At 45.0% G+C, this 217,383-nt stretch carries 261 protein-coding genes, 1 tRNA gene, 1 other RNA gene and 4 pseudogenes (2 of these 267 cut by a window edge); 108 read left to right on the top strand and 159 right to left on the bottom strand.

Annotated features, from left to right (window positions below; genetic code table 11):
• From OCC_RS07930 to OCC_RS07915, 4 genes are all read right to left on the bottom strand, one after another.
• On the bottom strand, positions 1–77 hold the beginning of the coding sequence (locus OCC_RS07930) for a PIN domain-containing protein (RefSeq protein WP_004069570.1). It extends 334 nt beyond the left edge of the window; the window shows 77 of its 411 coding nt (coding positions 1–77); the start codon lies at positions 75–77; its stop codon lies off the left edge, out of view.
• The gene (locus OCC_RS07925; protein WP_004069568.1) at positions 65–292 is read right to left on the bottom strand and encodes an AbrB/MazE/SpoVT family DNA-binding domain-containing protein; all 228 of its coding nucleotides are present in this window, start codon (positions 290–292) and stop codon (positions 65–67) included. The genes OCC_RS07930 and OCC_RS07925 overlap by 13 nt, the downstream gene beginning before the upstream one ends.
• Before the next feature lie 77 nt (positions 293–369).
• The gene (locus OCC_RS07920; RefSeq protein WP_004069566.1) at positions 370–1,701 is read right to left on the bottom strand and encodes a TrpB-like pyridoxal phosphate-dependent enzyme; all 1,332 of its coding nucleotides are present in this window, start codon (positions 1,699–1,701) and stop codon (positions 370–372) included.
• Between the two features lie 325 nt (positions 1,702–2,026).
• Positions 2,027–3,208: a CGP-CTERM-anchored Cys-rich protein gene (locus OCC_RS07915; RefSeq protein ID WP_004069564.1), complete on the bottom strand. Its 1,182-nt coding sequence runs from the start codon at positions 3,206–3,208 to the stop codon at positions 2,027–2,029.
• A 163-nt stretch (positions 3,209–3,371) separates the two neighbouring features.
• On the opposite strand from OCC_RS07915, the gene OCC_RS07910 reads away from it, so the two are divergent.
• Positions 3,372–4,673: an acetamidase/formamidase family protein gene (locus OCC_RS07910; RefSeq protein ID WP_004069562.1), complete on the top strand. Its 1,302-nt coding sequence runs from the start codon at positions 3,372–3,374 to the stop codon at positions 4,671–4,673.
• Here the strand turns inward: OCC_RS07910 and OCC_RS07905 are convergent.
• From OCC_RS07905 to OCC_RS07890, 4 genes are read right to left on the bottom strand one after another with little or no spacing between them, the layout of a single operon-like run.
• Complete coding sequence (locus OCC_RS07905; RefSeq protein ID WP_202950627.1) at positions 4,670–5,125, bottom strand: OsmC family protein; 456 nt, start codon at positions 5,123–5,125, stop codon at positions 4,670–4,672. The two genes, OCC_RS07910 and OCC_RS07905, sit on opposite strands and share 4 nt — an antisense overlap.
• An 11-nt stretch (positions 5,126–5,136) precedes the next feature.
• Positions 5,137–5,442 (bottom strand): DUF6506 family protein, encoded by a 306-nt coding sequence (locus tag OCC_RS07900; protein WP_004069558.1) that lies wholly within the window; start codon positions 5,440–5,442, stop codon positions 5,137–5,139.
• 29 nt (positions 5,443–5,471) lie between these two features.
• Entirely contained in the window at positions 5,472–6,455 is a 984-nt protein-coding gene (locus tag OCC_RS07895) for an alpha-ketoacid dehydrogenase subunit beta (protein WP_020953750.1), read from the bottom strand.
• Positions 6,443–7,441: a thiamine pyrophosphate-dependent dehydrogenase E1 component subunit alpha gene (locus OCC_RS07890; protein ID WP_004069554.1), complete on the bottom strand. Its 999-nt coding sequence runs from the start codon at positions 7,439–7,441 to the stop codon at positions 6,443–6,445. The genes OCC_RS07895 and OCC_RS07890 overlap by 13 nt, the downstream gene beginning before the upstream one ends.
• Before the next feature lie 179 nt (positions 7,442–7,620).
• On the opposite strand from OCC_RS07890, the gene OCC_RS07885 reads away from it, so the two are divergent.
• The 4 genes from OCC_RS07885 to OCC_RS07870 are packed head-to-tail and all read left to right on the top strand — an operon-like array spanning position 7,621 to position 10,036.
• Positions 7,621–7,869 (top strand): biotin/lipoyl-containing protein, encoded by a 249-nt coding sequence (locus OCC_RS07885; RefSeq protein WP_004069552.1) that lies wholly within the window; start codon positions 7,621–7,623, stop codon positions 7,867–7,869.
• Positions 7,870–7,873: 4 nt separating this feature from the next.
• Positions 7,874–8,689 carry a dihydrolipoamide acetyltransferase family protein gene (locus tag OCC_RS07880; protein WP_238565101.1) on the top strand — a complete coding sequence of 272 codons (816 nt, stop codon included), beginning with the start codon at positions 7,874–7,876 and terminating at the stop codon, positions 8,687–8,689.
• Positions 8,682–9,050 (top strand): Lin0512 family protein, encoded by a 369-nt coding sequence (locus OCC_RS07875; RefSeq protein WP_004069543.1) that lies wholly within the window; start codon positions 8,682–8,684, stop codon positions 9,048–9,050. The genes OCC_RS07880 and OCC_RS07875 overlap by 8 nt, the downstream gene beginning before the upstream one ends.
• A gap of 5 nt (positions 9,051–9,055) precedes the next feature.
• Complete coding sequence (locus OCC_RS07870) at positions 9,056–10,036, top strand: NAD(+)/NADH kinase (RefSeq protein ID WP_004069541.1); 981 nt, start codon at positions 9,056–9,058, stop codon at positions 10,034–10,036.
• On the opposite strand, the gene OCC_RS07865 is transcribed toward OCC_RS07870, so the two are convergent.
• The 7 genes from OCC_RS07865 to OCC_RS07835 all read right to left on the bottom strand — a co-directional run bounded on the left by OCC_RS07865 (position 10,033) and on the right by OCC_RS07835 (position 15,381).
• A complete protein-coding gene (locus OCC_RS07865; protein WP_004069539.1) occupies positions 10,033–10,815 on the bottom strand; it encodes a lipoate--protein ligase family protein in 783 nt (260 codons plus the stop codon). The genes OCC_RS07870 and OCC_RS07865 overlap by 4 nt on opposite strands.
• A 40-nt stretch (positions 10,816–10,855) precedes the next feature.
• Positions 10,856–11,092 carry a lipoyl domain-containing protein gene (locus OCC_RS07860; protein WP_004069537.1) on the bottom strand — a complete coding sequence of 79 codons (237 nt, stop codon included), beginning with the start codon at positions 11,090–11,092 and terminating at the stop codon, positions 10,856–10,858.
• Between the two features lie 18 nt (positions 11,093–11,110).
• On the bottom strand, positions 11,111–12,109 hold the full coding sequence (locus OCC_RS07855; RefSeq protein ID WP_004069535.1) for an alpha-ketoacid dehydrogenase subunit beta: 999 nt from the start codon (positions 12,107–12,109) through the stop codon (positions 11,111–11,113).
• 1 nt (position 12,110) lies between these two features.
• Positions 12,111–13,118 (bottom strand): thiamine pyrophosphate-dependent dehydrogenase E1 component subunit alpha, encoded by a 1,008-nt coding sequence (locus tag OCC_RS07850; protein ID WP_004069534.1) that lies wholly within the window; start codon positions 13,116–13,118, stop codon positions 12,111–12,113.
• Between the two features lie 116 nt (positions 13,119–13,234).
• Positions 13,235–14,023, bottom strand: coding sequence for a hypothetical protein (locus OCC_RS07845; protein WP_004069532.1), 789 nt, complete (start codon positions 14,021–14,023; stop codon positions 13,235–13,237).
• Positions 14,024–14,821 carry an SPL family radical SAM protein gene (locus OCC_RS07840; protein WP_004069530.1) on the bottom strand — a complete coding sequence of 266 codons (798 nt, stop codon included), beginning with the start codon at positions 14,819–14,821 and terminating at the stop codon, positions 14,024–14,026. It abuts the gene before it with no gap.
• Complete coding sequence (locus OCC_RS07835) at positions 14,818–15,381, bottom strand: hypothetical protein (protein WP_004069528.1); 564 nt, start codon at positions 15,379–15,381, stop codon at positions 14,818–14,820. Before OCC_RS07835 ends, OCC_RS07840 begins: the two co-directional genes overlap by 4 nt.
• Before the next feature lie 43 nt (positions 15,382–15,424).
• Here OCC_RS07835 and OCC_RS07830 point away from each other — a divergent pair, with 43 nt between their 5' ends.
• Together OCC_RS07830 and OCC_RS07825 are read left to right on the top strand one after the other, a co-directional pair.
• Positions 15,425–16,165 (top strand): heparan-alpha-glucosaminide N-acetyltransferase, encoded by a 741-nt coding sequence (locus OCC_RS07830; RefSeq protein ID WP_004069526.1) that lies wholly within the window; start codon positions 15,425–15,427, stop codon positions 16,163–16,165.
• Positions 16,166–16,168: 3 nt separating this feature from the next.
• Positions 16,169–16,558, top strand: coding sequence for an NfeD family protein (locus OCC_RS07825; protein ID WP_004069524.1), 390 nt, complete (start codon positions 16,169–16,171; stop codon positions 16,556–16,558).
• Here the strand turns inward: OCC_RS07825 and OCC_RS07820 are convergent.
• Together OCC_RS07820 and thrC are read right to left on the bottom strand one after the other, a co-directional pair.
• Complete coding sequence (locus OCC_RS07820; RefSeq protein WP_004069522.1) at positions 16,530–16,961, bottom strand: hypothetical protein; 432 nt, start codon at positions 16,959–16,961, stop codon at positions 16,530–16,532. The two genes, OCC_RS07825 and OCC_RS07820, sit on opposite strands and share 29 nt — an antisense overlap.
• A 23-nt stretch (positions 16,962–16,984) precedes the next feature.
• A complete protein-coding gene (gene thrC, locus OCC_RS07815) occupies positions 16,985–18,154 on the bottom strand; it encodes a threonine synthase (RefSeq protein ID WP_004069520.1) in 1,170 nt (389 codons plus the stop codon).
• A 131-nt stretch (positions 18,155–18,285) separates the two neighbouring features.
• Here thrC and OCC_RS07810 point away from each other — a divergent pair, with 131 nt between their 5' ends.
• Together OCC_RS07810 and OCC_RS07805 are read left to right on the top strand one after the other, a co-directional pair.
• Positions 18,286–18,522 carry an AbrB/MazE/SpoVT family DNA-binding domain-containing protein gene (locus OCC_RS07810; protein WP_004069518.1) on the top strand — a complete coding sequence of 79 codons (237 nt, stop codon included), beginning with the start codon at positions 18,286–18,288 and terminating at the stop codon, positions 18,520–18,522.
• Positions 18,519–18,911, top strand: coding sequence for a type II toxin-antitoxin system VapC family toxin (locus OCC_RS07805; protein WP_004069517.1), 393 nt, complete (start codon positions 18,519–18,521; stop codon positions 18,909–18,911). The genes OCC_RS07810 and OCC_RS07805 overlap by 4 nt, the downstream gene beginning before the upstream one ends.
• A gap of 5 nt (positions 18,912–18,916) precedes the next feature.
• Here OCC_RS07805 and OCC_RS07800 read toward each other — a convergent pair whose 3' ends face one another.
• Positions 18,917–20,011, bottom strand: a complete 1,095-nt coding sequence (locus tag OCC_RS07800) for a TRM11 family SAM-dependent methyltransferase (RefSeq protein ID WP_004069516.1) — start codon at positions 20,009–20,011, stop codon at positions 18,917–18,919.
• 95 nt (positions 20,012–20,106) lie between these two features.
• Between OCC_RS07800 and OCC_RS07795 the strand changes: the two genes are divergently transcribed.
• The 6 genes from OCC_RS07795 to OCC_RS12300 all read left to right on the top strand — a co-directional run bounded on the left by OCC_RS07795 (position 20,107) and on the right by OCC_RS12300 (position 23,534).
• Positions 20,107–20,898: a class I SAM-dependent methyltransferase gene (locus tag OCC_RS07795; RefSeq protein WP_004069515.1), complete on the top strand. Its 792-nt coding sequence runs from the start codon at positions 20,107–20,109 to the stop codon at positions 20,896–20,898.
• A 2-nt stretch (positions 20,899–20,900) separates the two neighbouring features.
• Positions 20,901–21,302 carry a secondary thiamine-phosphate synthase enzyme YjbQ gene (locus OCC_RS07790; RefSeq protein WP_004069514.1) on the top strand — a complete coding sequence of 134 codons (402 nt, stop codon included), beginning with the start codon at positions 20,901–20,903 and terminating at the stop codon, positions 21,300–21,302.
• Positions 21,303–21,368: 66 nt separating this feature from the next.
• Positions 21,369–21,995 carry a DUF257 family protein gene (locus OCC_RS07785; protein ID WP_004069513.1) on the top strand — a complete coding sequence of 209 codons (627 nt, stop codon included), beginning with the start codon at positions 21,369–21,371 and terminating at the stop codon, positions 21,993–21,995.
• A 218-nt stretch (positions 21,996–22,213) separates the two neighbouring features.
• The gene (locus tag OCC_RS07780; protein WP_004069506.1) at positions 22,214–22,660 is read left to right on the top strand and encodes a hypothetical protein; all 447 of its coding nucleotides are present in this window, start codon (positions 22,214–22,216) and stop codon (positions 22,658–22,660) included.
• A 17-nt stretch (positions 22,661–22,677) separates the two neighbouring features.
• Positions 22,678–23,262 (top strand): hypothetical protein, encoded by a 585-nt coding sequence (locus OCC_RS07775; protein WP_004069504.1) that lies wholly within the window; start codon positions 22,678–22,680, stop codon positions 23,260–23,262.
• Positions 23,262–23,534 (top strand): hypothetical protein, encoded by a 273-nt coding sequence (locus OCC_RS12300; RefSeq protein ID WP_148290429.1) that lies wholly within the window; start codon positions 23,262–23,264, stop codon positions 23,532–23,534. The genes OCC_RS07775 and OCC_RS12300 overlap by 1 nt, the downstream gene beginning before the upstream one ends.
• Here the strand turns inward: OCC_RS12300 and OCC_RS07770 are convergent.
• The gene (locus OCC_RS07770) at positions 23,479–24,045 is read right to left on the bottom strand and encodes an Era-like GTP-binding protein (protein ID WP_004069500.1); all 567 of its coding nucleotides are present in this window, start codon (positions 24,043–24,045) and stop codon (positions 23,479–23,481) included. The genes OCC_RS12300 and OCC_RS07770 overlap by 56 nt on opposite strands.
• A 51-nt stretch (positions 24,046–24,096) precedes the next feature.
• On the opposite strand from OCC_RS07770, the gene OCC_RS07765 reads away from it, so the two are divergent.
• Genes OCC_RS07765 through OCC_RS07755 form a run of 3 tightly spaced genes read left to right on the top strand, consistent with a single transcriptional unit; the run spans position 24,097 to position 25,821 of the window.
• Positions 24,097–24,408, top strand: coding sequence for a hypothetical protein (locus tag OCC_RS07765; protein WP_004069498.1), 312 nt, complete (start codon positions 24,097–24,099; stop codon positions 24,406–24,408).
• Between the two features lie 2 nt (positions 24,409–24,410).
• Complete coding sequence (locus OCC_RS07760) at positions 24,411–24,944, top strand: HD domain-containing protein (RefSeq protein ID WP_004069496.1); 534 nt, start codon at positions 24,411–24,413, stop codon at positions 24,942–24,944.
• 4 nt (positions 24,945–24,948) lie between these two features.
• Positions 24,949–25,821 carry an MBL fold metallo-hydrolase gene (locus tag OCC_RS07755; protein ID WP_004069495.1) on the top strand — a complete coding sequence of 291 codons (873 nt, stop codon included), beginning with the start codon at positions 24,949–24,951 and terminating at the stop codon, positions 25,819–25,821.
• Here the strand turns inward: OCC_RS07755 and cas4 are convergent.
• Together cas4 and OCC_RS07745 are read right to left on the bottom strand one after the other, a co-directional pair.
• Positions 25,811–26,431, bottom strand: coding sequence for a CRISPR-associated protein Cas4 (gene cas4 / locus OCC_RS07750; protein WP_004069492.1), 621 nt, complete (start codon positions 26,429–26,431; stop codon positions 25,811–25,813). The two genes, OCC_RS07755 and cas4, sit on opposite strands and share 11 nt — an antisense overlap.
• 134 nt (positions 26,432–26,565) lie before the next feature.
• Positions 26,566–26,910 (bottom strand): hypothetical protein, encoded by a 345-nt coding sequence (locus OCC_RS07745; RefSeq protein ID WP_048874702.1) that lies wholly within the window; start codon positions 26,908–26,910, stop codon positions 26,566–26,568.
• Positions 26,911–27,060: 150 nt separating this feature from the next.
• On the opposite strand from OCC_RS07745, the gene taw2 reads away from it, so the two are divergent.
• Positions 27,061–27,906: a tRNA(Phe) (4-demethylwyosine(37)-C(7)) aminocarboxypropyltransferase Taw2 gene (gene taw2, locus OCC_RS07740; RefSeq protein WP_004069488.1), complete on the top strand. Its 846-nt coding sequence runs from the start codon at positions 27,061–27,063 to the stop codon at positions 27,904–27,906.
• Here taw2 and OCC_RS12615 read toward each other — a convergent pair.
• Positions 27,896–28,057: a hypothetical protein gene (locus tag OCC_RS12615; RefSeq protein WP_004069485.1), complete on the bottom strand. Its 162-nt coding sequence runs from the start codon at positions 28,055–28,057 to the stop codon at positions 27,896–27,898. The genes taw2 and OCC_RS12615 overlap by 11 nt on opposite strands.
• Positions 28,058–28,124: 67 nt before the next feature.
• On the opposite strand from OCC_RS12615, the pseudogene OCC_RS07735 reads away from it, so the two are divergent.
• Positions 28,125–29,021, top strand: a pseudogene (locus OCC_RS07735) (radical SAM protein); the annotation flags it as partial.
• Positions 29,022–29,259: 238 nt separating this feature from the next.
• Positions 29,260–30,081, top strand: a complete 822-nt coding sequence (locus tag OCC_RS07730; RefSeq protein WP_004069481.1) for a 7-cyano-7-deazaguanine synthase — start codon at positions 29,260–29,262, stop codon at positions 30,079–30,081.
• 5 nt (positions 30,082–30,086) lie between these two features.
• Here OCC_RS07730 and OCC_RS07725 read toward each other — a convergent pair whose 3' ends face one another.
• The 3 genes from OCC_RS07725 to OCC_RS07710 all read right to left on the bottom strand — a co-directional run bounded on the left by OCC_RS07725 (position 30,087) and on the right by OCC_RS07710 (position 33,108).
• Positions 30,087–30,557, bottom strand: a complete 471-nt coding sequence (locus tag OCC_RS07725) for a hypothetical protein (protein WP_148290428.1) — start codon at positions 30,555–30,557, stop codon at positions 30,087–30,089.
• A 58-nt stretch (positions 30,558–30,615) separates the two neighbouring features.
• Positions 30,616–31,494, bottom strand: a complete 879-nt coding sequence (locus OCC_RS12445) for a hypothetical protein (protein ID WP_148290427.1) — start codon at positions 31,492–31,494, stop codon at positions 30,616–30,618.
• 276 nt (positions 31,495–31,770) lie between these two features.
• Positions 31,771–33,108 (bottom strand): hypothetical protein, encoded by a 1,338-nt coding sequence (locus OCC_RS07710; protein WP_020953746.1) that lies wholly within the window; start codon positions 33,106–33,108, stop codon positions 31,771–31,773.
• Between the two features lie 190 nt (positions 33,109–33,298).
• Between OCC_RS07710 and OCC_RS07705 the strand changes: the two genes are divergently transcribed.
• Positions 33,299–34,291: an AI-2E family transporter gene (locus OCC_RS07705; RefSeq protein WP_004066117.1), complete on the top strand. Its 993-nt coding sequence runs from the start codon at positions 33,299–33,301 to the stop codon at positions 34,289–34,291.
• Here OCC_RS07705 and OCC_RS07700 read toward each other — a convergent pair.
• On the bottom strand, positions 34,272–34,817 hold the full coding sequence (locus OCC_RS07700; protein WP_004066119.1) for a nicotinamidase: 546 nt from the start codon (positions 34,815–34,817) through the stop codon (positions 34,272–34,274). The two genes, OCC_RS07705 and OCC_RS07700, sit on opposite strands and share 20 nt — an antisense overlap.
• 3 nt (positions 34,818–34,820) lie before the next feature.
• Positions 34,821–35,219, bottom strand: a complete 399-nt coding sequence (locus OCC_RS07695; RefSeq protein WP_004066121.1) for a DUF2240 family protein — start codon at positions 35,217–35,219, stop codon at positions 34,821–34,823.
• A 271-nt stretch (positions 35,220–35,490) separates the two neighbouring features.
• Between OCC_RS07695 and OCC_RS07690 the strand changes: the two genes are divergently transcribed.
• Positions 35,491–35,883: a PaaI family thioesterase gene (locus OCC_RS07690; RefSeq protein WP_004066124.1), complete on the top strand. Its 393-nt coding sequence runs from the start codon at positions 35,491–35,493 to the stop codon at positions 35,881–35,883.
• On the opposite strand, the gene OCC_RS07685 is transcribed toward OCC_RS07690, so the two are convergent.
• The gene (locus OCC_RS07685; protein ID WP_148290425.1) at positions 35,880–36,374 is read right to left on the bottom strand and encodes a hypothetical protein; all 495 of its coding nucleotides are present in this window, start codon (positions 36,372–36,374) and stop codon (positions 35,880–35,882) included. The two genes, OCC_RS07690 and OCC_RS07685, sit on opposite strands and share 4 nt — an antisense overlap.
• Positions 36,375–36,437: 63 nt before the next feature.
• Between OCC_RS07685 and OCC_RS07680 the strand changes: the two genes are divergently transcribed.
• The 3 genes from OCC_RS07680 to OCC_RS07670 all read left to right on the top strand — a co-directional run bounded on the left by OCC_RS07680 (position 36,438) and on the right by OCC_RS07670 (position 39,049).
• Positions 36,438–36,743, top strand: a complete 306-nt coding sequence (locus tag OCC_RS07680) for a PadR family transcriptional regulator (protein ID WP_004066129.1) — start codon at positions 36,438–36,440, stop codon at positions 36,741–36,743.
• Positions 36,740–37,915 carry an MFS transporter gene (locus OCC_RS07675; protein ID WP_004066131.1) on the top strand — a complete coding sequence of 392 codons (1,176 nt, stop codon included), beginning with the start codon at positions 36,740–36,742 and terminating at the stop codon, positions 37,913–37,915. Before OCC_RS07680 ends, OCC_RS07675 begins: the two co-directional genes overlap by 4 nt.
• A 138-nt stretch (positions 37,916–38,053) precedes the next feature.
• Positions 38,054–39,049, top strand: coding sequence for an asparaginase (locus OCC_RS07670; protein ID WP_004066133.1), 996 nt, complete (start codon positions 38,054–38,056; stop codon positions 39,047–39,049).
• On the opposite strand, the gene OCC_RS07665 is transcribed toward OCC_RS07670, so the two are convergent.
• The 11 genes from OCC_RS07665 to OCC_RS07610 form a co-directional block, all read right to left on the bottom strand.
• Positions 39,046–39,264, bottom strand: a complete 219-nt coding sequence (locus OCC_RS07665) for a hypothetical protein (protein WP_004066135.1) — start codon at positions 39,262–39,264, stop codon at positions 39,046–39,048. The two genes, OCC_RS07670 and OCC_RS07665, sit on opposite strands and share 4 nt — an antisense overlap.
• A 41-nt stretch (positions 39,265–39,305) precedes the next feature.
• On the bottom strand, positions 39,306–41,528 hold the full coding sequence (locus OCC_RS07660; RefSeq protein ID WP_004066137.1) for a DHH family phosphoesterase: 2,223 nt from the start codon (positions 41,526–41,528) through the stop codon (positions 39,306–39,308).
• A gap of 311 nt (positions 41,529–41,839) precedes the next feature.
• Positions 41,840–42,232: a hypothetical protein gene (locus OCC_RS07655; protein WP_004066138.1), complete on the bottom strand. Its 393-nt coding sequence runs from the start codon at positions 42,230–42,232 to the stop codon at positions 41,840–41,842.
• 419 nt (positions 42,233–42,651) lie between these two features.
• On the bottom strand, positions 42,652–43,605 hold the full coding sequence (locus OCC_RS07645) for a hypothetical protein (RefSeq protein ID WP_004066142.1): 954 nt from the start codon (positions 43,603–43,605) through the stop codon (positions 42,652–42,654).
• Positions 43,606–43,662: 57 nt separating this feature from the next.
• Complete coding sequence (locus OCC_RS07640) at positions 43,663–43,881, bottom strand: hypothetical protein (protein ID WP_004066144.1); 219 nt, start codon at positions 43,879–43,881, stop codon at positions 43,663–43,665.
• A gap of 262 nt (positions 43,882–44,143) precedes the next feature.
• A complete protein-coding gene (locus OCC_RS07635) occupies positions 44,144–45,505 on the bottom strand; it encodes a hypothetical protein (protein ID WP_004066146.1) in 1,362 nt (453 codons plus the stop codon).
• Complete coding sequence (locus tag OCC_RS07630; protein ID WP_004066148.1) at positions 45,483–46,313, bottom strand: hypothetical protein; 831 nt, start codon at positions 46,311–46,313, stop codon at positions 45,483–45,485. The genes OCC_RS07635 and OCC_RS07630 overlap by 23 nt, the downstream gene beginning before the upstream one ends.
• Positions 46,314–46,566: 253 nt before the next feature.
• Positions 46,567–47,730 carry an MFS transporter gene (locus OCC_RS07625; RefSeq protein WP_004066150.1) on the bottom strand — a complete coding sequence of 388 codons (1,164 nt, stop codon included), beginning with the start codon at positions 47,728–47,730 and terminating at the stop codon, positions 46,567–46,569.
• A 43-nt stretch (positions 47,731–47,773) separates the two neighbouring features.
• Positions 47,774–48,946 (bottom strand): MFS transporter, encoded by a 1,173-nt coding sequence (locus tag OCC_RS07620; protein WP_023843729.1) that lies wholly within the window; start codon positions 48,944–48,946, stop codon positions 47,774–47,776.
• Positions 48,947–49,113: 167 nt separating this feature from the next.
• Positions 49,114–50,577, bottom strand: coding sequence for an S-layer protein (locus OCC_RS07615; RefSeq protein ID WP_004066154.1), 1,464 nt, complete (start codon positions 50,575–50,577; stop codon positions 49,114–49,116).
• A gap of 48 nt (positions 50,578–50,625) precedes the next feature.
• Positions 50,626–51,354 (bottom strand): sulfite exporter TauE/SafE family protein, encoded by a 729-nt coding sequence (locus OCC_RS07610; protein ID WP_004066156.1) that lies wholly within the window; start codon positions 51,352–51,354, stop codon positions 50,626–50,628.
• 75 nt (positions 51,355–51,429) lie between these two features.
• Between OCC_RS07610 and OCC_RS07605 the strand changes: the two genes are divergently transcribed.
• Both OCC_RS07605 and OCC_RS12610 read left to right on the top strand, forming a co-directional pair.
• Positions 51,430–51,972 (top strand): DUF2391 family protein, encoded by a 543-nt coding sequence (locus tag OCC_RS07605; RefSeq protein ID WP_238565051.1) that lies wholly within the window; start codon positions 51,430–51,432, stop codon positions 51,970–51,972.
• A complete protein-coding gene (locus OCC_RS12610; protein ID WP_004066159.1) occupies positions 51,973–52,131 on the top strand; it encodes a hypothetical protein in 159 nt (52 codons plus the stop codon).
• Positions 52,132–52,148: 17 nt separating this feature from the next.
• On the opposite strand, the gene OCC_RS07600 is transcribed toward OCC_RS12610, so the two are convergent.
• Together OCC_RS07600 and OCC_RS12605 are read right to left on the bottom strand one after the other, a co-directional pair.
• Positions 52,149–53,444 (bottom strand): RNA-guided endonuclease InsQ/TnpB family protein, encoded by a 1,296-nt coding sequence (locus tag OCC_RS07600; RefSeq protein ID WP_020953744.1) that lies wholly within the window; start codon positions 53,442–53,444, stop codon positions 52,149–52,151.
• Complete coding sequence (locus OCC_RS12605) at positions 53,441–53,596, bottom strand: hypothetical protein (protein WP_004066431.1); 156 nt, start codon at positions 53,594–53,596, stop codon at positions 53,441–53,443. The genes OCC_RS07600 and OCC_RS12605 overlap by 4 nt, the downstream gene beginning before the upstream one ends.
• A gap of 141 nt (positions 53,597–53,737) precedes the next feature.
• On the opposite strand from OCC_RS12605, the gene OCC_RS07595 reads away from it, so the two are divergent.
• On the top strand, positions 53,738–54,223 hold the full coding sequence (locus OCC_RS07595; protein ID WP_020953743.1) for a DUF3226 domain-containing protein: 486 nt from the start codon (positions 53,738–53,740) through the stop codon (positions 54,221–54,223).
• Between the two features lie 7 nt (positions 54,224–54,230).
• A complete protein-coding gene (locus tag OCC_RS13165) occupies positions 54,231–54,656 on the top strand; it encodes a DUF3226 domain-containing protein (RefSeq protein ID WP_020953742.1) in 426 nt (141 codons plus the stop codon).
• Between the two features lie 69 nt (positions 54,657–54,725).
• Here the strand turns inward: OCC_RS13165 and OCC_RS07590 are convergent, their stop codons facing one another.
• Positions 54,726–55,868 (bottom strand): glycosyltransferase, encoded by a 1,143-nt coding sequence (locus OCC_RS07590; RefSeq protein ID WP_004068040.1) that lies wholly within the window; start codon positions 55,866–55,868, stop codon positions 54,726–54,728.
• Positions 55,869–55,958: 90 nt separating this feature from the next.
• On the opposite strand from OCC_RS07590, the gene OCC_RS07585 reads away from it, so the two are divergent.
• The 7 genes from OCC_RS07585 (at position 55,959) to OCC_RS07555 (ending at position 63,252) form a co-directional block, all read left to right on the top strand.
• Entirely contained in the window at positions 55,959–56,984 is a 1,026-nt protein-coding gene (locus OCC_RS07585) for a Gfo/Idh/MocA family protein (RefSeq protein ID WP_004068039.1), read from the top strand.
• Positions 56,981–57,982 carry a Gfo/Idh/MocA family protein gene (locus tag OCC_RS07580; protein WP_004068038.1) on the top strand — a complete coding sequence of 334 codons (1,002 nt, stop codon included), beginning with the start codon at positions 56,981–56,983 and terminating at the stop codon, positions 57,980–57,982. Before OCC_RS07585 ends, OCC_RS07580 begins: the two co-directional genes overlap by 4 nt.
• 108 nt (positions 57,983–58,090) lie before the next feature.
• Positions 58,091–59,404, top strand: coding sequence for an ABC transporter substrate-binding protein (locus OCC_RS07575; protein WP_004068037.1), 1,314 nt, complete (start codon positions 58,091–58,093; stop codon positions 59,402–59,404).
• Between the two features lie 10 nt (positions 59,405–59,414).
• Entirely contained in the window at positions 59,415–60,269 is an 855-nt protein-coding gene (locus tag OCC_RS07570) for a carbohydrate ABC transporter permease (RefSeq protein WP_004068036.1), read from the top strand.
• Complete coding sequence (locus OCC_RS07565) at positions 60,266–61,099, top strand: carbohydrate ABC transporter permease (protein ID WP_004068035.1); 834 nt, start codon at positions 60,266–60,268, stop codon at positions 61,097–61,099. The genes OCC_RS07570 and OCC_RS07565 overlap by 4 nt, the downstream gene beginning before the upstream one ends.
• 10 nt (positions 61,100–61,109) lie before the next feature.
• The gene (locus tag OCC_RS07560) at positions 61,110–62,225 is read left to right on the top strand and encodes an ABC transporter ATP-binding protein (RefSeq protein ID WP_004068034.1); all 1,116 of its coding nucleotides are present in this window, start codon (positions 61,110–61,112) and stop codon (positions 62,223–62,225) included.
• 10 nt (positions 62,226–62,235) lie between these two features.
• Positions 62,236–63,252, top strand: a complete 1,017-nt coding sequence (locus OCC_RS07555; RefSeq protein WP_004068033.1) for a TrmB family transcriptional regulator — start codon at positions 62,236–62,238, stop codon at positions 63,250–63,252.
• Here OCC_RS07555 and tpiA read toward each other — a convergent pair.
• From tpiA to OCC_RS07535, 4 genes are all read right to left on the bottom strand, one after another.
• The gene (gene tpiA, locus OCC_RS07550; RefSeq protein ID WP_004068032.1) at positions 63,249–63,923 is read right to left on the bottom strand and encodes a triose-phosphate isomerase; all 675 of its coding nucleotides are present in this window, start codon (positions 63,921–63,923) and stop codon (positions 63,249–63,251) included. The two genes, OCC_RS07555 and tpiA, sit on opposite strands and share 4 nt — an antisense overlap.
• A gap of 38 nt (positions 63,924–63,961) precedes the next feature.
• Positions 63,962–65,926 carry a glyceraldehyde-3-phosphate:ferredoxin oxidoreductase gene (gene gor, locus OCC_RS07545; protein ID WP_004068031.1) on the bottom strand — a complete coding sequence of 655 codons (1,965 nt, stop codon included), beginning with the start codon at positions 65,924–65,926 and terminating at the stop codon, positions 63,962–63,964.
• Positions 65,927–66,048: 122 nt separating this feature from the next.
• Positions 66,049–67,173 (bottom strand): fructose-1,6-bisphosphate aldolase/phosphatase, encoded by a 1,125-nt coding sequence (fbp, locus tag OCC_RS07540; RefSeq protein ID WP_004068030.1) that lies wholly within the window; start codon positions 67,171–67,173, stop codon positions 66,049–66,051.
• A 100-nt stretch (positions 67,174–67,273) separates the two neighbouring features.
• Entirely contained in the window at positions 67,274–67,513 is a 240-nt protein-coding gene (locus tag OCC_RS07535; protein ID WP_004068029.1) for a hypothetical protein, read from the bottom strand.
• 115 nt (positions 67,514–67,628) lie between these two features.
• On the opposite strand from OCC_RS07535, the gene OCC_RS07530 reads away from it, so the two are divergent.
• On the top strand, positions 67,629–68,027 hold the full coding sequence (locus OCC_RS07530; RefSeq protein ID WP_004068028.1) for a NifB/NifX family molybdenum-iron cluster-binding protein: 399 nt from the start codon (positions 67,629–67,631) through the stop codon (positions 68,025–68,027).
• A gap of 41 nt (positions 68,028–68,068) precedes the next feature.
• On the opposite strand, the gene OCC_RS07525 is transcribed toward OCC_RS07530, so the two are convergent.
• Together OCC_RS07525 and OCC_RS07520 are read right to left on the bottom strand one after the other, a co-directional pair.
• Positions 68,069–69,019 carry a SufB/SufD family protein gene (locus OCC_RS07525; protein WP_004068027.1) on the bottom strand — a complete coding sequence of 317 codons (951 nt, stop codon included), beginning with the start codon at positions 69,017–69,019 and terminating at the stop codon, positions 68,069–68,071.
• Complete coding sequence (locus OCC_RS07520; RefSeq protein WP_004068026.1) at positions 69,009–69,728, bottom strand: ATP-binding cassette domain-containing protein; 720 nt, start codon at positions 69,726–69,728, stop codon at positions 69,009–69,011. The genes OCC_RS07525 and OCC_RS07520 overlap by 11 nt, the downstream gene beginning before the upstream one ends.
• A gap of 132 nt (positions 69,729–69,860) precedes the next feature.
• On the opposite strand from OCC_RS07520, the gene OCC_RS07515 reads away from it, so the two are divergent.
• Genes OCC_RS07515 through OCC_RS07505 form a run of 3 tightly spaced genes read left to right on the top strand, consistent with a single transcriptional unit; the run spans position 69,861 to position 70,930 of the window.
• Positions 69,861–70,295 (top strand): putative zinc-binding protein, encoded by a 435-nt coding sequence (locus OCC_RS07515; protein WP_004068025.1) that lies wholly within the window; start codon positions 69,861–69,863, stop codon positions 70,293–70,295.
• Positions 70,296–70,355: 60 nt separating this feature from the next.
• Positions 70,356–70,727 carry a heterodisulfide reductase subunit A-like protein gene (locus tag OCC_RS07510; RefSeq protein WP_232054832.1) on the top strand — a complete coding sequence of 124 codons (372 nt, stop codon included), beginning with the start codon at positions 70,356–70,358 and terminating at the stop codon, positions 70,725–70,727.
• 2 nt (positions 70,728–70,729) lie between these two features.
• Positions 70,730–70,930: an ATP-binding protein gene (locus tag OCC_RS07505; protein ID WP_004068023.1), complete on the top strand. Its 201-nt coding sequence runs from the start codon at positions 70,730–70,732 to the stop codon at positions 70,928–70,930.
• On the opposite strand, the gene OCC_RS07500 is transcribed toward OCC_RS07505, so the two are convergent.
• Both OCC_RS07500 and OCC_RS07495 read right to left on the bottom strand, forming a co-directional pair.
• Complete coding sequence (locus OCC_RS07500; protein ID WP_004068022.1) at positions 70,905–71,237, bottom strand: NifB/NifX family molybdenum-iron cluster-binding protein; 333 nt, start codon at positions 71,235–71,237, stop codon at positions 70,905–70,907. The genes OCC_RS07505 and OCC_RS07500 overlap by 26 nt on opposite strands.
• On the bottom strand, positions 71,230–72,123 hold the full coding sequence (locus OCC_RS07495; RefSeq protein ID WP_004068021.1) for a cation diffusion facilitator family transporter: 894 nt from the start codon (positions 72,121–72,123) through the stop codon (positions 71,230–71,232). Before OCC_RS07495 ends, OCC_RS07500 begins: the two co-directional genes overlap by 8 nt.
• A 113-nt stretch (positions 72,124–72,236) precedes the next feature.
• Here OCC_RS07495 and OCC_RS07490 point away from each other — a divergent pair, with 113 nt between their 5' ends.
• Positions 72,237–72,653, top strand: a complete 417-nt coding sequence (locus OCC_RS07490; protein ID WP_004068020.1) for an OsmC family protein — start codon at positions 72,237–72,239, stop codon at positions 72,651–72,653.
• Here OCC_RS07490 and OCC_RS07485 read toward each other — a convergent pair.
• Both OCC_RS07485 and OCC_RS07480 read right to left on the bottom strand, forming a co-directional pair.
• A complete protein-coding gene (locus tag OCC_RS07485) occupies positions 72,650–73,672 on the bottom strand; it encodes an arsenic resistance protein (protein WP_020953741.1) in 1,023 nt (340 codons plus the stop codon). The genes OCC_RS07490 and OCC_RS07485 overlap by 4 nt on opposite strands.
• Positions 73,673–73,768: 96 nt before the next feature.
• Positions 73,769–74,083, bottom strand: a complete 315-nt coding sequence (locus OCC_RS07480) for a hypothetical protein (RefSeq protein ID WP_004068019.1) — start codon at positions 74,081–74,083, stop codon at positions 73,769–73,771.
• Positions 74,084–74,217: 134 nt separating this feature from the next.
• Here OCC_RS07480 and OCC_RS07475 point away from each other — a divergent pair, with 134 nt between their 5' ends.
• Positions 74,218–74,547 carry a winged helix-turn-helix domain-containing protein gene (locus OCC_RS07475; protein ID WP_004068018.1) on the top strand — a complete coding sequence of 110 codons (330 nt, stop codon included), beginning with the start codon at positions 74,218–74,220 and terminating at the stop codon, positions 74,545–74,547.
• Here the strand turns inward: OCC_RS07475 and OCC_RS07470 are convergent.
• On the bottom strand, positions 74,537–74,986 hold the full coding sequence (locus OCC_RS07470; RefSeq protein WP_004068017.1) for an arsenate reductase ArsC: 450 nt from the start codon (positions 74,984–74,986) through the stop codon (positions 74,537–74,539). The genes OCC_RS07475 and OCC_RS07470 overlap by 11 nt on opposite strands.
• 158 nt (positions 74,987–75,144) lie before the next feature.
• Here OCC_RS07470 and arsB point away from each other — a divergent pair, with 158 nt between their 5' ends.
• The gene (gene arsB, locus OCC_RS07465) at positions 75,145–76,242 is read left to right on the top strand and encodes an ACR3 family arsenite efflux transporter (RefSeq protein WP_004068016.1); all 1,098 of its coding nucleotides are present in this window, start codon (positions 75,145–75,147) and stop codon (positions 76,240–76,242) included.
• Positions 76,243–76,320: 78 nt separating this feature from the next.
• Complete coding sequence (locus tag OCC_RS07460) at positions 76,321–76,911, top strand: SagB/ThcOx family dehydrogenase (RefSeq protein ID WP_004068015.1); 591 nt, start codon at positions 76,321–76,323, stop codon at positions 76,909–76,911.
• Here OCC_RS07460 and OCC_RS07455 read toward each other — a convergent pair.
• Genes OCC_RS07455 through OCC_RS07445 form a run of 3 tightly spaced genes read right to left on the bottom strand, consistent with a single transcriptional unit; the run spans position 76,908 to position 80,078 of the window.
• Entirely contained in the window at positions 76,908–77,264 is a 357-nt protein-coding gene (locus tag OCC_RS07455) for a hypothetical protein (RefSeq protein WP_238565049.1), read from the bottom strand. The genes OCC_RS07460 and OCC_RS07455 overlap by 4 nt on opposite strands.
• 60 nt (positions 77,265–77,324) lie before the next feature.
• Positions 77,325–77,630 (bottom strand): thioredoxin family protein, encoded by a 306-nt coding sequence (locus OCC_RS07450; RefSeq protein ID WP_004068013.1) that lies wholly within the window; start codon positions 77,628–77,630, stop codon positions 77,325–77,327.
• 42 nt (positions 77,631–77,672) lie between these two features.
• Positions 77,673–80,078, bottom strand: coding sequence for a heavy metal translocating P-type ATPase (locus tag OCC_RS07445; RefSeq protein WP_004068012.1), 2,406 nt, complete (start codon positions 80,076–80,078; stop codon positions 77,673–77,675).
• Positions 80,079–80,208: 130 nt separating this feature from the next.
• Here OCC_RS07445 and OCC_RS07440 point away from each other — a divergent pair, with 130 nt between their 5' ends.
• On the top strand, positions 80,209–80,829 hold the full coding sequence (locus tag OCC_RS07440; RefSeq protein ID WP_004068011.1) for a TRASH domain-containing protein: 621 nt from the start codon (positions 80,209–80,211) through the stop codon (positions 80,827–80,829).
• Here OCC_RS07440 and OCC_RS07435 read toward each other — a convergent pair.
• The 3 genes from OCC_RS07435 to OCC_RS07425 are packed head-to-tail and all read right to left on the bottom strand — an operon-like array spanning position 80,770 to position 82,310.
• Positions 80,770–81,510 carry a GAP family protein gene (locus OCC_RS07435; protein ID WP_004068010.1) on the bottom strand — a complete coding sequence of 247 codons (741 nt, stop codon included), beginning with the start codon at positions 81,508–81,510 and terminating at the stop codon, positions 80,770–80,772. The two genes, OCC_RS07440 and OCC_RS07435, sit on opposite strands and share 60 nt — an antisense overlap.
• A 49-nt stretch (positions 81,511–81,559) precedes the next feature.
• On the bottom strand, positions 81,560–81,913 hold the full coding sequence (locus OCC_RS07430) for a hypothetical protein (protein ID WP_004068009.1): 354 nt from the start codon (positions 81,911–81,913) through the stop codon (positions 81,560–81,562).
• Positions 81,914–81,953: 40 nt separating this feature from the next.
• Positions 81,954–82,310: a hypothetical protein gene (locus OCC_RS07425; RefSeq protein WP_004068008.1), complete on the bottom strand. Its 357-nt coding sequence runs from the start codon at positions 82,308–82,310 to the stop codon at positions 81,954–81,956.
• Between the two features lie 159 nt (positions 82,311–82,469).
• Between OCC_RS07425 and OCC_RS07420 the strand changes: the two genes are divergently transcribed.
• The 4 genes from OCC_RS07420 (at position 82,470) to OCC_RS07405 (ending at position 86,302) form a co-directional block, all read left to right on the top strand.
• Positions 82,470–83,075, top strand: coding sequence for a class I SAM-dependent methyltransferase (locus OCC_RS07420; protein ID WP_004068007.1), 606 nt, complete (start codon positions 82,470–82,472; stop codon positions 83,073–83,075).
• Positions 83,076–83,236: 161 nt separating this feature from the next.
• The gene (locus tag OCC_RS07415; protein WP_238565048.1) at positions 83,237–84,340 is read left to right on the top strand and encodes a PLP-dependent cysteine synthase family protein; all 1,104 of its coding nucleotides are present in this window, start codon (positions 83,237–83,239) and stop codon (positions 84,338–84,340) included.
• A gap of 76 nt (positions 84,341–84,416) precedes the next feature.
• Complete coding sequence (locus OCC_RS07410; RefSeq protein WP_004068005.1) at positions 84,417–85,574, top strand: cystathionine gamma-synthase; 1,158 nt, start codon at positions 84,417–84,419, stop codon at positions 85,572–85,574.
• The gene (locus tag OCC_RS07405; RefSeq protein WP_004068004.1) at positions 85,571–86,302 is read left to right on the top strand and encodes a class I SAM-dependent methyltransferase; all 732 of its coding nucleotides are present in this window, start codon (positions 85,571–85,573) and stop codon (positions 86,300–86,302) included. The genes OCC_RS07410 and OCC_RS07405 overlap by 4 nt, the downstream gene beginning before the upstream one ends.
• A 252-nt stretch (positions 86,303–86,554) precedes the next feature.
• Here the strand turns inward: OCC_RS07405 and OCC_RS07400 are convergent, their stop codons facing one another.
• The 6 genes from OCC_RS07400 to OCC_RS07380 form a co-directional block, all read right to left on the bottom strand.
• Positions 86,555–86,851 carry an SHOCT domain-containing protein gene (locus tag OCC_RS07400; RefSeq protein ID WP_004068003.1) on the bottom strand — a complete coding sequence of 99 codons (297 nt, stop codon included), beginning with the start codon at positions 86,849–86,851 and terminating at the stop codon, positions 86,555–86,557.
• Positions 86,852–86,948: 97 nt separating this feature from the next.
• Positions 86,949–88,346 (bottom strand): heavy metal translocating P-type ATPase, encoded by a 1,398-nt coding sequence (locus tag OCC_RS07395; protein ID WP_238565099.1) that lies wholly within the window; start codon positions 88,344–88,346, stop codon positions 86,949–86,951.
• A gap of 10 nt (positions 88,347–88,356) precedes the next feature.
• Complete coding sequence (locus OCC_RS12875) at positions 88,357–89,100, bottom strand: hypothetical protein (protein ID WP_238565047.1); 744 nt, start codon at positions 89,098–89,100, stop codon at positions 88,357–88,359.
• 58 nt (positions 89,101–89,158) lie between these two features.
• Positions 89,159–89,590 (bottom strand): DUF302 domain-containing protein, encoded by a 432-nt coding sequence (locus tag OCC_RS07390; RefSeq protein ID WP_238565046.1) that lies wholly within the window; start codon positions 89,588–89,590, stop codon positions 89,159–89,161.
• Positions 89,591–90,191: 601 nt separating this feature from the next.
• Positions 90,192–92,276, bottom strand: coding sequence for a heavy metal translocating P-type ATPase (locus OCC_RS07385; protein WP_004068001.1), 2,085 nt, complete (start codon positions 92,274–92,276; stop codon positions 90,192–90,194).
• A gap of 3 nt (positions 92,277–92,279) precedes the next feature.
• On the bottom strand, positions 92,280–92,627 hold the full coding sequence (locus OCC_RS07380) for an ArsR/SmtB family transcription factor (protein ID WP_004068000.1): 348 nt from the start codon (positions 92,625–92,627) through the stop codon (positions 92,280–92,282).
• Positions 92,628–92,874: 247 nt separating this feature from the next.
• Here OCC_RS07380 and OCC_RS07375 point away from each other — a divergent pair, with 247 nt between their 5' ends.
• The 3 genes from OCC_RS07375 to OCC_RS07365 all read left to right on the top strand — a co-directional run bounded on the left by OCC_RS07375 (position 92,875) and on the right by OCC_RS07365 (position 95,830).
• Entirely contained in the window at positions 92,875–94,230 is a 1,356-nt protein-coding gene (locus tag OCC_RS07375; RefSeq protein ID WP_004067999.1) for a V-type ATP synthase subunit I domain-containing protein, read from the top strand.
• A 21-nt stretch (positions 94,231–94,251) separates the two neighbouring features.
• A complete protein-coding gene (locus OCC_RS07370; RefSeq protein WP_004067998.1) occupies positions 94,252–95,163 on the top strand; it encodes a helix-turn-helix transcriptional regulator in 912 nt (303 codons plus the stop codon).
• Positions 95,164–95,224: 61 nt separating this feature from the next.
• Positions 95,225–95,830 (top strand): GNAT family N-acetyltransferase, encoded by a 606-nt coding sequence (locus OCC_RS07365; protein WP_004067997.1) that lies wholly within the window; start codon positions 95,225–95,227, stop codon positions 95,828–95,830.
• A 31-nt stretch (positions 95,831–95,861) separates the two neighbouring features.
• On the opposite strand, the gene OCC_RS07360 is transcribed toward OCC_RS07365, so the two are convergent.
• Positions 95,862–96,776 (bottom strand): DMT family transporter, encoded by a 915-nt coding sequence (locus OCC_RS07360; protein ID WP_048874630.1) that lies wholly within the window; start codon positions 96,774–96,776, stop codon positions 95,862–95,864.
• A gap of 505 nt (positions 96,777–97,281) precedes the next feature.
• Between OCC_RS07360 and OCC_RS07355 the strand changes: the two are divergent.
• Positions 97,282–97,998, top strand: a pseudogene (locus OCC_RS07355) (ABC transporter ATP-binding protein); the annotation flags it as partial.
• Entirely contained in the window at positions 97,991–98,707 is a 717-nt protein-coding gene (locus tag OCC_RS07350) for a hypothetical protein (protein WP_004067994.1), read from the top strand. The pseudogene OCC_RS07355 and the gene OCC_RS07350, both read left to right, overlap by 8 nt.
• Here the strand turns inward: OCC_RS07350 and merA are convergent.
• From merA to OCC_RS07315, 7 genes are all read right to left on the bottom strand, one after another.
• On the bottom strand, positions 98,681–100,081 hold the full coding sequence (merA, locus tag OCC_RS07345) for a mercury(II) reductase (protein ID WP_004067993.1): 1,401 nt from the start codon (positions 100,079–100,081) through the stop codon (positions 98,681–98,683). The two genes, OCC_RS07350 and merA, sit on opposite strands and share 27 nt — an antisense overlap.
• A gap of 63 nt (positions 100,082–100,144) precedes the next feature.
• A complete protein-coding gene (locus OCC_RS07340; RefSeq protein ID WP_004067992.1) occupies positions 100,145–100,357 on the bottom strand; it encodes a YHS domain-containing protein in 213 nt (70 codons plus the stop codon).
• Positions 100,358–100,564: a heavy-metal-associated domain-containing protein gene (locus OCC_RS07335; RefSeq protein WP_004067991.1), complete on the bottom strand. Its 207-nt coding sequence runs from the start codon at positions 100,562–100,564 to the stop codon at positions 100,358–100,360.
• A 94-nt stretch (positions 100,565–100,658) separates the two neighbouring features.
• Positions 100,659–101,033 (bottom strand): DUF302 domain-containing protein, encoded by a 375-nt coding sequence (locus OCC_RS07330; protein WP_004067990.1) that lies wholly within the window; start codon positions 101,031–101,033, stop codon positions 100,659–100,661.
• A 2-nt stretch (positions 101,034–101,035) separates the two neighbouring features.
• On the bottom strand, positions 101,036–101,428 hold the full coding sequence (locus tag OCC_RS07325; protein WP_004067989.1) for a CoA-binding protein: 393 nt from the start codon (positions 101,426–101,428) through the stop codon (positions 101,036–101,038).
• A 70-nt stretch (positions 101,429–101,498) separates the two neighbouring features.
• Positions 101,499–102,353 (bottom strand): FTR1 family iron permease, encoded by an 855-nt coding sequence (locus tag OCC_RS07320; RefSeq protein ID WP_004067988.1) that lies wholly within the window; start codon positions 102,351–102,353, stop codon positions 101,499–101,501.
• Between the two features lie 269 nt (positions 102,354–102,622).
• Positions 102,623–103,192, bottom strand: a complete 570-nt coding sequence (locus OCC_RS07315) for a peroxiredoxin (RefSeq protein ID WP_004067987.1) — start codon at positions 103,190–103,192, stop codon at positions 102,623–102,625.
• A 614-nt stretch (positions 103,193–103,806) separates the two neighbouring features.
• Here OCC_RS07315 and OCC_RS07310 point away from each other — a divergent pair.
• The 15 genes and pseudogenes from OCC_RS07310 to OCC_RS12865 all read left to right on the top strand — a co-directional run bounded on the left by OCC_RS07310 (position 103,807) and on the right by OCC_RS12865 (position 114,139).
• Positions 103,807–104,121 (top strand): hypothetical protein, encoded by a 315-nt coding sequence (locus tag OCC_RS07310; RefSeq protein WP_004067986.1) that lies wholly within the window; start codon positions 103,807–103,809, stop codon positions 104,119–104,121.
• Positions 104,114–104,773, top strand: coding sequence for a 1-deoxy-D-xylulose-5-phosphate synthase N-terminal domain-containing protein (locus OCC_RS07305; RefSeq protein WP_004067985.1), 660 nt, complete (start codon positions 104,114–104,116; stop codon positions 104,771–104,773). The genes OCC_RS07310 and OCC_RS07305 overlap by 8 nt, the downstream gene beginning before the upstream one ends.
• Positions 104,770–105,690, top strand: coding sequence for a transketolase family protein (locus tag OCC_RS07300; RefSeq protein ID WP_004067984.1), 921 nt, complete (start codon positions 104,770–104,772; stop codon positions 105,688–105,690). The genes OCC_RS07305 and OCC_RS07300 overlap by 4 nt, the downstream gene beginning before the upstream one ends.
• Complete coding sequence (gene aroF, locus OCC_RS07295) at positions 105,687–106,601, top strand: 3-deoxy-7-phosphoheptulonate synthase (protein WP_004067983.1); 915 nt, start codon at positions 105,687–105,689, stop codon at positions 106,599–106,601. Before OCC_RS07300 ends, aroF begins: the two co-directional genes overlap by 4 nt.
• A complete protein-coding gene (gene aroB / locus OCC_RS07290) occupies positions 106,589–107,614 on the top strand; it encodes a 3-dehydroquinate synthase (RefSeq protein WP_004067982.1) in 1,026 nt (341 codons plus the stop codon). Before aroF ends, aroB begins: the two co-directional genes overlap by 13 nt.
• The gene (locus tag OCC_RS13160) at positions 107,568–107,732 is read left to right on the top strand and encodes a hypothetical protein (protein WP_020953737.1); all 165 of its coding nucleotides are present in this window, start codon (positions 107,568–107,570) and stop codon (positions 107,730–107,732) included. The genes aroB and OCC_RS13160 overlap by 47 nt, the downstream gene beginning before the upstream one ends.
• Positions 107,729–108,208, top strand: coding sequence for a type I 3-dehydroquinate dehydratase (locus OCC_RS07285; RefSeq protein ID WP_020953736.1), 480 nt, complete (start codon positions 107,729–107,731; stop codon positions 108,206–108,208). Before OCC_RS13160 ends, OCC_RS07285 begins: the two co-directional genes overlap by 4 nt.
• On the top strand, positions 108,201–109,019 hold the full coding sequence (locus OCC_RS07280; protein ID WP_004067981.1) for a shikimate dehydrogenase: 819 nt from the start codon (positions 108,201–108,203) through the stop codon (positions 109,017–109,019). Before OCC_RS07285 ends, OCC_RS07280 begins: the two co-directional genes overlap by 8 nt.
• Positions 108,994–109,816 (top strand): annotated as a pseudogene (locus OCC_RS07275) (shikimate kinase). Before OCC_RS07280 ends, OCC_RS07275 begins: the two are co-directional and overlap by 26 nt.
• Positions 109,817–109,821: 5 nt before the next feature.
• Positions 109,822–111,021 carry a 3-phosphoshikimate 1-carboxyvinyltransferase gene (gene aroA, locus OCC_RS07270; RefSeq protein ID WP_004067980.1) on the top strand — a complete coding sequence of 400 codons (1,200 nt, stop codon included), beginning with the start codon at positions 109,822–109,824 and terminating at the stop codon, positions 111,019–111,021.
• Positions 111,018–112,085 (top strand): chorismate synthase, encoded by a 1,068-nt coding sequence (aroC, locus tag OCC_RS07265; RefSeq protein ID WP_004067979.1) that lies wholly within the window; start codon positions 111,018–111,020, stop codon positions 112,083–112,085. The genes aroA and aroC overlap by 4 nt, the downstream gene beginning before the upstream one ends.
• 63 nt (positions 112,086–112,148) lie before the next feature.
• Positions 112,149–112,415 carry a chorismate mutase gene (locus tag OCC_RS07260; RefSeq protein WP_048874628.1) on the top strand — a complete coding sequence of 89 codons (267 nt, stop codon included), beginning with the start codon at positions 112,149–112,151 and terminating at the stop codon, positions 112,413–112,415.
• A complete protein-coding gene (locus OCC_RS07255) occupies positions 112,378–113,472 on the top strand; it encodes a pyridoxal phosphate-dependent aminotransferase (RefSeq protein WP_004067977.1) in 1,095 nt (364 codons plus the stop codon). The genes OCC_RS07260 and OCC_RS07255 overlap by 38 nt, the downstream gene beginning before the upstream one ends.
• Positions 113,397–113,882, top strand: a complete 486-nt coding sequence (locus OCC_RS12870) for a prephenate dehydrogenase (protein WP_148290422.1) — start codon at positions 113,397–113,399, stop codon at positions 113,880–113,882. Before OCC_RS07255 ends, OCC_RS12870 begins: the two co-directional genes overlap by 76 nt.
• Positions 113,867–114,139 carry a hypothetical protein gene (locus tag OCC_RS12865; RefSeq protein ID WP_020953732.1) on the top strand — a complete coding sequence of 91 codons (273 nt, stop codon included), beginning with the start codon at positions 113,867–113,869 and terminating at the stop codon, positions 114,137–114,139. The genes OCC_RS12870 and OCC_RS12865 overlap by 16 nt, the downstream gene beginning before the upstream one ends.
• Positions 114,140–114,145: 6 nt before the next feature.
• On the opposite strand, the gene trpA is transcribed toward OCC_RS12865, so the two are convergent.
• From trpA to OCC_RS07180, 13 genes are all read right to left on the bottom strand, one after another.
• Positions 114,146–114,901, bottom strand: coding sequence for a tryptophan synthase subunit alpha (trpA, locus tag OCC_RS07245; protein ID WP_004067976.1), 756 nt, complete (start codon positions 114,899–114,901; stop codon positions 114,146–114,148).
• Complete coding sequence (trpB, locus tag OCC_RS07240) at positions 114,894–116,054, bottom strand: tryptophan synthase subunit beta (protein WP_004067975.1); 1,161 nt, start codon at positions 116,052–116,054, stop codon at positions 114,894–114,896. Before trpB ends, trpA begins: the two co-directional genes overlap by 8 nt.
• A gap of 1 nt (position 116,055) precedes the next feature.
• Complete coding sequence (locus OCC_RS07235; RefSeq protein ID WP_004067974.1) at positions 116,056–116,682, bottom strand: phosphoribosylanthranilate isomerase; 627 nt, start codon at positions 116,680–116,682, stop codon at positions 116,056–116,058.
• The gene (locus OCC_RS07230) at positions 116,675–117,253 is read right to left on the bottom strand and encodes an aminodeoxychorismate/anthranilate synthase component II (protein ID WP_004067973.1); all 579 of its coding nucleotides are present in this window, start codon (positions 117,251–117,253) and stop codon (positions 116,675–116,677) included. The genes OCC_RS07235 and OCC_RS07230 overlap by 8 nt, the downstream gene beginning before the upstream one ends.
• A complete protein-coding gene (locus tag OCC_RS07225; protein ID WP_004067972.1) occupies positions 117,250–118,551 on the bottom strand; it encodes an anthranilate synthase component I in 1,302 nt (433 codons plus the stop codon). The genes OCC_RS07230 and OCC_RS07225 overlap by 4 nt, the downstream gene beginning before the upstream one ends.
• Complete coding sequence (gene trpD / locus OCC_RS07220) at positions 118,533–119,510, bottom strand: anthranilate phosphoribosyltransferase (RefSeq protein ID WP_004067971.1); 978 nt, start codon at positions 119,508–119,510, stop codon at positions 118,533–118,535. Before trpD ends, OCC_RS07225 begins: the two co-directional genes overlap by 19 nt.
• The gene (gene trpC, locus OCC_RS07215; protein WP_004067970.1) at positions 119,507–120,193 is read right to left on the bottom strand and encodes an indole-3-glycerol phosphate synthase TrpC; all 687 of its coding nucleotides are present in this window, start codon (positions 120,191–120,193) and stop codon (positions 119,507–119,509) included. The genes trpD and trpC overlap by 4 nt, the downstream gene beginning before the upstream one ends.
• 1,052 nt (positions 120,194–121,245) lie before the next feature.
• Positions 121,246–124,686: a hypothetical protein gene (locus OCC_RS07205; protein ID WP_004070316.1), complete on the bottom strand. Its 3,441-nt coding sequence runs from the start codon at positions 124,684–124,686 to the stop codon at positions 121,246–121,248.
• A 139-nt stretch (positions 124,687–124,825) separates the two neighbouring features.
• A complete protein-coding gene (locus OCC_RS07200; protein WP_004070315.1) occupies positions 124,826–125,932 on the bottom strand; it encodes a SufD family Fe-S cluster assembly protein in 1,107 nt (368 codons plus the stop codon).
• Positions 125,932–127,359, bottom strand: coding sequence for a Fe-S cluster assembly protein SufB (sufB, locus tag OCC_RS07195; protein WP_004070314.1), 1,428 nt, complete (start codon positions 127,357–127,359; stop codon positions 125,932–125,934). The genes OCC_RS07200 and sufB overlap by 1 nt, the downstream gene beginning before the upstream one ends.
• Positions 127,356–128,081: a Fe-S cluster assembly ATPase SufC gene (gene sufC / locus OCC_RS07190; RefSeq protein WP_004070313.1), complete on the bottom strand. Its 726-nt coding sequence runs from the start codon at positions 128,079–128,081 to the stop codon at positions 127,356–127,358. Before sufC ends, sufB begins: the two co-directional genes overlap by 4 nt.
• Before the next feature lie 135 nt (positions 128,082–128,216).
• A complete protein-coding gene (gene iorB, locus OCC_RS07185; protein ID WP_004070312.1) occupies positions 128,217–128,819 on the bottom strand; it encodes an indolepyruvate ferredoxin oxidoreductase subunit beta in 603 nt (200 codons plus the stop codon).
• Positions 128,816–130,819, bottom strand: coding sequence for a thiamine pyrophosphate-dependent enzyme (locus tag OCC_RS07180; protein ID WP_004070311.1), 2,004 nt, complete (start codon positions 130,817–130,819; stop codon positions 128,816–128,818). Before OCC_RS07180 ends, iorB begins: the two co-directional genes overlap by 4 nt.
• A 178-nt stretch (positions 130,820–130,997) precedes the next feature.
• Between OCC_RS07180 and OCC_RS07175 the strand changes: the two genes are divergently transcribed.
• Entirely contained in the window at positions 130,998–131,843 is an 846-nt protein-coding gene (locus OCC_RS07175; RefSeq protein ID WP_004070310.1) for a hypothetical protein, read from the top strand.
• Here the strand turns inward: OCC_RS07175 and OCC_RS07170 are convergent.
• The 6 genes from OCC_RS07170 to OCC_RS07145 all read right to left on the bottom strand — a co-directional run bounded on the left by OCC_RS07170 (position 131,840) and on the right by OCC_RS07145 (position 139,854).
• Positions 131,840–133,543, bottom strand: coding sequence for an HsdM family class I SAM-dependent methyltransferase (locus tag OCC_RS07170; RefSeq protein ID WP_004070308.1), 1,704 nt, complete (start codon positions 133,541–133,543; stop codon positions 131,840–131,842). The two genes, OCC_RS07175 and OCC_RS07170, sit on opposite strands and share 4 nt — an antisense overlap.
• A gap of 147 nt (positions 133,544–133,690) precedes the next feature.
• Positions 133,691–134,215, bottom strand: a complete 525-nt coding sequence (locus OCC_RS07165; RefSeq protein WP_004070305.1) for a ferritin — start codon at positions 134,213–134,215, stop codon at positions 133,691–133,693.
• A gap of 73 nt (positions 134,216–134,288) precedes the next feature.
• Positions 134,289–136,775 (bottom strand): hypothetical protein, encoded by a 2,487-nt coding sequence (locus tag OCC_RS07160; protein WP_004070304.1) that lies wholly within the window; start codon positions 136,773–136,775, stop codon positions 134,289–134,291.
• A 136-nt stretch (positions 136,776–136,911) separates the two neighbouring features.
• Positions 136,912–138,003, bottom strand: a complete 1,092-nt coding sequence (gene thiI, locus OCC_RS07155) for a tRNA uracil 4-sulfurtransferase ThiI (RefSeq protein ID WP_004070301.1) — start codon at positions 138,001–138,003, stop codon at positions 136,912–136,914.
• A 1-nt stretch (position 138,004) separates the two neighbouring features.
• Positions 138,005–138,961 carry a HesA/MoeB/ThiF family protein gene (locus tag OCC_RS07150; RefSeq protein ID WP_004070299.1) on the bottom strand — a complete coding sequence of 319 codons (957 nt, stop codon included), beginning with the start codon at positions 138,959–138,961 and terminating at the stop codon, positions 138,005–138,007.
• Positions 138,962–139,017: 56 nt separating this feature from the next.
• The gene (locus OCC_RS07145; protein WP_004070297.1) at positions 139,018–139,854 is read right to left on the bottom strand and encodes an NAD(P)-dependent oxidoreductase; all 837 of its coding nucleotides are present in this window, start codon (positions 139,852–139,854) and stop codon (positions 139,018–139,020) included.
• Between the two features lie 70 nt (positions 139,855–139,924).
• Here OCC_RS07145 and OCC_RS07140 point away from each other — a divergent pair, with 70 nt between their 5' ends.
• The gene (locus tag OCC_RS07140; RefSeq protein ID WP_004070296.1) at positions 139,925–140,461 is read left to right on the top strand and encodes a nitroreductase family protein; all 537 of its coding nucleotides are present in this window, start codon (positions 139,925–139,927) and stop codon (positions 140,459–140,461) included.
• Here OCC_RS07140 and OCC_RS07135 read toward each other — a convergent pair.
• Positions 140,454–140,915, bottom strand: coding sequence for a flavodoxin family protein (locus OCC_RS07135; protein ID WP_004070294.1), 462 nt, complete (start codon positions 140,913–140,915; stop codon positions 140,454–140,456). The genes OCC_RS07140 and OCC_RS07135 overlap by 8 nt on opposite strands.
• Positions 140,916–140,997: 82 nt before the next feature.
• On the opposite strand from OCC_RS07135, the gene OCC_RS12860 reads away from it, so the two are divergent.
• The 3 genes from OCC_RS12860 to OCC_RS07125 are packed head-to-tail and all read left to right on the top strand — an operon-like array spanning position 140,998 to position 142,786.
• Complete coding sequence (locus OCC_RS12860) at positions 140,998–141,255, top strand: MarR family winged helix-turn-helix transcriptional regulator (RefSeq protein WP_004070292.1); 258 nt, start codon at positions 140,998–141,000, stop codon at positions 141,253–141,255.
• Positions 141,256–141,278: 23 nt separating this feature from the next.
• The gene (locus OCC_RS13015) at positions 141,279–141,410 is read left to right on the top strand and encodes a hypothetical protein (protein ID WP_004070290.1); all 132 of its coding nucleotides are present in this window, start codon (positions 141,279–141,281) and stop codon (positions 141,408–141,410) included.
• Positions 141,407–142,786 (top strand): MATE family efflux transporter, encoded by a 1,380-nt coding sequence (locus OCC_RS07125; RefSeq protein WP_004070287.1) that lies wholly within the window; start codon positions 141,407–141,409, stop codon positions 142,784–142,786. The genes OCC_RS13015 and OCC_RS07125 overlap by 4 nt, the downstream gene beginning before the upstream one ends.
• An 11-nt stretch (positions 142,787–142,797) precedes the next feature.
• On the opposite strand, the gene dmpI is transcribed toward OCC_RS07125, so the two are convergent.
• Positions 142,798–142,998: a 4-oxalocrotonate tautomerase DmpI gene (dmpI, locus tag OCC_RS07120; protein WP_238565097.1), complete on the bottom strand. Its 201-nt coding sequence runs from the start codon at positions 142,996–142,998 to the stop codon at positions 142,798–142,800.
• Between the two features lie 151 nt (positions 142,999–143,149).
• Here dmpI and OCC_RS07115 point away from each other — a divergent pair, with 151 nt between their 5' ends.
• The 5 genes from OCC_RS07115 to OCC_RS07100 are packed head-to-tail and all read left to right on the top strand — an operon-like array spanning position 143,150 to position 145,396.
• Positions 143,150–143,356, top strand: a complete 207-nt coding sequence (locus tag OCC_RS07115; protein ID WP_004070284.1) for a hypothetical protein — start codon at positions 143,150–143,152, stop codon at positions 143,354–143,356.
• A 2-nt stretch (positions 143,357–143,358) separates the two neighbouring features.
• On the top strand, positions 143,359–143,688 hold the full coding sequence (locus OCC_RS07110; RefSeq protein ID WP_004070283.1) for a hypothetical protein: 330 nt from the start codon (positions 143,359–143,361) through the stop codon (positions 143,686–143,688).
• A gap of 60 nt (positions 143,689–143,748) precedes the next feature.
• Positions 143,749–144,597 carry a hypothetical protein gene (locus tag OCC_RS12855; RefSeq protein ID WP_020953726.1) on the top strand — a complete coding sequence of 283 codons (849 nt, stop codon included), beginning with the start codon at positions 143,749–143,751 and terminating at the stop codon, positions 144,595–144,597.
• Positions 144,518–145,030 carry an urease accessory protein UreH domain-containing protein gene (locus tag OCC_RS12850; protein WP_338010725.1) on the top strand — a complete coding sequence of 171 codons (513 nt, stop codon included), beginning with the start codon at positions 144,518–144,520 and terminating at the stop codon, positions 145,028–145,030. The genes OCC_RS12855 and OCC_RS12850 overlap by 80 nt, the downstream gene beginning before the upstream one ends.
• A gap of 12 nt (positions 145,031–145,042) precedes the next feature.
• Complete coding sequence (locus OCC_RS07100) at positions 145,043–145,396, top strand: DUF302 domain-containing protein (protein ID WP_004070280.1); 354 nt, start codon at positions 145,043–145,045, stop codon at positions 145,394–145,396.
• A 127-nt stretch (positions 145,397–145,523) separates the two neighbouring features.
• On the opposite strand, the gene msrB is transcribed toward OCC_RS07100, so the two are convergent.
• Both msrB and msrA read right to left on the bottom strand, forming a co-directional pair.
• The gene (gene msrB / locus OCC_RS13205; protein WP_004070278.1) at positions 145,524–145,940 is read right to left on the bottom strand and encodes a peptide-methionine (R)-S-oxide reductase MsrB; all 417 of its coding nucleotides are present in this window, start codon (positions 145,938–145,940) and stop codon (positions 145,524–145,526) included.
• Positions 145,900–146,529 (bottom strand): peptide-methionine (S)-S-oxide reductase MsrA, encoded by a 630-nt coding sequence (msrA, locus tag OCC_RS13200; RefSeq protein ID WP_004070276.1) that lies wholly within the window; start codon positions 146,527–146,529, stop codon positions 145,900–145,902. The genes msrB and msrA overlap by 41 nt, the downstream gene beginning before the upstream one ends.
• 259 nt (positions 146,530–146,788) lie before the next feature.
• Between msrA and OCC_RS07085 the strand changes: the two genes are divergently transcribed.
• On the top strand, positions 146,789–147,601 hold the full coding sequence (locus OCC_RS07085) for a hypothetical protein (protein WP_004070274.1): 813 nt from the start codon (positions 146,789–146,791) through the stop codon (positions 147,599–147,601).
• Between the two features lie 3 nt (positions 147,602–147,604).
• Here OCC_RS07085 and OCC_RS07080 read toward each other — a convergent pair whose 3' ends face one another.
• From OCC_RS07080 to OCC_RS07065, 4 genes are read right to left on the bottom strand one after another with little or no spacing between them, the layout of a single operon-like run.
• Entirely contained in the window at positions 147,605–148,678 is a 1,074-nt protein-coding gene (locus OCC_RS07080; RefSeq protein WP_004070272.1) for a M24 family metallopeptidase, read from the bottom strand.
• A 42-nt stretch (positions 148,679–148,720) separates the two neighbouring features.
• Positions 148,721–149,032: a cupin domain-containing protein gene (locus tag OCC_RS07075; protein WP_004070270.1), complete on the bottom strand. Its 312-nt coding sequence runs from the start codon at positions 149,030–149,032 to the stop codon at positions 148,721–148,723.
• A gap of 1 nt (position 149,033) precedes the next feature.
• Entirely contained in the window at positions 149,034–150,374 is a 1,341-nt protein-coding gene (locus tag OCC_RS07070; protein WP_004070269.1) for a DUF438 domain-containing protein, read from the bottom strand.
• Position 150,375: 1 nt separating this feature from the next.
• Positions 150,376–151,551 (bottom strand): FprA family A-type flavoprotein, encoded by a 1,176-nt coding sequence (locus OCC_RS07065; protein WP_004070267.1) that lies wholly within the window; start codon positions 151,549–151,551, stop codon positions 150,376–150,378.
• A 110-nt stretch (positions 151,552–151,661) separates the two neighbouring features.
• On the opposite strand from OCC_RS07065, the gene OCC_RS07060 reads away from it, so the two are divergent.
• Positions 151,662–152,138: a DUF1858 domain-containing protein gene (locus OCC_RS07060; protein ID WP_004070264.1), complete on the top strand. Its 477-nt coding sequence runs from the start codon at positions 151,662–151,664 to the stop codon at positions 152,136–152,138.
• A 25-nt stretch (positions 152,139–152,163) separates the two neighbouring features.
• Here the strand turns inward: OCC_RS07060 and OCC_RS13010 are convergent, their stop codons facing one another.
• The 17 genes from OCC_RS13010 to OCC_RS06985 form a co-directional block, all read right to left on the bottom strand.
• Positions 152,164–152,295 (bottom strand): hypothetical protein, encoded by a 132-nt coding sequence (locus OCC_RS13010; RefSeq protein WP_020953724.1) that lies wholly within the window; start codon positions 152,293–152,295, stop codon positions 152,164–152,166.
• Positions 152,296–152,299: 4 nt separating this feature from the next.
• Positions 152,300–153,163, bottom strand: a complete 864-nt coding sequence (locus OCC_RS07055; RefSeq protein WP_004070262.1) for a hypothetical protein — start codon at positions 153,161–153,163, stop codon at positions 152,300–152,302.
• A gap of 66 nt (positions 153,164–153,229) precedes the next feature.
• Positions 153,230–153,844: a hypothetical protein gene (locus tag OCC_RS07050; RefSeq protein WP_020953723.1), complete on the bottom strand. Its 615-nt coding sequence runs from the start codon at positions 153,842–153,844 to the stop codon at positions 153,230–153,232.
• A gap of 16 nt (positions 153,845–153,860) precedes the next feature.
• Positions 153,861–153,989 (bottom strand): hypothetical protein, encoded by a 129-nt coding sequence (locus OCC_RS13005; RefSeq protein WP_274517768.1) that lies wholly within the window; start codon positions 153,987–153,989, stop codon positions 153,861–153,863.
• A gap of 31 nt (positions 153,990–154,020) precedes the next feature.
• Positions 154,021–155,013, bottom strand: a complete 993-nt coding sequence (locus OCC_RS07045; RefSeq protein ID WP_004070258.1) for a hypothetical protein — start codon at positions 155,011–155,013, stop codon at positions 154,021–154,023.
• Positions 155,014–155,048: 35 nt separating this feature from the next.
• The gene (locus tag OCC_RS07040; RefSeq protein ID WP_004070257.1) at positions 155,049–155,393 is read right to left on the bottom strand and encodes a hypothetical protein; all 345 of its coding nucleotides are present in this window, start codon (positions 155,391–155,393) and stop codon (positions 155,049–155,051) included.
• Positions 155,372–155,740, bottom strand: a complete 369-nt coding sequence (locus tag OCC_RS07035) for a hypothetical protein (RefSeq protein ID WP_004070254.1) — start codon at positions 155,738–155,740, stop codon at positions 155,372–155,374. The genes OCC_RS07040 and OCC_RS07035 overlap by 22 nt, the downstream gene beginning before the upstream one ends.
• A gap of 40 nt (positions 155,741–155,780) precedes the next feature.
• Complete coding sequence (locus OCC_RS07030) at positions 155,781–156,098, bottom strand: hypothetical protein (RefSeq protein WP_004070251.1); 318 nt, start codon at positions 156,096–156,098, stop codon at positions 155,781–155,783.
• An 8-nt stretch (positions 156,099–156,106) separates the two neighbouring features.
• Positions 156,107–156,403, bottom strand: coding sequence for a hypothetical protein (locus OCC_RS07025; RefSeq protein ID WP_004070250.1), 297 nt, complete (start codon positions 156,401–156,403; stop codon positions 156,107–156,109).
• Between the two features lie 166 nt (positions 156,404–156,569).
• Complete coding sequence (locus OCC_RS07020) at positions 156,570–157,658, bottom strand: hypothetical protein (RefSeq protein ID WP_004070248.1); 1,089 nt, start codon at positions 157,656–157,658, stop codon at positions 156,570–156,572.
• A 105-nt stretch (positions 157,659–157,763) separates the two neighbouring features.
• Entirely contained in the window at positions 157,764–158,267 is a 504-nt protein-coding gene (locus OCC_RS07015) for a hypothetical protein (protein ID WP_004070247.1), read from the bottom strand.
• A 76-nt stretch (positions 158,268–158,343) separates the two neighbouring features.
• Positions 158,344–159,009 carry a hypothetical protein gene (locus OCC_RS07010; RefSeq protein ID WP_004070244.1) on the bottom strand — a complete coding sequence of 222 codons (666 nt, stop codon included), beginning with the start codon at positions 159,007–159,009 and terminating at the stop codon, positions 158,344–158,346.
• 53 nt (positions 159,010–159,062) lie between these two features.
• The gene (locus tag OCC_RS07005) at positions 159,063–159,389 is read right to left on the bottom strand and encodes a hypothetical protein (protein ID WP_004070241.1); all 327 of its coding nucleotides are present in this window, start codon (positions 159,387–159,389) and stop codon (positions 159,063–159,065) included.
• Between the two features lie 7 nt (positions 159,390–159,396).
• Positions 159,397–160,038, bottom strand: a complete 642-nt coding sequence (locus tag OCC_RS07000) for a hypothetical protein (protein WP_004070239.1) — start codon at positions 160,036–160,038, stop codon at positions 159,397–159,399.
• An 89-nt stretch (positions 160,039–160,127) separates the two neighbouring features.
• Positions 160,128–161,018: a hypothetical protein gene (locus tag OCC_RS06995; protein ID WP_004070238.1), complete on the bottom strand. Its 891-nt coding sequence runs from the start codon at positions 161,016–161,018 to the stop codon at positions 160,128–160,130.
• A 149-nt stretch (positions 161,019–161,167) separates the two neighbouring features.
• On the bottom strand, positions 161,168–161,413 hold the full coding sequence (locus tag OCC_RS06990; protein WP_004070237.1) for a hypothetical protein: 246 nt from the start codon (positions 161,411–161,413) through the stop codon (positions 161,168–161,170).
• An 18-nt stretch (positions 161,414–161,431) separates the two neighbouring features.
• Positions 161,432–162,169: a hypothetical protein gene (locus OCC_RS06985; protein ID WP_048874627.1), complete on the bottom strand. Its 738-nt coding sequence runs from the start codon at positions 162,167–162,169 to the stop codon at positions 161,432–161,434.
• A gap of 91 nt (positions 162,170–162,260) precedes the next feature.
• Here OCC_RS06985 and OCC_RS12275 point away from each other — a divergent pair.
• Positions 162,261–163,105, top strand: a protein-coding gene (locus OCC_RS12275; protein WP_076612200.1) for an IS982-like element ISTli1 family transposase whose coding sequence is annotated in 2 segments (ribosomal slippage) — positions 162,261–162,659 and positions 162,662–163,105 — 843 coding nt in all. Because the reading frame shifts where the segments join, the coding sequence is not laid out codon by codon here.
• A 208-nt stretch (positions 163,106–163,313) separates the two neighbouring features.
• Here the strand turns inward: OCC_RS12275 and OCC_RS06970 are convergent.
• The 4 genes from OCC_RS06970 to hcp form a co-directional block, all read right to left on the bottom strand.
• Positions 163,314–164,105 (bottom strand): hypothetical protein, encoded by a 792-nt coding sequence (locus OCC_RS06970; protein WP_004070233.1) that lies wholly within the window; start codon positions 164,103–164,105, stop codon positions 163,314–163,316.
• A gap of 35 nt (positions 164,106–164,140) precedes the next feature.
• A complete protein-coding gene (locus OCC_RS06965) occupies positions 164,141–164,851 on the bottom strand; it encodes a YraN family protein (protein ID WP_004070232.1) in 711 nt (236 codons plus the stop codon).
• Positions 164,852–164,989: 138 nt separating this feature from the next.
• Positions 164,990–165,205, bottom strand: a complete 216-nt coding sequence (locus OCC_RS06960; protein WP_004070231.1) for a hypothetical protein — start codon at positions 165,203–165,205, stop codon at positions 164,990–164,992.
• 204 nt (positions 165,206–165,409) lie between these two features.
• Complete coding sequence (gene hcp / locus OCC_RS06955; protein ID WP_004070230.1) at positions 165,410–166,780, bottom strand: hydroxylamine reductase; 1,371 nt, start codon at positions 166,778–166,780, stop codon at positions 165,410–165,412.
• A gap of 175 nt (positions 166,781–166,955) precedes the next feature.
• Between hcp and OCC_RS06950 the strand changes: the two genes are divergently transcribed.
• Together OCC_RS06950 and OCC_RS12595 are read left to right on the top strand one after the other, a co-directional pair.
• The gene (locus OCC_RS06950) at positions 166,956–167,342 is read left to right on the top strand and encodes a transcriptional regulator (protein WP_004070229.1); all 387 of its coding nucleotides are present in this window, start codon (positions 166,956–166,958) and stop codon (positions 167,340–167,342) included.
• 122 nt (positions 167,343–167,464) lie between these two features.
• Positions 167,465–167,605, top strand: coding sequence for a hypothetical protein (locus OCC_RS12595; protein WP_020953719.1), 141 nt, complete (start codon positions 167,465–167,467; stop codon positions 167,603–167,605).
• A gap of 16 nt (positions 167,606–167,621) precedes the next feature.
• Here OCC_RS12595 and OCC_RS06945 read toward each other — a convergent pair whose 3' ends face one another.
• On the bottom strand, positions 167,622–168,542 hold the full coding sequence (locus tag OCC_RS06945; protein WP_020953718.1) for a dicarboxylate/amino acid:cation symporter: 921 nt from the start codon (positions 168,540–168,542) through the stop codon (positions 167,622–167,624).
• Positions 168,518–168,928, bottom strand: a complete 411-nt coding sequence (locus OCC_RS13000) for a cation:dicarboxylate symporter family transporter (RefSeq protein WP_020953717.1) — start codon at positions 168,926–168,928, stop codon at positions 168,518–168,520. Before OCC_RS13000 ends, OCC_RS06945 begins: the two co-directional genes overlap by 25 nt.
• Positions 168,929–169,234: 306 nt before the next feature.
• On the opposite strand from OCC_RS13000, the gene OCC_RS06940 reads away from it, so the two are divergent.
• Together OCC_RS06940 and taw3 are read left to right on the top strand one after the other, a co-directional pair.
• Positions 169,235–169,582, top strand: coding sequence for a thioredoxin family protein (locus OCC_RS06940; protein ID WP_004070227.1), 348 nt, complete (start codon positions 169,235–169,237; stop codon positions 169,580–169,582).
• Positions 169,583–169,613: 31 nt separating this feature from the next.
• The gene (gene taw3, locus OCC_RS06935) at positions 169,614–170,210 is read left to right on the top strand and encodes a tRNA(Phe) 7-((3-amino-3-carboxypropyl)-4-demethylwyosine(37)-N(4))-methyltransferase Taw3 (RefSeq protein ID WP_004070224.1); all 597 of its coding nucleotides are present in this window, start codon (positions 169,614–169,616) and stop codon (positions 170,208–170,210) included.
• 29 nt (positions 170,211–170,239) lie between these two features.
• Here the strand turns inward: taw3 and OCC_RS06930 are convergent, their stop codons facing one another.
• From OCC_RS06930 to thsB, 4 genes are all read right to left on the bottom strand, one after another.
• Entirely contained in the window at positions 170,240–170,920 is a 681-nt protein-coding gene (locus OCC_RS06930) for a hypothetical protein (protein WP_004070222.1), read from the bottom strand.
• Positions 170,904–171,785: an ABC transporter ATP-binding protein gene (locus OCC_RS06925; protein ID WP_004070220.1), complete on the bottom strand. Its 882-nt coding sequence runs from the start codon at positions 171,783–171,785 to the stop codon at positions 170,904–170,906. Before OCC_RS06925 ends, OCC_RS06930 begins: the two co-directional genes overlap by 17 nt.
• A 108-nt stretch (positions 171,786–171,893) precedes the next feature.
• Positions 171,894–172,016 carry a hypothetical protein gene (locus OCC_RS12995; protein WP_256957792.1) on the bottom strand — a complete coding sequence of 41 codons (123 nt, stop codon included), beginning with the start codon at positions 172,014–172,016 and terminating at the stop codon, positions 171,894–171,896.
• Between the two features lie 467 nt (positions 172,017–172,483).
• On the bottom strand, positions 172,484–174,118 hold the full coding sequence (gene thsB, locus OCC_RS06920; RefSeq protein ID WP_020953716.1) for a thermosome subunit beta: 1,635 nt from the start codon (positions 174,116–174,118) through the stop codon (positions 172,484–172,486).
• 153 nt (positions 174,119–174,271) lie between these two features.
• On the opposite strand from thsB, the gene OCC_RS06915 reads away from it, so the two are divergent.
• Positions 174,272–175,291, top strand: coding sequence for a tetratricopeptide repeat protein (locus tag OCC_RS06915; protein ID WP_004070216.1), 1,020 nt, complete (start codon positions 174,272–174,274; stop codon positions 175,289–175,291).
• A 64-nt stretch (positions 175,292–175,355) separates the two neighbouring features.
• On the opposite strand, the gene OCC_RS06910 is transcribed toward OCC_RS06915, so the two are convergent.
• From OCC_RS06910 to OCC_RS06900, 4 genes are all read right to left on the bottom strand, one after another.
• Entirely contained in the window at positions 175,356–175,958 is a 603-nt protein-coding gene (locus OCC_RS06910) for a hypothetical protein (RefSeq protein WP_004070213.1), read from the bottom strand.
• 166 nt (positions 175,959–176,124) lie between these two features.
• Positions 176,125–176,412, bottom strand: a complete 288-nt coding sequence (locus OCC_RS06905; protein ID WP_004070211.1) for an elongation factor 1-beta — start codon at positions 176,410–176,412, stop codon at positions 176,125–176,127.
• A 10-nt stretch (positions 176,413–176,422) separates the two neighbouring features.
• On the bottom strand, positions 176,423–176,596 hold the full coding sequence (locus tag OCC_RS12270; protein ID WP_004070209.1) for a zinc finger domain-containing protein: 174 nt from the start codon (positions 176,594–176,596) through the stop codon (positions 176,423–176,425).
• 164 nt (positions 176,597–176,760) lie between these two features.
• Positions 176,761–177,024, bottom strand: coding sequence for a hypothetical protein (locus OCC_RS06900; protein WP_148290421.1), 264 nt, complete (start codon positions 177,022–177,024; stop codon positions 176,761–176,763).
• 543 nt (positions 177,025–177,567) lie between these two features.
• On the opposite strand from OCC_RS06900, the gene OCC_RS06890 reads away from it, so the two are divergent.
• The 8 genes from OCC_RS06890 (at position 177,568) to OCC_RS06855 (ending at position 187,257) form a co-directional block, all read left to right on the top strand.
• Entirely contained in the window at positions 177,568–180,354 is a 2,787-nt protein-coding gene (locus tag OCC_RS06890) for an ABC transporter substrate-binding protein (protein WP_023843727.1), read from the top strand.
• 238 nt (positions 180,355–180,592) lie between these two features.
• Positions 180,593–181,654, top strand: coding sequence for an ABC transporter permease (locus OCC_RS06885; RefSeq protein ID WP_004070203.1), 1,062 nt, complete (start codon positions 180,593–180,595; stop codon positions 181,652–181,654).
• 11 nt (positions 181,655–181,665) lie between these two features.
• Positions 181,666–183,108: an ABC transporter permease gene (locus OCC_RS06880; protein WP_004070201.1), complete on the top strand. Its 1,443-nt coding sequence runs from the start codon at positions 181,666–181,668 to the stop codon at positions 183,106–183,108.
• A gap of 10 nt (positions 183,109–183,118) precedes the next feature.
• Positions 183,119–184,078, top strand: coding sequence for an ABC transporter ATP-binding protein (locus tag OCC_RS06875; protein ID WP_004070199.1), 960 nt, complete (start codon positions 183,119–183,121; stop codon positions 184,076–184,078).
• A 10-nt stretch (positions 184,079–184,088) separates the two neighbouring features.
• Positions 184,089–185,096, top strand: coding sequence for an ABC transporter ATP-binding protein (locus tag OCC_RS06870; protein ID WP_004070197.1), 1,008 nt, complete (start codon positions 184,089–184,091; stop codon positions 185,094–185,096).
• 46 nt (positions 185,097–185,142) lie between these two features.
• On the top strand, positions 185,143–185,625 hold the full coding sequence (locus OCC_RS06865; RefSeq protein WP_148290420.1) for a hypothetical protein: 483 nt from the start codon (positions 185,143–185,145) through the stop codon (positions 185,623–185,625).
• Positions 185,626–185,628: 3 nt separating this feature from the next.
• Entirely contained in the window at positions 185,629–186,393 is a 765-nt protein-coding gene (locus tag OCC_RS06860; RefSeq protein WP_004070194.1) for an NAD+ synthase, read from the top strand.
• A 12-nt stretch (positions 186,394–186,405) separates the two neighbouring features.
• Positions 186,406–187,257, top strand: a complete 852-nt coding sequence (locus tag OCC_RS06855) for a DMT family transporter (protein ID WP_004070193.1) — start codon at positions 186,406–186,408, stop codon at positions 187,255–187,257.
• Here OCC_RS06855 and glnA read toward each other — a convergent pair.
• On the bottom strand, positions 187,248–188,570 hold the full coding sequence (gene glnA, locus OCC_RS06850) for a type I glutamate--ammonia ligase (protein WP_004070192.1): 1,323 nt from the start codon (positions 188,568–188,570) through the stop codon (positions 187,248–187,250). The two genes, OCC_RS06855 and glnA, sit on opposite strands and share 10 nt — an antisense overlap.
• A 220-nt stretch (positions 188,571–188,790) precedes the next feature.
• Here glnA and OCC_RS06845 point away from each other — a divergent pair, with 220 nt between their 5' ends.
• The 4 genes from OCC_RS06845 (at position 188,791) to rnpB (ending at position 191,538) form a co-directional block, all read left to right on the top strand.
• Entirely contained in the window at positions 188,791–189,198 is a 408-nt protein-coding gene (locus OCC_RS06845) for a DUF61 family protein (protein ID WP_023843726.1), read from the top strand.
• A gap of 16 nt (positions 189,199–189,214) precedes the next feature.
• Positions 189,215–189,481 carry a hypothetical protein gene (locus tag OCC_RS06840; RefSeq protein ID WP_004070189.1) on the top strand — a complete coding sequence of 89 codons (267 nt, stop codon included), beginning with the start codon at positions 189,215–189,217 and terminating at the stop codon, positions 189,479–189,481.
• 43 nt (positions 189,482–189,524) lie between these two features.
• Positions 189,525–191,204 (top strand): COG1361 family protein, encoded by a 1,680-nt coding sequence (locus OCC_RS06835; RefSeq protein ID WP_004070188.1) that lies wholly within the window; start codon positions 189,525–189,527, stop codon positions 191,202–191,204.
• A 10-nt stretch (positions 191,205–191,214) separates the two neighbouring features.
• An RNA gene (gene rnpB / locus OCC_RS12180) (RNase P RNA component) lies at positions 191,215–191,538 on the top strand.
• Here rnpB and OCC_RS06830 read toward each other — a convergent pair.
• From OCC_RS06830 to priL, 3 genes are read right to left on the bottom strand one after another with little or no spacing between them, the layout of a single operon-like run.
• Entirely contained in the window at positions 191,535–192,392 is an 858-nt protein-coding gene (locus OCC_RS06830; RefSeq protein ID WP_004070186.1) for a DMT family transporter, read from the bottom strand. The genes rnpB and OCC_RS06830 overlap by 4 nt on opposite strands.
• A complete protein-coding gene (gene priS / locus OCC_RS06825) occupies positions 192,389–193,423 on the bottom strand; it encodes a DNA primase catalytic subunit PriS (RefSeq protein WP_004070183.1) in 1,035 nt (344 codons plus the stop codon). Before priS ends, OCC_RS06830 begins: the two co-directional genes overlap by 4 nt.
• Entirely contained in the window at positions 193,407–194,603 is a 1,197-nt protein-coding gene (gene priL / locus OCC_RS06820) for a DNA primase large subunit PriL (protein WP_004070182.1), read from the bottom strand. The genes priS and priL overlap by 17 nt, the downstream gene beginning before the upstream one ends.
• A gap of 204 nt (positions 194,604–194,807) precedes the next feature.
• Here priL and OCC_RS06815 point away from each other — a divergent pair, with 204 nt between their 5' ends.
• Genes OCC_RS06815 through OCC_RS06800 form a run of 4 tightly spaced genes read left to right on the top strand, consistent with a single transcriptional unit; the run spans position 194,808 to position 198,750 of the window.
• Positions 194,808–195,557 (top strand): ATPase domain-containing protein, encoded by a 750-nt coding sequence (locus tag OCC_RS06815; RefSeq protein ID WP_004070180.1) that lies wholly within the window; start codon positions 194,808–194,810, stop codon positions 195,555–195,557.
• 15 nt (positions 195,558–195,572) lie between these two features.
• The gene (locus OCC_RS06810; RefSeq protein ID WP_004070178.1) at positions 195,573–196,358 is read left to right on the top strand and encodes an RAD55 family ATPase; all 786 of its coding nucleotides are present in this window, start codon (positions 195,573–195,575) and stop codon (positions 196,356–196,358) included.
• Between the two features lie 59 nt (positions 196,359–196,417).
• Positions 196,418–197,620: a single stranded DNA-binding domain-containing protein gene (locus OCC_RS06805; protein WP_004070176.1), complete on the top strand. Its 1,203-nt coding sequence runs from the start codon at positions 196,418–196,420 to the stop codon at positions 197,618–197,620.
• On the top strand, positions 197,599–198,750 hold the full coding sequence (locus tag OCC_RS06800) for a tripartite tricarboxylate transporter permease (protein ID WP_020953714.1): 1,152 nt from the start codon (positions 197,599–197,601) through the stop codon (positions 198,748–198,750). The genes OCC_RS06805 and OCC_RS06800 overlap by 22 nt, the downstream gene beginning before the upstream one ends.
• Positions 198,751–198,772: 22 nt before the next feature.
• Here the strand turns inward: OCC_RS06800 and OCC_RS06795 are convergent, their stop codons facing one another.
• Positions 198,773–199,087 carry a DUF5748 family protein gene (locus OCC_RS06795; RefSeq protein ID WP_004070173.1) on the bottom strand — a complete coding sequence of 105 codons (315 nt, stop codon included), beginning with the start codon at positions 199,085–199,087 and terminating at the stop codon, positions 198,773–198,775.
• A gap of 74 nt (positions 199,088–199,161) precedes the next feature.
• On the opposite strand from OCC_RS06795, the gene OCC_RS06790 reads away from it, so the two are divergent.
• The gene (locus tag OCC_RS06790) at positions 199,162–200,352 is read left to right on the top strand and encodes a class I SAM-dependent rRNA methyltransferase (RefSeq protein WP_004070171.1); all 1,191 of its coding nucleotides are present in this window, start codon (positions 199,162–199,164) and stop codon (positions 200,350–200,352) included.
• Positions 200,353–200,461: 109 nt separating this feature from the next.
• Here OCC_RS06790 and OCC_RS06785 read toward each other — a convergent pair whose 3' ends face one another.
• The 3 genes and pseudogenes from OCC_RS06785 to OCC_RS12590 form a co-directional block, all read right to left on the bottom strand.
• Complete coding sequence (locus tag OCC_RS06785; RefSeq protein WP_004070169.1) at positions 200,462–201,208, bottom strand: RlmF-related methyltransferase; 747 nt, start codon at positions 201,206–201,208, stop codon at positions 200,462–200,464.
• 42 nt (positions 201,209–201,250) lie between these two features.
• Positions 201,251–202,432: pseudogene (locus tag OCC_RS06780) on the bottom strand (RNA-guided endonuclease InsQ/TnpB family protein).
• Positions 202,422–202,586 (bottom strand): hypothetical protein, encoded by a 165-nt coding sequence (locus OCC_RS12590; protein ID WP_004067399.1) that lies wholly within the window; start codon positions 202,584–202,586, stop codon positions 202,422–202,424. Before OCC_RS12590 ends, OCC_RS06780 begins: the two are co-directional and overlap by 11 nt.
• 173 nt (positions 202,587–202,759) lie before the next feature.
• On the opposite strand from OCC_RS12590, the gene OCC_RS06775 reads away from it, so the two are divergent.
• Together OCC_RS06775 and OCC_RS06770 are read left to right on the top strand one after the other, a co-directional pair.
• Complete coding sequence (locus tag OCC_RS06775) at positions 202,760–202,936, top strand: HTH domain-containing protein (protein WP_004067396.1); 177 nt, start codon at positions 202,760–202,762, stop codon at positions 202,934–202,936.
• A gap of 52 nt (positions 202,937–202,988) precedes the next feature.
• Positions 202,989–204,077, top strand: a complete 1,089-nt coding sequence (locus OCC_RS06770; protein ID WP_004067393.1) for a VIT1/CCC1 transporter family protein — start codon at positions 202,989–202,991, stop codon at positions 204,075–204,077.
• On the opposite strand, the gene OCC_RS06765 is transcribed toward OCC_RS06770, so the two are convergent.
• From OCC_RS06765 to OCC_RS06735, 7 genes are all read right to left on the bottom strand, one after another.
• Complete coding sequence (locus OCC_RS06765) at positions 204,066–204,821, bottom strand: ABC transporter ATP-binding protein (RefSeq protein WP_004067390.1); 756 nt, start codon at positions 204,819–204,821, stop codon at positions 204,066–204,068. The genes OCC_RS06770 and OCC_RS06765 overlap by 12 nt on opposite strands.
• A complete protein-coding gene (locus OCC_RS06760; protein WP_004067388.1) occupies positions 204,818–205,852 on the bottom strand; it encodes a FecCD family ABC transporter permease in 1,035 nt (344 codons plus the stop codon). Before OCC_RS06760 ends, OCC_RS06765 begins: the two co-directional genes overlap by 4 nt.
• A 9-nt stretch (positions 205,853–205,861) precedes the next feature.
• Complete coding sequence (locus OCC_RS06755; protein WP_004067387.1) at positions 205,862–206,962, bottom strand: iron ABC transporter substrate-binding protein; 1,101 nt, start codon at positions 206,960–206,962, stop codon at positions 205,862–205,864.
• Positions 206,959–207,402 (bottom strand): tRNA (N6-threonylcarbamoyladenosine(37)-N6)-methyltransferase TrmO, encoded by a 444-nt coding sequence (tsaA, locus tag OCC_RS06750; protein ID WP_004067386.1) that lies wholly within the window; start codon positions 207,400–207,402, stop codon positions 206,959–206,961. Before tsaA ends, OCC_RS06755 begins: the two co-directional genes overlap by 4 nt.
• Positions 207,386–208,102, bottom strand: coding sequence for an FmdE family protein (locus tag OCC_RS06745; protein WP_004067384.1), 717 nt, complete (start codon positions 208,100–208,102; stop codon positions 207,386–207,388). Before OCC_RS06745 ends, tsaA begins: the two co-directional genes overlap by 17 nt.
• Positions 208,103–208,371: 269 nt before the next feature.
• Positions 208,372–208,749, bottom strand: a complete 378-nt coding sequence (locus OCC_RS06740) for a hypothetical protein (protein WP_020953712.1) — start codon at positions 208,747–208,749, stop codon at positions 208,372–208,374.
• A gap of 50 nt (positions 208,750–208,799) precedes the next feature.
• Positions 208,800–209,177 carry a hypothetical protein gene (locus OCC_RS06735; protein ID WP_148290407.1) on the bottom strand — a complete coding sequence of 126 codons (378 nt, stop codon included), beginning with the start codon at positions 209,175–209,177 and terminating at the stop codon, positions 208,800–208,802.
• A gap of 98 nt (positions 209,178–209,275) precedes the next feature.
• On the opposite strand from OCC_RS06735, the gene OCC_RS12435 reads away from it, so the two are divergent.
• Positions 209,276–209,416, top strand: a tRNA-Trp gene (locus OCC_RS12435).
• Positions 209,417–209,525: 109 nt separating this feature from the next.
• Here OCC_RS12435 and OCC_RS06730 read toward each other — a convergent pair.
• The 13 genes from OCC_RS06730 to OCC_RS06675 form a co-directional block, all read right to left on the bottom strand.
• Complete coding sequence (locus OCC_RS06730) at positions 209,526–209,978, bottom strand: Lrp/AsnC family transcriptional regulator (protein WP_004067020.1); 453 nt, start codon at positions 209,976–209,978, stop codon at positions 209,526–209,528.
• Between the two features lie 54 nt (positions 209,979–210,032).
• Positions 210,033–210,593 (bottom strand): XTP/dITP diphosphatase, encoded by a 561-nt coding sequence (locus OCC_RS06725; protein ID WP_004067023.1) that lies wholly within the window; start codon positions 210,591–210,593, stop codon positions 210,033–210,035.
• A gap of 40 nt (positions 210,594–210,633) precedes the next feature.
• Entirely contained in the window at positions 210,634–211,122 is a 489-nt protein-coding gene (locus tag OCC_RS06720) for an adenosine-specific kinase (RefSeq protein WP_004067025.1), read from the bottom strand.
• 149 nt (positions 211,123–211,271) lie between these two features.
• Positions 211,272–211,907, bottom strand: a complete 636-nt coding sequence (locus tag OCC_RS06715; protein ID WP_004067027.1) for a hypothetical protein — start codon at positions 211,905–211,907, stop codon at positions 211,272–211,274.
• A complete protein-coding gene (locus OCC_RS12835; protein WP_238565045.1) occupies positions 211,846–211,995 on the bottom strand; it encodes a hypothetical protein in 150 nt (49 codons plus the stop codon). The genes OCC_RS06715 and OCC_RS12835 overlap by 62 nt, the downstream gene beginning before the upstream one ends.
• A 93-nt stretch (positions 211,996–212,088) precedes the next feature.
• Positions 212,089–212,532 (bottom strand): molybdenum cofactor biosynthesis protein MoaE, encoded by a 444-nt coding sequence (locus OCC_RS06710; RefSeq protein WP_004067028.1) that lies wholly within the window; start codon positions 212,530–212,532, stop codon positions 212,089–212,091.
• Complete coding sequence (locus OCC_RS06705) at positions 212,522–213,220, bottom strand: ThiF family adenylyltransferase (protein WP_004067030.1); 699 nt, start codon at positions 213,218–213,220, stop codon at positions 212,522–212,524. Before OCC_RS06705 ends, OCC_RS06710 begins: the two co-directional genes overlap by 11 nt.
• Position 213,221: 1 nt before the next feature.
• Positions 213,222–213,491 carry a ubiquitin-like small modifier protein 1 gene (locus OCC_RS06700; RefSeq protein ID WP_004067032.1) on the bottom strand — a complete coding sequence of 90 codons (270 nt, stop codon included), beginning with the start codon at positions 213,489–213,491 and terminating at the stop codon, positions 213,222–213,224.
• 62 nt (positions 213,492–213,553) lie between these two features.
• A complete protein-coding gene (locus OCC_RS06695) occupies positions 213,554–214,060 on the bottom strand; it encodes a CDP-2,3-bis-(O-geranylgeranyl)-sn-glycerol synthase (RefSeq protein WP_004067034.1) in 507 nt (168 codons plus the stop codon).
• Positions 214,061–214,093: 33 nt separating this feature from the next.
• Entirely contained in the window at positions 214,094–214,627 is a 534-nt protein-coding gene (locus OCC_RS06690) for a GbsR/MarR family transcriptional regulator (RefSeq protein WP_004067036.1), read from the bottom strand.
• Entirely contained in the window at positions 214,627–214,851 is a 225-nt protein-coding gene (locus OCC_RS06685) for an Lrp/AsnC ligand binding domain-containing protein (protein ID WP_004067038.1), read from the bottom strand. The genes OCC_RS06690 and OCC_RS06685 overlap by 1 nt, the downstream gene beginning before the upstream one ends.
• Positions 214,852–214,960: 109 nt before the next feature.
• Entirely contained in the window at positions 214,961–216,544 is a 1,584-nt protein-coding gene (locus OCC_RS06680; RefSeq protein WP_004066164.1) for a B12-binding domain-containing radical SAM protein, read from the bottom strand.
• 53 nt (positions 216,545–216,597) lie between these two features.
• Positions 216,598–217,383 carry the 3' portion of a B12-binding domain-containing radical SAM protein gene (locus OCC_RS06675; RefSeq protein WP_004066165.1) on the bottom strand. It continues 822 nt past the right edge of the window, so the window shows 786 of its 1,608 coding nt (coding positions 823–1,608); its start codon lies off the right edge, out of view; its stop codon occupies positions 216,598–216,600.

Here is a 217,383-nt window from a genome sequence, read left to right as displayed (position 1 = left end):
CTTCTCGCCTTTTCATGGAAGCCAGAGTCGCTAAAGGTGTCATAAATCAAAACATTGGTATCTATCACTGCAGACATTCTTTCATCCCCTCTTCTATGGATTTCTCAATTTCCTCAGGAGATATCTTTTTGCCGAGCTTGAGGGTTTTCCTTTCTTTTTTGGGCCGTTCTATAATAATCCTCCCGTCTTCGAGCTTCACTTCAAGCACTTCACCTTCCTTAATCCCAAGAGCCTTCCTGATCTCTGCGGGGATCGTTATCTGGTAGTTCCGGGTGACTTTTGTGAGTGGCATACTATACTCACCTCCATAGTAGATTCAAATTTCTACTATATTAATCTTTCTCCTAGACACTGCAAAAATAATAAAAATCAGAAAAGCCCGTTCAACACTGGAATTTCCTTGGGCTCATAATCTTCCAGTCTTCCCTCCAAAAAATCCTCGTATCCCTTAAGGTCAAGAAGTCCATGGCCGCTCAGGTTGAACAGTATAACTTTCTCCTCCTCTTGCTCTTTTGCCCGAAGTGCTATGTCGATTGCCGCCTTTATCGCGTGGGCACTCTCTGGAGCTGGAACTATCCCTTCGGCTTTTGCAAAGAGGGTGGCTGCATCAAAGACCTCCGTCTGGTGATAAGCTACAGGCTTCACAATGCCATGGTTCACGAGAACGCTTAGCGTTGGAGCTAGCCCGTGGTATCTCAGCCCTCCGGCGTGAATTGGGGGCACATAGTATGTATGGCCAAGGGTGTGCATCTTCATCTTCGGAGTTAGCCTTCCTGAGTCCCCGTAGTCGTAGGCATAAACCCCCGAAGTCATTGTTGGAGCGGCTTTGGGTTCAACAGCTATGAACTCATACTCTTCTTTTCCCTTCAAAACGTCTTTAACAAATGGATATGCCAAACCAGCGAAATTGCTCCCTCCGCCTACGCAGCCGATTATCACATCGGGCTCTTCAAATTCTCTTATCTGCTCCTTTGCCTCAAGCCCGATGACCGTTTGGTGCATTAGGACGTGGTTTAAGACGCTGCCAAGGGAATAACGGGCGTTCTCATCTTTTAAAACATCCTCAATGGCTTCACTTATCGCTATGCCAAGACCTCCGGGATGGCTTGGATCCTCAGCTAGAAATCTCCTCCCCACTTCCGTCCTATCACTTGGGCTTGGAAACACCTCAGCCCCGTAGATGTTCATGAGAACTCTCCGATAAGGCTTTTGCTGGTAGCTCGCCCTAGCCATGTAAACCCTAACCCTTAGGCCAATAAGAGCCCCGGCGAGAGAAAGAGCAGTTCCCCATTGCCCCGCTCCTGTTTCGGTTACAAGCCTCTCAATGCCTTGCTTTTTAGCATAATATGCTTGGGCCAAGGCGGTGTTTATCTTGTGACTGCCAGTAACGGTCGCTCCCTCGTATTTGAAGTAAATCCTTGCTGGAGTTCTAAGCCTTTTTTCAAGGTTCGTTGCCCTAAACAGAGGTGTAGGGCGCCCAATCTTGGCGTATAGCTCTCTAACTTCTCTAGGAATTTCAACGTAGCGTTCCCTGCTCATTTCCTGCTTTACAAGTTCCTCCGCAAAGATTCTAAGCAACTTTTCTGGCTCTATGGGCTTTTCCGTCTCCGGGTCTAACGGGGGCTCCAGAGGTTCGGGAAGGTCGGGCAAAATGTTGTACCAAAACTTTGGTATTTTTTCATCTGGAAGAACAGCTTTCATTTCAACCACCTCTTTCTCTTTGCAAATCCCAAAATCGAGGGAATAATGAGAGTAAACGGGCCAAAAGCAACCAAGTATTTCAAGTAGGTAAAGATGTTTAGACAATCAAAAAGCCTGCCAAAAGCAATCCCGCCTATAAGCTAACCAAGAGAACGAGGAAAACGTATCACAAATTCCAAAAACACTCACTCCTTATCGACATAACCCTACTAGATGCACTCACCCCTTAAATGTTCTTTGCTCAAATTGTTGTAGATATGACAAGTCCTTAAAGGAAAATATAGGCAAGTTTGTCACTCTGTCAAAGATTAAAAAGCCAAAAAGCTCACTTTCTGAAGAGCAAAGGCACAAGCAAAAGTCCCAAAATGAGTGCCGGACCGCAAACTTCGCCTTGAGCGCGACTCTGGGAAGGAGTGCTCGATGACTTCAGCACAATTTCTCCTTTTGGAATGCTGATGTTAAATGGTGGTGAAGCACACTTAACTAAAAGAGGCTTATCGCTCTCATCATAGGGGATCCAAGTATAGATTCCATTTTTCTTGTACCAGCCTATATGGGAGTTTTGGCCAGCTTTTCCTCTCTCCGCAACATTTACAATTGCCGAGATGTCTTCATCGCTTATCTCTATTATTCCGTTCTCCCTCAGCCACTTGAGCTCAATCTCAAGGGCTTTGCTAAAGTTGAAGGAATAGGGATCAATGACTCCCTCTGGGGAGTTAGTGATCTCTGCTTTAAACTGGAGGTTGTCAAGGACACATGAGATGCCGAGCTCTTCAAAAAGCGCCTTTAGCTCGACAACGTCTTCTTCACCCGGCTTTTCTTTTCCGTAAACTGCTATATAGACCTCGGCTAGGGGAAGCTTAATGACCTTTGAGGGATCAACGCCGTGCTCTTTCAAGCACTTTTCAAATTCGAGAGTGGGCTTCCAAGTGCAGAGGCCATTGTAACAGCCACAACTTGTGAGCCTCAAGCAACTATACCACTCCTTATATACGCACGGCGTAACTATTTCCCTCGCGAGCTCTCTCGTCGTGCAGACCTCTCCGGAACATCCACCTATAGAACAGTCCGAGTCGCTCTTGCACTCGTTGCCTTTTCTTGGGCTTATCTGGACGTAGAGAGACCCTTTTCTAAAGGTGTAGTTCTTAACTTCCCAGCCCAGAGCCTTAATCCGCTCAAAGCTTTCGTTGGAAATCAGCAAGGGAGATTCAAATGAAGCGTAAGCATAAGCGGATTCAAAGCTCTTCGCAGGTATCTGAATCCTAATCCATAGGGAAGAGTTAATCTCCCTCAAGATAACTCCAACTCTCTCGTCGTAGTGGGAGCGGTAGATTATGGTTCCGTTGTCGATTATTATGTTTTCCGCATTTAGTAGAGGGCTTAGATCGTATGAAATCCCGGGCCTGTTAAGGCGAACCTCCACAGCCAAGGAATCCATTGGGTTGTAACACGCATTAGCCAATGGAACAAAGCTCAGCAAAAGGATAAGGGCAAGCCCTTTCTTCATGATCTCACCAACATAGGATTTGACTTCAAAGTATATACGTTTATTGAGAGTTTCAAAACGATTGAAGTTATGGCATCATTCAAAAGTCTCCAGATGATTATAAATCTATCAAAATAAAAACGTTTTTATCTTTCTATTTCGCAAATGATAATTGGTGATTTCCATGGTAGTTGAGGACGAAATCTTTAACGATGTACAAACAAACGGCATAATTGGCCCACATTCAAAGATGCTCGGTCCAGTGGCGGATGGAGGGAAGATAGTCTTTGTCACAGCCCCCGGATGCTGGGGTCCAATGATTACTCCCACAATTAGGGGAGGACACGAGGTCAACGTGCCAGTTGCTGTAGAAGGAGCGGAAGTCGGAGATGGCATAGTGATTAAGGTAAAGAGCATTAAGGTTCTCTCAAAAGCCGCTTCCTCAGGTGTTGATACAGTTAGAGAAGGAGCGTTTGTTGGAGATCCATATGTTGCAAAGAAATGTCCAAGCTGTAACGAACCATGGCCCGAATTTGAGGTTGTTGGTATAGGGGAAGATGCAGTGAGATGCAAACACTGTGGCTCACCGGCTTCTCCCTTCAAAATGGTCAACGGGTACACAATGGTCTTTGACCACAACCTTGGAGTTGGGGTTACAGTAAACAAGGAAACCGCCAAGATGATAGCCAAAGATGCATGGGAGTGGCACTCTCTTCCCAAGAATTCAAAGCAGGTGCCGATACTAATCTTCGCTAAGGCAGACATCGTTGGAGTGCCTTCAAGGATAAGACCTTTCTTGGGACAGCTTGGAACGGTTCCAGCCGTAGATATCCCGGACTCCCATAACGCCGGAGACTTCGGCTCCTTCTTGATTAACGCTCCCCATCCATACGGGATAACCAAGGAAGACTACGAGACAAAGCTAACCGATGGTCACTTAGATGTTGATTCAGTTAGAGAAGGGGCTGTATTAATAGCGCCGGTAAAAGTTAAGGGAGGGGGAATTTACGCCGGAGATGCTCATGGAATGCAGGGAGACGGAGAAGTAGCGGGGCATACAATCGATGTAACTGCAGAGAGCGTTCTTGAAGTTTCGGTTGTTAAAAACATAAACCTAGACGGCCCTATTTTGCTACCTCCCGAGGAAGACCTGCCTCCCCTCGCAAAGCCATGGAGAAAAGACGAATGGGAGAAAGTCCAGACATTGGGAAGAAGGTTTGGAATTGAGCCCGAGCCCGTGGCTCCAGTGCAGATTATTGGTTCAGGACCAACTATAAACGAAGCTGCAATGAGAGGTTTTGAAAGGGCAGCAAAGCTCTTTGGAATGAGCTTGGAGGAAGTTAGGAATAGGGTAACGATAAGCGGTGCCGTGGAAATTGGAAGGCTTCCGGGAATAGTTCAGGTTTCAATGCAAGTCCCACTGAGTGCTTTAGAAAAGATGGGGATAGACGAGATAGTGGTTAAGCACTACGATCTTCCTTACTAATCTTTTGTTTTTACCTCAATTTTAATTGGAGTTGGATTTTTGAGGTTGTCACTAACTGGACAGCGTTCTTCAACTTCTTTTATCCATTCTAAGAGCTCGGATTCTGTAAAGTTGCCCTCAGGGAATATTTCCACCTTAATCTCTTTATACCCAGCGCGTTCACCATCGAGTCCCTGAAATTTCCTCGGGTCAAGTATTCCAGTGGCCTTAATCCTGATTGACCTAATACCTATCCCCTTCTCCTCCGCTACCAAATGACCGGTAATAGTCAAGCACCCTGCTAGGGCAACGAGAATATATTCCACTGGATTCGGCCCCTCGTTAGTCCCACCCAACTCAGGGGGTTCATCTACCACAATTGTGAACTCTCTAACCTTCGCAACCATTTTTGTTGGAGATTCAGTCTTTCCTTCGACATGGAATTGGATTGTAACCTCTTCCAACTTCCTCAACTCCCAATTATTCAAAATATCTCATCACCGCTTTTTCCTTCAAGCCCTGGATGGATATCGAATCTAACAACTCCCACTGGAACCTTTCCTTCTACCGCTTCAACAATTTTTGCAACACCCCTATGACCAAAACCTCCACAGAGCTCAATTGCCGCTATGCCCTCATCTACAAGTTCTTTTGCAATTCTGCAGGCTTCATCGTAGTTTTTAACTCCAACTACATGAAGCTCTACAGCAGGCGTTGAGATAACTGCCCTATGTCTTTCAGGCTCTGCCTCCGGGGCTAAAAATATAAATGCTGCTTTAAGCTTGTCCATCATATCACCTTCATAAAAAATGTTAAAAATCAGAGAACATCTCTAATGGCTTTTTCAATTTTCTCAGTACTAGGCATCCATTCCTTTTCTAAGGCCGGACTGAACGGAACTGGAGTTGCTGGGGCTGTGACAAGCTTAACAGGAGCTTTTAGGTTATCAAAGGCCTTGTTAACGGCCAAAGCTGCTATGTCCGTGGCAAAGCTGCATCTTGGATATGCCTCATCAACAACAACGAGCCTTCCAGTCTTCTTTATTGAGTTAAGTATTGTCTCTTCATCCAGAGGTACGAGGGTTCTTGGGTCAATGACTTCAACGCTTATTCCTTCCTCTTCAAGCTTGTTTGCAACTTCTAAAGCCCTGTGAACCATCAAAGCTGTCGCAACAACCGTAACATCCTTACCTTCCTTCTTCACATCAGCCTCTCCAAGAGGTATTGAATAAGGATCTTCCGGAACTGGGCCCTTAATTCCATAAAGCATCTTATGTTCAATGAAAATAACTGGATCATCGTCTTCAATTGAAGATATCAAAAGCCCTTTGGCATCGTAGGGCGTGGAGGGGTACACTACCTTCAATCCCGGAACGTGGATAAAGAGAGCGTGTAGGGATTGTGAGTGTTGGGCAGCGGCGCTTGCACCCGCTCCAGAGACCGTTCTAATCACTATTGGAATCTTGGCCTTTCCACCAAACATGTATCTCATCTTTGCTGCTTGGTTGTAGATTTGGTCATAAGCTACGCCAAGGAAGTCTATAAACATTAACTCTACAACAGGTCTCAACAAACCTGATGCAGCAGCTCCTACCCCAGTTCCAATGAAACCGCTCTCTGCTATTGGGGTATCCCTTACTCTTTCTTCTCCGTACTTTTCTATGAGTCCTTTCGTGACACCAAAGATTCCTCCATATCTTCCAACATCTTCGCCCATCACGACAACTTTTTGATCTTTTGACATTTCGTAGTCCAAAGCCTCATTGAGCGCCTCTGCAAAAGTGATCTCCCTCACCACTGCCATACTAACACCCCCTTGGTTGGGGTCGAGAACACATCTTCAAGAACTTCCTCCGGCTTGGGCCATGGGCTTTCCTCTGCAAACTTGATAGACTCTTCTATCTCTCTTTTTACTCTTTCCCTAATAGTATCAAGCTCTTCTTTAGTTAGGAGACCCTTCTCAAGGACTGTTTTCTCAAAGAGAACTATTGGATCCTTGTTCTTCTTCCACCATTCCACTTCCTCCTTTGACCTATATATTTGGGGATCGCCTTCAAAGTGTCCTTTAAACCTATAGGTCTTTGCCTCTATTAGTGTTGGTCCTTCTCCATTCCTAGCCCTCTCTATCGCTTCTTTAGCGACTTCATAAACCGCAAAGACATCTTGGCCGTCTACACTAACTCCCGGAATGCCATAAGCAGCAGCCCTCTCAGCGACGCTCTTTATGGCTTGCTGTTTTGAATAGGGAAGGGATATTTGGTAGAGGTTGTTTTCACACACAAAAACTACTGGAAGCTTCCATATTGCGGCAAGATTTATTGCCTCATGGAAGTTTTGTTGATTAGAGGCACCATCTCCAAAGAAAGCCACTGCAACGTTATCCAGGCCATTTAGCTTTATGCCCAATGCGGCTCCGACTGCGTGGGGAATACCTCCACCCACTATACCGTTTGCTCCCAATTCTCCTACATCCAAATCAGCTATGTGCATTGAGCCACCTTTTCCTTTACATATCCCTGTAGCCTTACCAAAGAGTTCGGCCATTGATGCCTTGATGTTACCGCCTTTTGCAATAAAGTGACCATGTCCCCTGTGAGTACTTGTTATGAAGTCCTCTTTCCTTAGGTGGGCCATTACTCCTGTTGCGACAGCTTCTTCTCCAATGTAGAGATGAACAAAGCCCGGTATTTTTCCTTGGGCAAAAAGCTCTGCAACCCTTTCTTCATGCTCTCTTATCTTAACCATGGTTTCGTACATCCACAATAACTTTTCCTTAGGTATCTCCGCCATATTTTTCGCCTCTGCTGGGTTTAGATTTAAAAAAAGAGGTTATTTTGCAAATGTCAATGATTAAAGGTATGTCACAGATTAAACATTTAAGGTTTCACATTAAAGAGGTATATATACTTTTCCATTTCTCGCTCCAAAAGTTTATTAAGATCAAATGAAAATAACAATATGGTGATATTATGTCAAGAATAAATGTCATTATGCCAAAATTAGGTATGACAATGAAAAAGGGCACTATCGTAGAGTGGAAGAAAAATGTTGGAGAGATGGTGGAGAAAGATGAAGTAATTGCTATAGTCGAGTCCGAGAAACTAACTGGAGAGGTCAAAGCTCCAGCATCAGGGGTTCTAGTGGAGAAACTCCACGATGTTGGAGATGAGGTCCCCGTAGGGGAGCCAATAGCAATAATAGAAACCGAGGGGAGCTAAATTGGTGAGTGAAGAGATAAGAACGATAGCCGAGCAATACGATATCGATCTTTCAAAAATAAAAGGTTCTGGTCCCAATGGCGAAGTTACGCTTGAAGACCTCGAAAAATATATACGAGAACACTTCCTTCCAAAGGTGAGAGAAGAGAGAAAAGTGTTTGGGATCAGGAAGGTTATAGCAGAGAGGCTTTCAAAGAGCTACAGGGAAGCTGTGCACGTAACCCTTAATATGGAAACAAAGATAGATAACCTTATTGAAATGAGGAAGAAGCTCACTGAAAAGCTTGGAGAAAAGCCATCTTATACAGTTCTCATGTTAAAATGCATTGCAAAAGCCATAAGGGATTTCATAGAGGTCAATGCATCAATGGAAGAAGGAAAGATAATGATTTATGATAACATAAACATAAACGTGGCTGTTGACAGTCCAATAGGCCTTATTACGCCAGTAATTAGGGACGTAGACAAAAAATCCCTCGAAGAACTCTTACAGGATTATGCGGACATAGTTGAGAGAGCAAAAAGCGGCAGACTTAAGGAGAAGGACTTTGTTGGGGGAACCTTCACAGTAACGAACCTTGGAATGTTCGGAGTTGATTCGTTTACACCAATAATTAACCCTCCCCAAATTGCGATTTTAGGTTTGAACAGGATAACCCAAAAGCCGATAGTGGAGAATGGAGAGATAAAAATTGCCAGCGTGATGACGCTTTCTTTGACATTTGACCACAGGGCAATAGACGGAGCTCCAGCCGCGAGGTTCTTGGAGAGAGTTAAATATTACCTGGAGCACCCAGAGGAGGTCTTTGAAAGTGAGTGAATGGAGAAGATATGTCATCGAGATAGGGATGGGGATAGACCAGCATGGTCAAGATCCCACTAAGGCTGCAATAAAGGCCATAAAAGATGCAATAACAAGGGTTTGCACTGTTGGGCTCTTGGAGCTCTTTGAGCTTGATCTTGAGAGAGATATAAAAGCAGAAATCCTCATAGGGGTGCCCTATTCTCAAAGAGTCAATATAGAGAAAGTCAAAGAAGTAATCCCCCTACCGTGTGAAAAAGTTGTTAAGATTGTCGAAGGCGGTCTAAAAGGGCCTGGAATAGCTCTTAAAGAATTTGGAGATAAAACAAACGAAATATTGGTGGCAATAGCGTTTATTACCCTCTATGTAAGGAGATGAACGTTATGGGAAAAGTAACTGTAGGGATAATAGCAAACCCTGAATCTGGCAGAGATATAAGGCGTTTAATTGCCCATGCAAGTGTTTTTGACAACATGGAGAAAGTTAACATCGTAAAAAGACTTCTTCTAATAATGCAGGAGTTAGGAGTTGAAAAAGTTTTAGCAATGCCGGAAACCTTTGGAATAGTTCCCGCTGCCCTTCATGCCGTGGGGGAGCATATATCCATGGAAGTTGAGATGCTCCCAATGAAGGTTTTTGGAGATTGGAGGGACACATTAAAGGCAACTGAGCTCATGAAGGACAAAGTTAAGACAATAATTGTCATCGGAGGGGATGGGACAAACAGACTTGTCGCAAAAGCCTCTGGAGAAATCCCCATAATGCCCATCTCCACAGGCACCAACAACGTCTTTCCATACATGATAGAGGCCACAATAGCCGGGGCTGCTGTTTCAGCAATAGCCACTGGCATTGTTAAACCCACCGAAGGAACTTACAAAACAAAAAGAATTGAACTTTATGAAGATGGCAGACTCAAAGATATTGCTCTCGTAGATGCTGTTGCCACACTACATTCCTTTAAAGGCTCCAAAGCAGTTTGGAAACCTGAATACTTGAGAGAGGTTGTAGCCAGTATCTCTTCCCCATACAACATTGGGCTGAGTTCAATTCCCGGAATTTTGAAGGAGATAACTGAAAGAGACGACTTGGGAATATATGTGGAGCTTGGAGGAGAAAAAGGCATAAAAGTGCCCATAGCTCCTGGAATATTTAGAAGAATAAAAGTCAAAGAAACAAAAATCTTGAATCTGAACGAGGAAATCGAACTGAAAACATCTCCCTCACTTTTGGCTCTTGATGGAGAAAGAGAGACTGAAATGAGGGGGGAGATAACTGCAAAAATAACGCGGAATGGGCCGAGAGTTATTGACTATAGAAAGACACTGAAAATAGCTGCTGAGAGAGGCTTCTTTGACGATTAGCTGAGGATGTCTTTTACCTTTTTATTAAGTTCTCCCTTATTGTCAACAAGGCCTTTAAAGTTCCATTCCTCCCTAGAATATTTCTCTTTATACAAAAGATTGGCCAACTTTAGTTCCTCTTTTAAAGGCTCTTCAAAAGTAGGAGAGGTAGACAACACTCTTGAATAACCCCAAATTAGGGCATCAGCAACTTCTTCTGTGGAAGTCTCTACAAATGCAGAGAGGTTCGCCACCCGATACTTAACCGGATCAAAGTTGTGGACCTTTGGAATTCTTAAAAGGAGATAGAGCATTTGCAGATTTGAGTTTATTAAAATCGAACCATGAAGAAAAAGAACTCCCCACCTCATAGCCGCAGCAGTCCCCGAAACTTTTCTCTCATTAACCACGACATCGTTGGTATTCTTTAGGTATGCCCGTGCTCCAAGTTTTTTCAGCGCAAGAAGAGTGCCTTTCAGGAGGACTCTATACATATAGTCCAGTGGGTACTTTACATTTTTCTTGATTGCAATAGAATAATTCAGGCATCCACTGTCATGGTACACTGTCCCTCCTCCTGTGAAGCGCCTCACTATTGGGAATCCAAATCTACTGGCATTGCCTAAATTGACATCCTCCCCAACTTTTCTAAAACGACCTAAAATCAGAGAATTTTCGTTTCTCCATATCCTAAGGGTATCTCCAACAAGATCAACACTCCTGCTCCTTGCAAGGCTTTCTTCGAAGGCAATGTTGAGATAAGGATTCCAGTATTCATGAAATAGAACCCTCAATGGCATGTAAAAATTTGGAAAGAAAAATAATTAAAGGTTTTGAAAGCTACTCAGTTTCTACAACTGCTATTACCTGTCCCTGTGATATTTCTTCATTTTCAGGAACGAGTATTCTAAGCTTTCCACTTGCTGGCGCCTTTACGATAACGGTAACTTTTTCTATCATGACCTCTGCTATCTCCTCACCTTCCTTTACTTCATCCCCATCGCTTTTGTACCACTGGTTTATTACACCTTTTTTATCTTCTTGACTAACTATTGGCACTTTCACCTCTACTTCCATTCTCTCTCCTCCGCCATGTCACATTATACTCTTTACGGCGTTGATTATCTTCTCCTTGTCTGGAAGAACGTATCTCTCCAGAACTCTGCTGTAGGGAACGGGAACATCAGGATAGGCCACTCTTACGGGAGGTGCTTCCAAAGATATTCCATTCTCAACAACCGTAGCAATGACTTCTCCACTCATCCCGTAGCTTCTGTAGTCCTCATCCACTACAACTAAACGTCCAGTCTTCTTTACGGAGTTCACGAGGGTCTTCTTGTCCAAGGGAACCAGAGTTCTTAGGTCGATTACCTCCGCACTAATGCCTTCTTTTTCAAGCTCTTCTGCAGCCCATAATGCCTCGTATACCATTTTAGCAACTCCTACAATGGTGACATCGCTTCCCTCTCTGACTACTTTTGCCTCTCCGATAGGTACTGTATAAGGCTCTTCTGGAACCTCAACCGTTGCCTCTGGTGGCGAGGGCATCCATCCAAGTCCCATGAGTCCCTTGTGGAAGAAGTACATAACTGGGTTGTCATCTCTAATCGCCGAGATCATCAAGCCCTTCGCGTCATATGAGTTCGAGGGAATTACTATCTTCAAACCCGGAACGTGTGCAAAGAGCCCGTAGAGACATTGGGAATGCTGAGCAGCGTCGCTGTATCCTCCACCCATGGCGGTCATTATCACTACTGGCATTTTCACTTGTCCGCCGGACATGTAGTGGGCTTTGGCTATGTGGTTGTAAATCTGATCCATGGCAACTCCAAAGAAGTCCACAAACATAAGCTCGACTATTGGTCTCATTCCTTTTGATGCCGCCCCCAAAGCAGCCCCTATAAATGCTGCTTCACTTATCGGAGTGTCTCTAACTCTCTCAGGCCCAAATTTCTCTAAAAGTCCAGTTGTTGCGCCAAATATGCCCCCATATGCCCCGATATCCTCACCCATGACAAACACGTTTTCATCTCTCTCCATTTCCTGAGCTATTGCTTCTGAGATTGCCTTATACATGGGGAGTTTTCTTGCCATCTCATTCACCCCCCGTAAAAACGCCCTTTAATGCTTCTTCAGGCTCTGGATACGGGCTGTTTACCGCAAAGTCAATAGCCTCCTGTACTTCTCTGATATTCTCTTCCTTGATCTTGTTAAGCTCATCTTCAGTTGCAATGCCCTTTTCTAGAAGGAGCTTTTCGAAGTTCATGAGTGGATCCTTTTGCCTGGCAAGCTCTAAGTCCTCTTTGGGTCTATAGTGCTGTGGATCTCCTTCAAAATGACCTCTGAGCCTATAAACTTTTATCTCAATCAAACTTGGCCCTTCTCCTCTTCTCGCTCTCTTAACAGCTTCTTTTGCCACTTCATAAACCGCTATGACATCAGCTCCATCCACACTAACTCCCGGAATTCCATAACCTGCAGCCCTTTCACTGTTCTTCGCGACTGCAGTTGATTTTTCCTTTGGGACTGAAATAGCCCAGCTGTTGTCTTCTATCACAAAGATCACTGGTAGCTTCCAGATTGCGGCTAAATTAAGAGCCTCATGGAAAGTCCCTTGATTAGCTGCACCGTCTCCACCAACGGCAACCGCAACGTAATCTTCTCCCTTCAGTTTTGCTGCTATTCCCACACCAACGGCTTGTGGGAAGCTTGCTCCTACAATTCCACTGCAGCTGAAGTTAACATTTGCATCAAAAAGGTGCATATGGCCTCCTTTACCCCTTGATAGACCTGTAGCTTTTCCAAAAATCTCGGCAGTCATTTTCTTCAAATCAACTCCCTTAGCAATCGCAAAGTGATGAGCCCTGTGTGTCCCTATTAAGGCATCTTCAGGTTTTAGGTGCATACAAACTCCAACTGCTGCAGATTCCTGGCCGGAAGATAAATGAAGCTCCCCGGGAATTGGGCCCGCAGATATGTCAAACCTTGGGGTTTTCCCCTTGTAGTACCACTCTGCAAGTGTTTCCTCGTAAGTTCGTATCTTGTGCATAGTTTTGTATATCTCAAGCAGGGTTTCTTTAGGGATTTCCTCCACCTTTTCCATATCACACACCTCTTTATTCATCAACCCAAAAATAAAAAACAAATCATTTTTGTAGATTTTCACTTGGTGAATATATAGTTTATGGTAGAATATATTTTACAAATATCAAAAATTTTTTAGATTATCCCAAGTTCCACGGTCTCTTCAACCTTAAAATCCCCACCAATAAGCTTAATCCTTCCCTCATTGCAGTAAACCCCAACTCCCCTAACTCTATTCCCGTTTGCAAGAACCTCAAAGTTTGCTTTAAAGATCCCAACGCCATTTTCAAGAATTTTCTCAGCCCTTATAACCTTCCCAAACAGCATCGCCTTATTTCCATTGAAAATCGCTCCGTAACGATAATGGGGCAATCCACCTTCAATGCTTCCAAAAGGAGTTAGTCCGCTCCCTCTAGTTTTCAGAGGCTTAAGCCAATAGTAGTGGGCGGTTTTTTCGACGACTTTGAATTCCCTTCCCTCAACAACGGGAACTAAAGGTCTAACTTTGGGAAATATCGTTAATCCTCCCCTCGCCCTGTATCTGTCTTCACACTTTCTAAGCTCAAAATGGGCATGCTTATCACTCCAAGGAGAGAAAAAGCCCGAAAGCCTCAGTTCTCCAATTTCATCCCCCAGAGAAACCTTTTCACCAACCTCAAGTTCAGGCTCCACATGAAGAACCTTCAAGCAAAAATCCGCAACTTCAAAGATGAGAAGATAGTCGTCTCTAACAGGAATATATCGGGGAGTTTTTATCTTTTTCACCTCAACCAGCTTTCCCTCCTCGAAGGGAAAAAGGGCTTTGTCTTCAAAGTACACATCAACTGCAGTCCCAAGCTTATGGCCAATGTACGGGGTATCAAAGAAGGAATACCTAACATCTGGGATTTCTAACCAGAGATCCCCTACTCGGGCTATTCTCATTTACTTCACCTCTATAATCTCCCAGCCCCTTCTGTGGACTTCTATTCCCCCTGCCCTTACGTTTAACCGTTTTATGAGCTCTACGAGCTCTTTAATGAAGCTCCAGAATTTATCATCGTCAACCATAACTTCATAGCTTTCAGGAAAGTTCTCTTTTAATAACTCTCGAAACTCTCTGCCGGCGGCTTTCAGATTGAGCATCTCGAAAAAGTAAGAATCGGCGAAGTCCCTTGTTTCCCTTATTATCTCCTCCACGTCAGTGATCCCCGGGATAATCGGGCTTATGAAGGCGTAGTTTTTCACTCCCTCCTCTCTAAGTGTCTTTAGCGCGTCTATCCTAAGCTTCTGTGAAGGGGTGAAGGGCTCTATGAGCTGCTTTTCCTTCCCCTCGAAGCTGTTTATTGTCAATCCAACTTCGATTTCGTTGAAGAGCTTGAAAATGTCAACATCTCTAACCACAAGAGGAGACTTTGTCAGAATGCTGAGCTTGTTTCTCTTGTTCATCATCTCAAGGGTTCTTCTCGTTAGCTTGAGCTCCTTCTCTATGGGCTGATACGGATCGGAGATGCTCGACATAAAGACTTCTCCATAAACCCTCTTCCTTGCAAGCTCAGGGACGTTGGTCTTTACCTCTACCCATGTTCCCCACTCGCCATAGGGCTTCCACTTGCAAATGAACTTTGCATAGCAGTATTTGCACCCAAATTGACATCCTACATACTGATTTACAACATAATCAACCCCAGGAATTCCGCTTTTTGTGTAGATGCTTCTTGCTCTAGTTTTAATAATCCTCATCTAAACACCTCGGCAACTTTGAGAAAGCCAAAGAAAATCGAAAAAAGCATTAAACCCAAGAAAATTCTGTAGACTGTCAATATTTTCTCCTCTTCAAGCTCTCTAAGCCTAAGAAAGATGTAAAAGGAAGCAACCCAGAGTACAAGCTGGATTAGGAGTAGGGGTGCATCATAGGAATAATAGGGTGGGGAAAAAACGGCTGGGAGAAAGAGCATTATGCTGAGCAGAAAGCCGAGAAAGCTTAAGAAGAACAAACTCAAAACGGAAAACGAAGGATTAATATTCCCAATAACCTTCAGCTCCAAAAAATATGTGAGAATAAGCAAAAACCCATAATGAAGCCCATAGATATAAAGGAACTTAGTTCCAAGTTCTTTCCGCTTCAAGAGTGCGTATAACATTAAAATCACAGCACCTCCGAGATAGGCAGAGAGCCATGCAGAGAGATCCTTGTAAAACCCATAAGGGGCATCAAAATTGGCAAAGGCTATTGCCCCGGGCTGGGTTATCATTAACATTGCCAAAGTGAAAAACAAAAACCGCAGTATACTTCTCTCCATGACAACCCCAAACTTAAATAAGCCTCGAGGTTTATATCTTTTGATGTTCGGCAGCGAGATATACTCAAAGCGCTTTTGGGAGGTTGACTTCGTTAGGGGAATAGCGTTAATCATGATGTTAATTTCAAATTTTGTAACGGATTTGCAGTTCTTTTTGGGCTATTCAGAGTACAGAGTTTTCTGGAAGCTCTTCGCCTATGCAACCGCATCCCTCTTCGTCTCGATTTCAGGGCTCTCACTGTGGATAAGCCATGCAAGGGGGAAGAAAACCTTGAAGAAGTATTTTCTCAGATTTGCAAAGCTTTTCGGTCTTGGCTTGCTCATAACCCTCACTACCTATCTCTTGCTGGAGAGAGGGACAATCTACTTTGGAGTTCTGCACTTTCTGGGCGTCGCAAGTTTGCTCGTGATTCCCTTCTATCCTCTCGGATGGAAAAACATCTTTCCCGCAGTTCTCTTTCTCCTTGGAGGTCAAATCGTGAAGAACGTTCACGCCGACACTTTGCTCTTTCTTCCCCTAGGAATTACTCCCCACGAGTTCTTTACTCTTGATTACTTCCCGATTTTCCCGTGGTTTGGGGTTTTCCTTCTGGGGACAGCAATAGGTGCGTTGATTTACCCAGACGGAAAAAGAAAGTTCAAAATAAGCACTCCAAAAAATCCCCTCCTTGAGTTCGTCTGCTTCATGGGGAGGAACACCTTAAAGATTTACTTCATCCATCAGCCGGTTTTTGTAGGGCTTCTTATGCTTCTCTACGGCGGTTTGCCCAACTTAGGGGTGTGAACTATGAAAACCTACGTCAAAAACGCCCTAAAAACTCTGAGCATCCTTGCAGATGAAATAGCCGTGGGAATATTTTTGTTCTTTATTTTGCCGAGAGCTGGTATAAACGTGCCGTTAAAACCCGCTCTTGCTGTAATAGCTTTCCTTATCTTCAAAGATGTCATTGCCGTTAAGTTCCTCTGGGAAGTCTTTGAGAAAAAAGCAGAGGTTGGGCCCGAGGCGTTAATTGGAAAAGAAGCCCTTGTGGTTGAAGAATTAATGCCAAAAGGTGTCGTAAAAGTGGGAAACGAGCTGTGGATAGCTGAATGCATAAACGGAACAGCAAAAAGAGGGGAGAAAGTCAAGATAATCCAAGTTAGGGGCACTAAGCTGCTCGTGGAACGCCAAGGGTAGTTAAGATCATTGCGATTTCTTCGGGGTTATTGGTGGTAAATGCTACATCAACCCCTCTTTTGTGGATGGTTATACACCCTTTAGCCGGAAAATTAAATCTTATTGGAGCCCAACAGCTTATCCAGCCCAATTTAACCTCAAAACTCTCGATTTCATCAATCTTAATCGTTTTTCTAATAATCAATCCCAGAGTTCCGCGGAGCCTTATCTCTCTTTCATCTATTTCTATTTTAAAACTCAACACGTCTATCAAAATCATGACAACCGCAATGAAAACTACTGCCATAAATTCAAAGCCCTCACCTGCATGATATGTCGCCCAAAGGCCTGCTAAAAGACCTATATACGCTGGGAGTGTAATAAAGAGCACAAACCTGCTAAACCTCCTTTCTTCGTAGAGCATATGGCACCAAAAAGAAAAAATAGTTAAAATCTAATAAAGCTTTCCCAGGTTTTTATGTCCTTTAAGCCATGTCCAGTTGCAACTACAACGACACTTTCATCTCTATCTATTATTCCTTCTTCTCTCATGTTTTTAGCGAGGGCAAGGGCCGTCGCTGAGGAAGGCTCCACGAAGAGGCCCTCTTTTCCGAGCATTAGGCCTGCGTTCATAGCTTCCTCATTTGTTACTGTGCCAAGGTATCCTCCACTCTCATCAATGGCCCTCAGAACGTTCTCTCCATCCACGGGGGCTTTAACGGCTATGGCCGAGGCAACCGTTGGCTGTTTTGTCCTTATTGGCTCAATGGGCTTCTTTTCTCTCCAAGCCCTGACTATTGCATCGTAGCCCTCAATTTGAACTCCAGCAATTTTTGGCAATTTTTCAATAAGCCCCACTTCATAGAATTCATTTGCAGCCTTCCAAATGGCCCTTAAGTGTGTCCCAGCACCAATAGGCACCACAATCCAGTCAGGAGCGTTAAATCGGAGCTGATCAAAGATCTCAAAGGCCGTGCTCTTTTGACCTTCTACCCTATAGTGGTAGTTCCCTGTAAGGTAATAATCTTCTTCCTTTGCCATTCTTTCGCTTTCTGCTAGGGCTTCATCATACGTGCTTCCATGGATTTTTATCTTCGCCCCGTAAACAACTGCTTGAACAAGCTTTCCAACAGGAGTCCCTTCTGGAACTACTATTGTCACTTCAAGGCCCGCCTTGGAACCATAAGCAGAAATACTAGCGGCCATGTTTCCCGTTGAGGCCACTACAACCTTTCCTGCATGAAATTCAAGGGCCTTTGTTATTTCTACACTCGAACCCCTATCCTTGAAGGCCCCTGTTGGATTTTCTCCTTCATTTTTGATGTAAAGCTTTCCAAAACCCAGCTTTTTCTCAAGGTTTTTCATTCTGTAAAGTCTCGTACCTCCTTCATTAAGGCTAACAATCTTCCTAAGGTTTGAAACTGGGTAGAACATCCAGTACTTCCATAGTCGCGGCGCTTCTCTAAACCAAGCGTCGTTATCCTCTATAAGCTCTCTTATCGCACCGTAATCATACTGAACATCCAAAGGAGCGCCGCATTTTTCACATTTGTAAATCCCACTTGCTAGAGAGTATTCTCTACCGCACTGAGTACATTTTAACACGGTCTCAAACATTTTAACCACCATTTGATTTTAGTTTATCAATACCCTCACAGCTTATAAATCTTGGGATTGGTGAAATTTGGTTCAATTATTAAGGAAAGGTTTAAGTACCACACAGTAAGAACATGTATGAGGTAAGTAAGATGACAACGGTGAAAGTTTCTTCAAAGGGCCAAATTGTCTTACCAAAAGACATTCGAGAAAGGTTCAATATAAAACCTGGAGATGAAGTAGAGATACTCGAATTTGGGAGAGAAATAGTTTTAGTGCCTATAAAGAGGGATGTTAAGCTGAGAGGACTGATAAAATTCAATAAACCTCTCAAAGAATTGTTAAGGGAGATTAAAGAAGAAGAAAAGACGCTGGAGGACAAGGAATGAACATTGTTTTAGATAGCTATGCAATTTTGGCATATATCGGAGACGAAGTTGGAGCCGAAAAAGTCGAAAAATACCTTCACATGGCAAAAGAAGGAAAAGTTACACTTTACATGAACTACGTTAATCTCGGAGAGATATATTATATTCTTGCGAGACAAGACCTAGAAAAAGCAGATTTGAGCATAGCACTCTTAAAGCGGGAACCAATAGTCTTTATACAGGCAGATGAAAAACTTTCATTGCTTGCGGGGAGAATTAAAGCATTTCACAAACTAAGTTATGCCGATGCTTTTGTTGTGGCAACTGCAATTGAAACAAATTCTCGAATTCTAACCGGTGATGAAGAATTCAAACGCGTAGAGGATAAGGTAGAGATAGAATGGCTCTAATACTTTCACCCCTTAAATCTAAGCACGTGAATGTCTCTAACAACTCTGTGCCTCGCTTCAAAGTCCGTGTATTTCCCTAAAACTTCAAAGCCAAGCTTTCCAAGCCACTTTCTATCCTTGCGATAGATCCTCCCATCGCTGAGCTTGTATGCTGGAAAAACAAACACGACCTTTCCGTTTCTCTTCAAAACGTCTCTAAAGCTATCAAAAACCTGATAATAAAATCCATCAAGCTCGTTGGCAAGCTTTATTGCCTCACCTTTTGTGGGATGATGCTTTAGGGGCTTACCCATATAGGGCTCCGTAACAATAGCGTCAAACCTAATTCTAAAGCACCTTTTGAGCTTTCTTGCATCACATACTTCAAGATGGGCTGTTCTTTTTACTTTAAATTCCTTCTTCAACCACTTCAGGTTTTCTTTGGCTCCGTGAATAGCTTTTGGATTGGAATCACTCCCGTAAGCATTTAAACCTTGAAGCAAAAACTCCTGAACTATAGTACCTATCCCGCAGAAGGGATCAAGGAAATTACCCTGCCTTACCTCTGTGAGGTTCACCATTATTCTCGCTAAACGCGGGGGAATTGAGAAGATCGCTCTTTGCACAGGTCTTTCAACGTCAAGTTTCTTGAGCTCAAATGGGTCAGTTATGGCCACTGTTTCTCCTACGTAGAGCTTCTCTCCAAAGAGAAAGACGAAATCCTTAACCTCGGGAAAGCCCTTCAAGATAAGCTCAGAGGGCATTGCATAGACCTTTGCGGGTTTGAAGAACTTGCTTGTGCCCTGAGATTTGAAGTGCTTCTTTATCTCGCTCCCAAGCTTCCTCCAGAACTTCCAGTCACTTTTTCCATAAAGACTCACAGTAAAAAGCTTCGCATACTCTAAGTCTTTTATTGCCTCTTCCCCTTCTCCAATAATTTTCACGAGTTTTAGCGAACCGCCAAGTCTGTGGAAAAGCCTTTCTACGCTTCTATCACTTTCAAAAACTATCCAGTCTTTTGAGCTCTCAACTACACTAACTTTTAACCCAAATCTCCTCACAAAGGCCCAAAATTCGGCCTCACTGAGCTTTGGGTTCTTTCCGTAGATGAGCGCATACATGATGGGAAGTTCATTGGGGGATTTAAAAAGGTTTGGAGCCGAGAAAACAAAACTCTTAAATTGTCCCGCTAATTATTGTCTTCCGGTGGATTTTTATGAGCCTTGAAGAACTTTATCGCTACCTCCACTGGCGAATGGATCCAGAAGATGAAAGAGCAGTGCTGAGATTTCGGCGAATCGTGGAGGTGTTTGAAAAGCTCAAAAACAAAGGACTGCTCCCTGATAAGCCAAGGGTTCTCGATATATGCGCGGGAACAGGCATAGCTGGAGTTGGTATGGCAAAGGCAGCAAATGCAAAAGCCCTTACCGTTCTCGATGCAAGAGAGGAAGACCTAAAGAAAGTTGGGAAGTGGATTGGGATAGCGGATTTAGACTTAAAACCCAATATAATCATCGGAGACGCAAGGAATGTGGCAGAACTTGCCGATGAGCATGACATAGCTCTTCTCTGGGGCTTGACAATGCCTCATTTTGATGCCTTTGACGCCGTAAAGCTCTTTGCCGGCGTTGCTTCAATCCTGAGCGATGATGGAATGTTTCTCCTTGAAGAATCTGACAGAGTTTATGGGATATTCTACCGAGTGGGATACAAGGATATGCTCGTTGAAACCAGAACAGATGAATACACCCTCATCTCGGTTCACGAAGGTTATGACCCAATTAGAGGAGTTTTTAAGAGAACTTACTACAAGCTCCCAGGGTTTGAGAAAGTCACAGAGCAGGAACACAGACTCTGGGACTTAGCTTCCCAGCTCTCACTTGGGAATGTATTCTTTAGGGAGTACAAAGCTATAACTCCAGCTGAACATGGAGTAAGTGGAGTTTCTACAGTTTTATATTTCAGGAGGCCGAGAAAGAGAATAGCAAGGGAAATTCTGGAGGGGTAGAGGTGATCTTCGAGATTGATATTCCAACAAGGGAGGAGTTTGAACTTATTGACATCACTCCCTTGGTAAACGAGAAGATAAGGGAAAGCGGGATAAAAGAAGGAATAGCCATAATTTTCACTCGGCATACTACAACAGCCCTCTTCATAAACGAGAACGAAAGCGGCCTGCTTGAGGACGTTAGGGAATTTCTCCAAAGTCTTGTGCCTAAGGGAAAAGGCTACAGACACGACAGAATAGACAGCAACGCCCACTCCCATCTGAGGAGCATCCTTCTAAGCCCAAGCCTAGCAATTCCGATAAAAGACGGAAAACTCTTACTTGGGACATGGCAGAGCGTGATCTTTGCCGAGCTAGATGGACCAAGGAGGAGAAAGGTTTTTGTGAAAATATGTGAGTGCTGAGGTTTTTCAATATCGCGTTACAAAAACCTTAAATTCATCCAACTTAAAAAAACTGAGGGGGTTATAATGCTCGAAATCCTGAATAAGTTAAAACCGGGAGAAATTGTGCTGGTGGAGTATTCATCAAAAGATGATCCTTCGCTGTTTTTTATTGAAGTGATAAACTGGGCCGAGCTTAAAAAACACCAGGTGCTTATTACCGACCTCTTTAACCGAATAGAGTTATGCCTGAAACGAATGAAGATGAGAGTCCCCCACTGTGAAGCCCTTGAGAAGGCAAAGTTCATTGAGATTGGATATCACGAACTGCCAGAGGTAAACATGGTTGGATTTTTAAGAGCGGACAGAGAACTGCCCGCGTTGTTTAAAGCGTATAGAGAACTCTTTGAGGAAGTTGTAAGCAAGCAATTTACCGTAATATTAGTAACCGGGATAGAAAGATGGATTCTTATGAGAAACGAAGGGATTCCGTTTGTTAATGTCCTCTCAACATTTTTAGGAGACACCCGCAGGATAGCCTTTTATTTCGTAAACAGAGATGTCCTAAGCGGAAATAATAGAGAAGTTCTCTCACTGCTGGAAGACCTCGCAACGACAATCATAGAATTCAAAAAAGACAATAAGAGAAAGCTCGTGATTACTAAAGCATTGAACACGGACTTAGAGGACTATGAGATGGAGCTGTATCCCTAAAACCCGCAGGTTTTCAAAGAATACCCAAAATCCAAAGGAAGTACACAAAATACGAGGCAATTAATTTTAGAGTAAGGACTAGCTATATTGCTATTTACTCGAGAATTAGGCAAAAATTTTTATCACCTTAACTCCAAAGTAAAACATAAGCCCTCCTGATCATTTCTAATCAGAAAGCCTATATGATTTGATCAACAATATATGGTAGTGGGATGAAGATGCCAGAAGACCAGGATATCGAGAAGCTCTCAGAGGAAGTCAAAACCTTAAGAAAAGCCCTAAACGAATTGATGGCAAGCTTTGAAATAGTCTCAAGGCTGGCAGAAAATTATCTCCGTCTCATCAACATCTATGCGCAATATGGGGGATTAGGAATAGACGTAGTCGTGCCAGAGATAAGGCATGACCCCATAGCAAGGGAAATCGTGCGAATTCTCTTTGATTTGAGAAGCGCGAACATAAGCCAGATCACTCAAGAGCTAAAAAGAAGAAGGGGCAAAGCTTCGCGAAACACCGTCAGAGAAAAGATACATCACCTAATTGAGCTTAACGTTGTTGAGGAAGTTGATGGTGAGAAGGGAAAAGCCTATGCACTCAGAAAGGAAGTGCTCAATAAGTGGTTTGATTTGATCGGAATCCCAATTAAGTTTGACCAAACAGAATAATTATTGAGGTGATTGAAATGGAATTTGATGAGAAATTTGGTGAAGAGATAAGGAAAAAAATTGAAGAAGCCATGGAAAGCGAAACAGGGGCAAAGAAATTCATAGAAGAGACGATCAGAGAGCTCACAAAAGAACTCAAAGAGGCTAAGAGCAAAGAGGACATGGAGCTCATCGAGAAGAAGATCGAAATGCTTGAGGAGATGCTCAAGACATACCAGAAGGGCAAAGGAGATGAGGAGGACATTAAGGAACTTCAACAGGTGCTTGGAACTGTTTCAGAACACTTACCAAAAATAATGGACTCCATTTTTGGACCAATAAAAGAGCTCCTAAACGACGTCTATGACCCAGAAAAGGCAGAGAAGTTCGGCAAAAATGTTGCAAACTTTTACAAAGAGCTTGTAGGAGCTGGGATGGATCCGGATAAGGCATTTGAACTTACAAAAGAGTACATGGAAAGCATGAATATCATAAAGACCCTTGTTGCAGCGTTTATGAAAGAGAGAATGGGTAAGCTTGAAGGCCTCAAAGACCTCGGGAACATCGGAAAGAAAAAGAAGATAGAGATAGAGGAAGAGGAGGAGTTTGAGGAGGAGCTCTGATGTTTTCGCTCTTTTTTTCCTTCCTTCGACTGCTCATGATAATTCCAAAAACACTGTGGCAGCTGGCGGGGATGAAAAGGGCCGTTAAGAGGGCAAAAAGAAAGTTTAAGAAAACATTGATCAAGAACGGCTTCCCCAGAGAACTTGCAGAAGAACTTGCAAATGAATACGCTATTTTGGATGAAATGCTAAGCATTAGAGGAATTTTAAAGTTAATCAAGACCTCCTGGCGTACTGAGCGTAATACGTCAGCTTTTCTAAAAGTTCGTTAAATCCCTCATAGGTAACCAATGATAGCAGTATTGGCTCTTGCTCAAGTCTCTTCTTGATGATTTCTCTAAGCTCCTCGGCCTTTTCTCTCGGCACAAGGTCTATCTTATTGACAACAACTATTATCGGCTTATCATATCTGAACTTTAGCAGATGGTGTAACTTTTCCATTCCCCTGTGAAGGCCATATTGGGCATCTATCATATGAATAACTATGTCCGCTGAGACGATTTCGTTCAGGAGCTCTTTGAACTTCTCCTCGCTCAGAACTTTCCCCCTAAGTTCATGCTGTGGGTCATACAGTCCAGCTGTATCAATTAAAACCAGCTCGTCAGCACCTCCAAGAGGGTTCTTCATTGTTTTCGGAATCTTAACCGTCCCAAAAGCCCTTCTTATGACTCCTTTTGTGGTGCCGGGGATAGGCTGCGTTTCAGAGATTTTTCTCCCAAGGAGAGCATTCATAAGTGTGGATTTGCCTACATTTTCAGCACCAATAATCGCAACCTTTATCATCTCTCTCACCCAAAATATTTTCACGATAGTTAAGTTATAAGGGTGATGGGAGTGAAGAGAACTAAGTTCGGTCACAACTATTATTACATCCTTACGATTGACGAGCTCAAAAATGGCAATTTTAGGGGAAAAAACGTCGTTATAGAAGGGATTGTAGAGGACAAGCCAAAGATTGAGTTCCTCCCCATGGAACTGCCAAGTTATAGAGCAACTTTCCATATTTCTGGCTTAAAAATAGAGTTCTCTGGAACTCCCAACGTAGGTAAGGGAGAGACCGTCAAAGTTTATGGAAGGTTCGTAGGGGATGGAATAATAGCTAAAGCCATTGAAACAGAAAGAGTCCTCTACGTGACGGAGGAATAAGAATGTTAAACCTTTTTGCAGAGGCTGGGAAGTTAAAGAAGCTCCCCAGAATGGGATGGTTGCTTAGAGGAGTTCAGAGCCCGGAAAGCGTTGCTGAACATACGTTTAGGGTGGCTTTCATAACCCTATTCTTGGGAGACGAACTAAGAAAAAGAGGAATGGAAATAAACGTCGAGAAAGCGCTGAAGATAGCTATCCTCCACGATCTTGCTGAGGCAAGGATCACTGATTTGCCCCTTGAGGCGCAGAAGTACGTGGATAAGAAGAAAGCCGAGAGAAAGGCCATGGTGGACATTCTCGGCGCTGAGAGGGTGGAATACTTCAAGCTTTTTCAAGAGTATGAAGAAGAAAAAAGTCCAGAGGGAAGGCTTGTCAAGTTTGCCGACAAGCTTGAAATGGTTCTCCAAGCATGGGAATACGAAAAAGCAGGATCAAAAGGTCTGGAGGAGTTTTGGGAGGCTTTGGAGTATTTAAAGAAAAGTGAATTTTACCCATATTTTAAAGAGCTCGTTGATGAGCTGGAAAGGCTGAGGTGATTTTATGGCACTTGAGAAACTTGGAGAAAACCTCTATCTTTACCCTGGGAGTCCTTCTACAATGATAAAAGTTGAGGAAAACGTGGTTATTATTGATCCGGGAAATGGGAGCAAAAGGCATAAAGAACTCAGACGAGAGCTGAGGAAAATAAACCTTGAGATTGACTACATGCTCTCCACCCATGGACATGCCGATCACATAGCAATCGCACCGAAGCTTGGGAAGCCCTTATTTATTCACAGGTATGAGTTCTCCATAGCTGAAAGCCCCCTCAACAGGGAGCTCTTGACCTTTGGTTCGAAGGCACCAAAAGGGTTTTTGGTCTACCAGTTTCCACAAGAAGTCAGAGTTCATGGAGTTTTTGACTGGAACGATGTGCTCTTTGGGCTGAAAACGGTAGAGCTCTCGGGACACTCGCCAGGAATGACGGGTTTCCTAGATGAGGAAAACGGCGTTTTGTACGCGGGAGATAGCTTTTTTGGTGAGAGGGTTATTCAGTCCGTAGGCTTGCCTTATTTAGTTGAGCCAGAGCTTTTCAAGGAGTCTATAAGGAAATTAATGGGTTACGCAGAGGAAGGCATTCTACTCATCCCTTCCCACGGAAGGGCTGTAAAAGGAGAAGAGGCTCTAAAACTGCTTGAACTTAACCTTCAAAGAGTAGAAGAAGGAGAAAAAAAGATTCTTGAGCTATTAAGAGAGCCAAAGAGTGTAAGTGAGCTTAGCTATGCACTTGCAAAGGACTTTGGAGCAAAAATAACACCCCAGATACTCGCTTTGAATCAAGTCCCAATAAGGGCAATAATCGCGGATCTCTATAATCGAGACCTCATAGAGGCAGTCATAGAAAACGACCTCAAGTGGAAAGCTAAGGAGTAAATCCATTTCCAAAACAAATGTAATAGTAGGGACAGAACTTACATGTGTAGTCCTTCCACCCCTCTGGGGGAACGCCCTTTTCATAATGTTTTTTTATCAGGTAAAACTGCTTTACGGTCTCTTTGAAAAGCTTTTCGTCATAGGGCACTTCAAAAGCTTTAAAGTTCTTTCCCCTGACTATTGGGAATCTGGAAAAGTCCACGTCCTTCAAAACCCTCTTTGGTTCCTCATGCAGCTTAACATAATACAAATAGCCGTATTCACTCTCTGCCCACCTTAGATAAACGTTCAGCTGGGCTAGATGGTAGTCATAGGGGAGCCTTGGAAGGGAAGTTTTTCCCTTTATCTCTATTGGAAACCGCCTGAATGCATCTATCCTCCCGTGGATTTCAAGCCCTAGACGGGGGGATTTTAACACTATATGCTTCTCAAGCTCAAAACCAAACCTTTTCTTAAGTATCTCTCCAAGAACATTATGGGTGTTAACCCCTTGCTCAAGCCTCACCCTTACAAATTCGGGCCACTTTTCCTTATACCCCTTAAGACGAAAGTAAACCCTTCGGGGGCACGTCATGGCTTCACTTGCATAAAACTCAAGTAGCTCACTCATCCCCGCTCCTCCAAAAGGTGTTTAAAGCGTCAGCTAATACCGACGTCATCATTGACTCAGACTGGGCAAGGCCCATCATCCGCTAACTAAGAATACTTCTGAAGGTTTAAAATATTTGAGGTAAAAAGAAAAGATTAACTCCTGCTTTTTAGAAGAGAACCCTTCTTTATCGAGTAGCTGAGACCATAAGCGGGCCACAACCCTGGGGGCATTGAATAGTGGTGGAGATTCCTGAGTATTTTCTCAGCGTGCTCCTTTTTATCGGCAACTATCCTGAGCTTCTCCCTTGTAAGCTCTACGGTTCCGTTTGGCAGCTTGAGAATTATCTTATCCCCGATTACATCTGGCTTGGCCCTCATTAGAAGAGCCTTCAAGTCCCTGTAGGCATCTTCCGTTATTTTCTGCTCAATGACGCCTTCCTTCTTTTTGGATTTTAATATTTTACTCAACCAAAAACTACTCGAGGATTCATCATCCATTGTCAAACTCTACCTCCGGTGAGGTTCTCAGATAATATTGGGGACACTCCTTTTTAAGCTTTTTCTATCGTTCTTTGCCGAAATGACCAATCGAAGAAAGGAACGTACCAGACCAAAAGGTTTTAAGGGAGTTCTTGGAGGTTACCCTGTATGAAGAGAAGAAAGACCCAGCTCATAAAACCCCGTATAAGAGAGATACTGAGCAAAACCCTTCCTCCCGAATTAGTGAACCTTCTTCCAAAACATTGGGTTCAGCTGGGAGATGTTTTAATCCTTCCCCTTCGAGAAGAGCTCTTGCCTTACAAATATGAGATCGCAAAGGTCTATGCGGAAGTTTTGGGTGTCAAAACAGTCTTGAGGAAGGGAAAGATTGGCGGAGAATTCAGGGAGACCAACTATGAGATAATCTACGGAAACGATCCGGTAACGATCCACAAAGAGAACGGCATCCTCTACAAGTTTGATGCCTCTAAAATCATGTTCTCCCCTGCAAATGTAAAGGAAAGGGTTAGAATGGCGAGCATTGCAAAGCCGGATGAACTTGTTGTAGATATGTTCGCAGGAATAGGTCACCTGAGCCTGCCCATAGCAAAGCACTGCGGTGCTAGGGTAATAGCAATCGAAAAGAGCCCCTATACCTTTAAGTTCTTGGTCGAAAACATCGAGCTCAACAAAGTTCAGGACAGAATGACGGCCTACAACATAGATAACAGAGAATTTAAAGGAGAAAATATAGCCGATAGGATTTTGATGGGCTACGTTGTCAAAACGCATGAATTCATTCCGAAAGCTTTGGAGATAGCAAAGGATGAAGCGGTGATTCATTACCACAACACCGTTCCAGAGAGGCTGATGCCTAGGGAGCCCTTTGAGACCTTTCAAAAAATAGCCAGGGAACACGGCTACGAGAGCGAGCTGTTGGAGAGCAGGATAATCAAACGCTACGCTCCGGGAGTATGGCACGTTGTTCTGGACATAAGGGTCTTCAAGAAGTAGGGCTTTCATAGGTAGCCCAAATGGTATAACAGCCTTTTTCGTCTTCTTCAATACTTATATGCTTCAGAGAAATCCCATATTCCTTGACGAGTTCTTCAACCACTTTTGGGATTTCCTCAAGGAAAGCCTTCCTTTTTAGGGTTATCCTCATTTCCTCACCACAACCCCAAAAGCGTCAAGTTTTTTAATGCTTTCCCACATCATCTCTCGGTGAGAAAATGAAATACAGCTGGGAAGAATTTGCGAGAAAAATGGGTATAGAGCCAGAGATTTTGGAAAACAAAGAGGCGAGACTCTTAAAGAAGTTTGTTGATGATTTAGTCGTTCCAACTCACTGTCAAGGGTGTCAAGGCTTAGATTTGAGCATAGAAAATCCAGTCCACCATCCCTCTTACGAGCTCACTCCCGCTTGCAACCATGATTGCATATTCTGCTACTCCAATGTGGCATTAAAGCTTGGGAAAGACCCAAAGCCGGGCTACTACGGATGGAAGAACCCTTATGCAATTACCGTCTCCCAGTACGGAGAGCCCCTCATGAGTCCAAGAATAGTTGAGGTAAACAGGCTTTTGAGAAAGAAGTTCCCCGATGCGAGGCTCGACCTTCAAACGAACGGCTCCCTCTTAACGGAGGAGCTATGGGAGAAGCTTGACTTTGATTTGGTTATGATTAGTTTAGACGCTGCAAGTAGAGAAAAGCACAAAATGATAACCAATGCCGATACCTTTGAGAATGTCGTAAACGCTCTCAAGATCGTTGGGGCAGACAAATCTGTCCGCTCCGTCGTGAGAACAATCTTCATGCCCGGGATAAACGATGAGGACATTCCAAAAATAGCGGAGCTTGCGGCTTCCCTTGGAGTTGACGAGATGATGCTTCAGCCCTTAACAATACACAAGCTCAACGAGGAGCGGTTAAGAAAAGCGGGCTTAGACTTTGAGAGGGCTGAGAGCATAAGAGAATACCTCAAGGCAGCAATGGAAGCTAAAAAATACATAGACGTTAGGATAAGCGGCTGTCAGCTTGCCATTTATAGAACCATGGACGCGCTAACGCTCTTCAGCGCAAGGCGTATAGGAAGAGACGTAGCTCCGATAGTAAAGAGAAAGAAGGTTGAGCTCGAAGAGACCTGCGATGGTGCGTTTAGATTCAGTCTTGGGAGGGAAGTAAACCTAAAGGATCTTACCTCAAAGTTAGAACGCTTAAACACTCTCTATGAGTTCAAAAAGGACTACGTTAGGTTCTTAGATAAGGGAACAGAGATAATTGTCTTCAAGAGCGGGAAAGTATTGGTGAAGAACACTACAGAAGAGAAAGCGAAGGAGCTTTACACCAAATACTTCGGTGGGTAAAATGCTCAAATGCTCACTCTGCATACACGACGAGAGAACTGCAAAGATCAAAATCGTTGATGGAAAACCCCTCTGCAAGGAATGCATAAACTACCTAGCCCATAAGCCAGACAAAGAAAAAATACGGGCTGAACTTGAAGAGCTGATGAGAAAAGTGGACAAAGCCATAGTGGCTTTCTCAGGTGGTAAAGACAGCACGGTTGCCCTTTATCTCGCAAAAGATAAATATAACGTTGATGTTGAAGCTGTAATGATAGACCACGGCTTTATGGCGAGAGAAGCTATAGAGAACGCAAAAAGAATAGCCAAACACCTCGAAGTGCCCTTGACGATTCTTCACCATGATTACTCTGACATCTTTAGGGAGGCTCTCCTTAAAGGCAAATCCCCATGCAAAAAGTGCTCCTCGAGGACGATGGAGAAGCTTAGAAAATACGCCCTAAGGAAGGGAATCAAATACATAATAACAGGGCATGAGCTTCCTTTTGGTCATCATCCCTACAGACTGATGAGCAATGGAATAGTACAAATCCGGTTGCTGAGCCTTATGAGTGAGGAAGAGCGCTTTGAAATTCTCAACAAGCTTCCTTTCAAGTTCCCTGAGCTTGCCGGCTACACAACCAACTGCCTAATCTTGGGCCCTGCACTCAGGAGATATTACGAGAAGCACGGCTACAGCTTTGAGACGAGGAGGATAGCAGCACTGGTGAGATATGGGTTAATTAACAAGGAGAAAGCCCTAAAAAAGATCAGCAAACCTGAAATCCCGGAGGAAATTGAGGAAAAAATCTATGGAAAATTAGGAATCATCCAGAGCAAATGATCATTTTAAGGAGCAATTATCTTATATGCTCTAATACTTCCATCTCTGAATTTTACGTAGGTCGTTCTGCCTTCAATTTTCACGTTTTCTGGAGTCTTATCAAGACTTTTGCATGCTATCTTGATCAAATATTCGCTTGTAAAGACGCAAAGTCCATTTTTCTTCTTTCCCTCTTCATTTGTAAGGAAGTAGGCAACAACAACGTATTTATCATTCGCATCAACCCAAAAGCCCGCGCCAAGGGCACTACCACTAATGCTCGCAACACGGGCTTTTCTAACACTGCCTTCTTTGATAAGATACAAGTTCCCGTTGGTTCTAACCCATAAGAATTTAGTTTCAACATATGTTGCCACAAAATAAAGTCTATCCTCAATAATTTTGACGTTAGATATTCTGAACCCTTTTGGAATATTAGGACAGAATTTAGTGGTAAGCAGCATCCTCTGGATAATATGCATATAGCAAAATTCCATCTGGAAGACAGAGATAGGAGCCCTTAACGCCTTTGAGCGTGTAAAACTCCAAATTTTCTCATTGGTTCACACCTCTTCTCCATGCACAAACCCCATCAATCCCCTCTCCAATAACCCATTTATCCCAGACTAAGATCTTAGATACCGGTTCTTTTGTTCTCCAGCATTTAAAGTTCCCGAAATCGTAAACACAGATGCCTTTAGCTTTCCGGAATAAGCTAGATGTCTTTATGTCCAAGTAGGCGAAGGCTATCAAATCATCTTTTGCTACCTTGACCCCTTTTATTAAAGATGGAGTTTTCAACCTTTTGTAAACTGGCGAAGCTACAATTTTCTTGAGTTTTCCTTTAGAATCAATAATATAGATTCTACCAGTATATCCGACGACATACAGATCGCCATTATGAGCTTTCATTCCGGCAATGCCCCAATCATAAAACTTTCCTTCATAGTTCCTAAGGTTAATGTGCCACTTGAGAGAACCATTGAGAGAGAACGCATAGATGTCGCCACCAGTTATGAGTGTTCCTCCAGGTTCTGTGCCACCAGTTGAGAAAAACAGCGTATTATTGGAATACTCAAAGTCGCTGATTGCATACCTTGTGGTTACGTTCCACATAAACCCTCCGTTTTTGTTGAGAACTACTGCAGAACCATTAGTAAAGGCATCATTAGTTTTAAAAGTTAAAACATACCCTCCCGGAAACGTATAAATCAACGGATATGAATTGGGAGGAACTTTAAAAGGATACACTAAACAGTTTTCGGTACAAACATAATATTCAATAATCTCAAAATTGTACTTCCCTCCAACAGAATGAAGAGTAGAATAGAGCGAAATATTTCCCAAATTGACAGCAAAAGCCAATTCAGTTAAATCAACACCTTCAGGTATGCCAAGCTTAGTAATTGTGAAATCATCCAGATTAATGCTCAAAACTTCGGAGGCATTTATTATTGAAAGCGTGTTTTCCAGAAGAAATACCCTCTTTGTGCTTGAAATTCTTTGAGAACTTTTCCATTTGTTATGTTAAGGACTAATAGGGTATCATCCTTAAGGATTGTAACTTTTCCACTCCAAACACCGACCAGAGAAGCATCTTTGTACTTCCATTCACAACTTCGATACTCATGTGAAATGGAGATGGCTAAGGTTAAAAGCAAAAGAAAAAGAAGGGCTAAAATCATTCTTGAAGTTTTCATATCCAGTCACCTATGGCCATATTGTTCTGTTCGGTTTATCCTCATGTACGAAGTTTTGTGCTCCGCTTGGATCACATGCAAAGCACCCACTACAATGAGTGTTACACCAATGACATTGGCAGCCAATCAAGCACCCTCTGCAACAGTCTAAATAGTTTTCAAACACATCCAGCTTATAAGTTCCCCAAGGAACCAAATTAGGATCTGGAAGATCAGCTCTTCCTGTTGTTAACCAACAGTGAGTAGCATCACATTCAAACTGCCATATTATATCGTGTTTTACGTCATCACTGTCATATGCACTGAAAAACCACTTTACTTGAATAGAATGAACAGGAGATCCTCCCAAGATTGGATCGTAAGTTAGTTCCACCGCCTTGTCCCAATATTCGTGTATATCGTAAGTTGATGTAAAATCATACGTACAGTATTCATCATAGAAGTAATTCATATTTGGGGTTGAAGATGTATACATGCCAACCCACACTGCCACTTTCTGAAAATCATATAAGTATGCTTGAGATGGCAGTGCAGGACTTGATTCTCCAAAGCAATAGTGTAATTGACATCCCCACCCTCTGCTTATACCTACGTCAATTGATAAAGGTTCTACTCCAGTAGTTTTCATGATTGTTTGTTTTCTTCCGAGTTCTTTAAGCTTTTTGAGTGTTTGCAGTTTATCCCTCTCCCCCAAGTAAGCATAAATCCTATCCCAAATCTGCTTCTTCTCTTCTATTAACCCTAAAGCATCCTCAACTGTAGCATTACCAGCTTTTATCTCTCCAATAGTTTCCCTAAGCTTCATGTCTGTAACAACGTACTCATCAAACGTTAATTCACCAGCCTGCCTGTAAAAAGCAATAAACCAGTCCAAGTCAACGTCTTTCCTAACAGGATGAACCTTCTCAATGTATTGTTTGACCAACTCATCCTCCCTAGGAAGCCTGTAATAAAGAACCTCAACACCATAAGGAGTCCTACGAGTATACTTCTTGATTAACTCCAAGCTTAGCTCTTGCCTTTTATAAAATTCCAAATCACTCTTCAAAAGCTGGATCTCGTCCTCAAGCTTAACAATCTTCTCAAGTGTTTCAATGCTTTTAGTTTTATTAAGTTCAGCGTAAAGCTTATGCAACTCCGCCTCTTTTTGATTAATCAACCTCGTCAAATTCTCAATTTTTGCATTTGCTTCACTCAAAGCCTTATCAACATCAAAATCCCTACAAGAACTGCAAGCACTGCAGGTCTCAGAACTAACTTGCAAACTCTTAACTTCCTGAGCAAAAACAAAACCAAAACTACTAAAAACCAACAACCCAACAATGCCCAAAACTACCCACCTTAGCATTCGCCCCCCCAAGCATGAGGAAATTTTCACAAATAATAAGCACTCAAACTATATAAAATTTACCATTAGAAAAAACGAAAAGACAAAAGAAAAAACAACAAACAACAAAACAAAGTAAAAAATCCAAACAACTCAACTTAAAACAGAAAGCTAAATATAACTCTATGCCCAAGTTGAGTAGTGGGAGACCATGAAAGCAGAGGAAATCTTATGGGGAGTTGTGGCGTTAATAATCCTTTATCTAGCATGGAGAACGATAGCCCCTCTTTTGTCGGCGATATTCTTTGCCGCTATTCTGGCTTATGCGGTCTTACCACTCCACAAACGCCTAGCAAAAAGAGTTGATAGCAAAAAATCCGCATTAATCCTTACTGCTCTTTTAATAGGGCTTTCAGCGGTTATCACGGCGGAGCTTGTGCTTATAATAAAGAACTTGGTAGTCTCGTTTTACGAAGATATAATGACCTTCATTTCTTGGAGTCTAACCCTTGAGCTGCCGTTTGGTGTTCACAATGTGCTTCAAAGGCTCTACTCTCAGCTGACACCGAAGTTAGCTGAATACGTGCAGAGTTATGCATTCTCAATACCGAAGTATCTCCTCCAGTTGGTGGTTTTCTTGGCCATGTTCTACGCCTTTCTTGTAAACTCCGAAGAAATAAAAAGGCAGATCAATGCCTTAATCCCTGGAGGACATGAACATTTAGGGGAAAAACTCTTAAAGAGGGCAGATGTAACTCTGCAAGCTCTCATAAGAGCGTGGCTTCTCCTCAACATTGCTAAAGGAATCTTAATGACCCTCGGCTTCTGGGGGTTTGGCATTACGGACTTTCCAACCGCCCTGCTAGCCGGGCTTTTAACGATACTCTTCAGTTTTATTCCCCTCTTCGAGGGATGGATGATATGGCTCGTTGCGGCTATATACCTATTAAAGCAAGGGGACGTGCTAAAAGCCGTCGCAATTTCCATTTACGGAGCGACACTTGTGTCCCCGCTTCCAGATTTCACAATAAGACCTAAGCTAGTTGCAAAAGAGGCTAAGCTCGATGAGATAATGGTTCTAGTTGGTATGATAGGCGGAGTATGGGCGTTTGGAGTTAAGGGTCTGATAATCGGCCCAATAGTCCTTAACCTAGTCTCTGCGTTGTTAAAAGAATGGAAAAGAATCAAAGCTCAGCAGAGCTGATTATCTTTGCCCCCTTTTCTTCCAACTCTTTGAGGGCTTTTTCTTCGTCCTCACGCTTTATTCCCTTAACGGCATCCTTAATAAGATAAACCTCAAAGCCATTCTTGATGGCATCTAGAGCAGTGGCTCTAACACAATACTCGGTGGCAACCCCACAGATGTAGACCCTTTTGACCCCTTTCTCTTTTAGGATCTCGGCAAGTTCTGTGCCTTCGAAGCCGGAATATGCTTCTTTGTCAGGCTTGTCTGCCTTTGAAATGATTATTGTATCTTTGGGGAGACTAACCACTATCTCAGCACCTTCAGTGTTTTGAACGCAATGCCTCGGCCACGGACCTCCTTGCTCCTTAAAGCTTATGTGGTTTGGCGGATGCCAGTCTCTTGTTGCAACAATAAGGGCTCCCCTCTGTTCGAACTTCTTAATAAGCTCCTCAATAGTTGGAATTATCTTGTCTCCCTCCGGAACCGGAAGGGCTCCACCGGGCATGAAATCCCTCTGCATGTCAACTATTATTAACGCCTCCATTCCTCACACCTCCAGCTTGTCCTTAAACTTCGACATATCAATCCCTTTGTCCAAACCATAGAGGTAGGCAACTATTTTCTTGTCTAAATCCCCATATCTTTCAGAAAACTTTTCCAAGTCTTCGAGGACTTCTAGATGGCTCCAGCCCAATTTTTTGGCAATGTAGTCTATCATCTCACCAAAGACATCCTCTCTCTTTTCCTCTTCTTTAAGAGCGTCCTCCTTAATTATGAGCTTCTCCCCTCTTTGCTCAATAATGCCTCTCTTTATGGCTTCCTCAACCAAGGCTTTAGCCTCATTATAATCCATAAGGCGGAGTTTAAGCACGATGGTCCCTATTAACTCAGGCTTTGAGAATTCATTCGAGCCCTTATAGAGGATTGCATACTTCAAAGCCTCCACAAATTCCACCAAGAATAAATAGGAACTCAAAAAATAAAAACGTTTGCCAGATTAAGCCCCTACTCCTCCTCCACTCCAGAAGAACATCTCAAACGGAAAGTCAAAGATTTCCGAAAGCCTCCCCCTGGAGATTGAGGATACACAAGATAAGCCGTTCTAATGGCTTTCACGGATTTTCCATCCACCTATAAAAACCCTAAAAATTTAAAAAGTTTTTCAAGAATGTAAAGGTTTATATTTTGGTGAAGGCAAGTGTACTTTGGTGATGATAATGGAGCAAAGGACACACCTCTTAACTTCAAAAGAGTTCGTTGGAGAGCCCGTAAAAATCGAAAAGGATTATGCAGAGGTAAAGCTCAAGACGAGAGAGGTGATGAAGGTCGACGAATATGGCTTAGTTCACGGTGGCTTTACCTTCGGGTTAGCTGATTATGCCGCAATGCTCGCTGTTAATGAACCCACAGTGGTGCTTGGAAAAGCAGAAGTGAGGTTCACAAAGCCGGTAAAAGTTGGAGATGAACTCCTTGCCAAGGCAAAAGTAGAGGAAGATCAAGGAAAGAAAAAGATTGTATTTGCTGAAGTCTTCAATCAGAAGGGAGAAAAAGTCCTTGAGGGCAAATTCTACTGTTACGTATTGGAAAAGCACGTTCTTGAAAAAGATTAGAGCAAAATTAAACCCCAAAAATACAAAAAGTAAGCCACTTCAACAATACATATAATGAGAAACACCCAAACAATCAACAAAAAGTTGCTTTTCTTCTGTATTTTGTCTTTTTTGGTGGACAAAATAGAGAGAAAAGCCACGCTCAAAAACGAGAGAGTATTGAAGAAATCTCTACATATAATCATGAGGAGTGAGACAACAAATGCCCCAATCCCTAAACCAATGAGTATTGGGGTTTTTAATTCTGAAAATCTGTTCAACTCCTGGGGATGAGTTAAATAAGCCAATAAAAAGAAAGAAATAGGTACTGAAAGAAAAAGAGAGGCAATTACAATTGTCAGTCCAAAGGCAACGTATTTTCCCTCCGTTTCAAATGACCATGGAGGAAGGGAAAGTCTCAAATACAAGAGAGCAGATATCTCAATGAGAAGCAATAAAACACCGATTATGAAGATAAGCAAGGAGATCCTCCTAAGTGTTTTTTCTTTCATAGTTTTAGGATTATGCAAAAACTTTTTAAACATTCTTATCGAAATTCGATATCGGTGTTCGATATGATACGCCGGGTTCTCCTCGGGTTTATGGGGCTGCATATACTCCACCATGCAAGCAAAGAACCCATAACCGGAGCTTTCATGATGAAAGAGCTCGAATCTCATGGTTACAAAGTAAGTCCGGGAACGCTTTATCCTCTGCTTCAAAAAATGGAAAAAATGAGGCTTCTCAAGAGCAGGTGGGAAGTCCAGAATGGAAAAAGGGTAAGGCTCTACGAAATACCCCAAGAGGGGCTTGAAGTATTGGAAGAAGGAAAGAAGAAAGTGAAAGAGCTCTGCAGGGAAATTTTGGGTGATGAAAAATGAAAGAAAGAAAAATCTTTGGAATAAACTGGAATGTTTTTCTCCTCGGAATTGTCAGCTTTCTCAACGATATGAGCAGTGAGATGATAGCACCAATAGTGCCTACTTACCTGACCGATGTATTGGGGATTGGAAAAGCGGCAAGCGGTTCGATTATGGGGCTTATAGAGAGCCTGAGTTCCCTTTTTAAGGTCCTGTTTGGTTATGTAAGCGATATATTTAGGAAAAGAAAAATCTTCGTCGCTCTTGGATACCTCCTCTCAACGATTTCAAAGGGAGCTTTAGCTTTTACACGTTCATGGTGGGACTTTTTAACCCTTAGGGTTTTGGATAGAGTTGGAAAAGGCATAAGAACTGCTCCCAGAGATGCCCTAATAGCAGAATCAAGTGAAAAAGGAAAGAGCGGCAAATCCTTTGGTTTCCACAGGATGATGGATACGCTTGGAGCAGTTGCCGGCCCTTTAGTTGCTATAGGTTTATTAGCGCTCTTAAAAAGCTACCCAATAAAGACGGCATACCGCTATGTATTTCTGCTCTCAGCAGTCCCAGGTATTGTGGGAGTTCTTCTTGTGCTGTTTTTAGTCAAAGATAAGGGAGAAGAGGTTAAAAAGAAGATAAAAGGGATATCAGCCCTAAAGAGCAGAAACCTTAGAACCTTCTTAGTTATTGTTGCCTTAGCTGCCCTTGGGAGATACAGCTATGCTTTTACCCTATGGAAAGCCAAAGAACTCGGCTACAGTGTTCTCCAAGGACTGGGATTCTATGCTGTGTTTAATGCAATCTATGCCCTATCAGCATACCCTATAGGCTATTACTCAGATAAGGTCAGCAAAAAAGCCGTTATAACAGTAGGGTTTGGAGTTGCAGCATTGGCATCACTTCTTTTTGCGTATTCCAAGAGTTTGCCGATGCTTCTTCTTGCTTTTGTGTTCTATGGGATTTACATAGCAATCGAAGATACAATTCCAAGGGCATATATGGCAGACCTAGCAGGAGAATTCGAAAAGGGAACCGTAATCGGAGCATACCACACGGTCTTTGGGATTTTTGTTTTCCCTGCATCTGTAATAGTTGGCTATCTATGGCAGGCGTACTCCCTAAAAGTGGGCTTCATTTACGCCGCCATCATTAATATTGTGGCAATGCTCCTAATGGCTTTCCTTGTCAAAGACTGAGATTTGTTAATTTTCTTTTATTTTTCAAATTTGTTGGATATGTGTCAATATTTGGAGGGAAAGTGCACAATTTTTTGTCAGAAAGACTAAAAAGCTATGAGCGAGAAAAGAAAGTTAGAACGCAGAGGGGCTGAGGATATGAAGAGGATTCTAATCATCGGAACTGGGGGAACTATAGCGAGCGCAAAAACCGATGCCGGATTTAAAAGCGTCCTCACAATAGATGAGATCCTTGAAAAAGCTGACATAAAGCTGAAAAACGGTTATGAAATAGACACGAGGAACATTTTAAATATCGACAGCACCCTTATTCAGCCCGAAGATTGGGAGAGAATAGCAAAAGAAGTATACAAAGCACTAGAGGATTACGATGGAATAGTTATAACACACGGGACTGACACCTTAGCTTATACCGCCTCCATGCTCACTTTTATGATTAGAGGCATTAACAAACCCGTGGTTTTAACTGGTTCAATGCGCCCAGTTACTGAGGAAGAAAGTGACGCCCCAAGAAATCTGAAGGCCGCTATAAGATTTGCAATGGAAGATGTTTCGGGAATTTTTGTGGCTTTTATGGATAAAATAATGCTCGGATGCAGAACTTCTAAAATAAGAGCCCTAGGCTTAAATGCCTTTATGAGCATAAACTATCCCGATGTTGCTTATGTAAAAGGAGAAGAAGTTATTTACAACCTTCCCCAAAAGAGATTCAAACCAAAAGGAGAACCCGTGCTTGATACAAAATACGAGCCAAGGGTGGTCTTTATTAGACTCACTCCGGGATTAGATGGAAACGCAATAGATGCCCTCGTAAAAGCTGGATACAGAGGCATAGTGCTCGAAGGTTACGGAGCTGGGGGAATTCCCTATAGAAAGAGAGACATCCTAAGCAAGATAAGGGAAATTACCCCCCAAATCCCAGTAGTCATGACCACACAAGCCCTTTACGATGGGGTTGATCTGACTAAATATGAAGTTGGGAGAAAAGCCCTTGAGGCAGGGATTATTCCAGCAAAGGACATGACAAAGGAAACAACAATAACAAAGCTCATGTGGGCTCTGGGACATACAAAAAACGTTGAAGAAGTGAAAGAGATAATGCACACAAACTACGCCGATGAAATAGAGGGTTAAGCTTTTTCGAGCTTTTCGACCATCTCTTCAGTTATAGTAAGGGGCTTCTCAACTTCATAGATGTCATTAAGCTCCCAAATGACTTCCCCTTTGTTTATGGCTCTCACATAGCGCTCCGCAAGTTCTTTTGCCTTTTCAAAAGAATCAGCCTCAACGATTCTCCTTACGTACCATTTCAGTTCCCCATACCTAAGCTTGAACTCCGCCATGTACATGGTTACCACCAAATAAAAATTGGAGTGTGGGTATAAAAGGTTTAACTTCTCTTCAGCTTCACAACTTGCTTTGCAAACTCCTCAAGAACTTCCTTTCTCTTGCCCTCAAAGAATTTTATTGAACCTGCAAAGCTATGCCCACCGCCTTCAACTCCGGCATCCGGGAGCTTTTCTTGAAGTATTTTTATTATCTCATTGAGATCAAAGTTGTACGCCTGCATTCCATCGCTTGCCCTAACAACCGCAAAATCTGGACCGTAAGCTAGGGTTAGAATTGGAGAATCTTCTCCATACTGCTCCTTGAAGTAATCATGGATCAGCCCGCTGAGCTTTCCTGGAGCCGGATACTCAAACTTTGGAGCATAGAGCTCTACATCAATGGTGTTGAATCTTATTCCATTTGGCAATACAATGCTCTTAACATGAGGCAGAGATGCCTTGAGGGCTTTCTCCTGCTTGGCCTTTACCTCTGGGTAGATTGAGTCTACTAGCTTCCTATGCCTCTGCAGGTTGCCAGTGAGGAGAAGGATCTCATCTATAATACCATGTCCATCCATGAACTTCCAGTAGTAGGCTTCGTGGTCAATTACCTCTGCTATTTTCTTCAAATCCTCTTCCTCAAGACCTTTGCTTTCTTTGGCTATCTTGAGGTACTGTTGGAACTCTGGAGCGTCGCTTCTATCCCCAGTTCCAGCTATAGCCGGAAGGTGCTTTATTTTGTCCTCAACCGGTGGATAGATGAAGCGAGCTATTTCAGTTGCAAGCATTCCCGCCGTTAGCTCATAGTAGCTCCTCTTTACTAGGTGAGGATTAACGTGTACGTCAACGTATTCATCAACTGCAGCCTTGTCCTCGCTTATGAAGTCTCTCGGATCGTGATGATCAATAACAACTATTGGGACCCCGTAGGCTTTTATACGCCTGTAAGCGGGGATATCCTCGGTTGTGCCTCCGTTATCGACTATCACAAGGAGCGGAAGCGGATCTCCAAAGCGCTCGTGATCTTCTATCATAAAGATTATATCCTTAAGGACATCCTCAAGCTCATAAAACGGGGCTCTGCTTGGCCTTCTCTTAAAGAACTTCCATTTTGCCTGGGGATCTGGAGAAATCTCTTCCAATAGTGGCACTATAGCGTATTCAAGAGCCAAACCAGCTGTATAGCCATCCGTATCTGCGTGGTGTCTCACAATTATAGGCCTTCCCTCAAATATTGCCTTCCTTATTATAAACGCGGCTTTCATGATCTTTGGTTTGAGCTTCTCTAGGACTTCGCTCTCAACAAGAAAACCAACATCCTCAGGCCGTGCCCTCTTGTTGAGCTCTTCCTCTATCTTCTTCTTAACCTCCGCAGCATCTGGACCCCATAGACGGGACATATCGCTTATTTCTATCTGAATCTCTCCCGCATGGAATGAAACCTTCCCAATTACTTCCACTATATCCCCAACTTCGATGTTAGGATAAGCCCTAACTCCCGGTGCCTCAAAAGCGGCTGCCCAGGTTATACCTGTACCATCCGTTATCGTGAAGACCGTTGGACCTCCGGTAACTTGTATTTGGGTTATCTTGCCCCTAATTCTTACAGTTTTTCCAGCCATTTCTTTGGTTAATGCTCCAATATCTGTAACAGGGAGCTCTTTCCTAACAACTACTTCCTTGTAATGCCTCAAAGCGGATTCTATGAGGTCTATTTCCTTCTTTTCAGGTCTGACGTCTAATACTTGAACAAGAATCTCTTCCCCGGGAGTGTATTCCTTCTTTCCAAGAAGATCTTTCCTCTTTATTAATCCTGTCACATGAGGATTGAGCTTTACGAATACTCCAAACCGCTCCACCCTCTCGATAACACCCTTGTAAATCTTGCCTATTTCCACATCCTCGTAGTCACAGGTCTTGTCAAGAACGTAAACCACCTTGTACTTCCTTTCACACTCTGGGCACACCCATGAGGTCTCCATCCCAGGTTCCCAAGGCTCCTTAATCTTTCCACAAATGTCACAAGCTAACACTCTCCCGGTTCCTCCACAGGTTGGACAGGTGTCATAAACAGGAACAACTCCTTTTCCGTGGCACTCTGGACAAGGAATCTCTTCTACCTCCTCTTCAACTCCAAAATAATCCAAATTCCTGTAGCCTTTAAGCTTGTCTCCCAATTTAAAGTCCGCCGGAACATAACCCCAACCGTTACACACTTCACATTCCTTCTCGCCACTTTTTACTTTCCCGCTTCCATGACACTCGGGACAATCCTTCACCGCCATCTCTCACACCTCTCACAAAAGTAGACTATTCAATGAGACTAAGGCAAGCTTATAACTCTTTCTTTTATTCTTCAATGTTATTAGGATGAGTGCAATGTGTGTTATAGTTCATTTTTAACAATCTAACAACCAAGAAACTTGCCAATTACTGAACTGGCCGATTTCAGCCTTCCGACATAGTGTCAATCTCCATTGAACACTCTTCTATTACCTTATTCACTTCGCTCCAGTTAGAGAGGGTTAAAGAGAGGAGTGTCCAGTTTTCCGTATCGACAACCAATTTGTAAATTTTCCCGCCTCTGCATTCATACTTATTGATGCCTGATTTTACTAATTTGCACCCAGCCCAACAAAATACCGCTACCGTGTGGTTGTTTTTGTATTTGGGGCAGCTGGATCTTGTAGAAGGCTATTCTCTGATCTCTGTATGTGATATAAAACTTTGAAATTTCCCCGTGATATCTAAGCTTATAATACAATCCAGTTAACTCATTGAGTATCTTGTCTGAAGAGCTTTGCATAGATAAAACTTCTGGATCATCGGAACTTGGTAGAACATCTATCATAACATTCCAGATGGCTGTAGAATCGGGATTATAGTTAACCAGATCTTTAACCTTGATCTGGGTCACACTTAAAGGAATACCTAATTCGTTATCCACTTGAGAAGCGGCAAGAACCGACCTGAAGACTTTCCTCCACATTGCGATATCTCTATGAAATGAAATCATATAACTAACGGATGGGTCTAGCAGTATCCATCATACTTGACTTCTTTTTTCTTTTGATTTAATTTTGATGGAAAAATACGTGAAAACTACTGCAAGAACAAAAAGCAAGTAAATGTTTCCTAATAGTATATATAGTTATCTCCATCAAAATAACACCAAAAATAATCAGCAGTTTGGTTCTAGTATACGGTCTTTCTGAGGAGGGTGTTAAGGCATAAAGGGCTAAAACAATTAACATTATGAATAATGAACGACTCCATACAGAATACATTTCTTCTGGATGAGAAATTCTACGCCACCCATCAACGAACACAAGAAAATAAATAAAAGAAAAGCCAATGATATCATTTAAATTACTCCTTTTAATTGCCATAGCTAAACCTCCTCAATGTTTAATCTCTGGGAAGCTGAATATAGACATCCACTGGTTCCGTTGTCCACAGACCTTCATGACCAAATAAATCTTTAATAGTTTTATCCACTGCAAAAGAAACTACACCTGAAGCAACTGTTCCAGCTAAGGGATGTTTAACTAACAATGTAGTTCCCATCCCTACTGCTGTGCCGGAAATAGTGGAGATTATGTTTATTAGTTGAGTATTGCCATAGGTGTGGGTGTAGATCATGTGCGCACTTATTCCTCCACCTTCTCCAAATACATCATCATGGATGCGATACATTACGTGAATAACACCTTTTTGAATACTATCCCCTACTTTAAATGTTAGTCTCTGCTCCACTGTTCCATACTCCGCAATGATTTCTGGCCTGGTTTTATAAGCAAGCTCTACGTCATGATTTCCTGGTATCATCCCCCATTCTAGTTCATATCCCCATGCATCTACAAGGTCAACCAAATATCTGTAGTCGCTTTCTCCACTTACTCTTTGCCCTATCACGTTCGTTATTGATATCTCATCTACATCTCCTTGATCCCAATAATCTTCCACTAAGTCCCACGTCCAGTAATAATCTATAAAGAGTGTTTGAGATGATGGATAAGTAATGTACTCTATTTCAAGAGTCAAATCTCTTTCAGAAACCCAGCTTTGTATTGAAATACTAGAATTAAGCTTTTCTTGTGTTGTATTAATAGGTTTTTTGTTGAATTTTTGATGCACCTTTTCTTCTCCCAACTTAACAAATCCATACTTTGATAGCAATCTGTTTGCTTCTTCTATTTTCCCATTAGCTTTAAGTCGGGAATACCGTTCTATAATTTTCTTCTGAATTTCTATGGAGAGCACATTTTTGTGCTCATTTGGTACTTTGGCTGCACTTACTGCCTCTACCGCCATCCCCAACACGAGGAGACCCAACATTAAGCCAAGCACTTTCCTCCACATTGTGGAACCTCCTTACGAGATTTTTACAGAACACTCTCTCCCATGCTTGTTATCAACCTACCTTAGAGTCGTTTTGCATTCTTTTTCTTCGCAGTTTAGCTCAATTTCAAATTTCAATTCACTTGGAACAATAATGCCAACCCACCAAATTTCATAAACCCATATCTCTCCATTAATTGTGTGAGTTCCCGGTGAATTGGAATTCAAATTGAATCCTATATAATTACTTTTGCTTGGATGCTCTTTTTTAAGAAAGATATCACTCTCAGCATCCACTTTAATTAAAAATCCCCTAATTATAGGCAATTTGCTTCTAAATACCAAATGGCATCCAAAATATTGTCCATTGACAGTTTGCTTTGTACTGTTCCAACAATAGAAAGAAGCAGTGTAAGTCGGTTTGGAATAGTTTGTACATGTATAATACGGGTGCTTTTCAAAGTTACTCTTCGAGAGCAGAGAATTTGCTGGAATCATTAAATTGAATAAGATAACATAAAGAAAATAAAAAACAGAATATCTCGTTTCCTCATGGGCTTCACCTATTTTTGTTTTTCATCAGATCAAGATAGGGGCAGAACTTTTTGGCTAAGGCTTTTGTCATTTCGTAGTCATATATTATATGAGAATCATAATCATGAGACCTGTAGACACTGTAATATACTTCCGGATCTATGGAATCCCGAAGAACGTGCTCAGCTCGTTTGAAATACCAGCCTGTAGCATCGTTTAGATATAGAGATGTTATTGGATCCGAGGGGCATTCTTTGAGACTGTTTATTGCCTCTTCTCTTAACCTGAGGATAACATTGGTCTTGTCTGTTAGGCTTTTTGAACTGTTGAACTCAAATTCCAAGGTTTTAAACTCGTCAAGTCTCTCTGCAATAGCTATAGCGTAGAGAAGGTGATAGTTTGCCGCAGAGTAGTAACCCTTTTGAAGGGCAATGATGCCTCTCTCTTTATGATAGTCTTTCCAATCGCATGCAACTTTGGTCATCGACATGGGGATATTGCAAGGTCTATCAACTTCGGATAAATTTTTCCTGAGCATCTTCATCTCGCTTTCAAGCTCCACAGGCTGGAAGTCTCCACTATTCACGTGCTCCATTAACATTAATGCGTCTTCCAGAAAACTCCTAGCGTATTCCAAATTACTAGTTATTCTGCCTCCTATTAATGTTAGGTTCTCAGCGTCTTCAGGACTTATAGGATCAGGCTCTTTTTTTAACTGTTCCAAGAAGGTAAGGGAGTTATTTATAAAGAAGCTTGCTTCAACTAAATTGTCTTCTATTTTGAACCCAGTAACCATGTAGTCGGTAAATTCTACACCACTCTTTATTCTGTTTTTCCATTCTTTCTCAGCTTCATTCTTAATGATTGTGACATTTTGAATCCCCTCGGAGACATAATCATAAAACTCTGTTCTGTTTGCAACTACAAGATGTGAGCCTAGGTAATTTGATGCGAGTATTGCACAGACCCTTGCCTGTGTGAGAGTGTCATAAAATTTTCCAATGTTATAAAAGTAATATGTCTCGTTGAGGCATCTATCCACCTCCTCTATCTCATCTTTAGAGACGTTTAGTTGTCTCAGCTTATCCGTGAGCACTATCGCCCTGTTAATGGCAACTCTGCTGTCATTTTCATCTACCTTCTGATCGAGATATTCCCAGTGACTCGCCCAATTGGCCGAGGTGTAATTAAATTTGTGGGATTGAAGATGGGATTCAATTAAATTGACACTGGTGTTGAGGTCTAACTCCATTTCTTCTCGTGCCTTACGTTCCCGGTATTTTGAGTACGCAATTAAAATAGAGGTTGATAGGATAAAAACAATAAAAATAGCTGTGAATTTCTTTATATCCATGAAAAATCCCTCAGTTGTTGTTTTTGTTCCCATAATATATTTCTGTAACTGTTGTAACATCTGCACTTCTTTCCGTTTCTCCAATGACGGACGTAGGAGCAATGCGGTTTATCATGGGGAGTACTGGGATGCTGTTATGGGAGTATTCAGCAACGTACAGTGTTGCACCCCCACTTACCTTGAATTGGTAATCGGCTTGCTGTGGGTTCGTTATGTGCCAAGTAACCCCCGCACCGTAGTCAGTACCTCTAAATCTTGAGTCTCCATAGAATCTAATTGTTATCTTACTAACGTCATGTGCAACATCCCCTGAAGTTTGGATAGTGTAACTGCCCCTCTCGCTGCTGCCAATGTTAAACACGGGATCCATGAAGTTTGGTAATCCCAGAATTCCTGCTAGTGCATCCATTGCCATTTTAAAGAACTCCCTGTACGCCAACTCTGTTTTTGACTCACTGGATCCTGAATCTATAACGAAGATGCCATTTGGACCATTTTGTATCCCAACATGGGTGGATGTGGATGGTTTTATAACCTCAACAGAAAGCCAGTGTCTACTGCTAACTGGGTAATAATAGTGGTTCCATCCACTTTTCCATCCCTCTCCAAGCTTTACTCTAAGGACAAAAGTTTGTTGGGGCGTGGCGATGTCATCCTGATTGATCACTATTACTTTAGGTAGATAAGTGGAAGCTACGCCGACTTTACCTATGAAATGTCCGTTCCAGTAATAGGAGGATGAATCATCCGCCTTTGTCTCTGGTTCTGCAGCCCTAACTGTGCCGCCAATTGCTCCCGAAACTAACAATCCCAATATCAGCCCAAGCAATTTCCCCCACATTATAACGCCTCCATGGTGCTTTGCAGTAGTGTGTAAAACTTTAATCCTTATAAGTCTTTACATGTCCAATTGTAATTTTACTTATGCTTAATATTAATAATTTTTAACAATGTAATCTCTATCGCTTTAGTAAAAATAAGGCGAGGTAACAGAGATATCATCCATACTCATAATATTACATTCCTACTCCTCTGCTCCTCACACGTTTGTTTCAGTTAAAAATCCCTACACCAGTGCCAGTCATTTAACAACACTATGATTCCTCTTTTGAGAAAAGCAACCAAAAAGTGATCATAGAGAGACCGTACAAGATACCAGTTACGAAAAACGGCATTACAAGGGATAAATCAAAAATTTTCCCACCTATAAGCTGGCCTATGCCGAAGGTGGTCGTCCATGAGAAATTTCTTAATGCTACGGCAGTGGATCTTTCCTCTTTAGTGAAAAAGCGCATCATAAATGAGTCCCATATTGGATTGACAATGTTCATAAGTATAGTTCGGATTGTATAAATAGCTGCTGCAATCGGGAAAGATGGAGAAAGGGGGAGTGAGAGTATCAACAGTGTGGCACTTCCATTGAAACCTACGATCGTTTTAACACTCCCAACTTTGTCGGCAATCATGGGAAGGGTGAATGTTCCGATCCCCATTACAAACTGCTGAATGGCAAAAAGACCACCAATGCTCTCCAAGCTGGTTCCAAAACGTTTGTTGAACCACAGCCCCATATAGGGTATCGTAACCCCAGCCCCCAAGCCAATTAAAGCCGATGGGAGGGAAAACTTTGCGATTTTGATCACAAGCTCCCTTTCAAACCTGAGTTTCTTTTCTTCCCTCTTCAAAACTGGAGAAACCATGAAAATGAAGAAGCCCTGAATCGGAACAAGTAATGCAACAAACAAGAGCGTCATTTTATATGGGTTTGAACCATCGAGCATCTTGGGTAGTAAACCACCCAAGTACATCCCCAATGCAGCGCCTATCGTTCCCAAAGCGGCATTTAAGCTGAAGAGATAGTGCCTCCTTTCATCGCTAGCTTCTTCACTTAAGAGGGACATCAGTGCCGGTCCCTCAAGTGCCATTCCTATTCCCAACAAAACAGATGCAAGTGCAAAAGACCAGAATTCTGGAATAAACACTTGAAAAAGCCTGGCAACAAAAAATATGCCCACTGCAGCCAGGATAGTTCTTCTATATCCAAGTTTAACACTGATATATCCCGAACCCAGAAGGGTTACCGCTTGAACTAGGGTGGAGATTGAAAAGATAACTCCTATCTGAGAAAAACTCATGCCAAGCGAGGAGTAATAAAACGGAAGAATAAACCATGCGATATTACCCCCTAACCAGGCTAAGAAGGAATAAACGACAACAAGCTTGGCATCTCTGCTGAATCCTCTGTAGCTTTGGAGCATCGCTTTTTTGTCATTTGCCTCGTTTATAAACTTGTCGAAACGCTTAAACTTTGTTGTACCTAGCGAAGAAGAAGTAGAATATCAGGGTGGCTGTTACGTAGAGGGTTGCCGTGGCATAGAAAGGATAGCTAAGGGAAATTGAAAACAGTATGCCCCCTATATAATTCCCCAATCCCCTCATGAAGGTGGAAAAAGCCCTTCTAATCCCCGCAGCCGTTGCCTTTTCCTCAGTTGTAAAAAATCCCATCATGAAGGCATCATTTATAGGCCACACAATGTTCATAAGGATTGACCGGATGATATAAACAAACGCCGCTAAGAGGAAGAGTTCCAACGATGGGAATATTCCAAAGAGAAAAGCAGCGATGCTCTGGAAGAGGGAAATAGTCTTCACAGGGCCGATTTTATCTACGAGCTTTGGAAGTATGAAAGAGCCTATGCCCATGACCAGCTGTTGGGCAAAGAAAACCCCGCTTATAACCGCTAACGTTTGTCCAAAGCGAAGGTTAAAGTATAGACTCATATAGGGAATCGTTATTCCTGCTCCCAAACCTATCATTGCCGAAGGAAGTGAAAACTTGAGGATCTTTACAACAAGTTCCTTCCTCCAGTTTATACGCGGATTCTTTACTGGGACGTCTTTGATTACCAAAAGGATTGGGATTACAAGGGCAAACTGGAGAATTGCCAAGGAAACAACAAGCCTGTATGCGAGTTCGCTTGTTATTCCAAAAGTTTCCACAAAGAAACCGGGGGCAAATCCAGCAATTAACACTCCCAGAGCATTTAAAATCGTTCCAATTCCAAAGCTTATAGAAAAAGCATGATGCCTCTGCTTCTCTCCTACTTCCTCACTCAGCAAAGCGTAAAAGTTGGGCTGCCTTATCCCCATATTAGCACCTATTAAAAAGAATCCCAGAGCAATAATGTAAAAGTTGAGTGCCAAAACTTGGAGTATTCTTCCCATCAATCCCAAAAGTGCCCCGAGAATCAAAGTTTTCTTGTAGCCAAGCTTAAGAGACACCTGACCAGCGATCAAAAAGAAAAGTCCACCAACAAAAGTCTGGATTGAGAAGAAAATTCCCATTTTATCCATCCCATAACCTAAAGCCCTAAGGTAAAAGGGCATTATGAATATGGAAAACTGGAGGAACAACTGGCCTGCTGCATTGGCTGCTATTAACAATTTTGCATCTCTGTTGTAGCTCCCAAGCATGGTTGAATTATATATCATAGCGTTTATAAGCTTATCGAAATGAAGCAGAAAAGCTTAAATACGCTCCAGAGATGTCCCAAACAGCTAAAATAAGAAGAGCCATTTTAATCCGTGCTACAATCAGAGCGCGGTAAAATAAGCGTTCTTACAAAAAGTAAAGGAAAAGGCTAAGCTTTGGACATAAATTCGTCCACAGCTTTCTTTGTGTGTATGTAGTCTTTTCCTGCCAAGATTATAACTTTAAAGTTTGGATTGTTTGGATTGTTCAAAATAGCGACTACGTGGCCCTTATTCATTATGTCGTTTTTGAGGCCCTCTATTGTTGCTGAATCATAGTTTTGTTCTAAGACCTTCCAAGCTTTGTTGCTGACCCATCCTCCAATTATTATCACATGTTTGTCGTTTGGAAGACTCGAAAGCTCTTCATCGGTTATTATGAGGGAGTTAACATCGCCTACAACCTCGGCTTTTGTCGTTTCTACCGTGATCTTCTTCTTGACTGTAACTGTCCTCAAAAACCTGTAGCCTGTTATCCCCGTTATAGCCCCATTGTTATCCTTATCAAATACTGGTGAGATGCTAAGGGCGAACATAGGGAGGTTCAATACATCACCATCTCCTAAGGTTACAACTGGGAATCCGTTTTCAGGGTCAACATGGAGATAGAGGGTGAATAAATAGTTTGAGGGATCGATATCCCAGACCCACTGTCCTTTGTACACATCCCCATCTTGGTATTTTGTGGTTTTTTCATAATATTCATATTCATAAGTAACCTGCTTGGTACCGCCAATCCCTATGAAGAAGTCCGAAGGAGTAAACACAAGAACTTTTTGAGCACCTTCCTCCAGCAGGGTCTCAATCCTTCCACTGGGATAAGCATCGTATATCTCAAAGTCCTCCTGACCTTGGGAATCCACATACATAATGTAATACTTCTCTTTGTAGAGTGTTTGAGTCTTTTCCAGCCCACTGGGGTATGTTATCTCTACAAGGGTCTTTTTCTGCTCAGTGTCAATATCAACAAAGTAAATCTTCCATCCATTTACTGTTAATGTGCTCCCAAGAGACTTCGAATCACTTTTCTCTTCATAGGAGTATATGTAAAGGGTGTCCTTTCCGTTTTCAACCGTTGATACGAGTTTTGAGTTCTCCCCACCAAGGCTTAGTGGTGTCGTGTTCTCATTGAATATTATCTCTACACTTCTATCTCCGAACTGTGCCTTCTTTAACGTTGAATTGTAGAGAACTCTTGAAAAGTTCACTGCAATAACAATTTTCTTTCCTTCTGGAGTTTCTCCAAGAACTAAACCCACATCAGGCATGTCTGTTTCACTCAACTTATAATATTGATCGTTATCTGGGATAATAACACTCCTGTACGTCACTGGAACCTCAACGTATGTGGAGTATGAGCTCGGTTTTATTCCCTTAAGGACTAAGAATGCTCCAAGCCGTGCTCCAGCAATTGCGTCTTCGTTTATGTGAAGGGGTTGATTGTTCACAACCTTTGTAGTGGGAAGCACGATAACGGCATTTGTTGAGTCTATTGAAAAGCTGTATGCATTGGCTACTCCTACACCAGAGAGAAAGAACAACAACGCCATTACAAAACCCACGGCCTTCTTCATATTTGTCACCTCTATATCTTTTCAACTTTGAATTTTATTAAGATTTGCCTAGCTTACCAAATTTCTCAATAGATTAACCAAGGTCAGCAGAGAAATGCCAACAAATACCCCTTTGAGGTACTTGGGATCCATTTTAAGGGCAGTCTTAGCACCTAGCCATGAGCCAATAATGACGGGCAACATAAGAAGCATCCCAACGGAATAATCCACACTGCCGTTTTTTGCATAGTTTATGAACGCAACAAAGTTGTTGAAGAAGATAATTACCTTTGCCATTGCGTTTGCCCTCAAAATGTCTACCCTAAAGAACATCCTCAGGAGAGAGATTACCACAAGGGTAGAGGCTATTCCCAAAACACCTATGTAGCTGCCAATTGCCAGGCCCACAATGGATTGAGACAGCTTTCCACTAAGCATAGGCTCCCCTTGTGGCGCTTTTAATGTAAAATATGTCCCTATTATAAGAAACACCATCACTACAAAATTTGCGGCCTCCTCAGAAATACTCAGCAAGAAAACACTACCAATGTAGGAGCCAAGCAGAGAAAAGAGCACAATAGTTGAAGCCGTCTTTAGATTTAAAATGCCTGCTTTAAGGTATGTGAGAGAAGACACAAGGGTTAATGCCGCAATAATCATCTTTAATGTTCCAACAGCGGTTTTTGCGGGAATATTGAAGAGAGTGAGGATAAATAAGGTTATTAAACTCCCTCCGCTCATCAAAGAACCTATAAAACCTCCAAGCCCCACCATAAGTAAGAGAAGGACTTCTTCCATATTAGCTCGCCAGAAACACTTTTGGCATAGAAAAATAAAAAGCTTTATATGAGTTTTTATAACTCAAATAGTGCGATGATGAATGAATCCAATGCTGAAGAGATGATTGACCCCAGAGTGGCTGAGCGTGAAAAAATGGAAAGCGAACTTAAAAAGCTAAACGAAAATATGGCAAAACTCTCTAAGCAAGTAGATGAGATACAAGAAGAGTTAGATAAGAAAAACAAACCCGATAAACTTGGATGGGATGATGTGGTCCAGGAGATTATCGGTGCAATGACATTTTCCCTTCCGTTCCTTTTTACCGAGGAGATCTGGGACATAGCAAAAACAATAGACATATGGCGAACACTTGCTATCTTTCTGATGACCCTCTTAATGGCCTACCTTTTTATTTCAAAAGCCAAACTCTCAAATATCGCAAAAGAAGAATGGCACCACATACCTAAGAGATTGCTCACCGTTACGGCTGTCTCTTACATGACCTCAGTCCTTTTGATATACCTATACGGCATAGGCAATATTGCAAACTTTTCATTGGGACAATACATCAGCGCCACAATCATTGTGAGTACCTTTGCAGTTATAGGGGCTATAGCTGTTGACCTGGTGAAGTAGATGATAATAGTTACTGGAGACAGATACGATGAAGCTCTAACGGATAGAAATTTTGAAAAAATTTTATTCCCAGAGTATGGAAAAAACAGAGAAAAACTTAGGGAATTCGTTAATCAGCTAAAGGGCGACGAAGTGATTCTGACCTCCTCCCCGCCGTGAACGGCGAGGGTTCGGCTTTAACCCCTCGCCATTGACGGGAAGGTTTGAGGGGCTTCATTAAAACCCAATTCAAAACGGGCTTTCAGCCCCTCTGGGACGGTCTTCCCCCAATTACCCCTACCTGCCGCTAAGCCCGGCAGGCTCGGGGTTATGGTTTTCACAACTTTTTTCAAAATATTAAACGCTCCAACGAGGTCTGCATTAAAGACAAGCCCCGCCACGGGACACTTAAAAAGTCCTCTAACAAAACGTGCCCCTTCGTGGGGCTTCCCGCAGACGGGATAAAGCTTTGAAGTAAAAGCCTCATTAACAACAATAACGGAAATCCCATACTCTTCGGCGACTTCCTTGAGCCGTTTTATTACCGTGTTAAACCGCCACACGTGAGAGAGAAGATAATTCTGCTTTCTCCCCTTATCAGGGTTTCTGGCTATTTCTTTTGGATAACCGACGACTATCCTCGAAACTCCAAGATGATAAAGCCTTTCAACGGTTTGTCTTACTGCTGTGTTAATGTAATGCCTGGCTTGTAGCTTCGCCTTCTCGTGCATTCTTGAGAGCTTTCTGCTCTTTTTAGCTCCGCTTTTATTAAGCCTCGACTGATACTCGGCAATCCTCTTCCTCCAGTAGAAGGCTATGCTCTTGAGTGGCCTACCGTTCACTAAAAAGCTCTCCCCGTTTTCAACGTAAACGGCCATTAGATTGTTGACTCCAAGGTCTATGCCCGCTGAGAGATTGCCCAAAGGTTCTTTTGGAAGTTTGATCCACTCTTGGTCATAAAACCTCTCCTCAACCGTGTATGAGATGTGAGCATACCACTTCCGCCTTATCGGGTCGTAAGTTATCTCTAATCTTCCCTGTTTACCCTTCAAGTGTATTCTCCCCTTGAACTGGACTTCCAGTCTCTTGAATTTGCCAAGGCCTTTGAGGATTAGTTTATTCCCCTCAATCTTGTATTGGTCATTTCTAAGGACGATTAAGCCTCCTTCTTTGATGTAGTCTGGCGGTTTTGGTTTGAACCACTTGGGGAGTTCCCCGTTACGCTTGTTCCTTATGAGAGAGAAGAAGGAACGCCAGCTCTCGGCGTTCTTTCTTGCTATTTGCTGGACTGTTGCAGAGCCTATTTCGGATTTAAACTCTTCATAAACTATTTTCTCGGTTTTGAGAAAGTCTATGGGTTTCCCCTCAAAGAATTCCTGCCTGCGAAGGTAGTTTACTCTGTTCCAGACTTTCGAGCTGGTTAGGATTAACTCTTTGAGAGTTTTCTCTTGGGTTTTTGAGGGCTGGAGTTTTACCGTTACTGCTCGTTTCATTTTTCCTCGCTTTCGACTTTTTTAATCCAGAGTTTCATTGCTTCGGTTACCGCAACACCTAAAGCCCCTCTGATTTTCCCGTATTTTTTCTCCACGAGTTCTCTGAATTTCTTCTCGACTTCATCATCAACGGAGATGGTTATTACTCCCACGTAACTCCCCCAGTATTTAGTAGTATGGTTTAGTATTTAAGTGTTTTGGTGTAGTGCTTTCCGCCCCGAGGCTGGTCTTTCGATTACTTCATCCCCCGCCATAAAGGGCGAGGCTTTCAAAAGAAAAACGTAACCGCAAGCTTGGAGCTTATTGATCTCATACTGAAGAGATTTCAAGGGGAAGGACATGTCTTAATTTACTCAAACATGGGTAAAGGGTTAACCTTCAAAGAAGCTTATGAGCTGAGGAAATACCTTGATTTTGATCTGAGAGGGGCAGAGATAACAAACACAGAAAAAGTGAGCGTTCTCTTCTGTGAAGGGAAGACCGATTCAAAGTTCTTTAAAGCAAGCTATAAGAAGATCTTTGGCTTTAAAGAGGCCAGAGAAGTTCCTCCTAATTTAGTGCTAATTGAAAAGCTTTTCGAAAGAGACAACTACGAGCTAATAAAGAACAACGGATACATTGCCATAATCCCCAGTGAAGGCAACGCCGGAGTAATAAGAAATCTTGAGAACTTCTTAAGAGCAATGGAAGTTTTTGAATTTCATGTTGGGAAAATAGCTCTTAATCGGAAGCAAGATAGACCTCGGCCCCTGCGTGGAGTGGCAAAAGCCAACTATTGAGGACTTTATGCTGGCGATTTTAGAAGGTGACAAAACTTTCAAAAAGCTGGAAAGAGCCATCAACATTTTATGCGTAGACCTAAAGCGAAAATTGAAACCGAAAGAGGTTATTTATTTGGCAATGGCTGCCAAGAAGTTTTGGGGAAACCTTGAGGGCTTTTATGAAATGAGTATAATGAGAACCGTTCTGGTTAGCCGTTTTTGTAAAGTTTGTAAACTCACTACGGCTGACCTTCCAGCCTCCCATCTTCATTGGCTGGCTTTCGGGGGGAACGGAAACTCCCCACATCTTCGGGGCTTTCGGCAGTCCCCATTCGGGCTTAAAACCCCACATATCGAGGACTGCCTCACCACGAAAAATTACGGTTCAAGACTATTTAAAAAATTACGGAAAACAAAAGAATTCAAATGTTCCATTTGTTGCTATCTATGAAACAGCCCAAAGTGGAAGGTCGAGAAAGTCCTAAAAGAAAGCAAAATATATGAGAAGATGGAAGCGCTCTTACCATCTCTCTAAAAGGTAGTCTTTCTCCTTTAAGAATGTCTCCGCTCTTTTCAGAACTAGTTTTTCTGCCTCTTCTGTTGTCATGTCCTTTGTTTTTTCCACGAAGTCTGCGGTTTTTGCAAAGTAGAGAGGCACTAAAGGTTCGGCATTTTTGAGTATTCCATTTTTATATGCCACCGCACCATCAAAGAGAACGTGGCTCCATAGGACGTCATCGAAGTCGAACGTTCTTAGTGCCTCTTTAACTTCCTCAAACGTTTCTTTTGAGAGTGCCTTCTCCAAAATCTCCTTATTTTCCTCAAAAAGATTCCTTGCCCTTTCTTTTAACAGGTCTAAGCTGACCTTGACAGGCTCTGGTTCTCTAACTTCCATCTCTCCGAAAACCGGAACCGGTTTTATATCCCTAACGTTTTTCCATTTATCCTCATACTTTTGCATCAGCATAAATAGAGTTCCCACGACTTGGTTGAACATTGGGCCTAGAGAAGCTGCTGGATCCTTTGGATCGTGAATTTTAACTCCCAGCGCTGTCTGGATAACTTTAAAGCCTTCCGCTATTGCAGTAGTGGTCAGAAATATGTCCACTCCAAACCTTGCTACATCGCTTTTCCAAATTTCTTCATCGCCAAGATAGGTGTCTATAAGCTCTGCGCTGATTCCAAAGTCTCCTCCTATTGGCTGTCTGACGTTGTATCCGTAGAGAGAGGCTGTCATTGGGTACGCTATGTTGTTGGTTATTGTTCCGTCATATTTGTGCCTTAAATACAGTGGGGCAACGAAGTGATAGCCCTCTTCAATCGGCTTAGCGAATTTGTAAATCCACTCTGGAGTTATGCTCCTTAGGTCGCTATCGACAAACACCACTGCATCGGCTCCTTCTTCCCTTGCTATCTCTAAGACCTCTTTCATGGCACTGCCCTTTCCTGGTATTGGCCATTTGTAAACCAAACTCCTTACTTCAACTCCTTCAGGGACTGGAGTTTTCATGACGACTTCTCTTGTACCATCTTTACTCCCACCGTCTGAATTGATAATTAAACCTCCCCCAAAATACTTCTTTAGTCCTTCTGCGGCTTGTCTAACGACGTATCCAATTGTATCAGCGTTGTTATAGCTTGGAATACCTACAATGACCCTCATGTTGACCACCAAAATACAACCATTCATAGTGGTTTAAAATGAAAAATGCTTAAATACCTTTTGGTATTTAATAACCATGAGGGATTCCCCATGGGGAAGCTGAAGGTTGGAATAATAGGATGCGGAAATATATTCAATTTAGCCCATAAAAACGCCCTCAAAAACCTAAGGGAAATAAAAGTCATCGCTTGCATGGATATAAAGGAGAAAAAGGCAAAAGAAGCTGCAAAGGAGTTCAATGCAAAACCGTACACAAGTTTAGATGAGTTCCTCGATTTAGATTTAGACGTTGTTGAAATCCTAACCCCCACTTACACTCACGCTGAACTGGCCATAAAAGCCCTAAAAAGCGGTAAGCATGTGATTGTAGAAAAACCCATGGCTCTTACAACCGAAGAAGCTCAAAAGATGATAAAAACCGCAGAAAAGGAAGAATTATGGCTTTTGGTTGGTCATACCAGAAGATTCGACAAGAGGTGGCTGCAGATAAAGGAAGTGATAAAAAAGAGAAACATAGTACCGATGCAGATAAGAAAAGCGGAAGTTCAAAGACTGCCGTTTCCAGAGACTGCATGGTACTGGAAGCCTGATAAAGGAGGAGGGGTTGCAATAGATCTAGGCGTTCATGTTACAGATTTTCTCAGGTGGTACTTCGAGAGTGAGCCCGTAAAAATCCTTGGAATCGGAAAAGCCATAAGAAAAGAGGCAAAGGTAAATGGAACATATGACCACTTTTTGATGATGATACAGTTTGAAGGGGGTAAAACTGGATTAGCAGAGGTAAGCTGGGCTTACTCTTATCCAGCCCGCTATGGAGTCTTTTACCACCACCTAGATATCCTAGGAAAGAACGGAAGGATAAGATACACCCCCCTAGACACACCGGTTGTTGGAGTGGTAAAGAGCCACTTTGAGATGCCGCGCTTTTCACCATTACTCTCAGCATTTCCTGAGGCATTTGAAACCGAGCTGAGACACTTTTTCAGAGTAATAATGGGAGAGGAAGAACCTTCAATAACTGCAAAAGACGCATTAATAGCCCTTCAAATGGCAGAAGTAGCGATAGAATCAGCAAAGAAAGAAGAGCCCTTGGAGTTTAAGGGGGTGATAGAATGATAAACATTGGGATAATCAGCTACGCTCATCCCCACGCACTTAGGTATGGAACAACTTTTGCCTCCAATCCAAAAGCAAGGCTCTACGCAGTATCTGGTGATGGAGCAAACAGAGACGTGGCTAAGTCAGAGGCAGAAAAGCTGAAGGCAAAATTTTACCAAAACTACGAAGCCCTCCTCAAAGACAATAAGGTAGATGCCGTGTACATAGCGATTGAAACCTATAGACATAAAGAGGTTGCCATAAGGGCTGCCGAAGAAGGGAAGCACATACTTTTAGAAAAGCCTATCGCTTTAACTCTCGAAGACGCCGATGAAATTATTAAAGCAGCTAAAAAAGCCGGTGTAAAACTCATGGTTCCATTTAATCCAAGGTTTACAACACCCCTTAGAAAGGCAAAAGAAATGATAGAAGCCGGAGAGATAGGAGATCTGGAGTACATATATTCGATTTCGGAGTACGTCAAACCCCCAATCTTCCTTGAAGGCATGGACATGAGCTGGTTCTTAGACGTTAAAAAAGCAGGCGGCGGTGGGTTCATGGACACTGCACCTCACGGAATAGATTCTCTGCTCTGGCTTACAAACAGTGAGCCAAAGAGCATCTACGCGGACATTGGTTCAAAAATATATGGCTTTCCAGTAGATGATATAGGCACTGCAGTGCTGAGGTTCAAAAATGGTGTCATGGCAGTTCTCAACGCTGGATGGGGTAATCCAAAAGGGTATTCATATGGGCTGGAAATCAAGTACTACATACTCGGAAAGGAGGGATTCCTTGACATTAGAACCGCATATCCCGACTTTACTGTGTATCAGGACAGAGCGGAAAAGATATACTGGGAGAGAGCCGATGTTAATGGCATCGTGAACTCATTCTTAGAATCAATAATAGAAGACAGAGACCCACCAATAACTGGAGAAATCGCCAAAAAGAACCTAAAGATAATTCTAGCCGCTTATGAGTCTTCAAAAACTGGAAAAGTTATCAAACTCTGAGTTTCCATTTTCACATTTTAAATACAACTACAAAAAGTGGTTTATATCACAAGATTTATATATTTTGAGTTAGCAAAATTAGGATGAGCAATTCAGAGGTGATAGGCCATGAGCCGAAAGGTAAGGTTAGCAGGAGTTTTGGTTTTGGTTCTTTTAGGAGCGATAGTAAGTGGGTGCATTGGGGGGCAACAAACCACAACACAAACTACTCAAACAACCACCGAAAAAGTCACAGTAACATGGCTCTCAACACAGCTAAACCCCCCAGAGGAGAGGGCTTTTGTACAGGAGCAATTAGTTAAAGAGTTTAAGGATCAAACGGGAATTGATGTAAACTTTGTACCTATCAGCTATACCGATCTAGCCACAAGACTTGAGGCGGAGGAAAAAGCAGGTAAGGTGACCATCGATCTGATAGCTGATCTCCACGGTGGATTGGACTTTTTTGCTTCCAAAGGATGGCTTGAAGACCTAAGCGGAAGAAAACTTGAAGGAAGAACATTCATAAGCACCTTTGAGAAATATGCAACCATAAACGGAAAGAAAGTTTACATCCCATGGATGAGTGCCACCTATGTAATGGTGGTAAACAAGAAAGCCTTTGACTACCTTCCAGCAGGACTTACACAAGAGGATGTTATGAAGGGAACTGAGAAGTGGACATATGATGCTCTTCTAGAATGGGCCAAGAATTTGAAAGAAGCAACCGGACAACCACAACTCGGATTCCCTGCTGGACCAAAGGGTCTTCTCCACAGATTCCTTCACGGGTACATATACCCAAGCTTTACCGGCTATCAGGCTAAGAACTTCGACAGCCCAGAGGCTGTAGAAATGTGGAAGTACCTTAGAGAGCTCTGGCAATACGTCAACCCAGCAAGTACAACATGGGACGCTATGGGTGAGCCACTCCTTAGAGGGGAAGTTATGATCGCCTGGGATCACACCGCAAGAATAAAGAACGCAATAGAAACCAACCCAGATCAGTTCGTAGTAGTCCCAGTTCCAAGGGGACCAAAGGGAAGAGGATTCATCCTTGTAGTTGCCGGATTGGCAATTCCAAAGAACGCTCCTCACCCAGATGAAGCATGGAAGTTAATTGATTACCTCACAAAGCCAGAAACACAAGTAAAGATCCTTGAGAACGTTGGATTCTTCCCAACAGTCCAAGAAGCAACGGGAGCTATCCCAAGTGGACCACTCAAGATACTCGCCGAAGGTGTTGCGGCTCAATCTGCAACTCCAGATGCGGTAGTAGCAATGATTCCAAACCTCGGTGAAAAGGGAGGACAGTTCACAAACGCTTACAGAACCGCCTTTGAGAGAATTGTCCTCAAGGGCGAAGACCCAGAAGCAGTAGTTAAAGAACTCGGCCCACAAGTAAAGCAGCTCTTCCAAGAGATGGGACAAGAGATTCCATGAGGGAGGTGCCATGAAGGTCAAATCCTCCTACATTCCTTATCTTTTAATTTTACCCGCATTTGCATATCTGCTGTTTTTTGTTGGATATCCCCTTGTTCAAGCCCTCTATACTGCGTTTACCCAAAATGGGCAGTTTTCTCTCGCAACTGTTAGAAAAACATTTGCCGATCCTTATTTTTGGGAGGCTTTAAAATATACCATAGCCCTTGCGGGAGTTATTGTCCCAACCCAAGTTGGGTTAGCCCTTATATTGGCCCTTGCTGTTAACAGGGCATTTAAAGGAAAGGATCTTACTATTTATGCCCTTACAATCCCGCTAACGATAAGCGACGTAGCTGCGGGTTTGATATGGTATTCCATGCTCTCCCCAAGCGGATTCTTAAATAAGCTTCTTCTGAATATTGGACTTATCCATCAGCCTATCTACTTCTTTGGGTATCAATATCGCCATATGGAGTTTCTGGCTATTGTTCTAGCCGAGCTTTGGAGAGCAACATCAATAGTTTTTGTCATAATCCTTGCCGGACTTCAGATGATAAGCAATGAGTATCTAGAGGCAGCAGAGGTCTTTGGAGCAGATTACTGGACAAGGCTGAGGAAGATAGTGATTCCCCTCTTAAAGCCAAGCATCCAGAGTGCTTTGATCATCAGAACCCTTTTCGCAATGCAGATATTCGGTATTGTATGGATTTTGGCTGGAAGAGACATCCCAATCCTGGCTGGAGAAGGTTTCTATAGGCTAACAGAGCTCAAAGAATACGACGTGGCATCAATTTACGCTCTAGTAATAGCGGGACTTTCACTGTTGCTTGGAGCACTCTATATTAAGTTCATGAAGGCTGAGTATCTGGAGGTGAGAAGATGAACCAAGAAACAAAGTTCATGCTAAAAAGGCTAGCCTTCTATGCGTTTATTTTTACTGTAGTTGCTTGGATAGTAATCCCGATAATAATCTCAACGCTTTATGGCTTTGCTCTTCCAAAAGACTATTACGATCCGAAGAAGGTCATCCCAACAAGCTTCACAATAAAATACGTCAAAACCCTTCTCTTCACGCTCGGAGCATTAGATGGAATTAAAAACAGCGTTATTGTTGCACTTATCACAATAGCAATAAGCTTCGCCTTTGGAATTCCCGCAGGTTACGCAGTTGCAAAGTTTATTTTCCCTGGAAAGGACACCATAAAACTATCAATAGTAGCCCTTAGAATGTTCCCAATACCTGTGATGGCAATTCCCCTCGTAATCCTTTACATAAAGCTCAACCTCATTGATACTCTACTGGGAGTTGCACTTGCCCACACAGCAATGGCACTTCCCTTTGTAGTCTTAATAACCTCAAGCATCTTTGCAGGTGTTTCAACCGAGCTTGAGGAAGCAGGCATGGTGTTTGGACTCACGAGGTTAGGTTCGTTCTTCAGAATTACCCTGCCCCTAGCATTACCCGGCTTAGCTGCTGCGGCTATGTTTACCTTTGTCATGTCATGGAACGAGGTGTTTGTAGCGTCAATTTTAACCCTATCCCACAGAACTTTACCGGCTCAAATTTTGTCAATAATGGCCGGAGCGAGTGGAGGAGCAGCACCCGATTACTACAAGTTTGCAGCAGCATTCATCATGATACTTCCCGCTATAACGTTCATATTCTTTGCTAGGAAGTATTTGGTAACAATGTGGGGTATAACACTGAAATGAGGTGTTAAAAATGGTGGAAGTCAGGCTTGAAAACCTCAAGAAGTATTTTGATAAAGGAAGGGTAAAGGCCGTTGATGGGGTAAATCTCACTATAAAAGACGGAGAATTCCTTGTACTCCTCGGACCGAGCGGTTGTGGTAAGACCACAACGCTTAGAATGATAGCAGGCTTAGAAACGCCAACAGGCGGAAAGATATGGTTTGGGGAGAGAGATGTAACTTACCTTCCTCCCAAAGACAGAAACATATCAATGGTTTTCCAGAGCTATGCTGTATGGCCTCACATGACAGTTTATGATAACATAGCGTTTCCATTGAAAATTAAAAAGTACCCAAAGGACGAGATAGATAAAAGGGTTAAATGGGCCGCGGAGCTGCTTCAAATAGAGGAGCTCCTTGACAGATATCCCGCTCAACTCAGTGGTGGTCAGAGACAGAGAGTGGCCGTTGCAAGGGCAATAGTGGTCGAACCGGATGTTCTGCTTATGGATGAACCGCTCTCCAACCTCGATGCTAAGCTCAGAGTTGCAATGAGGGCGGAAATCAAGAAGCTCCAAACGAAGTTAAAGGTCACCACAATATACGTTACCCATGATCAAGTTGAGGCCATGACAATGGGAAATAGGATAGCGGTAATGAACAAAGGGAAGCTCCTTCAAGTCGGGCCTCCAACGGAGGTTTATTTGAAGCCCAACTCGATATTCGTTGCAACGTTCATAGGCGCTCCGGAGATGAACTTACTTGAGGTGAGTGTTAAAGAGAAAGATGACTCCATTATCCTAGAGGGAGAAGGGTTTGAGATTCCACTTTCAAGGGACTTTAAAGAGCTCCTAGAGAGGTATATCGACAAAACAGTTGTCTTCGGTATAAGACCTGAACACATGACTATAGAAGGTATCTCATCTCTAGAGCACGTGAAGAGAAGCACAACAATAGAGGGAACAGTAGATTTTATTGAGGCTTTGGGAACAGACACGATCGTCCATGCCAATATAGGAAGCGGCCAAATCATAAAGGTAAAGCTCCCAGGCCACATACCCCTTGAGGTCGGGAGTAAGGTTAAAATAGTTATTGACCTAGATAACATCCACGTATTTGACAAGGACACTGAAAAAGCCATAATATGAGGGAGAGCAAATGGAGGAAGGCGAGCTCAAGGCGCTCTTGAAGGAGTTGGGATTGAACAAATATGAGGTAAATGCATACCTTACTTTAATCAAGCAAGGACCCCTCACAGCGGGCGAGCTCGCCTCCCTCTCAAAAGTTCCCCAGCCAAGAATATACGACGTTGTGCGGAGTTTAATGAGCAAGGGCTTTGTTGCAATAACAAGTGAAAGGCCAAAGAAAATAGTTCCACTTGACCCGGAAAAAGTTTTCGACGAAATGGAAAAGGGCTACCTGAAAAAGGTAGAGCTCGCAAAAAAAGAATTAAAAGCCATGTACACCCCCCACGAAAGCCGGAGAGAGGTAATAGTGGTAAAAAGCAAAACAACCTTGGAGAACTACATAAAGGAGGCAATAAAGAACGCCAAGTACCATCTCTCCCTTGCAATTCCCTCACAGCTTTTGGAAAAAGTAGCACCACTTCTAAAGACAAAAAGCAGGGAAGTTACAATTGACCTATTTGTGTACGGAGAAAAAGAAGTTCCAAAAATCGCAGATAAAATCAGGGTAAGAGAAGTAGAAGACCCAATAATACTAATACAGGACAAGGCATTAGGCATTTATGCACCTCCTGAAGCCTTCAAATCAAAAGAGCAAACAATAAAGGGCTATGCCTTAATAATAAAAGACAAAAACCTTCTTTTCATGCTCGATAGATATTTCTACCATGCACTATGGCCCACTGGGGAACTAATTTATAAGAAGAAAGGGAAGATAAAACTTCCAAAGAGCTACATACACATCAGGTCCCTTGTGGAAGACATAAGGAACCACAACCTAATCGGGAGCGAAATAGAAGTGCACGGAAAGTTCGTGAAGACCCGAGAGCCCGTTCATTTGACTGGAAAAATAATCGACTTCTTTGAGAGCGAAGGAAAGGTAATCTCAAACATAACCGTGGAGACAAAAGATGGAAAAAGGTACGTAGTGGGGGGATGGAATGCATCCTTAGAGGACATTGAAGCCGATTTAATGATTCTTAAAGGCTAGATTATGAGTGATACTAGGTCTCTTATTGCTTTTTCTGGATCTTTGGCTTTTGTGACACCGCTTGCCAAGAGAACTCCAACCGTCCCCAATTCTAGAGCCTTCTTCACATCTTCTCCAGTCGAAATACCAGCACCAGTAAGAACCTTAACCTCTGGGTTTACCCTCCTAACGAGCTCCACCGTGTTGGTTATTACCTCAGGCTTTGCCTTACTAACTGGAATCCCAGTGCCGATCAGCTCTGGAGGCTCAACAGCAACGTAATCCGGATTTAGAGCGGCAACTGCCGCGCTAACTGCAGGGTTGTTGCTGCAGACCATTGTCATTAAGCCAACTTCCTCAGCCCTTCTTATTGCAGCTTCCAAATCCGCGAGGATCATTCTGTTTTCGGAGTGGTTGAGTAAAGTCCCAACGGCTCCGGCCTCTTTTACTGCCTCCGGCAAAACATGACCCGTATGACTGCCGGGCTTTATTGGATCTATGTGCTGAGCAAAAACCGGAATTTCAACTTCTTGAGCGATTCTATAAAGATCAACCAACTGCGGTGCCACGACTATTGTTATTCCGGTCTCTTTGTAAACTTTTTCTGCCGCCTTGGCTATTTTTAAAGCCCTCTCCCCAGTGGCATCAATATACGTCTTAAAATTTATGGCTATAATCGGCTCCACCAACATCCTTACCACCTCTTTTTTAGACAAGACAAAGTGAAAAATTAAAGCGTCCAATCAACTCCCAAAATTCTGCTGTATTCCGCCAAAACCCTTCTAAGGTACTCCTTTGCTGTCACAACTTTGTCTTTCTTAAACTGCTCTGCCCATCTTTCGTTGCCAAACTCTTCGGCTCCTTTTGCAACAAGATCTATAACCCTCATTGAATCCCAGAACACTGGTTCATAGCCAGCCTTTTTGAGGAAGTTAACAAGTTTTCTTATTGTTTTCTTGGCCTGTTCTTCCATGTCCACATTTTCCCCATAAGCTTCCATGAAGAGTGCCTTCAACACAGGCTTTGCCCATCCGCGGTGGAATCTGCACCAACCAACGTTGTCATACCAGTATTCATAAAGGGCACTGGCGACTATCTTATTTGCAAGCTCTTCAGGCTCTAAGAATACTCCAAACTGATAGAAAGTCCAGTAGCGACCTTGGATTGGTAAAGGAATGTAGTTCCCAATAGCCCAGTACATAGTGGGTACTATCTCCCCGTTTATTCCTATGGGTGTGTAAACTCCATAGTCTTTGAAACTTTCTCCATAGCTCAGTCTGTCCTTGAACTTCTCATCGAGTACCTCACTAGCTCTCCTTATACCTTCCCCAATTATCTTAGCAATTTCCGTTTCAGCAAAAGCAACCCTATGGGCTAATTCAGCAACAAGCTTGGCATTCTTTTCACTAGTCTCAACGGGCTTTAAGAGAAGAGAATCTTTACCAAATTCAGGCTTGTCGCTAATTCCAACTTCTTCTGGCTTGAGCAAACCTCTATAGACCAGTTCCAAAACCCACGCAGCGGTACCTCCAAAGCTGATGGCATCAAACCCCATAGCATCAACAGCGTGAACGCTTATATCGCTTGCCCTAAGGGTTATCACGCCGCTTAAAGGCCCGTTAGCTTCTCTCGGCTCGTACTCTATGTGGTGACCGTTGGCGTATTTCTTACACACTACCGGACAGGGTTCCCCACAGTTAGTCCAGTTTTTGGGCTCTATTGCCTCTTTGTTAAAGGGCTCCCAGTAGTATTTCATTATGTTTTCATGGATTTTAATACGCTCTTCTTTTGGGATATATGGCATCTGCCAGTTGAGTATGGGCACGAAATCTCCTTCGGCTGGATAGTTCCCTCCAAAGGTTCCTCCCGTCTTGAGCTTGGGATTGTATCTATATTTCACAGTTTTTTCCGATATGACTTCATTCATAGGTTTCTTGTGAATGCCCTCCACTATCGGCTTTGCCACTCTTATATTGCTTATGTCCTCTTTTGGAAACCTCTTCCTTGCCTTTCCTCCAAATATTATGGCAACAACGTTATGAGCCCTCAACAAAACGCTCCCAGTTCCTCCCCTAGCAGCCCAGTCCTCACTCCCGACAACTCTCTTGCCGTTTCTCAAAGTTTGAGAGAACACTGCTCCCATATGCGTATTTAGAGAAGCAGGCCCAACACAAGCTATTCTATACTCCATTCCATCAAACTTCTCATGAAAGTTATCTATGAGGTATTGAGTGAGAGCATAAACTCCCTCTTCCCCTTTGTAGTCCTTCCATATTTCGATTACCTTTTCAAGCTCTATCTCGTGGAGCTCAACATTCAGGTTTTCTCCGTCATTGGAAAGCACTATCACTGTGGGCTTTTCCCTTTTGCCCTCAAGAACCACAAAATCTACTCCAACCCTCTGAAACTGATAAGCCGCACCGCCCATAGTTGATGGGAAAACCCCTCCGTACTGGGGCGATCTGTAAACAAAAGTCATTCTATGAGCGCCCGGAAGAACAGAACCAGCGAAAGGTCCTTTTCCAAAAACCATAACGTTCCTCGGATCATAGGGATCCTTGAGCTCGTGGGTCTTATAAACTTCATCGTGCAAGTACAAGGCATAATCAATTATGCCGTAAATTCCCTCTCGCTCGACTTCTTCACTTTCAACTTTCTTTTCATCGAGGTTTATCTTAAGCACTGAAAATCTCATATCCCCCCCTCCCATATCACTCTTGGTGTTATGTAAAAGAGCAAATTATTTAAGATTTTTGGATAATGCAAGTGAATTTCATAGATTCTTTAGAACCAAAAAAGAAAATTAGCAAAGGAAGATCAAACCGGCTCAAATCTGTCCTTAAGCTTCTCCAAAACACCTGGCAAAGTTGTGTATTCCATCTCCTCAAGCGGTAGGCGATGTGGTTCAAAGGGTCCATGTCTCCTTATGTAATCTGCAATCTCCAATGCCTTCTTTCTTGCCTCGTCAAATGCAACATCCTCAAAGAGGTCAACCGGCCCTATCAGCTTTCCATCCTTATTGATCTGCCATCCTAACGCTACAACCCTTGGAGGTCCATCGAATCTTGAGGGAGTTGCATACTTGAGGGGAACGGGCATTATTGGGCCGTTGTGACTTCCTCTCATCCATCCGCTTACCAAGTGTGGGAACGCAAATGGCTCCAAGACTTCTCCAAGGGCAGGAAGGCCGCTTTGAGCCCTTACTATTGCCACTGGGTCGTCTTTTCCTACGTATTCACCGGCAATTTCGTAAAGCTTTTCGGTGCTTATAACGGCAACCGGCTCATCTTCGGGAAGCTTGTGCCCTTTCTTTGGATACACGCGCTTTATTACATATCTAGACTTTGCACCTATCAGTGCCAAAATGTCGTAAAGCTCCTCCGGCGAGTTCATAATAACCCTCTTGTGCTCCTTTATGTCCCATATCTCAAATCTAAAGCCCATGTGCATGTGGGGGTCAATGACCAGTCCAGCAGTGTTGAAGGGATCGGCAAACATCCTAAAGATCGGCAGGTTGAATGCTCCCGGCTCTGTCTTATCCATGTGGAATGTAACGATAGGCTCGCTTTTTCTTAGGGTAATCTCCATCTCGGCCACTCCTGGACCCATTCCTCTAACGTTCCCACTGAAGGCATCTTTAAGTAAATCCTGACCAGCTCCGTAGAGACCGAGTTCTTTTGCTATCTCAGTTGCTTCTTTAAACACGTTCCAAGCTAGACCGTGTATTTTCTCACTGTCAACACCGTGCTTATGTGTCATGATAAGCTGCAAATCATCACCGCAGTATGTGGCGTAGAAATCAATTATTGTCCCTTCCTCTTTTGCCTTACCCAAAAGCTCATTAGCCTTCTCGATAAGGGCTGGATGAACCTTGCAGTGTCCCGGCCATCCGCCAATATCAGCCTTTATCACGCTGATAGTTATCTTTTCTCCAACTGCCATGTGACATCACCAATAATACGTTTACTTTCGATCTTATAAAATTTTACCACCATAAAATATATCACTTCCAATGATACCAAAGAAGAAAAGGGTAAAAGGTTCAGCAGATATCAGTCCAGCCGAATTCCTCTTTTGCGACCTTTATAAGTTCTTTAAGCTCTTCTTTCTTGATGTTAACGCTGCTTACAGCACCCACAAGGGCTATAATGCCATGAACCTCTTCCTGCACCTGAATGACATCGTCACTTATCTTTGTAACCTTAAGCTCCCTTCTGGCAACTTCCTCCTCCGTAATCCTAAACTTATCCTCCCCAATTTTTACGTGCTTTATCTCGGTCATGGATATCCCTCAAATAATATACGCTCTCAAATCTGATAAGCTTTCCTATTATGATTTCTGTGCATATGCACAAACTTTATATGCATCAAACTTCATCCATTTTTTGGTGATGTACATGAGAATTGCAATACCCGCCGAGGATAACAGGGGCTTAGAAAGCAACGTAAGTAGGCACTTTGGAAGGGCTAAGTATTTTGTTTTTGTTGATGTTGAAGAGGGAAAAACAAAGAACGTAGAGATTGTTGAAGTGCCCTTTGATGAACATGGTCCAGGAGATTTGCCGAACTTTATCAAGGAACACAATGCCGAGGTAGTTCTAGCTTACGGAATGGGGAGGAGAGCAATAGAATACTTCAACCAGCTTGGCATCGAAGTTGTTACCGGAGCTTATGGAAAGATCAAGGATGTTGTTGAAGCATTTATTCACCAAGTTCTCGAAGTAGACCCTTACTGGAAAGAGAAGATAGAAAGAGAAAAGGAGCACAAAGGGGAGTGTGAAGAAGGGTGCAAATGATCACTTTTTAATACAGTGTTAGAAATAAAAATATCACACGATCATTCCCTAAGAAGCCCCTTGATTATAAGCTCCGCCGCTTCCTCTTCGCTCAGGCCTTTTGCCATTAGCTGCATGAGCTGAGCCTCGTTTATCCTTCCTATCGAAGCCTCGTGGGTGAGTTCAGCTTTGTCGTTCTTTACCCTTAGGAGTGGAACCGTTTGGACGTCTGCATTCCCTTTAACTATCTCGTGACACTCTACGTGGCCTTTTGCATAGTCTCCGAGGCCGTAGGCCTCATTTATTACATTTGCCCTCGCGTTGTCAAAAGCTATCACCGTAGTCTTCAGGTTTGCCCGCGAGTGATTTCCATTCAAATACGCAATCTCCTTAACCTCAACAGAATCGTCTTTAACAGCCTTTACCTTGGAAACAAGTTCCGCCACAGCATAATCATCCAGTTTAACCTCCATTTCAAGCTTAAGCTCTCTGGCACGATGCTTTGTTAAAGAAAACTTCCCAGTATACCTCCCTTTTCTCCCAACTTCAACCTCTGTTTTGCTGATCATTCTCACTCCTTCTCCGTGCACGTGTTCGTCTTCATAAACAACCTGAGCACCTTCATCAATTTTGATCTTTGCATAAGCATCGTGGGTAAAATTCTTTGCATATGGGAAGATGCAGTGGGAGAGGAATTTAACCTTTGAGGCTTTTCCCACTGTTATGTCAAAAACAACCCTCTGATAACCTTCATTTTTTAGAAATCCCGTACACAGATGGATTGGGAAGGGGAGTTCAACATTATCTTTGATTTTTATGCTTGCTTTTACCCCTTTTTCTATCTCCTCCCCAACTATTTCAACACCCTCAACGTTGTTTAATCCGACTATTTTTTCTCCACTTATTATTATCGCCGCTATCCTATCGCCGAAGAGAGATTTATCGAGGCCTTCTTTCTCATAAATCTCTACCAATGCTTCGTATTCCCTCACTCTGTCCATTTTAATGACCATCGCTCACCACTTCCAAAAGCGGGCACTTACCACAGGCTCTCTTGTAGTATTCAACGACTTCATCCGAAAAGCCCTTTCTAATGACTTTTCCACCACACACAAAGTAGCTGAACTCTGTCTTCCTTGCAATGTCCTCATGGTGGGTGATTAAGATCACAGTTGTGCCAATCCTCCTCAGGTGATCCAAAATATCATCTATTAACTCTCCCGCCGTTATATCCAGTCCAGAGTCGGGTTCATCAAGGATCGCGTATTTTGGCTTTAAGAGAAGGATAGACGCAAGTTCAACTCTCTTTCTTTCCCCTCCGCTGAGGCTTTTATCAACAAACCTGGAATGATAGAGCTCATACGGTAAGCCAACTACCTCAAGAACTTCCCGCACTTCCTCTTTATCCACACTCAATTTTCCTCCCAGTGTGAGATACTCCTCAACCGTAATTCCATCGTAGCGTGCCGGCTCCTGCCAGAGCAGGGTAATACCGAGCTTGGCCCTTTCCGTTATGCTAAGGGGAGTTATATCTCTCTCATCCAGCAGAACTTTACCTCCAGTTGGCTTTATAACCCCCATTAGAATATAGGCTATAGTTGATTTCCCGGCCCCATTAGGGCCTAGGATAGAATAGCTCATGCCTTCCTTAAACCTCATGTTGATCTCTTCCAGTATTTTCCTGCCGTTTATTGAGTAGGTCACGTTTCTCAAGAGCAGCATGTGTATCAAAGAAGTTTCATGTGAATGGAATTTAAAGTTTTCTGGACAGCTTTGCCCAAAACTCTTGGTTGAGAACCAAAACATGTGAAAAAGATTTTAAATGAAAAAATTTTAATATGAATGGTGGTCGAAATGAGCGAAGAAGTTAAGATGGAGAAGCTTCCTAAATTTCTGCCCAGCTGCCACAAGGAGGCAGAGAACCTCGATATCATATTTACCTGCTCTGGAGCGGCAAGTGTGGGAAAAATAGGTCATGAGGTTGGGGTTTTGCTAACAAATGCCGGCCAAAATGCAAGGCTCTGCTGTACAACTGCCGTTGCTGCCGGCTCGGAAATGCACCTCGACATAGGAAAGAGGGCAAGGAGGGTAATCGTCATAGACGGCTGTCCGATGAAGTGTGCAACCAAGGTTATAGAGAAAGCTGGGATAAAGATAGACCACAGCTTTACCGTTACGGACTTCGGAATAGCCAAGCAACCAACCCTCGACATAAGCGATGAAGACGTTCTCAAAGTTGCCCTGGCGATAGCTGAGAAGGTTGGAATGAAACTCAACGTTAAACCTTAGGTTGAGAACCTTTACATTTGAAAATCTTTTTAAGTGAAATTTTTCTCATTTATGCTGGTGATGCATATGAAGGGTCTTATACTCTGTGTTTGCCAGGGCACATGCCCATCCTTCCAGAAGATGAACGTGTTTGAGATTTTAAACCACTTCAGAAGGGAGAAGAAGGTTGACTTTGTCGCTCTGCACCCACAGCTCTGCGCTACGGATGGGGATAACTTCTGGAGGGCTTTGCTTAAGAATGGAGAGGACATAGAGAAGCTCTTTGTTGCTGGGTGCGATCCAGTTATGCAGAAGAAGATGTTTGGCTGGACGTTTAAGGAGCTCGGATTCGATGATCACAAGTTCATCGGAATAGAGATTAGAAACATGACCACAGAAGAGGCAATCAAAGCAATTGATGAAGCCATGAGCGTTGATACTCAGGAGGGATGAAAATGGCAGACAACTGGTACCCCATAATCGACTATGACAAGTGCACCGGTTGCTTAACTTGTGCAAACTTCTGCCCCCATGGGGTTTACGATGCCTCCGAGGGCAAGCCCAAAGTGGTAAAACCCGAGGAGTGCGTGGAGTTCTGCAGGGGCTGCCAGAGGATATGTCCAGCCGGGGCTATAAGCTACTTTGGAGACTCTTGATAACTTCCTCCACTCTTTTCCCAGCTTCTACTTTGATTATCCTGATCCCACCAGCATCAAGTATCGCCCTTCCCTTTGGGCAGTCCATAGGAGTCAGCAGTACGTTCACTCTCAGGTTGACAAAAAACAGGGCCGCCCTAGAACCAGCACCGTAGGGCTCCTTTTGGTAAGGGTTCTCAACGATTTCCACGTTTTTTATTTCCCCATTTTCTATTTCCACCAGCGTGAAAGTCTCCGCTCTCACGAGGCTTTCATGCACCCTATCCTCAATCCCACCCTTAGAAGTTGGGACTGCTACCCTAATCACCTTTCTCACCGCAGATTGTGTTCTTGTCCTCACATCTTCCTGCTTCGAGCTGAATCGTTACGTGGGTTATTCCAAAGCTTTTGAGTCTCTCCGCAATATCATCTATGAGCTTCTGGGCCTCGCTGAGGGGCATATCATTAACCTCGACGTGGCACTCGAAGTGGATTTCCTTTTCCCCTACCCTCCAAGCGTGGAAGTGATGTGCATTCTTAACACCTGGAATGCTCTCAATCTCTCGTTTTATCTCCTCAAAATTTAGATTTGGTGAAGCCTCCATGAGTACCTCCACGCTCTCCTTTAGTATTGCGTAACCCTCGCGGAGGATGTAGAGCGAGATTAGGACTGTGATGAGCGGATCAATCCAGAGGATGTTCCACTTTATTATGGCTATTCCACCTATTACAACCGCAACCGATGAAAGTGTGTCGCTCAGGAGATGCAGGTAGGCGGAGCGGACGTTCATGCTCTCGTGGGCGTGCTCGTGGAGCAGGAGAACCGAGATAAGGTTGGCGAGGAGGCCGATTAGAGCAACCCCGAGCATCAGAGGGCCGTCTATCGGCTCTGGGTTCTTGAAGCGCTTGTAAGCCTCGACAAGGAGGAAGAGCGCAACACCAACCAGGACAGCGGAATTAACGAAAGCCACCAGAATCTCAGCCCGCTTGTAGCCGAAGGTATACTTTTCGTTCCTCTCGCGCTCGCCAATCTTTATGGCCAAATAGCTCGCGAGGATGCTCATTGAGTCGCTGAAGTTGTGAAGGGAGTCGCTTAAAAGAGCCAAACTCCCAGAAAGAATACCGCCGATGACTTCAGCTAGTGTTATCGTTATGTTGAGGACGAAAGAAAACAGCATTCTGCCCTTGAGTCCTTTGTGGTGATGGTGCGCCATTCCTCATCCCTCTCTCGATTCTCCCGCGAGAATATAAAAGACTTTCGAACGTTAAGATTTGCATGGAAAAAGGCTTTTATTTGAGATGGCGTTCATTTTAAAACGGTGGTACTATGGAGCGTCTTGAGTATTCTGCACATTTAAAGTGGGACGGCAACGTCGGGAGTGAAGCGAAGGTGAGGGAGTTTACCTTCAATATAGACACGAACACGGACGGCCACAACAAAGGCCCTAACCCGACGGAGTACCTCTTGGCTGCCATAGGCGGCTGTCTGACCGTCAACTGGGGCAGGCTGATCAAGAAGATGCGCCTCGACGTGGAGGGCTTTGAGGTCGAGGTCAGGGGCTGGCGCGGGCTTGACGAGCCCCAGCTGAAGGAGATAACTTACAAAATCACCGTCTTCACCAACGAGGACGAGAAAAAGATCATGCGCGTTAAGGAGTTAGCGGAGAAGTACGGGACGGTGTTCAACACCATCGGGGCGGAGAAGATAAGGGGAGAAGTGGAGGTAGTAAAGCCGGAGGACTAAAGGGCTTCCGCTTTGCTTTTCTCATCGAGAAAGACGCAGGCCTCAAATAGGCACCTTACCCTATCCGCGAGCTTGAGGTATAGGATAAGGAAAATTATCTGGAATATTGGGAGAGTCGCCGCTGGAATTGCCACAAGGGGCTGGAAAGCGAGCGTCGCTATCGCTATGGCCGTTCCGTTGTTCTTCCCGACGCTGAGGAAAGCTATTCCCATATGCTCCTTGTAGCTCAGGCCGAGAACCCTGTCCAGCCACGTTATTAGGGCAAGCATGATGATCATGTAGACCGTGTTCACAATAGCAAGCTCAACGAGGATTGTCCACTTGCTAAGCAGGAGCTGGGCCTTCATGAAGAATATCAGCCCCACGAGGAGGAGCATGGTGGTCATTGTTGTTGCCCCAAAAAGCGGCTTCAGCTCAAGGAACCTGTCCTTGCCGAGCTTCCTCGTGAGGAGCCTCCTCGTGAGGTCTCCGAGGAACATTGGGAGGATGAGGACTATGAAGACCGTTCTCAGGAGCAGTGAGAGCGGAACCGGGACGTTGTAAGCGCTGCCGAGGAGCTTTATCCATAGGGGGAGCATTACCGGGATTAGGAGGAAGTTAACGCCAAGCGCCACCGTGACAACCTCAAGGTCTCCCCCTGCTAAACCAGCATAACCTATGCTCATGGATGAACCCGGAACGAGCATGACCAGGAGAAAACCGAGCGCCAGGTTTGGATCGTGGATGAAGCCTTTAACGAGGAGAAAGGCCACCACCGGAGTGAGGACAAAGTTGTAGGCGAGGCTCAGAAGAACGGGCTTCGGCTCCTTGAGAACCTTGGGGATTCTCTCAAGGTTGAGGTTTATCATCATCGGGTATATCATAAGGAAGACGAGTATTGTAGTGAGATTGCTCAATCCCGCTTTGTGGGCCTTTGCAAAGCCCGGAAAGACCAGCCCCAGGGCCCAGCCTACGGCTATGGCTATGAGCGAGTACCAGAGCAGGTTTTTCTTAAGGTTGTTTGCGAGCTTGCCAAACATGTGCATCACCTTCATGATATTTTCTTCATTTGAAACTAAACTGATTTGAATTTGATATCATTTAAAAGTATTGTTGGACAGAGCTGGGTAAAAGGCTCAGGCGAGCCAGATGAAGCCGACCACCCTTCCGTCCTTCACTAGCTGGACCTTGGTGCCCCACCTTCCGAACCAGTAGGCTCCAACTTCTACTTCCTTCGGGTCAACGTCCTCCCAGAGTTCGCCTATTATCTGCCCTTCAACGATAAGAGGAATGTGAAGGCTTCCACAGCGGCACCGCCAGGCGGCTCCTTTGGCAACCCTTGAGAGGACTTCCTTGGCTTTGGCCTTTATCTCCTCGTAGTTCGGCTCGCTCTCGATCATGTATCCAAACCTTCCAACCTTCCACTTCCAGCCAGAAACTCCAAATGGCATCTCAACCACCTCCAACTTTCTTAATTTGTAATATCACAAAAATATTTATAAACTTTTCTATAATATTCGAGTTAAACTTATGCTAGAGCGGTAATTTTATAAACTTTAGAAACCACGTATCAATGGTGATAAGAATGCCAAAATGGATGATGGGGGAGATGAGAAATCTTAGGGCTCTCATGATGCTCCTCAAGCCCCTTCTAGCCGAACCGCGAAGGAGCATCATTAAAATCCTAAGTGAAGGGGTTAAGGGGACAAACGAAATCTATCAAGCACTTCAAGAGAGGGGATTGAACATGCCCCGTTCAACGCTCTACTACCATCTCTCTGCCCTTGAGGATGCAGGGATAATCGAGATGGCAGGTTATAGGGAAGAAGGCGGTGGAGCGCCAGAGAAGCTCTGGAAGCTGAAGGTTAGAAAAATTGGAATAGACTTAGTTACGGGAGAAGTGTTCAAAGAGTGAAGAGGCTCTTTCTCCCTATTATCTCTTCTCTACTCTTACCGGCCTTCAAGTCCTCGATGAGCTTCAAAACGCGGCGCTTTATCTCGTCCCTCACTTCGCGGTACTTCTCTATTGGCTGGCCGTAGGGGTCATCTAACCCCCAATCCCACGTCTTTTCGGGCGGAGCGTAGGGGCACTTGTCGAGACAGCCCATTGTGATGACAATGTAAGCTTTATCGGCCATCTCCTCGGTGTAGAGCTTCGGGTACTGGCCTTCGAGAGAAATTCCAATTTCCTCCATGACCTTTCTCGCGAGCGGGTCTATCTCTTCAGCCGGCTCCGTTCCTGCGCTCATGGCCTTGAACCTTGGGTCATCGTTGAAGTGGTTGAAGAAAGCTTCTGCCATCTGACTTCTTGCGGAGTTCTTCACGCAGACGAAGAGGATGAGCTTTTCTTCCATTTTCTTCACCACGATGGAGTTAGAAAGTCATTTTAAATATCTTTCCGCAATAATCTATAGAGATCAATATAGATGAAGAATACTTCATTTGAACTTTCACCTTTGGTTTTAAAAAGACTTTTATTTGAAAACTCCTTCAACCCAGATGGGTGTGGAAAATGGACGAGAAAAAAGGATTGAGCTTCTTCGAAAAATATCTTTCCCTTTGGGTGGCGCTGTGTATAATGACAGGCATAGCCATCGGAAAGCTCTTCCCAGCAGTACCCCAAGCACTCTCAAAGTTCACCATAGCTAACGTTAACATGCCCATAGCGATTTTGATATGGGCGATGATTTATCCCATGATGGTCAAGGTGGACTTTTCGGCCATAAGGCGCGTCCACAAGGGTCAAATGCTCAAGGGCCTAATCGTCACTTGGGTGACCAACTGGCTCATAAAGCCCTTCAGCATGTTCCTAATAAGCTCCTTCTTCATAGGGACGCTCTTCTCAATCAAGCTCGGCCTGATCGAGCCCTCACTTGCTAAGGAGTACATAGCCGGGGCAATACTCCTCGGAGCGGCACCATGCACTGCCATGGTCTTCGTGTGGAGCTATTTGGCCGATGGCGACCCCCTCTACACTCTAGTCCAAGTGGCAACAAATGACCTCATAATCCTCTTCGCCTTCGCTCCAATAGTCGGCTTCCTAATGGGCCTCAACGAGGTTCCCGTCCCTTACGACACGCTCCTCCTCTCGGTGGTGCTCTTCGTGGTCATTCCGCTAACGGCAGGCTACTTCTCACGGAAGCACATCCTGAGAACAAAAGGAGTTGAGTGGTTCGAGCGCGAGTTCCTTCCAAAGCTCAGCACCGTATCAATAGTAGGCCTTTTGCTGACGCTGATACTCTTATTCTCCTTCCAAGGTAACATAATCCTCGAAAACCCGCTCCACATAGCCCTAATAGCGATCCCGCTGACGATACAGACGTACTTCATCTTTGCGATAGCCTACGGGTGGGCGTGGCTCTGGAAGCTTCCACACAAGGTTGCAGCTCCAGCCTCTTTCATAGGAGCAAGCAACTTCTTTGAGCTGGCCGTGGCTGTTGCAATAGCCCTCTTCGGCCTTGAAAGCGGAGCGGCTTTGGCCACGGTTGTTGGCGTTTTGGAGGAAGTGCCAATAATGTTAAGCTTAGTATGGATAGCCAACAAGACGAGAGGCTTGTTCACAGCTAAATTCGAGTCTGGAAGTTCAGCACTGGTACTTGCAGAGGAGTAGAGGTTTTTCTCTGCTTTTTAACTTTTGACACCAAAACCTTAATCAATGAAGACACCTTCATCAATTCTGGGATGCGCCATGAAAGTTGAACTTCCCGCCCCAAGGCTTAAGGGCGAGATGAGTGTTGAGGAAGCGATAAACCTGAGAAAGAGCATAAGAAAATACAAAGATGAGCCGCTAACCCTTGAAGAGGTGTCTCAGATACTCTGGGCGGCTTATGGAATAAACGCCTGGGGTAAAAGAACTTCTCCAAGCGCAGGTGCTTGCTATCCATTTGAAGTTTATGTAGCGGTGTCAAAAGTAGAAGGCCTTAAGCCCGGTCTCTATCACTACGATGGGAAAACTCATAGCTTAGAGCTCGTGAGAGAAGGCGATTTAAACAAACCCTTAGCAAAAGCATGCTTAGGCCAGAGACACGTAGAAACAGCTCCGATAAACATCATAATCGTTGCACACTACGAAAGGACGACAAGAAGATACGGGGAGAGAGGATATAGGTACGTGCACATAGATGCAGGCCATATGGGCCAAAACATCTACCTTCAAGTTACCGCCCTAAAACTTGGGACTGTTGCAGTTGGGGCCTTTAGAGACGAAGAAGTCAAAAAAGTAATTGATGTGCCTGGAGAGCCTTTATACATCTTTCCTGTTGGGGTTCCAGAAGGTTAGAGCTCGCTAGCCTCGTAAATAACTACATTTCCTTTCTCTTCAATCAACTTCGCCTCATACCTTTTTATTTGGCCATTGGTGTTTATCTCCATAATTACTTTCCCAGGAGAGAGTTTCTCCCTTGTGGTGAATTCTTTTGTCTCTATTGCCTGCGTAAAGAAGTCCCCACTTCGCTCAAACTTAAAAACAAGCACTCCCTCTTCAACCTCGTACCCCCTGTAAACTGCGCCACCCATTTTGAAAGTCGCCCTTAGAGTTATGTATCTTCCACCTTCTTGAGACCCTAGAAGATAAACTCCCACTGCCAAAACCAACAAAATTGCCGCTCCAATAACTTTTTTCACGTCTTTCACCTAAAATATGCTCGTTCTAAAAATATAAAAGGATTTTGAAAGCTTCAAATTGATTCAAAGCTAACTCTCACGAAGTTCTTCGAATTTCAGTAGGACTTCCTCCTTTGTTCTTATGAGATTTTGCCTTGTGAGCTCTTTTCCATCTTTGAGGTAAACGAGTGTAGGGACATTCAGAATGTCAAATTTGTCCACGAGATCTTCCCATTTCTCTGCGTGTACATGGATAACTCGGATATCTTTGAATTCCTCACTTAATTCTTCCATAAAGGTCTCAACTAGTCTGCATGGAGGACATCCCGGGATGGAAAACCATAGCACAACCTTTCCCTTAGTGAAGTCGATCTTTCCATCGTATTCGATTATCATGCCCATCACCATTTATTTTGTCTTCAAAAGATAAAAGGGTTGTCAAACCCTAACCCGCTTAAGCATGAGGGAGTTTGTAACGACACTGACACTGCTCAAACTCATAGCTCCTGCTGCCCACTCCGGCTGGAAAGTTACTCCAAAGAGCACGTATGCGAATCCTGCGGCTATTGGAATTAGGATTATGTTGTAGATCATTGCCCAGAAAAAGTTTTGCTTTATCTTCGAGAGCGTCTTCTGACTGAGCTTTATTGCTTTAACGACATCCCTTATGTCGTTTCTCATAAGTACTATTTCACCGCTTTCCATCGCTATATCAGTCCCAGAGCTCACTGCTATACCTATATCTGCTTGGGCTAAGGCAGGAGCGTCGTTGATACCGTCTCCTACAAAGATAACTACCTCGCCCTTTTCTTGGAGTTTCTTAACTTCATTTGCCTTGTCCTGTGGGAGAACCTCTGCCAGGACATAGTCTATGTTGAGCTGTTTTGCTATTGCATTTGCAGTTCTTCTGTTATCTCCAGTAATCATACCTACTTTCTTCCCCATTCTGTGAAGCTCTTCAATGGCTTCTTTCGCATGCTCCTTTATTGTGTCTGCGATTCCGATAACTCCTACTATCTTGCCGTCTATAGCAACTATTATTGCTGTTTTTGCCTCGTCTTCAAGTTTGTGAAGTATTTCTTCAACGTTTTCTATTGAATATCCGTTTTCTTTGAGCAGTTTTCTGTTTCCAGCTAGTATTTCTTTTCCATTTACCTTGGCTTTGATGCCCTTTCCAGTAACCGCCTCAAATTCTTCCGGATCTACAACCTCAATTCCAAGTTCCTGAGCTTTTCTGACAATTGCTTCTCCAAGTGGATGCTCCGAACGCTTCTCTGCTGATGCTACTAGCTTTAAGAGTTCTTTTTCATCCATGCCAAAGGTTATTATATCCGTGACTTCAGGCCGTCCTTTTGTGAGGGTTCCAGTTTTGTCAAAGAGCACTACCGTAGCTTTTCTTGCAATCTCAAGCACCTCGCCGTTTTTAATAAGTATACCCATCTCGGCTCCCTTGCCCATTCCAACTGTTAGGGCCGTTGGTGTTGCCATTCCAAAGGCACATGGGCACGCTATCACTAAGACACTAATGAGAGTAGTGAACGCAAAGATAAGCGGCTGCTTTGCTATTAATCCCCAGTATGCAAAGGAGAGCAGGGCTATCGTTAGTACTACTGGAATGAAATATGTCACAATCTTGTCTGCTATTCTCTGTATTGGCGGTCTTGTGTTCTGTGCCTCCTCAACGAGCTTGATAATTTGAGCTAAGACTGTCTCCCCACCAACTCTTTTTGCCTCAATCTTCAGAACGGAGTTCTTGTTTATTGTACCCCCAATGACTTCATCACCTTTTTTCTTTAGATTTGGTATTGGTTCTCCTGTTATCATTGATTCATCAACATAGCTCTCTCCTTCAATCACGACCCCATCAACCGGGATCTTCTCACCCGGTTTGACTATTACAATGTCTCCTACTCTAACCTGAGTTATGGGTATTTCAACCTCTTTTCCATCTCGGATTACAGTTGCCTTCTTTGCCTGAAGCCCCATGAGCTTCTTGATTGCCTCACTTGTTCTTCCTTTTGCCACCTGTTCGAGGTATCTTCCAAGGAGCAGGAACGCCAATAGGAGCACGCTTGCCTCGTAGAAATTGTACTCCTTCGGCAGGATGCCAACTGTTGCAAGTACACTCGCAATATATGCTGAACCTACACCCATTGAATACATTACGTCCATGTTGAGCGTCTTGTGTCTTAAAGATCTGATAGCCTTTAGGAACATTTCTCTTCCGGAATACACTATAACTGGGGTTGCTAAGGCAAACTGGATCCATAGCATATATGGAATCTCAAAATTGAAGCCTAGAAGCCACCTGTACGTCATTAGGGTTATAATGCCACCAAATGTCCAGGCGACAATGAGCTTTTTCTTCATGTCTCTTAGGTGCCTCTCTCTTACTTCCTTCTCTATATCAATGCTTTCTTCACCCTCAACACCTAAAAACTGATATCCGAATTCTTCTATGATCTTCTGTATTTCTTCCATATCAACTAATGTTGGGTCATAGCTAACTGTGGCCTTCTCTGTGGCGAGGTTTACCTTGACATCCAATACGCCGGGTAATTCCCTGAGGGCGGTTTCTATTGTTTTTACACATGAAGCACAGGTCATGCCACCAATCTTTATTATTGCATCCCTCTTCTCCCTCACTACACCGTAGCCAACGCTTTCTATTGCTCTAATGATTTGGGTTATACTAACCTTTGACTCATCGAACTTAACATAGGCGGTCTCCGTCGCCAAATTTACTTTAACGTCCTTCACACCCTCTAATTCCTTGAGGGCGACCTCTATGGTTTTAGCACATGAAGCGCAACTCATCCCTGTAATTTTTATATTGATCTCCATGTAGGATTCACCTCCGGTTATGTATTCGTTGAAAGGATTATTGAAGTTATTTTTTGACAAAATGTGAAGTTTCATAGGAAAATTTTTATACTTTGATAATTATGATAACATAACGGGAAGGTGATCATAAATGACAAAGCTTGATGAGGTCGATTTGAAGCTTATTTATCTCCTTAGAGACAATTCGAGGCTTAGCATATCCGAACTCGCGGAACTATTGGGAGTAAGCAGACCAACTGTAAGATCAAGGATAGAACGGTTAGAAAGAGAAGGCATAATTAGAAAGTACACTATACAAATCGCTCCAGAGCTTGAGAGGGCTGAGAATCTGGTGCTTATGATAATAAAGACCGAAAATCCTGAAAAACTTGAAGAGTTTAACGAAATTATCGAGATCAACAAGTTCACAAGTAAAAAGTATGTCATAAAGGTTGCAGTGGAGAACATGGAACAGCTCAGACAGGTCATTGAAGGTGCTGGGTTTGAAGTGATAGATATAATGCCAGTGCTGGAGATGAAGGAAAGGGAGAGAGCCATAAAGATTAGAGTGCCTTTTAAGTGTGACTACTGTGGAAGAGAGATTACCGAAGAACCAATAGTCTACAAATACCGCAATAAAGTGTATTTCTTCTGCTGTGAGACTTGTTTTAGAGAATTCAAGAAAACAAGGGAGAACTTAGAGAAGATTAGACTATCCAAGGAGCAAAAGGTAGAGAACACTAACAACCACCAAGATCACTCCCATGGCTAAGTCCCCTCTTCCACTCATTTTTGAGAGTTTGTTGACCGTTTCGCCGAGCTTTGCATATCTGCTTCCATAGTGGAACCCCAACGTAACTAATGCCAAGGGAAGCACTGAAATCCCAATGAACACTCCCAAGAGTACTGCCCTAGTGCCTAAGGAGAATCCATCAGATAACAAAGAGGTTACAAGCAGGTACGAGGGAAGAACACACGAAAGAGAGAGAAAAGACATTATGCCACCCACTAAAAAAGCACTCGGTGGTGATGTGGCCCTCTCAAGAATTCTGTTGCTTTTCTCCCTCAGGGGGTTGCTTGGGGATATTTTTACATATCCCAGAGATGATGCTATTTTGTAGGCTCCAACTAAGATGCCAAATGCCACAACAAAGTACCTTAAGCCGATAAATTTTCCGTGGAGGTTCATCAAGACGGAGGCTATTATGGTATATCCCAGAAAAGCTCCCGCAGTAAACGAGAGTCCAACTTTGAGAACCTTATTTTTGTCGATCAGGGCTATCATCGAGAGGAGAAACACAATCATCAGGAAAATAGAGGGCCTTAATGCATTCAGAATCCCAAGTGCTATTACGGAAAGGGTCGTCAATCCCGTAAATTCGTTTATGGGCTCGGCTAGAACTCTTCCGCTCATGCTTAACAGACCAAATAATATCAAGATGGTCTTTTTCATTTTGTAGCACCTCTTTGTAAGTTTGTGTTATCGATTTTATCGTTTGGATTCAATGCTTCATCGAGGGCTTGCTCATTCGCACAATTCTCAGAGTTGAATTTTGCTGTATTGATATATTAACCTTATCCCCCCTCGAAAGACAGGGGACATCAATGGGGTGAGTATAGCGCACTTTCAAAATCTCTCCGTTGGCATTAATTATTGCTGTGCATGTGAGAGTAGTATACTCTTTGTTTGGTGTACAGTCAGTGTCTGCAAGAACAACCGCATCTTGGATCTCTACAGGTTTTCCCTCCAAAACATAGCCTGAAAAGATATCTCCCCCCTTAGAAGCCGGGTAAAGATAGAAAAATGGTAACAAAAGTACTAACAAAAACAAGATTCCAATAAAGAACCTTTTCACAGAATTGACCCCCTCCTAAAATAAATGAAAGATAGGCAAGTCATGGGCTCTCTTCTTCCTCTTCTTCAAAGCCCATATACTTCTCGCATGCCTCGTGCATTTCCTTCATTTCTTCCCAGCTGATGCCCATATGCTCTTCCATCTCCTTTTCCATTTCTTCATGGAGCTCGGTGAAGTTCCCATCGGTCATGTACTCCTCCATCTCCTCGTGTTCGTCCATCATGCCGTGCATGCCGTGGCCCATCATTCCCATGCCCATTCCATGGCCGTTCATCATTCCCCAGCCATTCCAAAAGCTTCCTCCCTCTTCATCAACCCCGCCTGAATGGGCTAGGCCATACGGGATTGCTATGAGTGCCCCAATTATGAATCCGATTAATAGCGACTTCCATTCCATCTTATCATCCTCCTGTTTCTTTTTCTACTTACTACTAAGTGAACACAATATTAATAGGCTTATCATTCCCAACATGGCAAGCAAAAAGTTGTTCCTTTACCAGAATAGCAAGGATAATCTTAATTGGAAGTTTGCAAAGATAATTAACAGGCGAGAACCGTGAACCCCGCGAAAAAATATGATAGGTTTGCAAAGATTTATGATCTGTTTGAGAGCCCGATGGAGCTACAAGCTTTTTCAAAATACAGGAAAAAAGCCCTAAGTCTTGTTAAAGGTAAAGTCCTCGAGATAGGAGTAGGAACGGGAAAGAACCTCCCATATTACCCGAAGGATGTGGAGGTTATTGGCATAGACTTCAGCAGAAACATGCTTAAAAAAGCTGAAGAACGGAGAAGGAAGCTCGGACTGGAGAACGTCAAGCTTTTATACATGGACGCCCAAGATCTGGAGTTTGAGGATAATACCTTCGACACTATAGTTAGCACGTTCGTCTTCTGTACAGTTCCAGATCCGATTAAAGGACTAAAAGAGGCTTATAGAGTCCTAAAACCCGGAGGAAGAGCAATATTTCTTGAGCACATGAAAAGCGAGTCAAAGCTTCTCAACGTCCCCCTCTACCTCATGGAGCCCTTCATAAGAACGCTCCTCGGAACTTCTCTGCTGAGGGAAACTCAGAGAAACATCGAGAGGGCGGGCTTTAAAATAGAAAAGGTCGAGAACCTCTTCTATGATATCGTGAGGCTGATAGTGGCGACAAAACCATAAAAGCAAATAAAACACAAAAAAGCCTATAGACTTCACAGTTCTGTCCAAAACCTTTTATTTCAAACCTTTCGTTAAATAACCATGAGTTGTTTCCTATTTTTCAAAAAGCAGCTTTGCCGCAATCGAAAGATATATATGCACTTTTAGTCACTAATGTGTAAGTGGTGATTAGAATGGAGGAAAATTACACAAAAATGAGTATTTATGAAGACATTGTACAAACCATTGGAGAGACCCCCTTAGTCAGGCTTAAAAAGATAGAGAAACACTTCAACGTCAAGAACGAGTTATATGCTAAAGTGGAGTTCTTTAACCCCGGAGGAAGTATAAAAGACAGAATAGGCAAATACATGATTGAAGGGGCAAAGAAAGAAGGGAAAATAGCTGAGGGGGCAGTGATAATTGAACCCACTTCAGGGAATACAGGAGTTGGCCTAGCCCTAGTGGCAGCAGATGAAGGTTATTTAACGGTTTTCACTATGCCCGACAAGATGAGCCACGAAAAGGAGTTTCTTCTCAGAGCCCTAGGAGCTTTTGTAATTAGAACTCCAACAGCAGTGGCAGCAAGCGATCCAAACTCATACTATAAGGTAGCCGAAGCCGTAAGAAATCTAATCTGGAAGAAAAGAAGAGCAGTAACTCGAGAAGAACTTAAAGCGATAGTAGAATACGTACAAAATCTTGTAAAAGAGGAGAAGATTAGTGAACTTAGTACAATTCTAAATGAAAAAGTTGAAGAGACACCTTATGCATATATCCCGAATCAGTACTTTAACAAGTACAATCCCCTAGCACACTATGAAACTACAGCAAGAGAGATTTGGAAGCAGACCAATGGAGAGATAGACTACATATTCGCTGGTATAGGCACCGGGGGGACGATAACCGGAATTGGGCGCTATTTGAAGGAGAAAAAAGAAGACATTAAGATAATAGGTGTCGATCCAGTGGGCTCGATATATCACCTCGTAAAGAAAGGGATGAGTTTGGAAAAGGCCTTGAAAAAGGCCCATCCATATTTGGTAGAGGGAATCGGAGAAGATATTCTCCCAGAAACCGTGGATTTAAGCCTAGTGGATGATATAGTTGTCGTTAATGATCAGGAAGCCTTTGCAATGACACGATTTTTAGCAAGAAAAGAGGGCATTTTAGCTGGAGGGTCTTCAGGGGCGGCACTCTATGGAGCAATAAAATACCTGAAAGAGCACAAAATAACCGGAAAGAAAATCGTCGTGATGTTCCTGACACCGGAAGGAACTACCTAACAAAGATCTTCAATGACAAGTGGATGCTTGAAAGGGGTTTTGAAATCGATGATGAAAAAGTTTTGGAGGTGCTGAAATGAGGTTTTCCACAAAGGCGATTCATATCGGAGAGGAACCTGAAAGAATGCAGTATGGGGATGTAGTTTCTCCTATTCACCTCTCAACAACTTTTGCAAAAAAGAGCATAAAAGAAGTGGAGGAGGGCTATGTCTACTCAAGGAGCGGTAACCCCACAAGGAACAGCCTTGAGAGAAAGCTTGCGGCACTTGAGAATGCCAAGTATGGGTTGGCTTTTTCCTCAGGGCTCGCGGCGGAGTCAACGGTACTCTTGGCGTTGTTGAAGAAGGGCGACCACGTTGTGACCTTTGACGACCTCTACGGCGGCACGAAGAGGCTCTTCAATCAGATAATGGAGCGCTTCGGACTTGAGTTCACCTACGTCGATGCGAGAAATCCAGAGAACGTTAGAAAGGCAATAAGGAAAAACACGCGGATGATCTGGCTTGAAACTCCCACAAACCCGCTCCTGAAGCTTGCGGACATAAAGGCGATAGCAGAGATCGCCCACGAGGAGGGCATCATAGTGGTAGTGGACAACACCTTTGCGAGTCCCTACTTCCAGAACCCCCTCGACCTCGGAGCGGACATAGTGCTCCACAGCGTCACCAAGTACCTCGGCGGACACTCGGATGTCGTCGGTGGAGCGGTTATGGTAAACGATGAGGAGCTCTATGAAAAGCTCAAGTTCCACCAGAACGCGGTTGGAGCGGTTCTTTCGCCCTTCGATTCCTGGCTGGTCATGAGGGGCATCAAAACTCTCTCCCTCAGGATGGAGAGGCACGAGAAGAACGCCATGGCAATAGCGAAGTACCTCGAGGGGCACCCGCTGGTTAAGCGCGTTTACTATCCAGGTTTGCCGTCTCATCCACAGCACGAGCTCGCGAAGAGACAGATGAGCGGCTTCGGTGGGATGCTTTCATTTGAGCTTAAAGGGGGTCTTGAGAAGGCCATAAAGTTCGTTGAGAGCTTAGAGATCTTCGCACTTGCTGAGAGCCTTGGCGGAGTGGAGTCCCTTATAGAACTGCCGGCGATCATGACGCACGCCTCCGTCCCCAAGGAAGAGAGGGAGAGAGTGGGGATAAGAGACTCGCTCATCAGAGTCTCAGTTGGAATAGAGGACGTCGAGGATCTCATCGAAGATCTTGAGAGAGGGTTCCAGGCGGTGGGAGAATGATATCGACTCTTGATGAGGTCAGAGAGTTTCTAAAAAAGCTCAGCTTTGATGAGAATTCAATAAATGAGCTTATGGATCAGATAGAGTACTTCGAAAAAGAAGCCCCGGAAAGGGACGATATTGTTAGAGACTATCTTAGAGAAGAGTGCATACAGACAATAGTAGAGGAAATAGTCAGTGAAATCATGAAGCTGAATAGAAAAGGACTCAAGATACTAGACGTTGCGGCCGGTTCCGGATTCTTTACTGAGAGGATCAAAAAGAAGCTTGAAGATAACGGAGTCGATGTAGAGGTCTATGGATTGGACATAACTCCAAGCATGTTGAAGAGACTTAAGTACAAGGGCATAATCCCCATATGGGGCGTCGCCGAGAAAATTAAGGAATCTGTCAATATTGCAAACAAACAGTACAATATAAATGCCCCAGAGAAATTTGATGTTGTTTTATCCACCTTAGCATTTCACCACTTTCTAGAACCAGAGAAAGTGCTAAGAAGCATGAAAGAGGTTCTAGAGGATGGGGGAATTGTGGTGATAGTTGATGTCCTTAAACACGAGCATGAAGAGCTTAAAGAAACTTTGAAGGACACCCACCTTGGATTCTCGCTGGAGGAAATCAGGGAGATGGGTTCGAGAGTATTTAACCTAACAAAGGTCAACTATATGGATGTTTACTGTGAGGTTGGCGATATTATAGTTGGCTTGTATAAAGCCGTGTTTGCCTGACCAAGTAGTTTCTTTTTTCTGCTGTTTCTTTTAGCTTTGAGTGAGCTTTTAAGAGTCTTCTTCTAATATTATGCTCTGCTATAAGTATATTCAGCATTTTCCCTAAAATCCCATAGTGGAGAGTATGGTAAACGCTCTCAACACTTAGAGTTTTGTCATCCACAAGAATAGATATCATAAAAGGAAACCCAACACGCGGCTGTCCCTGACGGGTTTCATTTTGATACTTAAGAATAAAAAATAAAGAGATCTTCAGCCTTCCAGGATTTTTCTCTTCCTCCTTTCATATTCCTCGTCGTCTATCTCACCTCTGGCGTATTTTTCATCGAGAATTTCAAGTGCCCTCTTCTTCGAGGCTTTTTCCGTTCTGCTTGTACTTTCTATCAACCACTTGACAAGCCATATTATCCCGACTATTATCAGAACCCAGAACAACAGCATGAAAATCATGCCGAACCATCCAAACCAGCCAAATCCCATCATATGATGCCACCCCCATTCTTCTCCAACATGAACCAAAAAGTCTCCACCAATGTTCTCAAACATCATTTTTCTTTCACCAATGCCTACTCTTTTTCTAAAGACTATATGGTTTATCTCTATCGAAATGGAAATAATCAAATCAAAAATTTTCCAAAAATAAAGTTCAAGCCTTCAAAAACCTTGCATTTATGGCAACTATAACTGTACTCAAGCTCATTAACAAAGCACCTACAGCTGGGCTTAGCAATATCCCATAGCTGTAAAGTGTACCAGCTGCTAGGGGAATAGCAAATGTGTTGTAACCAGTAGCCCACGCTAAATTCTGCACCATCTTCCCATAAGTTGCCCTCGCAAGGTGTATTGCCGTTATCACATCCCTTGGGTCATTCTTGACGAGGATTATGTCTGCACTCTCTATTGCCACATCGGTTCCAGCTCCAATAGCTATACCTACATCGGCTTGAATCAAAGCCGGAGCATCGTTTATGCCATCCCCCACCATTGCAACTATGAACCCGTTTTCCTGGAGCTCTTTAACTTTCTCAGACTTCTGATGAGGCAAAACCTCTGCAAAGAACCCGTCTAAACCAAGCTCTTCCGCCACCCACTTTGCAACTTTGGCGTTGTCTCCTGTAAGCATATATGCCTTAATACCCATCTCGTGGAGCTTCTTTATAGCTTCCCTTGACTCAGGTCTTATCTTATCTGCTAAGGCTATTGCTCCTGCAAGCTTCCCATCTATTATTAAGAAGACCACGGTCTTACCTTGCTCAAGAACCTTATCAACACGCTTGTCATCTTTCCAAAGGCCATTTTCCTTCACGAAATTGGGGCTCACTACAAAGACTTCTTTTCCGTTAATAATACCTTGAACTCCTTTACCCGGCAGAACTTTTGATTCCTTGACTTCGTAGGATTCGAGATTGAGCTCCTTTGCCTTCTCAACTATACCTTGCGCAATTGGATGGCTTGAGTGGGCTTCAAGGGCAGCAGCATATTTTAGAATTTCGTATTCTTCAACGTCTTCCAGTGGGATTACATCAGTTACCTCAAATTTGCCCTCTGTTAGTGTTCCAGTTTTATCAAATACCACCACTTGGACGTCTTTAGCTCTCTCAAAGGCCTCCCTGTTCCTTATAAGAATTCCTTTTTTGGCTGAAATCGACGTGGAGACTGAAACAACAAGTGGAACTGCCAATCCAAGAGCATGCGGACAAGTTATAACCATCACCGTCACCATACGTTCAAGGGCAAAGACAAAGGGCATTCCCATATAAAGCCACGTTCCGAGGGTTATACTACCCGCTGTAATCGCTATGAGCGTGAGGTAAAAAGCAGCTCTGTTCGCTAAATCTTGGGTTCTAGATCTCGTCTCCTGGGCCTGCCTCACCAGCTCGACGACCTGCATGAGGTAAGTATCCTTCCCTGTCTTCTCTATCCTGACCTTTATTGCGCCTTCGAGATTTATTGAACCGCCTATAACACTGTCGCCGCGCTTCTTATAAACAGGTTTTGACTCCCCCGTGAGCATTGCTTCGTTTACACTTGTCTCTCCCTCAATTATGATCCCGTCAGAGGGTACTTTCTCTCCAGGCTTGACAAGGACAATATCCCCCTTTTTTTAACTCACTTACTGAAACATCTTTTATTCCCTCTGGGGTTATTAAGTGAGCCTCAGTTGGCATGAGCTTTATCAGCTCTTCTAAGGCTCTTGAAGCGCCTAAAACAGAACGCATCTCGATGTAGTGGCCTAAAAGCATGATGTCAATAAGCGTGGCAAGCTCCCAATAGAATGTTTTTCCAGGCAACCCAAAGGTGACAGCGACACTGTAAGAAAACGCTACCGTAATTGCCAGGGCAATTAACGTCATCATCCCAGGTAGTCTCTTCTTGAGTTCTTCTACCATACCATTAAGAAATGGCCAGCCACCGTAGAAGTAGACCACTGCAGAGAGGCCGAAGAGAACGTAACGATCGCCGGCGAATGTGAACGTAAACCCAAGGAACCGCTGAATCAGAGGAGACAAGATCAGTATTGGAATCGTGAGTATTGCAGAGACTATAAATCTTCTCTTAAAGTCCTCCATCATCATTTTGTGATGCTCAGCATGTGAGTGCCCATGATCTTCGTGGCCCTTATGTTCGTGCTCCATATGATGATCATGTCCAGCGTTTTCTTCCATCACGCCCTTATGCGTGTGCATACTGCTCTCCGCCTCATGATCTATGTGCATGTCATGACCCATTTCATTATGACCTCCATGTCCCCTGGCTCCGTGGTGGACATGCATTTTTTCTTCATTATCTTCTTCCATCACACACCCCTCCAAATAATTTCTGATTTTAACCAGGTTAATGTTCCTGAAAAGGAAATCAGACCCTATTCACAACATCTCTAAGGATTTCTTCCACTTTGGTAGCGACTTCAATGAGTTCCTCATTCCCGGCTACACTCATAGCAATTGTTGGGAGCGTGAGGCTTACGTGAGTTTTCCCTTCTTTAACATAAACAAGGATGTTGCAAGGTAGGAATGAACCGCTGTTTGGATCGATTTCAACAAGTTGACTGGAGAACTCTGGGTTACATGCCCCGAGAATGACATAAGGCTCCATATCCAGGTTAAGCTTTTCTTTAAACAGCTTATCCACCCTTATCTCGCTGAGAACTCCAAAACTTGCTTTTTTTAGTTCCTCTCTAACCTTTGCAACGGTTTCATCGAACCCCTCCCCGACCATTTTTGTGTATGTATACCCTTTCTCCATTTCTCCCATTCCGTGCATTTCACGGGCGTGTTTTCCACCCATGCTCTCATACCCTTTCCATGGCCTTTGCAGCCGCCTTTCATTTTTCCTTTCATTCTCCCGTTCATTTGAATCACCTCTTGTTTTCTTCAATGTTATGTATATCTGGAAGTAATATGAAGATTATCCTTTACAAATCGGTAATTGAAACATAAAAAACTTCCAAAATTGAAAATATATCGAGGGTATTGATTAAGCTTTTGGTACTCACGAGCCTCTTTCCCCGGAGGCTAAGCCTGAACTTCCGTATGACATCCGGAGGAATAACCTTTCCACTCGGGTTCTTGAAGCAGAGAGCATCGAAGGAACACATCCATTCCTGACATTATATTGAGCGAAACTCAAACCGGCAAGGAGCACCATGACAAGCCCGGCAATCCCCCATAATTACCACATGCACCAGAGCAGCTATTTCACCTATCTGTATTGACCAAAGTCCTCTCAACGAGACCTAAGGCATCAGAACAAAGTGGAGCGTATATTCCGCCCATATTGCAACTGAAACATGAAGCGGTAGGGTTTTCTTCTTTCGTAAGCTTTCTTAGTCTCAGACCACAAAAGGAGACTAAGAAAAGAAAAAGACTCCAATGCGTAAAGCACATCATCACCTCAGAATCCTCATTGCATTGAAGACCGCTATAAGGGCAACGCCTACATCCGCAAACACAGCCTCCCACATTGTTGCCTCCCCAATAATTCCAAGGCTTATGAATGCCAGCTTGACACCGAGTGCTAGTATTATATTCTGCCACACTATTCTCTGAGTCCTCCTTGCGATTTTTACTCCCCTAGGAAGCTTTGAAGGCTTGTCATCCATTACGACTACATCTGCAGTCTCTATTGCCGCATCACTTCCTAGGGCTCCCATAGCTACACCCACATCAGCTCTGGCAAGCACTGGAGCGTCATTTATGCCATCTCCAACGAAGACTATCTTCTCATCGCCCTTTTTCTTTCTCTCAAGCTCCTCAATGACCTTAACTTTATCCTCAGGTAAAAGCTCTGCGTAAAATTCATCGATGCCAAGTTGTTTGGCGATTTCATCAGCTACGTCCCTGTTATCTCCAGTGAGCATAATGACTTTCTTGACTCCAAGGCGCTTGAGCTCCTTCACTGCAATCGGCGAGTCCTCTTTTATCTCATCTGAGATTATTATATACCCGGCATATTTGCCATTGACTACAATGTGGGCTACTGTTCCCTTAACATGGCATGTGTCGTGCTCGATGTTGAATTTATGAAGAAGTCTGTCATTGCCAACCATTACCTCAGTGTCATCTATCCTCGCTCTGACCCCATGTCCAGCTATCTCCTCATGTTCCTTAATTTGAGTCTCGTCGATTTCTCTTCCATAGGCCTCCTTTATTGCCTTGGCTATTGGGTGGTTAGAGTGAGCCTCTGCTAATGCCGCGAATCTTAAGATTTCATCCTCACTGAAGCCGTTTCTCGTTTCTATCTTTGTAACCTTGAAAACACCCTTGGTTAGGGTTCCAGTTTTGTCAAAAGCAACTACTGTAGCTCTGCTAAGCGCATCAAGGAAGTTTGACCCTTTAACAAGGATTCCTTCTTTGGCAGCTCTTCCAATTCCCCCAAAGTACCCTAAGGGAATCGAAAGCACAAGGGCGCAGGGGCATGAAATAACTAGCAGAACCAAAGCCCTATAAACCCACTTTGAAAAGGGCTCTCCAAATGCTAGTGGTGGAATCACTGCTACTAATGTTGCTAGAGCTACCACACTTGGTGTATAACGGCGAGCGAATTTTGTAATAAACCTCTCTGTCTTAGCTTTTCTAGCACTCGCATTTTCCACGAGCTCAAGAATCCTTGTAATCGTTGATTCTCTGAGCTCTTTTGTCACCTTTACTTTTAGGAGACCACTCAGGTTAAGCATGCCTGAGAGGATCTCATCACCTTCTCTAACAGTTTTTGGAACGCTCTCTCCAGTCAGGGCGGATGTGTCAACGTTTGAAGTTCCCTGGATAATGATACCATCAACTGGAACTCTCTCACCCGGCTTGATTAGAATTATGTCCCCAACTTTGAGTTTTTCAGGCTTTATTTGAACAACTTTATCCCCTACAAGGAGGTTAGCGTACTCGGCCTTCAGGGCAAGGAGGGACTTAATCGAACGCCTCGATCTATTTACCGCCAGATCTTGGAAGAATTCTCCAACGACATAGAACAGCATGACACCAACAGCTTCAGGGTATTCCCTAATAGCAAAAGCTCCCAGCGTAGCTATCGCAATAAGGAAGTTCTCATCAAATACATTACCGCGTATTGAGTTGATCACAGCGTTCCTGAGTACTTTCCATCCGACAAGAAGATAACTCATTGTAAAGATCCCTAACACGAAGGCATTGTCCATGTCGTAGTAGTATCTCAAGACGATTCCAATAACAAACAACATGAGCGAGGGTGTTATGAAGTAGAGCGCCTTCTTAGGGTCTTCGTCTCCATCATGATGGTGCTCGTGGCCATGCTCGTGCTCTTCAGCGTCTATTACCTTCACGTCTGGTTCGACTTTCTTGATTATTCTCTTTGCCTTCTCTATATCCCCCTCTATTACGGCCTCTTTTGTAGCAAAGTTGACCAGAGCAAACTCAAAGCCTTCTTTTTTCAGTGCTTCCTCTATTTCGTAAGCACAGCTTGCGCAATCAAGGCCTTCCAATTTGAGCTTTTTAGGCATACCTCACTCCCTCACATGTTTCAATGCAATTTTCAAGACATCTTTGATGTGCTTATCATCCAACCTGTAGAAAACGTTCTTCCCATCTTTTCTGTAAGCGACGATTTTCCTGTCCTTTAGGATCCTCAACTGATGTGAAATGGCAGACACTGAGAGACCGGTAATATTTGAGAGGTCACATGTGCACAATTCTTCTTCTAGAAGCGCAAAAAGTATCTTCAACCTAGTTGGGTTCCCCAAAGCATCAAAGAAGTCTGCAATGTCTAAAATCAATTCCTCCTCTGGTAACTTCTTTTCAACCTCTAGTATCTTATCCATATGTTCCTCATATACTTTGCATATTTCTGTCATTTCATCACCTCCATATTTGAACAATTGTGCAAATATTTATAAACTTTGTCCCTCATTTACTATCACTAATGCTAAAACAATAAAGCTAAAACTATAAAACAACGAATTTAGAAATTCTACTATAAGTTCACAGAAATGGCACAATTCTGTTCGCTCAAAGAAACTCCTAGAAACTCAATGAAACCTTTAAATTCCACCGTTTCCCTAAAATATAAAGACCTCCCACGTATAATTGAGGTGAGAAAACATGATCTCAAAAAGAGTGATTGGTGCATCACTCTTTGCTCTCTTATTGCTCGGAAGCATAGGGCTGGCAAGCAACGTGACGATGTCAAATGAGACAGCCTCTATTGACAATGAAACAACAGTAATGGGCAATGTAACTGTAGATATTACGCTCAATGTGAGCTTGGCGGAGCAAGCTTATGGTCTGTTGCTTATTATCGAGAAGCTCTCGAACTATGTTACTGTTATGATTAACGCTACCCTTAATGTAGACAACGAAATTCTTCAGGAGTTTAATGAAACGGAGGCTCTCAGAGAAGCCGCATGGGGGGCTTACAACAGCTCAAACTACCAACTTGCAATAGAGCTTGCAATGGAAGCCATGGAAGGGTATAGAGATATAATTAAAGAACTAATGCCAGAAGAAGAGACAACTAAAAACGAAACTGAAGAGTACGAAGAGCTTATAATCGAAGCTCAACAAGAACTTAGAAGGGCACAAGAGTACCTCTCCTATGTAGAGGAGATCCTAAATGAGGCATCGCAGTTGGGAATAGATGTCTCACTTTTCCTTGAATTATATAACCAAACAGCAGAAGCTTACGAAAAAGTTGAGATTGACATAACTAACGGAAATCTTACCGCACTCAATGAAGACCTCAAGCTTGCTGAAGACCTCAGAGAAAAGCTGAGTGAAGCAATTGAAGAAGATTTAATCCCACAAATGCTCTCAATGAAAGCCGATGAAATCTCAATAGTATTTGTCTCCAAGCTGAACGTGCAACTAAACAGAACGATTGAACTCATGAACATGATTGAAAACCTGACACAGATTTCCAATGTTACATATCCCCCAGGGTATGAAGAAGAAATCAGGGATATCCTGAAAGATTACCAAGAAGAACTTAGGGAGATTGTGGAAGAGGTCAACAACCTCATAGAAGAAGGAGAATACGACGAAGCCCTAGAGCTAATAAAAGAAATCAATGAAGAGCTGAGGGACATTGTAAACGAGATCAAAGAGGTTCGGGAAGAATTTTACGAGGAGTACTTGAAGGAATACTGCGAGGAATATAGAGAACAGGGCGAGAAAGAGCATTATGAGAAGTACTGTGAGCGAGGAGAATGGGAGAGTGAAAAAGAAAATCATAAAGAGTATGAGGAAAATGACGAGTACAAAAAGGAGTATGAATGGGAAGAAGAGAAAGATAAAAACCATGGAGGAAACTACACGGAAAAATGGGAAGAAGATCATGAAGAAGAGAAAGAAGAACATGAAGAGAACTATACAGAAAATTGGAGAGAAAATTGGGAGGAATATAACTTCCCAAAAAATGATGAATCCAACGAGCCTGAAAAAGAGGAAGAGGACAATTAATAACATATGGAGGGATTTCAAGTGAACAGGAAGCTTGTAGTCAGTATACTCTTGCTTTTTGTTTTTTCACCCCTTACTTTAGCCCAATATACAGTGGAGAACATAGAACTTGCCGTGTATGAAGATGGGTATGTAAAAGTTACCCAAATAATAACTCCCGATGAATATACTGTAGTAGTAGACGTTCCCCTAATAGGAGGAAACGTTAAGGGCCTAATGGTTAGAGACGAAAATAATGAACCCCTCTTGTATAAGTTGAATAACTCTATCTTGTTCATTTATTTTGAGAATGTTACTAATATCCTAGTTACTTACTACACTCCTGATTTGACATCTAAAGATGGTCCGCTTTGGAGTATTAATTTAACTTCCGAAGTCCCAGTAACGATTGTTTTCCCTGAAAATGCCGTGATAGTCGGGTTAAATTCAGTCCCCCTTAAAATCGACAAGAACAAACTCATAATGCCCCCCGGAAACATCAGCGTTTCATACGTAATCGAAAGAAACCCTTCCTCTGCTACTTTGGGAACAGAAGTCGAAAGCAATCCCCCAAGTCCACCCCAACAAGGAGTACAGCAAGAAACAAACACAAAATGGTTCTTTTATGCAATACCGATCTTAGCAATACTGATCGCTGGAGGGTATTTATTAATCAAGAAGCAACTGTCGGAAAGCTCTACAAGCAAGTTCTCCCTACCATTAACCAGGGAAGAGTTCCAGAAGAAAATCGAAGGGATGGATCTCTCAAGGGATGAAATGAGAGTTTTGCTGTATCTCTACGACAGAGGAGGCAAAGCACCTCAGGCAGAGATGAAGAAGATGCTCAACATACCGAAGACGACCGCGTGGAGAATGTTCAAGCGCCTTGAGGAGAGGGGCCTGATCAGGGTCTACAAGAAGAAGCGGGAGAACTGGGTGGAGCTCCTTTTTTAATCTCCCTTCGATTATCTCCTTTTCAGTAAGGCTTAAATAATTGCCCCGCGAATACTGTCCCATGCCAGAGATTGTTATTGAACCTGCCAAAGGAACGCCGGAAGAAGCCGGGCACTTCGCAGAGCTCATGCGCATTTCAGCTCCGGAGTTTTTTCCAGACCTCCTGGGGAAAAAGTTCAGGAAGTTCTTTGTGGGGGCTTTCCTCGAAAAGGATAACCTTTTCAGCCATAAGCACGTCGTTTTTGCGAGGTTCAAGGGGAAAATAGCCGGAATGCTCCTAAGCTACGACTGGAAGGCGAAGAATAAAGAAGAAGGCAATACCGGCTGGCTCATGATGAAAATCCTCGGCTTCGACTTCCTCAGGCAGCTTCCGGCCTTCATAAGCTCCATCTCTGGGAGTGGAAGGCTTGAGAAGGGCGGTTACTACATCAGCAACGTAGCGGTCTATACGGACTTCCGGGGGAGGAAAATAGGAAAGGCTCTGATGCTGAAGGCGGAAGAGCTTGCCAGGGAAAGCAAGGCTAAGAAGCTCGCCCTGGACGTTGAGGTGGACAACGAGGTGGCGATAGCAGTTTACAAAAAGCTCGGCTATACCATCGAGAGGGAGCATGAGATTGGGCTTGGGGGCAAAAAGTACCGGTTCTACAGAATGATGAAGCCGCTCTAACCCCGGTAGTTCTTCCCCATTCAAAAAGCAGTTACTTGTGGATTTCTTCTCCGGAGAGCACGTACGCTCCAAGGAGCATGATCATGCCAAAGACGACCTTCAGTGCCGTGAGGCTCTCGCCAAGAGCTAGGAAAGCGAAGAGAGCACCTATGAGTGAGGAGGTCGAGAAAATTGCTCCCGTCCTCATCGCACCGATTTCTCTAAGGGCGAACAGGAACAGTACGAGGGAAAAGCCAATGCTGAACGCACCGACGGTTAAAACGTACGGAAGGCTCTGGAGCGGGATGTAAAAGGGGACTCCAATTAGAGAGGCTAGAGTTAACAGTGCACTTCCTCCAAACAGCCCCTTCAACGAAGTTACCAAGAGCAAGTCCCTCTTAACGCTTAACAGCTTGCTCAGGTTGTTATCTATCGCCCATGAAAGACCTGCCAAGATTATTAAAATGTTCCCGACAATGCCCTTGCTCAGCTCTACTTCCCTAAAGTTTTCTGTCGAGATTACAACGGCTCCAATTAAGATTAAGAGAATTCCGATAATGCTTCTTCTTGAGGCTCTTTCCTTAAAGACTATAAGAGCTATTAAAACAGTAAACAGCGTCTCGGTGTTGAGTAAAAGGGACGCATTAACAGCTGTTGTCCTATTCAAGCCAAACATGAACGAAAGAGGGGCTAAGAAAGATCCAAAAAGTACTATAAAGGCTAATATTAAAATGTCTCGCTTTGAGAAGAATTCTTGAGTTTTGACCCTGAATTCAAGCCTCTCAAGGATTTTGCCCCTGAGCGGCGTAAAGCGAAGGAGCATTAAAACTATCCCCGCCGTTAGATAGATACTTCCCGCTATTATCATTGGATGAACATTTCTAAGGGCGATTTTATTCAGCGTTGAACTTATTCCAAAGAGCAGAGCAGCTAAAACTGCACTCACATAGCCATAGTGATGCGTCATGATGACAAATACAAAAGGGGAGGTTATAAACGTATTTCACACAAAACGAAAAGAGATAGCACGGAATAGCATTGTTCGAACAGCTGTGCCCATACTCTGTTCTAAGAGGTAAAGAGCGGACTTTCATCATTCAATCACCACGCTAATATTAAGAAGATAGAATAATTCACACTTATCAAGCTAGATATCAAATTGAAGGGGATAAACAGCAATATTGGGCTGAACAGCAGTGCAAAGCAATTATTAGGATACGTGTTGAAAGTTAATTGAGTTTAGGTATTTCGCAACCTACGTAATATGTCGTTTGGGTGAGAATAGCTGAATGGATGTGTAAGCGCCAATGCTTACTAAAGAAACCAACACTCCCAACCTGACTACGTTATTAAGGAAGAATAACCTGTCAATCACATTAAAAATTAACCCCGGGAGGATTAATGTTAAGATGGTTGAAATTAAGGCTGAGTAGTAAGAGTTAAACTCTTTCTTAAACCCCCAGAAGACGACTACATCAGGGAAAGCCTACGTTCTGGGCCATGAAGTGGGAAAGGGGAGCACTGAAATAAGGAAGAGAATTTCCCTTCTACCTCAGGAGGTCAAAGCCCACTTCTACACCCTCACGCCTTTTGAGTATATCTACCACTACCTTAGAATGCGCGGGCTGAAGAGGCAAGAGGCAAAAGAAAAAGCCCGTGAAGCTATAAGAGAATTCAACATAAGCTATGCCGACAAGCCAATGGTAGAGCTCTCGGGCGGGATGGTTAGAAAAGCGCTGGTTGCTATGGTCCTTTCCTTCGACGCTGAGCTGTACTTCTTGGACGAGCCTACAGTCGGCTTAGACCCCTCGGCGAGGTTCGAACTCTGGCAGATTTTAAGAGAGAAAACCAAAAGTTCAACGATTTTTCTGACCAGTCATTATATAGATGAGGTCTCAAAGGTCTGCGACGAGGTAATTCTGCTTGACAAGCGGATACTGCTCCAGGGGGAGCCCGAGGATATCGTAAAGCACTACTTGCCGCGCTTTAGGAAGAAAGTTGTGCTGTTTGAGTACGCGGACGTAGGAGAATATGCTGTCAAAAAAGCAGGGAAATACACTTTTGTTTATCCGGAAAGCGAAAGAGAGCTTGAAGAACTCACAGAATCGCTCATCTCCAGAGGAGTGCCCTTCAAAATTGAAGAACTTACAATTGAAGACCTGTTTCTGCTGGGGTGGTCTGATGATTAGCGTAATCGAGTACTACGCCAAGGCCCTCACGAAGAGCAGGGCTTCCCTTATAAGCTTCGCCGTTAGACCGCTCTCCTTCATATTTCTCCTGACCGTCGTGAGCGGTGGAAAGCTTTTCCCGACGGCACTCATTGGTGGAATGATCAGCTTTGTTGCCGGCGTCGGGATAGCCGACCTAGCCATAGAGATAGCGGGAATGAAAACGCGCTCAAAGTTTTATGATATACTCTCAACCCTTCCGGTGCATCCGCTGAAGCTCGGCCTTGGAATTTCAGTAGGGATGAGCATTCCCGCGTTGCCTTACTTGGTCATTCTCATCGTTACTTTAACCTACGTGAGGGGACTTTCTCTCCTGAGAATAGCCCAAATAATTCTTCTCTTAGCGTTTTTATGGCTTTGGAGTGTTTTCGTTGGACTCTACATAAGTGTGAAACTCAAGGAGCCGATAATTATAATGAGAGTTTTGAACATCACTCTAACAGCTTTAACGGTCTTCGTCCCAGTTTACTATCCCATGAAGTTCTTCCAAACTTTCCCCCACAAAATTATTCTCTTTTTACCGACGACAAGCTGTGCATACTTAATTTGCCCACTTTATGAGCCATTAAGTGAGTGGAAAATCGCTTTAACGAGCTTAACATTTTGGTCTTTAGGGATCGGGGTTTTCAAAGAAGAATTGACGCTAGAGGGCACAACACGGCATTTTTGATATGTCTCCTTTGAAAGAAAGTGCGGCAAGCTTTATTGCCTCGCTCATCGTCGGGAAGACGTGAAGAGTGTCTATAACCTCATCTATAGTCATTCTGTTCCTAATTATCAAAGCGGCCTCAGGGATCATCTCAGCGGCGTTGTAAGCTAAGATATGAACCCCAAGGATTTCCTTCGTTTTTGCATCAACGACCATTTTTATCAGGCCCCTTTCTTCACCTAGAATCAATGCCTTTGGAACGTTTGAGATCTCTACCGCACTGCATGAGCATTCCGTAAACTTTTGGGCTTCCCTGTCGGTTAACCCAACACTCACAAGCTGCGGATCGGTGAACACAACCTTCGGGACAATTCTATAGTCGATTTTAACGTTCTTTTCCTCCAATGCGTTTGTTGCCGCGGTAAAGCCCTCCTTGGCTGCCACTGTCTCTAACATAGGCTCACCTATCACATCTCCAGCCGCGTAAATATTTTTGCCCGCTTTCAGAGTTTCATCCACAACCACAAAACCCTTTTCGTCGGTTTTAACATCCGTGTTCTCGAGGCCCAAATCGTGGGTATTTGGACTTCTCCCAGTTGCGAAGAAAACGTATTGTGCTTCAAACATCTTCTCTTTTCCTCCCACTTCAGCATGAACTCTAACTCCTTCTCCAGCTCTTTCAAGGCGTTTTATCCTCGCAGAGGTGTTTATATTGGTCCCCTCCTCACTTAGAATGTCCTCAAGTTCTATTGCCAGTTCAGGCTCAGCTGTGGGCATTATCCTCATGCTTCTCTGCAGAAGAGTTGCCTCGCTCCCAGCTCTCGCAAAGATCTGGGCAAACTCCAAAGCTTGAGTTCTTCCCCCGATGATTACAACTGAGTCGGGAACCTTTTCAAGTTCAAGAGCCTCAATGTGGGTTAGAATTCTGTCCTTAACGTCTTCAACACCGCCTATGGTTAAAATTCTTGGCTTTGCACCCGTTGCTATGAGGGCCTTTTTGAACTTGATCTTCTCGCCGTTTACCACGATTTCACTGTTTGAGCTAAACCTCGCGGAGCCGTCGATGTAATCCACGTTCTCTAGACTCTCCAGAACTTTCTCGTACTTCTCCCTCCTTAGCTTTTTTACGAGTTCATCCTTTCCGTCCAGCAGTTTTCTAAAGTCAAACTCCTTAAGGGTAAAGCTTAGGCCAGAGTAATGGCCCATCAACGCCCTTTTCTTGAGTTCCAAGGCGGTTAGGAGATACTTAGTCGGAACACAGCCGACGTTTACACACGTCCCTCCAATCGGGCCTCGGTTGACCATGAGGGTCTTTACATCAAGCTCATCCGCTTTTAAAGCCGCAGCAAATCCCGCCGCTCCACCTCCAATAATAACAAAATCATATTCTTTCATCGTACTGTACCCGCACTAACAGAAATTGATTCTAGTGCACCAAAAGATTAAGAGAGAAAAAGATCAGTGACAACATCCATGTCTTCTGTGGCCATGTTCGTGGGAATGCTTTCCATGTTCGTGTTCCATCTCTTCCCCTTTAATGTATTCTTCCGGGTTAGCTTCAAATTCAGCCTTACATTCAGGGGAGCAGAAGTAGTAAACTTTGCCATTATATACTGCTTTAAGTTCAGTTCCTTCACTAACTTCCATTCTACATACCGGATCAATGGGCATTTACTCCACCTCAACTTCGTAGCCGTAGCGCTTTATCGAGTTTATGATATCGTCAAGGCTCACCTTTCCGGGCTCGAACTCAACAACGGCAGTCTTCTTCTCAAGGCTGACCTCGCCCTTGGCTCCAACGCTCTCGATGGCCTTTTTGATCCTCATGACGCAGTGCCCACAGCTCATGTTGGGTATCCTCAATACGGCCTTTGCCATTCGCATCACCAGAATTTATTGGGAAGAATTGCTTATTGCCCTTACCTTTTCCAAAGTGGAAAGAAAAAGCGAAGGGGGCTTTGAAAAATTGAAATTACAGCGACTCAATAATCCTGATGACCCTCTCTTCCATGGGCCTCATGAGCTTAACTACTTCTTCCCCTGCTATCTTCCACGCCACACTGGGCAAAGTAACGCCGAGGTAGTTTCCGTCCTCTCTGCGGTAGCCAAAACCCGTGCAGGGGAGCAAAGCTCCTATGTTTGGGTCTATCTTCACAAGCTCTGCCACGAGCTCTTTGTCACATATGAATAGGAGATGATAGTCCGCGACAATGCCATCCTCTCTTTCCACTATCGCCACAGGAATCCTTTCCCCTATTAGGAGAAAGCCCTCCTCTTCAAGCCTCTTCTTGAAGCGCTCCCATAGGAAGTCAAGGTCTTCCTCGAACTTTCTCACGTAATAAAACACTCTCACACCTCCAGGAACATCTTTTTGTCGCTCGTCTCGACCATTATGCACTTCCCAAAGCTGTACTCAACTCCTGCCCTTTCAAGGAACTCCCTTATCTCCTCGCTTTCCGCCCCCGGCTGGAACCAGAGTTTTTTGAAGCCTGCTTCAACAGCTTCCTTGGCCACCTGAAGGCCTACCTTGGGCGGGACGACGAAGACTATAACGTCCACGTCCTTCGGGAGTTCCTTCACACTCCTGTAGCATTTCAAGCCTTCAATCTCATCGTAATTCGGATTCACCGGGAGGACTTCAAAGCCTTTGCTGAGGAGATCCTTCAATATTATATTCCCATACTTAGCGGGGTTTTTGCTTGCTCCAACAAGAGCTATCTTCTTGAATTCTTTCACATTCATTTTCCTCACCAAGCTTGAATTACGGTTCACCCTTTTTATACGTTTTTGGACAAAAATGGATAAAAGAGAATCATCCGGTGCTTTTTAATCTGGAGTTCCTTGGAGCTAAGGAAGGTTCTTTGCCATATGCCCTTAAGACAAGATAGAGAGCCACTATAAGGTAGCCGAACTGGACTATCACCCTTCCCCACTCCATCTTCACGGAGTAGCCGAAGAGAACCGCAAAGATCGAACCAATAGCTCCCTTGTGGTGGAACACACTCTCCTTGGGAATGCCGAGGTTGTAGGCTGTCTCCTCAATAAAGCCGAGGTGCATGCCCTCCTCCTCGGCCCACTCTATGAGCTCGTGGGTTCCGTAGCCGGCTAATCCAGCGGCAACGAAAACGAGCAGTATAGAACTGTAGTAGAAGAACGTCCTCAGGTTTATTCTCATTCCCACCCCATAGATTAGGTAGGTGAGTATCAAAGCGGCACCTGCTCCCAGGAGAAGCCCCGCCAGAGTCCCAGCTAAGTCCTGCGTTGCAAAGGGCGTAAGGAATAGCACCGTCTCAAGACCCTCCCTGAAAACCACTATGAAGGTGAATCCTATTAAAGCGAAGGGGTTTATGGCCTTGCTTACCTTGCTTTCTATTTCGGCTTTGATGTTCCTTCCTTTGGTGGCCATCCAGTAAATCATGCTCGTTAGCACTATGACAGCCAAGTAAGAGGCAACTCCTTCAAAGAGCTCCTTCTCCTCAAGGCCTCCATAGAGTGCAAGGATTGCAGCCCCTAAAACTACACTGGCAAGTGCTGATAATCCAACTCCTGTCCATACGTCTTTGATCTGCCTTTCCCTACCGGTACGTTTAAGGTAGGCAATTATGATAGCAACGATTATCGCAGCTTCCAATACCTCCCTAAATGTGATTAGGAACTGCCCTATCATTTTTTCACCTCCAATTTTAGACCAACCTAAAATAATTTTGTCGGCTTATTATTTTTACCCTTTCAGAATTGAAATTTCGAAATAGCAAAAGTTAAATGCACCCATCCACAAGAAAATTACCATTTTATAAACCAGTTTACTTCTAATATCGAACTATAACTTTATGACATCCGACATAATTCAACAACTTTGAGAAGCATGGCTTAATGGGCTTAGCAATGTGAAAAATTTCCAGAATAATATTTAACAAAAAATAATAGAATAAGGGTTTAGATCTTTCCAACTAGCTCAAGGCTAACTTTTAAAGTTTCCTTGCCTGGCTCCCAGCTCGCCGGACAAACTTCTCCTGGGTGTTCTCTTACATATTTGGAAGCTTTGAGCCTTCTAAGTATTTCCTTGGCACTTCTCCCTATGCTGTTGTCGTGAATGTCCATGCTGACAACTTTTCCATCCGGATCTATTATGAAAGTGGCCCTCCAGGAGATGCCTTCCTCCTCAATGTAGGTTCCAAAGAGCCTGCATATCTTCCCCGCAGGATCAGCTAGCATTGGATAGCGCACCTTTTTGATTGCAGGGGAATGGTCGTGCCAAGCTTTGTGAACGTAAGCTGTATCAGTAGATACGCTAATTATTTCAGCACCTTCCTTCTTGAACTCCTCGTAATACTCAGCGAGCTCCTCAAGCTCCGTTGGGCAGACAAATGTAAAGTCCGCTGGATAAAAGGCTAGAACAACCCATTTACCTCTGTAGTCCGAAATCTTGAGCTTTCCTATTTCGTCTTTCTCCGGGAAGTAGGCATCGGCCTCAAAATTGGGAACCACTTCTCCAACCCTCACCATTTGGTTCACCTCACAATTAATTAGGCAACCCTAATTTAAAAAGGTTGTCCTAACAAAGTGTGAAGTTTTGAACTTCGAAGCTTTTCACTTCGAAAGGATAAACTTAAAGCCCCAAAACAGAAATTCCACACGGTGGTAGCATGAAGCTCAAAGTTATTCTCGGAACGGCAAGGAAGACGAAGCGAGAAAGTTGCCCGATATTTGATAGGAAGAGCCAAAGAATTCGGCTGGGATGCTGAGCTTATAAATGTGAAAGTATTTTTTATCTCCGAAGATATGGTAAATCATTAAGATAAGCCGGCTCAAAATGTTAAGTTATGGGATACGATCTCTCGAGCGAATGAGCATCAGAAAATAAGTTAAACTCTCTCGTTAACTATTCCACTTACTTCAAATTAAGAACGAAATTTTCCCAAAAGCTTATATAAGTTCTACCATAGCAATATCCTCAAGAAAAGCAAAAATTCTGAATTATCAGCACTATAAAACATCAACCTTCGAATTGGACTATAAACGTCTTTTGAAAATTTTAGCTAGTTAGGCAGTTTAACCTAGCCAAAGTTTTAAATAGTTTAATATGCCCTAAACTTCCGGTGATCGGTGATGTCCCGCCAATGGGTGATGCCCCGCCAATATTAGTAACCCCCGGCGGGGAAGAGGTAATCAGGAAGCTCGTTCTGAGGGCTTTGAACGAGAACCAGAGGCTTATACTGAGGAGCATAAACGGCAGACACCGCTCCCTGAATTCTCTCCTTGAGGAGCTCAGCAGAAAGGAAAGAAAAGCCCTCTCGACGCTGAAGCTGAACGCCAGAATTCTGAAGGAGCTGGGCCTCATAGACTACGGCACTAAGGAAAACCCTAGGCCCGTTAGGCTTACCGAGCACGGGAGGATGATTCTCAGCCTTCTGGAGGTGAACGGCCATGAGTGAGGCCCTAGATCCGAGGACAAAGCTCCAGAGCATGCTCCAGCCCGTCAACAACTTCCACCTCGAGTCCTCGGAGACCTGCCTCGAAATTCTCTCGGCAGTGCTCGAGGAGAAGGGAGAGAAAGACGTCGTAATACTCAGCAAAGGCCACTCGGCTCCAGCTTTCTACGTGATGCTCCACGAGATGGGTCTTCTCAGCGACGAGGAGCTCTACAGCTTCGCGGACATAGACGGCCTCCCGAGCCATGTAATCAGGGGGCTGCCCTTCATAGAAGTTTCGAGCGGCTCCCTCGGCCAGGGACTCTCGGTGGCCAACGGGATAGCGATGGCCAAGCGCATCGACGGGGAAGATGGGTACGTCTACGTCATACTCGGCGACGGCGAGCTGGACGAGGGCCAGGTCTGGGAAGCTGCCATGACAGCATCGCACCACAGGCTCGATAGGGTGGTAGCTATAGTCGACAGGAACTACTTCCAGCTCACGGGAGGAACAGAGGAGATACTGAGCAAGGAACCGCTGGCGGACAAGTGGAGGGCCTTTGGCTGGGAGGTTATTGAAGTCCCCAACAGGAAGGAGGAGCTCAAGAAGGCCCTCGAAACGGCCAAAAAACTCGTAGGAAGGCCGAAGATCATCATAGCGAGGTGGGGAGTGTGATCGAGAGCTTCAGGGAAGCCTTCGGGAGGGCTTTGGTTGAGCTCGGAAGGGAGAACCCCAATTTAGTAGTCCTCGATGCGGACGTCAAGAGCTCGACGAAAACTGCCTACTTCGAGAGGGCCTTTCCCGAGAGGTTCATCCAGGTTGGCATAAGCGAGCAGGACATGGTCTCGATGGCGGGTGGTCTGGCAATAGCGGGAAAAATCCCCGTTGTTTCGGCCTTTGCGGCTTTCCTGATGCGGGCCTGGGAGCAGATAAGGAACACGATAGCCAGGGACAACCTCAACGTCAAGCTCATTCCAACGCACTCGGGCTTTTCAGACCACATGGATGGTTCATCACACCAGTGCCTTGAGGACATAGCCCTCATGCGCGTCCTCCCGAACATGACGGTCGTTGTTCCAGCGGATGCCCAGTCAGTTCCAGTCCTCCTCAGGCAGGCAGTCGAGCTTGATGGGCCCGTCTACATGCGCCTCGGCAGGGACCACGCACCGAGGGTCTACGATAGTCCAAAGCTGGAGCTGGGGAAGGCCAGCGTCCTCAGAAAGGGGAACGATGTCCTCCTTGTGGCAGCCGGCGTTATGGTGTCGGTGGCCCTCGAAACGGCCAGGAAACTTGAGGAGAGGGGAATAAGCGCTGGAGTCGTTGACATGCACACGATAAAGCCCCTCGACGAGGAAACACTGCTGAATCTCGCATCCAAGGTGGAGCTCGTGGTCACGCTTGAGGAACACAGCATCCACGGCGGCCTCGGAGGAGCGGTAGCTGAGGTTCTCTCGGAAAAGATGCCGAAGAGGCTCATCAGGATTGGAACAACCGAGTTCGGGAGGTCGAGTAGGGACTACTTCGCACTCCTGGAGCGCTATGGCCTGACGGCAGAAAGCGTTGTGAGGAAGGTTGAGGTGGTGCTGACATGAGGTTCAAATTCGAGAAGGGCTCCAAGCCGAAAACCGTCGTTAAGGTCGGAGAGGTTAAAATCGGCGACGGATTCACTGTAATGGCCGGCCCCTGTGCGGTGGAGAGCCAGGAGCAAATAATGAAGGTCGCGGAGTTCTTGGCTGAGAAAGGCGTTAAAGTTCTCCGCGGAGGGGCCTTCAAGCCGAGGACGAGTCCATACTCCTTCCAGGGGCACGGAGAGGAGGCCCTGAAGTGGATGAGGAGAGCAGCTGATGAATACGGCCTCGTGACCGTCACGGAGGTCATGGATGTTTCGCAGGTTGAGCTGGTTGCAAAGTACTCCGACATGCTCCAGATCGGTGCCAGGAACTCCCAGAACTTCGAGCTGCTTAAGGCTGTGGGAAAGGTCGACAACCCCGTGGTTCTGAAGAGGGGCATGGCCAACACGGTTCAGGAGCTTCTCTACTCGGCCGAGTACATACTAAGCGGGGGCAACGAGAACGTTATCCTCTGCGAGAGGGGCATAAGAACCTTCGAAACCTCCACAAGGTTCACCCTGGACATCTCAGCCGTTCCAGTCGTCAAGGAGCTCTCCCACCTGCCGATAATAGTTGACCCCTCGCATCCAGCGGGCAGGAGGGAGCTCGTGATGCCCCTGGCAAAAGCGGCTTATGCAGTCGGGGCCGACGGGATAATGGTCGAGGTTCACCCCGAGCCTGAGAAGGCCCTCTCGGACTCGGCCCAGCAGCTGACCTTCGAGGACTTCGAGAGGCTTTTGGGGGAGCTTGAAGGGCTTGGATGGAAAGGGACAACATCGAGAGAGGCTGCCGAGGGCGTTCCGAGGTACGTGCTCTCGGAGAGGGTCGAGGAGAACGACTGGTACACAGAGGTCTTCCTCATGGAGCTGGGGGGGCTCGGATGGAGGGCCTGAGCTTCGGCCCCCTCTCCACCCTTCCCTCCCTCGTGGAGGAGCTGAACCCCCACAGGATCGCCTTTCTGACGAACACGACGGTGGAGAGGCTCTGGCTTGAAAAGGCCGCCGAAGGGATAGAGGAGCCGATAAGGATAGTGATCCCGGACGGCGAGGAGTACAAGAGCCTTGAGACTGCCGTAGCCATCTGGAAGAGGCTCCAGGAGGAGGGCTTCACGAGGAAGTCCCTCCTTATAGGCCTCGGAGGGGGAGTCGTAACAGACATAGCGGGCTTCGTGGCCTCGACATACATGAGGGGGACCCTCCTCGGCCTCGTTCCAACGACGCTTTTGGCCCAGGTGGACGCGGCCATAGGGGGCAAGACGGGAGTGAACTTCAACGGGAAGAACATGATAGGGACGTTTTACCTTCCAAACTTCGTCCTGATAGCCCAAGAAACCCTCTCCACGCTCCCAGAGGAGGAAATAAGGAACGGCCTTGGGGAAGTTGCAAAGTACGCCCTGCTCGACAGAAACATCTACGCCCTCACCAGGAACTTTGAAGGGATAAACGAGACCCTCATCAAGGAGTGTGCCCTCTTTAAGGCGGAAGTGGTTGAGAAGGACCTGATAGAGGGAGGGCTGAGGAGGATGCTCAACCTCGGGCATACAGCCGGACACGCAATCGAGAAGCTGTCGGGTTATAGAATAAAGCACGGGCTTGCGGTTTCGATGGGGCTTATGGTGGCCTCGAAGGTCGGGGAAGAGCTCTACGGCTTCGATTCTGGAAAGGCGGAGGAGCTGTTGGGAAGGCTCGGGCTCCCCACGGGGCACCCCTTTAGGGCGAAGGAGATACTGGAGGAGATGAGGCTCGACAAGAAGGCCTGGTACGGGAGGATAACCTTCGTCATCCCGGTTGAAATAGGCGATGTCGTCGTTGAGGAAGTCGATGAGGCTGTTTTGAAAAGGGCCCTGGAGGCAACGAGGGATGATAGCGGGAGTTGTGACTGCCAAAAACCCAGAGGAAGCGCTTGAGAAGATAAAAACCTCGAAGTTTGACCTCTACGAGGTCAGGCTCGACTCCTTTGAGAGCTTTGAAGGACTGGAAGTGCTGGGGAATATTCTAAAAAGCTCATCTTCACGCCGAGGATGAGGGAAGAAGGGGGAATCCGGCCCCTCGATGATGAGACGAGACTTGGCCTCTACAGAAGGGGTATCGCCCTAAACCCCGCCTACGTTGACGTTGAGTTCGGTTCAAAGATAGCCCAGGAAGTCATTGAGCTCGCCAGGAAGAACGGGGTTGGTGTTATTCTCTCACACCACGACTTTAATGGAACGCCGGGCTTTGGGAAGCTCCTGACTCTCCTCGAGGACATGGAGGAGCTGGAGCCTGAGATAATAAAGATAGTCACCACAGCAAACTCCCTCCTTGACAACCTGAGGGTTCTGAGGCTTTATGAGCACGCGGAGAATCTCATCGCCTTCTGCATGGGGCCCCTCGGGAGAATCTCCAGGGTCTTTTCGGCCCAGCTGGCGCCGTTCACGTACGCCCCCCTTGACGGGGAAGTAGCTCCAGGACAGCTCCGGGCGGAGGAACTGGACAGACTGAGGGTGATGCTCTTTGGCTGACGCGGAAACGAGGCTCTACGGGGTGATCGGCTTTCCTGTGAGACACTCACTTAGCCCGGTCATGCACAACGCGGCCTTCAAGGCCCTGGGGATTAATGCTATCTACCTTGCCTTTGAGGTCCCTCCAGAGAGGCTCGGAGATGCCATGGAAGGCGTCAGGGCCCTCGGAATCTCGGGCCTGAACGTAACAATGCCGCATAAGGAGGCGGTGATTCATTTCCTCGACTCACTCTCCGAGGACTCGGGAGAAATCGGGAGCGTCAACACGGTCGTTAACAGAAAAGGAAAGCTGGAAGGCCACACAACCGACGGCTTGGGCGCGAGGAGGGCCCTCGAAAGGGCCATCGAGCTGGGGGGAAGGAGGATACTCATCATCGGAGCAGGAGGTGCGGGGAAGGCAATAGCCTACGAACTTTCCAAGGACAACGAAGTGGTCGTCCTCAACAGAACCCCCGAAAAGGCGAAGGCCCTGGAGCGCTTTGGAATAATGGGGGAAGCTCTGAACAGGGAGAACCTTGGGAAGTACCTTGAATGGGCCGAGGTTTTGATAAACGCCACCTCCGTCGGAATGAACTCCTGGGAAACTCCTGTTCCCGGTGAAATGCTGAGGAAAGACCTCGTCGTCATGGACATAGTTTACAAGCCCCTGAAGACGCGCCTCCTCACCGAGGCCGAGCTGATGGGCTGTAAAACAGTTGACGGCCTCTGGATGCTCGTCTATCAGGGCATCGAGAGCTTCAAGCTTTGGACGGGATTTAAGCCAGACGAAGGGCTTATGAGGGGGGCTGCGCTTGAGGGCCTCGGCCAGTAGCGCCGTTACCGTTGTCAACGCCTTCGCAACGGGAGTGGGTTCAGCGATCGGGATAAAGCTGTGGACGAGGGCGGAGGTCAAGTTAAAGGGTGATGGAATAGAGGGCGAGATCAGGGTTAGGGGGGGAGCAGGTTAGGGATTTCAGGCTCGTTAAAGCGGTCGCTGATGTTTTCAGGGAGAAAACAGGCGAGGACTTCGGGATCAAGTTCAGTATAGAGTCGGAGATACCAATTGCGATGGGCCTCAAGAGCAGCTCCGCAGCAGCCAACGCCCTCTCAAAGGCCCTGGCTAATGCACTCGGGCTTGATATGAGCGAAATGGAAGTGGTTAAAGCAGGGGTCGAGGCCGCCAAGAGGGCTGGTGTTACCCTAACCGGGGCCTTTGACGACGCCTGCGCCTCCTACTTCGGTTCGCTCTGGGTCACCGACAACCTCGGGATGAGGGTTCTCCACAGTTCCAAAGTCGAGCCCCTTCCCGTTGTGCTCCTACTCTCCGGAAAGACCCTCCTAACGGAAAGCCTAAGCGGAAGGGACTTCTCCCCAATCAGGCCTTACGTGGAGGAGGCAATAAGACTGGCCCTTGAGGGCGAGTGGAGGAAAGCGGCTCTCATAAACGGTCTGGTTTACTCGACGTATCTTGGCCACCCCATCGAGCCCTTCAGGATTGCCCTGGAGAGGGAGGCTGTGGTTGGGCTGAGCGGGAAGGGGCCGGCGGTTTTTGCCGTCACGGATGAGCCAGAGGAGCTTGCCGAGGAGTGGGAACAGTTTGGGGAAGTCCTGATAACAGAGCTGAGGTGATCGCGTTGATAATCAGGCCCGTTGATGAAGTCAGGGGAGAGCTCGATGCCCCTCCCTCGAAGAGCTACACTCACAGGGCCTACTTCCTTGCCCTGCTGGCTGAAGGGAGGAGCACCATAGAGAACCCCCTGGTCTGCGATGACACCCTGGCAACTTTGAACGCCCTAAGGGCCTTCGGTGCAGATGTGGATGGAAAAACCGTTGTGCCTCCAGAGGAGCCCTCCCCTGGCTTTGTCTACGCCAGGGAATCCGGGACAACGGCGAGGTTTTCGATTGCTCTCGCTGGGAGTATTGAGGGGAAAACCCTCATAGACGGGGCGAGAAGGCTGAGGGAGAGGCCGATGGAGGGGCTCGTGAAAGCCCTGAAGGACCTTGGGGCGGAGGTTGATGGTTTTAGCCTCCCGCTTACCGTGAAGGGCCCTGTAAAGCCCGGGAGGGTCTCGGTCGACGCATCCAAGTCCTCCCAGTTTGTCAGTGGCCTGCTCCTTCTGGGGGCGAAGGTTGGGCTAAAGGTCGAGGCCAGGAACCCCGTCTCAAAGCCCTACATCGAGATGACGCTCAGGACGATGGAGGCATTTGGAGTGGAATTTGAGAGGGACGGCTTCTACTTCGAGGTCTATCCTGGAGTTAAGGGGACAAGGTACAAGGTTCCGGGCGATTACTCAACTGCCTCCTTCTTCCTGGCAGCTGGGGCCCTGTACGGTAAAGTTAGGGTGAACAACCTCTTGAGGGAAGATGTGCAGGCGGATATGGCCTTCCTGGATGCGCTTGAGGAGTTCGGGGCGAGGGTGAAGAGGGGAAGGGATTATGTGGAGGTAGATGGGGGCGAGCTTAAAGCTGTTGCACTCGACTGCTCCGATTTCCCGGATTCGTTCCCCATACTGGCCGTTGTTGCGGCTTATGCAAAGGGGAGGAGCGTGATAAGGGCGAGACAGCTCAGGTTCAAGGAGAGCGACAGGGTGAGGGCGATGGCGGTCAACCTGTCAAGGATGGGGGTTAAGGTGAGGGAGCTTGAGGACGGGCTTGAGATAGAGGGCGGACGGCCGAGGGGAGCTAAGGTAGAGACCTTCAACGACCACAGGATAGCCATGGCGATGAGCATAGCCGCGCTGGGTGCTGAGGGCCCCTCGGTAATCGAGGACACGGAGAGCGTCTCCAAGTCGCACCCGGGGTTTTTCGATGACCTGAGGAGGCTCCTGGGATGAGGGGGAAACTGCTGGGCTTTTCAATATTCGGCGAGAGCCACGGAAAAGCTGTTGGAGTCCTTATAGAGGGACTCCCCCCTGGAATAGAGGTCAGCGTTGAGGAGCTCAAACGGGAGCTTGAGAGGAGGAAGGGCATAGAGAGGTTCTCCACAAAGAGGAGAGAAACTGACGAGCCAAAGATCCTCTCGGGGGTCTTCAGGGGGAGAACAACGGGGACGCCAGTTGTCGTCATCGTGGAAAATAGAGATGTGGATTCCTCGTACTACGAGGAGATAAGGAACACGCCGAGACCGGGGCATGCGGACTATCCAGCGGGGATAAAGTACTTCGGGTATAACGATTATCGCGGGGGCGGTCACTTCTCGGGGAGGCTGACGGTTGGGGTCGTTATAGCGGGCTACTTCGCCAAGAAGCTCCTGGAGAGGGAAGGAATCAAGGTTAGGGCTTACCTCAAGCGGATAGGGCGCGTGGAGGCCCACGTTTCTCCCGAGGAGCTGTTGAGCTCTAAAAACCCCTACTGCCCAGACGAGAGGGCCTTTGATGCCATGGTTGAGGAGATGGAAAGGGCCAGAAAGGCCGGCGATAGTGTTGGAGGAATTGTTGAGGCCGTCGCCTTCAACGTTCCTCCGGGCCTCGGCGGCCCCTGGGAGGAGGACATCGAGGCGGATATAGCCTCGGCCCTCTTCAGGATCCCGGCCGTAAAAGGCGTTGAGTTCGGCCTGGGCTTCGGGTTAGCGGAGCTCAGGGGGAGCCAGGCAAACGACTCCTTCGTCCTGAAGGACGGAAAGGTTGTGACCGAGACCAACAACCACGGCGGTGTTCTGGGGGGCATAACCACCGGGATGCCGCTCGTGGTGAGGGCTGCCTTCAAGCCGACACCATCCATCTACCTCCCCCAGAGAACGGTTGACCTGGGGAGGATGGAGGAAGTCACGCTCAGGCTTAGGGGACGCTTCGATTCCTGCATAGTCCCAAAGGCCCTCCCCGTCGTGGAAAGCGCTGTTGCCTTCGTAATAGCAGACCACCTCCTGAGGAGAAGGGCCTGGGAGGGAATGGCTAGGTGAGCCTGTCCAAAATGTTAAATCCCCAAACTTTAATCCCAAAACGGTGACGGTGATGTCCCGCCAATATCGAGTCCTGATCTTGTAGAACTTGCCATTCTGAGGAGAAGGATAGACGAGATTGACCGGGAAATTCTCCAGCTTCTCCAGAGGAGGATGGAAGTAGCAAGGGCCATAGGGGAGGCCAAGCTAAAGCTCGGACTGCCAGTTTACGACCCGGACAGGGAGAGAGAAGTTCTATCCAGGGCAGGCGAATTTAGAAGGGTTTTCGAAGCCATCCTTGAGGTGAGCAAAGATGTTCAACGTGTACGAGTTCTTCAACAGGATAAATGAGGTTAAGCCTGAATCGAGGCTCGACGCCGGCCAGCCTGATATCCCTGTGAGAAGGGAGATAATCGAGGAGGCTGTAGAGTCGCTCAGGAGGGGGGAAACCGGCTACACGAGTACCGGCGGAATAAGGGAGTTGAGGGAGAGGATAGCCGAGTTCGAGGGAGTTTCGACCGATGAAGTCATCGTCGCCCCGGGTGCTAAGATCCTCATAGCGGCCGAGATAGCGTCTGCTAAAAAAGTGGCCGTCGTTTCTCCCCACTGGAACGCCTATTCGCTGATAGCTCAGCAGTTCGGGAGGGAAGTAGAGGTTATAAAAACGACCTTGGAGGAGAGGTGGACTCCAGGGGTTGGGGAGATAAAAGCTGACCTCCTCATAATCAACTACCCCAACAACCCGACGGGGAGGGTTCTGTCTGGTAAGGAGCTCAGGGAACTGCTGGGGGTAGCCGAGGAGAGTGGCATTAAGGTGCTCTCGGACGAGGTTTACGCTGAACTCAGCTTCACCCGTTTTACACCAGCGAGAGAGCTCTACGAAAACGTAGTTACAGTTAAGGGCTTTTCAAAGCTCTACTCCATGACCGGCTTCAGGCTCGGCTACGCAATAGGAGAGCGGAACGAGATCAGGAGGATACAGAGGTTCATAGAGAGCACTGTAACATGTGTCCCCCCTTTTGTCCAGAGGGCTGGAGTAAAGGCACTCGAACTCAGGGATGAACTCATCAAAGAGGTCAGGAGGGTGTACCTTGAGAGGGCCATGATGGCCTCGAAGATGCTCAGGGGTTTCGACTTCGTTGAGCCTGAGGGAGCTTTCTACATCTTCCTCAGAACGCCCCAGGATGGTATGACCTTCGCCGAGAGGCTGCTCTCAAGGGGAGTTGCCGTTTTTCCAGGGGTGGCCTTTGGCGACTACCCCAACTTCATAAGGATATCCCTCTCAGGGAAGGGGCTTGAGAGGGGATTAAGGGTCATCAGGGAGGAGTTGGAATGCGCATTGGAATCGCGGGCTACGGAAGGATGGGAAGGCTCTTCGAGAGGTGTCTCGGCGGAAGGTTCGAGGTGATCTTCTACTCCGAGCACGGGCGTAGCGACGTTGGATCGCTGGAGGAGCTCTACCTGGAGTCGGACGTGATAATTGTGGCTTCATCCATCGGATCAACTCCAGAGAGGCTGAAAAAGCTCGCGGAGATATCAAGGGAGCACGGCGGGAAAAAGATCGTCTTCGACATAGCCACTTTCAAGTCCCTGGTTATTGAAGCCTACGCGGGCTTTGACGAGGAAACAAGAGCTGCGAGCGTTCACCCCATGTTCGGGCCCGGAGCGAAGACCATCGAGGGGAAGAGGTTCATAGTGGTCCCCATCCCTGGGAGGGAAGAGGATGCGGAGGAGGTCGCTGACTTTATACGCTCCATCGGGGGAACGTGTCCTTTCTCGACTGGAAGACCCACGACAGGCTCATGGGCTTCGTCATAGGCGTCCCCTACTTCATCGGATTAAGCTACCTCTCGCTCTCCAGGGAGCTCGGACTGGGGGAGTTCGGTGGAACTTCCTGGGCCTTCCTGGAGACCTACGGAAAGGCTGTGCTCCACGATTCTCCCGATTTCATAAGGGAAGTACTCAGCATGTCCAGGAAGCAGATAGAGGAGTTCCTCGATTTCCTCAGGAAGAACCCACCGGACCCGGAGAGGCTCAGGGAAACTGGAATGGGAAGAAATAGAAGCGGCCTATGAAAGGTTCTACAAAGCTTTAGAGTAGCCCGAGAGCTCCGCTACCTTTTTCCTCAGCTCCTCCACTGGGTTCTCACTGCGGGATATGAGCTCTATCAGTGCGCTTCCAACCACAACCCCGTCCGCCCCAGCCCTGAGGAGCTCCTCCACCTGCTCCCTCCTCGAAACACCGAAGCCGACCGCCAGCTTGTTGTTGCATATCTTTCTGGCGCGCCTCACGAACTCAAAAGCCGTCTCTGGAAGTCTGTCGCGTGCTCCAGTGGTTCCATATAGGGAGATAAGGTAGACGAAGCCGGTAGAGGCTTTATCTATCTCCCTGAGCCTTTCATCGGGGGTGTTTGGAGCCGCTAAAAAGACTGTCTTTATTCCCTCCTCACTCGCGATGTCGAGGAATTCCCCCGCGTGGCTCACGGGGAGGTCCACCACGAGTATCCCGTCGGCCCCGCTGGCCTTAGCCTCTCCGAGGAACTTTCTAACACCCGTCCTGAAAACCGGGTTGTAGTAGGTCATCAGGATCACGGGAGTTGAGGAGTGCCTCCTGAACTCGCGGAGGATCCTGAATGTGTCTTCGAGTTTGAAGCCGTTTCTCAGGGCGCGGTAGTGGGACTCCTGGATCGTCTTCCCGTCCGCCATCGGGTCGCTGAAGGGGATTCCGAGCTCTATTAATCCAGCAAACTCCTCGACCGCTAGTAAAAACTCAAGGGTCTTTTCGACGCTCGGGTCGCCGGCTGTGAGGTAGGGAATCAGCGAGCCCCCCTCAAACATTCCCGACCCCCCTGACTATATCCAGGTCCTTGTCGCCCCTCCCCGAGAGGTTGACTATGATTATCTCGTCTTTATCCATCTCGGGGGCTATTTTCATGGCATAAGCTACCGCATGGGCCGATTCGAGGGCCGGCAGTATTCCCTCCGTCCTGGAAAGCTCGTGGAAGGCCCTCAGGGCTTCCTCGTCGGTCACCGTGACGTACTCGGCCCTTCTGCTATCCTTGAGGTAGGCGTGCTCGGGACCAACTCCAGGATAATCAAGCCCCGCCGAAACGCTGTGGGTTGGAGTTATCTGGCCCTCCTCGTTCTGGAGGAAGTAGCTGAGCATGCCGTGGAAAACGCCGAGCTCACCGGCGTTCAGCGAGGCCGCGTGGAGGCCCGTTTCAAGTCCCTTCCCTCCAGCTTCGACTCCTATGAGCCTGACCTTATCGTTCACGAAGGGGTAGAAGATGCCCATTGCGTTGCTCCCTCCCCCCACGCAGGCCACTACTGCATCCGGTAGCGTCCCCTCGGCTTCGAGTATCTGCTCCCTGGCTTCCCTACCTATTACCGACTGGAAGTCCCTCACGATGACCGGGTAGGGGTAGGGCCCGACAACCGAGCCTATTAGATAGTGGGAGTACTCGAAGGTGGCAACCCAGTCGCGGAGGGCCTCGTTTATGGCATCCTTCAGGGTTCTTGAGCCGCTTTCAACTGGAATAACCCTCGCGCCGAGCAGCTGCATGCGGAAGACGTTCATCTTCTGCCTCTCGACGTCTTCAGCGCCCATGTAAACGTCTACCTTCATCCCGAGGAGCGCCCCCGCCATAGCCGTGGCGACGCCGTGCTGGCCCGCTCCCGTTTCGGCTATGAGCCTCTCCTTCCCCATGAACTTGGCAAGGAGGGCCTGGCCTATGCCGTTGTTCGTCTTGTGGGCCCCGCCGTGGAGGAGGTCCTCCCTCTTGAGGTATATCTTCGCCCCTCCCAGCTTTTTGCTAAGCCTCTCCGCGTAGTAGAGGGGCGTCGGCCTTCCCGCCCAGTTCCGCAGGTAGTACTCGAGTGTTTCGTTGAACTCAGGGTCGTCCTTGAACTTTTTGTAAGCTTTTTCAAGCTCCCTCAAAGGTTTTATAAGCGTCTCGGGGACGAACTGGCCCCCAAACCTTCCAAAGAACATATCATCCATTCCTCACCACCGCCATGAAGGCCTCTATCAAAACCCTGTCCTTGACGCCGTTCCTCTCAACGCCGCTCGAAACGTCAACTTCGGCTGGTTTAACCCACTTTATCGCTTCCCCAACGTTCTCGGGGGTCAGACCACCTGCCAAAACTATCGGGTACTCCTTGGCTATTATCGCGCTCACCCTGTAGTCGTGCCTCCTCCCGCTCCCCGCTCCTGTGTCGAGGAGTATCTTGTCAACCTCGTACTGCCCTATGAGCTCAAGGAGCCTTTCCGCGTCCTCTCCTGGATCGTCGCTCTCCCTGGGGACCATGAAGGCCTTCATAATACTAACTCCATACTCATCCTTCAGCCTGTTGACGGCCTTGGGGTGCATGTCCGAGTGAACCTGGATGTACTCGGCCCCGGTCTTCTCTACCGCGTTGACCCACTCGGGGAAGGTCTTCATGGTCGAGACCAGGTATATTGGGATCTCTGCCATCTCAATCAGCTCCGCGGCCGTCTTCAGCGGCACCTTCCTCTTCGACCTTGAGTTCACCACTACTCCCGTTGCATCTGCGTATCTCTCGACAAGCCTGAGCTCATCCGTTGTTTTTACGCCGCATATCTTAACGAACTCAACCATTTCTGCTCATCTCCACGAAGTTTTTGATTATCCTCAAGCCTTCTTTCCTCTCCCATTCGGTCAGAACGCTTTCGGGGTGGAACTGAAGGCCCTCTATCGGGAGCTTCCTGTGCCTTATCCCCATGACCACGTTGTCGTCGAGGGAAACCGCGCTCACCTCGAACTCCCTCGGGACTTCCAGGACGGCGAGGGAGTGGTACCTTCCAGCGGTCAGCGGGTTCTTGATCCCCCTAAGGACGCCCTTCCCGTCGTGCTTTACGGGACTGGCCTTCCCGTGCCTCGGCTTTACTCTCCCCACCTTCCCGCCGAAGGCCGTCGCTATTATCTGGTGGCCGAGGCAGACCCCGAGGATAGGCACCCCCGCCTCGAGGACTATCTCCGGCGAGTTTCCCACTTCCCTCCTCTCGAGCGGGTGCCCCGGGCCTGGGGAGATTATCACTCCATCAGGGTCGAGCCTTTTGAGCTCCCCAAGCGTTATAGTGTTCGGAACGACCTTTACCCTGTCGAAGAGGGAGGCGTACTCTGCTAAATTCCAGATGAAGGAGTCCCTGTTGTTGACGAGGACTATCATTCCCTCACCCCCAGCGCCTTCAGAACTGCCCTCATCTTGTTCTCGGTCTCGAAGAACTCCTTCTCTGGAACTGAATCCGCGACTATACCTGCCCCAGCCCTAACGCTCGCTTTCCTGCCCTCGATCTCGGCCATCCTTATCGCTATCGCCATGTCGGCATCCCCAGTGAGGGAGAAGTAACCCACCGCTCCCCCGTAGACCCTTCTCCTGCTCCTCTCCAGCTCGTCTATGATCTCCATCGCCCTTATCTTCGGCGCCCCCGTGAGCGTTCCAGCGGGAAAAGCCGCCTCCATGGCGTCGAACGCGTTTTTCCCCTCATCGAGCTCACCGACTACCTCGCTCTCTATGTGCTGGACGTGGCTGTACTTCAGGACGTCGAAGAAGCGGGTTAGCTTAACGCTCCCTGGCTTTGAAACCCTCCTGACGTCGTTTCTGGCAAGGTCAACGAGCATGACGTGCTCAGCTCGCTCTTTCTCGTCGGAGAGAAGGGCCTTTTCCAGCTCCCAGTCTTCCTCCTCCGTCCTTCCCCTCGGTGCCGTTCCTGCTATGGGGTTTATCTTGAAGGTCCTCCCCTCGACGGAGCCCATGGTTTCGGGTGATGCTCCGACGACTGTCTTCTCGAACTCCAGGATGAAGGTGTACGGGGAGGGGTTGAGCTCCACGAGCCGCTTGTAGATTTCGAGGGCATCGAGCTCCGTCCTGACCCTGTACTCGCGCGACAGAACCACCTGGAAGACGTCTCCTGAGTATATGTACTCCTTCCCAGCCCTGACGATTTCAACGAACTCTTCCATGCCTGCGTCTGTAGATATAACTTCAGAACCGCCGTCTTCAAGCCGTGGCTCTTCTCTCCTGGCCCTTTCAACTAAGGCCTCGGGATCAAAGGGAGCCTCTCCGAGGTAAAAGAAGGAGAGAGCGCCGGTGGAGTGGTCGTAGATGAACGTCCATGGGTAGTAGCCGAAGACCGAGGGCTCCTCGATCTTCCCCCCGATGATGGAATGGACTGAATCGTAGGAGACGTAGCCAACGAAGCCACCCATGAACCTCCTGCCCTCGACCCTCTCCCCCATGAGCCCTTTAAGAGCTCTGAAGGGGTTCCTCTCGTCGGAAACTCTCTCCCCGTCGATCTCAGTGCCCTCGCCGACCTCCACGACGAACTCCGGCTCGGCCGATATGTAGGTGAACCTGGCCTTCCTGGAGTCCTTCTCGGCAGAGCGGAGCATGAATGGCATCCCAAAGTCTCTAAGGGCGCTGTAGAGCTTCAAAGGGTCAACGGGCTTTAGCTTTTTGAGAGGCATGCTATCTCCTCCAGTTTTTCAAGCATTCCCTGACCCAAGACTTCCCTGGCCATCTCAAGGCCCTCCCTGAAGTCGCCTGCAACCCCTGAGGCGTAGAGAGCCGCTGAAGCGTTGACGAGGATGAAGTCCCTGTCCTCCCTCCTTCCCGAACCCCCGAGAACCGCCTTTATCCTCGCGGCACTCTCCTCGGGGGAGGAGCACGGCAGGGGCTTCACTGGGCTGATTCCGAAGTCCTCAGGCGAGAGCGTGTACCTCTCGACTCCATTGCCAACCTCCAGGACGAGGGTCTTTCCGTGGGGAGAAACTTCATCCATGCCCGAACCGTGGACGACCAGGGCCCTCTCAACCCCGAGGAACTCAAGGCCCTCAGCCACGGGTTCCAGAAGCTCTGGAGAGTTAACGCCGACTACCTGGTACGCTGGATCAGCTGGGTTTGCAAGCGGTCCGATGACGTTGAAGACTGTCTTTATCCCAAGGGCCTTTCTCACGGGCATTATTGGTTTGAGTGCCGGGTGATAGGCGGGGGCGAAGATGAACGTGAAGTTCGTCCTTTTGACCATCTCCCTGGCCCTCTCCGGGGGAACCCGTATGTTTACGCCAAGCGCCTCAAGTACGTTGGCTGAACCGCTCTTCGATGTTATGGAAACGTTTCCGTGTTTAGCGACCCTCGTGAAGGCTGAGAGTATCAAAGCCGAGGCCGTGCTGACGTTTATGGTCGAGCTGCCGTCTCCCCCCGTCCCGGCGGTATCGGCCACCTTCCCGAGGTCGAGCTTGACTGCGCTGTCCCTCATTGCCCTCGCCAGGCCCGCGAGCTCTTCGCCGGTGTAGCCCTTGGTCTGGAGTGCAGCTAGGTAGGCCCCTATAAGCACTCCATCGCTCCCCTTCAGCTCGTTGAACAGCTCGTAGGCCTCCTCAAAGCTCAGGTTCCTTCCCTCGACGATCTTTGCCAGAAGGCTCATACTTCCACCTCCACGAGCTTTCTGAGAAACTCCTCTGGATTTGAGGCCTTCATGAGCGCGGTACCTATCAGAGCGGCATCCGCATGTCTTAAAGCCCTCCTAAGATCCTCCGTATTGGCTATGCCACTCTCGCTGACCTTCACGTATCTTTTTGGTATGAGCGGCGCCAGCTTTTCCGTTAGGCTCACGTTGCCGTCGTCGAGCTCGAGCTTCCCTATGTCGCGGTTGTTTATCCCTATCATAGTTGAGTCCGTCTGGAGTGCTATCGCCAGCTCCTCCTCGCTGTGCACCTCCACGAGGGTGTCCAAGCCGTGCTCCTTCGCGAAGTCCACGAACTCGGGCAGTTGCTCCTTCAGAAGGCGCGTTATCAGGAGAACCGCCGAGGCTTCAGCTTCAGCAGTCTTTTCGACTTCCCCCTTGCTGGCTATGAAGTCCTTCCGCAAAACTGGCAGTTCAGTTTCCTTGCAGAGGGCTTTAAGGAACTCAAAGCTCCCCCTGAAGTACTTCGGGTCGGTTATGTAAGAGATTCCAACCGCCCCTGCCCTTTCGTAGGCCCTCAGAATCTCAAAGGGATCCCTGCCCTTCAGAAGATCCCCGTACTTCGGAGAATAGACCTTCAGCTCGGCTATTATGGCGTTCTTCTCGGCTTTTCTAATAGCCCTGCTCAATCCAAAAACCATCACCCATTTGGAGCTCACCAGAGTACGCTCGGCGAAATTAATTTAAATCTTTAGACAGAAATACCTGGCTAAAGGTTCCAAATATAATCTGACCTCCTTCCCGCCTTGAAAGGCGAGGGTTCCAACGAGCTAACCCCTCGCCAATAGCAGGAAGGTTTACGGGCGACTCATTCCCTACTCCCGTTGCCGGTTTCGGTTCAGCCCGAGGGCACGGTCTCGCCCCCGTTACCCCTACCGCAAAGCGGATTGGGGTTATGGTTTGGAGGCTAAATCCTTCGTTTTTGACTGCCTCAAAGGGCAGTTTTTGAAGACGCCTCACAGCGTCAACCACTCAAGGCGGAGTGGTAACGCAACCCCCTCATCTCATCGGGTTATTAAATTTGGCCTCTCCGAGGCCTCATTACTTTGTAGGAGTTTAAAAGGGTTTCTATTTGAGAGGCTGAATTTCCGAATACTGCATCCCCGCCCTGAAAGGCAAGGCCTTCAAAAGAAAAACGTAATGCCCCAAATGATAACCTTATGATAACCTTATGATAACTTTTCTCTTTTAGCAAGCCTTGTCCCCAAGGTGGATCAAAACAAGTTTAAAGCCTAAAAATCATAAGTTACATTGAGATGAAGCGGCAATAGCCGTAAGACACCACTATTTTTATGCTATTCCTGAATAATATCCCGTTTCAAGATTCCTCCATCGCTCAACTTACTCCTATTTGCTCAATACCGAAAGCCAAAACCATTCTTCCTCTTATCCACATTAGAGGCGAAGGGCCTTCTGTGACAGCTGAGTTATCACTGAAAATTTGCCGATAGGGATTCTTTGGGCCGACATCAGAAGATTCTATAACTCTAATCTATTTAAACACTCGCTCTCTTCCCCAGGGTAAGAGTTTGAAGCAGAACCCGGAACTCAACGATGCCTTGAAGCCCAGTTAAGCATTTAGTGCATTTCAATCAAAGACACTTTTGGTGTTAGTGAATAAAGAACGAGAGGGCGATTAACGCTTTTGTTTCTTCTCAATTTTTAACAGAAAAAAGTTCAAAAAGAAAAAGGCCCTTCACGGGCCGAATATCTTCTCCACATCTTCCGCGTCGGGAGCGGCAAAGATTGAGAAGTCTATCTCCGCCTGGCTGGTTATTATGGTAGTCCCTCTTGTGTCTATGATCCCATCAGCGCCGAGAAGCTTGAAGGCTATGACCCTGACCCTCTCGCCGTTCTGCGGGTTCCTCCCCGTGTAGACCTCCACGAAGGTTCTGTCGAGGTAGTTAACGGCTATCCTGTTCGTGTTTGGCTTCTCTCCACCGATGCCCGGGTCGTCGAGCGCTATCATGGTGTTTCCCTTTGAGTCCGTTACCGCGTAGACGGTGATTATCGTGTCCTTATCTCCGAGCTTATTCCACTGGACGGGGACTATCGGGATGAAGGGTCCGTTTCCAAAGGTTATGTTTATCAGCCTGGCCTCTGGAATTTCATCGAATGGCCATTCTCCGAATTTGTCGTCGAAGATGGCCTTGAGGGGCGGGCTCGTCGGCGGAAAGCTCCCGCTCTCCTCCCAGTCTTTCGTGCCAGTGTCTGTTCTCTGGGCGTTTTCAAAGGCTCCCTTCAGGAGCTCGCTGACCTTGGTTGGGGTTTTTACCGATACCTTCGTGCCCTCTCCCTTAACCGTGAGGCTGACGAGCTGTTCGGCGAGCTGTTTAAGGTCCGCCTTCATGGCGAAACCTGTTATAGTGTACTCTCCGGGCCTGAGGTAGGACTCTTCAAAGGACGCTGGCTCTATGGTGCTCTCGTTCGAGGGCTGGAGGATTATTGGCATCATGGCGCTCGTTTGGCCGCAGTCCAGTGTGAACTCGATCTCCGGCTCGGGTAGGGGCTGAAGAGGGGCAATGGTAGGACCATTCAGCGGTCTGTAACAGAAACCGCCTCCAAAAGGACCTCCTGGCGGATCCGTCTCGGCAACCACCTCACCAGACCCACCGATCGGGGGTATGAGGTAGGTCCCGTTCTCGTCCGGGTGGATTCTGGCTATTTCTTTGCCTGTTTCGGGGTCTATGAGGACGAGCGATATCTCCTTGCTCCCACCGATTAGGGTAAGCTCTGTCCCGTTCTCCGGGACGCCGATATTGACCGCGCCTATCTGTCCAGCTCCGACGGTTCTTCCACCCTCGCGGATCGCCCTCAATGTGCTCCCGGTGCCGACGTGGTACAGCTCGAGGTCTCCCTCGCTGTAGCCCTTGACGGCGGCCATTCTTTCGACCATTCCACCGCGGCTCAGCTTCTTCACTTCGCCGTTCGAGACGTAGAAAAATGAACCGTCTTCCCGGTAAAATGACTCTATCGGCTCGCCAGTGGTGGCGTTCTCCCAGTAGGAGGTCTCGACCGCGCCAACTTCCACGAGGGCCCTCAGGTTGAGAACCTCGTGGTACTTGAGTTGCGCAACCTCCTGGAGTATGGCCACCCTGGCCTTAGCGTCCTCTTCTCTCTCCACTGCCTTCAGCATGACTGCAGCGTTCTCTTCCCAGCCGCTTATCTCGGGGCTTTCAAGCTGGAAGTCCAGCTTTTCGAGCTTCTCCTTGGCATCGGCTATCTCTTTGTCGTAGATGTCTATGAGGGCGCTGAGCTCCGCCTCGTCCGCTTCCCAGTCATACTGAGGAGGAAAGGGCGTGGGTATTGTGTTGAACGAAGATGTCTCATTGATGGGCAGTGAGACAACTCCCAGTTGTCCGTCCTCTATGAAAGCGGTCGCCCTGAGCCCAACGGTTCCCTCGGTGTTCAGAACCTTGAAGGCGATTACCTTGATTTCCTTGCCTGTCTGGGAGTTCCTGCCCGTGTAGACTTCGAGGAAGACCCTATCAAGGTAGTCCGGTGCCAGTCTTGTGGTGCTTGGAGCTATGGATGCAAACCTCGGCTCGACCTCTCCGAGCTCCGCGCCATCTGCTCTGGTTCCCGGATCACCGAGTATCACAGTGGTTCTGCCCTTCGCGTCGGTTATGGCGTAGACCATGACCTCCGAGCTAACGTTTTTTGCCTTCTCCAGCTGGATGGGAATGAAAGGCCCGTTTCCAAAGGTGATGTTGACTACCCTTGCATTTGGAAGCTCTCCGAAGGACTTCTCGCCGAACTTGTCCATGAATATCCCGTCGAGGAGGGGACTTATTGTGCACGAGCACAGCTCACTTTGGGTCTGCATCGAGGCCTTCAACGAAGAGCCCGTTATGGCGCTCTGGAATGCATCAAGGGCCCTCTTCGCATCTTTTATCTCGAAGTGGGTGCTCCCAACTGCCATGTTAAGGTTGACGAGCTGCTCTGCCAGCTGTTTGAGGTCGGCCTTCATTGAGATTACCGTTACGGTGTAGTTCCCGGGCATTAAGTAGGCCTGCTCAAGCGGGGCGGGGTTGTAGGGGCCTGTCGTGCCGTTGGTCGGGTCGAAGATAAACGGTGCAAGCTGGGGTGCGGGGCACACTATAGGTTCGTCATCAGCTGGCAGCGGAATCGGTTCTATTGTGTTGGTGTCCGGCGGCAGGGGTCTGTAGCAGAAGCCGTCGTCGTCAGCTATTCCAAGGAGGGTGGTGTTTATCGGCGGGATTACCATGATGCCGTTCTCGTCGGGGGTTATCTCCTTCACAACCTCGCCGGTCTCGGGGTTAACGAGCCTGAACTGCGGGCGGTACTTGTTGTGGAACGGAGTTCCATTCCAGTTGAGAACCTGTATAATTGTCCCATTGCCCTCGCTGGGTACTCCTACTCTCGCGACCGCTATTTGGCCAGCTCCAACGGTCCTTCCACCCTCGCGGATAGCCACCAAAGCGCTCCCGGTGCCCACGTGGTATATCTCAAGGCCTTCCATCTGGTAGCCTTTAATCGCCATCATTTTCTCTACCATGTTCTCGCGGTTCAGCTTCAATATCTCGCCGTTTGAGATGTAGAAGAAGTCACCACGCATGTTGTAGAAGTCCGTTATCGGCTCTCCGTTGCTGGCATTCTCCCAGTAGGAAGTCTCAACTGCCCCTATTCCCACGAGCGACCTCATATTTAGAGCCTCGTAGTACTTTAGCTCGGCTAAGCTCTGGAGGATGTAAACCCTCTTCTCAACGTCGCTCTCGTTGGCGGCCATTTCAGATAGAATCTTCGCCGATTTTTCCCAATTTTCGATTTCGGAACTTTTTATCTCTAAGCCAAGTTTTGTGAGCTTTTCTTTAGCGTCAACTATCTCCTTGTCGTAGAGCTCAATTAACCCTTTGAGCTTCTCCTCATCGGCCTCCCAGTTAGGCTGGGGGATAGTTTCTGTTGGAACACTAGTTGTGGTCTCTTTTGGAGTTGTGGTAGTAGGGTTAGTTGTTTCCGTTTGAGTTTTTGTCTCGGTTTCGGTTTTTGTTACCGTCTCCTCAGGTCTGCTGACAGTTTCCGTACTAACACTTTGGTTTATGCATCCAGAGATGAACGCGCCGAGCATTACGACGCTTAAAAGCAGGGCAAAGCCTGCAAATTTTTTCGTTTTCATTTTTAAAACCTTCTTTCAGTCACGAAAAGGTAAAAATCAAAAGGAGCAAATTCTGTCTAGTGACTTATAACAAGAGTTACTTGTAAGGGTATATAACAGTTGTGCTTTACAAGGAAGAAAAAAGTAAACAAAATTGTACTCACAAAAGCTCTTCAATGAGGGTCATTATGTTGCTTCTGGCCTTTGCCTTTAATCTCTCTAGGTGATCACTTAAAGCCTCTCCAATGCCGTGCACAAAAAGGCTCAAGGCTTCTTCCCTGCTCAATCCACGGGAGCGGAGGTAAAATAGGGCATCCTCATCAAACTGGGCAACGCTCGACGAATGCGACGCCGTCTCTATCTCTCCGGTGTCCACCTCAAGCATAGGCACGCTAACGCCCAAGGATCCCTCATCCATGATGACCACGTGGGAGCTGACTTCACTCGAAGAGTTCTTAGCCTTTTCAAAAACTTTTGCTACACCTCTGTGCACTACCCATCCATTCTTGTAGGAATAGCCGTTTACCCGTGTTTCACTTTTACTTTTCTCTCCATATTGAAGAACATTAGTTAGGTAATCAACGGCTGAGCCTATCCCTATGGGAATTCCCCTTAAGATGAGTTCGCTTCCAACTCCTTCAAGGGAGTAGTCTTCTCTGTGATGGCTCATTTTTCCTCCCTTGACTATAGTGAACGCTCTAACCTTTGATCCCTCGCCAAGCGTAGCTCTGAGAAGGTAGTGGGACAAAGCTTTGTGATTCCCAACGGTCAAGATCTCAGCTTCAGCATTTTTAAGCCTAAGTTCAACCACAAAGGATTTTGTTCCTTTTTCAGAGAGGTCGTAGATTATTATCGGCACATTGGTGTTTTCTACTTCAATACTGAGGTGATGGCTTATGAAAGCATTTTCAGAGAGGTGGGAAACTATTACAAGCGGTTCAAGCAAGTTTTTGGTTATCTTAAGCCGGTAAGCTTTCTTAAGGGCATAAAAATGGAAGCCCAGAATTCTCGACTCTTCTGGCTGAGAAAGACCTAGGGTTCCCTCCTCAAGCTCAACTCCTGGGGGAAGATTAAAACTTGTCTCGCTTCCAGAAAACACAACGTGTCCGCTAACCGGCACTTCGCCGGCTTTTGCTTCCGTAGGGAGCTTTAGCGGAGAGTTTTCCTCGAACAGCTTCCATTTGGTGTAACTCCTTATCGTAGGGCTATCTCCGTACTTCTGATAGGTGAGCTTTTCAAGCGCTTCTGCAGTTATTGTAAGTGACATCATCCAACACCTCCCACTTCGCTGAACTCAAGCTCTATAACCTTCTTGAGAACTTCAACGTATTCAAAGGGAAGTCCCTCAAGAATTTCGCTTATAAAACCAAGCACTATGAGGCTTTTAGCTTCTTCTTCCTTTATGCCCCTCGCGTTGAGGTAGAAGAGCTTATCTTCACTGAGCTTTCCAGTCGTTGCCTCGTGAATTATGCTTGCCGAAGGCTCATCGTTCTGGTTGTGTGGATAAGTGTAGGCCCTGCTTTTTTCATCAAGAATGAGAGAATCACATGAAACTGTAGCAGTTGAGTTCTTTGCTCCCTTGGCTATCCTCACGAGACCACGATAAATGTTTATTCCCCCGTTGGCACTTATGCTCTTGGAAATTATCTTTGAACTTGTATTTTTGCCCACGTGAAAGCTCTTAGCTCCAGTATCCTTTAGGAAAGGTCCGTTGCTGAGTGAGACTACGTATTGAGCAGTCCTGGCGTTGTCCCCTTTTAGAACACTTGACGGATATGTGTAGGTTATTCTGCTCCCTATGCTTCCCTCTATCCACTCGACGTAGGCGTTTTCCTCGATTATCGCCCTTTTGTTGTTGAAGTTTATGACGTTCCTGCTCCAGTTCTGTATGGTGGTGAACTTGACGGTTGCTCCCTTGTGGGCGTAAATCTCTACCATGCCGTCGTGGAAGGAGAAGCCCTTGTACATCGGTGCTGAACAGCCCTCAATGAAGTGGACGTAGCTGCCTTCGTCCGCTATGAGGAGAGTGTGCTCGAACTGACCCTCAAGTGCCGAACCGATGACGAAGAAGGCCTCTATCGGGAAGGGAACTCTGACCCCCTTGGGGATGTAGACGAAGGCACCTCCACTCCAGAGCGCATGATGAAGGGCCGAGAACTTGTGCTCACCCGGTGGAAAGACCCTTCCGAAATACTTCTTGACCAAATCGGGGTATTTTTTCACGGCCTCCTCCATTGGAACCATTATTATGCCCTTCTTCTCAAACTCATCTTTGAGCTGAGAATAAACGCTCTCGCTGTCAAATACCGCCGTAAGTCCAGAAAGAAACTTCTTCTCTATTTCCGGAATGTTAAGTCTCTCAAAAGTTTTTCTAATGTTCTCTGGCAAATCATCCCAGTCCCTTACCTCCTTCTGTAGCTCCGGTTTGGTGTAAAGAATAAGGTTGTCCAGATCGAGTTCCTCAATACCAACAACCCATTTGGGCATTGGGAGTCTTTCAAAAAGTTCTAAAGCCCTCAACCTATGCCTAAGCATCCATTCTGGTTCTTTCTTTATTCTTGAAAGTTCCTCAACGGTGTCTCGGCTTATCTTTCCCTTCAGTTCTATTTCCTTAGGATAGGGGACAGCAGTACCGAGTATTTCCTCAAGGGAGCCAGCCTTTAAAATTTCTTCAAGCTTGGAATATTCGGTCATAACGCCTCCACCGCCGCAAAACCCTTCTCCTCTATCATCTTTACCAGCTCAACTCCCCCAGATGCAACTATTTTTCCTTCCTTAATAACGTGAACCCTGCTGGGCTTAAGGTGCTCGAGGATTCTACCGTAGTGGGTTATCAAAAGAATCGACGTGCCTTCTTCGTGAAGTTTGTTTATAACATTGGCTATCATTTTTAGAGAATCCACATCAACCCCGCTGTCGGGCTCGTCCAAGATAAGAAGCTTTGGCTTCACAAGGTATGCTTGGAGCATTTCAAGTTTCTTTCTCTCGCCTCCAGAAAATCCGACGTTCAAGAACCTTGCAAGTATTGACTCATCTAACCCGAGCTCTTGAACAGCATTAAATATGAGCTCATAAGCCTGTATCTCATCAAACCCCTTGAGGTTCTTCAAAACTCTCTGCAAAAACTGGATAACCTTGACACCTTCAACTTCCACTGGATGTTGAAAGCTTAGAAAAATCCCCTTTTTGACCCTTTCCTCGGGAGGCATATTGGTTATGTCTTCTCCTTCAAAGAGTATTCTACCGTCTACTACTTGGTATTTTGGATGACCTGCTATGGTCAAAGCGAGGGTGGATTTCCCACTTCCATTAGGCCCCATTACAACATGGAGTTCTCCATCATCAACGGTGAGGGAAATACCCTTTAAAATCTCCTTATCTTCCACTTTAACTCTCAGGTTATCCACTTTCAACATGACCATCACCGTCCATTATCGGTACATTTTTGTGTAAGAGAAAATGCTTTTAAAAGTTTTCTACACAAAAGTGGGTATTAAATCAACATAACAGGAAAAATATCATGCTCACGGCTAAAACTAAAAAAGGAAAAATCAAAGGAGCTTTTTCATCGCGTTGTATCCAAGCTCAAAGGCCTTTACGTTGGCCTCCACCGCCTTCTCTGGCACGCTCGCCTTCACAGCTTCGAGCATCGTCTCCTTATCTATTGGAAAGTCTGGAAGGGCCGTTAGGGCACCAACGAGGACGACGTTCTGAGCGAGGGCTGTTCCTGCTTCTTCAGCCAGGTTGAGGGCGTCTATCTCGTAGAGCTTCGCACCGGATTTCCTTATGTTCTCGACTATCTCCTCGTAGGTGATGTATTTGTCTATCTTGCCCTTCACGAAGTTCTCCGTCTCGTATGGGTGGTGGATGAGGCGCGTGTTCGTTATCACAACTCCTCCGGGCTTGAGGAAGTAGACGTAGCGAAGAGCCTCCATCGGCTCGAGCGCTAAAATCACGTCTGCCTCGCCGTAGGGAATGAGTGGCGAAAGGCCTTCGCCGATGCGCTGGTGAACTATAACGGAACCGCTTCTCTGGGAGAGGCCGTGGAGCTCTCCGCTGACCACGTGGATTCCCTTCCTCGCACAGGCCTCGCCGACTATGTTGGACATGAGCACTATGCCCTGCCCGCCGACGCCGCAGTAGATGACGTTCATTGTCCTCCCCTCCTGAGCATTATCTGCTCCAGTTCGCGGTAGTCCTCTATCGTCACGTAGGGCTTGTCCTCGCCGCCGTAGAGAATCGCCGTCGAGTGAATCGCGTTGTGAGGACACAGCTGGGCGCAGACGCCGCAGCCGACGCAGACCTCCGGCAGAATCTTCGCCTTCAGGTCGGTCTCGTCTACCACTATCGCCGGACACCCGAAGTCCCTTATGCAGTTGTAGGCCCTCTCACAGGCATCCTTGTCAACGAAGTAGGGGATTATCTTTCCTCCGGCGCGCCTGTATTCGCGGAAGTGGTAGAGGGCGCAGTCTCCCCTCGATATGACCACGGAAAGGCCGTCGTACTTCAGAGCTTCCCTGAGCTTGCCTATGTTCTTTCTAGCCTGGAAAGAATCCACAACCACTATCTTTTCCACGCCGAGACCTCTCAAAACGCTCTCTATGTCTATGCGCTTCTCGTAGGGGTTTACCTTCTTTGGACTGCCTGGGTGGGCCTGCTGGCCGGTCATGGCCGTTACGGCGTTGTCGAGAATTATGAGCGTCATCTTGGAGCTGTTCCTGATGGCGTTGACTATTCCTGGTAAAGCTGCGTGGAAGAACGTTGAGTCTCCTACAACGGCAACTACCCTCTCCTGAGCGGAATGCTGGACACCGTGGGCTATTCCAAGGGAAGCACCCATCGCTAAGAGAGAATCAGTCCAGCCGATGTGCTCCAAAGCCAGCATCGAGTAGCAGCCGATATCGTTTGCTAAGTAGTAGTTCTCTATGTTACCCATCGCCCTTCTGAGCGCCCAGAAAGTGGCTCTATGAGGACAGCCGGCGCAGAAGGTGGGCATCCTCGGCGGGGCGAGCTTTGCCAGCTCCCACATCTTCTTGAAGTGCCCCTCGTAGTCAAAGGGGAGCTCCCTTCCAAGAACCTCGGCGAGGACCTTGATGACTATGGGAACGTTGTACTCGAGCATCTCAAGGAAGTGGCCGCTCTTCTTGCCGATTATCTCGATGTTTGGATTCCTCTCCTTCGCTATCTGCCTCACGAAGCCCTCTATGTAAGGAGTTAGCTCCTCCACTACCACTACCTTCTCAAGGCCCTCTATGAAGTCCCCGATGAGCTTCTCCGGGATTGGATTCAGCACCGAGAGCTTGAGCACGTATGCTTCTCCTCCGAGCTTCTGAAGGCTCTCGAGGACGTAGGAGTAAGCTACACCAGAGGTGATTATGCCGATCCCCTTCGCCTCCTCTGGCTTTACAGCTTTCACTTCCTTGCCGTCGAAGTACTCAACGCGGTTCAGGGCCAGGAATTCAGGGTCTTCCTTCATTTTCGCTATCTTTTCTAAAAGCTCAGCCTTGAACTTCCTCGCAAGCGAACCAACGGTCGCGTAGCTCCTCCGGTTCTCCTTCCATGAAAGCTTATCGAAGGGCGTCCTCTCAAGCTTTCCAACCTTTACGAGGCCGCTCTGGTGGTTCACCCTTGTCGTCGTTCTCACTAAAATAACGCTCCCGTACTTCTCGCTCAGCTCGAAGGCCTTCTTCACCATCTCGTAGGCTTCTTGAGGGTTGGAAGGTTCGAGCATTGGCAGATAAGCGGTGTAGCCGAACCACCTGCCGTCCTGCTCAGACTGGGAGGAGTGGGCATAGGGATCGTCCGCTATAACCACAACGAGCCCGCCCTTGACTCCCGTGTAAGCGAGCGAGTAAAGCGTATCAGACGCAACGTTTCCGCCGACGCTCTTCATTGAAGTGAATCCCCTGAGGCCGACGAAAGCGGCTCCGGCAGCTGTTTCAAGGGCAACCTTCTCGTTGGCGGCTATCTCAACGACGATGTCATCTCGGTAGTGGGAGACCCTGTCGAAGGTGTCGAGAATTTCTGTTTGGGGAGAACCTGGATAAAAAGCCGCAACTTTCACATCGGCCTCCAGTGCTGCCCTTACAATAGCCTCATTAGCCAGCATATACCCCATGTGGGGCTCCTCTTTGAGAACCTCTTTTAGGGACATAGGAACACCATATGGTTTTGGAAGCGAACCTATATATCATTTTTCTGGACAGAAAAAGGCAGCGTTAAACATTATTGGGATTGAAAGTGAAAGTGTTTAACGACTACTTACAATAGAAGCAAAGCTCTACAAAACAGTTTTAATTTGTCCATGGTTTAGTCTCCTACGAGGTGAAACTATGGAAACTAGCGTTTGCCATACTTTGAAGAGCCCTGTTATTAAGAAGTTCTGTGAGTCTATAACTGAATTGGCCAGAACCTCTAGGGGATACTTCGAGCCTATTCAGGACGATTTTCTGAAAGCATACTATCAAATCGTTGAAAAAGCTCGTATTAACGGCAGACTTCCAGAGGGAGAATACCGACAGAAAGGAAACGCATTTAGAGATTTTATCAGCGAATTGATTTACATAAGATCTGGGGGAATCTACCGCCTAACAGATAGAAGAATTCCTGGCTATTCTGAGAGAACTCATGACGTTGATCTCGCTTATGTGAGGGACGCTACTGTTTTGGTGGCTGGCGAAGTCAAAATGACAGGTAGCCCAAGGCATAAGAAGGGAACAACGGTTCAGAAGGAAAGAAAGACGCAGAGCGATCTAGATAAAAGATTAAAAGAAGTCAAGTTCACCGCAGTGGATTTAAAACTTCGCTACACTCCCGAAGAGGCCATAATAAATGCCTTAAACTCCAAGAATACTTTTTCTGAAGTTTCTAATAACAGTTGGTGGATGCGATGGATTCATACCTCCATTCCCGGCTTTTACTCGTTCTGGGCATCCAGGCTTGCCTCGGGCCGTCTTGACAAGAAAACAGGAAGGAGAGTAGACTTTGATAATCCCGATCTTCTTCTCGAAAAATTCAGGAATCTACTAAAATACAACAACGCAGTAGGTCTTTTCATGTTCCGGGAGGAGAATGGCAGATACGTTCCCGTTGAAACTGAGAGAATCAAAAGGGAAAGAATTTCAATAGACGACGCGGTGAAGGATCTTATAAAGTTCCTAGATACTCACTTGGATTAGCCAAGGCTCTTTTTCATTCTTCTTTCCTGGAGATACTTCCAGGTCTCCTCAATAACCTCAACATCCCGTGGTTTCAATCCGAGTTCTCCTTCAAGTATGACCTCATTGACAATAGCAACAGCATCAGCGGTTCTTTTAGCCCTTAGTAACCGGTCAACTTTCGAAGAGATATCAAGAATTTCCTTTGGTTCTTCAGCCATTGGAATTAAGATTTTCTCAGCTTCTTTTGGCTCGATCTTTAGGACGCCTCCCCCGTAAAATCTTCCTACAAGCTCAGTGGAGAGCAATGTTAGAGAGTTGTAAAACAGAGTAGAGAGCAGCCTCGGTTCAAGTTTCCTCTTGAGGAATATCTGGTGAATTGTGTTTGTGCTAGTGGCTTTCCGCTCATTTACCACGATCTCATTGGAAGCCATTTTGGGTACTTCATGGGACATATAGCTCATAAAAAGGTCTGGAAACCTAACTCCAGGCACGGTATACCATGTTTTTCTTATTCTCACTTTGTAGCGAGCTCTAACGTTGAGTTCGTCTCCTCTTTTAATTAGGTATTCTCTCACCCCCATTCCCAGTTCGTCCCATGGTTTTGTAACCTCCAGAAGATAGCACTTTTGGCCGAGCTTTTTGATAAGTTCCCAGTCGGAGGTTGTAATTTCAACTCCGGATATTTGTTCAGCCCGAGAGACCAAAGGTACCAGATATTCCTTCTCGATTCCCCATGAGCTTGCCTCCTCTTCCGTTAGGGTAAAGAATTCATTGCTTCCAGTCACCACTCCAATTGTCACTATTCCCAGCTCCCCTAGTAGTACAACCTTTTCCTGCACTTTATTAAGTATTTCCCCCAATGAACTTTCCAAATTCTGCGGGAGTATGTACTTTGTCCATTTCTCATCAGGATTTGGCCGCGTAAGTACGAAAGTTGAAGATTCCAAATCCAACCCAGAGAGCTCCCTTTCATCAGTAACCTCTACAAATCGAACCCCATAAGGCCCAGATTTACTGGCTAAGAGCAAAACTGTATCTTCGAGAATGCCTGGGAATACTCTCCTCTCAAACGAGATTATCGTAATATTAGAAAACTTCTTCAGAAGCCATTTTCTAAATGGTTTTGCGTATCCAACATGGAGAAGTTTCGAAGGAAGGACCATCGCAAGACGACCATCTTTTTTAAGAAACTTCTCTGCATGAATTACGAATGGAACCCAGGATGCTGTGAGTTCAGGCAGCTTAACCCCCTCTTCGAGGGCCGTTCTGAGAGCCTTCTCCCTTGTTTTTCCCGAAAAAGATTGATATCTAATGTACGGAGGATTTCCAACAATAACATCCACCCTTGGAATTTTTGGGGCTGTGAGCAAGTTATTCAGGGTCTGCTGACCTCTTGGAGGTTCTAAATCAAAAAAATCTGCATTTATCAGAGTTGGCACAAAAGAAAATTCAGTCAAAAGAAGTTTTTTAGTCTTTTCAAGTATTTCAGAATCTATTTCTACGCCATAAACCTGTTTAGATATTGATTCTGGGGAAGCCCCGAGTTCCATCAACCGCCTGATTGCCGCCCTTAAAAAAATACCATCTCCACAACTGGGTTCGAGTATTAAGTCTTTGGGACTTTTTATTGCCCAATTAACAAGAAATTCCGCAATTTCAAAGGGAGTAAGAACTTGGCCCAGCTTTTTTATTTTATCGAGAGTTGGTGCTTCGGTCATGTTCTCTCACCTACTCGAGTATACTCGAGTCATGATTATAAAATTTTCGGAAGTAATCGATCTAAAAAATTAAGAGGTTATCCTTGGATTGGGAATGGTAAACTCAAGTATCGGATCGCAAAAGAGATAAGAGAAGAAAGAACAAAACTACTCCCCATCCTGCATAAGGAGACCTGGAAGCTTCGGAGTTCTTGCGGCTAATTCCCTATCAAGCATAAACACGATCTGTGGGCTGTCCTTGGCGAACTTTAGCTTATCCAGTATTTTCTTTACACTCGCTTCTTCCTCAACCTGCTCGTTAATAAACCACTCCAAGAATGCCCTCGTTGAGTAATCTTTTTCCTCCTCAGCCAAAGCTGCCAGTTCGTTTATACATTTGCTTATGAACTTCTCATGCTCATAAGCAGCTTCAAAAGCCTCTACTGGGCTTTCCCACTCCTTTGGAGGTTGCGGAATCTCAGTAAGCTCAACTCTCCCGTTTCTGTCGTATATGTAGTTGTAAAATCTCAATGCATGTCCTATTTCTTCCTCAGCCTGAGCTTTCATCCAGCTGGCAAAACCCTCAAGGTTCAAATCGTCAAAATACGCTGCCATAGCAAAGTACAGATAGGCAGAATAAAGTTCTCTGTTTAGCTGCTCATTCAGAGCCTTAAGCATTTTTTCACTCAACATGGCTATCACCGCTACTTTTTTGGACTTTAGGGTATTTTAAGATATTGGTTTGAATTCATTCTTTCTCTATACGCTACTCTTTATTTTCCAGACACTTGACGAATGCATCCCACACCTTGAAAGGCCCGGTAAAGCAAGTCATATAACAGTTGCAGTCAAAGTTGACATCTGCGCATTCGAGTATGGTGCATATGTTGGCCGGGTCTTTGGGATCTATGCCATCAAGGGGAGCCAAACACGGGTGTAAATCACCCCACCCCGGCTGGGGAAGACTGTTCCAGATGTCACTTGCATAAGAGTTTATTGAAGCTCCAGTTACAACGGCATTGGTCTCAGGCATTGGAGGCCATGGAATGATGCATTGATATCTTTCTATGACATCCCATATCAGATGGAAGTAGTAAGCAAAAACCACAGCAGGTCCAAAGTTTTTACTTTCAAGGCAGCACAGCCTACAGGTTTCACCTTCCACAACGCCAACCATAGAGGCTTTAAGTTTGCACAGTTCACACTCCTCTGGAGTAGTATAAGTCTTCAAGCTCATGGGTCCTAAAGGATAAGTATTGGCATGCATTGTGTTGAGTACTATCTCACCAAAACTTGCAGAAAAACTGTTGTAGCCAGGCCCATTTCTTAGGATGGCATTAACTCCGGGGAAGAAAGGCACCGTTAAGTTCCTGTCTTCTGCCATTGCAACCATAAGAGATGTCGTTGAATTACCCGATCTGAGGAGAACCTCATGAATACCATAATCAAGTGGAATATTAAGTCTCCCTCTCTTATCGGTCCTTCCGATTTCTTCGCCATCTACTAAGACAGTTATGTTAGCACCATAAAAGGCCGGAGGCATAACCACAACGATAGAAAGAGTTAGGGGTTTTTCTTCTAAGACAGCTTCTCTTGGTTTTGGTACTACAAAGTACCCTGCTATTAAGATGAGCCCTATGAGTAGCAAAACCAACCCTCTCTTATCTTTCTTCATGTAGAATGCAATTCCTCCAGCTCCAGTTGTAACACCGAGAACCACGAGAAGAACAGCCCAGTTAAAAGTACTCGGTTTAGGTTCTGGGGTTTCAGTTGAGGAATAACTTCTATTCTCTACAAAGAAGGAGAAGTAGCCATCCGAGTCTGTCCAGACTGTTCTCCCTGAGATGTTCACAGGTGCTCCAGGCACGTTTATTTTTCCATAAATAATCGTCCCATTTTTTACTCTAAGGGACTTTTTCCAGAGGAGTTTTGGCTTTAAATCACTTATGATCACTGTTTGATTCATGTAAACGTCCTCGCCGTCAAAGTAGACCGCTGTGATGTTGTACTCACCGGCCAGGAAAGTTGCGTTCCACTCCACCTCCTCCCCCCACCTCGCGAGCTTTCCGTTTATGTAGATGAAAACCGGCCCCGGGAAGCACTCCCTCGGCGTCACCCACGCCCTTAAGGTTCCACTCTCGTAGAGGAGGTGAACCTTTGGCCTCAGCTCTTCGAGGAGTATTAGCTTTCCATCTGAACCAACATAACCCCCACCGAAGTCGTGCGTGAAGGCGATTGCATAGAAGGTAGTGTAGCCCTCGGGATAGTCCCTTTTCTCCACCTTTTCAAGCGTGGGCTCTATCTCCATCTCCCCGCGTTTAACTTCCAGGGTCTTGGTGGGTCCCCCAAGGGCGATAACCTCCGCTCTCCCGGTTTCCTTTTTGAGAACGGCCTTTCCAGTCCACGTAACGTTCCCCGGGTTGAAGAGCACCAGATCCCAGTCCGAGTTCATTACGAGAACGTAGTTTCCAAAGAGCTTAACGTGGAGGGGTCTACCTATAATCTTGAGGAAGTGAAAAGTAGCGTTGTGGGGCTCAAACATCGCAACGCCCGCCATTTCGCCCTCCATTATTGCCACGTAAACTGTGAGGTTCCCATCCACGGTTATCCCGTCTGGAACGAGAGTCGAATAGTTCTCGGGGAAGCGCCACAGGTAGAACGTCCCGTTATCCGGGAAGAGCAACCCTACGCCACCCTTGGGCTCATTTTTAAACTCAACGGTGAAGTAAACCCTGTCGAGAACTGGAAAGACGTCGTAGGCTTTGAAGGTCTCGTTGGGGAGGCGATAAAAGGTCATGGTGCCGTTTTTAAGTATTCCAACTCCGCCGGTTCCGTTGAGCATACCGGCGAAGTACGCGGTATCTCTTTTGGTATAGACGTGGATGAACTGCAAGCCGGGGTATTCCCAGGCGTAGAGCGTGTCGTTGGAGGGATTCAAGGCCAGAGCCGGCCCCCAGTCAGCGGCCATGTAAACTTTATCTCCAACCGAAAGGCCGTTGAGGAGGTAGGGCTGTTCCCAGTAGATAAAGTGAGTCTCGTTGGTCTTGAGCCACACCCTTTCTCCGTAGGTGCTGAAGTAAAGCCCATCGGGGGAGAGCCTGGGATGGAGTATTATTCCCCCAACGTCCCATACAAATATTTTTCCAGAGGATGCAAATGGGAGTGTTAGCAAAAAGAGGAGCACAGCACACAAAGATTTTTTAGAGCTCGGGAACTTCATTAAATGAGGCAAGGAAGAGTCCCCTAAACCCATCCACAATTCCTCCTTTTGAAGTTTGGCTAAATGTTTATACAGCCTAAAACGATATAAAGTTTGCTTTCTCAAAAAGAATGTTTTGAAAAGTAAACTTCTATCATAAATCAAGAAATACTATTTCTTTGTAAACTTCTCAGATTATGCCCTCCTTTCTAAGCTCCTCCCTTATTCTTTCAAACTCTTCCAGTTTTCCCTGTGTAACTACCCTTTCGGGCCTGAAGGGACAGTCGCAGTAAGGATACTCAAGAAAAGCTTCATAGGTACCTGTCTTCCTTGCTATCGCCACTATCTCCTCCTTGTCAAATCCCAAAAGAGGCCTATGGACTGGAAAATCCACACTCATGGTTTCAAAGTAAAGATTCGTTAGGGTTTGAGAGGCTACTTGTCCTAAAGAATCCCCTGTTACTATTCCAAGGGCACCCTGCTCTTTTGCTATCTCAGCTGCTCGTCTGAGCATAGCAACCTTGCATACTACACATGTCCATTCTCTGCGGTTGAGCTTATTCAAGGTAAAAACGTAGGGCTTAAGGATCTCGAAGTGGTTCTCCACGATCAGCTCTATTGGCTCGGGGGAGTAGTCGTTGAGGATCTCTACGACCCTCTCTACGACTTTTTTCGCGTTTTTTCCTTGGTCAAAGTGAACCGCTGTTATCCCAGCCCCTCTTTTTAGCATTAAGAATGCCGCCACTGGAGAATCTATTCCTCCACTCAAGAGAACAACAACTTTTCCCTGTGTGCCCACGGGAAGACCGCCAACGCCTCTAATTTTCTCAAAGAACACGTAGGCTTTACCATCTATTATCTCAATGCCTACGGTAAGTTCCGGGTTCTCTAGATCAACCTTCCACCCAAACTCCTTGACAATAAAAGCCCCTATCTCCCTGTTGACCTCCATAGATGTCTTCAAAAAAGTCTTATCCAGTCTTTGAGTTTCAACTTTAAAGCTCCTTGGATTAAACTGTCTAAGGGCTTTCTTGAGATATACAGGAACTTCGTCGTAGTCCATAGCTCTAGCAGGAGATACAGACACCACCCCGGGGATTTTGGCTATTATCTCCGCTGCTTCATTCGGGGCATCAACGAGAATCCTTCCCCTTATTACCTTCACTTTTCCAATTATGCCTTTCCTCCTTAGAGCCTTCTGGATATTCTCGGCTAATTTTCTCTCAAACTCCCTTCTTTTTCTACCTTTTATTGCTATCTCTCCGTATCTTACGAGTATCACGTCAACCACCCAAATATCTCGCAAAGAGATTTTTTGCTTCTCTCTCCTCTTCAGCTCCCCTAATTACCATCCTCCCACCTTTGAATATCAATATCTCATAATCCTCATCTTCAAATTGAATGAATTGGGGAGTTTTTAGGTATTCAATACCAAGCTTTTCGAGCTGTTTTCCAAGTTCTTCAAAGTTAACATCCATTCTCTCTGGAGGTGTTACTTGAATTGAGCCATCGCAAAGTCTTTCTATTTTTATGCGCTTTTCCAGAAATGTGAACTCCCTTCTTACACATGCAGGACAGTCTTCCCTCCTAGGTACTTCAACTTTTTCAAAGTCCAGAGTTTTTGTATCAAAGAATATGAGTTCGCTTTTAACTTCTTCTCCCAGCAAAATCTTCGCTGCAATACTAACGGCTATTGAAGCCGCTAGGGGTGGAACATAACTCATAATACCGGCTATTGCACAGGTAGGCATGGGTCTAGATGGCAACTTTGGCATAAAACATCTGAAGCATGCTGTTTTACCTGGAATTATCGGCATTATGTTTCCATAGGTAGATAAGACCCCCACATATATCCAAGGCTTACCGTTTTTTACTGCATAGTCGTTTATAACCTGCCTTGTGTAGATGTTGTCGGTTCCATCTATTATCAGGTTAGCTTCGTCAAGAAGAGCAACTGTTGAGGGGTTCAAATCCTCAAAGTAACCTTTAACTCCAAATTTCTCCTTTAGCACATCCACTTTTGGCTTTCCTATGTCTTCCTTAGTGTATATTGTCCTAGGGAGGTCGCTTTCGTCTACAAAATCCCTGTCTATGACGATTATCTCTCCAATTCCAAGTTTATGGAGGAAGTAAACTTCCCAACTCCCAAGGGCACCAGCCCCAACGACTGCCACCTTACTCTCGCTCAGCTTTCTCTGTCCTTCAATGCCTATGATAGGGAAGTGTCTCGAAAAGTCCATGCTACCTCACCGAAAAAAGTATGAAAGATGGTTTATGAATTTAATCCTTTTCAAAATTAAAGCTCCCTGAGGAGTTTGTAAACCACCGAAAAGTCGAGCTCCTCCATGTCCCTCTCAAAGGCGACCCTGTAAAGTTCCCTCACGGCAGCGTTGAGAGGAACTGCCTTCCTTGATGCCACAGCGAGCTCGTAAGCGTAGGAGAGGTCCTTAACGAGGTTCTTCACGGAAAAGTGCGTCGAGTAGTCATCGCCAAGGAGCTTCTCCTTCTTCGCCTTCAGCACCACCGAGTTGCCGGCGCCGTTCTCAAGCACCTCTATGAGCTCCTCCTTCGGGATTCCGGCTTTCTCACCCAAAGCCACTGCCTCACCAAGGGCAGCCATGAAGGCTCCGAGAACAAAGTTGTTTATCAGCTTGAGCTTCGTGGCCTTTCCGGGCTCCTCGAAGTGGAATATCTTCTTCCCGAGTTTCTCAAGGTAGGGGCGGACTTTCTCAAAGGCCTCCCTCTCTCCGCTCACGAGGATCGTCAGCTGGCCGTTTCTTGCAGGAATGACGCTCCCGATGACGGGGCTTTCGAGGTAAAAGGCTCCCACGTTTCTGTACATCTCGTGGAACTCCAGGACTTTCTCGTGGTGGTTCGTGGTGGGGTCCACCACTATCTTCCAGCTGAGGTCTGCCTTTAAAAGCCTCTCCGAGACCTGCCTCACCGCTTCGCTGTCGTAGAGCGAGAGGAAGATCACATAGCATTTCTCGGCCACTTCCTCCGGAGTTTTTGCGACGTTCTTGAAACCTCTGGCCTTCTCTATCGATCTGTTCCAGACGAGGAGCTCGTACTCCTCCGATAACCTCTCCGCCATGGCCCTACCTATGTGACCCAGGCCGATCCACCCTATCATATCGATCACCCGGTTGAACGTTTTCAAACAGTTTTTATACCCTCCATCCAAAAACCTTAGCGGTGGGAGCATGGAGTTCTTTGAGGTGCTCAAAAAGAGGAGGAGCATAAGGCGCTTTCAGGACAAACCCGTCCCGAGAGAGGTGGTTGAGAGCCTCCTGGAAGCGGCTTTCCTCTCTCCGAGCTCCTACAACAAGAGGCCGTGGCACTTCATAGTGGTGGACGAGAAAGAGAAGCTTGAGGCACTCTCAAGGGCAAAACTCGGTGCCTCCGGTCTCAAAACGGCACCACTGGCGATAGTCGTTGCCGCCGATGAGAGCAGGAGCGACGTCTGGATCGAGGATGCAAGCATAGCGGCCGAACACATCCATCTTGCATCGTATGCTTTGGGTTTAGCTTCCTTCTGGGTGCAGATACGGAACAGGATGCACGACGAGACCAAAACAGCGGAGGAGTACGTAAGGGAGCTTCTGGGAATTCCAGAAAACTACCGCGTACTGTGCATAATCGGGGTAGGCTATCCCGCGGAGAACAAGCCGCCCCACGGCGATGAAGTCTTTGAGTGGGAAAAGGTCAGCCACAACGAGTTTGGAAAGAGGTTTAAGTAGCCATCAGGGCCTTGAGCTCCTCCTGGAGTTCTTTAATTCCTTTTTCAAGCTCCTTCTTCACCAGGGTCTTTTTAAGGACCGCCTTATCGCCATAGAGCTCCTCCATCTGGTCGAGGCACTTTCCGGAGTTGCCCATGCAGGTAGCAAAGAAAGCAGCTGCCTTGATTTTTCCCCTGTTCTGCAGAAGGTACGTCCTGATCGCGGGAGTTACCCTACGGTTCCAGACAGGGCTTCCGACTATGACGAAGTCGTACTCCGAGGGGTCTTTCGTGAACTCTATCTCCGTTGTCTTTTCCCTCGTGGCGTCGTAGCCCGCCCTCAGAATGCCAAGGATGCCTTTGCGGGACTTCTTGTCTATAACCTCATCGATGTCAGCACCGAGGGCCTCTGCGAGCTCTTGAGCCACTCTCTTAGTGGTCCCGCTCCGGGAGTAGAAGACGACGAGCGTTTTCATGGTATCACCCTTTTAATTTCGCCGGCAGGGTTAATATGGTTTTCTAGGAAACAGTTTTAAACCCAAGTTTCAATTGAAACTCATGCAGAAAAGTGAAAAACCCTGCGACCTGGTTTCGGAGCTCTACTGGCTCATGCGAAAAGCCTTCGAAGGGAGGCTTGAGGAAATCGGGATAACCTTCCTGGAGTTTAAGGCCCTTATCCACCTTGGAGAGGCCAGAACCCAGGGCGAGCTTTTAAAGGCGATGAAGGTCTCCAAAGCGACCGCCTCAAAGGTTCTCCGCTCTCTTGAAAATAAAGGCATTGTTGAGAGGGAGCGCAGGGGAAGAGCTATAGGGTAGGGCTCACAAATAAAGGCCTTGAGTTGCTCGAAGAAATATCAAAGGCTGGAGAGGAGCTTGATGAAAAGATGTTTGCCGAAATGAGTGCAGATGAGAGGATTGTTTTTGCAAACTTGCTGAGGAAGGCCATAAAAGGACTGGGGGGAGAAGAATGAGTGAAAAAACCACGAAGGGCGTCCAGCTTTTGAGGGGCGACCCCAAAAAGGCCATAGTCAGGCTCTCGATCCCCATGATGATAGGCATGTCGGTTCAGACCCTCTACAACCTCGCCGATGGAATATGGGTCTCGGGCCTGGGGCCAGAATCGCTTGCCGCTGTCGGCCTCTTCTTCCCGGTCTTCATGGGCATAATAGCGCTTGCAGCTGGCCTGGGGGTGGGCACGAGCTCCGCGATAGCGAGAAGGATAGGCGCGAGGGACAAGGAAGGAGCTGACAACGTTGCCGTCCATTCCCTCATCCTCTCCCTCATCCTTGGAGTTACAATAACCATCACAATGCTCCCGGCTATGGATTCCCTCTTCCGCTCCATGGGCGCGAAAGGAGAGGCCGTCGAGCTGGCCATAGAGTACGCGAGGGTTCTCCTTGTCGGAGCGTTCGTCATAGTCTTCAACAACGTCGGCAACGGCATCCTGAGGGGGGAGGGAGACGCCAACAGGGCCATGTTAGCCATGGTGCTCGGCTCGGGCCTCAACATAGTCCTTGACCCGGTGTTTATCTACACCCTCGGCTTTGGCGTCGTTGGAGCCGCTTACGCGACGCTGCTCTCCATGGTGGTGACCTTCCTCTTCATCGCCTACTGGCTCTTCATAAAGCGGGACACCTACGTGGACATAAACCTTAGAGACTTCTCGCCGAGCAGGGAGATCCTAAAGGACATCCTCCGAGTTGGCCTGCCCTCCTCGCTCTCCCAGCTCTCGATGTCCATAGCGATGTTCTTCCTCAACAGCGTCGCCATAACCGCTGGGGGAGAGAACGGGGTTGCCGTCTTCACGAGCGCGTGGAGAATCACGATGCTCGGCATAGTGCCCATACTCGGAATGGCGGCAGCGACCACATCCGTCACTGGAGCGGCCTACGGGGAGAGGAGCTTTGAAAAGCTTGAAACTGCCTATCTCTATGCCATCAAGATCGCCTTCATGATAGAGCTTGCGGTTGTTGCGTTCATAATGCTCTTCGCGCCTCAGGTGGCCTACCTCTTCACGTACTCAGAATCTGCCCAGGTGATAAAGGGGGAGCTCATAAGCGCTTTAAGAACCCTCCCGGTCTTTCTCGTCCTCACGCCCTTCGGAATGATGACTTCGGCGATGTTCCAGGGCATAGGGGAGGGCGAGAAGTCCCTAATCCTCACAATATTCAGGACGCTCGTGATGCAGGTGGGCTTTGCCTACATCTTCGTCCACTACACGACCCTGGGCCTCAGGGGAGTGTGGATTGGAATAGTAATTGGAAACATGGTTGCTGCTATCGTCGGCTTCCTGTGGGGGCGGATAAGGATAGGGGCTTTGAAGAAAGCCGTTTCTGCAAGGGGGTAAAGGGAAGGGGTTTATCCCCTTCTCCTCGCTATTATGTCCGAGAGGAGCTCGCCATCCGAGCCAACGTTCTCAGTCTCGTTCTCGTGGATTATGACGCTCACGTGGTGCACCTTGTAGACCTCCCTTATCACCTCGGTTATTCTTTTCACGAGCTCCCTCTTGGTCTCCACATCCGCCTTCGGGCCCTCAATTATCACCATCGGCACGGGCATCACCAGAATTATTTTTCACTGATTTGCTTAAAAAGCTCTCGGAGGGACCTTACATGGGGCAGGAATGTCAAGCCTTCGCAGAAGAATTTTTCCATTTTGGAAAGGATAAGGGCCATAAGTCTGCTTCATTAAGCACAGATTGGTGATGCTAATGGAAGCTAAGGTGTGCAAGTTCTGCGCTGGGGAGAGGCTCGATGAGGTTGTGAAGCTCCTCGAAGAGAAGGGCTACAGTGTTAGCGTTGAGGAGTGCATAGGCCTCTGCGCAAAATATGAATGCGGCAACATAAACGTCATAGCCGGGGAAAAGGAGATATCCGTCGGGAGCTTTGAGGAGTTCATTAAAGCTTTGGAGGGCTGAAAATGGCTAAGGCTTTGGTCATAATCTCAAGCGACGACGAGAGGGCCTTACCTGGCTTTATGTGGGCAACCAATGCAATAAAACACAAATGGGTTGAGGACGTTGAGGTTATCCTCTTCGGGCCGATAGAGAAGGCAGTAGCAGATGGAGACGAGCGCTTCATTCCGTGGATTGAGAAGCTTAAAGAGCTTGGAAAGCTTCCAGTAGCATGTAAGAGGATCGCGGAGCTTGAGGGGTTTGAGGTTTCCCTGCAAAAATATACCAAAGTAGAGTATGTAGGAAAGATCATAGCAGAGCACCTTGAGAAGGGCTACGTTCCGATGACCTTTTGATGAAAAACCCTTCAAGAAAAGCTTTTTAATCCATTTTTCCACATTTCTTGGGGTGAAAATGTGAGAAAGCCCACTATGCTCCTGATTGCACTTGTCATCTTCACAAGCTTGGTGAGTGCGAGTAGTGTAACTTATGGGAATTTGGAGTTTTACACGATCTCAAGCGAAAAAGAGCTTGAGACCTTACTTTCAGATCATGAAGGAGAACACTTCTTCATCTTTTATCATTCAGAGACTTGTCCAGCCTGTAATTATATGAAAACCAATGTTTTCCCGACACAAAAGGCAGAGAAAGTCTTGAGGGGCATAAATTTGGTCTCAATCGACGTTTATAAAGGGAGAGCACTAACAAACCTCCAGTACAGGGTTTACGATAAAGTTCTCGTCATCCAGCCGGACAACGTGGGCTACTACACCCCAAAAGAAGAGGGTGAGCTAATAAACGTCGGCGTGCCTGGGACACCAACCATGGCAATATTCAAAGTTGAAAATGGAGAGAAGATTCTGAAAGGGGTGGCCGTTGGGGCATTAAATCCCGAAGGTTTGGAATTTTTTGTGCAGAACAGCCTCGGGGATGCGACGAATAGCGAGAGGTCAAGCGAGGAATCACAAGGGAAAGATGAAACCTCTTCCACAGGCAATTTATCTTTAGCAGTCCTCCTACCCATCTTCTCAGCTGGGATTCTAAGCGTGTTTTCGCCCTGTGTTCTCCCTCTTATAGCGGGAACGTTTTCACTCCTCTTTGCAAAGAGGAAGATTGAGGTTGTTATAGCAGGCCTTGTTGTGTCTTTTTCCCTGCTTGGGGCCTTAGCAGGTAGCTTGGGCTCTTATATCGCTCAGGTTAGGGGGGGCTCTCTATCTTGTAGGTGGCCTCGGGTTCATTCTGGTTGGAGCATCGCTAATAAGTAATACTGTTAACCAAAAAGTGGTTAAATTCATTCCCTCTCCTTCAGAGAGGATTTCATCAAAGAACGGCTATTTTTACGACTTTCTATTGGGTTCTGCACTTGGAGCCACTTGGATTGGATGCATAGCACCGTACGTTGGGTTTGCTGTTATTACAGCAGCATTAAGTGGAAGCGTCTTAAAGGGGATAATGGTCATGGGTATCTACGGTCTGGGAATGGGGCTTACCATCTATTTGATCCTTAGCTCAAAAGATTTTGCGGATTGGATAAATAAAAAGTTCCTATCGAACAGACTAAGCCTAACCAAGGAGAAGAAAGCTAAGTGGGAGAAAATTCTGGGGATTGTGATAATCCTCTTCGGAGCTCTGATGCTCACCGAACTAACTCCCCTCAAGCTCTGGAGTGCTCTATTTGAAAAGCTTGCAAAACTTTAAGGAGGTGGTCAAATGTTTAGGTATAGAAGAAAGGTCGAAATGTCTCTAAAAGAAGCCGAAGAAAAGTTGAAGGCAAAGCTTGAGGAGAAGGGATACAAGGTCGTGCTTGAATTTACGCCGAGTGAAGTAGTTAAAGCAAAGCTTGGAGTTGAGATGGAGCCATATAGAATCCTCTACGTCTGCAATCCGAAGAAGTTCTACGAGATGACAAAAGTTGAATACGAGGTTGGATCTTTTGCTCCCTGTCCAGTACTGCTCTACGAGAAAGAAGGAAGCGTATACGTTGCCATAAACACTGCAGATGACATAGTTGAAGTCATCAAAGAGCCGCTTGAGGAAGTTAAGGCGGTTATTGAATCACTTTGAGCCTTTTCTGTTTCTTTTTTCTACAAAAAAGGTTAATAGACAACACATTATACTACAAGTCTAGTCCCTGGGAAATTCCTCCTTCATGCCCTTCTTTTACAACCTCCCTCTACTCTCCAAAATCATATTATTCAAAGAGCTGCTCGTAGGCGATATAACCGTATTTTCTAAGCTCTTCTCTGGGAATAAACCTAATAGCAGCAGAATTTATGCAGTACCTCTTTCCAGTTGGAGTAGGTTCCTCAAAGACGTGGCCAAGGTGGGAGCCTGCAAAGCGGCTCCTTACTTCCCGCCCGCAAAGAAAGCCCTTGCACTCTTCAGCCTCAACGATAGCCCACTCCTCAAGGGGCTTCGTGAAGCTCGGCCATCCAGTTCCGGAATCGTACTTATCGAGAGAGCTGAACAGGGGCTCACCCGAGACCACATCAACGTATATTCCTTCCTCATGGTTGTCCCAGTACTCATTGTGGAACGGTGGCTCAGTGTATCCAAACTGTGTAACCCTATACTGGAGAGGAGTTAGCAGGCTTTTTAAGCTCTGCATCGCTCGGTTTCACGTAGCCAAGCCAGTAAAGCTCCCTCTCAGGGAAGAGGCGAAAGTGCCGGTTTTTCTCCCACACAGACTTTATGAAGCCTAACCTTCCAGAATAGAGCTTGTAGTTCTTATACTTCGTCTCAAAGCGGAAGTAGTAGCCCTGGTGGTAGTCTTCGGCCGGATAAAACTTCTTCGCCGGGAGGATTTCAGTGGCTATGGGTTCTTTGAATATTCCAGAGAGCTCAAGTCTCCTCTTCGATTCCTCAGCTAGCTTTCTCTGTTCTTCGTTGAGGTAAAATATAGCCGTCTTGTACTGCTCGCCCCTATCGGCGAACTGGCCGCCTGGATCCATGGGATCTATGTTTCTCCAGAAGACATCCAAAAGTCTCTCATAGGAAATTTTTGAGGGATCGTAGATAACCTTAACCGCTTCCCTGTGGCCTGTATCACCCGTTGAAACGAGCTCGTAGGTAGGGTTCTCCACCCAGCCGCCGGTGTAGCCAGATATTGCTTCAATCACTCCGGGAAGCCTCTCAAAGGCCTCTTCCATACACCAGAAGCAGCCTCCGGCAAATATCGCTATCTCTTTATTTTCCATCTAATACACCAAAGAAAATAGGATGCTGGAACTTAAATAGTTTTGGCTATTATTACATGTTGATGGTTACAAATACTCAAATTTGTCTAATAGTTAGTTTTGAGCTGAGGTGTTATGCTAGAGAAAACTGCATTTCAGAAGACTTTCATTGCCAACAAAAATAACCACCCGAAGATGTTAAGTCCGTTATAGACTCTCTTTAACCTCTTTTCCACAATTTTAATAAGGTTAAGATGCAAGATTTAATGGGGTGATTTTCATGCAAAGAGCCCTTGTGACTTTAACTCCCTCCGAAAGCAAGCGCTTGATTGCTAAAGCCGTTGTTGCTATGGAAGAAGTTCAAAACGCCCTCAAGAACGGTTTTGTATACATAGCAACTGGAACAACAGCCGCTTACATTGCAGAAGAAATCCTCGGAGAGAAAATTGAGAAAGAAAAATGGACAGTGGGGATTATAAGCAAGGGAAGAACGTGCGTTACCCCAAAGGCTACATGGCCAAAGCACCTCGTCCTCTACAAGGGAAAGCCCTTTGACGACCCACTTGAAGCTTTGAAAGAGATGGGGCCTGAGGATGTTTTTATAAAAGGAGGAAACGCCATAGACGTTAATTGGAATGTTGCGGTTTTTGCAGCCGCTCCAGACGGGGGAACAATCGGCAGAACTTTTGGATGGACAATAACCAAGGGAGTATTAACCATAACCCCAATCAGCCTCGAGAAGTTCACTCCAACGCCTGTGGAAGTAAGCGCAAAGCTGACGGGAATAAAGTCCTTTGACTGGGGGACAGGGCTATACTCCGCTTTAGTCCCTATTCCACACGCAATCCCTATAACCGAAGTTGAAGCCTACGAGATACTTGCCAATGTTGATGCAATCCCAATAGCCGCTGGCGGCGCTGGAGGAGCGGAAGGAAGTGTAACGCTCGTCCTTGAAGGGGACGATGAAGACATGGAGAAGGCAAAAGAAATAACGAAAGCAGTTAAAGGTGAGCCCCCATTAAAGCCATACACAGAGGACTGCTCCATCTGTCCTTTTGCGAAGATCTGCGGAATTGGCACTGGAGCTTTCTGATTTTTAATATTTTGTCACGTTCTCTAACTTTTTGCCAAGTATGAAAGTGTCCTCCTTCTTTACTGCCCCTTCCGGTATCATCAGAGGGGCGTGAACCATGGCGAGCACCATGCCTTCCTTAGCCTCCATCGCCCTGTGTGGGACAACTATCGTCGTTATCGGGTCTTCCTCAATGAGAAGCCCAACGCCATGAGTGTAGCCGGTTATGTAGTACTCCTTAAGCCCTCTGGATGTGTAGATCTTCTCAATCTCCCGTTCCACCTGGGCAAATCTCACACCAGGCTTTGTATTCTCTACAGAGGTTATGTATGCCTCTTCCATTGCATCTATGGCATTTTTTGCCCTCTCGCTTATTTCTCCCACTGGAAAAGACCTAGTTATGTTTGCGTAATAGTGGTTCCAGTCGGCGCCTATGACGACGGATACAACGCTTCCCTCCCTGACCTCCACGTCCCTAAAGGGCTCTGCATGGGCTCTTGGAGTTGCCGAGACGTAAACTTTTGGCTCCTCGCTACCGTTAAGCATTAACTCTCTCATAATCTCAGCAGCAACTTCAAGCTCCGTCTTTCCAGGTTTTATCTCCTCCTCCGCAACTTTCATTCCCTTCACAGCTATTTTTCCTGCCTTTCTTATATTCTCCAGCTCCCATTTGTCTTTAATCATCCTAAGCTCCATGGAAAGTCCTCTAACGTCCACAACCTCTACATCGGGGTTGAGCTTTTTAAAGAGTTCATAAAAGAGAATGTAAGCATCTCTCTCCACGCTGAACTCCATGCCAACTCTGCTGTAACCGTTTCTCTTTATCCAGATAGTTACATTGGCCATGAGGTCTTCGGTCTTTTGAAACTCCACGACGTTCTCAATCCAGCTCCTCTGTTTGAAGAGTTCGGCTTCCCCTTTGGCAACGATTACGGTTGGTTCTCCCTCTTGAGGTATTAAAAGGGCTGGCCTAAGCCACTTCGTGCCGGTGAAGTAGACAAAAGTCGAGAGCGTTCTTATTACTGCACCGTCGATGTCTTCCCTCTTCAAAAGCTCCTGGAACCGGTTTATTCTTTTCTCAAAAATTTTTCTCTCCACCGTAAACACCTCTCTAAATTTGGGCGTTGAAAAATAAAAAGCTTAGCCGAGCTTGACAACCAAAAACTTCAAAGGTAAACTGCCAGCATTTCTGACGGCATGAGGAATATTTTTTGGAAGAAAGACTAGGACGTCTTTTTTAGCTTCCTCGCTTTCCTCCCCGACCTCCACGAGGGCCTTTCCCTTTAAGATGTAGACGAAAGCATCAACAGATGTTGTGTGCCTCTCCAAAGCCTCTCCTGGGTTTAAAGTGACAAGCATTACCTTTGCATTTTCCCTCTTGAGCAGGGCTCTAACGTCAGCACCATAGGGGTTCTCTATCCTCTCAGCTTCTTCAGCTTTAACTACAAACATCTCAATCCCTCCAGTCCAAAAGCCTTTTTTCACCCTCTATTTTCTTATAGGGTGCTATGTCCATCGTCATCTCAAGCGTTCCCATGTACTCGCCTTTCTCGTCGAACAGAGGAACATACTTGATGTAAACGTACTTTGGGCCGAGTCTGAGCCAGAAAGTAGCCTCTTTCTTTCTCCCCTCCTTGAAGGCCTTGAGGATTTTGTTGACAACGTAAACGCTCTTCGGCGGGTGGCAGAGCTGTACTGGTCTTCCGAGCACCGAAGGCGTCCTCGTGAAAATCCTCTCTCCGGGCGAGAAGAACCTAACCCTATCGTCTTTGTCTATGAAGGTCACGTCAACCGGGAGCGCCTCGAAGATCGCCTTCAGCTCCCCTATGTTGAGATAGCCCGTTCCGAGGTCTATGTCTCCCTCACGCTTTAGCCCGCTCTTATCAAACTCCAAAGGTTGACCCCTAAGGGCCTGCTGGACTTCCTTCGGGAGGGTAAGGAGTTGTTCAACGCTCAGCTCGGGGTTTATCTCCCAGGGGTGAAGGGGCTTAACGTCCTCACCCGGGTCCCACTCCGGCGGCTTCACCTTGTAGTAGCCGATTTCATCTTCCTGCATCTTTATTGCCTTCCACTCGCCCTCGCTTAAGAGAGCCTTGAGCGTTGGGTAAAAGATGTTGTTCTCCCTGAAAACCATGTCACTCAAAGCGAAGGCAGCCTCACCGGCCTTTGCCTTGAATTTCTCCACAAACTCCTCCCAGGGCATCTCCTCCCTCTTTCTCAAAAGCTCTGCAAGTTGCTTTATCATGGCCCTTATCTCGTCGTGCTTCGTCCAGAGGACTGTGGCTATGGCCGTAAGTCCGCGGCGTTCTATGTACGGGAATATCAACATCTCCTCGCGGTTGTAGTGGGTGAAGCCGACCATTCTCAGGTTGCCCACTATCTCCTCCAGAACGCCTAGGATTTCTTTACGCATACGTTCGTCTTTTGTTGTTGCCAAAGTTCTTGCATAGAGATTGAGCATCTCAGCGTCCTTCATTATTTCCTTGTTCTCAAGGTAGAGGGTCTTCAGGGGATGGCCGTCGGGTAAATCCCTCTCCTCAAGCTCTTCCGTACCTTTAACGGCTTCACGGAACAGCTCGACATGAAGGTCGCACATCTTGGCTATATCCCTGGCGGAAATTCCCTCCTTCACAAGCTCCTGCTCGATGAGGGGTATCTCAAGCGGAGAGATGTTGCTCAAAACTGATCTAAACTCTTCCTTTAGCTTTTCAACGCTTTCTCCTTCGTGTATCATTAGGAGGAGCTTCTTGAGCTGTTCCTTCTTGTATTCGCGGGTGTTCAAAAGCTCGGTCATTTTACTCACCCCTAACCTTTTTCGCCAGAAGGTCAGCTAAACTGTGGAGGGCTTTATAGTCCTCCTCCTTCGGCCTCGCGTGGACATCTATCGTCCCGAGCAGCTCAAAGCTTGCACCCTTCAGAATCTCCAGTATTGCGTCTATGCTCCTCCCGTGCCATCCGTGGGAGCCTATTAGGACAGCGTACTTCGCCGGGGGCCTCAGGGCCTTCACGAGGTAGGCAGCATAAACGGCGAGCGGATGAGCACTCCCGAGCACCGTAGGCGCTGCCAGCACTATACCCCTTGAGTCAACGAGGTCCTTTGCGAGCTCCCCGATGTCGGCGCTCACGAGGTCGTGAACCTTAACGTCAATCCCCCTTGCCACGAGCAGGTCAGCCAGCTCTTTCGCAAGCTCCCTGTTGGAGCCCCACATGCTCACGTAAGCTACAAGCACCTCCTCCTTAGTCTCTCCCTTCACCCAGCTTTCGTAGGCTTTTAGAATCCTCTCCGGGTTTCTGTAGATGGGGCCGTGGCTTGGGGCTATCATTTTGATCTCCAGCCCTTTGAGCTTTTCCATGGCCCTTTTGGCCATGCCCGCAAAGGGCATCATGATTTCACCGAAGTATCTCTGGGCGTACTCGATTATGGAGGGAACCTCATCATCGTAGAGGCCGTGGGCAGTGTGAGCACCGAAGAAGTCGCATGGGAACAGCACTTTGTCCTCAACGAGATAGGTGAACATCGTCTCCGGCCAGTGGAGCCATGGAGCCTCTATAAAGCGGAGCGTTTTGCCGCCGAGGTCTACCTCATCCCCCTCCTTCACGACCATTATCCTCTCATCGGGGACATTGTAGTATGCTTTCGCGAGCTCTTTTCCCTTTTCCGTTGTGATGAGGAGGGCCTTTTTGTTGCGCTCCATTATGTGGGGTATTGCACCCGCGTGGTCAGGTTCAGCGTGGTTCATGACCACGTAGTCTATCCCCTCAAGGGGCACTACCTCGTTCATCTTTTCCTCAAGTTCTCTCTCGAAACCCGGGTTTACGGTGTCTATGAGGGCGCTCTTTTCGTTGCCGAACACGAGGTAGGCGTTGTAAGAGGTGCCTTCCGGGAGGGGGATGAGGGAGTCAAATATCCTCCTGCTCCAGTCCTTAACACCGACCCAGTAGACTCCATCCAAGAGTTTCACACTTTTCATATTACCACCTTCATGACAAATGTCATATCAAATGCTTTTAAGCCTTTCTGGACAGAATTGTCCAACAAGGTTTATATGCCAAATGTCATAAATAGAAGCGGTGATGGGAAATGATACTGGATGTTAGGGGTTTGAAACCACCACAGCCTGCGGTTATGATACTGGAAAACCTTGAGCGGCTCAAAATCGGGGAGACCCTTGAGGTAATCGGCGACAAACCCTTTGTAGATATAATACCCAAGCTCGAAGAGGCTGGCTATCAAGTGGAGCTGAACAAAGTGGGAGAGTTCTTCGTGCTGAAGGTGAGCAAAACGGAGGAGTCAAAGGAGCTGAAGATGGAGGTCAAGGAGTGCGATGATAAGCTGGAAGAGATAATGGAAGACACCAACGTGGCCAAGCTCCTCAAGGCATACCCCGAAGCCCTCGACATACTCGTTAAGTACGGCTTTTCACCACTCCAGAACCCCGTTATGAGGAAGACGCTCGCGAGGACGGTAACGCTGAGAAAGGCCAAGAAGCTCATCGGCATGAGTGACGAGCGCTTTGAGGAAATGATGAAAGAGCTAAAGGCGCTGGAAAAGATGTGACCACGAGTATTTCTTTGGAATATCTTTATAAATTAGCCAAAAACTGCTCAAAATGATAAATCTCCTCTCTGTGTTTGATGGTGCTGATTAAGTAATCCGCAAACATCTCAGTCCTAAGAGCCTCTTCCCAGCCAAAGAAGATAAAGGAGAAAGACATGAGCTCACCTCCCAGATAGCTTTACCCTTTTAAGTTCCTTTTCTGCATCTTTGATGGCCTCATCGATGGCCCTCAGGAGAGCGTTCTTTGGGATTTTGACTGCCATACCGGAATACAGGACGAATGCCAGCAAAAATTCTCCCTTTCCAGAGTCTGCCGCATAGAGAACTTCAAAGGGGTCATAGGTTGAAAGGGTAAAGCGAACGAAAGGAGGAGCCGCTCCTGCTGAGAGCTTTTCAAGGCCTGCTAGTTCGCGGAGAAGGCCCCTATCCTCCGGCTTTTTTGCCTCTTTGGAAGACAGCCTCTTGATTTCACCATCAACGTTCCACTTTACCCGCCACTCCTCCGCAGGCAGTTTGCCATCCGACACAAACGCCTTGAGAAGTTTAAGCTCCTCAACGTACCCCTCGAGATTAACAAACGCCTCCAGTACGTACATGCTCCCGTAAACTTGAACTTCGTACTCGTCCATGATATCCTCAGGTTCACCGAACATCTCAAGAACTTCATGGGAAGGCGGCTTTAGTTTGAACCTGAGCCACTCCATCCGCATGGGTTTATTATTAAGAACCGATTTCAGGTTCTGGATGGAAGTTCGGATTGCCTCGATGAAGTTGTCACGGGTGAGCTGTACTTCCCCACCATGCCGAAGGGTCAGGTAAACCCATCCACCCTCAGCCATTATCTTCAGGTCCCAGAGCTTTTTCGGGAGAGCATCCATCGAGTGGAGTGCCTTTAGGGAGCTTATGAATTCATCCAGCGTCACTGGGTCTTCACTGATGAAAACTGGCCCCTCTTCGAGCACCAGCACTGGAAATCCCCTATCTCCCTCCTGTAGGAAGAATGAAAAAGCAAAGATTGAAACCACCTCCTGTCAGTATCTCCCTGAAGATTATAAGCATATCTTTCGCATACTCCACCTCCCGACCCACTATTATTCCACTTTTTTGAGTATCTTGAGCACCTTCTCCCCCCACTCAAGGTATTCGCCTCTCAGAGCTTTGGTGATTTCGATGAAAAGATTTTCAATTCCTTCGATCGCGGCTTTTCTCATGCACTCCCCCAGTTCCTCCGCTGGGGCCTCCCATTTCTTCACTGAGTAAGTGGGAAGGGGGATGTCGAAATTATCTGGGTAACATAGGGTTACCCTGTGATTCTCCCGTTTAAGAACCACTCCAAAATCCTCTGGAAGACCTAGCGAAAGCAGAAAGAAACCATTGAACGTCCCACAGGAGCTTATTAGGGTTGTATAGTCGGGCTCGTCTTCAAGTTCCATGTCCTCAAAATTATTGGAGAGTAGGTACTTAGCTCCTTGGGCGAGGCTTTCAATAGTCAATATCAACCTCAGGGGGTGAACAGAGGAATAAATTTCAATCGGGCCAAGTTTTATTCTGTAGTGCCTCGGTGGGACTACAATGACCCTCCAGAGTGGACCCCTCCTCAGCTCAAGCCTTTTCCACCTGAACTCACACACAGCTATTCCCCCGTAGACCCCCAAATGCGAGACGAACCTCTTAACGTGCCTAACAGTTGCTCTGCCCAGGGACAAGCGACCGTCAACAAGCTCAACGTTTTAAAACACCATCGAAGTCGAAAAGCGCCTTCATATGCTTCAAGAGTTCATCCATACCTCTTCCCCTCTCTGGGATGCACCAATACCAGTAAATTTCCGGGCACATGATCACCAGCCTCAACTCCAGTGCCTCACCGCTGGAGTTTATCCTACTATCTCAAGATCTCTTCAAGCTCTTTTCTGAGCCAGTGCGCTTCTCCCCGTTCTTCGAGTTTCTCAACAACTTCCTTCACAGCCCTCACGACCTCACCCTCCACCTCTTCCATACCGACCCCCACAATCAAGCCGGTTTTAACGTTCACAAAGGCCAGTTCACGGTTCTTTTTAAAGACTAACAACGGGCCCGGCCATTCGTTCCCGAAGCAGGGCACAAAGTACTCCAAAGATCCCTCCCCAACCAGGGAGGATGCTCTTCTTATCACGTCTTCGTAGAGAGTTAGCTCTACCTGGCACCTGTTCTCCAGACCGCGAATACTCCTGAGGACTTCCAACAGCGAGCCGGCAAATGCCACCGGTTCAACGAGCCCGCTGAATATTTCCTTGCCATGACTTATGATTGCGTAAACCAGGGAAAACTTCTTGTTCCTGCATTTAACCTCCCCGAGCCACTCAACCTTAATTTCAAACTTTTTCTCAGTGGGGAGAAAGCCCTTCCTACTCGCCATTTCCTCCACAATCCTAAGCTCCCTCATTAAGTCCTCATCAGGAAACTTCACGAGGAAGGAGCTGACAAAGCTTATGGCGGATGGAACGAACTTCTCGCGAGGAACCTCCACGGTCGTCACATCTTTTCTATCCTCCCGGCGTATTTTAAGCTGGATGAGGTCGCCATTGATTTTAAAGAGGATATAGGATATTGGTTCGTACGTGCCCAACCTTAGGGTAATACTGTTATCTTGACAATATCTACCAGGAAATAACAAAACATCACACTTCCCGCTCCGAATGTACAGTTCCTTAACGCCCTCGCAGGAGTTAACAGCGAATGCAATGGCATCAATAACGTCACCAACAGCGTCTCTGGTAAAGCAGTCGCCCAAGGGTATAATCTCATCCCCGTTTTTAATGGCAATGGTTAAAGTATCCGCAGGCACCTCACCCCTAAGAGCCTCCTCAAAGCCAAAAAAGATAAAGGAGAAAGACATGAGCTCACCTCCTTCTTTTCCCTATGTCATCCGAGCTACCTATCGAACGAGAGCATTCCAATCGACCTGTCAATGTGCCTTATTGTGGCCTTGGCCAGGGATGAACGAATATCAATACGATCTATTAGGACATTTATTGAGTCCCTCCCTGCAATGAGAATGTCCAAAGCAAACCTCGTGAACTCTCTTCCCCTCATCTTGTAGACCCTGCCATTGTCGAAAATCCAAATCAGAGAGTTTCCACTCCTTAAAAGTACTGCATGAAGGGTGGGGTCAAAGGCTCCAAAGTCCATGTCCACGTAGAGTTTGACCTTTGCTTGCGTTCTCCTTGCCCAGTCGGGGAGCTCTCCAATGGGCCTCAGCACGTCCTCGGGAACCATCCTGCCGTCCCCTGCAGGCGTTTAACTCCCGGTCCTCCAATGAACTTTCTGAACTCGTTCTCCTTTTCGAGCGCGTATAAAATTCCAGCTATGAAGTTTCCAAGAAAGCGGGGGAAGCTTACGGTGGTGGAGAGAACATTGATGTTCCTAGGAACCCCAGTTAGGAGTGAGTGGTTCTCAATCCAGTGACCTCTGAGCTCCGGCAGGTGGTGCTTGAGAACATTATCGAAGTCAAAAAGTACCTCCATCCACTCCAAAAGCTCGTCCACGCTTTTAGCGGTTGAATCCAGCGTTTTTATGGCATACCAGTACCAGTAAACCCCCGGGTTAGTGGTGTGCAGGGTCATGCTTCTCACCATGTGCTGAGCGCATACCTTACTATCACCTTCACCCATTGTATTTTTGGATATAAAGCCCGCAGGGGGTGAACGTTTTTAGGGCTTCTTCCACCTCATGTACTCCCCTTATGAGGTCTTCCCTAATGCCCTCTACGTACTCTTCAACCCCCACCCGGACGGTTACTCCGTTGTCCGGCGACTCAATTTCAAGGATTTTGCTATGTTTGCGGTACAGGACGAACTTTATGGGGTCAAAGGTGCCGAAGAAGAGTTTAAGGGGCCCTTCAGGAAAAAACACCTCTTCCATGGACATGTTTCTGGTGACAGGGTTGTTCCTGAGGGGGTTTACCTCCGCCGGGAGACTCATGAGTTCGATTATTGAATCCTTTCCTCCCCTGCGTAAACAATCGAGAGTGCCACGTCCTCAAAAAAGTCAATTAAGTTCCCACAGGCGGGTGCTATCAGCTCTCTGCCGTTCACCGCCAACCCGTACTTAACGCCGTATTCAAATGCCCTTGAGATAATGCCTTTGAGGAGCTCGTTGAAGTCCTCTTCGTCGTCTTCTTCAACGGATTCAGTGTATGTTTCCACGGTGTCTGAGAGCGACGAAACGACTGCTCCCTTCAGGTAGTCTTTAGTTGGGAGTGTGTACCACAGATGAACCCTTGTCATGTGCACCACCTTATAAGTTAATGCAGCATATAAAAAATTGTGGGCATCAACTCAGTGGGATTTTAACAGGTATGCCGTAAGAACCTTGTAGCTTTTGTATCCTATCCTCTGTAGTATCCCCCTTACTCTGCCAATTTCTGTGTCCACCTCCAGTGCTATTTTGCCCTTACAGGGGATGTGTCTCTTCTCTTCCCCCAGCCGGTTTTTTCTGTTTTATCCTCTCAAGCTCCTCAGTTATCATTGATATCGCCTTTTCTTTCGAGACGTATCCTGGATACTCCGTGTCGTCCCACTTCTTCAACCAGCCGACCACATCCAAAACCGCGGAGCTAACGGCCGGGACGATGTCTTTGGCGGGTACTCTTGCTACAGTTTTGCGTGAGGGACTGACCAAGAGGAGTTCGCCGGAGTCCCTGAAAACGAAAATTGGCCGCGGATCAAAGCTCCCCAGTGTTAAAATCATGGCAGGTTTTTTCTTGCCTACAGTTCCGATTAAGGCGAGTGCTTCTCTAAACCAATCCCTGTACGCCAATGGTACCGGAGTACTGGTCTCTTCACGGCTCTCCTCTGTGAGAATTGCGAGGTTAATGAGCTCGGATGCAAAGCTTAGCGGATCAACTATGCCGCTAAACAACACCCTTCTGGCTCTCACCCCTGAATACAGCAGGGGCATTCGTTTGGACCCGCATTTAAACTCCCCCACCCAATCAACAGTTATTTTGAAGCCTTCCTCTGCGGATGGGGCAATCAGACCTTCTCTTGTCGCAATGTCCTTGGCAATTTCCAAGCTTCTTCTCAGCTTGTCATCTCCGACAATGCTCACCACGGACTCCAAAAACTCCAATACCGACTTTGCCACCTCACTCAGTGACACCTCAAATGTTTTGTAGTACTCAATTTCATAATCTACGAGAACCTCGATTCTGACTTTGTCAGACTTTTTGGTAAAGGCAAAGACGACCGATGGTTCTATTGAACCGAAGTCGGTGACAAGCTTGCCCTTAGCACTCCGACATTGCTCTACGTCGCTCAAGAAAGTTGTGCATAGACCACTGCGCATTTCCAGCTCTTTTATGCCTTCGCAGGAAGCTGAACAGAATGCCAGAAGGTAAATCGCACTGAAAACTGCCTCTCGTCCACTGCATAGCGTTTTAATGACTTCGCCGTTTATCTCGAAGTTCAAGGTTATATCGTATTTGAAGTGAGCCTTCAGCCCTTCCTCATCCTTTGGAAAAAATAAAATGGAGAACGACATTTGTCTACCTCCCTAACCACTTTAGGTAGGCCGTTATTATCCTGTACGGTTCTTTTTCGAGATTATATTTAAACCCGCTCCTTCTCCCCAGACGCTGGAGAGCACTCAGAGGGTCAAATGAAATTTCTTTTTCACGAGCTCTTTAACCCTCTCAAGCCCAGTCACGTAAGCCTCATCCTTCGTTCCCTTCAGGTACTCATCAAGGAATTCAAGGGCAGCTTTAACGTATTCTCTGACTTCGACTCTCTCCCTGCCAACCAATTGCTGGTTCTCGAAGGCCTCGATGAGCAGGTAGTTACCCTCCTTCCTGAACACCACTGGGGAGACGGGCTCGTAGGTGCCAAAACTTACCCTAAGTTCCTCGTCCCTGCAGTTCCCCTTTATCACCCTTATCTCGTCCTCCCCAAACTTTTCAAGCACGTAAGGGATTCCATCACACGATGCAACCGCGAGGGTTACTGTGGCAAGAATTCCGGAGATTGCCTGCAGGATGTAGCAGGCAGCCCACACAATCCGCTTTCCATTCACCTCTATAGTGATCCAAGCCCCAAATCCTCCTGATTCCTCCAACTCTTCAAGAGGGGAATCAACTGAAAATCTAACTGGCATTGAGGGCATCCCCGGGCTTTTCTACTTTTCTCAACAAATTCAAGGCGAATTTTGGACCCATACATTATTCTCCCCGTTAATAATTTCCAATTCCCAGCAAATTCTTCAATCTTTTAGTTAGTTCCCTGTACCCGTCGATCATCTCTCTGTACTTTCTAATCCCATTCCCATCAAATACGCGAGTGCAGGACTCCAATTCCGTGATAGCCTCCTCTGCGACATTCATTACTCTCCTCAAGAACTCACTGGTTGATACCCTGCAGACCTTTCTGTAGTCCACGTTCACGAGATACATGTATTCGCCCTTCCTGAACCCGTATACGATTAAAATGGGATCGTAGCTTCCGAGGAAGGACCTTAAAAATGGACTGGACGTTAGTTCGTTAAACTCCTCCCCCAATAGTCCTCTCAGGACCCTAACTTCCTCATCAAGCCAGTCCGGGAGTTCTGCGAGCCTCTTGAAGCTCCATCCATATGACTTCACGTCTTCTGGCACTTCGCCTGTTACGGCATAAAATGCAAATCTAAAAAGCTCATAAAGAAATTCGTTGAGGTGGACAGTCGCGTTAAACACTTCCTCTACTCTGCAACTGATGCTGACATCGTACTCGCTGAGAACTGTCTCTATTATCGATTCGTCTGAATAGCCGTGTTCTTTTCCTTCCGTTACTGCTCTTCTCGCCCTTTTTTCCAAGGGGCCAAAAGGTTCTTCAAGTTTAAACGTGATTTTGAAATTCACCATTTGTATCACCCCAATGCTATGTAGTTAAAAAATTAAAAGGTGGTCCCTTGTACTCAGTCCCAATCCACAGGGTGTGCTGTCACTATCTTGTATGAGCCATTGGATATTTTCCTTATGACAACTCTCAGCCGGTTCTTGGCCCCTATCCCGGGATAATACTTTTCAAGGACTACTTCCTTCGGTGGATTACTTCTGCGACAGTTTATCTCACCTGTTTTAATAGTCTCTTCAAGCATCTGCAGAAGCTGTTTGGCGGTTATCTGTTCAAATTTCGATTTATAATCATACACCCCCTTTTTAATGTGCCTTTCAATTATGTGTGTCGCCCCTTCATCATCAATTATAACCTCTCCTTCCGGGAAGTAGCTAACTTTTTGCATTGACTTTTCACTTTAGGGCGTATCTCGTCATTACCTTTAACCACTGAATCCTGGTGCGTAAGACCCCTAGCAAGGTATGCATTTTCAAGATTTCTTCAACATTGTAGATTCCACTCACGAGATCATTTTTAATGTTGTCCACATATTCATCGGCATTTATATGGATTGTTGTATTATCATCAGATGATTTTATTTCGAGAACGTTTCCTTGCTTGTGGAGGAAATACGTTCTTTTTGGCTCAAATGTCCCAAAGAGCAATTTGAGAGAATCATTGCTAAACATTGATCTCTCTATGTCAACTGTTTTTAACGGATTAACATCCAAGGGAAAAGCCGAGAGACTTTTAATGCCGTTCTCTCCCTTTTTGACATACACTAAGGATAGGGCAACGTCTTCGAGGAAGTGAAGTAAATTCCCAATAGCAGGGGCTATAAGCTCGACATCCTCAATTTTCAGGCCGTATCTAACCTCATACTCAAATCCTCTTAAAACAATGTCTCCCAGGAGCTTGCTAAAATCTTCTTCGTCCCCTTCTTTTACGGACTCGCTATAAGTTTCAACGGCATCTAAAAGTGAGGATAAAACAGCTTTTCTCAGGTAGCTGGTATCTGGAAGAGTATACCAGAGCTTAACTCTCGCCTTTGTCATAACGACACCCCCATGATTTACTGCTCGATACGAAAAATTAAAGAGGTAAAGCCAAGCCTAACCTTAGGGTAATAGAGAAGGACATGAGCTCACTCTCCTGCCCCTTTCTTAAAAAAATCTTCACCTCTTGAGTCTATTTGCCTTTCTGATCTGTACTCAAGTTTCTCAAGTTCGTTACGTGCATCTTGAATTGCTCTCTCAATTGACTTGAGCAGAGATTCCTTTTTAACAACAACTGCCATCTGAGCATAGAGGATGAATATTAGCATTATGCTGCCACTTTCAGATTCTGCCACGTAAATCACCTCAAAGGGATCATACATTGCAAAAGTGAAACGGATAAGTGGTGGAGATGCTCCTTTTGATAACCCCTTAAGTCTGGTGAACTCAAGAAGCATGCCACGGTTTTCGGGTTTGCTGGTATCCATACTAAGAACTTCTCTGATTTTTCCATCGAGGTCATGAATAATTCTCCATGACTCTCTCGGAAGCTTCCCACTTTTTATGAAGTCTCTAAGCTCGATCAATTCGCTAAGGTATTCGTCCAAGTAAACTGTAGAGCTTATTATGTAAAGACTTTCCCCATAGATCTCAAGTTCATACTCATTTCTGCAACTTTTCCTGCTTTCACATGAGGGGGGTGAGATTATCTTAAGGACTAAGCTTTCCAAGTGTACAGGCTCCCTGGATATAACTCTAGAAAGGTTTTCAACTGATTTGTTCACACCTTCAAGAAAATTTTCAATAGTTGTTCTAAGTTTCGTGCCATTCGAAAGTTTTATCTCAATATACGGATCTTTTTTGAATATCCTAACTTCGAAGAGGTCCGTGAAATCAGCCTCGCTGAAGACAAGGGCGTTTATTCGTCTTTTAAACTCATCGAAAGGAACTGGCTCTCTGGTCAAAAAAATTGAACTCTTCTCAGTTATGAGTACTGGAAATCCTCTATCCTGGCTTATAAAATAAAAAGAGATGTGCATCACTCCACCACCCTCAGTATTTCGGTGCTGGAAACGAAGTAACTATCCGGTACATCTCCCATCTCAATCACTACCACCACTTTCTTTCCCAGCTTTGGGGAATATTTAACAAGTACTATTCTCTGTTTCCACTGACAATGTCTCCGCATTCAATTTTGTCTGGGTTTTCTATAACCTTGCCCATTTCGTTTAAAAGATCCACGGTGGAAATGTGAGTGAACTGATCTTTTCCAGGCTTTTTTCATGAGGTGGTTGAAAATAATATGTTTTGCCCCTTTTGCATCAATGATAACATCTCCTTCTTCGAATACTCCACAATCAAGGTTTGCCCCATTGAAGTGTGCCCTGAAACCCCTGTACCCCCTCGTCAAAATCCTCTGCAAGCTTTTTAGCATCGTTGGCATCCCAGCCGTTTAAGTACGCTTGCCTCTTACCAGACTAAGACTAAACTTTCTGAAAGTGTTAAGAACTTCAATGTATTCCGCCAATGGCTCTTTCCACGCTCCCGGAGGTAGCAGTTCACCTAGTTCAACTAGACTCTTTAAAGTCTCTTCTCCCATTTTCAGGAAAGCTCTCGACAATGAGCCAGCATCACCCTCTATCACTACCCTTTTGGGGTTAAGGATGTTGCCTTTATCCGCAAAGTAAAGTTCCGAGCATATAAACACTTTTTCTCCTTTGAGTTTAAACACCACCGGGCTCAAAATCTTTCCGAATGTAACGTCAAAAACGTATCCTTTAACATCTGGACACTCTAACAAGTATTCTCGTCTTAGTTCTTCTATAGGAACCTCTCTTAGCCGTGGATCTGGAATTCTTCTGATTTCAGGAGGATAAACGTATTTTTGTAAAAATTCAACAAACCAGGTCTTTGTAGCAATCTCTTGGTTAAATTTCTCTAAAGCTCCCCGGAGATAGATGCTCACGAGGAATGCATCTTGGGGAACACTGGTAAAGTATATCGCTTCACCGGAATCATCTGCAAGCACTTCTTCTCCCAATATTTTTAATAAGTACCTCCCTGCGGGCAAACGAAACAACTTCAATATTGTTGAAAGCTGCATGGGAGTTTTACCTTGAGTTGTTATTTCCTCAGTTTCCAGATTTTTTCTCAAATACTCAACATCAAAGTACCAAGTTATCAAGTTCATCACCCCTGATAAACTAAAGAAAAATTAAAATTAAACCCTAGTTCCCATCAGATCGTTGGAGTTATAAGCACTTAAGTTTTTTGGTTGATTGGTGGTTGTATTGAGCTTTCAGAGGAAAATCCTGATCATAAAATCCGAAATCTACCCGATAGTCAGCAAACACTACCCAAAAAACACTCACAGGGAAATAATCAGCCTCTACGACCTGATAACCTTCGCAATACTAGCACACTTGCACTTTAACGGAGTTTACAAGCACGCTTACAGAGTCCTAATCGAAGAAATGAAGCTAACAGAACGCTTGAACAGGCACGAAAAACTCCTACTCCTAGCACAGGAAGAATTATTCAAAAAACACGCCAGAGAATACGTTAGAATACTGGACTCAAAGCCCATTCAGACCAAGGAGTTGGCCAGAAAAAACAGGAAGGATAAGGAGGGTTCTTTAGAAGTCATCTCTGAAAAGCCTGCAGTTGAGTTTTTTCCCTCTAAAAAAAGTTTTACTATGGGTACAAGCTGACCTGTTACTCTGATGGAAATTTGCTGGCTTTACTGTCTGTTGATCCGGCGAATAAGCATGATGTGAGTGTTGTCAGGGAAAAGTTCTGGGTGATTGTTGAGGAGTTTTCTGGCTGTTTTCTGTTTTTGGATAAGGGGTATGTTAGCAGGGGGCTCGAGGAGGAATTTCTGAGGTTTGGCGTTGTTTACACGCCAGTAAAGCGGGGGAATCAGATTAGTAATCTGGAAGAGAAGAAGTTTTACAAGTACGTGTCTGACTTTCGCAGGAGGGTTGAGACTTTGTTTTTTAGGTTTTCTGAGTTTCTTCTGAGGCTGAGCAGGAGTGTTAGTTTGAGGGGGTTAACTGTCAGGATTTTAGGGGCGATTCTGGCCGTGAATCTGGACAGATTGTACAACTTCACAGGTGGTGGGAACTAGGGTCACGAGAGTAGTACACAATTAGTTTTCTTACACGCATCATGTTGTCGTATTCCGCCTCTTTCAACAATTGTTCGTCAGATATTCGCTACTTCCTCTCTTGCACTCAATGTAAAACTATTTCATCATTTTCTGGTAATTATATCAACATCACCCAAGTCGCCATAAAGCTTAAAGCCATGTCGTACTTCTTCTTAAACCTAAATGATCAACGCTCATCCTCATCCACCTGTGCTTTAAAATACTCTTCAGCCCTTTTGACGAGGAACTCGTCCTTAACTCTTTTCCCAATTCTCCCGAAGATCAACGTGGTTATGTCCCGGCTGAACCAAGTCTTATCCTCAAGGAGTTCCCGGTAAGAGTCTTCATAAGTCAAATCACTCCTCCATATCGAGACGAGGATTTTATGCCCGTTCAGGCTTTTTATGAGAACGTACTCCTTTTCTTCCATCCAAGGTATTTCAGCAAGTTCGTAGAGGCCGTCCTCGATGGGGAGCAAGTTGTCCTTCACGATGGTAACTCCAGAAGGAAGGATTTCAAGCTTTCCATGCTTTAGGGCTTTCTCCAGCCACTCATAGACGAGGAACTGGTCCCACTCTCCAAAAATATCCTCAAACCTTTCACTCCCGTACACGTAACCTATAATTAGCACTGCTCCGGCGTTCGTTAACTTCTCAAAAAACCTCAATAGCTCCTTGCTTGAGACATGCCAAAATTTACTTGTACAGGTTCCAAAGTCAACTATTGTTATTTCACTCTTTGAGAACACTTCAATCCAGAAGCCAACGCCTGCATACCACTCAGGTTTAGTAGTCTTCAGGATTATATCCTTAGTCCTCCCTTTGAACACTAATTTAAATCCTTTTGTGTCATAATGTTCATACCACTCGTCCGGACCATGCCCCGTGTCTTTAACGAGCCCAAACTGCCTATCTAATTCATCAACAATCTCCTTCCAAGGCCTTTCAAACACCGCAACTATATCATAACAGTCCCCCATGGCGTCACCCCCCTTCAATGTTAAATAAAAGAAAGTCAGTTGAATTCCGAACTCAACTGGACTAACTCTATATCCACCCCATACTTAGACTTTGCTTCTCGTATAGCACTCATTACTCTTGGATTGTAAGCATCCCTCGAGTAGTACACGTAGATTTTCCTGATGTTCTTGCTCTTAGCATACTCAGCCTGAGCTAATATCTGGCTAGGCTTTACTCCTCCAAAGCTTCTCTTGCACTCTATCAACACAGTCTCCAACCCTTTCTTGGCAATGATGTCAATTTCAGTATTTCCAAGAGACGTTACTACGTCCTTCTCAACTTCCTCCACCTTCCACCCACTTCTCTTGAGGTGGTTCACGACCTCTGCCTCGTAAAGCGGCCCAAGAGTTCTTGCCCTCTCATTTCCGAGATCAGCGTTGATCCTCCTGATTAAATCGTCTCCTCCTCTGACGCTCTTCACGTCTTCGAGCACTTTCTCCAGTTTCCTAACGTCCCAGCCTTTGTCAACGATGAATCTTCTGGCGTTACCGTTAGTTATACCCAATTCGTATATTCTCTTTAGGGTTTTTGCCACCTCATCGAAGTCATAGCCCTTCTTTAATCCTCCGCTCTTGACAACGTATTTTTCAACAATCTTCCCTATGTAGTCTTTTCCAAGCTTGTTACTTACCCATTCAGCGAGATCCTTGGAAGCGTACGTGATTTCCTTAACGACTTTGCTGTCCTCGAAGAGACCGATCAGCACCTTATTGCGGCTAATGACCTTAATTCCGAGTTTTGCCCCCTTGATTCCCAGTTTCTCTGCGATTTTAGCGGGGTCAATGAGTATTGTGACTGCATCGTAGACTGCTGCAACTTCTGGAGAAACGTAATGCTCAAGGAACTAGCTCGCTGCGGCATCAAGTAATATAAGACCAATAATCCCCCAGAACTGCGGCTGAACTTCGTTTCCAGGCTTCTTCTCAAGAGTTAACTCTGACGGAACCGTTACGGTGCCGTTCACCGTTCCGTTAACAAAGCTTGCCGTAGCGCTCGCACCGCTGAACGTTACTCCTAAAATCAAAAACCCGAATAGGAAGGCGAGGGTTTTCTTCCACACTTACTACACCTCCAGATACGTGCACTGGATAATTAATCCCGAACTCTAAAAAATTTACTATTTAAAGTTTAACAAAATTATTGCGATAGAATTTAAATCAAACTTTCAAAGTTCAGGAAAATACAACTCCGACAAATAGAGCGCCTGAGAGACTAAATCCTTTTCAGGCTTTCAAGAAAATACAAAGCAAAAAGTGAAGAGAGCTCACTCCAGCTCCTCCGCGACCGGGGCACTCTCGTCAACGCTTACGCCCCTGTTTAGCATGTCTCTAAGATCCCTCTCTGGATCACTAATGAGCCTCAGGTCGAACTGCCTTCTCAGGGCTTCGAAGACGTTTGGAGTGAGGAACTCTGGCGGCTTGGGGCCGAGGTATATGCCCTTTACCCCGAGGTAGAGGAGCGAGTAGAGTATCGCAACAGCCTTCTGCTCCATCCAGCTCAAAACGATGCTCACCGGGAGAGAATTTACATCGGTTCCAAGCTCGTTAGCTAAGGCTATTGCTATCTCAATTATGGAGTACACGTTGTTACACTGACCGAAGTCAAGGAAGCGCGGAATTCCCTCGATGGTGCCGTAGTCCCTTGCGTTGTAGCGGAACTTTCCGCAGGCAGCGGAGAGTATTATAGCATCTTTTGGAATCAGCTCGGTAAGCCTCTCGTAGTAGCCCATGCCCTTGTGCGGCGTATCACACCCGCCGACAACGAATATGTGCCTTATCTTGCCCTCGTTGATGAGCTCTATCAGCTTGTCCTTCATGGCCAAGACGTTCGTGTGATGGAATCCCGTCAGGAGCTTCCCGCCGTCGTAGGCCTTCATCCTCGGAGTCTCAAGGGCCCTCTCTATCACGGGCTCAAAGTTGTAGTCCTCTATGTGGGGCACTCCTTCAAGGCCCGCTATTCCTGTTGTGAAAATCCTGTCCTGATAGGCCTTGGTCGGCTGCTGGACACAATTGCTAGTACCCACTATAACCCCTGGGAACTCGGCGAATTCCTTCTTTTGATAGAGCCAAGACCCTCCCCAGTTGCCGTAGAGGGCCTTGAACTTTTTGAGTTCAGGATAGGCATGAGCGGGGAACATCTCGGCGTGGGTGTAAACCTTTATTTCATCCTCAAGGCCCCTCTCCTCTATCTGCTTCAGGAGCTCGTAGAGGGCCTTGTAGCTGTGGCCTGTCACGAGTATACCGTGTCCTTCGGCCGTTCCAGTTGGTACTTCAACGGGTTCAGGCCTTCCAAAGGTCTCGACGTAGGCCTTGTCGAGGAGCTTCATCGCCTCAAGATGGACCCTTCCGTTCTCAAGGATGAGCTGGAGGAAGCGGTTCTTGTCGAAATTGACGTTGGTAAGCGTTGAGTAGAGGGCCTTGCTCAGAAAGTGGCCGATCTCTGGATCGTCGTAGCCCACTTCAAGGGAGTGGTAGTAGTAGGCCGAGGTGCCCTTAATTCCATAGAGGAGAGCCTCCTGCAGTGAGTTAAGGTCTGGATCCTTGCCGCAGACTCCCCTAATCGTGCATCCTCCAGCCAGGCTCATAGAGCACTGGTTGCAGAGCATATCAAACGCCTCGGGAACACGTATGGCCATGTCTATCAACCTCCCATTTTTATGACACTTGTCATATCTCGGATTACTATTGAAATTCTCTCCATAAAAGCTTTGTGGTTTCTTAACCTCAAAGGGATTTATGACTTATGTCATGACAAAAAGTTGGAGAAGTTGACAGAAAGGTTTATATATTCCGCTCGTCATAAAAGCTATCATGAAGACCAACGCCTTTGAAGCCGTTGCAAAATACGTCTATCCCTCTCTCCGTAGAAGGTTAGTAGAGATTTTAAGAGAGAAAGGACTTAGCCAAATTCAGATAGCCGGACTTTTATACATAACTCAATCAGCCGTCTCCAGATACCTGCGAATGAATAGGGGTGCTCTCATAGAGGTAGAGAAATTCCCGGACATTGATGAGAAGTTGAAAAGACTCGCAGAGATTATAATGAAGGAGAAGCCCGACGAATACTATATCCACGGAGAGCTCGTGAAGATCGCGGTTGAGATGCTTGGAAAGGGCTACGTCTGCTCCTTCCACTCCAAGGTTGATCCCGGGATAGACCCAAAGCTCTGCAGGATATGTATAGAGACATTTGGATGAGCTTCACTGCAGAGCTATCAGGAGTGCAAAAGCCATTATCAGCAGCATCTCGTAAGTTTCTATTAAAGCCACAGAGTGCCATTCAATAAGAGTTCCAATAAGAGAGATTTTAGGAGAAGTTCTTGCATATTGTGAGATCCACTTCAAGGGACAGTGGTAAGTGCAAACTGCTTAGGAGTACCGGAGGAAAGAAATTAGACGAGTATTGCATCTACGGAGAACTTGTCAAAATTGCTGTTAAGATGCTGGGAATTACAGAGTAATAAAAGAGAAAAAAGCTCAGGATTGCTCAATCATGTCTTCTTTTCTGGCAACAATATAAGTACAGCAGAGGTCTCCGGTAACGTTGTTCATTGTCTCAAACATATCTATGAGTGGGTTGACTCCCAAAGCGAGGGCAACTATTATTGCTATCTGGCTTGGCTCAAGGCCAAGGGTTCCAAGCACTATGAAGAGGAGCATTAGGCTTCCTCCAGGGACTCCTCCCGCACCTATTGCCGACAGCACGGTGGTTATTATAACTATGGCCAAAGAGCTAACTGTGAGGTCAATGCCAAAGACATCTGCTGCAAAGACGGCCCACATCGGGAGGTGTATACATACTCCATTCATGTTGATTGTTGCACCAACTGGGAGAGAGAACTCCGCAAGCTCCCTCTTTATCTTGAAAGACTCTATTGCGGTTTTAATTGTGACTGGAAGTGTGGCTGCACTGCTTCTGGTGAAAAATGATGTTATCATAACTTCTTTAGCCCTCTTAAAGAACTCTATTGGGTTCTCTTTGAGAACGACTGAAAGCAGGATGGAGTATACAACAAATATCATTATAGCAATTCCTGAAATAACTCCCAAAACGGCCTTTAGGTAAGGCCCAATTATTGAGGGGCCGTAAAGTCCAAAATTGACAACTGCTAATGAGAACACGCCGATTGGGAAGTACTCAAGAATCCAGGAAACTATCTTGAACATCACCGAGTTTGCGCCGGAGGCGAAGTCAAGTGCCATTTGAATCTGTCTTCTTTCGGTTTCATTTTGGGTGTGGTCAAGAAGAACTCTTGCCGCGAGACCAAACAGAAGGGCAAAGACTATTATCGGGAGGAATTCGCCGTTTGCCAATGCCTCAAAGGGATTTGTGAACATCTTAAGAATTAAATCCGTCAGCCCTGAAGGGGGAGTTATTGAGGGGCCTCCTTCTCCCATAGAACTCCCAAGTTTTCAACGTCAACTGCTACACCTTGACCGGGGTGCACAAACATTGCGATACCGACACCTATCATTGCAGCTATAAATGATGTGAGCATGTACCATAGGAGAACTTTTGCACCAACCCTTCCCAGCTTTTTTGGCGATAATCCCGAAGATCCGACTATGAGAGAGAAGAACACTATTGGTATAACGACCATTTTGAGCATTCTTACGAGCACTGCACCAAAAGGTGAGATGTATGTTGCTACCCTTTCGCCGAGATTGCTTCCGTTTGCCATGTCGTAGTACCACAGACTCAGCCCAAATGCGACACCCAATAAAAATGCAACACCAACTCTATATGGCAGAGGTATACTAGTGTACTTTTTTATTATACCCATTAAGTTCACCTCCGGATTTGGACTTATGAACTTTTTTACACCTAATTGTTATATAGTAAGGTATATATAACCTTTTGTGTCAGTTAAATTTCATCGATACATCAATGTGTTTTATTGATCGAAAATGGACTTTAATGGAAGGTGTATTTCAAAAGATATCTATAATGCCCATTAGTTATGATAATTACCCAAATCCACTTACTCCTCAGAATCACATTATATAGAAAATGGTGCAATGACTGTTGAAAACTTCTTCATAAATTCATTTTTAAATTCCTTCACTTGAATTTTCCTTGGGGTGAGAGCATGGACGAGCTGGAGATGATTAGAAGAAAAAAGATGCTCGAGCTCATGAAGAAAGCAGGGATAATTGAGGTCAAGCCTAAGAAGCCAAAAGTTATCATTGAGGTCATAACTTCTCCCACTTGTCCTTACTGTCCGATAGCATGGGCAATGGCGCAAGAAATAGCGAGGAAATATGATGGTGTTATAGCGAAAGAGGTGAGCGTCGCGACCCCAGAAGGGCAGAGAAAGGCTATGGAGCACAACATAATGGGAACACCAACGATTTTAATAAACAACCGTGTTGAATTTATAGGCGTGCCGAACTTTGCTGAATTTGAGAGAAGGGTTAGGCAATATCTTTCCACATAAACTTTAAAAATCGCCTTCTTTAATTTCTCCCATGTTTTTGTATGAGAAAAATTTTGAGCTGCAGAAGGCGAAAGCCCTCGAAAACCTGAAGGTAGCTCTTGAAAAAGATCTGGTGGACAAGGACATTATCTCTCTTTTAAAGAAGATTAACTCCCTTGAAAACTACTTCACAACATCCTCCTGCTCAGGCAGGATAAGTGTTATGCAGATGCCAGATTTTGGGGACAAGCTCAATGCAGTATGGCTAGGCAAGTGGCATAGAGAAGTGGAATTGGAGGAGGTGCTTGAGGCTATAGGGAAACACAGCGAAGGCATGCTCTGGTTCATGCTTCACAGCCCGATACTCCACATTTCTGCAAAGACCCTAGAAGATGCTGTGGGATTACTCAACTTAGCTATCTCCTGCGGCTTCAAGCATTCAAACATCAAGAGCATAAGTCACAAAAAACTCGTAGTGGAGATTCGCTCAACCGAGAGAATGGACGTTCCCTTGGGCATGAATGGAGAACTCTGGGTAAGTGAGGATTATCTTAGGAAGGTAGTTGAAATTGCAAATCTTCAGCTCAGAAGAGCCAAGGAAAAGCTCAGAAAACTTGAGAATGAAATTGAAAGACTACTAAAAGCTTGAGCTTTCCAAGGGTTTTTATCGGTTATGAACTAACCTTCAAGCCCCCTGAACTTCAAGAGCAGGAACACTCCAAAAACTGCCCAGAAGATTGAGGTCAAAAACGCGCTTCCACCCTCTCCTGTCATCAATCTGGCTGCACTCACCGTCGGGAGAAGGTTCATCACTGCGGCGACCTTCTCCGGGAGAACGCTTTCGGGATAGTAGACCGGTGGGAAGACCGTTAGGGCCGTGACGGTCAAATTGGAGAGTCTCATCACGGTGAGCGGTTCCTTTATCTTGACACCCATGAAAAAGCCAATTCCAGCGCTCCAGAGCCAGAGAGAAACTATTCCAAACAAGATTCCGGGTATTGCTTCTAATCCGAGACGCCACGAGATCAGGAGTGTTAAGAGCAGAACGTAGGGAAAGGCTGGAATGCTCATTCCAATGGATATTCCAAGGGCCTTCCTCCAGTTTCCACCGGGAAGAGACATTATTATGTCGTAGAACTTCGAACGGGCCTTCATACCCACGAGCTCGATGGAGAGGTCGGCTATGCCGACGCCAGCTATGAAGCTCACGATAGCCCCAGCGAGTGCCCTGTCAAGAAACCTCCCGCCACTCACGACGTAGACGATGAAGATGAAAGAGAGCGGCTGAAGGGCAAAGCTCACCAGCGCGAACTTTCCCTTGGTCAGGGCCCTCGCGTAGTACTCAATCAGCGCTATCATCGAGACCACCGACCAGAAAGACGTCCTCTATGGTTACCTCCTCCCTCCTGAAGGGAATCCCAAGCTCCTCAAGCCTCTCGATTATTTCCCTCTCCTCCGCTTTGGAGCGCGCGTAGATGTAGGTGTTCCTCCCGGCCCTCCTCAGGAAGAAGCCCCCAAGGGAAACTCCCTCAAAAGCCACGATCTTCGATGTAAACCCGCTGAGGTAGTCCCGCGCTATCTCCTCAGGTCTGCCGTCGGCGACTATATTCCCCGCTTTGAGGAGGAGCACCCTGTCGCAGACGCTCGATATCTCGTTTAGGTAGTGGCTTGTGAGGATTATCGTTGCTTCCTCAGCCCTCTCGCGAAGGATTTCCCACAGCCTGAGTCTGTTCTGGACGTCAAGGCCAACCGTAGGCTCGTCGAGGAAGTAAAGAGGAACCTCCGCCGAGAGAACCATGGCCAGAAGGGCTCTCCTAACCATCCCTCCGGAAAGGGTAGAAAAGAGCTCGTCAGCGTAGTCTATACCAAAGGCTTCCATTGTTTCATAGGCCTTCTTAATGGCTTCTCTCTTTGGAAGACCACGCATTCGTAGGTAGTGGTAGACGTACTCCCTCGGTGTGAGCGTGTAGAAGTGGGCCCTGACGTCCTGGGGCAGGAGCGCAAATAGCTCCCTGGCTTTCTCAGGTTCTCTTCCGAAGAGCTCAACCCTTCCAGAATCGGGCTTTAACAGCCCGGTAAGGATTCTAATCAGGGTGGTCTTTCCCGCACCGTTGGGGCCGATTATCCCGACTATTCCTGGATCACTTATAGAGAATGAAATGCCATCAAGGGCGCGCTTTGAGTCAAATGATTTCGAGAGGTTTTTTACTTTGATCGGGAGCATACGTGAAGTTTAAACGAATTCATAAAAAAGTTTTTCGGAAAAGTATAAAATTCAGGGTTGATTATTATTCTCCAGAAGGCATCCAAGTAAATGCCTCAAGCTTGTCCCCTACCACAGTGGAAGGCTGACTTCTGCCCGTATTTCCCTCAAATCATAGATGACAACAAGTTTGGAGGTTCTGTTGTCTGCCAGCCAGTAGTCCATATTGAGCATTACTTCATTTTCATACAACTCCCAGGCTTGAGAACCATCAGGTTCGTGTCATTAGAGGGGTATACATGACAACCGGCCTCTTGTACTTCATCCTGCTCCCATTTTGGACATAGAGCTTGAAAGTGAGAGCAATACATGAGGATGAAGGGAAGATATGCAAACCCATGTTTCTCGTATTGGTTATCTCCCATTCACGTTAAATTCCCGAAGAACATTACAGGAGTTTTTATTTCGAGAAAATGTTTTCGATGTAGGAAAGGTCTTGGGGAAAGGAGGAAAGTAATTACTGATGTATTTGGTGTTCAGATTATATACCTTTTGTTAAGACAAATGTAACAATATCATCCGTGAGGCATAAATGATACCTCCAAAAAGTTTAGATTTTGCCTTTCATCCTGCATAATATATGCATTGACACATATCTCCTTAAGCATGTTCAGATGAAGGAATAATGATGAACTAAAAGAAGAGAAAAGGGTAAGACTTCAGAACTCAGTTTCTTCTTCTCCTGGTCCTTTTCCGCCTTCCTTCTCCTTCTCAAGCTTGCTTGCGGCAATGACGTCATCGATTCTAAGGATCATTATTGCAGCCTCGCTTGCGCTCTTTATGGCCTGCTTCTTGACTCTTAATGGCTCAATGACTCCTCTCTCGAGCATGTCAGCTGGCTCTCCAGCAAAGACGTCAACACCGATTGTTGCACCCTTGTCCTTGTGAGCTGCAGTTACTTTCACTAAGACGTCAACTGGGTCAAGTCCAGCATTTTCTGCAAGGGTTCTTGGAATTACCTTTAATGCATCGGCAAAGGCTTCAATAGCAAGCTGCTCCTTGCCGCCAACTTCTTTTGCGTATTCGTCAAGCCTGATAGCAAGTTCGATCTCTGAAGCACCGCCGCCAGCGACGATCTTTCCGTCCTCAACAATGTCCTTGACGACTTTGATGGCATCTTCAAGGGCTCTCTCGACTTCGTCGACAACGTGCTCTGTTCCACCNCTAATGAGGATTGTAACTGCCTTTGGATTCTTGCAGCCCTCAACGAACACCATGTTCTCTCCTGCAACCTTCCTCTCCTCAACGAGCTCTGCATAACCTAAGTCATCTGGTGTAAGGTCTCTTACGTTTGTGACGATCTTCGCACCTGTTGCTTTGGCGAGCTTCTCCATGTCGCTCTTCTTAACTCTTCTAACGGCTAGGATTCCTGCCTTTGCGAGGTAGTGTTGTGCTAGGTCGTCAATTCCCTTCTGGCAGAAGACAACGTTAGCCCCTGTGGCAACGATCTTGTCGACCATCTCCTTGATCATCTTCTCCTCTTGCTCAAGGAATGCCTGGAGTTGCTCTGGGCTTGTGATTCTAATCTCAGCGTCTGTTTCAGTCTCTTTAACTTCAAGTGCTTCATTGATAAGTGCGATCTTGGCGTTTTCGACCTTCTTTGGCATTCCTGGGTGGACTCTTTCCTTGTCGATAACGACACCCTTAATGAGTTGAGTGTCCCTTACGCTTCCACCTTCCTTCTTCTCAAGCTTGATGTTGTCAATGTCTACAATGTACTTGCCATCAACTTCCTCTGCAACTAGTTTTACAGCATCAACAGCAAGCTTTGCAAGGTATTCTCTCTCTTCTTCTGCCGCTTTTCCAGTTATGGCGGTTGTTGCTGCCTTCATGAGTATCTCTTCATCCATCGGGCTAACATCCTTTGCAATGCTCTCAAGTATCTCCTGAGCCTTTTCAGCTGCAAGGGTGTAACCCTTAACGATTATCGTTGGGTGGATGTTCTGGTTGAGCAATTCCTCGGCTTTTCTTAAGAGCTCACCAGCGATGACTACCGCTGTTGTGGTTCCATCTCCAGCTTCCTTGTCTTGGGTCTTTGCAACTTCGACCATCATTTTGGCAGCTGGGTGCTGGATGTCCATCTCGTCAAGAATAGTTGCACCGTCGTTTGTGATGACTATGTCACCAAGGCTGTCGACAAGCATTTTGTCCATACCCTTTGGACCAAGGGTAGTTCTTACGGTTTCAGCAACGATTCTTGCTGCAAGAATGTTCAATCTTTGGGCATCTTTTCCAACATATCTCTGGGTTCCTTCGGGAAGAATCAATATTGGCTGGCCTGCAAGTTGGGCCATCTCCACCCACCCCCGACTTTTTTATATTTTTTCATGGGGGATCTTTTAGTTACAATGTGTTTTCATTCTGATTATCCATTCCTTTGTGCTATTTATAAATTTTTCGGTCAACCTTTTTAAGCTACTCCTCAAACAACACACGGTGAAAAGGATATGGAAGAGTTTAAAAAAGCATTAGAAAGTAAGGACTGCCAAAAAGTCCTCGAGTACCTTGATGATTACCTAGAAATTATTGAAAGTGAAAAAGAGCTTAGAGATCTCCTCCAAGAACTTGAGGAGCTTGTCCTAGAATGTGAGGAAGAGGCTTATGAACTCGCTCATGAAATGGCCCACATCTATGCCCACTTAGATGAACTTGAGAAGGGACTAGAGGTTTACAAGAGGCTCGTGGAGAAGTATAAAGACCAAGGAGAAAAATACCTAGATGCCCTCTACCATCTTGCAGATGCCTATGAACATTTTGGAATGCCAGATAAAGCTATAGAGACATATGAAAAGCTTCTAGAACTTGAAAGGGAACTTGGAAATAAAAAAGAAGAAGCACTAACACTAGCACACATTGCAATAAACTATGATGAACTTGAAGAAACAGAAAAAGCAATAGAATTAATGGAAAAAGCAAGTACAATGTTTAGAGAGCTTAGCGATGAGAGAAACTATCTAGTAAGTTTGCTCGATTTAGCCCACTTTTACTACGAGCTTGGGGACTATAAACGTGCTGAAGAGCTTATCTCAGAAATCTTAAAAACTCCCAGAGATGCAGAGATTGAAATTAATGCACGGATAGTTGAAGCCGAGATAAAAGCCGCACGAGAGGACTTCAAAGGGGCATTCCAATCCCTCAAACTAGCTCTCCTAAAAGCCTTAGAAGTTGACGATGAAGAGCTTTTCAGCATTGCATTTGATGCACTGTATAATTTTATAACAGAGCTCTTCGAGGAAAAAATGTACAAAGAAGTTTATGAAAATATGGACAGTTTGGCAGATGCTTTTGAGGAAATAAATAAGGAATATGAAAAGTTCTTCAAGGCTGTAAAAGAGCTTGCAAAACTTAAAGAAGGCTTAGAGAATGAATACACTAAAGCGTATGAAAGCATAGCTATAGAAGAGTTCAAAGAGCTGCTTGATGAACTCAAGAAGATCGGAACAAGTGTCTTGAGTGTAAGACTTTAAAAATTAGAAGCAAAGGACGCCCTGTTCTGTTTTCAATTTTTCCAAAAAATCGAAAAAGAGTACTCTACGAGCTTCCGGGCACTATCATCACGCTGAACTTGAAATCAAATTTTTCAGTAAGCAGTTTTCCTGGGGATTTCGGCCATATCAGGTAAAATTTATCCCTGCCCGCTATTCTCCTGTCTTCTGAAATGCTATACACATACACCTCGATTGCAGGAATAAAAAATAAGGGTCTTGTGATGACTACATGGTTTAATTTCTTTGGACTCAAGAGTGAGTGGCTTATCCCGGTGTCGTAGACTCTATACATCCTCATAAAACCTATAGAGGGAACCCCCACTTTCTCAAAATCCTCTCTAGCAAAGTTGTATTCAGTTATTAGTGGCGAAGAAAGAATGCAAGAGGATGAATAGCAGGTTATTTTTTCATCAACTGGTGAATAAATATAGAAGTACTGGTCGAGGAGTTTAAAGCCTGAAAAAGAAGTAATTACAAAAGCCAGCAATATTAAAATTGCAAGTTGTTTTAGGTGGTAGTTACCCTTTCTTATATGGTAGTAATATTTCCAGAACCATAGGAATATTACTGTTGGTATTGTAGCATAATACAACACAAAAAATGTTCCAAAAGTCACCGGATCAGTAGCATGAGCATAATATGGCATAGCCCTATCTCCCCTGTTTAAAAAATACCACTTAAACACTTAAAAATGTATCGGAAAGCCAGGTAGAATTTTACATTTTTCTTCCGAAAGCCTCGCCGTTCACAGCGATGGGCTAGAAAGGCTGCTCAAACTTTTAAAATTTTTCTCAAAATAAAAAATAAGGTTATCAAAATCTAGAAACTGTCTCAACTTCAGCGCTTTCAACGTTTTCCACTTGAGCAAATGCTTCTGCAACTTCGTCAAAGGAATATCCTTCAGCATCTTTTCCAAGCACGTAGACTTTAAGTGCAACTAGCCCAAATGCAATTGGCTGCCTTTCAATCTTAGAGATTCCATATTTGCCCCCAAACTTCTCCTCGAGTGTCTTTCTGATTGCTGCTTCTAATTCATCGAGGTTTACATCTGGATCGGTTGGCATAACCCTAACGATTCCTACCAAATTAAAATCGCTCATTTTCTTCACCTCAAGGTCCTTCCCATCCACATTTGGGGCACGTGTAGGTTACCCCTAGGACACGACAGCTTTCACATCTCCATATAACTTCTTCCCCACAGTTTGGGCATATGAAGTGGGTAGCGTGCTCTCTTGGTGTTATCTCCTTTCCACATGATGTACACACGGGGATTGTCTCAGCCATTTCAAACCACCTCCTTAGAAATGAGGTTTTTTTGTTATCGTGACTCTTAACACAATAAAGGGGGCCCATTTATAAAACTTTCGAGAGGTCAGACCATGCGAGCCTCTTCATCTCTCTGCCGAAATCTCCCTCATCATCCCTAACAAAAATAAAAGTGGGAGAACTTATAAATCTTCCTCAAAAGCCAAAAACTGTACAAATTTCTGTTTGTATGCTAACACTTCTCTTATTTGCTTTTCATCCACATTCTCTGAGACACTGATCTGCTTGTAAAGCATTTCAAGTTCCTTTAGTGCTCTTTCAAGCTCCATCTCTTTGTCTTTACAGCTTCCATTGGAACTCTTTATCTTGGCCAAGAGTTTGCCCCTCAGAAACGGCAAAACCTCAAACGGTCGGCCCATATAGGCCCAATAAATTCCTTCCCTCAAAATTTCACCCAGAATCTCAATTTCAGAATAGTTCATTCTATTTTTTCTACCGATTGGTTTCCCACTCCCTCCTCATGGTTATCACCATTTTTAAGCGGGGTTTATTGTTGATTAAATTTTTGGTCATTTGTCTATCAAAATGCCAAATAGTTCCAAAAATAATTCATTTTTTGTCAATTTGGTGCCCAATCTTCCCGTGCTATCTGTCATCAATTCAAATAAAGTAACGGAAGAAGGAAAGTTTATGATGGTCAAACCTTGATAAAACGCTTTTCTCAGATTTCTACAGTTTTCTTCTGGGTTTTCAAATAAAATAACAGCGTAATCTCCCATGGACTTTATATAGGAGATCCATTTGCATCACAACACTGTCAAAGTATTAAATGGAGATTCTATTGGGCATCAGGGGAAATTATCTCCTTTTATCCCGAGCCTAAGTTTTACAAAAACGTAACTCTTAAATAGGTCTTCTGATGTATATCCTTATGCCATTATACACTAAGGCATGCAATATTGAAGAAAAAATGAAGGATGCCGAAATATATGAAGAGGTCTGGAATTTTGGCATTGTTGTTTGTTTTTGTTATGGCACTAAGCCCACTAGCTGCAGCACAAAAAGGCCCAGCAGCTGACGTTATTTATATAACTGCTAGAACAAACCAAGAAGCAGCAATCACAGACGTTGCAAAAGGAGACTTAGACATCTTTTTGCACTCAGTAGGTGGAGCTACCTTTAAAGATCTGCCCCAAGATATTCTAGACAAGCTTGAACTAATTAAAAGTGCAAGTGGATACTGGGAAATCACAATAAACATATATCACGACCCAGACAGTCCATATTTAGTTACAGTAGGCGAAAAGAAATACTTCAACCCATTCGCTATGAGAGAAGCTAGGTTTGCATTAAACTTCCTCATAAGCAGGCAATACTTAGTTCAGAACATTCTTCAAGGTAGTGGAGCGCCAATGTTTGGTTCGATTAGTCCAAGCACTGGTGCAAATGCGTATTTTGAACCGGTTTATAAGGCATTAGGATTAAGTGCAACTGCAGATGTTGAAAAAGCCAAGACTATCTTCGAAAACGCAATGAAAAAAGCTGCAGAGGAGCTTGCTGCCAAAGGCTACAAATTGGAACTTAAGCAGGACGAAGAAGGAAAAACTTGGTGGTACTTTGAAGGGGAACCAGTAACCGTAAAGTTCATTATCAGAATAGAAGACGAAAGAAAAGATGAGGGCCTGTATATAGCAGATCTATTAGAAAAGTACTTCAACATAAAGGTAGACAGACTCCTCTGGGATAGAAAGAAGGCTAGTGGACTTGTCTATGCAGGAGATCCAAAGAACTATGAATGGAACCTTTACACAACCGGTTGGATTTCTACAGTCAACGTTAAGTGGCCAGATGATTACACAGCATTCTTTAACGCGGCATGGTACTATGGATGGATACCATTTAATGGTCAAACTTCCCAATATCCGGAAGGAACCAAAATAACTACTGTAAAAGAGTTTATTGATTACATTGGAGGTGCAGAAAGTGCCATTGAAAACCTAAACTTAAAGTACTATAACACTCCAGAAAAACTTGCAGAGCTCTATGACTGGACAATAGAAGAGGTAACTAAGCTTCTTGTATTAAACAACCTCGAGTATAATGGAAAAGAATACGTACTTGAAGAAGGCAACCTTGACCAATACTGGGATTTACAAAAATTGTCGATGGGTCTAGCTATAATGGATTCAGTAAGAGTGTTCACATCAGAGCAGTGGGAGTACTTCACAGTTAACAAGGAGAGAGTCCAAGCAATCGCAAGAGACGTTTCTTCAGGATTATGGACAAGATGGAGCCTAATCACAGCAGAGACTCCAGACAAGGTTGTTAAAGTTGCTGAATACTCAGCTGCTGGTGCACTCTTTATGAGCGCATTCAACCCAATAGGTGGTCTTGACGACGTTTACAGCTCAGCAATCTGGAGAGTAGTGTATGACTACACAATCTACACCGACCTTGCAACTGGAACATACATCCCAGTCAGATGCGACTACAAAGTTGAGAGAGGACCAGTCACAGTACCAGATGACGCTGTAGTTTACGACACTGCCCAAGACAAGTGGGTTGCTGCCCACGCCGGTGAACAGGCAAAGGCAAAGATTACCTACGACTGTAAGTTCGGCAACTGGCATGATGGTCACCCAATGACCATGGCCGACATCAAGTACGCTGCCGCATTCAGCTGGGAGTGGGCAACCATGGACGGCGACAACGACCCATATTATGATAGCAAGATAGAAGGATCAATAGGAGAAACCCTTAAGCAAATTAAAGGTATCCAGTGGGTTGACGAAGACACCTACGTTGTTTACACTGACCTAACACACCCAGTTGCTGACGATGTAATGGCAAGCTCAAATGTCTTCTGGGCTTCACAACCATGGCAACTCCTCTATGCAGAAAGCGAACTCGTCGCCAAGGGAGAAGAATACGGCGCATCACAGAAGTACTCCTTCAGTGAGGAAGCAGAAGGTGTTGCACAGCTCGACCTTCTCGTGAAGGACCACGTTGCCGACTTGAAGAAGGTTCTTGAGGCCTTGAAGGCCAAGAATGCCGTTCCATCCGCAATTGCCGATGATGTAAGCGACCCAAGCGAAGGCTACACCAAGATAATTGACTGGATCAACAGCAAGGGACACGCTGTAATAAGCAACGGACCATTCTACATTGAGAGCTATGATCCAGATAAGATTTTCCTCGAGTTGAGGGCATTCAGAGACCCAACATACCCATTCGACCTTGACTACTGGAAGCAGAGATTAATACTCGCAAAGCTCGAACTCGCCGGACTTGAAGTCCCAACCAGAATATTCACTGGCGATGACTTGAAAGTTGCAGTTAAGGCCAACTTAGTTGAAGAGTATCCAGAGACCGGTACAAAGCCTGCTGACAAGGGATTCGTCTTTGTTGAAGTGAAGGACGAGAAGGGACAAACAGTGTTCAGCGGTGAGGCTAAGCTCGCCACCGCTGGAAACTTTGAAGTAACAATACCAGGCTCAGAAACTGCTAAGTGGGAGGCTGGAAGATACGAAGTTTACGTCAAGGGTGGACTAGAAGAGGGCGTTGTTTCATTCACTGACAAGAAGGCCTTGGTTGTCATCAAGAAAGAAGAAACAACATCACCATCACCAACATCAAGCCCAACAAGCTCCCCAAGTCCGACTTCTTCACCAAGCCCAACAAGCTCCCCAAGCCCAACAGAAACTGGAGGAATCTGCGGACCAGCAGCACTCGTAGGACTAGCACTAATCCCACTAATCCTAAGAAGAAAGAAGTGACATCCCGTCTTTAAATTTTTAATTTTTCTTCTTCTTTTTAATTGTGGAGGTCGAGAATGTCTAACTAATATAGGCATTTCATTTCGATAAGCATTTAAGCGCGTTTCTATGTCTCTGTTTGTGCTCATGAGCCTTTTACTGGACACTAAATAGAAAAATATATAAAGTTTTACAAACTTGAAAATGTTGATGAATGATAAAAAGCCTCAATGTACACATTTGAATGGAGGTGTGTAAGTTGGGATATGGAAAATACATTGCAATTAGGCTCCTCAACGCACTGTTGGTTCTTGCTTTGGTTACTTTACTGGTTTCAGTGCTCTTCACGAAAGTTGCAGAGGAGGACATCAAGTCTTCAATTCACGAGCAAATAGGACTTTATCTTAGAGGCAATCCTGAACTTGCGAGAGCACTAAGTCAAGACCCAGAAAAATATCATGAATGGTATCAAAAGGAGTATGAAAGGCGATTAAAGGCATATGGACTTGACAAACCATTTATGATTAGAGTTCTTGAAAGAACAAAAGACACTTTAATGCTCAATTTTGGCAATACAAAGTCCCCAATATTTGGTGAAACTGCAGTTAGCAAAATAATTTCAAAAGCAATCCCAAGAACCGTTATTTTGTTCACCACAGCACAGATCTTTGTTATTTTAATAGGCCTGCTCTTAGGTGTAAAAGCAGCGCAAATGGCAGGAAGCATATTAGACAGAGGGGTATCCATAGTAGCAATGGTCACAAGCAGTATCCCAATGTGGTGGTTCGGAATGATCATGATCCTAATATTCTCATTCAAAATGGGCTGGTTCCCAAGCGGTGGAATGACCTCGACACCTCCAAAAGAAGGCTTTGCATATTATCTGGACGTCCTCTACCATATGGTCCTTCCAGTGACCACAATAGTCTTCGTTCTGTTTGGTGGATGGGCCTGGACGACCAGAAACATTATGATTGGTACAATGCAGGAAGATTTCATCATGGCCGCAAGAGCAAAGGGTGTTCCTGAAAGAAAAGTCATTTACGGACACGCCCTAAGAGCATCAGCTCCACCAATAGTGACAATGACAATATTTAGCCTTCTTGGTTCAATTGGTGGTGCCATTATTACCGAGAGCGTTTTCAACTGGCCAGGAATGGGAAGATTGTACTGGACCGCTTTGCAGCAAAACGAGACTAGGCTATTAATGGGTGTAACGTTCGTTACAGTGGCATTATATTTGATAGCGATGATCATTGCAGACTTGGCTTATGGATATCTAGACCCAAGAGTCAAAGTTGGTGCATCCCAGTCAACATGAGGTGAAGAGCAATGAGATGGGTTGACGTAAAAGCGAGCTTAAAGGATTTCTGGTTTGAATTTAGAAGACAAAAAGGTGGGTTATTCGGACTAGCATTGCTATTCCTGTTGATATTCACCGCTCTTGCAGCTCCATACATAACCGAGCCAGACATCCCCAAGAAGTGGACACAGTATTGGGAAGGAAATCCCGTAACAGTGCCCCCAGTTTGGTATAACTACTTCACAACCAAAAAACTGGCTCCCCACGAAGTTTTAACGGCAAATGACCTCAGGATAACCGCTGATGGACAAGACATCGGCGGAGGAATGAAGTACTATAGTTTTGAATTCACCTACGAGAACAATTACGATGTACCCCCATCAGATATCATAATAAGAAACATTGGAGTTAAGTTAGCAGACCTAACTACTCCTGCTCAAATCGTCGTTACAATGATAAGACCTGACGGAAACAAGATAGAACTCCTTAACACTGAGCTAAGAGAGGGCTCCATATATCAATTAGCAAAAGATGGGAAAGTTAAAGCCGCGGTATTCCAATGGGCATCTCAATTTGAAAACCCTGAAACGATCGCAGAAGGTGGAGAAACTCTAAAGAACACGATGGACACCATGAAAGTGATATTTGCCAAAGCCCAAGAGGGCATTCTAACAAACCCCGAAGCTCTTAAGGGAACATATACCTTCCAAGTGGAAATCTTTACATTCACAGAAGGAGATCAAGTAGATTTAAGCACCACACAGATCATCCTCTCAGGAAGAACTTATGGGTTAATGGGAACCGATTATAAGGCTAGAGATCTCTGGGCAGGCCTCGTGTGGGGAACAAGAGTATCCCTCACGGTAGGTGTTACAGTAGCAGTTCTTACGGTCCTTATAGGTATCTTCTATGGAGTTACAAGTGCCTATCTCGGCGGATGGAAAGATGAGTTTATGCAGAGAGTTAACGAATTCTGGGCTTCAATACCAACACTACCAATACTTATCCTCCTCGGCGCTGCGTTTAAGGGACACGTAAGCCTCTGGACAATAGTCTTTCTAATGGTTGCATTCTACTGGACAGGAATTGCGAAAGTTGCCAGAAGTATGGCACTACAGATTAAAGAGCAAACTTATGTGGAAGCCGCAATTGCTCTCGGTGCCGGTACTGGAAGAATTATCTTCAAACACATAATGCCCCAGATTATGCCATATGCATTTGCAGCAATGGCTCTTAACGTTCCCGGTGCAGTTTTAACTGAAGCATCACTTAGCTTCCTTGGATTAGGTGATCCAACTGCAGTTACATGGGGACAAATACTCTACGATGCCCAGACCCAGAGTGCTACAATTAACGGGTACTGGTGGTGGGTTATTCCACCAGGACTAGCAATTACATTAGTAGCATTCACCTTCGTGTTGATTGGTATCTCACTCGATAGAGTACTTAACCCAAGACTGAAGAGACTGTGAGGTGGATAAAATGGCCAAGAATGTACTTGAAGTTAAGGACCTTAAAATGTACTACTTCACTTCAAGAGGACCTGTGAGAGCAGTCGACAACATCACGTTTGAGCTCAAAAAGGGTGAAGTTTTAGGCCTAGCAGGGGAAAGTGGATGTGGAAAGTCATCACTGGGCTTTACGTTAATGGGAATGCCTACTCCCCCTGGAAAGATCATTGGAGGAAGCATAAAAATCGATGGCAGAGAGATCGTTGGATTGCCTGAAGAGGTTCTCAGGAGAGAGATTAGATGGCAGAAAATCTCAATGATATTCCAGGGTGCCATGAACGCCCTAAACCCCGTTTACACTGTCGGATACCAAATGATAGAACCATTGATATATCACAAAGGTATGACAAAGGAAGAAGCCTTGGATAGAGCTATGAGATACCTAGAGCTAGTTGGACTTGCCCCAGAGATAGTTTATAGATATCCACACGAGCTCAGTGGTGGAATGAAGCAGAGAGTCGTTATTGCTACTGCACTGCTCCTCGAACCAGAAGTCGTCATTGCGGATGAACCAACGACAGCTTTGGACGTGGTTGTCCAAGCTCAGATCATAAACCTCATGAAGAAGCTGAAAAAAGAACTGGGTCTATCGATGATATTCATCACACACGATTTGAGCATTCTTGCAGAGATAAGTGATAGAGTAGCAATAATGTATGCAGGAAAAATAGTAGAAATTGGAGACAGCGAGAAGATATACTACGAGCCAGCTCACCCATACACTCAAAAACTCCTAGCTGCAATCCCAAGGTTACATGAGGACGTCGAGAGGCTCGAGTTTATACCCGGACAACCACCCAACCTAATACACCCACCCAGTGGATGTCGCTTCCACCCAAGATGTCCATACGCAATGCAACAATGTAAGGAACAAATCCCAGAACTGAAAGAGATTGAGAAAGATCACTATGCTGCATGCTGGTTGTTGTGAGGGATGAAAAATGGCGGAACCTGTATTAAGGGTTGAGAACCTCAAGAAGTACTTCCCAATTAAGAGAGGCCTACTAGCAGGACTTAGAGGAGAGCCCCCTAGGTTCGTCAGAGCGGTGGATGGCGTTAGCTTTGAGGTTTATAAGCAAGAAGTCTTTGCACTGGTAGGAGAGAGCGGATGTGGAAAAACTACCACTGGAAAACTAGTAATGAAGCTATTAGAACCCACAGACGGAAAAATTTATCTTGAAGGGCAGGATGTAACAGAACTCAAAACTCAAGAGGAGATTAAGGCATATAGAAGAAAAGTCCAGATGGTCTTTCAGGATCCATTCTCCTCAATGAACCCAAGATTCAGAATATACGATGTATTAGAAGAACCACTCTTGATTCATGGAATTGGTGAGACAAAAGCAGAAAGAGAAGAACTTATTTACAAGGCACTTGAGATGGTTAAAATCGTTCCACCTGAGGACTACGTGGGCAGACATCCACACATGCTCTCTGGAGGACAAAGACAGAGAGTAGCTATTGCAAGAGCTTTGATACTTAACCCAACGTTCATAGTGGCAGATGAGCCAGTCTCGATGCTTGACGTCTCAATTAGAGCAGAAGTCCTTGAATTGATGAAAGAGCTCAAAGAAAAGATGGGTGTTACATACCTCTACATCACTCACGATCTATCAACAGCCAGATACTTTGCCGACCACATTGCGGTCATGTACCTAGGAAGAATTGTTGAGATGGGGCCTGCAAAAGTGGTAATCGACAATCCAATACACCCCTATACAAGAGCATTACTTGCAGCAGTGCCAGAGCCAATACCAGAGAGAAGAAACATAATCAAGGAGGTACCAATTAAAGGTGAAGTTCCAAACGCTGCAAATATCCCACCAGGCTGTAGGTTCCATCCAAGATGTCTCTACATGGAGAAAGGACTCTGTGATGTCAAACACCCGCAATTAGTGGAATACGAGCACAACCACTGGGTAGAATGCTGGCTAGCTGGAAAAATTTAATCTGTTCTTACCTCAATCTTTATATTTTTGTTTCTGAAAATGCCTTGTGGGTGATGTGATGGTAACTTTTAAAGACGCACTTAGATATCCCCTAATAAAAGCAGGGCTACTTTTTCTATTCTTAGCCATAATACTCGCTTTCATCTCTATGTATGGAGTCCCAAAGAGTGGTAATTGGCATGGAAACTTACAACAGGGCCAGCATTTAATCGGAGATTCCCAATTTGAAAAAGAGTATTTCATAAACAATAGAACCCTCACGTTGTATTCCCAAAACGCATCGGTGATCATTGTTCATGGGAACAAAGTTGATGCATATAGGCTAAACAATAATTCTGTAACGTTAAATCCTCTTTCTCAGCCACAGATAAATGTAGAGAGCGGAAATGTTTCTTATGTGTACGATGTGGAAGGGGTTCAATATCCTTATTCTCCTTTAGCATGGGTAGCTTTTATCTCAATGCTGGTGGGAAGTGCTCTAAGTCTTATAGGATACGTAAGGTTCATGGAAGACTTAAAGGGAGGTTAGAGAATGAGAGAGCTGAATTTTGAAGACGTTATTAATAGGCTTGTCTCATTTATAAAAGAGAAGACAGAAGAAGCGAAAGCTAAGGGAGTGGTAATTGGGATTAGTGGTGGTGTAGACAGTGCAACTGTAGCTCACCTTGCAACAAAGGCACTTGGAAAAGAAAATGTACTAGGCCTTATAATGCCCTATTACATGAACCAAGACGTTGAAGATGCTTTGCTAGTATGCAAAAAACTCGGAATTGAGCATAAACTCATCAGCATAAAAGAAATCGTAGATGCGTTTGAAAAAAGCATTGGCTTTGAGCTTGACAAAGTTTCCAAAGGTAATTTAATGGCAAGAACCAGAATGATACTTTTGTACGCCCATGCAAACTCAAGAAACTACCTTGTTTTAGGAACTTCCAATAAAAGCGAATTTCTGACAGGATACTTTACAAAGTGGGGAGATGGAGCTAGTGACTATGCCCCTTTAATCAACCTATACAAAACAGAAGTTTGGGAAATTGCCAAAAGGCTTGGCGTCCCAGAGAGAATAATAACCAAAAAACCAAGTGCCGGTCTATGGGAAGGACAAAGCGATGAGGATGAACTTGGAATTAGCTACAAACTTTTAGATGAAATCCTTTATAGATTGGTAGATTTAAAAATGGAAAAGAACAAAATTGCCGAAGAACTAAATGTTCCAATGGAGAAAGTTGAGTATGTTGAATATCTGATCAAAAAAAGCGAGCACAAAAGGAGACTTCCCGTGGGACCAAAAATCTAACGGTGAAATGCATTGAAAAAAGGGTACATACTAGTCTTTTTAGCTGCGAGTATGTGGGGAACTCTTGGGATTTTCGCTAAATTGCTCTATGGCTTAGGATTAGATCCCTTTACAATAACATTCTATAGGGCATCAATAGCGTTTGCCCTTCTCTTTGTTTATAATCTCTCCAAAGGCCTTCAGGTTAAAAAGCATAGATTGCCTTTTTATGCGTTTTATGGTTTTTTTGCAGTGTTCTTGTTTTACATATTGTATTTCTACACTGTTAAAATTTCATCAGTGTCTTTGGCAGTCCTTCTACTGTATTCCGCCCCGGTTTATTCCACGATACTGGGATATTTCATCTTTGGTGAAAAAATCACTTCCATAAAGCTCGCAGCACTTGTAATGGCAATAATAGGAGTTCTCCTAGTTGTTAATCCCAACGGGGGGAGTGTGAGTAAGCTAGCTATAGTACTAGGACTTCTCTCCGGACTTACATACGCTCTCTATGGAATTTTGGCAAAATTTGCCGTAAAAAATGAAAAACCAGAAGAAGCCCTTCTTTACACAATAGGTTTTGGAGCACTTTTCTTAGCGCCGTTCTCAAATTTTGAAATCCCTATCTCTTCTTTGCCATGCCTTTTTGGACTAGCATTCTTTCCAACATTTTTGGCATACATTTTATACAACACTGCACTTAAAGAGATAGAAGTCAGCAGAGCATCAATAATAGCCACAGTAGAACCGGTAGTCGCTTTAATCCTTGCTTACATCCTATTCCACGAAATCCTAACTCCTAAACAAGTGACTGGAGCCATATTAATAATTTTAGGTTCTCTCATGCTCCATATAGAAGAAAGAAATGAGAAAGATCAAACATAGAAGTAGCGCTCAAGTTCCCATTCTGTAACCTTTATTGTCCTTCTGTTAATCCCGTTCTTTTCTAAGTATCTCTGATAGGCCTCCCATTCCTTTGTTTTGTATTCCATGAAGTTGTGATAAGCCTTTCCAAGGACATCTCTAATTACTTTGTCCCTCTTTAGTTCTCCGAGGGCTTCTTCCAAAGTAGTAGGCAAAACATCTATTCCTAGAGACCACCTTTCTTTTTCTCCCATCTCATATACGTTCTCTTCCACATAAGCAAACGGTTCGATTTTATGCTTTATTCCATCAATACCAGCCATTAAAATAACTGCAAACGCAAGGTACGGATTTGCACTTGGGTCAGGACAGCGGTATTCTATCCTTGCCCCATTGCCCACATACGCAGGAACCCTTATTAGAGCACTCCTGTTTTTGTATCCCCAAGAGATGTATACCGGAGCCTCATATCCAGGCACAAGACGTTTGTATGAGTTAACAGTGGGATTAGTTACTGCCGTTAAAGCTTTTGCGTGCTTTAAAACGCCTCCAATGAAGTAAAGAGCATCGTCACTTAATCCTTTTTCTCCCCTGAAGATGTTCTCCCCTTCTTTCCAAAGACTTATGTGAAGATGCATCCCATTGCCAGGCTTGCCAAAAAGGGGTTTTGGCATAAACGTAGCGTAGAGACCATAGCTTTCCGCAACTGCTTTAACCAAATACTTGAACCTGACTATATTGTCGGCAGTTGTTAACGCATCTGCAAAGCGAAAATCTATTTCATGCTGCCCCGGGCCAACTTCATGGTGCAGAACTTCGGGGATTAACTTGAACGCGGGCATATAATGGGCTATGACTCTCTTCATTTCCCTCGCTTTGTCCAGATTAACAAGATCGAAATATCCTCCCCCATCAGGAAGCTTGAGCTCCCATGAGCCGTTCTTTTCAAAGAGGTAAAATTCTGGTTCGGGGCCTATATAAGCTGTTATCCCCATCTTTTTCAGTTCTTCCACGACCGAGTTCAGGATTCTCCTGGGATCAGCATGGTATGGCTTACCATCTTTGTATATATACCCAAATACTTTTGCAATTCCTTCCCACGGAACTTCAACATAAGTAGTTGGATCTGCTTTGAAAAGGAGGTCACTGTCCTCTATTCCCTGAAATCCTGGAATTGAAGAGCCATCAAAGGATATTCCATCAGTAACTGCTTCTTCATATCTTCCAATTGGAACCTCCATCCCCTTTGGAACTCCGTTTATGTCAACGAAAATTAGCTGTAAGAATTTAGGTTTGTTTGAATCATGCTTGATAATGGATTTAATTTCGTTCATTTTTGTCTCACCTTTTTGATGATATTTTCAGTATTAAACACGCAAATCTATACAATGTTTATAATATAAGTTTTTCTACTGAACTATTGGCAAAATGTCAAATGATCATAGTTGTATCACATATATGTCTAAAAATGCTGTGTTAAATGAAGAATTTGACTTATTATTGTCAAAAACATCCAAAGAAAGTTTTTTATTCTCCCCCAAAAAGAATATCAACATGCCTAAAGAAGACGAGATAATCCAAAAAGAACTCTCACGGTTAAATTTCCACTTACCCAAAAGCAGAAAGAGCCTCAAAACTCTTCTCGAAGAAGACGAGCCTAAAGTACAGCTTAGAGACGGCCAGTTCCATTTTTTTAAGAAAGACGAATTAAAGTATCTTAGCACTTTACTTGATAGCAACGAATACAAGTCTCTTTATCTCCCTATAATACTTGAGATTACTCCAACGTGGCACGGCTACTTTAGGGTTAGAGGAAAAACTGCAGTCAAAGTTATTGAGAAAATACTCGGAACGTATGATCTCTTGGAGGAAAAAAGTGAAGTAGTACTCCCTCGTTATTTTATTCCAGAAATTCGAAAAAAGTTACCTACAACAACAACCTACGCGTTTATAGTAGAGTAAGTCGGGAGGGATAAAAATGGATGACAACAAAATTCTGCTCCATTATTACCTGTTCACGATCCCCCAAATAACAGTTTTCGCCGGAGCAATACTGGGTATCCTTCTCATTTTACACGTTGATATGAAGAAAGCACTCGGAATATTTGCTACTTTTTATGGGGTTTTACTTATTATAATAGCTGCGCTAGTTAGAAACCAGTTTTCAAAGTTGCCGTTATACCGAATAAGTCTGTTGTTTTTTACAATATTCACACTCTTAGGCATCTTATTGCTTATAATGTGAAACTTTATATTTATCGAATTACAAATTATCTAGGGGAAGAGTTATGAAGAAGCTCATCGCAGCAATCACAATATTATTAATGTTCTCTTCCTTAGTGTCTTCCCAATACCTGTTTTTCTCAACACTGGAAGGCAATATCATTGTAGTCTCAGGGGACTATAGGGAAGGAACCCTTACTATTGTGAACAGTGTAGACAAGGACTTCCAAGTAGTAAGTTATAGGAGATACTACGCAGTCGATGAAAACAATAGAGAGGTTTCCGGAATTAAACTTGAAATCTACAAATCTACAGGAGAACTCGTATCTCCCGGAGTTCTATATACATATTGGAAAGCTGGAGAAACAAGGACTTTAAGATACAAGATCTATGTCAATGAAAGTGTAAAACCAGGGAAATATACCCTCTTCATAGTACTTTGGGGATTTTCAGGATCAGGGGAGATAAGCATTATCACGGTTCCCATTTCACTTGAGGTTACGGATACCCCACTGATATTTAAAGAAACTGTTGTGCAAATAAAAGGTCGCGGTGCCTTAACTTTTCACGTATTAAATGGAGAAACATTGGAAATACACTCTACAGTTTACAACCTCAAAAATTCCCCTGTGTTTGTAAAAGGAAGTGTATACCTAGAAAGGGATGGGAATCAGTATCTTAAAAAAGACATAGCGGTAAACTTAACTCCGGGAGAAAACTTAGTTCAGGCAAACATTTCAATTCCATATGAATTTCCTTCTGGCCACTACAAGCTGATATATACCCTTACGTATTCAAAAGGAACATATTTGTTCTCAAAAGATTTCTACATATCCTTTGGAGTTGATCTAGTAGAAATTTCCCTAGAAAAAACCCAAATAATGGAAGATGAGTCCAATACTGTGTATTTTACGATATTATCCGAGAGAGTTATTCCAGTAAATCTCAGCATTGAAGTGTATGAAGCCAACAATGAGCATATATACAACCAAACCAAGGAGATCACACTTAATAAAGGAAGTAATATTGCGAAAATACACCTACCTCCGCTATCTCCAGGTAACAAGAAAATAATAGGGAAGGTGTCTTTTGGAAGAATGGAACTCGATCAGGCTTCCTCCAGCTACGATATATTGGCATACCCAAAGATTGAGAAGGTCTCCTACCAAAAGCTTTCTCTAGCTCCAGATAAAGGACAGGTTAAGTTTTTAGTAGAAATCAGTAACAAAAACCCCCACGAGATAAAGGGAATCCTATCCTACAGCTTTTTTGGCACTAACGGTACGATATTAAAAGGCTCCAGAGATCTTGTATTACTTCCAGGGGACAATGAGGTAGAATTTACTGTAGAAGTCCCTCTGGGAGAGATAGGATACGAAATTTCTCTGGAAAGTAGGGGGAAAGAGCAGAAGGTTAATGGAAAATTAAAACTGGAGCTTCCAAGTCCTACAACTACCTCTTCAACTCAAAGCTCTTCTTCATTAACAAGCTCTTCCACCAGCTCCATTCCCCCCAAAGAAACTTCAACAAAATACTATGTTATTGCAATAGCATTGCTTATACTGCTTTTCCTGCTTCTGTTTGGTTACTACTCAAAATCCAAAAAGCCAAGGAGAAAAAGAGAGCGACCCAAACCAAAGAGGAAATCTCCATTAGGTAAGTTCAGGAAACCAAAAAGCCGGAGATTAAAGAGTATCGGGAGTTACCCAAAAAATGACCAAATCTTTATAATTTCTTTTCTTTAATTTTAACACGGTGAGGGGGCTGGGGCCCTCGGGTATTTGACCCGAGGAAGTTCCGCCCACCGCACCGGGGCCGCGGTGCCGCAAGGCACCTCCCGGAAGGGAGGGCAACGGCGCAGAAACGACACGTCCCTCGGGAAATGTGGATGAAAGCGGTGAAGGCTCCCGGCGACGGGAGCTGAGTTAACCCGCAGACAATCCCGAGGGGAGCGGTGAAACGGCCGTCCCGCGGGGTGCAAGGCCGAGATAGGGGCTATGAGTTCCCGGTGTGAGCCCCGTGGTAGGCCGCTCAGTCGAATGCCCCATTAATACAGAAGGCGGGCTATAGCCCCCTCACCTCATTTTTAAATCCAAAATAGAAGCCATCAAAATTAGGGTTCCTCCGATTATTGTTCTTGCAGTGGGCACTTCTCCAAGAATTAGCAGTGCATAGACAACTGCACTCAAAGGATCGATATAGCTCAAAAGAGCCGCTTCATTTGCTTCCACTTCCTTAAGACCATCCATGTAAATTAGGAGAGCATATGCAGTATGAACTATCGCAATAATTCCAACAACAGATAAGGAGTAAGTAGAGACCTTTAATCCATCAAAAAACCCTACTAATGGAAAAAGAACTAACATAGCAAAAAAGAGCTGAAAAAACGTTAAATATGAGCTTTCGATGTCCCTTAAGTATCTGCCTAAGATAGTTACACCGGCATAAAACAAAGCTCCTAAAAACGCAAAAATTATTCCCAGAAAATCTTTGCTTTTAAGGGAAATCTCCCCCTGTGTTCCTATTATAAACGCTCCTAGAAAGGCTATTAAAATAAGAGCTACTCTTTCTATTGTTATCTCCTCTTTAAGAAATGTTGTGGATAGTATAACAACTATTACTGGAGCTAAATAGTAAATGAGTGTTGCTTTTGCAATGTCCGTGTACAAAACAGCCGAAAAGAAAAACACCCAGTTTAATCCAAGCACAGCTCCTAATAGAAATACCAAATGCACTTTGGGTTTTATTTTTGAGAACGCTTTTTTGATCCATCTAGAGTCATTAAGAGTATAGAAAAACAAAAAGATAAAGCTACCTAAAAGCACCCTATAAAACGCCAATTTTAAGCCGTTTAGATTTGAATACCTAGCAAAAATTCCCACACTTCCCCATATAGCCATAGAGACTATTATTTTAACCCGTCCGGAGATCATAAATTGTCCTCCATACTCTCCTTCCATGTCTTGTACGCTTCTTTGACTTCTTTTTCTCTAAACTTAGGAACGGCATTTTTAAAGGGATCAAAGGACTCTAGATCTTTCTCACGATTCCCTATATATGTGGCAATGAGACCTACCTTTGAATGAAGAGAAGAAGGCAAACGAAGAATTCTCTTTACGTCAACAGTCACCCTCCCATCAAAATATGCTTTTGAAAATGTTGTAGATAAACTAAACAATCTTAAAAGGGTCTTGTATCCAACTCCCTGCGGAAAGGCTGTCAATAGGGCTTTTCTTGCAAAATTCTCATAAATCTCATCCCTGTTCTCCATTATCATGCTGATTTGTTTCTTATTCAGACCAATGTTCCTCAAGTGATACTCAGAGATTCTCTTAATAAAATAACCAAATCTCAATCTAAAGACCCTATAATAGCCCGAAGACAACAGTATTTTTCTTTCTTGAATATCTTCGAAAGTAATTTCTTCAGCGCTGGAAATATAACTCAAAATTCTTTCTCTAGCTTTTGAATCTAATTCAAGAGCCCAATCATCTAAAACCCTAATATGGTAGCCTCTCCCAGAATAAACAACATGGATGTTCTCAAATCCAAAGTCTTCTCTTAGAATAACAAGGGTATCTCTAGCTAATTCCTTGGCATCTTCAAGACATATCGGGCATACTGTTCCCGCCTCATGACTACACATCTTCAAGGGGAGATCCTTTGCATCTATGTCAAAAACCAATTCCGCCCCGAGCCAGCCACTCATATTTTTTGGATCACTATACAGCGCCACGCTAGAATAGATTGAATAGGGAGCCGTAATTTTTACATAATCTTCCAGGTCTTTAACATCTTGAAATACATTTTTTCTGTCATTGGGACCTTCACCGGTATGATCGAATCCAAACTCCCTACTTTCCAAGGTATCCAAAATAAACTTTGGGATCTTCTTTGAGTCCCATTCTTTTGAATAGTATCTTACCCTCTCCTCCTTGCTGACTTCCCTAAATAGAGTGCTCATTATCTTCACCTTCACTCTTTTTCTTACTCAAATACAGCTTCCTGAGATAGTAAGTCAATGGATTTTTGATGTACCTGCAGTCTTTATCTGGCTTGCAGAGCTGAGGAGCACTAGAGCGTATTTTTTCACAATTAGGGGGGAAGTACCATGTTGAATTTCCACTGTCCTCTAAACTCGGCTCCAGTGTATAACCAAAACCTAGGTGATACCATATGTTCTTAATCTCATTTGGCTGATCCTGAAAGAGGGGCGGCTTACATCTATTGCCTGCCTGAATTATCAAGGGCAAAATTTCTTCCTTTATTACCTTTAGATCCTTAACGCAGTCTTTCACTTTAACGTCCCTCTTAGGAGGATTAGGACATATCCTAGCATAGCTCAAGAAAGAAGTCAGCAATACAGTTATAGCGTAGTTCCTCAATCCGCTTGGAACTCCCCCTAGGGCTATCTTAACACATGGAGGAAAGAAATCAAAACGCAAAGGCTGAGCGGTGGTGCTGAATTTCTCAACCCTCTCTTTAAAGTATTCCCGAGCAAGCTCACTTAGCCTAGAATAAAGTTCCACGTAATAGTGAGGCAACTCTTCTCTAATATCATAAAGAATGTTAACAGCTTTTTCAAGGTTTTTCTCAAAGCTCTTCTTCCACAGCTCAATCACTTGCGCTTTATTTAAATACACATACCCGTTTCTTATGTAAAAATCTTTAAGAGACCCTTCATTTAAGGAAAGAAATTCTTTTAGAGGTATTTTGTACTTGAGGATTATTTTATCCTTTTCTTCGGGGGGCAATTCTTCATGGAGGGTCTTCTCAATTATTGTCTTATCCCTCTTTGGAATTTCATTTTCTGATGGTTTTTCTAAGGGAAGTGCGAGCTCCTCAAAGTTCTCTGATAATGCTATCTTCCTCAGATATATCTTTAAGTTCGCCTCTTTAACCAGTTCCATCTCCACCCCATAGGGAGAAAATGCCAAAGCGCCTAAAAGAGCATAAAAGCTTATCAAATCCTTCCAATCATTCAAAGTCAGCAGATAATCTGGGATTCTACCGGTATTCACCCACCTAACCCTTTCTAGAGCCAGTTCCATGTCCAGATAGTTGGGAATAATCTCAAGTAGCTCGTTAATGGTATCAAATTCATTCAACAACTCTTGGGCTCGTCTCCCAAATGGATCTAACATTGGCTCACCTTTTAGAATACTGCCCATTTCACAATAAAACTCTTTTGTTGGTAAATCATCGTAAAGGTTTATCAACTTGTTAGAAATTTTACAACGTCACAAGCATAGTCGGACATGAATATCCAAAAACCTTATATTTTAAAGGGTGGTAACTTTAATAGACGAATAGAGAGTGTGAAGTATGCTAATAAAGGGTGATTCATTATGGTAGATGATTTTTCCAAGAGAAGGGTAAAGAGTGGAATCCCGGGATTTGATGATCTAATTGGAGGGGGGTTCCCCGAGGAATCAACAGTCCTTATCACAGGTAGCACCGGAACCGGAAAAACTACTTTTGTAGCTCAATATATATACAAAGGCGCAGAAGAACATGGGGAGCCGGGAGTTTTGGTAACTTTAGAAGAGAGAGCAAAGGATATCAGGAGAGAAATGGCACAGTTTGGATGGAACTTTAAAAAATACGAAAAGGAAGGACTAATAGCAATTGTGGATGGTGTTAGCGCAATTTCTGGAATACCTTCCGAAGAGAGATTCGTTTTGGAAGATAGAATTAATGTGGATAACTTTTTGAGGTACATATATCGGGTTGTTAAGGCAATAAACGCGAAGAGACTTGCTATCGATTCTATTCCTTCCATAGCCTTCAGACTTCAGAACGAGGGAGACATTAGGGGAGTTCTTCTAAAGTTAAACACAATTCTTCTCGAAATGGGCGTCACAACGCTCCTCACTACAGAGGCACCAGATCCAAAAGCTGGAAGAATAAGCAGGTATGGAATAGAAGAGTATATCTCAAGAGGTGTTGTTATTCTCGACCTCCAAGAAAAAAATATAGAGCTTAAACGTTATCTTCTAATCAGAAAAATGAGAGGAACTAAGCACTCTATGAGAAAGTATCCTTTTGAGATAACTGATCGTGGAGTTGTCGTATATCCTAGTGGTGAAATTTATTGAAAAGGAGGGGCCACGTTGAATCTAGAGTTAGGTTTTTTCCCTCAAGGAGAAATAGAAGAAAGAGTAGAACGAGTTCCTACCGGCATAATCGACCCCCTATTAATGGGGGGAATACCAAAGGGTAGCGTTGTTTTGTTAATTGGAGACCCAAAATCAGGTAAAACTACTTTTATAACCCAGTTTATGTATAATCAGCTGATTGGTGGAGCTAATGTTATAGGGCTTCTCGTTGATGTTTCCAGATACGAATTCATAAGCAATGCGCTTGACTTTGGATGGGGATTGATGGGATATTTAAATGACAAGCTCCATATCCTCGACGCATACACCCAAAGACTGCGTGGGGGACCAAAATTCTCATTTACGGAAGAGGTAATACCAGATATTAGGGACACCTCTCAAGTAATAGATGTTATAAAGGATTTGACAACCAAGATAATTTTAAACAATCCCCATGTTGATAATCCTCTAATAATTGGGGCAGTTTCATCTCTAACTCCCCTGTTCTTTGAAACCGAAGAGAAGCAGATATATAAGTTCTTGGAGGATCTAAAAGCATTCGCCCATAAAAACAAGCAAGTGTGGATACTAGAAATGAATTCAGGAGTAGAAGAACCCCACGTTGAAACAATAATCAAGGCAATAGTGGATGGAATCATAGAGATGAAGTTATTTGAGGAAGAAAAAACTTTGAGAAGATATTTAAGAGTCTACGGAATGAGAAGAACGCGTCATGTCCTTTCTTGGATTCCCTACGAGATAACAGAAAGTGGAATTGTACTGCAGAATCAAAATTTGTAGGCACCATTTGAATGTCCATTATCCATAAAATTTTTAACTCACCCTTATTACTATAAATCATGATTAAAGCAAAAGAACTTGAAATAGTTTTAATAGTAGCATCTACTCTCTCTATTTTGTTACTTTACCTAATAGGGGCAAAGGTCAGTGACCCAGTATCGTTAGAAAAAGCAGAGAAAGGCAGTCTAGTAAACTTTACAGGTATCTGTGTTTATTCACAAAAGGGCTTTAGCATTCTATACGATGGAAACAACACGATAATCCTATACGAGACTCTGAAAATGGACAAAAGTTACAAAGTTATAGGTAAACTTCTTGATGAATCAAAACGCACTGTAGAAGCCCTAAAAATAGAAGAAGCTTCCAAAAACACCTTGAACTTAGAGTCGCTTGAAGGGGCATTCTGGAAAGATTCCTCGTGTTATCTTTTAACACCTCAGAGAATCAAACTAAGCAAGTGCTTAAATGTCACCAAAGGAGAAAAGGTCAAGGTTTATGGGCTTTTTTATGGAGACAGATTCCATGTTGTTGATTACATTCCTAAGGGGCTTTTGAAAACACCCGTAAATGGCATGCCCTTTAGAATTAAAGGAGTTGTAATTCGAAATATAACTCCGATAACAATATGGAACGGAAGCGAGGAAATTAACGCATACCTCCCCTACAAAACCAAGCTGGAACTTGGCGATGAAGTTGAGATAACGGGAATTGCAAAGCTTTACTCCACACTCACTATCTATGCTAACTCTCCCAGCGATGTAAAAGTCATCGGAAAGGCAAAGACTGTGCCTGTTGGAAAAGAGACAATTGGGGAGATAGCATACGGGGTATGCCAGGTCACAAAAGATGGTATTGCCTTAAGCCTAAACTGTACAGAACTAAAACTGTATGGATTCTCGGCTGACTTTGGAGATATAATAGAGTTCTACAGCATAAGAAGGAAGAATTCCCTATATTGCATTAGATGTATTGTTAAAACCCCGAGGGAAGAGCTCCCAAATTCAATCTGTAATCCAATCTCTGGCATTCCACTAAAAATACAGGGAAAAGTTACATCGGTAAAAAGATACAAAAACGGATTTGGGCTCGCTAACGTTACCAACGAAAACTGCTGGATACTAGTTAAGTTACCCAAATCTCTGGGAGTCCATCCCGAAGCCAATGAAACACTTACAGCTTTTGGTTTCTATACTACATATCGAGGCGCACCTGCTTTTGAAATACCCTCAAGGGATGACGTATGCTTAGATGGGCCATGTTAGGTATTTTATTTGGTACAATAACAGGCATTACACCGGCTTTGCATGTTAACACCCTAGCTTCTATTGTTGGAAGTTTTCTAACCTCTCCAGGAGGCTTTTCGTATGTGGTGCTCCTTTATTCAATGGGGTTAACGCACACGTTCTTGGATGCGTTTCCAGCAACATTCTTTGGCATTCCAGAAGAAGAGACAGCAATAAGTGTCCTTCCAGCCCACAAACTTGCTCTTCAAGGCCGAGGTCTTGAAGTTATAAACATATCTTTAAAAGCGAGTCTTTTAGCTGCAATATTCTCTGTTCTTCTAGCATTCCCTTACGTTTTATTGGCAAAACATTACACAACTTTTCTTGGGAAGGTTGCTGTGTTTTTACTAGCCTTCTTTCTCATAATCACAGAAAAAGGTGTGAAACGGATATATGCCCTCCTAATTTTTATCCTTTCTGGAATATTTGGGCTTGTTGTTGATAGGCTCCCTCTTAGAGAGCCATATTTTCATGTTTTTGTTGGACTATTTGGAGTTCCTGCAATATTATTTTCCCTGAATAATAGCCAAAAGATTGAGATAGGGGACTCAAAAATTCAGATGCCAAAAAAGAAGTTTTTAAAATTCTCATTTATTGGGACATTTTTTGGAATGTTAGCTTCGCTTTTACCAACCTTTACGTCATCTCAAGCTGCGCTCTTAGGGAGTTTTCTCTCAAAAGATGAACGTACATTTTTAACAATAGCATTCTCAGTCAACACATCAAATTTCATTTTCAGTCTCATAAATTTTTACGCAACTGGAAAAACCAGAAACGGTATCTTAGTTTTAATTAAAGACATTTACCACCCTCTAAGCTCTGAAGAGCTATTAATCTTGTTGCTTGTAACTATAATAACCAGCAATATTGCCAATCTCTACGGTGTAAGGCTCTCAAAGATGCTTGGAATAGCAACATCAAAAATCAACTACACAACACTAAATTGGGGGGTGCTACTTTTTATAATAGCCGCATCTCTTTACTTCGACGGACTACTTGGATTAATGGTCCTTTTAACAGCCACAATAATAGGCATCAGTGCCACTATTTTTAAAATAAAGCGGACGATCTGTATGGGCGTTTTAATGCTTAAGATAATGATAAGTTAAACTAGAAAAAAAGTTAAAAGAACTAAAGTTCTTCCTTCTTCTCCTTTAATATCTTCTGGAATTCATTGTAATCAGTAACAACTTTAACTCCTTCAAGTGTCTCAAAATATGCTTTCTTGATTTTAATCCTCCTAACATCAGTGTATTTCATCTCTGGAGGATCGTATGAACCTGGTTCAACAACTTCGTCTTCTATCACATACGTTTTAATGTCGGGTTGCCCTATATACTTCCAAACTTCATAAAAAACCTCTGGAGCCAAATGTATTTCTCCATCCACTTCTGTATAGTCTGCCCCAATTGCATCCAGAAACTCTTTTATTACTTCTAAGTTCATAGAACTCACCCAATAGAATATATAGGGGTCAATGGTTAAATACCTATCGCCTTAACTTTGGAAGGGTGAGAAAAATGAGTAAAGTGTATGTTGATGCTCAAGCCTACAGGGCAATTGAAAAGGGGGCAATGATTGTTTTTAAAAAAGGTGTGATAAGAACAGAAGGCGAGATTAAACCGGGGGATATAGTGGAGGTTTATTCTAGAGGAGGGAAATTCTTAGGAAAAGGATTTGTCAATCCAAACTCAAATATAATGGTTCGACTAATTACAAAGGATAGAGATGTAGAGATAAACAAAGAATTGTTCAAGGAGCGCATAAGAAAGGCAAACGAATACAGAAAAAAAGTTTTAGGATATGACAAGGCATATAGGATGGTTTACGGAGAAGCAGACTACCTGCCAGGTTTGATCGTGGATAGATTTAACGATATAGCATCTCTTCAGATTTCAAGCGCTGGAATGGAGCGGTTTAAGCTTGATGTTGCAGAAGCGATCCTTGAAGTAGAACCCGAAATCGAAACGGTTTTTGAGAAAAATACCGGAAGGTCAAGAAGAAGAGAAGGTTTACCGGAGATAGAGCGAGTCTTGCTTGGAAAAGAAAAATACCGCACGATTATCGAGGAAGGAAAAGCTAAGTTCATCGTGGATATGAGGGGCCAAAAAACCGGATTCTTTTTGGATCAAAGGGAGAATAGAATTGCCCTAGAAAAGTACATCAAAGGCGGAGAGAAGGTGCTTGATGTGTTCACATACACAGGAGGTTTTGCAATTCATGCTGCAGTTGCAGGAGCGGAGAAGGTTATTGCAGTTGATAAGTCTCCATCAGCAATAGAACAAGCAAAAGAAAACGCCAAGCTTAACGGTGTTGAAGATAAGATGGAGTTTATTGTTGGATCAGCGTTTGGAGTTATGGAAAAACTGCAGAAAAAAGGGGAAAAATTCGACATTGTAGTTCTAGACCCTCCTGCGTTTGTTCAGCATGAGAAAGATCTTAAAAGAGGTCTCAGAGCATACTTCAACGTAAATTATCAAGGATTAAAGCTCGTTAAAGACGGAGGTATATTAGTCACAGCTTCATGCTCCCAGCATGTTGATATGCAGATGTTTAAGGATATGATAATAGCAGCTGCGGCAAAAGCAGGGAAGTTCTTAAAGCTCATTGAACCCTACAGAACTCAGGCACCAGATCACCCAATACTAATGGCTTCAAAAGATACTGAATATCTAAAGTGCTTGTTCCTATACGTGGAAGAGATGAAATGAAATCTTTTTATTTTTGGCATCAGACCGTGGGCGTATCTTCATTGAGCATCTCAGTGGAGGTGCTTTCTCTTCATCTGCCGTATGAATTCTAAAATCCTTCAATATAAGCTTATCGTTTAAAGAATATCAGCGAGTGTCTATATCTAGTCCCCACTTTAAATCGTATATCCTGAACAAAATAACCAATGCGCTCTCCTTCTAAAATTATACTCCTCAACAAACTCTGTTTATCAGGGAGAAAAAGCGCAACCTTCCCGTTTTCCTCTAAATATTGCCATCCTTCTTTAAGAATTTTTATAGAAAAAGCTTCTCCATATTTACCCCCACCAACGCCCTCCCTCTCCGTAAGAACACCTTTTGTGGGTTTTTCGTAATATGGAGGTGCAGAGAATATCACATCAAATTTTTCTCCTTTTGGTATCAAACCCTCAATAATTTCCCCATTGCTCTTTATCAGGTTTACTTTGGATTTATTTTGCTCGATATTTCTCCTAGCGTACTCAAAAAACTCATCATCTACTTCAGTTGCCCATACCTCGCAGTTAAACAATTTATCCGCCATAATAGCCATTAAGGCAGAATGTCCAGTCCCTATCTCCAGAACTTTTTCTCCACCCCTTAGGAAAGTCTTTAGGAAAATGAAACGGGAAATAGGAGTTGTGATAAGCCCTCTGGGGTGATATTCAACTTCAATGCCAAAAACTGCCTTTGCAATCGCTTTGTTATATAATATTCTCGCCCTTCTGTTTGATAAATCTAATCTGCCCTTTTCATCAAGGTATTTTTCAAGCTCGGGGAAGATTTTAATTGCTTCCCTAACCGGCAGTCCAAGTTTCCCATCTTTCCATGAAGGCATGGAAGAAAGTTGGAAAAAGTATTTAAAAGCTCACCGTTCTGGTTATCCGCCACTTTTAAAACACATAAAACTATCGTAGCGGATAACCTTCCAGCCTCCCATCTTCATTGGCTGGCTTTCGGGGGGAACGGAAACTCCCCACATCTTCAAGGCTCTAAGTGAAATATTCCAACTCCCAATAACATCCCTATCGGCCTCAAAACCACAATTCGAACACTTCAAAACCCTGTGCCCCTTCGGGCTTAATTTCCCCCCACACACCGGGCACAGGGAGGAAGTGTATGCAGGATTAACGAAAACAACCCTAACACCCTTCAACTTAGCCTTGTATTCGATTATGCTCTGGAGTTTTCTAAAACTCCAGCGGTGCAAACGACCATTCATCTCAGCCGAATACCTTATCGAATCCCTGATTTCCGTTAAGTCCTCCAGAGCAATACCACCGTATTTTTCAGCTAATTCAACTATTTTGTTAGCCAACTTGTGATACAAATCGTTCAGCCTGTTCCTCTCCCTTCTCCCATACTTTTCGAGAAGCTCTTCCCTCTTCTTTCCAGTTCTAAGTTTTTTCTGTATTTTTCTCCGCTTTACGAAGTAGCCAGNCCTAATATCCTTCTCGTGTGTAATAATCTGGACGAATTCGCCGTTTGGAAGGCTCAGCGTAACGTTGTTCTCGTTCAAGTCCACGCCGNNNAAGGNNTCAGGCTCTCTCACTTCAACCTCTCTGGAGAAGACTACGTTAATGAAGACACCCTTTTGAGTCCTCACCAACCAAGCTTGGCCGATTTTCCAGTCCCCAAACTTCTCGTGATATTTGGCTGGGTAGAACTCTAGTTTGATCTTCCCCATTGGAGTGGAGAGCTTAATTACTCCAGCCTTAAGGTCAAGCTTGAAAAGATGATCGTCGAGCATTATGGCGTCCTTCTTGAAAACTGGCTTTCCCTTGGCTTTGCCTTTCTTTCTCCTCTTGCGGTAGCTCTTGTAAATCATTGTGGCCATTTGGGTGGCCGTGTAGTGGTAGTGGCTTGGTAAATCTGGATACTCCTTGCGGAGGCTTTTGTACGTTTCCTTTTTAAGCTTGTAAAAGCTAGTAACGTTGTTCTCGAAAGCATAACCGATGAGGTAGTTCACAATCTCCCGATAGGTGGAGAAGAGAACATCTAACCCATTAGGTATCTCCTTGAGTTTGAATTTTGCAGTGAGTTTGATTGTTTCACTCGGCATTTTCTAGCTCCTTTTTGGTTTTTCTGATCCACGTTTTTATGGCCTCGCTTATTGCCGCTCCAAGAACCCCCTTTCGTGTCCCGTATTTTAGGGCAACAAGTCTTCTGAATTCTTCTTCTAAATCATCATCAATCACTATAGTCATCTTCCCCACATACATCCACCGCCATACATATGGCTTTAGAAGTTTATAAACTTTTTGATGATACAAACCACCCAAACTTAACGCTTTCAACTATCTACGAAACAGCCCTCTTTTGTTTTGAACTGAAAACTTTATAAGTTCGAAGCTCTAATCTTTTAATGCAAATTTTAGGGGTGGTAGCTATGAGTGAGGAGTTAGTTTTCAAAGTTTTAAAAGAAGCAGGAAGACCCTTAAAGAGCACTGAAATAGCAGAATTGGCTGGAATTGATAAGAAAGAAGTAGATAAAGTCATTAAAAAGCTCAAAAAGGAAGGGAAAATAATTTCCCCGAAGAGATGTTACTACGCTCCTGCTGAGTGATTTCCGCTTATTTTATTAACCCCTAAAACTTTTACATTTTTGGTGGGTGAAAATGGAGAAAATGCTCAAACTGGCGAGTCAATTTTACGAGGACGAATACAAAGATTCGGTTCTCTATGCTTTTTTGAGTAGAGGGGAAAAAGACCCAAAGCTGAAAGAAGAATTTTTAAGGTTATCTCACATGGAATCAAATCACGCAAAATTCTGGCACGACTTTTTGGCCAAAAGGGGCAAAAAACCTGAGAAAATAAAAATAGGCAGGCTCAGTTTCTTTTCCGTGAAACTGCTTAGAAAGCTTTTAGGTCCTGGAACTGTTGTTTCTCTGCTTGAAATGGGAGAAAACTCGGCTATTCAAAAGTATTTCGGCTTTCTGACAAAATACAAGCTTAGCGATGAAGAGAGGGAAGCAATTTCTAAAATAATCTTGGATGAACTTGAGCATGAGCGCTTTTTCTATGAGAGCAAGAAGCGCTTTCATGTAGAAAACATAAGGGATTTTGTCCTTGGAATGAACGATGGTCTCGTAGAGCTTTTGGGGGCAGTTACGGGACTTTCGGCAGTTTACATCCACAATCCGAAAATAGTAGGGATTAGCGGCTTGATAGTTGGAGTCGCGGGAGCACTTTCAATGGGGATAGGGGCGTTTATATCCGTCAGGTCTCAGAGGCAGGTGAATGAGAGTGTAAAACAGAGAATGGAAGTGCTTTTCAAAGTTTCTCCTGAGAGGGCGAAGGAAGAGCTTATAGAGAGGCTTTTGGAGAGCGGTATGCCAGAGGAGGTTGCTAAAGAAGTTGCGGAAAAGCTCTCTTCCAATGAAAACGCAATGATAAATCTTCTTGTGCAAGAAAGCAATGAAAATGAACTCCGTTCGGCCCTTTATACTGGCCTGGCTTATCTAACTGGAGTGGCCTTCCCAGTATTGCCGTATTTTGTTGCCTCTTCCTCGTTATTGGCTCTACCTTTCTCAATCCTCTTAGCTGGAACCGCTTTGGCCATAGTTGCAAGCGTGATCTCCATACTCTCGGGAATTTCAATAAGGAAGAAAGTGTTTGAGATGGTCTCCACCGGATTGGGGGCAGCTTTCCTGAGCTACCTTTTTGGAAGGCTAATGGAAAGCCTTTTCCACATTTCAACTCTCTGAGCTAGCTACGAACACTGGGACTCCAGACAGTTCGCTGACAAGCCCTCTGATTCCATAAACTTTCTCAAAAATTTCGGACTTCAGAATTTCCCTTCCTCCATCCGCTATTATTCTACCATTTTTCATGAAAATAAACCTATCAGCAAAACGTAGAGCTAAATTAACATCGTGCATAACTGCTATCGAGACCTTGCCCGCTTTTGCGAATTCTTTAGCTATCTTCATAACTTCAAGCTGACTCTTTGGGTCAAGATTGTTTGTTGGTTCGTCCATGAGTAGTATCTCTGGCTCTTGTGCCAAGGCTCTAGCGATGCTTACCTTTTGTAGCTCTCCTCCACTAAGCCTGTTGGCAGGCTTTAAAGCAAGGTGCTGAATACCGAGTTTCTTGAGGATTTCATTAACGATTCTGATGTCCTTTTCCGAGGGGTTAAAGCTCATATATGGCCTCCTGCCTAAAAGAACGATGTCAAAAACCCGCATAAATCCAGGATTTACGCTCTGTGGAACATATCCTATTATCCTCGCGAGCTCTCCTCGAGAGTAGTAATCGAGGGGTTTCCCGAAGATTTCTATGCCCTCACACTTGAGTAGTCCCGCAATGCACTTTAGCAAGGTACTCTTTCCAGCACCATTCGGGCCTAATATTGCCACGAATTCCCCACTTTCAATTTCTAAGGATATGTCATCTAAGACCTCTAAGCCGTTATATCCAAATTTAAGGTTCTCAACCTTTATAACTTTCATCGCCCTCCCTCCATCCGTATGAGGAGATATATAAACATTGGGGCACCAAGAAATGAAGTTATAACGCCCACAGGAAGAGTCATTGGTGAAAATGCCAGCCGTGCAAGTGTATCCGCTGTGAGGAGTAGAAGAGCTCCTAGCAAGCAGGATAAGGGGATCAAAAATCTGTAATCCTCTCCAAACAAAAGTCTGATCATGTGAGGGGCTATTAGACCTACAAACCCTATAACTCCCACAAAAGCTACACTCGTTGCCGTTGCCAGAGTGGCAAGGAAGGTTGATGTTAATCGTACCTTCTCAACATCAACTCCTACAGATTTTGCTACCTCATCTCCCATGACTGCGGCGTTCAAATCCCAAGATCTTAAAACGAAATAGCCAAGAACAAGGATAAATACACCCATGAGTATTGTGTTCTCTCTCCATGTTGCCCTTCCCAAATCCCCAAAGCTCCAGTAGACCATCGCTGCCAGCTGGAGCTCGTCCGCAAAGTACTGGACAAGGGTCGTTAATGCTGTAAAAAGAGCGCTCATGGCAACTCCTGCGAGTATGATAGCTTCTGGACTGAGACTCTTTAGCTTTGCAAGGGATAAAATTACGAGAGCAGCACTTATAGCTCCTAAGAAAGCAAAGAGGACTATGGTGTATGAATTATTCAGGATTATTCTGCCTGAACTTTCCAAATATCCAGCTCCCAAGATGATCGCTAAGGAGGCTCCAAACATAGCTCCATGGGAAACTCCCATAGTAAATGGACTTGCAAGGGGATTTCTAAGTAATCCCTGCATGACCGCTCCAGAAACTGCTAAAGAAGCCCCTACAAGGATTCCTGCAATCACCCTTGGAAGTCTGATGTTCCAGATCACAAGGTATGCTTTTTCATCCCCCTTTCCAATCATTGCCATAAAGGCCCCTTGGATTGAACACTCATATCCCCCGTGTGAGAGGGCATACAAGCTAACCACAAGCAAAAGAAGAAAGAGGACAATTCCAAAAAGGACCCTTTTTGCAATGTAATTCTTGTAATCCATAAGACCTCACTAACCAGATGATAAAGGTTCTATACTTCCAGTCGAAAAATTGATTCTTCCGAATCCTCCAAACTGTTCAGCAAGTGTTTCGTATACTGGTTTGCCTACTAAGAATTCATAGATATCGTTTGCCATCTTTATGGGATCTACATCTTTAAAGCTCTCTGGATAAAGGACTTTTCCGATGAAGTAGGCATCTGCAAGGGCAGTTCCTATGTTGGTTGCGTAGTAGTTGTATGGTAGGACTCCATAAACGTTTTCATTTTTCACAGCCTTTAGCGACTCATAAAACTTCGGATTTTTCTTGTAGTCGTCGAGGACTAGACTTAATCCACCTTCGTCAATGAAAATGTACTCTGGATCCCACTCTAAGAGCTTCTCCTTGTCAATGAATTTGTGCCCCTCTCCGAGCTCGTCGACAACGTTTTTGGCATGAAGCACCACAAAAGGCGGGTATTTGGCTCTGGTACTTTCAATTCCATGCGCTCCCTTATACCCCAAGCCTCCAACGTAAACGCTTGGACTTTTGGTATTTTCTGTACGTTTTGATAAGTCCTCTTGGAGAGATTTAATGAAGTTGATGGCCTCTTGAGCTCTTTTTTCTTTTCCAAGGATTTTACCTGCGAGTTCTAAAGATTTAAAGAGCTCTTCATCCTCAAATGCCGTCAGTTGCCCGTAGCTGAGTACAACAACGGGTATTCCCGTTTTTTCTTGGATATCCTGAGCTGTCTTGGCATCTACATAGGTCATGAAAATTACATCTGGCTTTAAATTAACCAACGCTTCTAAGTTAGGAAGCTTTCCTGGACCCCCGGGCCCAATACTGGGAAGCTCTTTAAGTTCTGGATGCGCCAGGATGTACGGTCTGCCGTATTTGTGAAGTTTTTCGAAATCCTCAACTCCAACGATTTTGTCACTGGCGTTTAGATATACGATGATTCTCAAAGCACCGGGACCAGCTGCGACTATTCGCTCAACGTTGCTGGGAACTTTGACTTCTCTTCCAATGAGGTCTTTTACCGTTACTGTTCCTTTGACTGACTGGCTCTGTAAGCATCCGGACATCAGCACAAGCAAAACTATAATTGAGAGAAATACCTTAACTTTCATTCCTTTTTTCCCTCCTCAAACCATCCAATTTTTGCGTTTTCCACGCAGTCTAGGTCTGAAGAATAGGGCTTGATATCAATAACAGGCGTTCCATCTACTGCATCTAATCCCTTTACGACCAGTTTTCTACCCTTTCTTTCTATGAGTTCCACAACTGCAAAGCCTATTGGATTTGGTCTGTGCGGAGAACGTGTAGCAAAAACGCCGTGTTCTCTTCTATCCTGTGGAGGTATCGCTATCAACGTATTCCTCCTGGCCCTGTCAAGCCAGTAAAGGATTATTAAGTGTGTGCAGGTCTCAATGTCTTTTAGTCCTTCTTCAAATTCTTGAAAAATTTCTATCGTAAATGTTTCTTCCGAAAACTTCCCTTGAGTAGGACATTCTGCTTTGCTCTTGTACGGGGATATTATCACTCCTATTGGCTTAATGTAAAACTGCATCGGTCTTGTCCTCCCTCTTTTTTATCTTAACTATCCCCCTTCCGATTACAGCATAGTACTCTTTTCCTGCACAGTTTAGGCAGAGGGGTTTTCCATTGACGTGAACTATTCTTCTCGACATCGTAAGCTCTCCACACTTTGAGCAGCGGATACTGTCAAAAATGGGAGCCTGTTCAATTGGGGGTACATTAACGTGCTCTATTTTAAATTCCTCTTTGGGAATATGAAGCATATTTTTCGCTGCCTTTTCCCAAAGCCCTTTAAGTTGCTTTCTTTCCTCTGCTGTTCCTTTTCTTTCTCTTACGACCTTGTTGAAGAGCTCTTTTGCTCCAGGAGGATAGTATTTCTCAAGTCTTTCGGCATCGATATAAACCCTAACTCCTTCCCACGTCGAACGTTTGACAAGGGTTAATGCAGTTTTACCAAGATCTAAATAAATTAAGGAGTTGTTTCCGAGTGTGCACCCAGTAGTCACCTGAACGCCGTCGGTAAAGCAACTGTTGACCTCGACTATTGCTAAAATGCTCTCATCTACACTGCCCGAGTAATCAAGTCTTCCGACTCCAAGTTCATCCATGGCAATTAGCGATGCTCTTATACCGAGAGCGAGGTACGGGCAGATATGTCCGTGGAATTCCCATGCGTACTCAAGTATCTCCTCAGCTTTCCTCTCGCTTACAAGCTTGTTAAGGGCAAGCATTGTGTCACCAATTTGTAATAAAGTGGCATATTTTAAATGGCTTTCTTAATATTAGTGTTACCAACCAAAAGTTTACACTGTTATGGAGTCTTAGTGAGAACTTGGAGCTTCACTGCTCAGGTATTTTGATCTTTAGACAACATCCTACTTTGCACTACACGTTCTTTTTCTCAGAGAAGAACCCTCGTAATTAGTTAAATGTCCTCTAAAAGTTTTCTTATGAGTTGGTAACTCTCTAACAGAAATCAATTATCGGGGCGTGTTTAGTTTCACCTCCTGTTATTTAAACAGTACTTGACTCTGAGGAGGATTTTCAGACCATAACACATTACCCCAAGCAGGATTCGGGTTACAGTAGTCTTTTTCAGAAAACAGGGGATCCTACTGCCAAACCAAGTTGTAAACGCACCCCAGAACCCCTCATGAGGATTCCTATACCTGTACTCTTCTTCAGAAAACACTCTATCTCTCTTCTTACTACCAAAACCACCTGGAGGGTTCTTAGTCTTCTTAACAATCGGCCGATAACCCTTTTCCACCACAGTGTTCAGAACTTTCTTTGAATCATAAGCCCCATCAGCATAAAAATTCCCAGAACCCTCCGGCAGGAGTTCAATCAGCTCGTTCTCAGAAGTTGTGATCTTCACAGCAACCGGATACAGTAAACCTGGCAGGATTCTCGTTATTGCCTGAACTTCTATCCTGTCCTTTTTTTATTTGTGATAATGGTTGAGTCTGCTTGAGTGCTGGCGTAGGGTAATTTCTGGAGTTTTTTCAGGAGGTGGTTTGTCAGTTCTTCGAGGTTCAGCTTTTTCTCCCAGTTGTGGAGGGTTGAGTAGTGAATGTTTGCTCCGAAGAATTTTCTGCCGTAGTGCTGGGCGTCTCTGAGGGGTAGGTTGTAGTATTGTTTAAAGAGGAGTATTGCCAGTATTGTTTTTACTGGAAATTTTTTGGATTTTGGCAGGTTCTTCAGCTTTCCTTCTGATTCAAAGTCTGCTAAAACGTCGAGGATTATGAATGCCACGCTTTCAGGGTCTTTGAGTCTGTGATCCCATCTGGGGATCACGACAACCACCTGAAAGAATTCAGCAAAAACCCTAATAAAGGTTACTATAAACACGCCCTCAATTATCGTAAAGTTTATAAATTGGTGTTGGCTTTAGTGTTATTGACGGGGGCGTGGTGTAGCCTGGTCCATCATCGCGGGCTCCAGAGGTGTGAAGACGAGCGGGTTTGCTGATTTGGGGATGAGCCTTTGGAGCTCTGACCCGGAGAAACCCGCGGACCGGGGTTCAAATCCCCGCGCCCCCACCAATTTGTTCTGGTAGAATTAGCGTTTAAAAATAAAAAACGATTTTGCAGGCTCATTTCTTGCTACTTCATCATTAAAAATCAGAAAGGAGAACGTCAATCATCGCCCGCTTTAGGGTTCTTCTTTCACGGTAACGAAGGAGACCATAGTTACGGTTTGTCCAACGCCTTTTATTTCTCTAAGCTTATCAATCACAACTTTTCCAATGTCTTCAGCCGAAGGGGCCCTAACCTTTATCAGGAGATCCCATTCTCCAGCAATTATGTGAACTTCATAAACTTCTTCAATTTGGGCGATTCTTTTGGCAACTTCCCTCTGTGTTAACCCTGAATCGGGTTCATATCTGGCAAGGATGAATGCTGTAGTTCCTAGATTAAGCTTCTTGTAATTGGGTTTGATAGTGAACTTCTCTATGATGCCCTCGCTTACGAGCTTTTTTATCCTGTAGTGAACAGTTGTCCTTGGGATGCCCAGCTTTTTGCTTAAGCTGGCTATATTTTCCCTTGAATTCTCCCTGAGCTCTTTTAGCAGTTTTAAATCAATTGTATCTAGTACTTCACCCATACAAATCCCCCATAATTGTCAAATTTTCAATAAAATGTCAGTTTTTATTGTCATTCAATCCTTTTTAAGATTTTCTTTTAGCCATCGTGTAAACTCCTTTAGGGCTAGTCCTCTGTGGGAGATTTTGTTTTTTTCTTCTATTTCCATCTCAGCAAACGTCTTGTCATAACCTTCCGGCATGAATATTGGGTCGAATCCAAATCCCTTACTGCCGCGTTTCTCATTGATTATTTTTCCGTGCACAATTCCCGTAAATATGTGAAGCTCTCCATCGTAATACCCTATCACGCTTTTGAAGTATGCTCTTCTGTCTTTAATTCCCTCCATAAGCTTGAGAATTCCTTCATTTCCTAGGGTTTTGTAAACGTAGGCTGAATAAACTCCTGGAAATCCCTTCAAACTCTCAATAAAAAGACCGGAGTCATCTATGAAAAACGGCTCTGTTATGTGATCCTTTAACCACTCTACCCCAAAAGCGACAACATCTTCTAGAGTGTTTGCCTGTATCTCGGGATATTTTATACTCTTCTGCACAACCTCTACACCCAGAGGGGAAAGGTATTTTCTAACCTCTTCGACTTTTCCCTTATTGGATGTTACAAACACTAGTCGCATTGTTTTCACCTAAAGAAAAAAGAGGTGAAATATTAAAAAGCTAATCTATAGTGTAGCCAATTTTTTCGACAAGTTCCCTTCTCTCTTTCTTCTGTTCGTTGGTCTCAATTCTAGTTGCGGCTTTTCCATCTACTATTCCGAGAACAGAGCGTCCAAGTTCTGTTTCGGCCACTATAACCTGCATGGGGTTTTCACTCGCACCGTAGATCATGGCCACTGCCGGGTGGTTTTTTATGGTGTTGAGTACGTTTATTGGGAAGGCGTTTTTCATGAGGATTACAAAAACATGGCCTGCTCCAATCTTTAAAGCATTTTTTGCAGCCAATTCTTCGAGTTCTTTATCGTTCCCGGTGTATCTTGTTAGTTGTGGCTTCGCCTCGTTCATGGCAATTCCAAACTTTATTCCGGGAACCGCTGTGAGAAGGGCTCTAGCTAAGTCATCAACGGTGAAGATTGAGAAGTTCCCCTGACCGATGATGCATTCTACCCCCTCTGGTTTTTCTACCTCTACAACCTCTATTTTGACCATTCCCATCACCATCTACTACTTAATTTTTCACTACATAAAAACTTTTTTGGACGTTATATCCTCGGGGTTGGTTCAGTGGGCAGTATTCCAACCCCATTATATCCCCAGAGGCATAATATTCCAGTGCTCTGCAATCATGGCATGTGGAGCTAAATGGACAGAGTTTGCACCCTTTTATGTCTTCCTTTCTCAGTTTCCAGAATCTTTTCAATCTGCGTTTCCCGAGTATCTGCTTTAGGCTTAACTCTTTTACACTCCCCACTACAAAATTCCGCAAAAGAGGGCAGGTCAACTTTTCTCAGTGAGCCCGGAAAAAGTACATCAAGGTATACCTCACCAGGAAACGAAAAATCCGCAATATTTCCAATTTCATCTCCTTTAATCATGAGAAGTACAGCATACGCTCCGCCTATACTTTGAAGCCTTTTTATATTTTTGTGAGAATATCTAGCTTCTACAATAGGCTTAACATTTGTTGGGAAGGATATCTTCTCGAAGTCTTCAAGTCTAACAACGGGATAGACGTTCTCAATTGGAAGTGTTGCAGAGAAGCGAGAAAGCTCTTCCAGAAGAGATAAATTGTCATAATTTGTCAGATAAAGATCTTTGCCGGAAATAGTTGAGAACTCCCTTATTACTTCTTTTATCCGCTCAAGCTCTAGGGGAGTATCTCGAAGAATGAACTTATTGTTGCCAATGCATCCTATTGATCGCGGTATTCCTTCAATCCCTGAAACTCCCTTTTCCTGAGCCGAGTTGCAGTATAAGTCTTTCGAGCTTTCCATTGTGTTCTCTTTCCACCCATGGTGGTTTTGCTAAGGTAACGATGTTTTGAGCCTTGATAAAAGCTCCATCGTTACCACTTATCTCCATTTAATCACCACTAACTACACAATGAGAAGCCTTATTAATTTTACTATTTCTTGTTGTTTTTAAATTATGATTAATAATAGTTAAAAAGGAGCTTTAATGTACCTTTTTGTCGGGTATTGCCTTTTCTCCTTCAATCCAAAACACACCTTCATCGGTCACTTCTTTCTTCCATATTGGAACCCTCTTTTTCACTTCATCTACAGCCCAAATACAGGCTTCAAATGCTTCTTTTCTGTGCTTTCCGGCAACTACTATGAGAATTGTGTTCTCTCCAACTTCAAGCTCGCCATAACGGTGCCATATAACCATATCCAATATTGGGAATTTTTTCAGGGCCTCCTCTCGAATTCTCTTCATCTCTTCTATCGCCATTTCTTCATAGGCCTCATAAATGAGCTTTTTAACTCTCCTGCCGTGGCTCTCGTTTCTAACTTTTCCGAGAAATATCGCGATTCCCCCACTTTTTGGAGACGAAACAAGCCCAACGGCTTCAGCGATGTCAAAATCCTCGGGTTTTTTGAAGAGTCTAATCTTCAAGGTCGATCACCTCAAAGGAATTGTGCATTAGATCAACAATGAGCAGTTTGTTTGCTAAGACTTCTCCTTTGCCAGTCAACAGCTTTATAACCTCTGCCGCTTGTATGGTTCCTATAACTCCAGCTGTTGCCCCTAAAATCGGGAACTTTTCTTTCTTCTTTGGTGGTACTGGGAAGATTTCTTTAAGACTCTTTGTCTTTCCGGGAATGATAGTTGTTACTTGCCCGTAAAGGCTCTCAACGGCTCCGTGAACAAGGGGAATTCCCCTTTTATGGGCAAACTCATCCAGAAGGTATCTCGTCTCGAAGTTGTCTAGGCAATCAACAATAACATCAACGTCTTTGAGAACTTCTTCTATGTTCTCCCTCGTTAGCCTTCCAACAAAGGTTCCTATCTTTATATCCGAGTTAAAGCGTTCAAGCTTCCATTTAGCTGATAGTGGCTTCGGGTTCTTTCCCAAGTCTTCTTCCCAGTGAAGAATCTGCCTGTTTAAATTGCTCAGTTCTGGGAGTTGTTCATCTATGAGCAAGAGGTTTACTCCCGCAGCTGCCAAATAATAAGCGACGGGGCTTCCGAGTCCTCCTACACCTACAACGGCCACTTTACTCTTTTTGAGCTTCTCTTGCCCTTCAATCCCGAAAATCCTAATCTGTCTGTCGTATCTCTCCAGTTCCTTCTCCGTCAGCATATCATCCACCACTTGTGGGCGGGAATAAAGCTACAATGTCGCCATCTTTTAATTCCTCATCGAAAGAAGCGTATCTGCCGTTCCTTGAGATGTTCACATCTGCGCTATCATCGTAGTCTTCACCAAAAATTTCCTCTTTAAACTTGGGGTGAAGTTCTTTTATCTTCTCAACAAGGTCTCCTATCTTACTCCCCTCTGGAAGATCAATTTCCTCTTCTCCTGTTCCAGCTAGCTCCCTAAAGCGGGCAAAATACCTCACTTTTACCTTCATCTTCTCACCATCTAAAATTACTGGGTGTGTTTTATAAAAGGTTTGTTGTAAAATGAAAATACTTACCATGGAACGCTTTTCCACTTTAGCTTATACGCCAAAACGTTGGCTCCCCAATGGATGAAGGGAGTTACAAGGAGAAGGAACAATACCTGTCCAGTCGTGAGAGTTTTTATTGGATAAGCTAAAACTAGTGCAGAAACTAAAAAGCCCCATTGGTCGAGACCAACTGCTGGATAACCTCTTTCCATACCTATTCTCCTCTTAACAAAGCTCCCGATCAGGTCTCCGAGAAGAGCTCCAAAGGAGAGCGCAAAAGCAAGTTTTAAGGCAATCGAAAACGAGCCATAAAAATCAGGCTTGATTTGATATTGAATAACCCCTATTAAAACTCCCGTAAAAAGTCCTCCGAAAAAGCCCCTCCAGGTTTTCCCATCACCAAGAATTCTCTTTCCATCGACAAAACTCTTTCCAAAGTCCATTGGTGTTTTGCCTTTGAAGATCACTGGGGAGGCATTTGCAAAATACGCTGGGAGAATGTACCACAAAGCTTCGAGCAGTTCATTCATTTAACCACCGCCCTAATTAACTTGGGCTTGTTTTTAAGGGTTTTCACTATTTAGCTTTTCTTCAAGGCACTCTAAAAGGGCTTTCAGAACTTGCTCATCCTCATTTTTCAGGAAGATGTTTAAGATTTTTTCCGTAATCGCGTTTCTTTGGAGTGCAAATTCTATTCTCTGCCTTATTTTCTCTGCCTCTTCGCTTTTATCGTTTTCCACTTCCTTCAAAGCCTTCAAAAGGTTTTCTCTGGTTTGCTTGACGTCTTCCTCTATTTTTTTATAGTATGCCTCTTTTCTCCACTCTCGGATATTCTTTATTGCTGTATAATATGCCCTCTTATCTCCTGGCTTTTTGATCCTTTTTACAAGTCCAATATTTTCTAGGAGCTTCAGTGCGGTGCTCACGTGAGAAAGCGAGTATCCAGTCCTCTCGGCAATTTCTCCTAGGCTTAACGGTTCGTCTTCAAAGAAGAGAACTCCGTATATGTATCCATAGAGCTCACTTAACCCGAATCTTCTTGCGGTATTTGCGAAGTGCTCCATCATGATCCTTTTAGCTTCCTCAACTCCCACCATTATCCCTCCTCAATGATCAGCACTTCAGCATATAAAGCTGGGCTTTCATTCAAAAGTTTATTCTTGAGCTTTGAAAGCTCATGAATATCTTGTACCTTAACTTTAACGATTATATCGTAATCTCCATAAAGCCTGTGCGCTTCTAATACGCATGGAAAGGAATTCAAGCTTTTCATAATTTCACTATTATCTCCCTTTGTGACTAGTAGTATGAAGGCTTTCATGCCTCATCAAAACCTTTATCGTGCTTCTAAGTTATAAAACTTTCGGAATTTCCGAAAGTTATGGGGGGAAGTAAAAGAATATAAAAAGTGGAGTGTGTAGAAGAATTCTCTAGGCTTTTGTTTTTCTTTTCTGGTTCATAGCTTCATGAAACATTCTTAGATAAGCCATGATGTGACGCGTATAAACCTCTTCGAGAATTCTAATAGTGCTCTCGTCAAGCTTCTTCGCGGAGTTTAATATTCTCTTCTGAACAAGAAAGCTCTCCACTGGAAGCTTCAGAAAGTTCTTTATGTAGTGAGGCATCCTTCGGACAACGTAGCCTTTAGCGCTGCTCAGAACGGGCTTTGAATACTCCTCAGCTTTCCCCATAACGCTATGAAGCCACTTCTTGAAGTAAAACATATACGTCTTTTCCCTACTTTCAAAGTACAGCCTCCAGAGCTTTTCTTTTGTTCTGATTACCGGTCGTAGAACGTCATAAAGATCCCAATTAAGTGTCAAAAGAGACCTCTCTTTGAGTGCCTTATAGAAGGAGTCACTGCCAGGCAGTGGAGTGTATATTGATATCTGGAGGGCATCTAAGCCATGATCACCGAGCATTTGAACGAACTTGTAAGTTGCTTTTCTGTCTTTCCTTGACTCGTAGGGTGCTCCAATAATGACTCCTCCATAAGTGATTATTCCCTGCTCGCTGAGCAGTTGAACAGCTCTCAGTGTGTCATTCTTTCTTAACCCCTTTCTCATGCTATTAAGAACTTCTTCACTTCCAGATTCAATTCCCATAAAAGCAACTCTAACACCTGCATCCGCAAGCTTTTTGGCAATTTCGGGATGTTTTGATATTATATCTGCCCTTATCTGTATGATAAAGTTAATCTCGTTGAGCCCGTTCTCTATTATAGCATCGAGAAGCTTAAGCCTCTCTTCATATTTGAAGGGAACAACGAAGTTATCATCAACAAAGAAAACCCAGTTGTAGCCGAGGCTTTTTATGAAGCCCAGCTCTTCAATTACCCTCTCATTGCTCTTGAATCTCCATGCGTGCCCCCACATCGCCGAGGCACTGCAGAACTCACAGTTGTAAGGGCATCCCCTTGAAGTCTCCACAGAGGCTATCCTTGCGTTTTCCCCGAGAATTGTTGCCCTGTATGTTTTTGAATCAACAAGGTCATAGGCGGGCATTGGAAGCTCATCAAGGTTAACGATTGGCTCCCGGTAGGAGACTTTCACGTCCCCTTTTTCCACATAAGCTATCCCCTTAACATTTCTTATGCTCCCTCTCTCCTTCAATGCTTTAACCAGCTCCTGAAACGTGTTTTCTCCCTCTCCTATAACTACTGCATCGACCCCTTCGCGTAGAACGAGAGGATATGTAAAGGTCGAGTGATGACCTCCGAAGACCACAAAAGAATCAAGCCCCTCTTCTCGCATTCTTCTAACGATTCTCAGAGAGGGATTCACATAGGTGGATGCTATGGTTGTGAAGCCCACAATGTCTGGGTCAAATGCCTCTATCTCCGCCACGGTCTCCTCTTCCGCCAGTCCCCTTGCCTCCGCGTCTATGACCTTTACCTCGGCGACTTCCCTAATGGCTCCAGCAAGAGATAAGATCCCCAACGGGGGAGCTATGTATCCGTAAGCCGATGCATATCCGCTCTTTCCCGGGTTTGTCCTAACAAGGGCAACTTTCATTTTTCATCCCCAAATCATAGTTCTAACTTGAGGCGTATAACTTTTTTACTTGCTCAATAAGCTTCCATAAGGCTTGGCTGGGAATACCAGCGGTGTTCTTCTACCTCAATCCGAATATCGAGCGGCTCAAGAGGTTTTACCTCGTAGCCCCTGCTCCTGCCCCACTTCTCGATCTGCCTTATGACGATCCTAGTTCCAAGCCTCGCCAGCGGGTAGAAAGGTATCAGGAACGGGTTGTTCTTCATAACCGCGGGCAGGCCCCTTGTGACTTCCTTCATCATGTGCTTCCAAGCGTAGTAGAGGTGGAGGAACTGGCCGTAGGTTATCATCTCGTCGATCTGGTAGAAATCCTGGTTCTTGAGCAGGCCCATCGGAACGAATGCCAGCGGAGTCACGGTGAAGTGCGCCCTGTTGCCGAGCTTTTCCTCAAGCTCCCTCTCCATCGTGACTATTAGCTGGGCAGTCATTATCTCATCCTCATCAGTGTCGCCAGGCAATCCCAGAATCGTTGTGTATGCAGGGAACCAGTAGTTCTTGTTGAAGACGTACGTCCCGTTGAGGAGAACCCAGGGCCACTCCTCCGGTGAGAAGGGCTTCATCTTGTTGTTCATGTACTTCCCGATGAGCCTCGGCGAGGCAGTCTCAAAGCCGACCTGAATGCCTATCCAGTGATTCGGACCAGCGTCAACGATGCGGGAGATTTCCTCTATCATTCCTGGAGCGGCCAGGGCACCGGCAACGGCCCCGTGGGTCGGGTTCACGTTCTTCGTGTATTTTCTAGCTATTTCAAACAGCTCAACAACGGCTTCAGCATTCGGGTAGAAGTTCTTCTTATCCTC

Source organism: Thermococcus litoralis DSM 5473 (genome assembly GCF_000246985.2).
Classification (GTDB): Archaea; Methanobacteriota_B; Thermococci; order Thermococcales; family Thermococcaceae; genus Thermococcus_A; species Thermococcus_A litoralis.
This window is presented reverse-complemented; position numbering and strand designations above follow the sequence as displayed.

Excerpts from the sequence above, each read along its gene's own strand:
- OCC_RS07925 (WP_004069568.1), bottom strand. The coding sequence starts at position 292 with ATGCCACTCACAAAAGTCACCCGGAACTACCAGATAACGATCCCCGCA.
- OCC_RS07920 (WP_004069566.1), bottom strand. The coding sequence starts at position 1,701 with ATGAAAGCTGTTCTTCCAGATGAAAAAATACCAAAGTTTTGGTACAAC.
- OCC_RS07915 (WP_004069564.1), bottom strand. The coding sequence starts at position 3,208 with ATGAAGAAAGGGCTTGCCCTTATCCTTTTGCTGAGCTTTGTTCCATTG.
- OCC_RS07910 (WP_004069562.1), top strand. The coding sequence starts at position 3,372 with ATGGTAGTTGAGGACGAAATCTTTAACGATGTACAAACAAACGGCATA.
- OCC_RS07900 (WP_004069558.1), bottom strand. The coding sequence starts at position 5,442 with ATGGACAAGCTTAAAGCAGCATTTATATTTTTAGCCCCGGAGGCAGAG.
- OCC_RS07895 (WP_020953750.1), bottom strand. The coding sequence starts at position 6,455 with ATGGCAGTGGTGAGGGAGATCACTTTTGCAGAGGCGCTCAATGAGGCT.
- OCC_RS07890 (WP_004069554.1), bottom strand. The coding sequence starts at position 7,441 with ATGGCGGAGATACCTAAGGAAAAGTTATTGTGGATGTACGAAACCATG.
- OCC_RS07885 (WP_004069552.1), top strand. The coding sequence starts at position 7,621 with ATGTCAAGAATAAATGTCATTATGCCAAAATTAGGTATGACAATGAAA.
- OCC_RS07870 (WP_004069541.1), top strand. The coding sequence starts at position 9,056 with ATGGGAAAAGTAACTGTAGGGATAATAGCAAACCCTGAATCTGGCAGA.
- OCC_RS07865 (WP_004069539.1), bottom strand. The coding sequence starts at position 10,815 with ATGCCATTGAGGGTTCTATTTCATGAATACTGGAATCCTTATCTCAAC.
- OCC_RS07860 (WP_004069537.1), bottom strand. The coding sequence starts at position 11,092 with ATGGAAGTAGAGGTGAAAGTGCCAATAGTTAGTCAAGAAGATAAAAAA.
- OCC_RS07855 (WP_004069535.1), bottom strand. The coding sequence starts at position 12,109 with ATGGCAAGAAAACTCCCCATGTATAAGGCAATCTCAGAAGCAATAGCT.
- OCC_RS07850 (WP_004069534.1), bottom strand. The coding sequence starts at position 13,118 with ATGGAAAAGGTGGAGGAAATCCCTAAAGAAACCCTGCTTGAGATATAC.
- OCC_RS07845 (WP_004069532.1), bottom strand. The coding sequence starts at position 14,023 with ATGAGAATAGCCCGAGTAGGGGATCTCTGGTTAGAAATCCCAGATGTT.
- OCC_RS07840 (WP_004069530.1), bottom strand. The coding sequence starts at position 14,821 with ATGAGGATTATTAAAACTAGAGCAAGAAGCATCTACACAAAAAGCGGA.
- OCC_RS07835 (WP_004069528.1), bottom strand. The coding sequence starts at position 15,381 with ATGGAGAGAAGTATACTGCGGTTTTTGTTTTTCACTTTGGCAATGTTA.
- OCC_RS07830 (WP_004069526.1), top strand. The coding sequence starts at position 15,425 with ATGTTCGGCAGCGAGATATACTCAAAGCGCTTTTGGGAGGTTGACTTC.
- OCC_RS07825 (WP_004069524.1), top strand. The coding sequence starts at position 16,169 with ATGAAAACCTACGTCAAAAACGCCCTAAAAACTCTGAGCATCCTTGCA.
- OCC_RS07820 (WP_004069522.1), bottom strand. The coding sequence starts at position 16,961 with ATGCTCTACGAAGAAAGGAGGTTTAGCAGGTTTGTGCTCTTTATTACA.
- thrC (WP_004069520.1), bottom strand. The coding sequence starts at position 18,154 with ATGTTTGAGACCGTGTTAAAATGTACTCAGTGCGGTAGAGAATACTCT.
- OCC_RS07810 (WP_004069518.1), top strand. The coding sequence starts at position 18,286 with ATGACAACGGTGAAAGTTTCTTCAAAGGGCCAAATTGTCTTACCAAAA.
- OCC_RS07805 (WP_004069517.1), top strand. The coding sequence starts at position 18,519 with ATGAACATTGTTTTAGATAGCTATGCAATTTTGGCATATATCGGAGAC.
- OCC_RS07800 (WP_004069516.1), bottom strand. The coding sequence starts at position 20,011 with ATGTATGCGCTCATCTACGGAAAGAACCCAAAGCTCAGTGAGGCCGAA.
- OCC_RS07795 (WP_004069515.1), top strand. The coding sequence starts at position 20,107 with ATGAGCCTTGAAGAACTTTATCGCTACCTCCACTGGCGAATGGATCCA.
- OCC_RS07785 (WP_004069513.1), top strand. The coding sequence starts at position 21,369 with ATGCTCGAAATCCTGAATAAGTTAAAACCGGGAGAAATTGTGCTGGTG.
- OCC_RS07780 (WP_004069506.1), top strand. The coding sequence starts at position 22,214 with ATGCCAGAAGACCAGGATATCGAGAAGCTCTCAGAGGAAGTCAAAACC.
- OCC_RS07775 (WP_004069504.1), top strand. The coding sequence starts at position 22,678 with ATGGAATTTGATGAGAAATTTGGTGAAGAGATAAGGAAAAAAATTGAA.
- OCC_RS12300 (WP_148290429.1), top strand. The coding sequence starts at position 23,262 with ATGTTTTCGCTCTTTTTTTCCTTCCTTCGACTGCTCATGATAATTCCA.
- OCC_RS07770 (WP_004069500.1), bottom strand. The coding sequence starts at position 24,045 with ATGATAAAGGTTGCGATTATTGGTGCTGAAAATGTAGGCAAATCCACA.
- OCC_RS07760 (WP_004069496.1), top strand. The coding sequence starts at position 24,411 with ATGTTAAACCTTTTTGCAGAGGCTGGGAAGTTAAAGAAGCTCCCCAGA.
- OCC_RS07755 (WP_004069495.1), top strand. The coding sequence starts at position 24,949 with ATGGCACTTGAGAAACTTGGAGAAAACCTCTATCTTTACCCTGGGAGT.
- cas4 (WP_004069492.1), bottom strand. The coding sequence starts at position 26,431 with ATGAGTGAGCTACTTGAGTTTTATGCAAGTGAAGCCATGACGTGCCCC.
- OCC_RS07745 (WP_048874702.1), bottom strand. The coding sequence starts at position 26,910 with ATGGATGATGAATCCTCGAGTAGTTTTTGGTTGAGTAAAATATTAAAA.
- taw2 (WP_004069488.1), top strand. The coding sequence starts at position 27,061 with ATGAAGAGAAGAAAGACCCAGCTCATAAAACCCCGTATAAGAGAGATA.
- OCC_RS12615 (WP_004069485.1), bottom strand. The coding sequence starts at position 28,057 with ATGAGGATAACCCTAAAAAGGAAGGCTTTCCTTGAGGAAATCCCAAAA.
- OCC_RS07730 (WP_004069481.1), top strand. The coding sequence starts at position 29,260 with ATGCTCAAATGCTCACTCTGCATACACGACGAGAGAACTGCAAAGATC.
- OCC_RS07725 (WP_148290428.1), bottom strand. The coding sequence starts at position 30,557 with ATGGAATTTTGCTATATGCATATTATCCAGAGGATGCTGCTTACCACT.
- OCC_RS07710 (WP_020953746.1), bottom strand. The coding sequence starts at position 33,108 with ATGCTAAGGTGGGTAGTTTTGGGCATTGTTGGGTTGTTGGTTTTTAGT.
- OCC_RS07705 (WP_004066117.1), top strand. The coding sequence starts at position 33,299 with ATGAAAGCAGAGGAAATCTTATGGGGAGTTGTGGCGTTAATAATCCTT.
- OCC_RS07700 (WP_004066119.1), bottom strand. The coding sequence starts at position 34,817 with ATGGAGGCGTTAATAATAGTTGACATGCAGAGGGATTTCATGCCCGGT.
- OCC_RS07690 (WP_004066124.1), top strand. The coding sequence starts at position 35,491 with ATGGAGCAAAGGACACACCTCTTAACTTCAAAAGAGTTCGTTGGAGAG.
- OCC_RS07685 (WP_148290425.1), bottom strand. The coding sequence starts at position 36,374 with ATGAAAGAAAAAACACTTAGGAGGATCTCCTTGCTTATCTTCATAATC.
- OCC_RS07680 (WP_004066129.1), top strand. The coding sequence starts at position 36,438 with ATGATACGCCGGGTTCTCCTCGGGTTTATGGGGCTGCATATACTCCAC.
- OCC_RS07675 (WP_004066131.1), top strand. The coding sequence starts at position 36,740 with ATGAAAGAAAGAAAAATCTTTGGAATAAACTGGAATGTTTTTCTCCTC.
- OCC_RS07670 (WP_004066133.1), top strand. The coding sequence starts at position 38,054 with ATGAAGAGGATTCTAATCATCGGAACTGGGGGAACTATAGCGAGCGCA.
- OCC_RS07665 (WP_004066135.1), bottom strand. The coding sequence starts at position 39,264 with ATGTACATGGCGGAGTTCAAGCTTAGGTATGGGGAACTGAAATGGTAC.
- OCC_RS07660 (WP_004066137.1), bottom strand. The coding sequence starts at position 41,528 with ATGGCGGTGAAGGATTGTCCCGAGTGTCATGGAAGCGGGAAAGTAAAA.
- OCC_RS07655 (WP_004066138.1), bottom strand. The coding sequence starts at position 42,232 with ATGTGGAGGAAAGTCTTCAGGTCGGTTCTTGCCGCTTCTCAAGTGGAT.
- OCC_RS07645 (WP_004066142.1), bottom strand. The coding sequence starts at position 43,605 with ATGTGGAGGAAAGTGCTTGGCTTAATGTTGGGTCTCCTCGTGTTGGGG.
- OCC_RS07635 (WP_004066146.1), bottom strand. The coding sequence starts at position 45,505 with ATGGGAACAAAAACAACAACTGAGGGATTTTTCATGGATATAAAGAAA.
- OCC_RS07630 (WP_004066148.1), bottom strand. The coding sequence starts at position 46,313 with ATGTGGGGGAAATTGCTTGGGCTGATATTGGGATTGTTAGTTTCGGGA.
- OCC_RS07625 (WP_004066150.1), bottom strand. The coding sequence starts at position 47,730 with ATGCTCCAAAGCTACAGAGGATTCAGCAGAGATGCCAAGCTTGTTGTC.
- OCC_RS07620 (WP_023843729.1), bottom strand. The coding sequence starts at position 48,946 with ATGCTTGGGAGCTACAACAGAGATGCAAAATTGTTAATAGCAGCCAAT.
- OCC_RS07615 (WP_004066154.1), bottom strand. The coding sequence starts at position 50,577 with ATGAAGAAGGCCGTGGGTTTTGTAATGGCGTTGTTGTTCTTTCTCTCT.
- OCC_RS07610 (WP_004066156.1), bottom strand. The coding sequence starts at position 51,354 with ATGGAAGAAGTCCTTCTCTTACTTATGGTGGGGCTTGGAGGTTTTATA.
- OCC_RS07605 (WP_238565051.1), top strand. The coding sequence starts at position 51,430 with ATGATGAATGAATCCAATGCTGAAGAGATGATTGACCCCAGAGTGGCT.
- OCC_RS12610 (WP_004066159.1), top strand. The coding sequence starts at position 51,973 with ATGATAATAGTTACTGGAGACAGATACGATGAAGCTCTAACGGATAGA.
- OCC_RS07600 (WP_020953744.1), bottom strand. The coding sequence starts at position 53,444 with ATGAAACGAGCAGTAACGGTAAAACTCCAGCCCTCAAAAACCCAAGAG.
- OCC_RS13165 (WP_020953742.1), top strand. The coding sequence starts at position 54,231 with ATGCTGGCGATTTTAGAAGGTGACAAAACTTTCAAAAAGCTGGAAAGA.
- OCC_RS07590 (WP_004068040.1), bottom strand. The coding sequence starts at position 55,868 with ATGAGGGTCATTGTAGGTATTCCAAGCTATAACAACGCTGATACAATT.
- OCC_RS07585 (WP_004068039.1), top strand. The coding sequence starts at position 55,959 with ATGGGGAAGCTGAAGGTTGGAATAATAGGATGCGGAAATATATTCAAT.
- OCC_RS07580 (WP_004068038.1), top strand. The coding sequence starts at position 56,981 with ATGATAAACATTGGGATAATCAGCTACGCTCATCCCCACGCACTTAGG.
- OCC_RS07575 (WP_004068037.1), top strand. The coding sequence starts at position 58,091 with ATGAGCCGAAAGGTAAGGTTAGCAGGAGTTTTGGTTTTGGTTCTTTTA.
- OCC_RS07570 (WP_004068036.1), top strand. The coding sequence starts at position 59,415 with ATGAAGGTCAAATCCTCCTACATTCCTTATCTTTTAATTTTACCCGCA.
- OCC_RS07565 (WP_004068035.1), top strand. The coding sequence starts at position 60,266 with ATGAACCAAGAAACAAAGTTCATGCTAAAAAGGCTAGCCTTCTATGCG.
- OCC_RS07560 (WP_004068034.1), top strand. The coding sequence starts at position 61,110 with ATGGTGGAAGTCAGGCTTGAAAACCTCAAGAAGTATTTTGATAAAGGA.
- OCC_RS07555 (WP_004068033.1), top strand. The coding sequence starts at position 62,236 with ATGGAGGAAGGCGAGCTCAAGGCGCTCTTGAAGGAGTTGGGATTGAAC.
- tpiA (WP_004068032.1), bottom strand. The coding sequence starts at position 63,923 with ATGTTGGTGGAGCCGATTATAGCCATAAATTTTAAGACGTATATTGAT.
- gor (WP_004068031.1), bottom strand. The coding sequence starts at position 65,926 with ATGAGATTTTCAGTGCTTAAGATAAACCTCGATGAAAAGAAAGTTGAA.
- fbp (WP_004068030.1), bottom strand. The coding sequence starts at position 67,173 with ATGGCAGTTGGAGAAAAGATAACTATCAGCGTGATAAAGGCTGATATT.
- OCC_RS07535 (WP_004068029.1), bottom strand. The coding sequence starts at position 67,513 with ATGACCGAGATAAAGCACGTAAAAATTGGGGAGGATAAGTTTAGGATT.
- OCC_RS07530 (WP_004068028.1), top strand. The coding sequence starts at position 67,629 with ATGAGAATTGCAATACCCGCCGAGGATAACAGGGGCTTAGAAAGCAAC.
- OCC_RS07525 (WP_004068027.1), bottom strand. The coding sequence starts at position 69,019 with ATGGTCATTAAAATGGACAGAGTGAGGGAATACGAAGCATTGGTAGAG.
- OCC_RS07520 (WP_004068026.1), bottom strand. The coding sequence starts at position 69,728 with ATGCTGCTCTTGAGAAACGTGACCTACTCAATAAACGGCAGGAAAATA.
- OCC_RS07515 (WP_004068025.1), top strand. The coding sequence starts at position 69,861 with ATGAGCGAAGAAGTTAAGATGGAGAAGCTTCCTAAATTTCTGCCCAGC.
- OCC_RS07510 (WP_232054832.1), top strand. The coding sequence starts at position 70,356 with ATGCATATGAAGGGTCTTATACTCTGTGTTTGCCAGGGCACATGCCCA.
- OCC_RS07505 (WP_004068023.1), top strand. The coding sequence starts at position 70,730 with ATGGCAGACAACTGGTACCCCATAATCGACTATGACAAGTGCACCGGT.
- OCC_RS07495 (WP_004068021.1), bottom strand. The coding sequence starts at position 72,123 with ATGGCGCACCATCACCACAAAGGACTCAAGGGCAGAATGCTGTTTTCT.
- OCC_RS07490 (WP_004068020.1), top strand. The coding sequence starts at position 72,237 with ATGGAGCGTCTTGAGTATTCTGCACATTTAAAGTGGGACGGCAACGTC.
- OCC_RS07485 (WP_020953741.1), bottom strand. The coding sequence starts at position 73,672 with ATGTTTGGCAAGCTCGCAAACAACCTTAAGAAAAACCTGCTCTGGTAC.
- OCC_RS07480 (WP_004068019.1), bottom strand. The coding sequence starts at position 74,083 with ATGCCATTTGGAGTTTCTGGCTGGAAGTGGAAGGTTGGAAGGTTTGGA.
- OCC_RS07475 (WP_004068018.1), top strand. The coding sequence starts at position 74,218 with ATGCCAAAATGGATGATGGGGGAGATGAGAAATCTTAGGGCTCTCATG.
- OCC_RS07470 (WP_004068017.1), bottom strand. The coding sequence starts at position 74,986 with ATGGAAGAAAAGCTCATCCTCTTCGTCTGCGTGAAGAACTCCGCAAGA.
- arsB (WP_004068016.1), top strand. The coding sequence starts at position 75,145 with ATGGACGAGAAAAAAGGATTGAGCTTCTTCGAAAAATATCTTTCCCTT.
- OCC_RS07460 (WP_004068015.1), top strand. The coding sequence starts at position 76,321 with ATGAAAGTTGAACTTCCCGCCCCAAGGCTTAAGGGCGAGATGAGTGTT.
- OCC_RS07450 (WP_004068013.1), bottom strand. The coding sequence starts at position 77,630 with ATGATAATCGAATACGATGGAAAGATCGACTTCACTAAGGGAAAGGTT.
- OCC_RS07445 (WP_004068012.1), bottom strand. The coding sequence starts at position 80,078 with ATGGAGATCAATATAAAAATTACAGGGATGAGTTGCGCTTCATGTGCT.
- OCC_RS07440 (WP_004068011.1), top strand. The coding sequence starts at position 80,209 with ATGACAAAGCTTGATGAGGTCGATTTGAAGCTTATTTATCTCCTTAGA.
- OCC_RS07435 (WP_004068010.1), bottom strand. The coding sequence starts at position 81,510 with ATGAAAAAGACCATCTTGATATTATTTGGTCTGTTAAGCATGAGCGGA.
- OCC_RS07425 (WP_004068008.1), bottom strand. The coding sequence starts at position 82,310 with ATGGAATGGAAGTCGCTATTAATCGGATTCATAATTGGGGCACTCATA.
- OCC_RS07410 (WP_004068005.1), top strand. The coding sequence starts at position 84,417 with ATGAGGTTTTCCACAAAGGCGATTCATATCGGAGAGGAACCTGAAAGA.
- OCC_RS07405 (WP_004068004.1), top strand. The coding sequence starts at position 85,571 with ATGATATCGACTCTTGATGAGGTCAGAGAGTTTCTAAAAAAGCTCAGC.
- OCC_RS07400 (WP_004068003.1), bottom strand. The coding sequence starts at position 86,851 with ATGATGTTTGAGAACATTGGTGGAGACTTTTTGGTTCATGTTGGAGAA.
- OCC_RS12875 (WP_238565047.1), bottom strand. The coding sequence starts at position 89,100 with ATGGAAGAAGATAATGAAGAAAAAATGCATGTCCACCACGGAGCCAGG.
- OCC_RS07390 (WP_238565046.1), bottom strand. The coding sequence starts at position 89,590 with ATGGGTGGAAAACACGCCCGTGAAATGCACGGAATGGGAGAAATGGAG.
- OCC_RS07385 (WP_004068001.1), bottom strand. The coding sequence starts at position 92,276 with ATGCCTAAAAAGCTCAAATTGGAAGGCCTTGATTGCGCAAGCTGTGCT.
- OCC_RS07380 (WP_004068000.1), bottom strand. The coding sequence starts at position 92,627 with ATGACAGAAATATGCAAAGTATATGAGGAACATATGGATAAGATACTA.
- OCC_RS07375 (WP_004067999.1), top strand. The coding sequence starts at position 92,875 with ATGATCTCAAAAAGAGTGATTGGTGCATCACTCTTTGCTCTCTTATTG.
- OCC_RS07365 (WP_004067997.1), top strand. The coding sequence starts at position 95,225 with ATGCCAGAGATTGTTATTGAACCTGCCAAAGGAACGCCGGAAGAAGCC.
- OCC_RS07360 (WP_048874630.1), bottom strand. The coding sequence starts at position 96,776 with ATGACGCATCACTATGGCTATGTGAGTGCAGTTTTAGCTGCTCTGCTC.
- OCC_RS07350 (WP_004067994.1), top strand. The coding sequence starts at position 97,991 with ATGATTAGCGTAATCGAGTACTACGCCAAGGCCCTCACGAAGAGCAGG.
- merA (WP_004067993.1), bottom strand. The coding sequence starts at position 100,081 with ATGAAAGAATATGATTTTGTTATTATTGGAGGTGGAGCGGCGGGATTT.
- OCC_RS07340 (WP_004067992.1), bottom strand. The coding sequence starts at position 100,357 with ATGCCCATTGATCCGGTATGTAGAATGGAAGTTAGTGAAGGAACTGAA.
- OCC_RS07335 (WP_004067991.1), bottom strand. The coding sequence starts at position 100,564 with ATGGCAAAGGCCGTATTGAGGATACCCAACATGAGCTGTGGGCACTGC.
- OCC_RS07325 (WP_004067989.1), bottom strand. The coding sequence starts at position 101,428 with ATGAATGTGAAAGAATTCAAGAAGATAGCTCTTGTTGGAGCAAGCAAA.
- OCC_RS07320 (WP_004067988.1), bottom strand. The coding sequence starts at position 102,353 with ATGATAGGGCAGTTCCTAATCACATTTAGGGAGGTATTGGAAGCTGCG.
- OCC_RS07315 (WP_004067987.1), bottom strand. The coding sequence starts at position 103,192 with ATGGTGAGGGTTGGAGAAGTGGTTCCCAATTTTGAGGCCGATGCCTAC.
- OCC_RS07310 (WP_004067986.1), top strand. The coding sequence starts at position 103,807 with ATGGGTGATGCCCCGCCAATATTAGTAACCCCCGGCGGGGAAGAGGTA.
- OCC_RS07305 (WP_004067985.1), top strand. The coding sequence starts at position 104,114 with ATGAGTGAGGCCCTAGATCCGAGGACAAAGCTCCAGAGCATGCTCCAG.
- aroF (WP_004067983.1), top strand. The coding sequence starts at position 105,687 with ATGAGGTTCAAATTCGAGAAGGGCTCCAAGCCGAAAACCGTCGTTAAG.
- aroB (WP_004067982.1), top strand. The coding sequence starts at position 106,589 with ATGGAGGGCCTGAGCTTCGGCCCCCTCTCCACCCTTCCCTCCCTCGTG.
- OCC_RS13160 (WP_020953737.1), top strand. The coding sequence starts at position 107,568 with ATGATAGCGGGAGTTGTGACTGCCAAAAACCCAGAGGAAGCGCTTGAG.
- OCC_RS07285 (WP_020953736.1), top strand. The coding sequence starts at position 107,729 with ATGAGGGAAGAAGGGGGAATCCGGCCCCTCGATGATGAGACGAGACTT.
- aroC (WP_004067979.1), top strand. The coding sequence starts at position 111,018 with ATGAGGGGGAAACTGCTGGGCTTTTCAATATTCGGCGAGAGCCACGGA.
- OCC_RS07255 (WP_004067977.1), top strand. The coding sequence starts at position 112,378 with ATGTTCAACGTGTACGAGTTCTTCAACAGGATAAATGAGGTTAAGCCT.
- OCC_RS12870 (WP_148290422.1), top strand. The coding sequence starts at position 113,397 with ATGCGCATTGGAATCGCGGGCTACGGAAGGATGGGAAGGCTCTTCGAG.
- OCC_RS12865 (WP_020953732.1), top strand. The coding sequence starts at position 113,867 with ATGGGCTTCGTCATAGGCGTCCCCTACTTCATCGGATTAAGCTACCTC.
- trpA (WP_004067976.1), bottom strand. The coding sequence starts at position 114,901 with ATGTTTGAGGGGGGCTCGCTGATTCCCTACCTCACAGCCGGCGACCCG.
- trpB (WP_004067975.1), bottom strand. The coding sequence starts at position 116,054 with ATGTTCTTTGGAAGGTTTGGGGGCCAGTTCGTCCCCGAGACGCTTATA.
- OCC_RS07235 (WP_004067974.1), bottom strand. The coding sequence starts at position 116,682 with ATGGTTGAGTTCGTTAAGATATGCGGCGTAAAAACAACGGATGAGCTC.
- OCC_RS07230 (WP_004067973.1), bottom strand. The coding sequence starts at position 117,253 with ATGATAGTCCTCGTCAACAACAGGGACTCCTTCATCTGGAATTTAGCA.
- OCC_RS07225 (WP_004067972.1), bottom strand. The coding sequence starts at position 118,551 with ATGCCTCTCAAAAAGCTAAAGCCCGTTGACCCTTTGAAGCTCTACAGC.
- trpD (WP_004067971.1), bottom strand. The coding sequence starts at position 119,510 with ATGAGCCTTCTGGCAAAGATCGTCGAGGGAAGGAACCTGAGCTTTGAG.
- OCC_RS07205 (WP_004070316.1), bottom strand. The coding sequence starts at position 124,686 with ATGAAAACGAAAAAATTTGCAGGCTTTGCCCTGCTTTTAAGCGTCGTA.
- OCC_RS07200 (WP_004070315.1), bottom strand. The coding sequence starts at position 125,932 with ATGTCACTTACAATAACTGCAGAAGCGCTTGAAAAGCTCACCTATCAG.
- sufB (WP_004070314.1), bottom strand. The coding sequence starts at position 127,359 with ATGACCGAATATTCCAAGCTTGAAGAAATTTTAAAGGCTGGCTCCCTT.
- sufC (WP_004070313.1), bottom strand. The coding sequence starts at position 128,081 with ATGTTGAAAGTGGATAACCTGAGAGTTAAAGTGGAAGATAAGGAGATT.
- iorB (WP_004070312.1), bottom strand. The coding sequence starts at position 128,819 with ATGAACGTCATCTACTGCGGCGTCGGCGGGCAGGGCATAGTGCTCATG.
- OCC_RS07180 (WP_004070311.1), bottom strand. The coding sequence starts at position 130,819 with ATGTCCCTAAAAGAGGTTCTCAAAGAGGAGCCCCACATGGGGTATATG.
- OCC_RS07175 (WP_004070310.1), top strand. The coding sequence starts at position 130,998 with ATGGAAACTAGCGTTTGCCATACTTTGAAGAGCCCTGTTATTAAGAAG.
- OCC_RS07170 (WP_004070308.1), bottom strand. The coding sequence starts at position 133,543 with ATGACCGAAGCACCAACTCTCGATAAAATAAAAAAGCTGGGCCAAGTT.
- OCC_RS07165 (WP_004070305.1), bottom strand. The coding sequence starts at position 134,215 with ATGTTGAGTGAAAAAATGCTTAAGGCTCTGAATGAGCAGCTAAACAGA.
- OCC_RS07160 (WP_004070304.1), bottom strand. The coding sequence starts at position 136,775 with ATGGGTTTAGGGGACTCTTCCTTGCCTCATTTAATGAAGTTCCCGAGC.
- OCC_RS07150 (WP_004070299.1), bottom strand. The coding sequence starts at position 138,961 with ATGGACTTTTCGAGACACTTCCCTATCATAGGCATTGAAGGACAGAGA.
- OCC_RS07145 (WP_004070297.1), bottom strand. The coding sequence starts at position 139,854 with ATGATAGGGTGGATCGGCCTGGGTCACATAGGTAGGGCCATGGCGGAG.
- OCC_RS07140 (WP_004070296.1), top strand. The coding sequence starts at position 139,925 with ATGGAGTTCTTTGAGGTGCTCAAAAAGAGGAGGAGCATAAGGCGCTTT.
- OCC_RS07135 (WP_004070294.1), bottom strand. The coding sequence starts at position 140,915 with ATGAAAACGCTCGTCGTCTTCTACTCCCGGAGCGGGACCACTAAGAGA.
- OCC_RS12860 (WP_004070292.1), top strand. The coding sequence starts at position 140,998 with ATGCAGAAAAGTGAAAAACCCTGCGACCTGGTTTCGGAGCTCTACTGG.
- OCC_RS07125 (WP_004070287.1), top strand. The coding sequence starts at position 141,407 with ATGAGTGAAAAAACCACGAAGGGCGTCCAGCTTTTGAGGGGCGACCCC.
- dmpI (WP_238565097.1), bottom strand. The coding sequence starts at position 142,998 with ATGCCCGTGCCGATGGTGATAATTGAGGGCCCGAAGGCGGATGTGGAG.
- OCC_RS07115 (WP_004070284.1), top strand. The coding sequence starts at position 143,150 with ATGGAAGCTAAGGTGTGCAAGTTCTGCGCTGGGGAGAGGCTCGATGAG.
- OCC_RS07110 (WP_004070283.1), top strand. The coding sequence starts at position 143,359 with ATGGCTAAGGCTTTGGTCATAATCTCAAGCGACGACGAGAGGGCCTTA.
- OCC_RS07100 (WP_004070280.1), top strand. The coding sequence starts at position 145,043 with ATGTTTAGGTATAGAAGAAAGGTCGAAATGTCTCTAAAAGAAGCCGAA.
- msrB (WP_004070278.1), bottom strand. The coding sequence starts at position 145,940 with ATGCAGAGCTTAAAAAGCCTGCTAACTCCTCTCCAGTATAGGGTTACA.
- msrA (WP_004070276.1), bottom strand. The coding sequence starts at position 146,529 with ATGGAAAATAAAGAGATAGCGATATTTGCCGGAGGCTGCTTCTGGTGT.
- OCC_RS07085 (WP_004070274.1), top strand. The coding sequence starts at position 146,789 with ATGCAAAGAGCCCTTGTGACTTTAACTCCCTCCGAAAGCAAGCGCTTG.
- OCC_RS07075 (WP_004070270.1), bottom strand. The coding sequence starts at position 149,032 with ATGTTTGTAGTTAAAGCTGAAGAAGCTGAGAGGATAGAGAACCCCTAT.
- OCC_RS07070 (WP_004070269.1), bottom strand. The coding sequence starts at position 150,374 with ATGACCGAGCTTTTGAACACCCGCGAATACAAGAAGGAACAGCTCAAG.
- OCC_RS07065 (WP_004070267.1), bottom strand. The coding sequence starts at position 151,551 with ATGAAAAGTGTGAAACTCTTGGATGGAGTCTACTGGGTCGGTGTTAAG.
- OCC_RS07060 (WP_004070264.1), top strand. The coding sequence starts at position 151,662 with ATGATACTGGATGTTAGGGGTTTGAAACCACCACAGCCTGCGGTTATG.
- OCC_RS13010 (WP_020953724.1), bottom strand. The coding sequence starts at position 152,295 with ATGTCTTTCTCCTTTATCTTCTTTGGCTGGGAAGAGGCTCTTAGGACT.
- OCC_RS07045 (WP_004070258.1), bottom strand. The coding sequence starts at position 155,013 with ATGTCTTTCTCCTTTATCTTTTTTGGCTTTGAGGAGGCTCTTAGGGGT.
- OCC_RS07040 (WP_004070257.1), bottom strand. The coding sequence starts at position 155,393 with ATGGTTCCCGAGGACGTGCTGAGGCCCATTGGAGAGCTCCCCGACTGG.
- OCC_RS07035 (WP_004070254.1), bottom strand. The coding sequence starts at position 155,740 with ATGACCCTGCACACCACTAACCCGGGGGTTTACTGGTACTGGTATGCC.
- OCC_RS07030 (WP_004070251.1), bottom strand. The coding sequence starts at position 156,098 with ATGAGTCTCCCGGCGGAGGTAAACCCCCTCAGGAACAACCCTGTCACC.
- OCC_RS07025 (WP_004070250.1), bottom strand. The coding sequence starts at position 156,403 with ATGACAAGGGTTCATCTGTGGTACACACTCCCAACTAAAGACTACCTG.
- OCC_RS07020 (WP_004070248.1), bottom strand. The coding sequence starts at position 157,658 with ATGTCGTTCTCCATTTTATTTTTTCCAAAGGATGAGGAAGGGCTGAAG.
- OCC_RS07015 (WP_004070247.1), bottom strand. The coding sequence starts at position 158,267 with ATGCCAGTTAGATTTTCAGTTGATTCCCCTCTTGAAGAGTTGGAGGAA.
- OCC_RS07010 (WP_004070244.1), bottom strand. The coding sequence starts at position 159,009 with ATGGTGAATTTCAAAATCACGTTTAAACTTGAAGAACCTTTTGGCCCC.
- OCC_RS07005 (WP_004070241.1), bottom strand. The coding sequence starts at position 159,389 with ATGCAAAAAGTTAGCTACTTCCCGGAAGGAGAGGTTATAATTGATGAT.
- OCC_RS07000 (WP_004070239.1), bottom strand. The coding sequence starts at position 160,038 with ATGACAAAGGCGAGAGTTAAGCTCTGGTATACTCTTCCAGATACCAGC.
- OCC_RS06995 (WP_004070238.1), bottom strand. The coding sequence starts at position 161,018 with ATGCACATCTCTTTTTATTTTATAAGCCAGGATAGAGGATTTCCAGTA.
- OCC_RS06990 (WP_004070237.1), bottom strand. The coding sequence starts at position 161,413 with ATGCTAAAAAGCTTGCAGAGGATTTTGACGAGGGGGTACAGGGGTTTC.
- OCC_RS06985 (WP_048874627.1), bottom strand. The coding sequence starts at position 162,169 with ATGAACTTGATAACTTGGTACTTTGATGTTGAGTATTTGAGAAAAAAT.
- OCC_RS06970 (WP_004070233.1), bottom strand. The coding sequence starts at position 164,105 with ATGGGGGACTGTTATGATATAGTTGCGGTGTTTGAAAGGCCTTGGAAG.
- hcp (WP_004070230.1), bottom strand. The coding sequence starts at position 166,780 with ATGGCCATACGTGTTCCCGAGGCGTTTGATATGCTCTGCAACCAGTGC.
- OCC_RS06950 (WP_004070229.1), top strand. The coding sequence starts at position 166,956 with ATGAAGACCAACGCCTTTGAAGCCGTTGCAAAATACGTCTATCCCTCT.
- OCC_RS06945 (WP_020953718.1), bottom strand. The coding sequence starts at position 168,542 with ATGGGAGAAGGAGGCCCCTCAATAACTCCCCCTTCAGGGCTGACGGAT.
- OCC_RS13000 (WP_020953717.1), bottom strand. The coding sequence starts at position 168,928 with ATGGGTATAATAAAAAAGTACACTAGTATACCTCTGCCATATAGAGTT.
- OCC_RS06940 (WP_004070227.1), top strand. The coding sequence starts at position 169,235 with ATGGACGAGCTGGAGATGATTAGAAGAAAAAAGATGCTCGAGCTCATG.
- taw3 (WP_004070224.1), top strand. The coding sequence starts at position 169,614 with ATGTTTTTGTATGAGAAAAATTTTGAGCTGCAGAAGGCGAAAGCCCTC.
- OCC_RS06930 (WP_004070222.1), bottom strand. The coding sequence starts at position 170,920 with ATGATAGCGCTGATTGAGTACTACGCGAGGGCCCTGACCAAGGGAAAG.
- OCC_RS06925 (WP_004070220.1), bottom strand. The coding sequence starts at position 171,785 with ATGCTCCCGATCAAAGTAAAAAACCTCTCGAAATCATTTGACTCAAAG.
- OCC_RS06915 (WP_004070216.1), top strand. The coding sequence starts at position 174,272 with ATGGAAGAGTTTAAAAAAGCATTAGAAAGTAAGGACTGCCAAAAAGTC.
- OCC_RS06910 (WP_004070213.1), bottom strand. The coding sequence starts at position 175,958 with ATGCCATATTATGCTCATGCTACTGATCCGGTGACTTTTGGAACATTT.
- OCC_RS06905 (WP_004070211.1), bottom strand. The coding sequence starts at position 176,412 with ATGAGCGATTTTAATTTGGTAGGAATCGTTAGGGTTATGCCAACCGAT.
- OCC_RS12270 (WP_004070209.1), bottom strand. The coding sequence starts at position 176,596 with ATGGCTGAGACAATCCCCGTGTGTACATCATGTGGAAAGGAGATAACA.
- OCC_RS06890 (WP_023843727.1), top strand. The coding sequence starts at position 177,568 with ATGAAGAGGTCTGGAATTTTGGCATTGTTGTTTGTTTTTGTTATGGCA.
- OCC_RS06880 (WP_004070201.1), top strand. The coding sequence starts at position 181,666 with ATGAGATGGGTTGACGTAAAAGCGAGCTTAAAGGATTTCTGGTTTGAA.
- OCC_RS06875 (WP_004070199.1), top strand. The coding sequence starts at position 183,119 with ATGGCCAAGAATGTACTTGAAGTTAAGGACCTTAAAATGTACTACTTC.
- OCC_RS06870 (WP_004070197.1), top strand. The coding sequence starts at position 184,089 with ATGGCGGAACCTGTATTAAGGGTTGAGAACCTCAAGAAGTACTTCCCA.
- OCC_RS06860 (WP_004070194.1), top strand. The coding sequence starts at position 185,629 with ATGAGAGAGCTGAATTTTGAAGACGTTATTAATAGGCTTGTCTCATTT.
- glnA (WP_004070192.1), bottom strand. The coding sequence starts at position 188,570 with ATGAACGAAATTAAATCCATTATCAAGCATGATTCAAACAAACCTAAA.
- OCC_RS06845 (WP_023843726.1), top strand. The coding sequence starts at position 188,791 with ATGCCTAAAGAAGACGAGATAATCCAAAAAGAACTCTCACGGTTAAAT.
- OCC_RS06840 (WP_004070189.1), top strand. The coding sequence starts at position 189,215 with ATGGATGACAACAAAATTCTGCTCCATTATTACCTGTTCACGATCCCC.
- OCC_RS06835 (WP_004070188.1), top strand. The coding sequence starts at position 189,525 with ATGAAGAAGCTCATCGCAGCAATCACAATATTATTAATGTTCTCTTCC.
- OCC_RS06830 (WP_004070186.1), bottom strand. The coding sequence starts at position 192,392 with ATGATCTCCGGACGGGTTAAAATAATAGTCTCTATGGCTATATGGGGA.
- priS (WP_004070183.1), bottom strand. The coding sequence starts at position 193,423 with ATGAGCACTCTATTTAGGGAAGTCAGCAAGGAGGAGAGGGTAAGATAC.
- priL (WP_004070182.1), bottom strand. The coding sequence starts at position 194,603 with ATGTTAGATCCATTTGGGAGACGAGCCCAAGAGTTGTTGAATGAATTT.
- OCC_RS06815 (WP_004070180.1), top strand. The coding sequence starts at position 194,808 with ATGGTAGATGATTTTTCCAAGAGAAGGGTAAAGAGTGGAATCCCGGGA.
- OCC_RS06805 (WP_004070176.1), top strand. The coding sequence starts at position 196,418 with ATGATTAAAGCAAAAGAACTTGAAATAGTTTTAATAGTAGCATCTACT.
- OCC_RS06800 (WP_020953714.1), top strand. The coding sequence starts at position 197,599 with ATGCTTAGATGGGCCATGTTAGGTATTTTATTTGGTACAATAACAGGC.
- OCC_RS06795 (WP_004070173.1), bottom strand. The coding sequence starts at position 199,087 with ATGAACTTAGAAGTAATAAAAGAGTTTCTGGATGCAATTGGGGCAGAC.
- OCC_RS06790 (WP_004070171.1), top strand. The coding sequence starts at position 199,162 with ATGAGTAAAGTGTATGTTGATGCTCAAGCCTACAGGGCAATTGAAAAG.
- OCC_RS06785 (WP_004070169.1), bottom strand. The coding sequence starts at position 201,208 with ATGCCTTCATGGAAAGATGGGAAACTTGGACTGCCGGTTAGGGAAGCA.
- OCC_RS06775 (WP_004067396.1), top strand. The coding sequence starts at position 202,760 with ATGAGTGAGGAGTTAGTTTTCAAAGTTTTAAAAGAAGCAGGAAGACCC.
- OCC_RS06770 (WP_004067393.1), top strand. The coding sequence starts at position 202,989 with ATGGAGAAAATGCTCAAACTGGCGAGTCAATTTTACGAGGACGAATAC.
- OCC_RS06765 (WP_004067390.1), bottom strand. The coding sequence starts at position 204,821 with ATGAAAGTTATAAAGGTTGAGAACCTTAAATTTGGATATAACGGCTTA.
- OCC_RS06760 (WP_004067388.1), bottom strand. The coding sequence starts at position 205,852 with ATGGATTACAAGAATTACATTGCAAAAAGGGTCCTTTTTGGAATTGTC.
- OCC_RS06755 (WP_004067387.1), bottom strand. The coding sequence starts at position 206,962 with ATGAAAGTTAAGGTATTTCTCTCAATTATAGTTTTGCTTGTGCTGATG.
- tsaA (WP_004067386.1), bottom strand. The coding sequence starts at position 207,402 with ATGCAGTTTTACATTAAGCCAATAGGAGTGATAATATCCCCGTACAAG.
- OCC_RS06745 (WP_004067384.1), bottom strand. The coding sequence starts at position 208,102 with ATGCTTGCCCTTAACAAGCTTGTAAGCGAGAGGAAAGCTGAGGAGATA.
- OCC_RS06730 (WP_004067020.1), bottom strand. The coding sequence starts at position 209,978 with ATGGGTGAAGTACTAGATACAATTGATTTAAAACTGCTAAAAGAGCTC.
- OCC_RS06725 (WP_004067023.1), bottom strand. The coding sequence starts at position 210,593 with ATGCGACTAGTGTTTGTAACATCCAATAAGGGAAAAGTCGAAGAGGTT.
- OCC_RS06720 (WP_004067025.1), bottom strand. The coding sequence starts at position 211,122 with ATGGTCAAAATAGAGGTTGTAGAGGTAGAAAAACCAGAGGGGGTAGAA.
- OCC_RS06715 (WP_004067027.1), bottom strand. The coding sequence starts at position 211,907 with ATGGAAAGCTCGAAAGACTTATACTGCAACTCGGCTCAGGAAAAGGGA.
- OCC_RS12835 (WP_238565045.1), bottom strand. The coding sequence starts at position 211,995 with ATGGAGATAAGTGGTAACGATGGAGCTTTTATCAAGGCTCAAAACATC.
- OCC_RS06705 (WP_004067030.1), bottom strand. The coding sequence starts at position 213,220 with ATGCTGACGGAGAAGGAACTGGAGAGATACGACAGACAGATTAGGATT.
- OCC_RS06700 (WP_004067032.1), bottom strand. The coding sequence starts at position 213,491 with ATGAAGGTAAAAGTGAGGTATTTTGCCCGCTTTAGGGAGCTAGCTGGA.
- OCC_RS06695 (WP_004067034.1), bottom strand. The coding sequence starts at position 214,060 with ATGAATGAACTGCTCGAAGCTTTGTGGTACATTCTCCCAGCGTATTTT.
- OCC_RS06690 (WP_004067036.1), bottom strand. The coding sequence starts at position 214,627 with ATGGTGGGAGTTGAGGAAGCTAAAAGGATCATGATGGAGCACTTCGCA.
- OCC_RS06685 (WP_004067038.1), bottom strand. The coding sequence starts at position 214,851 with ATGAAAGCCTTCATACTACTAGTCACAAAGGGAGATAATAGTGAAATT.
- OCC_RS06680 (WP_004066164.1), bottom strand. The coding sequence starts at position 216,544 with ATGAAAGTTGCCCTTGTTAGGACAAACCCGGGAAAGAGCGGATATGCA.